The following is a 229,601-nucleotide window of genomic DNA, read 5'->3' as shown; positions in this document are numbered from 1 at the left end:
TAAAAAAATGTGATGATAAATACAATTACATTTGTTGTAATTAGTGGTCCTGCCCAAACTCCCACCTCAAATGGATTAGGAGAGGAATCAATTACTCCTGGAATTTGAGGCTCTGATGAGACTAGAATTGCTGGAAATACAACTGAAATCAGGCTGATTAGAACTATTGAAACTGAAAAGAGAAAAACTATCCAAAATAATGGATTTTTTGTATTAAATTGTGTACTTGACAAATTGTTAAATCTACTCTTACATGATTAGATATATCCTGTTATATTAGAATAAATTAAATGGATTGACCTTTTTGCTTCTTTAGTTGATTACTCGAGAAATTTTGGAAAAGCATGACCCTGAAGGAATATACTCTGTATATGATAAATGGCCACAAATTGCAAAGGATGCATATAATTCTGAAATTGAATCATCTGATTTCAAAGACATTGATCATGTTGTTTTTTCTGGAATGGGAGGTTCTGGAACAATGGGTGATCTGTTTTCATCTATACTATCTAAAACTGAAATTCACACAACTGTTGTCAAAGGATATGAATTACCAAAAACAGTAGATGATAATACTCTTGTTGTGGCAACAAGTGTATCTGGTAACTCTGCTGAAACTTTGACTACATTGGAATCAGCAAGTAAAACAAATTGTAAAGTAATTGGATTTTCATCAGGTGGGATGATAGAATCTTTTTGCATCAAAAATAATCTAGAATTTAGAAAAATCTCTAAAATTCATTCACCACGCGCATCATTTCCAAACTTTGTGTATTCAATTCTTAAAACATTAAATTCAATTATTCCTATTGACTCTAAAGAGATTACTCAATCCATTACACTATTGGAGAATCTTTCTAAAAAAATATCCTCTACGAATCTATCTATTGAGAATCCCTCGTTGAATTTAGCTTTATGGATTGCTGGGGTTCCTGTGATATATTATCCATGGGGATTACAAGCTGCAGCAATTCGTTTTAAAAACTCTTTACAAGAAAATGCAAAGACTCATGCTATTATTGAAGATGTAATTGAAAGCGGTCATAATGGAATTGTATCTTGGGAACGAGATTCTGATATGATTCCTATAATGATAGAAGGTGTAGATGATCATCCAAAAACTAAAGAAAGATGGAAAATTTTACGTCAATATTTTGATGAAAACCAAATATCCTACAAGGAAATTTCTAGTGTAAATGGGGGAATTTTATCAAAGATTTTATGCCTGATTTATCAACTAGACTATGCCACAATTTATCATGCCATACAGTTAGGAATTGACCCCTCTCCAATAAAATCAATTGATTTCATTAAAGAGAGACTTTAGATTCATTAAGATTATAATTTCATACTATGCAAAATATGTGATGACATCCGAACTTGTTTCAGTTATAATTCCTATTTATAATTCTGAAAAATATTTGGAAGAATGTCTAAATTCTGTAATTGCTCAAACATATCAAAATATTGAGATTATTGCAGTTAATGATGGCTCCACCGATTCATCACTCGATATTTTAAAGAAATATTCTGATGATGTAATTATTTTATCTCAGAAAAATGGTGGGCTAGCATCTGCATTAAATCTTGGAATAAGTAAGATGAAAGGTAATTGGTTTAAGTGGTTTTCACCTGATGATATAATGTATCCATATACAATAGAGAGTTTGGTAAATATCGCAAAAAAACATCACAACACAATAGTATATTCAAACTGGGAAATTATAGATGAAAATGGAAATAAACTCCGAGATTTTCATGAATCAAATTATAATAAATTATCTAAAGTTGAATTTAATATTAGATTACTTGACGGACAACAAATTAATGTAAACACCACGCTAATACCATCATCATTGTTTAAAGAATGTAGTTTTCATGAACTTGATGATTCCGTGGCAATTGATTATGATTTTTTTCTTTGTTCGGCATTATTACACAATATAAAATTTCATTTAATCCAAAAATCTCTCATACAATACCGAGTCCATACAAAACAACTTTCACATAAAAATATATCAGAAACTTTAGATTATATCCAAAAATTAAAAAATGAAATACTTCAAAATCTTGATAATTCTTCTAGAGACTACTACCTTCAAAAACTAGAAAAGTATCAAAAAACAAAATCTATAAAAGAAAAAACTATGAAATTTGGAATTAAATTCTTATCATATGCCCCATCTTGGGTTTCTGATAGAATCCTTGTATTCTATATTAATAAATTAAGAACAAGTAGATGATTTTTTATTCTTGTTATCCTTTGAAAAATCATGAGTTTACCTAAGGTCTCAATAATTATTATTAATTATAATGGAAAAAAATTATTGGAAAAGTGTCTAGAATCTTTATTTCAAATCGATTATGAAAACTTTGAAATCATTCTTGTGGATAACAATTCAAATGATGGTTCAATTGAATATGTAACAAAAAATTTTCCATCTATTATAATTATAAAACTTGATTCAAATAAAGGGTTTGCAGAACCAAATAATATGGCAACAAAGATTGCAAAAGGAGATTATCTATTATTTTTGAATAATGATACGATTGTTACCAAAAATTTTCTAACAGAATTAATACAAGTTATTGAAAATGACAAAAAAATTGCCATTTGCCAAAGTCTTTTACTTAAACCTGATGGCAGTGTTGATTCTAGTGGTGATTTTATTGACCCCTTAGGCGTTGTCTATAATTCTAGAACTATTCCTACAAAAGAAAGGGAAATTTCTAGTGCAAGAGGTGCTTGTATGCTCATTAAAAAAAATATTTTTGATGAATTAGGTGGGTTTGATGAACATTTCTTTGTATCTTTTGAAGATGTTGATATTGGTTGGCGTGCATGGATTAAAGGATACAAAGTTATTGTTGCTCCAAAATCAATAGTATATCATATAGGAGGACAAACAATTGAAAAAGTTAATGAAGATTTGGCATTTCATGGTTTTAAAAACCAACTATCCATGAAAATCACAAATTTTGAAACAAAATTATCAACTCAAAAATTATTTCAATTCTTTTTAATTTATGGAACTCATGAATTAAAAATATGGTTTGATTATACTTTTAGAGGCCATACTTCGAAACCTTCTACAAAATATGAACAAAATATTGCAAAAAAACCAAATTTTAAAACGATTCTGAAAAGCATTGGTTGGGTAGTAAGAAATTATTCATATATTAGCAAAAAACAAAAATCTGTTAATTCTTCTCGAGTAATTCATACTAAAGAACTTCAAAAAATGAATATTTTAAGTAGTGTACCACAATAATTGAAACTGCACTAATATATTCTCCAATAACTTGATTTTGAATAATTGCTATGGAATTAGATTCTGGAACTGAGCAGTATGATAAACCAATACTTACTATTGGTTTACCAGTATATAATGGAGAACAAACAATAAAAAAAGTTATAGATTCAATTTTAACTCAATCTTTCAAAAATTTTATCTTAGTAATTTCAGATAATGCATCTACTGATCTAACTGAAAATGTTTGTAAAGAATTTGTGAAAAAAGACAATCGTATACAGTATATTAGACAAGAAAAAAATATTGGATTATTAAATAATTGGAATTTTTTATTGAAAAATACTACAACACAATATTTTATGTGGATTGAAGCCGATGACTATTATGATTCAGAATTCATAAAGAAAAATATTGAATTTTTAGAATCTCATAAAAATTTTGTTGGGAGTATTAGTAACAGTATTTATTTTGACGGTCTAGATAAATCTCCTCAATCTATTAAATCCACTGGTTCATATGAAAATAAAGTTCTTTCATATCTAAAATTTAATCGTGGAACTGGAATCTTTGCAATTTACAGAACTAAAGATTTTCAAAAATCTATGGTATTTGATGAGAATGCTGTTTGGGATTTACAAATATTATTAAAGATAATAAAATTTGGTGATCTTAATGTGCTCGATGAAGTATTACATTATAAATCTGCAAAAGGTATATCCTCTGGTTCATTAATCTCATATGTTATAGAAAGTAAAATCCACATATCTAAAATATTATTTCCTTTTTGGCCAGTAACAATTTTTTGTATTAATGAATTTGGGATTAAGTTTGTTTTTAAAAACTTTTTATTATTTTTAAGATTAAATGGAAATGGAGTAGTGTTTTTGGCTAAAGATTTCTTTAAATTCTGTAGAAATTCACTAACTCACAAGAAATGAAGATTCTTACTATTGGTGGAAGTGGATTTTTAGGTTATTATTTAACTAAAAATTTAACTTTGCATAATTATGATACAAATTTCACATTTAGCCAGAACCCTGTTCCAAATCTAGATGGATTCCAACTTGATATAACTAATAAAAAAAATGTGTTGGAACTCATCTCAAAACTCGAACCTGAAATAGTTATTCATACTCCTGCATTAACAGTTGATATTTGTGAAAATGATCATAATTTAGCAGATTTAATCCATGTTGAAGGAATAAAAAATATAATTGAAAGCTGTAAGCTACTATCAAGTAAACTAGTTTATGTTTCCACTACATATGTCTTTGATAATAGTAAGAAAAAATTTTATGAAGATGATATGCCCACTCCTGGAAATTATTATGGCAAAACAAAATTAGATGCTGAAAATTTAGTAAAAAAATCTGAATTGTCTTATCTTATTGTTAGAACTGATCAGCCTTATTTTTGGGCACAAAAATGGCATCATAAAAATTCAGTACTTCGAGTTTTAGACACTTTGAAAAAAGGACAAATTCTTAATGAAGTAAAAGATTGGTTTAGTGTTCCTACGTATGTCCCAGATTTTGTTAATGCCTTAGAGTCATTATTAGCATTAGATAAAACCGGAATTTATCATTTAACTGGGCCTGATTTTATCAATAGATTTGATTGGTCTTTAATGGTTGCAGAAATATTTGGATTAGATAAAAATCTCATTCATCCTATAAATTCATCTACTTTGAACCTTCCTGCAAAACGATTCAGCATTAATGTTGATAATCAAAAAATTTTCAATGAAACAGGAATTAAAATGAGGGGAATAAAAGAGAGTTTAGTTGACATGCACTCAAAGGACCTATCATACCCTAGTTGAATATTATGACTTTTGAGTTTCAATGAATTGAATAAAATCACGAATTGTTTTAACAACATACTCCATCATCTCTATCGTCAAACCTGGATAAACCCCGATCCAAAATGTATGCGTCATAACTTTATTTGTATTTTGTAATTCTCCAACAATTCTGAAATTTTTATTCTTGAAATATGGCTGTAATGTGATATTTCCTGAAAAAATTGGACGAGTATCTACATTATGTGATATAAGATAACCATTTATCTCATTTAACGAAAACGGCGCATTATTCTTGATTGTTAAAGGAAATCCAAACCATGAAGGTTCACTTTTTGATGTCTCTTCAGGTAAAATAAAATATTTTTCAAACTCCTTTAGATGATTCTTTAACCATCTAAAATGATCCCTTCTTTTTTGAATAAAATTTTTTACTTTTTTTAATTGTGCTAAACCAATTGCCGCTTGCATATCTGTGATTTTTAAGTTATAACCTGTATGTGTGTACACAAATTTATGATCATATCCTTCTGGAAGTCCTTCAAAATTCCACTCAAATCTTTTTCCACAAGTATTACTTTGTCCAACATCGCAATAACAATCTCTTCCCCAATCTCTAATGGAACGTATAATTCTGTTTAATAATGGATTATTTGTAAAAACAGCTCCTCCTTCTCCCATTGTTATGTGATGTGCTGGGAAAAAACTTAGTGAACTTACATCTCCAAATGTTCCAACCATCTTTCCATCATACTTTGCTCCTAATGCATCACAACAATCTTCAACCACCCACAAATTGTATTTTTTTGCAATACGTATTATTTCATCTACATCAAATGGATTACCTAAAGAATGTGCAATCATAATTGCCTTTGTTTTTTCAGTAATTGCATTTTCAATTAATTTTGTATTAATATTATATGATGGTATTTCTATATCAACAAAAACTGGTACTAAATTATTTTGTATAATGGGATTTACCGTTGTCACAAAAGATGCAGCTACACTTATCACTTCATCCCCTGTTTTTAATGCTCTATCTTCTAATTTTTCAGAAGTTAATGTAGATAATGCTAACAAATTTGCAGAAGAACCCGAGTTTGTAGTTGTTACAAATTTCACATCTAAAAATTCCCCTAATTTTTTTTCAAATTCATGATTAAATCTACCTGCAGTTAACCAAAAATCAAGAGATGCAGAAGTCAACATCTGAATTTCATCTTGATCAAAAACTCTTGCATTGGTGTGAACAAAAGACTTACCTGGAATGAATTCCTTTTTTTTATGTGATATTTCATAATAATTTTTTACCATTTGTATAATCTGTTCTCTCATTTTTCTTGCTTCTGGTTCTATGTCTAAATTTGGATTAAAAATTATTTCATCTTCTGCCATTTCTTCTGATCCTTTCTTAACTCTATTTATTATTTCATAAATTTTATTTGATTATGTCAAACATGTATCAGGATCAAATGGTTTCCAATTTTGATCTTTATCTGAAATATTGGTAACCTTAAGTGGTAATTTTATTTTGAAAAATGGATCATTCCATTTTATTCCTCTTTCACAATCTGGTGAATAATACCCAGTAGTAAGATAAAACAGATCAGTATTGTCCTCTAATGTCTGTGTGCAATTTGCACATCCTTCTGGCACATATCTTACTGCATAATTATCAGATGTAATTTCATAACCATCTGATTTACCAAATGTTGGAGAATTTTTTCTTAAATCTACAATCACAGTATATGCTTTACCTCTAATACAACGTACCAATTTACATTCTGAATTGGGCTCTACTTGATAATGGAATCCTCGTACTGTTCCTTTCTTTAATGATTTTGATATACTAGACTGTACAAATTGAGTTTTTAGTCCATTCTTTTGAAATTCTTTCTCATCAAATACTCTTCCAAAAAACCCACGTTGATCTTCATGTTTTTCAATTAAAATATTGTAACAGCCTTGAATACTTGTTTTTTCAAAAATCATATAGTCTAGACCTAAGTCTCACTCATAAGCTTTTCAAATATTGGTTTTTGATAAACTTAATTAAAGAATCAAATCAAAATCATTTGTGACAGAATCAATCTTAATTACTGGTATTACAGGATTTGTTGGATCCCATTTAGCGGATTTAGCTCTAAAAAAAAACTGCAAAGTTTATGGTTTGAAGCGTTGGAATCTTTCTAGACTACGAAATGTTAAACACATAATGGATAAAATTAACTGGATTGATTGTGATATCACTGATCCTGTTAGTGTAAGAAAAGCAATCGATATGACACGTCCTGATAAAATATTCCATTTGGCTGCAGAAAGTTTTGTAAGCCCATCATGGGATCACCCTACTCATTACATGGATGTAAATTACAAAGGCACTGTAAATATTTTTGAAGCATTAAAAGATCTTAATCTTAAAACCAAAGTCTTAATCCCAGGTTCTGGAGAAGAATATGGTGAAATATTTGATAATGAACTACCAATCACTGAAAAAACACAACTAAGACCTGTAAACCCGTATGCCGTTACAAAAATTGCTCAAGATTTGATTTCATACGTATATGTGAGAACTTACAATTTGAATATAATACGTGTTAGAGCATTTAATCATGAAGGTCCGAGAAGAGATAATGTCTTTGGAATTCCTTGGTATGCCTATCAAATAGCACGAATTGAACAAGGCTTACAAGAACCTGTAATATTAACTGGTCATACAGAAGATCGTAGAAATTTTACTCATGTACGTGATATGGTGGAGGCATATTGGTTAGCAATTGAACAGTGTCCTCCAGGCGAACTCCATTTAATTGGCTCAGATGATTCTCAAAAAATCTATTCATATCGTGAAATAATTGACATGCTTATAGAAAAATCTACAATTGAAAAAATTGAGGTCAGACAAGATCCCAAATACGTTAGACCTACTGCAGTTCCAAGCCTAATTGGTGATACATCAAAATTTAATAAATTAACTAATTGGACACCTAAAATCAATATTGATACAATTTTAGATGAAACATTGGATTATTGGCGAAATTTTGTAAAAAATAATGACTACTAATCTACTTTTAACCATTAAATTCTGTAAATGAGTGTGTAAATTATGTTATTAGGCATAAGTCCTGTTCGGATAAGTTTAGCTGGTGGTGGAACTGATATGCCAGAATATTATGAAAAACATGGTGGTATAGTCATTACTAGTGCAATTAATCATTTTACATATGTAATTGTAAATCAACGTAAAGATGATAAATTACAAATATTTTCGCCAGACTTTGAAACTCATAGTATTCCTCAGAAAATAAGCAAACTTCGTCCAAAAAAAGGCACAGAATTACCAGTTTCAATAATAAAATTTCTAAATTACAAAAAAGGAATGAATCTAATATTATCTAGCGATGTTCCTCCTCGTTCTGGATTAGGTTCATCTAGTTCTTTGGCTGTGAATTTAGTAAATGTAATTTCCTTTCTAAAAGGTTCAAAAATTTCTAAATACGAAGTGGCAGATTTATCACATCATATTGCAAGAAATATTCTAAAATGGCCATTAGGAAAACAAGATGAGTACATAGCATCATTTGGTGGTTTTAAGAAAATTGAATTTAAAAAAGATAAAATAATGATATCGCCTATTCTTACTTCTCAAAAAACAATGAAGCAATTAGAAAAGAATCTACTCTTATTTTTCGTTGGAAGCAGAACAACCTCTAGTATTTTGACTAGTCATATTAATAAAATTAAAAAAAATGATCAAAAAACTATGGATTCTTTATGTGATGTTACGGACTTAGCTCACGACGTTTTTGATAGTATAAAAAAATCTAATTTAACCGGATTTGGCGAATTACTTCATAAAGGATGGGAATCAAAAAAGAAATTTTCTAACAATGTCTCAAACCCAAAAATTGACAAAATTTATCAAAATGCATTAAATTCTGGTGCGATAGGTGGGAAATTAACTGGTGCTGGTGGTGGAGGCCATCTCTTGTTATACTGTGAAAAATCAAAACAACCTAAAGTAATTAAGAAGATGGAAAGTTTCAAACTAAAACAAGTAAAATTCTCTTTCTTTAATGATGGTGCAAAAATACTTAATTTGTATGATTATACAGGTACCAAATAGATGACTGAACAAAACGAATTCATCTCAAATTATCTTCACGAACAATCTTCTTGTTTGAAAGAGTTATCGAATGATATTGATTTGTTTGTTTTAGTAGTAGAAAAATTACTTGCTGCAAGAAAATCAGACTCTTTAGTCATTACCATGGGAAATGGCGGTTCAGCATCAACTGCATCTCATTTTACTGCAGATCTTTTGAAAACTACTATTATAAAAAACGAAAAAAGATTTCGTGCACTTTGTTTAACTGATAATGTCCCTGTTTTAACAGCATGGACAAATGATACTTCATATAATGAACTTTTTGAAGAACAACTAAGAAATTTTGTCCAAAAAGATGATGTTGTTATAGCATTTAGTGGAAGTGGCACCTCCAGAAATGTTGTTAAAGCATTAGAATTTGCAAAAAAATCTGGGGCATATTTGATTGGGTTTACAGGAATGTCTGGTGGTGATTTTACTCAAATTTGTGATATTTGTATAAAAATCCCTAGTGCGAACATGTTAACAATAGAGTCATTTCATTTAATGATGTGTCATGTAATTACTTCTTGTATTCGACAAACTGGTATACCTGAATTTTCATATGAATAAAGCTGTTTTTCTTGATCGAGATGGTGTGATCAATAAAGAAAAAAAAACTTATGTAAAGACAATTGATGATTTAGAAATATTTGATAATATATCTAGTTGTATTCAAAAATTAAAAAAAAATAACTTTCTTGTTATAGTTATCACAAATCAATCTGCTATTGGTAGGGGTTTAATTGATGTAGAGAAATTAAATGAAATTCATGAAGAAATTCAAAATCATTTAGCAAAATCTAATACAAAAATTGATGCATTTTATTTCTGTCCCCATCATCCAGATGAAAACTGTCTATGTAGGAAACCACAACCTGAATTAATAATTAAAGCCTCAAATGATTATGATATAGATTTACAATCTAGTTGGATAATTGGTGATAATGATTCTGATGTTTTAGCAGGGCACAATGCAGGATGTAAGGGTATTAAGACTGATAATTCTAATTTACCTAGTGCAATAGAAAAAATTTTAAAAAACTAAACTAGTCCCAAACTTTCCATTTTGCTTTACCTGAATCCAATAAATCATTAAGAAGTAGTTTATCTCTCATCATGTCCATTGGTTGATAAAAATCATCATGACGAAATGCTGCTAATTTATTATCTCTTACCAAATTTTTCATAGGTTCTTCTTCCCAAACTGTATTGTCATTTTTAATGTAATCAAACACTCCTGGTTCTAAAACAAAATACCCTCCATTAACCCAGTTTTTTTCATTTCTAGGTTTTTCTTTAAAATCTTCAACTAAATCCCCCTTGAGATATAGTACCCCATATTTTTCTGGTGGTATACAGGCTGTAACAGTAGCCAATAATCCCATTTTTTTATGAAAATTAATCAATTTGGTTATGTTTAGATTGTTAACAGTATCACCATAGGTAAAACAAAAAGTATCATTTTCAACATATTTTTTTATTCTTTTTAATCTCCCCCCTGTCATTGTGTCTAATCCTGTATCGATTACTTGGCATGTCCAATTTTCTTTTTTTAACATATCCTCTTTCTCAAAATAATTTTTTATCATCTCCCCTTTGTATCCACTACAAATGATGAATTCATTGATTCCATAATGAGAATAACTCTTCATAATGTGCCAGAGAATTGGTTTACCCCCAATTTCGATGAGAGGCTTGGGTTTTACAAGTGTCTCTTCAATCAACCGGGTCCCTTTACCTCCTGCTAACAACACACATTTCATGAGTAAATTTCTTAGATGCTATGTTATTTAATAAATAAACTATTCATTTAAAAAATAATTTCAATTTTATTCTTTATTATGAAAAGAATCGTTGTTTATGTTTCAGATCATGGTTACGGTCACGCTGCTAGAGCTATCAGTCTTTTAAGAGAATTTAAAAGTGATAATTATGAAATAATAATTAAAAATTCTAATGCATTTAATTTTTTAAAAAAAAGTTTACCCGAAACTAGAGTTATAAACTGGAAAACTGATGTAGGTCCCATTACTAATATCTCAAAAAAAACAGACTCAGAAAATACTTTCAAATTTTATTCTAATTGGATAAAAAATGAAAAAAAATGGCTCAGCCATGAATTAGATTTTTTCAAGAACAAAAAATTAGATCTAGTAATATCTGATATTTCTCCAATGGGAATCCGATTTGCAAAAAAAATCAATGTACCATCAATAACAGTAGCAAATTTCACATGGAATGATATTTTAAAAAAATTCCCATCTGATAAAAGGAAGGAAGAAATTCTTGATTGGCTATGTAATTCCTTTGGCATGACTGATCTAGCAATAAAAACTCCTCTTAGTATGGAATTAGATGGATTGAAAAACCCTAAAAAATCATCATTACTTTGTAGATCTATAACAACAACACAAAAACAACTTTTTAAAAAATTATTTTTAAATCATAAACCTATTACTGTTTATCTAGGAAGTAACTTTCAATCAAAAATAAATATTTCAACAAATAAATCTAATCCATTAGTTCAGATTATCAATAATGATGTTAAAACCGAGAAGAAAACAATAAAAAATTTTACTGAAGTCCAAAATATTATTTCCATTTCAAATTTTGTAATATCTAAACCAGGCTATGGTATTATTTCAGAATGTATTAATTCTCGATGTCCTATTTTCTTAATTCCCAGAAAAAATTATCCAGAAGATGAACTTCTTTGTAAAATAAGTAAAAAATTAGGAATTGCAACAGTTTTGGATCTTAAACAAGAAAATTATGTCCTACAAGTTCCAACAATTGATTTTAACAAATTAAAAAACAACATTGATGAAAATCAAATAAAAAAAATTGAAAAATTACCACATGTTAGTAAAATTATTCATGAATTTTTATCTAAATAGTATGTCTTCTCTTTTTATTCCCAAATTTTTACAATTTCAAAAATTTATTTTCTTGATAAAATAGTCTGACCTAATCCTTCGTGAATATCTGTTTTAGGCGTAAATTTTATTAATTTTTTAGCCTTAATATTGTTTGCAACTAGATTTTTTTTATCAAATTTCTCTGATGTAAAATTTACTGGAATTTTTTTCTTAGAAACATCCTCAATCATTCCAATTATTTTTTTTATTTGAATGCCAGTACCCGAAGAAATATTTAATAAATTATATCCCTTCGTATGGCTTGATATTGATTTGATAATACTTTCTATTGCATCATCTATATACAAAAAATCTCTAACTTGATTCCCATTGTGATCTATAGTTATTGGTTTATTCTTCTTTATACTCTTTAAACAATTTGAAATTATTCCTGTTTTTTTATTAGGTCCATAAACATTTGAAAATCTTAAAACTGTAACATCAATCCCAAAAATTTTAGAATAAAAATGATAAATATTTTCTGTTAAAGCTTTTACAATTTGATAATTTGTTGTTGGATTTATTGTATCTGATTCCTTTGAAGGATTTTTAACATTTTCATTATATAACATTATAGTTGAAGCAAAAATTACTTTGATATTTTTCTTTTTTATAATTGAATTAAGAAGATTAAATGCACCTTTAACATTTTGCTCAAAAAGCTTTGAAGTATCTTTATTATTTTGTCCAATTAAATTTATTATTATATCATTATCTGAAATATGTTTTTCTAAAAAATTTTCTTTTGTAATGTCTCCAAAAAAATATTTTCTTTTAATTTTATTTTTTTGTTTAACCATGCCTTTGAATTTAATTTTTTTTAATTCTAATTTTGAGATTAATGCTCTTCCTAGAAAACCAGAACTGCCTAAAATTATTATTGTCATTTTAATATCCTAATTTTTTTTGTCTAGAAATCTTTTCTAAATCGATTTTTTCAAGAATTGAGACAAGTTTTTTTGCTGAATCTCCTTTTCCGTATGGACTTTTTTCTTTTTTTACACTTTCCAAAAATTTTTTATCTAAAATAGCCTTTTGAATTGCTTTTTTGATTTGTTTTTTATTATAATCTACATCGATAACACTTTTTGCCTTAACTCTACCTTCCTGCCTTGTTCCAATGTTTATTGTGGGAATATGTAAAAATGGTGCTTCCATCTTTCCACTACTGGAATTTCCTACCAAAGCTGATGCATGTCGTAATAAATTGATATATTTTGCAAATGAGAGTGTTGTATAATGTTTTAATTTACTCTTTTTAATAATATTTTTAATTTGACTAGAACCAAAATCTGCATTACCATGTATTATGACAGCTTGAATTGATAATTCTTTTATTGCCTGTAAAGTTTCCAAAATGTTTTTTTCTCCTTTATCTGCTTCTGTTGTAACAGTGTGTTGAAGTACGAGTACAAATGGTTTTTTTAGATCTAATTCAAATTCTTTCTCTAATTCTTTAACTGGAATTTTTTCAATATTTTTAATACTGTCTAGAGATGGATTTCCAACTGTAAAAATTAATTTTGGATTTTCTCCCATTTTGATAAGTCGTTTTTTTGCAATTTCATTTGTAGTAAAATGGATATGTGCAAATTTTGTTGTTGCATGTCTTATTGATTCATCAATTGTTCCTGTTACTTCTCCTCCTTCCAAATGGGCTACTACTTTGTTCATATGTGCACCAACAATAGCTACTCCTAAGTTTGAACCTATGTCAAAACCTGACAAAATAATGTCTGGATTCAATTTTTCAATAATATTTGTTAATTGGATAATAGAATTTCCTAAAGATCTTGCCATCTCCCCCCCTGTATCTTTTCTATTTTTAGAATACATCTGAAATTTTTCTTTAATTTTAAATCCATCTGAGTATATTTCATCAATTGTATTCTTATATTCTGATAAAAGATGACTTCCAGTTACTATCAAAAAATAATCTAGTTTTTTTGATTTTTCTATTTCTTTAATGATAGGACGAAATTTTGTATAATCTGCTCTGCGTTCAGTAACAATTAGAATTTTTTTTTTAAAGAATATCACTATATGAAAGCTGTTTTGCTTCTGGAATATCTCTTTTTGCTTTTTTTCCTATGATTTTGTAAAAACTCTTTGCAGGAATTTGTCCTGTATTGGGTCTTTTTGTGGTTAAATTCCCTTCAGAAAATATCTCGTGTTTTTTTATTCTGTTTTTTGTTACAACTGATTCTCTAGCAAAACGTAGAACTGGTAATTCTTTTTTAAGAATTTTTTTTGAATTTCCAAGTGCAAGTTTTACAGCTCTACATCCTTTTACTAGTTCTTTTAATTCCTCTGGATTTAATGATAAAGATTGATCTGGTCCCGGCATTTTCTTATCTAATGTGATATGTTTTTCAACAATTGAAGCTCCTTTAGCAACTGCACCTAAAGCAGTATAGATTCCAATAGAATGATCAGAAATTCCAATTGGAATCTTAAAAATTTTAGAATATTGCTCAATAACACCCAAATTTATGTCCCTGTAATCTGAGGGATAAACTGATGTTGTTTGAAGTACTGCTAAAGGTACTTTGTGTTTTTTGAACAAATTCACTGCATATTTTATTTCATTCATTTCTGACATTCCTGTAGAAAGTATTACAGGTTTCTTTGTTTTTGCAATATGTTCTAAAAATGGGATGTTGGTTAATTCCCCTGAACCAATTTTGTATGCAGGCATTCTAATTTTTTCTAATCTATCAACTGCTTCAATTGAAAATGGTGTTGACAAAAAAATAATTTTTTTATCTTTACAATATTGATTTATTTGAGCCTCTTCTTTTTCTGTTAATTCACAATTTTTTATTATACTCCAAAGTGTTTTTTTAGAAATATTTCCTGGTTTGATATTGGTTTTTACCATTTCTTTTTCTGTTATATGAGTCTGAAATTTGATACAATCTGCCCCTGCTTTTTTTGCAATATCTACCATTTTCTTAGCAATTCTAATAGATCCATTATGATTAATTCCTGCTTCTGCTATTACGAAAACTGGATGAGAGGAACCAATGCGTTTATTTTTAATTTGAAAATCTTTCATGATTTTAATATAATTCCATATTTCTGGTCATATTTGTTTTATTGGTAAATAATGTAAAAATCTCTCATAAAATAAAAATGACTTTATGTGTCTACTATGTTGAAAAATATGTTGATGAAAATTGTTCTTGTGGGTTGTGGAAATGTTGGAAGTAGACATCTTCAAGCACTTGTTAAGTTGAAATATCAAACAACCATATACATCATAGAACCAGATAAAAATTCTCAAAAAATTGCAAAAAAAAGGCTGACTGATATTCGTTATAGTAAAAATAATCACAAGATAATCTGGCTAAATTCACTTTCTGATCTAGATAAAAAAAGTGATGTAGTGATTGTTGCAACTCACTCTAAAGGCAGAGTCGATATAATTAAAAAATTACTGTTGAGTGGTCATAAACGATTTTTAATTGAAAAATTTGTTTGTCAATCTACTGCTGAATACAATAATTTACTTTCATTAATAAAAAAATTTAATGCGAAAGGATGGGTTAATACAAATCTACAATGTTTTGATGGTTATCAAAAAATAAAAAAATGTTTTAAACCAAACGAACCTATTTCTCTCTCCGTTTTAACTAATAGTAAATACGGTTTAAGCACCCAAGCTATACATTATCTTGCTCTTTTTTCTTGGCTTACTGAAAATAATAAAATTAAACTTGATGGAAAATATCTTAAAAAGGAATTAATTCACAATAAACGTAGCAAATCTTTTAAAGAATTTCAAGGTACTTTGACAGGAATTAATGATAATGATTCATTTTTGAATCTCACTTTCCTTCCATCATTTAGTGATTCTTTGATTGTAAAGATTTCAGGAGCACATATGCATTTCATTCTTGATGAAATAAATAGTAAAATCCTTGTTTTTAATGAAAATAAACCTAAAAAATGGTATTTTGAATTTGAACATGTTAGTAATCTTACTACAAAAATAATTGATGATATCTTGAAAAAAGATAGTTGCCTATTACCTTCAGTACAAGATTCATTTAATCATCATTCTGAATTGTTTAGAATTTTTAATGCTCATTTACGTAAGATACTTAATAAAGACTTTAAGTTATGCCCAATCACATGACTGAAAAATTTCCAACAGGTTACGATTTAGTAACTAATATTCACAAATCAAATTTTGAAAATAAATCTGTTCTTATAATTGGTGGTGGAGAAATGGGTAAACAATATTCTCATGCACTTACAAAAATGAATATAAAAAATGTAACAATAATTTCACAAACATCAAAAGATTCAAAAGAGTTTAGTGATAAGTTTCAATTTGAATTCCTTTCTGGAGGCTTTGAAAAAAACTTACCATCTCTGGAAAAAATGGATTTAGTAATAGTGGCTACTCCTACACCACTACTTTTACCTGCAACAAAATTAGCAGTAGAATATGGTCAAGATAATATCCTAGTTGAAAAACCAGGTTCTCTTTATCATAAAGAATTGTTATCGTTATTGAAAAATTTAAAATCTCAGAGAATTAGGATTGCATATAACCGAATTCTATATCCTAGTTTTCAAAAATTAAAATCAATGATTGAAAATGATGGCGGTGTTACTTCATGTACATTTGATTTCACTGAATGGATACATCGTATTCCTTTTGGAATTTACAAAGATGATGAATATCAATATTGGGGAATTGCAAATTCCTTACATGTAATTTCAATGGCTATGGAAATTATAGGAATGCCTACAAACATTTCAACATATCAATTAGGTTCATTAGATTGGCATAATTCAGGTTCAACATTTGTAGGGAGTGGAATAACCGATAAAAATATCTCTTTTTCTTATCATGCTGATTGGGGTTCTGCAGGAAGATGGGGAATTGAAATTATAACAAAAAATAATGCCTTTCGTTTAATTCCTCTTGAAGAACTTTATGCATGTCCTAAAGGTAAAGTTGATTGGAAACAAATCGAACTTGAACCCTCTTATCCTGAAATAAAAACCGGTATTGCAGAAGAAATTGCTGTAATGTTAGACCCTAAACTTGAACAAAATTTGAATATGATCACGCTAGAAAAATCTATTAAATATAATAAATTAGCAGAAAAAATTTTCAATTATAACTGAATTTCTAAACATCTTAAATTAATTACACTTAATTTCAAATCGTTTTTAGCACTAAGAAAACTGAAAACTAATATCATTCATTAAACATAGAAAAATGTTTGAAAGTATTAATTGTAGGATTAGGTTCTATTGGAAAACGTCACTTAGATAATCTTGTGACTAATTTTGATGCAGATATAATAATTTGTAGCAAACGCAAAAATTTGACTTCTCCAATCTATAAAAAATGTAAAATTTTTAATTCGATAGAACAATGTATTGATGAAAAACCAGATGTTGGTTTTATCACAAATGTTACAAGTGAACATGTATCTTCCGCATTAAAATTAGTAAATGCTGGTATCGATGTATTTATTGAAAAACCACTTTCTAATTCATTAGATAAAGTTGATGAACTATCAAATTTAATAAATGAAAAAAAATTGATCTCTTTTATTGGATGTAATTTACGTTTCCATAAATGTTTTCAAAAAATTAAAGAAATAATTTCTAATGAAGAATTAGGAAAAATTTTGTCTGTACAAGCACATAGTGGTTCTTTTCTTCCTGATTGGCATCCATATGAAGACTATAGAACAAGTTATGCATCGAAAAAAGAACTAGGTGGTGGTGTAGTTTTAACATGTATTCATGAAATAGATTATTTGTATTGGTTATTTGGTGATGTACAAGAAGTTTTTGCAATGAATGGGAAATTTAGTGAATTAGAACTAGATGTAGATGATTTAGCAGCCATTTTGATGAAATTTAAAAATGATATTGTTGCTGAAATTCATCTAGATTATTTTCAAAAACCCGATTTTAGAAGCTGTAGGATAATAGGAAGTAAAGGTACACTCTATTGGGATTCTGAAATAAATACAGTAAAAATGTATGATCCCATAACTAAAAACTGGATAGAAAAGATCAGTATTCCTAATTATGAAAGAAATACAATGTATGTTGATGAATTAAAATATTTTATTTCATGTACAAAAAATAGAGAAAATACTGTTAACAATATAGATGATGGCATAAAAGTTCTTAAAATTGCATTAAGTATAATTAATTCTTCTCAAAAAAACTGTGTGATGTCTATTGAATAATAAAAAAAACCCTGTAACCTCCATCTTTAATTTAAAAAACAAAACTGTAGTTTTAACTGGTAGTTCTGGAAGATTAGGTACTCAATATGCAGATATTTTGAGTGCAGCTGGAGCAAATGTGATACTTGCAGATATTGAATCTAAAAAAAATAAAAAACTTGAAAATAATTTAAAGAAAAAATATGATGTCTCTCCTTTAGCCTATAGTGTTGATATCTCACAAAACTCTGAAGTTGAAATAATGACTGATGTGATTTTAGAAAAATATAAAAAAATTGATGTTTTGATTAATAATGCATTTTTTAATCCTAGTCAATCCAAATTTTCTTCATCTGCATTTGAAAAATTCCCACTTGAACTTTGGAATCAAGTTTTATCTGTCAATTTAACTGGCCCATTAATTTGTTCACAATCAATTGGTCGAATAATGGAAAAACAAAAAAAAGGTGTCATTGTAAACATCTCATCTATTTATGGATTAGTTGGTGCAGATCAGAGAATTTATGGAAAAAGTAATCTGAACTCACCTGTTTCTTATGCAGCTACAAAAGGAGGTATAGTTAGTCTTACAAGATATCTAGCAGCCTATTGGCATGGAAAAAACATACGTGTAAACACTCTTTCTCTTGGGGGCGTATTAGATAAAACCTACATGAAAAATGATTTCATAAAAAAATACTCTGAAAAGACAATTCTTGGAAGAATGGCCAACAAAGATGAATACAAGGGTGCATTGCTATTCTTAGCTTCTGATGCTTCGTCTTATATGACAGGTGCAAATCTTGTCATTGATGGTGGTTGGACTGCTTGGTAATAAAAATTATTTTTAGAATTAGTCCAATTTTAGAATTTTCTTTTTAACAATCATTTCTGCCAATTGAAATTCAAATTCAGTGTCTATCATTAATCCTGTTTCAGCTGGAATTTCATATGGTAATGCATTTGGAAGTAAAGGTTTTCCATACTTGAAAAATTTCTCTGTCTTATATGTAAATAATCCATTTAACTGATACACTATTGGTGCTGTTTGTCTACTCGCTGGTCTTTTTCCTTTCTCTTTTACAAGTTTTAAAAACCCACTAGAGTCAAGTTCCATCATATTGAAATATGGATTAAGATGCTGTCTATAAACACCAAATACTGCATTGCATTTCTTTTGGTTTAGTAAACGAATGCTACCTGCAACATCTTTATTCCGAATAAAAGGAACTGTGCAATCTCTACTTACAAATGTATCAAAATCATATCCCATAGAAAATAATTTCTTCAATCCATGAATAATTACTTCTGCCATACCTGCAGAACTTGTAGCTAATTTCTTTGGTCGTAAAAAGGGTACCTCTGCACCGAATTTCTCAGCTATTCTAGCAATTTCTTTATCTTCAGTAGAAACTACCACATGACTAAAAATATTGGATTTAATGGAAGATTCTATAGCATATGCAATAAGTGGTTTTCCTGCTAATAATCTGATATTCTTTCTTGGAACCCCTTTTGAACCTCCCCGAGCACCAATAAAACAAATAGGTTTAGTCAAACTATATTTCTAATCTAAAACTACTTTAAAAAATGTTAATCAAATTCTTTATTCATTTTATGGGTTTTAAAACAAACATTATCTTTCTATTCCCAAAAGCTCCCAATTCATAATCAACAAATATTTCTGATATGTTGTCATCATTCTTTAATTTTTTATTTTCATCAGTAGATGTTTTTATTATGATGTTATCTAAAATTTCATATCCTGCTTGTTTGAAAAAATTTTTCCATTCAAAAATTCTGTATTCATGTTCACCATTTTCTCTTCTTGTTAAAATAGTATCTTTAGGTCTATAATTTTTAATGAGAAATTCTTCATCATAAACAATATTGAGCATTCTTTCAATTTCAGAATCTGGTGTAGAATTATTATGGGCTCTATCAACAATTACCAAAATAGAATCTTTCTTTAGAACTCTTTTACATTCTGTTAATGTCTTTACTAAATCTGATGAGTGATGCATAGAGTCCCACGAAACTGCAAAATCAATAGAATTTTCCTCTAATTCTAAATTATCAAAAGAACCTACGACAGAAATTACTTTATTGTAGTTTTCTCCTAAAATCTCTTTTTTGACTATTGGCTGACATAACTTTACTACATCTTCTACTAATTCTACACAAAAAATTTTCTTGACATCCTCTTTTCTTGCAATTGTAGATGAAATACAACCAACCCCTCCACCTAAATCCACTCCTATACCTTTCATTTTATCCCAAACTTTTGGAATTTTTTTGAATATTTCAGAAACATATTTTGTATCAATGTATACATATTCGTTAATTATTGTCTCATATCCTTTTGAGGATGCATTCTGTGCTATCAATTGATTTCCTAAATATTCTTGTCCAGAGATAAGTGATTTTTCTCTAGGCCAATTTTTGAATTCCATCTATTCATCTCTCAAATAATCATATCTTTTAATTTATTTTCTGGTTATACATCTAAATCTACTCAATTCCTTTACCGACTCTAAATTTTTCATGCCAAACCCCATCTTTATCTTGTTCAAAAAATTCAGGATTATACCATTTATCCAAAATTTTCCAAAATTCTGGAATTGTCATTCCAGTAAATAAACAAAATTTCTCTATAATTCCTTGATCTAGGTTTTTGTCATACTCTTCAACTAATTTTACTACTTCTTCTCGTGTTTTTGTTCCTGCTCTAATCCATCTTGAACCAATTTCAGTTGCTGACGAATGGGCATATTTTGGATATTTCATAAATTGATTTAGTAAATATCCTATTGAATCAATTTGATTGTATTCTTCAATAGTGCCTTCTCTCTGATATTCATGTAAAAGTTGTTTAAAACCCCATCTTTTTGCAACTTCAAAATTATGGTGAGAATCCCATGGTACAAAATAGCTCAAATATACTGGCTCTAATTCTGATTTTTCTATATCTTCTTTTGTTGGCATTCTAACTGATTCTAAGTCCTTTTCGGTCAATTGATTATCTTCAAACCATTCTTTCCAAACTGGTTTTACTACATCATTTAACATTATTTCTTTAGCTGATGCTTTTTCACTATCATATTTACCACCATAAACATAATTCACATCTTCTCCATAAAAAAGAAGTTTTATTCCTAATTGAATTGCCATTTTTATTGGAAAAGCGTAAATCAATGCATCAACATACCACGTAGGAGAACCAATTTTCTCAAATGCTTTTCTAAATAAGATTTTAGCTACCTTTCTATTAGGATTAAATGAAATTACATCACATCCAAAATTCTCAGATATGTTTTCAAAATTCTTTCTACCCGTTTCTGTCCAATCAATATTACTTACTGACAATAATAATGGATTCATTTTAAGAACTTCTTTTACGTAATAAACTTGGAAATGAGAGTCTTTTCCTCCTGAAATAGCGATTGCGCAGTCATATCCATTTCCATTAGTTCCTCGATATTTTTCACATAATGACTTTAACTCTTCAAATCTTTTTTCCCAATTTGTGGTTTTTTGTTTTTCATAATTTATGCACGCAGTACAAATTCCATTTTCAAATTTTAAACCAGGTCTAGTATTTGGCATTACACATTTTTTACAATACTCCATTTTTTCTATTAATCCACAGAATTTCTTCCTTATAAAATCTCACACCTAAATTAGTAAAGGTAAAAAGAAGGAAGAAATAGAAAAAATTCCTTGACCAAAACAAAAATTTCTTTGAAAAATCTTTTGAAAAATAAATCAATACTAATTACTGGAGGTGCTGGTAGTTTAGGAATTGTGTTAGTAGAAAAATTACTCACATATCCTGTAAAACAAATTAGAGTATTAGATGTCAATGAGCATGCTTTATTTCAATTAAAAAGAAAATTTGATGATAATAGATTAAGAATTTTATTTGGAAATATCACCAATTCTGATAGGTTAGAAATTGCTTGTAACCAAATAGATATTATCATTCATGCGGCTGCTTTGAAAAATATAGAAATTACTGAATTTAATGCAATTGATACTGTAGATATTAATGTCAATGGCACCCTAAATATTATCAAAACTGCCATTAAAACGGAACCAAAAATTTTCTTAAACATTAGTACTGATAAGGTTGCAAGTTCCTCAACATTATATGGCACCACAAAAGAAATTGGTGAACGATTAACTACTTGGGCATCTACTCATTTTCAAACAACAAAATTTGCTTCAGTAAGATTTGGAAATATCATTGAAACTAGAGGTAATGTATTTGAAGTGTGGAAAGAAGAATCTGAAAATAATAAACCATTGTCAATTACAGATCCTAATATGAAGAGATTTTTTTGGCATGTAGATGAAGCCGCAGATTTTATTCTTGATTCTCTAAACATAATAAAACAAGGTGATATAATTATTCCAAAAATGAAATCGTACAAAATTAAAGAATTAGCTAATAAAATTTCTAAAAATCAAAAAATTATTGGTTTAAGACCTGGTGAAAAAAAAGAAGAAATTTTGATGACTAGTGATGAATTAAAATGTACTATTGAACGGAAAAATATGTGGATAATAAAAAATAATATCTAATGTTAATCATTATTATTATGAAATTCCTTTCGATTTAACTAAGTTCTCTATTGCATTTACAATTTTCTGTATTGCATTTCCTTCACCATAATATTTTTTTATAAATTTTTTAATTTCCGTTTTATTTTTCTCGTTAAATAAATTTGCATCATTTACACATTCTTTAATTTTTGATATGTTATTACAATCTATGGCTACTTTTGAATTAAGAAACAAATCATTTTCTACATTGAAATAGTTCAATATTATGAGGGGTTTATTCATAATTAATGCAATAGATCCTGCAGTACTTGTGGCTGTAGTTAAAATTACGTCGGCTTTTTCAATTAATTCATAAATATTTTCATGTTGAAATAATTTAATGTGAGAATTATGTTTATCTAAAATTTTTTTGTATTGATTAAAATCATCACTTACAGGATGAATTTTCATATTTAATGAAAAATTATCCCTTAATTTTTCATATTCTACAGATAATTCATCAAGCATTTTATTTTGATTGTCGATGGACCAATTACTTTGAGCTTGATTTGCCAAATTTACAGTGATGAATAAAACATTAGGTTTTCGAATCGTTTCTGGTTCACTATTCTTTGATTTTAAAAATGCTAAATCATAATTTGGATCTCCAACCATGACCATACTGTCTTTTAATAATCCATTTTTAATTCCATATTCTATGCTAAACTCGTTTTCTATCAATAATAAATTACAATTGAATTTTCCTCTAGATTTGATTTCATTGACTTTTAAAAAAAAAGTTCCTAAAAATTGCTGATAAAGGTCTGAAATAATATTTTTACATGAAATTCTTAAAGCTCTTGCAGATCTAATAAAAAATAGATTTTTTCTAATATAGTCTATACTTTTAAAACTACTTTTGTCATCTTTGATTTGTTTTTTTTCAGCAGATTTTTTTATTAAATATTTTAGTCTTTTTTTTGGGTTTTGAATATATGTAAACATAGGTGTTCCTTCTACCCAACCACAAGTCAAAATTTTAAAAAATCGTGCAGTTAGTAAAAATGAATAATCTATTGTACTCTGGCCTGGCATTAAAAAAATAAGCGAAGGATTTGTTTTTTCAATTACTTCTTTAGCTGTTCTAAAATCCTTCCAAAATAATATTTCACATGGGAAATTGATTACTTCTTTCTTACTGAATTTATCCGAAATTAACCAAAATACTTCGATTTTGTTTTTTTTGGAAAGAATTGGTACGATTTGCTCAAAAAGAATACTTATTCGATTTTTTACGTGTGGGCCTACCTCATTTATTACCAAAATTCTTAACATACTTAATTTCTCTAGACTAAACTTAAAAATGGATTTAAAAAATCTATTTGATCAGTAATGTCTAATATACGTGTAACTTATACAGGTTTTATATCATTTTTTATTGCTATTGTAACCGCAATCACTGGAAGTCTATTTACTCTAATTCTTACCCGAACTCTAGGCCAAGAAGAATTTGGAATTTGGGGATTGATTGGAGGAATTACACAATACATTATGATGTTTAGTGTAATTATTTCTTATTGGAGTACTAGAGATACTGCAAGAAAAATTGATTCTGGAAAAACTGCAGTAATAGGTACTATGTTTTTATCTATTTTTACTGTAATTGTTTATCTTATAATTTCTTATTTTCTTGGAACCGAAACAAAAACTGACTTAAACATCTTGTATTTTTCATCCATCTTAATCCCTGTAATGTTTTTTGGTGGTATTCTTACTGCAATTAATTTGGGATGGAAACCACATACAATTAGTTATGGTTTATTGGCATTTGGTATTACTCAAATGCTGTTTGGTTTATTCTTTGTATATTTTTTAAATATGGAAGTTATTGGAGTAATTTTAGCAAGTTTACTGGCACATTCAATTAATGCTGTTATCCTATTCAAATATGCAAGATTTAAACTTCGTAATAAACTAGATTTTAGTTATTTTAAACGATGGATGAAATTGTCTTGGTTACCACTATATCCATGGATTCCTGTTGTTGTTGGGGGTTTAGAAATATCTATTTTTGCTATAATGACTGGCTCTGTAATTGGACTGGCCATATGGACTGCTGCAATGGCTGTATCTTCTATTATTAATCAGGTAGGATTGATTTCTAGAGCAGTTTATCCAAAATTGCTAGAAAATAATACTACTTACTACATACGTGATAATATTTCTCTTCTATTTTTCTTTAATTTTATGATGGCCGGAGCAATTATTGTTTTTGCAAAGCCAGCTCTCTTTGCCTTAAATCCTATCTATGTTGATGCTTTTCCAGTCGTCATTATTTTGGCAATTATGTATTTCTTTACAGTATTATCAAACATGTCTGTGCAAAATTTAACTGGTGTAGAAAATGTAGATCTAGATAAAAATGCTACAATGAAACGTTATATTCAAAGTAAATTATTTTATCCTCATACCTTAAGATTAGTTCAAACAGTTATCTCTACTTCGTCTTTAATTGTTGGATTTTATCTTCTAATAAATTCCGATTCTTCTAATATGGAACTTTTAACATTTTGGTCATTAGTACTTTTATTCACTCAACTTCCTATATCATTAATTTTATTAAATAAAATGAAAAAAGCTATAGAAATAAAATTAGATTATACAAAAATTTTAAAATATTTTATAATTAGTATCTGTGCATTCTTTTCTATTCATTTAATTACTGAAAATTATTTAATTTATGAATCCAATGTGTTTACATTTCTGCCCTCATTATTGTCATTTTTTGGTTTAGGACTTTTATTTTATGTATCTTTAGCTTATGCCACAGATCAAAAAACTCGCCAATTAATCACATCAATAATGAAAGAAATAAAATCAAAAGGAAAATGAATACTTTAGAATAACTATGAAAATTTTAATTGTTCATGAAATTGATTGGATTAAAAAAGTCCCATTTGAGCCCCATCACTTAGCTGAAATCTTTTCAATTCAAGGTCATGAAGTATTTGTTATTGATTGTGCTGATTCTGATTTTTCAAAATTTACATCTGGCATATCTACACAAATCATAAAAAATTATCACAGGCTTTATGAAAATGCATCAATTACATTAATTCGACCTAGTTCTTTACTCATAAAAGGACTTAATCGTTTAACTCATTTTTTTTCTTGTAAAAATATTATTAAAAAAACTCTCCTGAAAAACAATATTGATGTAATTCTTTTGTACGGTGTTGCAACCAATGGAATTCAATGCATAAAATTATCACAAGAACTAGGAATTCCCTTAATTTTTAGATCTTTAGATGTGGCACATGAACTAGTAAAAATTCTAATTCTACAAAAAATTGTACAAAAAAATGAAAAAATTGTCATTCAAAATGCTACTCATGTGCTTGCAACCACTCCTGAATTAGTAAAATACACAAAAATGATGGGAGCAAAAAACTCTGAATACTTTCCACTTGGAATAACTACTGAATTCTTTCATCCTACTTCAAAATCTCACTCTCTGATGACTTCTTTAGGAATTCAAGATTCTGACAAAATAATTGGTTTTGTTGGAACTATTTACCCATTTGCAGGAATTGATTTTCTACTAACTCAATTTAATGTAATAAAAAATTCTGTTCCAAATGCCAAATTTTTAATCATTGGTGGTGGCCCTCATTTTGAAAAAATAAAAACATTGGTAAAAAAATTTCATTTAGAATCATCAGTGATACTTACAGGATTTGTTGAACAAAACAAATTATCTGAATACATTTCATTGTTCGATATATGTATAAATCCATTTGTTATCAATTCTATTACAAATTGTATAATTCCTACAAAAATTCTTGAATATATGGCATGTAAAAAACCTGTGTTATCTACACCTCTAAAAGGAACTATTGAACTATTACCTGATGAAACATATGGTGTTGTTTATTCACCATTAAACAATTTTGTTTCTTCATTAATAGAACTTTTACAAGATACAAAACGTTTAAGCCTTTTAGGCGAAAATGGTTTAAACCATATTCAAAAATCTCATTGTTGGGAACAACTTGCTAAGCAGTTAGTTGAAATGTTCCAAAACTTTACAAAACATTGATTAAAAAATTTAATTATGTATGATGAGTAGATTTCATATGAAAATTGGATTTATAATTTCAATGTATGATGAAATTGAAACAGTTCAAAAAACTATTGTTACTTTAAAACAATATGGGTGTCCTATAATTATAATTCAATCTGATCCAAAGGATCCATCAAAAATTATTGATGAAAATCAAGTAGATTTTTATCAAAAATTATCTGATCTTGCAGGCTCAAAAGAGGAGTACATTAAAGAAAGAACATCTTCAAAAGAAGCTACAACACCGGTTAAGGCAGTTACAAGAAATTATCAACTTGGTTTTTCTATGACAAAAAGTTTTCATGTTGATTATTGGGTTGCAATTTTAGGTGATGTTCTTATCACTAGTATGACTGGAATAGAAGAAATTATTCAAAAAATGAACTCTAAGAAAAAATCATTGGCAATTACTCGTGCTGTAGGACAAACATTCATGGATAATGATGATAAACCAACAAGAATTCAAACCCACAATACCACTGACTTTATGCCTCAATTTTTCATTGCACAAAATGATCCAATACAAAATGGATTATTCTCAAAATTTACCATCACTAATAGATTTGCTACTGAACAATGTCTTGGTGATGAAGTAATTCGTTATTGTACAGAAAATAATACTGATTTTCATACTTTTACATTTACCATCTCAGATTATGCGTATCCCCAATTTATTTCTGGATTAAAATATAATCCAGACAGAATTTCTATGCCACGTTATGTTGATGGGTTTGTCAATATGATGAGACGATTAAAAACTAATCACTCAAAATAATTCTATGATTCTACTGCTGTTGTTTTTTTATTCAAATTTTCTAAAAATCTTGATAAATCTTCGGGAGTTCCAAGCCCTCTCATTTCTGCAATTGGATAATGTAGAATTTTCTTACCGTCTTGAATCATTTCATTATAAACAGGTGCAATGTAAAATTCATTATTTGTTCTGATATTTTTTACAATCATTTTTTCAGCAGCTTCCACAAAATCACTTCCTTTTTTAAAGTAGTATATTCCAACTGTTGCAATATTGCTAATTGGTCTTTTCTCTGCAACTTCTAATACTTTATTCTCATCATCTATTTTGACAAAACTCCATTTTGGGTGTGTAGCTATGAACGTAACAATTCCTCCATCTGCCTCATTACTTCGAAGATATGAAAGAAAGTGTTGATTGTTCCAATCGATCCATTGGTCACTATTTGCAATTATCAATTCTTCGTCATTATTGATTAATTCTTTTGCAAGTAATGTTGTGCATGCAGCACCTTCTGTTATACCATTAACTGTAACAATTTTACAATTAGGAGATATTAATTCTAATAATTCTTTTAGAGAATATTTTTCAGAATGTTCTTTTTGACATAAAAACACATGTTCAGCAGGAAAATTTAGATTTTCTACTATGATCTGAATCATTGGTTTCCCATTAATATCAATTAATGGTTTTGGAAAACTATATCCTGCATCTTCAAATCTTTTTCCTCTGCCTGCCATTGGAATCAAAATTTTCATACTCACAATTCTTTTAATCTATATTAAATTGCTTTTGCTATGAATTAATTCAATATTTTTTAAAATTTATTTGAAAATCATTTTATTATATTACATATTCATAATACTGTTTGAAAATTCTAAAACATAGGGTAAACTCAATAGATGACGTAAATCCAGAAATGGATCTTGAAATTGATGTTCGTGACTTTAACAATGAATTGGTTTTGTCACACGATCATCCAAATACGAATAGTTTGAAATTAGAAGATTTCTTAAATCATGTCTCAAAGAATCAACTTTTAGCCATAAATATCAAAAGTTCAGAAATTGAAGATGATCTTTTCACTATATTAGATGATCAAAAAATTTCTAATTACTTTACATTTGATTGGTCTATTCCATCTCTTCTAAATGCATTAAAAAAAAATCTCATATGTGCATTTAGATTGAGTGAATATGAAAAAGATATAATTCCAAATTGTAGTTGGGTGTGGATCGATTCTTTCAAAAGTATCTGGTATGACGATAATTTTTTAAATTCTTTAAAAAATTCAGGTTTAAAATTAGCTATTGTTTCTCCAGAATTACATAATAGGAAATCTGATTTGGAACAAGTTAAGGAAATTGTTAATTCTGTTAAAGTTGATGCAATATGTACTGATTTACCCGAATTTTGGTATTGATCAAAGCTATTCTTTATGATTTAGATGGTGTTCTAGTAGATGCTACTGAATGGCATTATGAATCCCTTAATGATGCATTAAAAGAAGTTGTAGGATTTGTAATTGAAAGAGATGAACACATTACTACTTTTAATGGAATACCCACAATGAAAAAATTAGAAATCTTACATAATCAAGGTAGATTAGAAAAATCATCATTTGAAAAAATTTGGGAGAAAAAACAAGAAAAAACTTTTGAAGTTATAGAAAGAATTGCTTCTATTGATCCAAATAAAATCCGTTTACATGAACAAACTAAAAATTTCAAAAAAGCGTGTATTACAAACAGTATACGAAAAAGCGCTTTGTTAATGCTAAAAAAAACAGGTCAATTGCAATACATGGATTTTGTAATTTCAAATGAAGATGTGTCTTCTCCAAAACCTTCTCCTGAAGGATACAACATTGCTATTAAAAAATTTAATCTATCTCCAAAAGATTGTCTAATAATAGAAGACTCCCCAAAAGGATTAGAAGCTGCTAAACAATCAGGAGCAAATGTTTATGAAGTAAGTGGATATCATGAAGTTACATTAGAAAATATTTTAACTAAAATTAACTATTTTAACACTAGTTAATTGATATTCATAACACTTTCATTAGAAAATTAATTAAACTACCCAAGACAAATGTTTCATAATATCTTTTAGTTCTTCTATGCTCATGAATTTAACTGCTCCAGAACTATATTCATTGAATCTTATCTTTTTCTTGGCTGAATTTTTATCAAACTCATATTCTTCTTTTTTAATAATATAATGATCCTTTTTTTCAATTGCAAATCTCATTTCTTCTTCAGAAATTAAAAGTTCATGAATTTTTTCTCCTGGTCTAATTCCTACATATTCAATGGGGTAATTTTTTTTCTTTGTAACCAATTCTGCGTATGCCTTTGCAAGATCTACAATTTTTGCAGAAGGCGCCTTTTTCACGAATATTTCTCCTCCTTTTGCATTTTTAACGGCATAAAAAACAAGTTGAATTGCATCATGTAATGTTAAAAGAAATCTAGTCATCTCTGAATGAGTAACAGGTAGTGGTTGGCCATTCTCTATTTTTTTATCCCATAAAGGAATAACACTTCCTCTACTTCCAAGCACATTTCCATATCTTACTGAACAAAAAATTGTATTGTTCTTTTCATATTGATCTGAACGAAAAATTTTTTCCTGTAATGCTTTTGTCATTCCCATTGCATTAACTGGCTTTACTGCTTTGTCTGTACTTACTGCTACAACATGTTTAACTCCTCTTGCAATAGACGCCTTCACAACATTATGAGAACCAAGAATGTTAGTTTTTACTGCTTCAAATGGATATAATTCGACAGTAGGTACTTGTTTTAATGCTGCAGCATGAAATACTATGTCAATGTTTTTACATACTGTGTATAGACTATCGTAATCTCTAACATCACCAATGACAAATTTTGTAATTTTTGAAATTTTTTGTTCTCTTAGTTCTTGTTTCATAGTATTTTGTTTATCTTCATCTCTACTAAAAATGACAATACTTTTTGGTTTATAATTTGATAATTCTTTTAGTATTTGATATCCAAAACTCCCCGTTCCTCCTGTAATCAAAATATTTTTTCTATTAAGAATTGAATCATACATCAATTGAAAATTATTTTTGATTGTTATTTATTAAGTCTTGGTCAAAAAAAAATGAGAATTTTTATACCTATATTGAACCTTTTTTAGTTCCTATATTTTTATGAATTATCATGAAAGTAATGTCTATTTTTGGTACTAGACCTGAAATTATCAGACTTTCTAGAATATTTCCCTTACTTGATAAAAATTTTAAACATATTATGGTCAATACTGGTCAAAACTATACAAAGGAACTAAGTTCAGTTTTTTTTTCTGATCTTGAACTAAGAAAACCTGACTATAATCTAAAAATAAGAACTGGACAATATGGAACTGAAATTGCTGATATAATTAACAAAACAGAACAAGTTATTCTAAAGGAAAACCCTGATCTCATTCTTATTTTAGGTGACACAAACAGTGGTTTATCTGCAATACCTGCATCTCACCATGGAATTCCAATTGCTCATTTGGAGGCTGGGATGCGTGCATATGATAATAGGATGCCTGAAGAAAAAAATAGAATCTTAATTGATCATCTATCTACAGTATTATTACCATATACGAATTATTCTCGTGAAAATCTTATTCGAGAAAATATTCATCCTAGTAAAATCTATGTTGTAGGAAATCCAATTGTTGAAGTAATTGAGCACTTTTTACCAAAAATTGATAAGAGTAAAATCCTTGAAAAAATGAAATTAAAACAAAATGATTTCTTTTTAGTCACTGCTCATAGAAGTGAAAATGTAGATGATCCAGAACAATTAAAAATTATTTTCTCATCATTAGAAAAACTACATAAAAAATTTAAAAAACGAATAATTTATCCTTTACATCCTAGAACTTTAAGTAAATCTAAAAAGATAAAAATTCCAAAAGGAATTGAAATCATAAAACCCTTGGGCTTTTTTGATTTTACTAAACTAGAAAAAAATGCTTTATGTCTAATTACTGATTCTGGAACAGTTCCTGAAGAAACACTTTATTTTAAAAAACCATGTGTTACTATTAGAGAAAGTACGGAAAGACCAGAAACAATTGAAGCTGGTTCCAATATACTAGCAGGACTCGATATTGAAAATATTCTAGGCTCAGTAAATCAAATAATTTCGACGAAATATGATTGGAAATGGGATTCTTCACTTGGTGATGGAAAAACTGCCTCTAAAGTTCTAAATATTTTACGAGGAAAATTAGAAAGAAGAAAGATTTGAAAATAAAATTAATTAATATAATGTATAAGTGAATTTTATAAATGAACATTTTACTTACAGGCGGTTCTGGCAATTTAGGCACTGAATTAAAAAAAATACTTCCAAATTGTATTGCTCCAACAAAACAAGAACTTGATATAACAAATAGAAATCAAGTTTTTGATTTTTTTAAAAATAATTCAATAGACGTAGTTATTCACACAGCTGCAATAACCAAAATCCGATTCTGTGAAGAAAATCAAAGAATAACCTGGGATACTAATGTTCAAGGAACTAGAAATATTGTTGATGCTATAAAAAAATCTGAAGATAACACCAAATTTGTCTATATCAGCACTGCTTGTGTTTTTGATGGTCATAGAGGCATGTATAAAGAAAGTGATGTTCCATATCCTGAAAACTTCTATGCTCTAACAAAACTTGTAGCAGAAAGTGAAGTGACAAAAGTTTCTAATCATTTGATTATTAGAACAAATTTTGTTGCAAAAAAACCATGGCCTTATCCTGCAGCTTTTACTGATAGATTTGGGACTTATTTATTTGCAGAAAATGTTGCTAAAGGAATTAAAGATATCTTAGATGAAGATCTTAATGAAATCGTACATCTAGTTGGAGATAAAAAAATTTCCATGTTTGAATTGGCACAAATCACTTCTCCTGATATTAAACCAATGACCATTAACGATTACCAAGGTCCTCCATTAACTATGGATATGAGTTTGGATACAGAAAAATGGAAAAAGTATTCCTTGACAAGAAATTAAATACTATTTTGAATGAAATCTCTTAACTGTATCTTCATACATTTCTTCATATTTCTTTATCTGAATTTTTAATTGAAATCTCTCAAGAACTATTCTTTTTGCATTTTCAGACATAATTCTCAACTTTTCATCATTATTTACTGTGCTTAAAATTGCATCAATAATTTGATGTTTATCTTCATCTATGATTATTCCCGCATCATATTCTTTCACCTCTGGATAGTCACATGCTTCTGTAATTATTACTGGTAGTGACATGGCTAGTGCATCTTGAACTGCAATAGGATGAACATCACTATGTGAGGTTAAGACAAATAATGTAGCTGATTCTAAAAGTTCTAGTTTCTCATCTTCTGTTACTAATCCAGTAAAAATCACATTATCATCCAATCCTAGTTTTGAAACTAATTTTTTTATTTCTGTTTCATATTCCTTGGTTCCGGAACCTGCTAAAACTAACAAAAGTTCTTCTTGTTTATTCACAACATCTCTAAATGCATCTAATAACAATTCAATTCCTTTCTTTTCATTAATTCTTCCCATGAAAAGTAAAAATTTTTTTCCAACAAGATTATGCTGATTTAAAATTTTGGTTTTTTTCTGAATAACAAATTTTTCTAATTCTACTGGGTTATCTAATCTATAAATAGACTCAGGAGGAAATCCCATTTTAAGAAACTCTTTTGTTTCTGATTCTCCAACCGACTGCATTCCTGTAGCATGTTTTAAAATTTTTTTTGTATAAAGCTGATCTGCTATTATCTTTTGAGAATTTTTTAATTTTCTAGCAGTTGGTAAAAGAGAGCCCCATGACGAAACAATAAACGGAACCTTCTTTTCATATGCAACTTGAGCAAAAACCATACAAATATGGCTATACCATGTGCATGCATGCACCACATCAAATTTTGGAATAATTTCTCTTGCAAATTCTTTTGCACTAGGACAAAAAAATCCCATCTTGTGAATTGTACAATGTAATGCATATAATGGAACTCCTTTGAAAATAATGGGTTTTTCTCTTGCATTAAGCAGTTGTTTTCTCGTTTCTGAAAATGCAATACTTTTTTCTTTATCATAGTAAAAACTATCTGCATCAGTTGTTACAATTGTTACTTCATGCCCTGCATCTATCAAACCTTTTGAAGATTTGAAAATCAGTCCCATATCCCCAGAAAAGGTTGTAAGAGGTGAACCTACTTGTAAAATTCTCATTTAATCTACTCAATCACGTAAATCATTCAATTAAATAAATATGAATACTTTAAAAAAGAGTTCATTTGCAAAAAAATGTTGAAAAAAGTTTTAGTTACTGGTTCTCAAGGATTTATTGGCTCTTATGTTTGTAATGAGTTATTACAAAATAACTATCAAGTTGTAGGAGTTGATAATTTCTCAAAATATGGTGTTGTTAGTAGAGCTCATGATAAACATGAAAATTTCACTTTACTTCAAAATGATTGTTCTTCTCCTGAATTTATAAAAATTTTAGAAAATGAACAATTTGATTATATAATTGCAGGAGCTGCAATGATTGGCGGAATATCATATTTTCATAAATATGCTTATGATCTTTTAGCAATGAATGAAAGAATAATTTCTAATACTTTTGATCTGGCACTAGAGCAATACAAAAAAGGATTCTTAAAAAAAATTTTAGTTCTTAGTTCAAGTATGGTTTTTGAAAATGTTTCTACTTGGCCAACTAAAGAATCTGATTTACCAAAATGTCCTCCTCCTCTTTCCACTTATGGTTTTCAAAAACTTTCTTGTGAATATTTTGCCCGCGGTGCATTTGAGCAATATGGTTTGCCATATACTATCGTTAGACCCTTTAATTGTGTTGGTGTTGGAGAAGATGAAGCAGTTGGAGATCATGAAATTACATCTGGAAATATTAAACTAACTTTGTCACATGTTGTACCTGATTTAATTCTAAAATGTCTTAAAGGACAAAACCCCCTTCATATTTTAGGCTCTGGAAACCAAATAAGACATTATACAAATGGGCATGATATTTCTAGAGGCATAAGAGTATGTTTGGAACATGAAAATGCAATTAATAATGATTTCAATATTTCTTCTTCAGTAAGTACGTCTGTACTTGAATTAGCCCAAATGATATGGAAAAAATTTAACCCTGATCTTCCCTTCAAATACGTTTCTGATCCGCCATTTGAATATGATGTTGAAAAAAGAATCCCTGACATACAAAAAGCAAGAGATATTTTAAACTTTGAAGCAAAAATTACTCTAAACGAAAGTTTGGATGAAATAATTTCCTGGATGAAAGAAAAGTATAAAATTTTAAACTAATTTTTTATACTTTGTCCAAATTTTAGATATTTTGAATCTGGAAAATCTTGTTGCTCAAATAATCCCCACACATCATAAATTAATTTTGGTTTTGATTGTTTAATTTTTTCTTTAGCATCTCTAAACTCTTTATGATTTGTTGCAATAATTACTATCTCTGGAGAATCTAATACTTCTTCTAATGTTTGCGTGTCTTTAATATGAGGATCATGAACATGGATTTTACCTCCTGTTGTTTTTAAAATATCTACCAACTTAACTGAAGGTGAATTCCTTAAATCATCACTTCCGCCTTTAAACGCAATTCCTAAGACTGTAATTTGTTTATCAAACAAGTTTCCCATAATTTCTTTTAAATTATTTACAATATGCGTTGGAATTGACTCATTTAATTTCCAAGCTGCTGATACAATACTAGCAAAAGCAGTATTATTCGCTAAAAATGTACTGTCTTTACTTAAACAAGGCCCTCCAGCAAATCCTGGAATTGGTATGTTACATCTGTCATAGTTATGATTGGCAACTTTGATGACTTCTGTGCCATCTACCCCATACAATTCTGACCAAACTGCAAATTCATTAGCTAATGCAAAAATATTGTATCTGTAGATGTTTGTAAATAATTTGGCTAATTCTGCCCCTGTAGGAGAAATAAATAAAATTTCTTTCTTACTATTAATTGCAAGGAATACCTCCTTTGCAATTTTATTACTAATTTCATTAACTCCACCAATTATTTCTGGTAAATTGTAAATTTCTTCTATTGCCTTTCCTTCCAAAATACGTTCAGGACAAACTGCCAATGCAAAATCTTTACCACATTTAAGATTTGTTTTCTTTTCTAGCATTGGGATTATGATTTCTTCAGTAGTTTTTGGCGGTAGAGTTGAACGAAGAATTACTAATTTTCCAGAAATATTAATTGAATTAATTTCATCGATAGCAGAATAAAGCTGGGAGTAATCTACTGATCCTTCCATTGAAGCAGGAGTACCTACAGTCAAAAAAACTACATCTATATCTTCATCAGAAATGTTTTTAGAAACATTCAGTCTACCGCTTGTTATTGATTTATTCAAATCTTCTTGTAAAGGTAGATCATAAAAAGGACATATTGAATTTTTAATTGATTCTATTTTTTTCTCATTTACATCAATACCTAATACCCTAAATCCTGAGTTTGCAAAAACAGATGCCAATGGTAACCCCACTCTACCTAAACCAATAACACAGATAGTTGCATTTTTATTTTTTATTTTATCTATTAACAAATCTAAAGAAGATTCAATAGTCATAATTTCTGAAATTAAGTATTAAAAACTTCTTTATTATCTTACTCATTTGTAATTCTTTTTAATCCCTTTTGATAAATCCATGATGTGCAATATAGAGAAATATGCGAAAAGAAATTTAAAAATCCAAATTTTTTACCGTTTCTTATAACTATTATATTTTTTATTACCGTTTCATACATTTCCTTTTTTCATCATCTATATTTCTTTGAAAGAGATGGAATTTTCTATTATTTTGTTGGAAAAGAAATTTTATCTGGTAATACAGAAAACATTGCAATTCCTGGTAGTTCTATAGGTGGTCCTATATTACATGCATATTTTGGTTCGTTAATCGATGAACCATTTCTTGCAGGTAAACTAATTTCAATTTTTGGTGGTACTGGAATTATTTTATTATCTTTTTACATCACAAAAAATTTTTTTGAAAGAAAAATTGCTATTTTAACACAAATATTGTTTGCTATCAATGCAAAAATTATTTTTTTATCTGTATTAGTATTAAATGAAATCAGTCCACTTTTTTTCATTTTTCTTTCATTATATTTTGCAACTAAAAAAAATAGAACCATCCCTATCCTGATATGTGTAGGTATATTTTTAGGAATTTCTTTTTGGTTTAGATTCCAATCTGGTATAGTTTTAATTTCTTTTCTAATATTTTTACTAATATTTGAAAAAGAAAAAATTTTAAAACTTAAAAATACATCAATTACATTAATTTCGTTTGTTCTTACAGCATTACCTGTTTTGATATTTAATTATTTTAACTTTGGAACTTTTCTTACTAACAAAACAAATATGTATTTATTTTATCATTCAAAATTTCAAAATGAAATATGGCATGAACAAATGAGATCGATATTTGATCAAGGACTTCTTTCTGGAATAAGCATTGATCCAATCTTATTTTTTAAAAATTATTTGTATAACTTATTTTTTCATAATCCAAACGCCCTTTTTAAATTCTCAATTGATCTTTTTGATAGCTTATCTATCATACCCCTACTTCCATTTTTAGGAATGATTCCTGTTTTTGGCGGATTTCTTTATTTGCTTAAAGTAAGATTTTCTAAACGTTTAGTCTTGATTATACTTTTTCTTGAGATCATATCTTTTATGATTATACTATTTTTTGGTAACTTTGAATATCATTTTTTCTTACCAATAATCATTCCATTTATTGTCTTAGGCATATATAATATCAAAAAAATTCCTGAAAATTTCATATTTTTACTTCTATTTTCATTGGTCTTTTTTTTGGTAGTATCAATTATTCCTGTTTATAGATCATATCAATTATTGCCAATGTGGATAATCATACCAACACTTAGCTCTGTTTTTTTAATTAAAGGTATTCCAATAATTCAAATCAAAATTTCAGAACTATTTTTATCGAGGAAGATAAAAAAATGAAGTTCACTATAATTATTATATCTGTGATATTATTTGCAAATATACTATTTTCATTTGGATTACTTTTGTCGACTTTCTATCAAAGTGATGATGATAACTCATCAAAATTTAGTACTATCTTTAGCTTGTATTCTGGTAAAATAAAACATACAGATGATGATTTTAAAAAAATTTTGGATATACTAAAAACTGATAATAATTTAAAGAACAAATTCATTATGAGTTATGATTCTTCATACTCATATTATACAAATTCAAATTTTATTTTTACTGATTTTAGTGAAGGAATGAAAGATGATACAGTTGAAGATTTTATTACTAAAAAAAATTGGTCTTATTTTGATCGTTGGTTATCTAGTACAAACAGTATACCTGCACAAAGTATTGATTCAATAAACATTCCTGATTATTTAATTTACAGATTTTCACATACAGTTGTTGATCCCTCTGCAACATGGTATGATCAACAATCATTTCACATTCATTCTTTATTATCCAATCCTAATACTAAAAATTTACCTGAATTTTTGAATGTTGTATATTTTTCTAATTCTACCAAAGGAGGGATTGTAGTATATGAGATCAATTTATCTACATAGATCTCTACACACAGCTTTTTATCTACCAAATCTATTTTCCTAAATATCTGAAAACAATATGGATTTAAAACCCACAAAATGTGCAATTTGTAATTCTTTTAATAATTCTGTAGTATTATTTCCAGAAAATTTACCAAAAAAAAACCTAGATGCCTCTCCATATGCACCTAGAAGAAAACGTGACTTTTTTCATTATCAAATTGTCAAATGCAAAACTTGTGGATTACTTCGATCTGATCCTTTAATTGATGAAAATGAGTTAAAACAGCTTTATTTTGATAGTGAATGTACCTATACTAATGAAAATGAAAACCTTCCTTTAAAAAAAACTTATGGAATCTATTTCTCAAATGTTTTAAAAAATTATGATGTAAAAACAACTTCTTTTTTAGATATAGGATGCTCAAATGGATTTATTTTAGAACAAGCCTTAGAATTTGGATTTAAAAACGTAGTTGGTGTTGAACCTAGCAAAGATGCAATTGACCAGGCATCTCCTTCAATAAAACCTCTGATTATTAATGGAATGTTTGATAAAACAATGTTTCCAAACAAACAATTTGACATGATCACTTTTTTTCAAACTTTTGATCATATTTCTGAGCCTAATACTTTCCTGCAAAATTGTTTTAATGTTCTTCATGATGGTGGATTAATTTTAGCTATAAATCATAATGCTAATTCACTATCATCAAAAATACTTAGAGAAAAATCTCCTATAATTGATATTGGCCATGCATATTTGTATGATTTACTAACAATGAGAAAAATTTTTGAGAAAAATAATTTTATTGTGCATGAAACTTTTCCAATAAAAAATATAGTAAGTGTTGATCGTTTAATACAATTATTACCCTTACAATCTAAAACAGCTGAATATATTCATAAATTTGTAAAATTTTTACGAATTAATTCTTGTACTTTAAAACTTCCTTTAGGTAATTTGGGAATTATTGCACAAAAACCTCATAAAAAATAATTTTTTATTATCCATTTTAAAATTTAGTTGATGTATAGAAATATTTGTGAAATTGAATTAATTTTGAAATTATTTTAAACTTTGAAAAATTTTTAGTGAAATTATACTTCCTATACCTGCTAACATCCAAATTGATACAAATCTAATAAATAAAATCGTAGAAGTAGCAAGATGTAAAGAAACATTTTTTTCTGCTAGTAATGTTACAAAAATACCTTCTATTGCACCAATACCTGCTGGTAAAAATGTTAATGATCCTAATAACATTGATGTGTAGTATATTTGGATTGATTCAATATATCCTATTTTAATTCCAAAAATTTGAAAACTAAGGAAAAATATTATTCCTTCCATAAACACTATCCCAGTAATAATTATTGCAATTTTTACAAAAATCCTAGGTTTAAAAATTATACTTAACCCGTCTAAAAATTTTTCTTTATCCTGATCATTATCTAAAATTTTTAATTTTGATGCAATTTTTATGATGTATTTGTTAGAATTTTTATTTTTAATTAAAAATACAATTGTGCTTAGTCCTGTAATTGATATTATAGATAAAATAATTGAGATTTCAGAAAAAAATAGAAATATTGAAAATAATATAATTATCTGTACTGCCAAAACATCAAAAAATCTTTCAGCCAGTACTAATGGAATTGAATTTGATATTTTAATTCCTATTTTTTTTTCAATCAAGTATGACTTTATTATAAGACCTATCCCACCAGGAGTCATAATCATTGAATATCCTCCTAAAAAAATTAGAAATGATGTTTTTATAGAAATTGTTATGCCCAATTTTTTTAATATATATCTCTGTATTAAACTTCGTAAAAATATTGAAAGAAATAATATTGAAAGAATTGGTAAAAAATAATAAAAATTAAAATTTTGATAATCTACTTTTATTTTTTCTACGTCTGAAAAAATTGTAAACATTACATAGAATAATGTTACAAGTATGATTGATAGAAAAATTCTATTTTTTTTAATATTTTTCATTTTGTAATCAAAAACTTTATTTTAAAAACCATCTATCATTTGGTTTTTGTAATATGTTTAATTTTTTTCTTTGAAACTCTGCAGTTCCAACATGATGGGAAAATTCATCGTTTATGCCCATTCTTTTAAATTTCACCTTTTTTCCATATTCTGCAATAATTTCTGCAATTGTGGAACCTAACCCTCCGATAATACTATGTTCTTCTAAAGTTATTATTGGAATATCTCTATCTATTATTTTTCTAATTTCTTTTTGATCTATTGGTTTGATTGTAGGCATACTGATCAAATTTACCTTAATTCCTTCTTTTTTCCATTCATCAACCCATGATTTTCCTAACTCCAATGTATTACTTGTTGTAATTAAAATCAAGTCGTTTCCTTCCGTAATGGTTATTGGTTTACCGATCTCAATTTTATTTCTATTTTCATGAATTATTGGCTCTCCATTTTTTCCTAATCTGATATATGCCGGTCCTGGTATTTCATAACTTCTCTTAATTAATTCCTCAGTTTCAAAAGGATCTCCTGGGCATAGTACTGTCATGTTGGGAATTGATCTCATGATAGAAATGTCTTCGATAGAATGATGACTACTTCCCATTGAACCATAAGTAAATCCTGCTCCTACTCCTACTAGTTTTACATTAGTATTGTTATATGCCAAATCTAGACGAATTTGCTCAAAACATCTCATAGTAACAAATGGAATTATACTATAAACATAAACAATTTTTCCTGACATTGCAAGTCCTGCTGCGATCCCTATCGTATTTTGTTCTGCAATCCCTGTGTTGAGAAATCTATCTGGAAACTCCTCTCGAAAATCTTCAAAAACTGAAAATCCCATATCAGCAGTTACTAAAAATACTCTTTCATCTTTTCTTGCTAATTCTTTTAGAGTATTTACAAAAGCAGTTCTCATTTTTTACTTTCCAACTCCTTTACTGCCTCATCATATTGTTCTGGATTAGGAGACTTGTAATGCCATTCTAATTTATCCTCCATAAATGATACCCCTTTACCTTTAATCGTATTCGCTATGATCACTTTTGGCTTTGATGATTCTGATTCAAGTGATGTGATTAATTGTTCAAAATCATGTCCATCAACTTCGTGTACATCCCAATTAAATGATTTCCATTTCTCCCCAAATGGCTCCAAGCTCATTACTTCCTCCACCCGTCCAAAACTCTGAATTTTATTATAATCTACAATTACTGTTAGATTGTTTAATTTGTGATGTCCTGCAAACATAGCAGATTCCCAAACTGTTCCCTCATTACATTCTCCGTCTCCGATTAATACATAAATTCGTCCTTCATTGTGATCAATCTTATTTGCATATGCTAATCCAACTCCAAATGGTAATCCATGTCCTAAAGAACCCATTGAATGTTCAATTCCTGGAGCTGACTCTTTATCTAAATGACCAGGCAGTATACCTCCATCAACATAATATTTTTTTAATACGTCTAAAGGAAAAAAGTCTGATTCAGCTAAAACTGCATATAATGCACAACTCCCATGTGCTTTACTAAGGATAAATTTGTCTCTATTTGGTTTACTTGGTTCCTTTGGATTTATTTTTAATATTTTAGAATATAATGCAACAAGAATTTCTACGATTGAATAACTTGCTCCAATATGAGAACTCTGTGCAGAATTTACCATGTCTAAAACATGTATTCTTACTCTACGTGCAAGTTCATCCATTTTCTTTAAATCATTTTCCATAATCTTTTACCTTATTTTGATTTGTAGACGTACATATTCTTTTTATACCATTCAAATGTTTTTGACAAGCCTTTTTCAAGATTAACCTTAGGTTTCCATTTCAATTCTTTTTTTGTTTTTGATATATTAGCAATCCAATGATTATTTGTTTCAAAACTTCTTTGTTTTTCAATATTCCCCCATGAAACTTTTAAGTCTTTTTTCAACTTATACTGTACTTTTCTTATTACATCTTCAATAGAATGTTCTTTTCCAGAACCTACATTGAATATACTTCCTTCAACATTAGAAGCATTTGATACTTTTTTAATTGCATCTATTACATCATCTACAAAAATAAAATCTCTTTTAATTTTTTTTGAAGATAATTTCAAAGTTTTGTTTTGTAAAACATGAGTCATTACATCATAAATCAATCTACCTGGTTCTTCTAGTGGTCCATACACAGAAAATAATCTTAATGTGATGCTAGGTAATCCATGTTTGATAAAAAAATATTTTGAAAAATAGGTTTGTGTCCATTTAGTGATTCCATAAGGAAATATCGGTTCTGCTAAATCCGTTTCCTTCATTGGTTTAGTTTTAGGTCCATATTCTGACGAACTTCCTATATTGATGAATTTTTCTAATCTCTTATATTCAGATAGAACTTGCATCAAATTAACGCTATAAGTCACATTACTTTCTATGATTTTTTCAATATCTTGCTGAAACGGATATCCTCCGTATGTGGCAAGATGAAAAACATAATCTGGCTTTATTTTATTTATTGCACTTTGGATTTTAGATTTATTTCCAAAATTTATACGCTGTATGTTTATTTCTGATTTAATATCTTTTAGTCTCCAAATGTTGGACTCTTTTCTTGCAAAAACGTAAATTTCATTTTCTTTTAATTTTTTTTTTACCAGATTAGCTCCTACAAAACCACTTGCTCCAGTAATTATAATTTTAGACATTGTGTTCTTTTATCCATTTAATATTCAACAAATTTGCTTTTGCAAGGTAATTTTCAATTTGTTTTATCGAAAAATCAAACATGTCATTTTTTTCTGTAAATACCTTATACCATTGTATTGTGTACTCAATTGCTTCATCTAAAGTAAGACATTGTGACCAATTTAGTTTATTTTGAATTTTTGATGAATCTAATTTTAGTATGTTGGCTTCATGCAAATCTGCATCGTCTTTAGATTCTTCCCATGATCCATTTCCTAACTCTTTGATCACTTTTTCTACAACTTCTTTTACTGTAACATTCGTAGAATTAGGACCTATATTCCATGGTTCATTAAATTTTGTAGGATTTTTTTTCATATTATACGCTAGCAAAAGCATTCCTGAAATAGGTTCAAAGACATGTTGCCATGGTCTTATAGCATTAGGATTTCTAATGATTATTTTTTCATTTTTTTCAAAATGTCTTATACAATCTGGTATCAATCGATTTTCTGCCCAATCTCCCCCTCCAATTACATTTCCAGCTCTTATTGTAGATATGCTGACTTGATTTTTATTATTTTCAAAAAATGACTGTCTAAATGAATTAGTAATTATTTCTGAAGTTGCTTTACTTGCACTATATGGATCATGACCACCTAATTTGTCATTTTCATTATATGGGTAGTCTATCTCTTTATTCTCATAACATTTGTCCGATGTAAAATTGACAAATACATTAGTGGAATCTGAATTTCTTATTGCCTCTAAGATATTTACTGTCCCCATTGTATTTGTGGAAAAAGTTTCTGAGGGTTCCATATATGACCTTAAAACTAGGGATTGTGCTGCTAAATGGAATACAAATTCAGGATGATTTTCTTTAATTATTGCTTCAACTTCCGAATAATCTCTGATATCTTTTTTGTAGTCAATAATGCGTTCTTTCAAACCATTTGATTCGTATAATGATGGATTGGTGGGCGGTTCTAATGAGACTCCTACTACGTTAGCTCCTAGATGGATTAACCACGTAGTCAACCATGAACCGATAAAACCTGTATGTCCAGTAATTAGCGCAGTTTTATCTAAAAACACATTTTCAAATATAAAATCTTTCATTTTACCAAACTTTCCAAGGAGCATTTCCTTTAGACCATAATTCTTCTAGTTTGTTTTTGTCTCTTAATGTGTCCATTGGATGCCAAAATCCCTTATGATGATAAGCTGATAGCTGATTTTCTTTTGTTAATTGTTGAAGAGGTTCTCTTTCAAACATTATGTCATCTCCTTCTATGTAATCTACAATTTGTGGCTCTAATACAAAAAATCCCCCATTTACCCAACCTGCATCTCCTTCGGGCTTCTCTTCAAATGTGGTTACCATATTATCTTTAATCGTAACTGCTCCAAATTTTCCTGGTGGTTGTACTGCAGTCAATGTTGCAAGAGTGTTATTTTTTTTATGAGATGAAATTATTTCTGAAATATTAACATCTGCTAATCCATCACCATATGTTAAACAAAAAGTATCATCCAAATATTTTGTAATTCTTTTAATTCTTCCTCCCGTCATTGATTTTTCACCTGTATCTATAAGAGTAATTTTCCATGGATCTGCTTTAGTCTTGTGAATTTCTAAACTATTTTTCTGAATGTCTATTGTTAAATCCGATTCATGAAGATTGTAGTTTGCAAAATATTCTTTTATCAAATATCCCTTGTAACCAAGGCATATGATGAATTCATTGATATTGTATGCTGAATACGTTTTAAGAATATGCCATAAAATAGGCTTGCCGCCAATTTCTACCATGGGTTTTGGTTTAAGATGAGTTTCTTCAGAAATTCTTGTTCCTTGCCCACCTGCAAGAATAACTGCTTTCATGATTTTAAGTTAATATCAGAGTATTATAAGATTTCATAATGAAGAGAGAAAAACTTTGGGATTTGTATTTTCATTATTGATCATTTCTTTTATTGTATTGATTTTAATCAATGCAATATTTGCTACATTTCATATTGTTGTATGGAGTATTGATGGGCTAAATGCAATTTTTCAAGGTATGAATTTGACTGAACGTATTATCTATTCTACTTATTTTAAATGGATTATACTTGCTGATATATTGTGGATAATCTCTGCACTTGTTTTTGTTTTTCGTAGGAAACAATACAAAACGGATGAACAACTATATTATTTAATTAACAAACCAATAATGGAACCAAAAATATGTGTAATAATCCCTGCTTATAATGAAGAACCAGTTATAGAGCAAGTTGTTACTGATTACATAAATCAAAAAAATATTGAATCTGTTTTTGTAATTGATAATCATAGCTCTGATGATACTGCAAAAATTGCTGAAAAATGTGGAGCTATAGTTATCCGAAAGGAAAAAAATATGGGATATGCCCATTCTTGCGTAATGGGATTAAAAAAATCCCTTGAAACTAATGCAAATATAATTGCATTAACTGAAGCAGATGGTACTTACTCAGGAACTGATCTTCAAAAAATGATACCTTATCTAGATAATGTGGATATGGTTATTGGAACAAGAGAAATACAAGTTTTATCAGAAAAAGGTAATCAAAATAAAACGCTATATGTGTGGGGGAATTTTTTGCTTGCAAAGTTAATTCAAATAAAATTTTTTAGTTTACAACATATGGGCGTCGTTAGTTTGACTGACGTTGGATGTTCCTATCGATGTATTAAAAGAGATGCGTTAGAAAAAATAATTGAGCAATTTTCACATCCTGAAACTGGTGACGTTTTAGTAAAACCCAATAGTGGGCTTTTTGCCCTTTTTATGACTATGTTAGGTATAAAAAATGATTTACGCGTAGTTGAAATTCCTATAACTTTCAAAAAAAGAATTGGTATTTCAAAAACTGAATCCGATAAAAAAGATAAGGCATTCAAATATGCATTAGAATTTTTTTGGTTTATTTTACGTTCTTAATTACTCACTAACGACTATGATTTCGTTTTGATGTAATTGTAATACTATACAATAAAACTGACATCAAAATAAGCATTGAACCAATAATTAACGAACCCAAAACAATGAGTGTTACTGGAATTGAAAAATATCTTGTTTCATTAAATACTGTAAGTAAATTCATTCCAAACATTATACTAGTAAAAATTAAAACAATTCCAGGAATTCCTAAATATTTTAATGGATGTCTTAAAGCAATTTGTTCTACAATAGAAATTACCACTTCACTTGTATGTGAAATTGGATTTTTGGTAGACGTTCTTCCCCCTGTATTGTAAATTACTGTGATTTTTTCTTCAGAAAATTTTAATTGTTTTTTTGATGCGTCAATCAAAATTTCTGAATCTGCACCAAATCCTTCAGAGGAAAATTCTATTTTCTTTATCGCTTCTTTTGAATAGGCTCTGAATCCACTCTGAGTATCTTTTATGTTTAAATCATCTGCAAGTTTAGTTATCTTGTCTAAAAATTCATTTCCAAACTTTCTATACTTTGGCATCTCTTTTTTATCATCAAATCTATTTCCAATTACAACATCGATGTTTTTTTCAATTATTGGCTTTACTAATTTTGGAATTTCTTTTGGTAAAAACTGTCCATCTGCATCAATGGTTATCATAATATCTGCATTAGACGCTTTTGCAAATTCAAACAATGATTTCATTGCAGCTCCTTTGCCTAAATTTTCTTCATTTTTTATTACATATGCTCCAGCAGATTCTGCCTCATTACTAGTATTGTCAGTTGAACCATCATCACAAACAATTACTTGATCCACGTATTGAGATACCTCTTTTACCGTATTTCCAATACTGCCTTCTTCATTATACGCTGGAATACATGCTAGTGTGAACATCGTTTCTATGCTATTTCGTATAGTAAAAAATATTGTGAATTTTTAGATTTAAAAAAATAACTCATAATTTCTTTTGAATTTATTTAAAAAATTGAACCTAACTCAATCACTGAGGTTATATTCTAAAAAAATATCGTCCTTTAGTGAACAAATTAAATAAGATTATTATCTTTTTTTATATTTTTTTAGCCCTTTCTTATGGAACTTATATTTTTATGACTAGTGCAGAATTAGATGATAATCTATTTGAATTAATTCTTCCAAAAAAAATTACTGATTTTGAAATAAGTAGAGTTGTTGATGTTCCAAATAACAGAATCTTTAATGTAATGGCTGATGTTGAAAATTTCCCAAATATTCTTCCTAAGAATATTCTAAGTGTAAATATTCTAAATAAGACTGAAAATGTAATAATTGCTGAAGAAGAATTTTCTGAAGCTGGAATAAAAACAAAACTAGTTGTAAAGCATACCATCGATCCTTACAGTAAACATACTATTGAAATTATTGATGGTGATGCAAAAGGAACTATTATAATTCAATCTTTTGAACCAATTGATTCTCAAACAAAACTTACTACTAATGTTCATTTAGATCTTCATGGTATTACTTCAGTAGTTTCATTTTTACCAGAATCAAACCTTGTTCATGCACTTAACACTGTCATTTCTCATTTTGTAGAGTATTCAAAATTTGATATCTATGAAAGAACAGTAGATTCTATTTATCAACAAATTCTCAATCGTCCTGCTGATAATGAAGGCCTCTTACATTATTCCACATTGCTTAGAGCGGAACAAATTACAGAACAAGATTTAAGAGAAATTTTGTTAAATTCTGAAGAAAAATCAATGAAAGTAAAGGCCATTGATGAACTAGACAATCAAACAAAAATCACCATTAATGATTTGTATGAAAAATTTTTACTTAGAGCAGCTGATCCAGAGGGGTTGAAACATTTTGGAAATCTTTATGAAAATGGAGCAACTTATGAAGAAATTCGGAATATTTTATTACAATCTGATGAAGCCTCCACTCTTTCTACTCAACATCCAGTTAGAAGTGAGATTATGATAGCCTACAATCTACTTTTTGATGAATTTCCAAACAGAACCGTAGTTGATCATTACCATAAAATGGTTGATGATGGCTATCCTTTAATCCCAAATTGGGTTAAAAACATCTTCAAATGGCGTCAAACAGCAGTAATTTCTGATGCAGAATCTTCTAATGCAATTAGATTTCTTTACAATGAAGGAATTATCATCATTGATGAAATTCCCTCAAATGATAAACTCTTGGAATACAAAAATTTGAAAAAATAATAAAAACCACAGAATTAATAACCTTTTAACAGCGTCGAGAACATTGACAACCGTATTACAAAATAAAAATCAAATCAAAAAAATCTTCTTGTTAGTATTTAGTATTTCTTTCATTATTTTTCTTTTTACGTCTGATGGACATCGCTTTACCATGGATGAATACATGGCAGAAGAAATGGCATTACGGATGGTAACTATGGAAACTCATCCTGATTATGTTGAAGGTGAGTCAAAAATTTTTTTCAATCTTCCCATACACAATCCTCACAATCTTGGTCCTATCTGTTCTAATGGTATAACTTGTTTTGCTGGTTCTGTATTCTATAGTATTACTCAAGCACCTTTTATCGCGATAAATCATCATTTTTCAATTATAACTGATGATACTCTTGTTTTTTCCACAAATGATTTTGCTGACGCTCATTATGTTTTTTGGAGAAATTCAGAAAATGTTGATCTTGTATTTATGGAATTGTTTTATGGTCCATTTCTTTCAGCAGTTACAGTAGGAGTTTTTTTCCTTATTTGTCTGGAACAAAAATTTACTTGTAAAAATTCTATTATTCTTTCATTTTTGTTTGCTTTTTCTACAATAATTTGGGCTTATTCTAATACTTCTCTTAATACTGTTCCTGCTGGTTTATTCCTGTTGTTGGGATATCTATTTTTTAAAAAATTTTTCAGATTTAAACAAAATAGATTTTTACTTCTTTCTTCTGCTTCATTGGGATTTGCTTTCTTAATTAGAACTGATGTCATTTTATTCATAATTCCAATGTGGCTATTCATTTTTGGAACAATATTAAAAAGAAATTCCAAAATTCACTCATTATTTTTCTATTCAATACCTTTGATATTTTCTTATTTTACACACAAATTCATTCCTTCATTAAGATTTCTGCCATCAGAAGACACTGGATCTGTTATGGGTGGTGAACTAACTGCATTTACATTTGGATCTAGTTTGTCTCACATCTTAACTTCTTCATTTGGATTATTGTTTGCACCTGGGGTTGGTTTGTTTGTTTTTTCTCCTATTTTGCTAACCATGTTTTTCTCATTTCCTGATTTTTTTAAGAAATGTAAGTACGAATGTCTTTTGCTTGCATCTTTTCTTGGTATGACACTTTTCTTTCACGCTGATCTCCGTGATTGGCACGGTTTAGTTGCATGGAGTTCTAGATATTTAGTATTAGTTGTCCCATTTTTACTACTCCCATTAGGAGCAAGTCTTGAAAAAAGAAATAAAAAATTAATGTTTGTTATTATTTTGACTTTAGGTTTTCTTGGAGTAATTTTTAATTTATCTTATGTAGTTCAAGATGTATCTTGGTTTGTATGGAGTACTCCTGGTTCGCATACAGGCCTTTTTGGTTTAGGTGTTCCTGCTTACGGACAATTTAATTTATGGATAAATGATATTGTTATTTGGACATTTCAATATAGTCAACTAACACATTCAATTTCGCTTATGTTTGAAGGATTACAACATGACATCTATCTTTTACATCTATTTGGACCTGTTATCTATTTTTCAATTCTACTGACAAGTATTATTTTTGGAATCTATTTATTTTGGAGAATAAAATCTATTCTTGAAAAACAAGATTAACCTTTGTATCATAAAAAAATCAAATTTATTCCGAAAAGAGATGTCTTAATATTTTATTGTTAATACGTAATAATTATACACAATTATTTTATAGAGTAACCTGTGTGATAATTTATTGTCCTTACCAATTTTAGTTAGCGGTGGATGCGGATTTGTTGGTAGGCATCTTGTAAAAAATCTTCTTAAACAAAATCATGAAGTAATAATTGTAGATAATCTATATACTGGAATTCACCCAAAAGAATGGATTTCTGAAGAATTTCAATCAAATTATTCTTTCATTAATTCTGACATTAGAAATTTTCTTCAAAACACTGATAATAAAACCAAAAAATTTAGTGATGTTTACCACCTTGCAGCGGTAGTTGGAGGACGAATTAAAATTGATAAGGATCCTCTATCTGTGGCACTTGATCTTTCAATTGATGCTGAATTTTTTAATTGGGCAATTTCTGCAAAACCTGAGAGAATATTATATGCAAGTTCAAGTGCTGCATATCCTACAAATTTACAAAGTTCAGAAAAACAAGTTCTACTAGAAGAAGATATGATAAATTTTGAAGGTACTTTAGGTTCACCTGATATGACATATGGCTGGTCTAAACTTACTGGAGAGTATCTTTCAAGACTTACCTCAAAGTTTTATGATCTTCATGTTGCATGCATTAGGCCATTTTCAGGATATGGCGAGGATCAAGATCCTAGTTATCCTGTTCCTGCTATTGGTGCACGTGCAGTTGACAAGGAGGATCCTCTTGTAGTTTGGGGTACTGGAAAACAAAGCCGTGATTTTGTTTACATTGAAGATTGTATTGTTGCTATGCAAAAAGCAATTGAAAAAATAAGTGATGGAACTGCAGTTAATATTGGTTCTGGTAAACTAACTACATTCATAGAAGTTGCTAAAATCTATGCAGAAATTGCAGGATACTCTCCAAAAATCCAACCTCTATCTGATATGCCCGAAGGAGTATTTGCAAGACATGGCAGCACCAAAAAAGCTTTTGATGTATTAGGTTTTTCACCAAAAACTAGTCTAAAAGATGGACTCACAATTGTTTATGATCATATAAAAAAACAAAAACAATTGTCTTAACTTAAAAATTGGTTTAAAAAATTAGTACAAACCATTTCTATATCTGATCATCTTTTTGCATGTAACAAACCCATGAATTGTCTTTTATGCATTCCAAGCGGTGTTCTAAATGTTACAGGCTTGTCCATTTTTACTGTGAAACCACATTCTTCTAATTTTTCTTTCAAATTTTTGTAGCCGTAATGATATTCTAATAAAATCTCACTGAAGTTGGTCAATGTCTGATGTGATGCTGATAAAATAATTTCATATTCATGTCCTTCACAATCCATTTTTAAAACACAAGGTGATTTGATATCGATTTTTCCTAAAATATCGTCTAATGGTATAATTGGAACTTGAATAGTTTTTTTATTTTGAATATTTTTGTCTATATATGCCTCTATCCCCTTATTGTCAATTTCACAATTGATGATATCACTTTTTTCGCCACATCCTGCCATTATGAGTTCAATTTTATCTTCTAATTTGTTCATTTCAATATTCTTTTTTGCAATTTTATAATTTGCCGGCATTGGTTCTAATGCAATTACTTTATGAGCATTTTTTAAAGCAAAATAAATAGAAGAATCTCCTATGTTTGCGCCTATATCTATTACATTTTTACCTTTGAAAGAAAGATCAGAAAGATATTCATCAAAAAAGACACCAAAAACATCTCCATTATCTTGCCACCCTATCAATTTTGTTTCTGGAATTTCATTTTTCTTGATTGTTAATACTTCTGAATTAACTTCAAAAATATCTCTAAAACCATTTGCTATGGCTTGTACTTCAAATGGAAAATTTAATGTCAATTGCTCTCCATTTTTTAATACTACCTTTATGGGAAATTTTTGCGAATATTTTCTAAATAGAATGGTTATAAAATTTTTGTAAGTTTGCCAGTATTTTGATGATGCTAAATACATGTAACACCAATATCTAAACGGACTAGTAACATAATGGAAAAAACTCATATTTTTTCTGATGTTAAATGAAACCATACCGTTTTACTTTATTATTTTAATAAAAACCTTCGATGTATGATAACTTAGAACTTTACAATAAATTAATTACTACATTTTTGAATTTTGAGTTACATGATGTTCTTTTGTTTTTTAATCCAAGAATCCATCAAATTTCTTAGTTTTTCATATTGAGCTGTAGATTCAAAATTCTCTTCTACTCTCTGTCTGCCTTTTTGACCCATTGAAACACTTAACTCTGGATTATCTAGTATCCTTTCAACAAATTGATTCATTTCATCTCCATCATATTGATCAAAAACAAATCCCGTTTCTCCATGATTCAAAACTTCTTCTGGTGCTCCTGGTTTACATGCAATAACTGGAGTTCCACTAGACATTGCTTCTATGAATACTAACCCAAATGGCTGTTTTCTCTGTAACATTAGGAATATGTGAGCTTTAGCATACAATTCACGCAATTTAGAATCTGAAACCCTGCCAAAAAATGTAACAAATTTTTCCATTTTTTCTTTTTTTACCAATTCTTTTAATTCTCTATCATATGTTGGATTGTGTCCAACTACCCAAATTTTGAAATCTTGCCGTTTGTGAAGAAGTTTTTTCAAATTTTTTAATGCAAAATGAGCTCTTCTTACTCTATTGTCTGCATTAACTAGAATAGTTTTTTCATCAAGATTTTTTTCTATAGGTCTAAAGACAGATGTATTTGTACCTGGATATATCACAGATGGCATTACATCATAACTTTGTGAAATTGTTTTTGCTGAATAGTTACTATTTGCAATGACTTCATCAAATTCCTTCCATCTTTTTTTATCATATTGTTGTACAAATATTCGAATTATTCTCCATAAAGTACGAGTAAAAAATGATAAATCTTTGATATATGTATCTGAAAATAATAATTCTATATCATGAGGATAACAAAGTACAGGAATATTCTTAAATTTTTTAGCCCATAACGTACACGGAAAATGATTGAATAGAATAATATCTGGTTTTTCATCCTCAATTATATCTGAAAATTTTTTTTGAATTTTTGATAAATTTAACCAAAATTTTATTGATTGTGGTAAGAAATTTCTATCTACTAAATTGATGATTTTGAATTTTTTTGAATTGTACAACTCGTCATCTGCATATAATGATGTAATGATAATCTCATCTTTTTTATCATGCATAAACTCTCCCAATTCCCAGGCATATCTTGCGGCTCCTCCTAACCTTGTTAGGTGTGGAAGAGCGATAACTATTTTCAATAATTAACACCATTTTTTTTATTAGGATAAAGGTTTCGAAATATTAGAAATCATATTGATACTTATTATGAAGAAATTATGAAAATATTCTTTGAACATTATCTATTGAACATAATAAAGAGAATCATGAAAATTTAATTACTATTATTTTAAATATATATTTTAACTACTAAGTTTTTTACACATCAGTGACCAATCTAAAATTTAAAAATAATAATTTTAATGTAATTGATTCAGATATATTTTCATTTGTAAGCAACAATAAAAATAAAATTTTTGACATTACTAACGAAGATGCTAAAAAATTTAGTAATGAACTTAATCATAAAAATTGGCAAGAAGTAGCATTTGATATGTATTATGATACTAATCAGTGGCTTTATGAGATCATTACTGATTCAAATAGATCTGATTTTCTATTTTTATTAGACATTAAAAAAGATGATCTTGTTTTAGATGTTGGAGCTGGATGGGGCCAAATCTCTGTTCCTTTATCTGCATATTGTAATGTAGTTGCTCTTGAAAAATATCTAGAAAAAATAGAAATAATCAAAAAGATTGCAAAACAAGAAAAATGTACTAATATTCAATACGTGGCGGCAAATTTTTCTGATGATGTATTTGAACCTAATCAATTTGATTTAATTATCTTAAATGGTGTTTTTGAATGGATAAGTGAATTTTCTATCGGAGAAAACCCTCTGGAAATACAGAGAAGAACACTAGATAAAATCTTTGAACTTCTTAAACCACGAGGTACACTCTATATTGGAATAGAAAACAGATTTGGTTTAAAATATATTTTAGGAGAAGCTGATGATCACACGGGTTTAGAAGATTTTGTTTATTTAGATCATAATACCCAATCTTTACTCTACAAAATAATTAAACAAAAAGATCTGAGAGTATTTACTCATTCTAAGAAAAATTACCAAACTATGTTAGAAGATGCTGGTTTTCATTCTATTAGATTTTTTGGAGATCTTCCAGATTATAAACGAATTAAGACCATGATTGATTTATCAAACGATTACCCTACATCATTTCATAAAACTAATCTTGAATTCATTCCTGAGTTCAATGGTTATGGTGGACATTTTAGTATTCTTAATGAAAAAATTCGGCATATCTATACAGCACTATCTAGTAATGAAATAAAAAATTTGTATCCATCATATTCTATAATTGCAAGGAAGAATTAACTTGATACAATCACTAATCAACACTTTATTAACAGAAAACAAAATTCCTGACTTGTCTAATTCTGAGGATATTGCTTTCTTAGCGATTAGCTCTGGAAATTATCGATCACCCTACAAAGGACGTTTGGTGGTACTTGTCTTTCAACAAACTAAATTAATTTTTATAATGAAATTTTACAAATCAAATAATATAGACATACTTCAAGAATTTCAGACACAAAAATTATTTAATGCTATTTACCCTGAACTAATTTCTAAACCAATATTATGTGAAAAAATTAATGAATTTTACATATTAGTTGAAAAGCCTGTAATTGGAAAAAATTTTAAGAAATATTTTTTTGAACATCTTGATAGAAATTCAACTAAAAATTCAATAAAATTAATATTAAATTTTTATAAAAAACTGAATTCTCAACTTGAACAATCAAATTTTTTAAATATGTCAAATGAAATAACTTCCATCTTTGAAAATTTTATAAGAAATTATCCTTTGGAAAAACATGAAATTAACTTTATTTATGAATGCAAATCTATTTTTTATGAATATTTTAAAGATAAAGTTGTTTTTCAGCGATATTCTAATAATGATTTTATTTTTAAAAATTTCATTATTTCAAATAAACAACCAATTTTAGTTGATTTTGAATTTACAAAAAAAACCACACTATATTTTTTTGAATGGTTTCAATTTTTTAAATATAATTGGTCCCTATCTAATGATTATATACATGATCTCTTTTTGTCTGAAATTGAAGATCCATTTTTTCATTTAGCCTTACATGAATTTTCAAAATATAAACAAAATGATAAATTTAGTATTTCCTGTAGGCTAATTTTTGAAATATGTGAATTTGAAAAAAAATTATCTGTTTTTTCAAATGGCTCTAAACAGATTTTAAAAAAAGATATGCGAATTTTACTAAATGATTTAAAATTACGATTTAATAATCAGGTTAACTTTAATCTAATTTCTGATTTATCTAAAACTGAGAAAAAATTATTTGATATAACTTATGAAAAGTTAACAAATTATAAAAAAACTTTTGAACTAAATTCCCTAAAAAATTCTATTAATGACAAAGATTTTGTTATTGACGGATTAGAAAAATCTTTAAATGAAACAAACTTATTTCTGGAAAATGCTATTAAAGAAAAAGATAAGATAATTTTAGGGCATGAAGATTCTATAAACGAACAACAACAATATATTGAAAAAATAATACGAGAAAAAAATGAATATATTGAAAAAATAATACGAGAAAAAAATGAATATATTGAAAAAATAATACGAGAAAAAGATAGAATAATTTTAGGACATGAAATTTCTATAGAAAAATTAAACAAACATATAAGTTCAATTAATAATAGCAAAATTTGGAAATTTATACAATTTTTTCTTAGACATTAAAAAAATTAACTGTTATTTTTTAAGTATTTTTTGATATTTTTCAATAACAACTATATCTTTATCAAAAATCAATAAAATATGCGAGTCGCAATAGCAATTAATTGGAACCTACATGCTTCTAGTCTCACCAATATCGCACGCCATAATTTTCGAGAACTTGGAAAACTAATGAATCAAACAAAATCATTTACTATTGCAGCCATTGGTATTCAGTCAGTAAGTGTAGGAGATTTTAATCAACATTTTGATCTTTTACATATACCCAATATGGGTGGATACAAATTTGCATTAAATGCTGCAATGCATTGTAACAATATCATTTTTGGTGTATCAGGAATTGATGAAATAATATATGGTAAAGATATACTTGCATGGAAAGGTTCATGGAATGTAGTAAGAAAAGAAATTTCCAAAGAAACAACATATTGGAAAAAATACATTGATAAAATAAAACATATCCATGTTGTTGCTAATTCTGAGTTAGAAGAATTTCACAAATACTTGAACATTCCCTATGAAAAAATGACTATAATTCATCATGGTGTAAATCATGACTTTTTCAAACCAAGTAATGACAAAGAGTACACTAGAAAAAAAATTTTATCAAAACTAAATATTCCTAACTCCCCTTATTTTTTACATATAGGTGAAAATAACTATATTAGAAAAAATCAAAAACGAATTGGTAAAGCATTTGAACAGGCAAAGAAATCTGGGTTAAAACATAATTTGATCATTGCAGGAAAACACTATCCTACGATAGAAAAAGAACTTTCTACTATTGAAGGAATTTTCTTTTTAGATTGGATCCCTGATGATGATTTGTTGTCTCTAATCCAAGGCTCTGACGCATTTATTTTCCCTTCAATTCATGAAGGGTTTGGGATGCCACTTGTAGAATCCATGGCATGTGGTATTCCGTGTATCTCTAGTAATCGTCATGCCCCCCCTGAAGTTATTTTAGATAGTGGATTACTAGTTGATCCATATGATATAGATGCTATAGCATCTTCTATGCTACAATTAGGTACTAATAAAAAATTGCTAAATGATTTATCAACTAAGAGTTTATTACGTTCTAAAGATTTTTCATGGGAAAAAAATGCACAAGAAATTTTAAAACTATATGGAATTAACATAACTACTCATATGGAAAATTTTGAAAAGCAATATGAATTAGCTGCATATAGAACATTAGTTAGTGTGTGTGATATGTTTCCTGATCCAAAACAAAATCTAATTGATTCTATTTTACGTTTTGATTATTATGATTTATTATCTTGGGCTGTTAATTATGGTTTAAAAAACTCTAAAACTAAGGATTTCCTTTTCCCCTTTGCAGATTGGTATTATACAAAATTCGAAGAACTCTCACAAGGTATTTGATATGTCGTACATAGGTTCCACACGATTTAAAAAACTAAAAAAATTATTCATGATTGCAAGAGCAATTATCTCACGTTGGGGTTGGGGATATTTTTTCTATATTGCTAAATTGGAATTTAAAAAACAAAAATTATCTATTTTAAAACCAGATGGAAAACCAATTCCATTATTTTATAGGGATTCATTTCAATCTGATTATGAAAAATATTTAGATTCTATAGAAAATAAAATCATTACAAACTTAGATAAAACAAAACTAAATCAAATAAAAATTACTTTTTTTATATTTTGTGATGTATCTCAAATAAATAATCTAAAATCTACCGTAAAATCATTTTTTGAACAAGATTTTAATAATTGGAATATAGTTTTACTTATTGAAGACAATGATGATCAAATTGATCTGAAACAATTTCAGAATGATAATAAAATATCAATCTTATCAGATTTTAATAATGACGTAATCTTGAAAAAAATTAGTGAATTTGAACCTAATTTCATAGGTTTTATCAATTCAAATGTTATCCTTCCTTCTTATTCATTAAACCAATTTTCAACTTTTATGCATAATTCAAATGATTTTGATATTTTCTACTGTGATCATGATTTTATTGATAAAAATAAAAAACAACATAAACCATTTTTTAAACCTGATTGGAGTTTAGTTACGTTTCGTTCTTTTAATTATTTATTTCCATTATGCTTGATAAAAAAAACTCTTGTAGAACAAACACTCAAAAATAATTCTCTATCCAATTGTTTTATTTTTGATTTATTATTACATTGTATTAATTTATCTAAAAAAATTTTCCATATTCCACTTCCATTGTGTTCTCTTTCTACTGAAATTACATTTTCTGATAATGAGTGTAAAAAACGTGCTCTAGAAAATAATCTTAAAGAAAATAAAATTGATGCAAAAATTGAAAGTGGATTATTACCTAATACATTTCGTATACATTATAACTTAAAATCACAACCAAAGGTATCAATACTTATCCCAACTAAAAATAATCGCCCCATTTTAAAACGATGTATAGATAGCATTGAAAAAAATACTAACTACAAAAATATAGAAATTATAATCATTGATAGCCCTGTTAGTGATATCTATTTTGATCCTACATTAAAAAAATATTATGAACAAATACCTCACAAAACAGTTACGTATAATGGAAATTTTAATTTCTCTAAAATGAATAACCTTGCAGTTAAAGAAGCAACTGGTGATTTGTTGTTATTTTTGAATGATGATACAAAAATTTTAGATGATAACTGGTTGAATGAAATGGTAAGCATACTTTTAGAGGATGATGTTGGAGTAGTTGGACCTAAATTAATTTTTGATGATGATACTATTCAACATGCAGGTATAACTTTTCTAAAGACTGGGTCAGGATTTCACCCATTCATGAAACTGGATGATGACGCAGAGGGATATTGTAATTTTGCAAATATTATGAAAGAATGTTTAGCTGTAACCGGTGCATGTTTACTTACAAAAAGATCTATTTTTGAACAAGTTGGCCAATTCGATGAGGATTTTGATGTTTATTACGGGGATTCTGATCTATGCCTGAAAATTAGGCGTGCTGGATATAAAATAATCTATACCCCATTTACAAAATTACTGCATGAAGGTTCATTTACGATAAGAAGTTCTGGTGCTAGCTATTTTGCTGTAGAGGCTCATCAAAGATTCTTGGAAAGATGGCCTGAACTCAAAAATGGTGATCCATTTTACCATCCTGCTTTAGATTGGGATTACTCTATTTCAAAAATACGCTAGTTTATTTTTCTCGAATGCCTCTTATACTTAGAAATTAGTCATGTGGTATGGCATCTATCATTGGAGAGATGTGGAAAACTAGAGGAATACTTTTCAATTTTGCTATTTCTGATCTAAAAATTCGATATCGTAATTCCATTTTAGGTGTGTTGTGGAGTATTATTGAACCCCTTTTGATGTTGGGTGTGTTGTTTTTTGTTTTCTCTACAATGTTTAAATTTGAAATCCCAAATTTTCCAATTTATCTCTTACTTGGAATTGTAACTTGGAATTTTTTTAAAAATGGAAGTAGTATAGCTATGAACAGTTTATCTAATCGTAGTGCATTAATAACACAAATTTATTTTCCAAGATCTATACCTGCAATTAGCTCAACATTTACTGCCTCTATCATGCTTCTAACTGAATTAACTGTTCTAGGAATTTTTATGGCTGTTTTATCTTACATTCCACCATTAACCGTATTTTTATTAATTCCAATTTTCTTGCTATCTTTTGTATTTATTTTGGGTGTTTCACTACCTCTTTCTGTATTAAATGTAAAATTCAAAGATACTGAATTCATTTGGGGAATTATCTTACAGGCAGGATTTTTCCTAACACCAATTTTTTATCAATTTGATATGTTGCCTGAATTTGTACGTAATATTTTACAATTTAGTCCCATGGTTCAAATTGTTACAATGACTCATCATGTGACACTTTATGGAACATTGCCCTCATTAAATTCCGTATTATATGCTGTCGGTTCAATTTTTGTAATTACAGTAATTGGTTATGTAATTTTTAGAAAAATGCAATTACGCATTGTGGAGGATATGTAATGTCTGAATTTGCTATTAGAGTGAAAAATGTTTCAAAACATTTCAGACTGTATCATGAAAAACGAACTACAATGTATGAGGCAATATTTGGAATTATTAACAGAAAACCATACTATGAAACCCTTCAAGTTCTTGACAATGTCTCATTTGATGTAAAAAAAGGTGAATCTTTTGGAATTGTGGGAAAAAATGGCAGTGGTAAAACAACATTATTAAGAATTTTATCTCATATTTTTCATCCTGATAGTGGTTCTATAGAAGTCAATGGAACAATTGTACCTGTATTAGCATTGGGTTTAGGATTTCATCCTGAATTGACTGCAGTAACCAATATCTACCAAAGTAGTATTCTACTTGGATTAAGTAAAAGAAAAATTTCTCAACATGTTGATGACATAATAAAATTTGCAGAACTAGAAAAATTTGCTGATACAAAAATTAAGAATTTCTCATCTGGTATGCAAATGAGACTAGCATTTTCTACTGCGGTTCAGGTAGATCCAGAAATTTTATTGTTAGATGAAGTTTATGCTGTAGGTGATGTCAATTTCCAAAAGAAGTGTTTTGAAACAGTTCTAGATTTCAAAAAACAAGGAAAATCTATAATTTTTGTAAGTCATGATATGGGTGACATAAAACGAATTTCTGATAGGGCAATGTTTCTAAACCGAGGAAAAATATCTTCAATAGGTAATCCTGATACTGTAATAGAAGACTATCTTAATTTTATGAAGAATAATTAATCCTGGTAAATCTGAAACACATTAATCATATACATGTTGATTATGTTCATGTTATTTACATTTAAAAAATTAGAAATACCTGATGTTGTTCTAATAGAACCAACTTTATTTTCTGATGAAAGAGGTTTTTTTTGTGAAACTTTTAAAACATCTGAGTTTTCTTCTAATGGAATTTCTACCACATTTGTACAAGAAAATTTTTCACATTCAGTAAAAAATGTTATTCGAGGATTACATTTTCAACAAAACCCTAAAGCTCAATCAAAACTTGTCAGTGTTGTTTCTGGTAAGATCTTTGATGTTGCAGTAGATATAAGGAAAAATTCTCTAACATTTGGTAAATGGGTTGGTGAAATACTGTCTCACGATAACCATAAATCATTATTTGTTCCTGTTGGATTTGCACATGGATTTTGTGTATTGAGCGATGAAGCAGATGTTCTGTATAAAGTAGATAATGAGTATTCTCCAAATGATGAAAGTGGAATAATTTGGAATGATTCAAGCATCAATATTTCATGGCCTACTAACAATCCTATAATTTCATACAAAGATAATCAATATCCTTCACTAGAAAATTCAAAAAATAATTTTCTCTAACATTAAAATTAAATAATTTGTTCAAATGTTGTAAGTATGAAAATTTTAGTTTGTGGTGGTGCAGGATTTATTGGTAGTGCATTTATTCGAAATTATTTGAAAAATAACTCTGATTCAAAAATTATCAATCTAGATTCTCTAACAATTGGTTCTAATCTTGCAAATCTTAGAGATATAGAAAATAATTCTAACTACAAATTCATTAAAGAAGATATTAAAAATGAATCAACAATTGATGATTTAATAAAACATGTTGATGTAATTGTAAATTTTGCAGCAGAATCTCATGTTGATAGAAGCATAGCAAATCCTAAACCTTTTCTCCAAACAAATGTTATTGGAACATATTCAATTCTTGAAGCTATACGTAAACACGACAAACAATTCATTCATGTATCAACTGATGAGATTTATGGTGATGCCCAAGGAAAAACATCTTTTGATGAGAACTCTCAAATAAATCCAAGTAATCCTTATGCTGCAACAAAAGCTGCAGCAGATAATCTAGTTGCTTCTTATTATAGAACTTATGGTATAAACAGTATCACCACCAGATGTACCAACAACTTTGGAGAATATCAGTTCCCAGAAAAATTGATCCCGAAAACAATAATTCGTTCAATAAAAAATCTCAAAGTACCTCTATATGGTGATGGTATGCAAATTAGAAGTTGGATTTATGTAAATGATCATGTACAAGCAATTGAAGATTTAATTAAAAAAGGCAAAGCAGGTCAAGTATACAATATTACTGCATATGAAGAAATAACAAACAAAACCATTGTGAAAAAAATATTGAATATTTTGGGAAAATCAAATGACATGATTGAATATGTTGGAGATAGACCCGGACACGACAAACGATATTCTATTGATTGTAAAAAAATTGAGAATCAAATAGGATGGAAACCAAAACATGAATTTGATGATGCATTAAAACAAACTGTAGATTGGTATGTAAAAAATCCATCGTGGTGGGATCCACTAATTAATGAAAATACTCTTCATCCACAACCTTGGACGATCTCATAGATAAAATCAGTATTCATTCTTTTTGATTTTTTGTTTTCTTAACACTATAACTGATGCAACAAAAATTATTGCGATAGCAAGAAATTCAAAAACAATCCAATCAGTTCCACTAAAAATAAAACTTTGAGAACTAAATGGAACAAATATTGGAAATTCACTAGTTCCACTTAAGAAAATGTCAAATGATATATGAGAAAATACTGCAGCAATTGATATTGCACCTAATCTGAGATCTTTTCTATCAAATATAATCATCATTATACCTATTGCAATAAAACCAAATGTTATGGAATGTGCCATTCTTGGAATCATTTCTATTCCAAAAAACTGTATCCAATGATCAAAATCTAAAATTATTGGAAACAATCCAGATAATATTGCATATCTAAAACTAAAACTAACAATTCCTGCTGCTAGTCCCCACATAATATGCCCCGTTATGTGTTCTATTGAAACTCCACTTACTTCAAGTGGATTCCCTACCAGAAATGTTCCTGGAAGAATTAATCCTAACATTGAAAAACCAAATGCAATACTTCCATATGCTGCGCTAGTTTTTCCTATGAAAAAAATACTGGAGATTATCACTACTTTTTGAAATATTTGTTCCTACTTCAAGATTACCTACGATCTTACTTCCTAAAGGATTCAGCTCATTTTATATCCTGATAATTAAAAGTCTACAAAAATGAAGGGAATAATATTACATGGTGGTCATGGAACAAGACTTCGACCTCTTACCCATACAGGACCAAAACAATTACTTCCAATTGCTAACAAACCAATGTCTCAATATGCACTCGAAGATTTAAAGACTGCAGGAATAACAGAAATTGGTATTATTATTGGTGATGTGTATCCTGAAAAAGTAAAAGAATACTATGGCGATGGTTCTGAATTTGGTGTAAATATTACCTACATCTATCAAGATGCACCAAAAGGAATTTCTCACGCAATAAAACTATGCAAAGATTTCATTGGCAATGATAAATTCATTGTATATCTGGGTGATAACGTTTTAAGAAAAAATCTTGTTGATTACACAAAAAAATTTGAAACTTCAGATTCTGATGCAATGATCTTACTATGTGAAGTCGATGAACCACAAAGATTTGGGGTAGCAGAACTAGACTCAAACAATCCTGGAAAGATAAAAACTATTATTGAAAAACCAAAAGAACCTCCATCTAATCTAGCAGTAATTGGAATATACTTTCTTACTCCAAAAATTTTTGATATTATTGACAACCTAAAGCCCTCATGGCGTGGAGAGTTGGAAATTACTGATGCATTATTTAGTCTAATGAGTCAAGGAAACAAAATTGATTATGATGCGGTTACTGGTTGGTGGAAAGACACTGGAACTCCAGAGGATATTATTCATGCAAACAAACTAGTTCTTGATTCTGTTGGAACAGAAAACCAATTTCTAATAGACTCTGATGATACCATTAATGACAAAGTAGTTACTGGCAAAAACACAACAATATCCCGAGACTCTCACATTCAGGGCCCGGTAATTATTGGAAAAAATTGTCATATTGGCCCTTCTGTTAGAATAGGACCGTATGTCAGTGTTGGGGATAACTCTAATCTAAAAGATTGCACAGTTGAGAATTCCATAATTATGAAGGATTGCACCGTTAATGCTAAAATCCATCTCTCAAATAGTATAATATCTCATGGCTCTACAATTGAGCACTCTGATGGTACCCATGAGTTACTCTTGGGAGAACGCTCAAAAATCAAACTGTAAAACTAACTATTTACATAAAGGTAATTTCTGAACTGGTATGATGAAATTTGCTTGCATTCCAGCTTACAACGAAGAAGATACAATCTCTGATGTCATAAATGATGCAAAAAAATTTGTAGATATTGTGGTAGTATGTGATGATGGTTCAACTGATAGTACTTTGCAAAAAGCAAAAACTGCAGGAGCTGAAATAATATCTCACACAAAAAACCAAGGATATGGTGCAGCAATTATATCACTATTTGATTATTGTAGAAAACAAAGTGCTGATGTAATGATAACTTTGGATGGTGATGGACAGCACGATCCAAATCAAATTCCACTTTTACTAGATACACTATCTCAACATAATGTTGATGTTGTAATTGGTTCAAGATTTCTAAATTCAGAGACTAGTGCACCTGGATATCGCAAAAGAGGCATCAAAATTATTACATCTGCTGCAAACTATGGTGCAGATCTAAAGGTATCTGATTCCCAATCAGGATTTAGAGCATATTCAAAGGATGCAATTGATTCCATTCATCCAACTGAAGAAGGAATGTCAGTATCAACTGAAATCTTACTTAAAATTTCAAACAAAGGATTGTCACTAGCTGAGATTCCAATTAAAATCTCATATGGTGGAGACACATCAGAACAAAATCCAGTACCGCATGGAATCTCAGTGTTGGCAAATACTCTAAAGTATGTGTCAATTAGACACCCACTGCCGTTTTATGCATTTCCTGGACTTGCATTAATAATTGCCGGAATTGTTTCAGGTGGAATATTTTTGGATGCATATCTCAATCAACAAACTATTTTTTATGGATCATTGCTAGCTTCTGTTGTATTATTCTTACTTGGGGCAATTCTTATTGTAACTGCAATTATTCTCTTTACTATGGCTAATTTGATACGGGATCGAGCCTAAATTTTGGTTAAACCTTCTCTTAATTTTGTTTTAGCAACAAATCCTAATTCATTTTTTGCCAAAGCAACATCTGCAACGCTGTGATTGATGTCTCCTTTTTTCCCATCAACATAATTAATTTCCAAATTTTTTCCAGAAATTTCTATCATTAATTTAGCTAGATGTGTTATTGACGTTTCAACTCCTGTTCCAAGATTGTATATGATAGATTTTTTTTCTTGATTATTATCTAATGCACAATGATAAGCTTCTACTACATCATCAATTGATATGAAATCTCTTGTCTGTCTACCATCTCCATAAATTGTTAATGGAATGTTTTGTAAAATATTTTCTGCAAACTTTGTAATCACACCTGCATATTGTAATGTCTGTCCTTTTCCATACACATTAAACATTCTAAAAACTATGGCATCAAGATTATATTTTTTAGAATATATTTTTATTTTCTCTTCAGCTTGTAATTTGCTTTTGCCATATGGCGATAATGGATTTGTCTTTGATTCTTCTGTAATAATTTCATCATGTTCACCATAAACTGCAGCAGAGGATGCAAAAATTATTTTTTTAATTTTGTTTTGCACACAAACTTTTAAAACATTTTGTGTTCCATTTACATTAACATTCATTGTCTCTTCTGGATGAATAACCGATTCGGTAACATCACTTTTTGCTGCCAAGTGAATTATTCCATCAAACCCTTTAGATGATTTTTCCAAAGTATCACAGTCTAAAATATCTCCTTTAACAAAGTCTATATTTTCAAAACTAGGTTTTGTAGAATTCGATAAATTGTCATAGATTGTAATGGAATGATTCTCTGAAAGTGATTCTACCAAATGTCTTCCAATGAATCCCGCACCACCTGTTACCAGAATCTTCAATGATTCTCAAAGATTTTGAGCAATTATCTTGCTTTCTATTGGAGATCAACTGGATTCAAATGTAGTAAAGCTTTAAAATTATTTGATAATACCTTCAATTATTGATAAAATATTGTATGTATGGATTTAAAATAGCCTTGAAAATGTAAAAATTATATCACGCGATCAAAATTTTACAACAATTATGGACTAGGCATAAAAAATCTACAAAAATGACATCATTTGTGGACAATTCGTCCATTAGCCTTAAATACAAACTTTAGAGAAAAACATCAATAACATGAATAACGAAATAGGACGTAAAATAACTAGTCTTACATTAATGACAATTATGGTTGCCGGTGGACTGACATTTGCTATCCCAGGTGTAATGCCTGCAGCTCATGCAGCCAACGCTAACCTATTTGTTTCCGCAGAAAACTCACAGTTTGATAACTACATGTCAGGACCTCAAGTAATTGAGGTCGTTGTAATTGATTCAGACATTAATGACACAGATGAAGCAAAAGGTGAACCAGACGTTACAGTAAACGGCCAAATACTAAGAATGGTACAAGCCGTTGATGGTAACTGGTATGGTTACTTTGCAGACCGACTCCAAGCACAAACTGCAGATTCTACTGTAACTACTGCTGGTGAAGGTCTTGACTTTGGTGAATTCATCAACAAAGATACTGATTTAGGTGCTACTGGTTCATCAGTTACCTTCGGTGATACCGTTGGTGTTGCTGTTCCAGATAACGATGACTGTTCAGATGGTGTTCAGGGATTAACTACAATTCCATCTAGTGCATCTACTTGTACAACAGGATCTGGTGGTACAACTGCCACTTCCACTGGTCTAGAAAACAACGTGGTTAGAGAATCAAAAGATCCTAACCAAACTAAACCAGGTACAAATGGTGTAGGTCAAATCGGTATTGATGCTGACTACTGGCCAATTATACAGCTTTACGATCTAACACCTTCTGGTAACGTAGTCGTACAGTACAACAAAGGTGGTGGTGTTCAAACAACAACACTCACATTTGATACTGTTGAAGACTTTGCCTCTATCTCCTTAGATAGAACTGTATATCCTCGAAATGCTCAAGTCCATGCTACAATCACAGACTTGTGGTTAAACATTGACCCAACTGACGAGGACTCTTGGACATTTGGTACACTAAGTACTGCAAAAAGTACTAACTATCAAGTATTCGATGAGAATGGTAATGCAGCAGGTGATAGTGCTGGTAATACAGACTCCAACTTGCTTACTGCCAGTAAATTAAGTGACTTAATGTGTGAAGACAACTGTGTATTGATCGTCAATGATGATGCCCAAACATCTGGTACTGAAGTACTCACTATTCAAGACAATGGTGATTCTGCAATTGAATTGATCACTGGTCAAACAGATACCAATGATCCAACAAAATTCCAGACAGCAGCAGATAATCTCCAAGGCGATATGCCAGTAACAATTACAGAACAGGGTCCAAACAGCGGTGTATTTGGTACATATGATGAATCAGATAAATCCGTTCTTAAAATCACATCTGATGCAAAGAGAGGAACCTCTGCATCAGTTGATTATAATGAAACCCCAACGACAATTCTTGTAGGATTCGGCTTTGCAACTATTGACATTCAAGCTCCAGATGATGAATGGAACTCTGGTGAAGAGATTCCAGTAATTATCGTAGATTCAGATGCCAATAAAAACAGCCGATCAGATGAAGACTTAGATGTAAATGATGTTGACGTAGCATTGATTCCAGCATTAACAACTGGTACTCCATTCACTTTAGAAAACGCAAAACAAGTTTTGTTCTTTGACCTTGATGACACCCTAGATGCTGGTGGTACTTTCCCAGGTGTATCTTCTGATCCAACCTTGGGAACCATCTACACTGGTTCAACAAGCATAGACAATGATGACTTGCCAGGTGCAAACGACTTAAACGTCGATATTGCCCCAACAATTCAAGCATTCAGTCAAAGAGCTGTTATCACAGATGATGCCGCAACCTCTTCAGACGCAGTACTTATTGACTTAGGTAAAACTGTTGCAGATTTGCAAGCATCAATTCCTAACACTGAAGATGGTGTAACTGGTGAATTATTTGGATTCAACCTACTTAACCTTGATATTAGAAGTATAGATAGCACTGTAACTACTGACGCATACTTGTTTGTAGGTACACTTCCAGACAATATCGCAACAACCGATATTAATGCTGGAAACCTAATTCCATTAGCAGTCAATGTTGAAGCCCAATCATTAACCTTGATTGGTGGAGACTCTACTACTGATCCAATTATGGTCGATCTATATGATCAAACAACAACTTCAGAAATAGGATTGGTCCTTGTTGCAGATTCACTTGATGCATATGATAGTACTACAACAGGAACTCCAATCGTAGCTGACTTCTTCTCATTCGGATTCACTGATGATGGTGTGCAAGCTACTGAAAGAATTGCAAACCAAATAATCAGAATTGAAGCTGAAGAAACTGGTGACAACACAAGTACCTTTGAGGGTTCACTTGAGTATGTCATGGTTAACCAGCTCAATATCCTTGAATCTGCAACATATACTGGATTATCACCAATCGCAGATGATGCTTCATTCATAGTAATTGAAGATTTGACCGATGAAGATGCACCAAGAGTCACATATAATGACAGAGGTGCAGATGGTGTTGTAACCCCAGTATCTGATCAAGAAGAGGCTCCAAGCCACTCTGGTGTTGTATCATTTAATCAAGATTCATACAAGATTGCTGACACTGTTGTAATTACCTTAGAAGACTTAGATCTTAACGTAGACTCTGATCTCATCGATATCTTTACCGTCGTAGACGATGAAGGTGATGTTGATGATGATCAAGTTGGAAAAGATGTTGCTACAAGCTTTGAAACATTAACATTTGGTTCACTAGGAAGACTCTTAGATGTAACCTTTGATGATGTAAAGTGGGAGTCCCACGCAAGTTGTACAGCAACAGCCGACGATGAAGGCCTTGGCGAAACTGGTTTCACATTAGTTGAGACTGGTATTGCAACAGGTATTTTTGTCGGTGACTTCCAAATTCCAAAAGACTGGTGTAGACAAGATTCAGGTTCACCTGAAACCACAACTGGACTCGACATCGAAGTCAACTATGTTGACTATAGAGATGCATCTGGTGAAATCATCGAAGTCGGTGATTCCGCAGGTGTAAGAGCCAATACTGGTTCAGTTAGCTTGGATAGAACTGTCTATCCAGTTCCATTCGGAACATCTGGTGATTTCTCATCTAGTGCATCTACCCCAAGTGGCAGATCACTATTCCCAATACATGCTACCGCAATCGGTACCACTAATATTGGATCAGGATTTGAAATCCCAAGTGGAGATCTAACAATTCACGTAAGAGTAAACGATCCAGACTTTGACATAAACCCAGCTGGTGAAGATAAAATTAATGAAACCGCTGACTCAAACGGTGACGGTCCTGTTAAGATCTCTGTAATAAGAGGTTCTAACACTATCGTTCTCGGAACTGCCGGATCTCCTGCAGTTAATGGCAAAATTGCAACAACTACATTAGCAACTGCAACTGATGCCATCAGAGTCTTTGGTCCAATTACTGAAATCGCACCAGATGCAGGTATATTCGAACTGGATGTAACTGTTAAATTCACCGACGGTCCAGCATCAGCACTTTGTCCAAACACTCCAACATATGCATTGTTAGGAACTGATGAGGATACTGCTGCTACAGGTAACACAGAAGACAGATTTGATGTAGCCACTGATTATTCAGGTGAGGACTTCTGTATCCTACAAGGAGATATTCTCCAAGTAGAATACACAGACCCAGCTGATGCATCTGGTAGCTCAAACACTGTCACAGATTCTGCTACCTTTGACCTTAGAAACGGTGTATTACAATCCGACAAATCCGTATACATTATCGGTTCAGACATGATCTTAACACTCATTGAGCCAGACTTTGATCTAGACAATGACAGTGCTGAGACCTATGACTTGGACTTGATCGAATGGGACTCTGATGCAGCAACTACCACCATGGGTAACAAAGGTGTTACCGGTGCAGCCGCAGCATTTGACCCAGAGCCTGATGCCTTTAGAGAAACAGGTGACAGCACTGGTATCTTCCAGATTGTCATCGAAATTCCTGAAGAACTAAATGGTGACAAGTTAGAAAGAGGAGAAGAAATTATCCTCGAGTATACCGATTGGGGTCCATCCGGATCTGATTATGTAGGTGAAGAAGATGAAGATGTCAACTTGACAATCTACACTTCTAACTTCGGAGCAACTGTGGAACTTGACCAAAAAGTCTATACCTGGACTGACAAAGTATACATTACCATTGTCGCACCAGATCACAACTTTGACAGTGACCTAATTGACGAAATCGGAGAAACTAGCAGTGATCCAATAAAGGTCTCTACTAGAGGATTTGATATCGATAGGTACAAACTCGTCGAAACTGGTACTGACACAGGCATCTTCACAGGTGAAGTAATCCTTACAGGATTCTCACACGATGCAGACGGTGATGGTACAAATGAAGGTCCATTTGCAAGCACATCTGCAGATGGTACAGGTCCAACCGATGGATTCATAGAAACTGATGATGATGACGGACTTACTATCTCCTTTGAGTTCTCAGAGGATGAAACAATCGTAGGCTCTGCACTTATCAGATGGAACATTGGTGAGGTACAATGGCTTGAAGCAAGTTACCCAGCAAGCGGAACAGGTGTTATAAGAGTAATTGATCCAGACATGAACTTTAATCCAGAAGCAGTCGACAACTTCGCTGTCGATGTGTGGTCTGACTCCGATGCCGGAGGTATTGACCTTACTGTAACTGAGACTAATGAGGCAACCGGAATCTTTGAGGGAACTGTGTTCTTCACAACCCTTGATGAATCATCTGGTCACAGACTCAGAGTTTCAGAAGGTGATACAGTCACCGCAGAATATGAGGACAACACACTACCTGATCCATACACAACTGCAGATGAACTTGATATTACTGCCACTTCACTAATTGGCACTGTAGTACCACCTCTCGAGAGAGCACCAGCTGCTAACTTGAGAACCGTTGACGCATTCGGTAACAGCTTAGACTCTGTTTCCGTTGACCAACAGGTACAAATCAGCGCTGACTTAGCAAATGGTCAGGATAGAGAGCAATCATTTGCATACTTGGTACAGATTCAGGATGCAAACGGTGTCACAGTCTCACTTGCATGGATTACAGGTTCACTATCTTCTGGTCAATCATTCAGCCCAGCATTATCATGGATTCCAACTGCCTCAGGCACATACACTGCAACAGCATTTGTATGGGAATCAGTAGATAATCCTACGGCATTATCACCACCAGTTAGTACAACTGTCAACGTAAGCTAAAACTAGTTCACATTACCCTTTTTTTCTTTTTTTGAATACCTCTTAACGAAAGTTATAGACAATTTTTCCAGAAGTAATATCTAGGAGAAGATTAACGATTAATTAAAATGAAATTTCAAATTTTGTTTCTGATTTTTTCTATATTATTAATTGTACAAATTCCAAGTTCTTATGCAGACCTTGTTGTGTCTACTAACAGCAAAGTCTATGCGCCCTCACATAATCTTCAAGTTTATGGAACTGGCTTATCTGAAGAAAATCTAATTCTAAGATTATTTGCACCTGATGAAACCATTGCAAAGTTTGATCAATTAACCACCAACCCTGATGGCTCCTTTAACTACTCCTTGTTGACGTGGCCTCAACCATCAACCAATTTTCCATATGGGACATACACTGTTGAAGTAATTAGTACCGAACAAAATGGAATCTCAAAAAAAATTGACGTACAATTTTCATCTACTACTGAACTTCTTGATGTACCTGTTCAGAGAGTTGTAAACACCTTAGTCTTTGCACCAGAAGTTGCAGCAATTAACCAACCAATTAGAGTATTTGTGCAAACAACAAGTGATGGATTACTGATAGGAAATGAGCCTGCTCAATTACTTGGAACCACACATGTCCACTTGCCCTCAGGAATCTCTGTCACTTTAACAAATTCCTTTAAAACTTTGCATCAGGGATTATACTATGTAGATTATACTCCTATTGAGGAGGGAACTCATGTCTTTCATGTTGTAGCCTTTAGCCAAGGAACTACATCTCATGGCTCTGCTGCTACAAATGTTCTAAGTCAAGATCTAGGTGGGATATCTGAACAAATAATTAGATTAAATACAATTTTAGATGACACCTCAAAAGAACTAAATGTTTTGAAATCTGAGATTGAAGGTTTTGATACTACATTAGAAACTGCAAGTATCAAGATAGATGAAAGCACAGGAACAATTTCTACTTCTGTGGAATTTATTAGTGAAGCCTCCTCTCAACTAAATTCATTACTCTTTCCAATCATTGCATCTATTGGAATTATAGTTGCATTGCAGATTGCAATATTAGCACGAAGAAGATAGTTATAATAACGTAATAAACAAAAATTCATTGATGCCCAAAGCGGCTATTTTCTTTTCAATACTTCTTCTCTCGTCTTTTTTGACAAATTCTTATGCATTTACTGAAGATGATATATTTTTTCAAAATCAAAACAACCCACCCAAATTTGATTCTGGAATTGTTGACATAGATTCTGATTTTTTTATTGAAAATAACTTTAAGCGCTATCTGATTTTTGGAACAAATTCACAAAACTCTGAATTTGTAAAAAATAATTCAATATATGGAGTACAATCTGACTATGGATTTTTTTACGTCTCACTCTTGTCTGAAAAATCAGCTTCGCTACTAACTACACAGGGTTACCATATAGTTGAAGATTACAAACTAGATTTTCATTCAACAAATGATAAAATTTTAGATGCCTCAAGAATTGGAACAATAACAGGTTCAAGCGCTGCTCTAAAAAACTATGATTCTTCAGGAAATGGAACTGTCATTGCAGTTGTGGATACTGGTGTTGATTTCTCAAATCCAGATATTCAACATTCTCTTGCAAGAGACAATATCAATCATCCTTTAATGCTTGATGCTGATGGACAAGGGATTATTCTAACAAATGCAACCTTTTTTGCATATGTTGATAATAACGAGATTATAAGAAATTACAGTAAACCAATTCCATCTCACATGACTTCATCAGCATATGTCACAAAAAATGGAGTATTTCTTGATGTGTCTCAGGGTGGAAAGGGCAGTGAAATTCCAATTTATAATTCATTTTTTCCACAGATTGGTTCTTCTCCAATTTTTAATGGAACACTAACTAATGATATGAAAATTGGTCAAGACAATAGGAATTACATAAAATCAAAGAGTGGACAGTACCATCTTGGTGTAATGTATCAGGGTGGATTAAGTGGTTCTCTTGCAAAAATCCAAGTAGTACCTGTTCTTGTAGTTGATTCTTTTATTCCCGGAGTTTATGATACAATAATTCCTGATTTAAGTACATCATGGGAAGATTATACTCGATTTGATTTACCATCAGGACAAAAGCCAAACTATGACTTTGATTTTACTGATGAAAAACCAATTGTACTTGGTAGTGGAAAAGAATTTCTTGTTTATGACTCAAACAATGATGGAAAAAATGATTACAGTGCTGGAACAATTGGTGCAAAAGTTCTAGATGTTTATGGTGTAATTAGAAACAACTCTACTGAAATTGATGATAAACTTAATGCAATTAATGGCACACTTTTACCTCCAATAGATCCTGCTGGTGAATTTTTTGGTGTAATGACTGATTTCATGGGACATGGTACTTCTAGTGCTGCATCAATTACCTCACGTGGTCAAGAAACATATGACATTTACAATAACACAAAAAAATATTCTATTACGGGAATTGCTCCTGATGCAAAAATTTTGCCGGTAAAGGCGTTATGGTTTGGAGATACTGTCTTTGCATGGCTATGGTCTGCAGGATTTGAAAATGAAAATAACAGTTGGAAATTTTCGGGAAAACCTAGAGTAGATATTATATCTAATAGCTGGGGGGTTTCAAGTTTTCCATCATTTAATGCTGCACCTGGATTAGATATCTTATCATTAATTCAAACTATGTTGGCAACCCCACATTCGCTAGATGATGATTATCCTGGAGTTGTAGTGGTGTCTAGTGCAGGAAATTCTGGTCATGGATATGGAACAATAGGATTGCCAAATGCATCCCCTTTTGGTATTACAGTTGGGGCAACCACTAACAATGTTTTCGTTGGATATGGCCCATTCAAAGATCAGCCTCGATTTGGTAATAACACTGATCATTATAATCATGTAGTGGATTTTTCAAGTAGGGGCCCTACACTAATTGGTGATCCAAAACCTGATGTTATGAGTATTGGTGCACATGGATTTGTTCCTTCAAATGTAATAAAAACTCAAAAAGATTCCAAGAAAGAATCATTCTCCTTATTTGGAGGTACCAGTATGGCGGCACCTCTAGTATCAGGTAGTGCAGCAATCTTAATTGAAGAGATGACAAAACATTCGTTAAACTATGATCCTTTTTTGATAAAAAATATCTTGATGTCTACTGCATCTGATATGGGCAATGATCCTTTCACTCAGGGTTCTGGTTTGGTAAATGTTGAATCTGCTCTAGACTATGTCAATGGAAAAAATGATGTGTTTGTCGTATACAATAATGCATCATATGAAAACATTAAACAAATTGTTGAACCTTCAATAAAAAATTTCAACTCTACTGGAGTGGGATTTGACAAATTTGATCTCCCTTCACATTCATTTCCTATGACTAGTTGGTTTGCTGGACAATTAACTGCAGGAGACAGGACTACTACAACTTTTACTATTGAAAATCCAACCAATGATCCCATTTCAATTGATATAAAATCAAAAACCCTGTCTTTAATCAAACATAATCAATTTAATGGAACTACAACGCCGCGCCAACAAGATTCTATAATTAACAAAACTGACGTCTTTATTCCAAATTATGTAAAACTTTCTGATGTAAAGCAACATAAAGAACTAGGAGATTTTTTTGAAAAAGAAAACCCCATTCCCAAAGAATCTTCTTTGATGATACTAAACGTAAATTTTCCATTTAATCAATTTCTTAATAAAACATCTGATGTTTATGCAGATGATATCAAAATATCTTCCTTGTATATGTATGATTGGCTTGATAAAAACAATGACACAAAAATTGCCAATGATGAAATTTCTATGGTAAATAGAGGTGGATCATGGGGAACAGTTCAGGAAATCAGAATTTCAGAACCAAATGAAAAATTTGATGGTGTTCCATTAGTTGGTGTTTATCCTGTTCCAACAAGATACTCATATTGGTTGGGAAACACAAATCAAAATTCAACATCAATGGATTACACACTTTCAGCAAGTTATTATCAAAATAATAAATGGTCTATGTTGTGGCCAGAATATGAAACAATAACTGTGCCTCCAAATGATGTTTCAAAAGTAGACGTGACTCTGGTTACTCCAACTGATTTAGAAACAGGCGTGTATCAAGGATTTCTAACTTTTCAAAGTGATTCGCATCAAGTAAACGCACCAGTATCTTTTGTAATTAAAAAATCAATAACAGAAAATGACTCTACAATTATAATCAAAGGAAAACAAAGTGATGATATTCTTTATGGAAATGGATATACCAAAGGTGCATTTGATATGGTTAATCGTTACATGGCAGGTGATTGGAGACAATATTATTTTGACATACAAAATGAATTTGTAAACTCTGCAGCTATCGAAATTTCGTGGACTAGTGATGACACAAATCTAGCTGTATTTGTTATGGATCCATTAGGCCAGATAATTCAAACTAATGTACCTTCTGGCGTCTTTGGTCATTTTCTTGGATGGCCATCACTTGATTGGTTAGGTAACACTCCATTTAGTCAGGGTGGAGGATTTTTCCCAGTAAAAAACAAAGATGATACATCAACTGTGTTGCATGTACCAATTAACCAAACTGGTACTTATACACTACTGACACATTCTACCTTGTTTGGAGGAAATTCCACAACTGAACCAATCACATTGGTAGCTAAATTTACAAATATTTCTACTGAAATTATTCCTCAAAATACAGAAATAATTACAGGTTCAATACCTTCTACTGAGTCAAAAATAATTTCTGAAAATATATCTAAAAATATCCTAGAAGAATCCCCTCCAAAAGATGTGATAGTTTCTTCTAAAGAATCAGACTCGTTATTTGTAACAGGAATAGCACTAGGAATAGCAATAGGAATTGCGATCGGAATTGTTTCTATCTTTATCCTTAGACAAAAATTTACCCAGTAACTGAACAAGGTTTATAAGCAATTTGGCGAGTACGTCAGCTTGAATGTCAGAGGTGGGGACGAAAAAGTCTGCCGGATTATCCCGAAGAGACTTTCTAAAGTTGATGGGTGCCGCAGGAACTGGTTTAGCTTTTGCTCCATTTGTCCCATTTGGAAATTTCATGCCAAACCCAAATCAGGCATCTCTTGAAAAAGTCCCTGTAATTTTACCTGATGGCACTCAAGCTAATGTTAACACTTTTCCAATAAATCATGCTGAAGTTATTACATATCCTGCAACAGGAGATGCTGCACTTGATGCAGAAGCATTTCGTAAATGGCAGTTTATTAGACTTCCTGAAGAATTAGGTGGTGGGAAAAATGACGTCTCTGCATTTAGAGCTTTTAGTATGATTTGTTTGCATCTTTGGTGTTTGTGGAAATATTGGCCTGATGATGGAAGAAAAAGAGGAGAGTGTCCTTGTCATGGAAGTATGTATGATCCAGTTTCTGGAACTGCTTTTGTCGGTCCTGCGTCAGTGCAGGCTGCACCATCAAACACTTTACCTAAACTAACTTTGGAAATTGATTCAGATGGATTGGTGTATATCTTACCGCCAAAATTTAATGCAAATGATAATGGAGTAATTGGATATGGCCGTTTCGCTTGAGCAAAGAAGAAATGGTGTAGTTGAATTCCTTTATTGGTTATGGGATGGCGTAGATAGAACTATTTTTACTGCAATCAAGTTTTCATTTCCTGCAAGATTTGTAAGTCCATTTGGATTTTTGGGAATGTTAACATTCATTGTGTTTATTATTCTGGGAATTTCTGGAGCTCTGCTCATGTTTTACTATCAACCGATATTGGATAGGGCATGGGATAGTGTCAAGTTCATTAATGATGAGGTCCCATTTGGTTTCCACATTAGAAACATACACTATCATGGTTCTAATGCTATGGTCCTCTTAGCTGTTCTTCACATGTATTATCAGTACTTTAGTGGAAGATACAAAATTAGAAATGAAGTTTTGTGGATGACTGGTGTCATTTTAGGTGTTGTTACTATCTTAGAAGCATTTACTGGTTATGATGTTATTTTTAGTGAAAGAGCAGAACTTGCAATTAGTATTGCAGCGTCTCTGACAACTTCGATTCCTGTTGCAGGCCCGACAATTCGTGACGCGGCGCTTGGTAGTGGATTCTCAGACTTTGTGCTGAGATTCTATGCACAACATGTATTCTTGTTACCGATAGTAATGCTTGGATTGATGGCAGTTCACTTCCCACGATTCTTAGTGTTTGATGTCCCTATGGTAATGGCAATAGGTGGTGCCATTCTCATCACAGGTGGTGTATTCCCAATTGATATGGGATTCAAGTTTGAGCCTACGGTACCGCCTGGTGTTACAGTCCCTGAATGGTATTTGACTGGAATTTACGCATTCATGAGGACACAATATGACAAGTTTGTTACGGGACTGCTTTGGCCATTAATATTCATCATATCATTTGTATTGATTCCATTCATTGATAGATACAAAAAATTCTCTTGGAGAGAAAGACCAATTATTACTGCATTTGGAATTACTAGTCTTGCCCAAATAATGGTCACAACTTACTGGGGCTTCTATATCTCACCTGATATATCCATTCCATTGGTAGAACGTTTGGTAATTGATCCAATATTCTTCTACTCTGTAATGATTTTGTTGGTGCCGCTAGGATTTGGATTCACATACATGATGATCAAACTTGCAAATGAGGCAGAAAGAAAATCTAAGTTAGCAAAAAGTACTGGTCCAAAGAAGGTAGCTACAATCAATCTCTCTGAAAAATGGATTAATTGGGTACTTATTGCATTATTGGCATTCCAAGTGTTCTTAAACATAGCAGCATACAATGCGGCTTTAACAGGAATGAAGAATGTTTCATTGTTCTTTATTGGAATTATCTTGTTGGTCTTTGCAGCATTCTTCCATGTGTATAGATATGGATTGAGCGAGCAAAAGAATGCTCCACCACCACCTCCTGTTCCAGTAGTAGATGAGAAACCAAAACTTGCTGAACCTGAAGGAACATCTGAGCAAAGTGAAATTCCAGAAGATAATGCAAAACCAGATGAAAAACCAAAAGAGTTGGCCCCTGAGATCCCTACTCCAAAATCTCAAACTGATTTAGGAGTTGGTGCAAATAATAACTCAAATATTGGAACCGCTGATCAAGATGGAGTGAAAAAATTATGAGTGCTCCAACGTCAAGTCATGCTTATGGAATTGGATTAATTGCATTAATTGTTGGTATGTCTGCTACTGTTGTCTTTTACACTTCATTTTATCTTCCAGAATCTTTAGCAAAACCATCCGTATCAGATCATATTTTGCATCCAGAAGAAGAATTTTTCATTATTGAAATAGTTCCAGGTGCTGTTATTGAAGGAAATGAGAATTATGTGCCAAACAATCCTACGGTTCTACTAACCTTTACAAATAATGTAAAGTGGATTAACAATGATGATACAGCACATACTGTAACTCCAGATCATAGACATGCTGATGGTTATAGTGGTGACTTTGGTTCTTCTGGTGTTCTAAAACCTGGAGATACCTATGAATTTCTATTTACTGAACCCCAGGAAGTTCACTATCACTGCCAACCACACCCATGGATGAAAGGCTCAATTATCGTAGAAAAGAGTAGATTCTAGCTAGAATATTTAGCAAAAATTATTTGGCTCTCAATTTCTTTATGTTGCTCAATAATTGATGCTCTGAATTTTACTTCATACTCTTGAGTTGGTTCAAATTTTATCTGTGCAGTAAATTCTGCTTTATTGTCTGCCATGACCTCTTTGTTGATAAACAATCTTGCTACATTATTTGAAATGGTTTTTCCATTGTATGACTTGTAAGTAATATGCTCATTTGAATCCAAAATCTGTGTGTTGATTACCACTCCGTCATATCTTCCAGGATATGAAACAGATACTGTTCCTTTAATTTCAGAATTTGGATGAATATCAGTTGAGTTCAATTTGAATTCGATATCTTTCACAAAAGACACATCTTCAGGTTAGAATAAATAATTTTGTTAAGCGGGCCCAAAGGGCTTCGATCCCTTGACCATTGGATTAGAAGTCCAACACTCTATCCATGCTGAGCTATGGGCCCAAAAACCTAGCAATTAATTACCATTTTAAGGGTTTACAGCCACTTTTTTTGGTAATTCTCTCTTTCCATTTTAAAGAGAAATTGTTGTGCATATCCTGCATATGGGCCAAAATAATCTACAATTTTTTCATGTATACTTTCATATTGTTTTTCTGTAATTGTTTTAGTGTATAGTTGAAATTTATCTGAATAGTATTTTTCTAAAATTCTAATCATCCATCTATCTAATGGAAATGCTTCTAATTTATCAAGAGAAAATAACAAAATACAATCTGCCACTTTGTTCCCTATTCCGGGGATGGTACAGATTTTCTTTTTTGCATCAACATAACTAAGTGTCTTCAAATCCTCAATTACAATTTTTTGTGATGAAATCATTTTTGCAGCTTCTTTTATAAATTTGGCACGATAACCAACACCACATTTTTTAATTTCATTAATTGATATTTTAGATATTGTTTCTGCATTAGGAAATAAAAAAAACTCTTGATTTTTGTATTCTATACTCTCTCCAAATTTTTCTGATATGTTTTCTAGACTTTTTTTAATTTTTTGAATATTTGAATTAGAAGATACAATAAAAGAAATTATGCATTGGAAAGGATCTTGGTTTATGATTCGTAACCCTGCAAATTTTTCTACAGCAGTTTTCACTGTTTTATCTTTTGAAATGGATTTAATTATCTCATCAAAATTATCTTTATTTCTAAAAAAATCTGTATTGTTATTTTTCAAAGATTCTATTTTTCCATTACTGTTTATTTGAAGAACATCTTGGCCATTAACCCCGTACCAAAAATCATTATTTTTTCTCCAAAGAAAAACTTGGCCACTATTTATTGAATTTTCTACATCTATCGTTTGTTTTATTTGCATTTCACACAGCAATTTCTTCATTAACTGCAGGAGAATATGCTTCTAATCCAAACTTTTCATGTATTTCTTGTGCAAATGAATCACAAGATTCAGAATCTCCGTGTACTGTCAATACTTTGGGATTGCCTTTTATTTTTTTAATCATATCAAATAATTCATTTCTGTCTGCATGACCTGAAAACTCAAATTGTTTTACTTGGGCAGTTACACTGATATCTTTTCCTCTAGCTGAAACCTTTCCTGTTTCTAGTAATTTTTTACCAGGAGTGCCTTCTCCTTGATATGACACAAGGGCTATTCCATTTTTATCATCAAATGCAAGATGTTGCAAGTAGAAAACTGCATTTCCTCCTACCAACATCCCTGCAGGTGAAATTACAACACATGGTTCATCCATTGCCCGTTTTCTTTCTCCATGATCAGTAATCGCAGTTGCCCCTTTAATTGCTTCAGAAAACATTTTTGGGTCTCGTAGGTATTCTGGATGTTTAAACATTATTTGATTTACTTTTAATGCCATTCCATCCATAATGATTCTGTGTTTGAAATTTGCATTCTTTAAAATACATGCAATCTCTTGAGAGCGTTCAACTGAAAACGATGGAATAAACAATATTCCTTTTTTATCCATTACTTCATTTGCAAATTCTATTAGTTCAGCTTCTGATTCTTTTCTTGGTTTTTGTTCTGTCATGGCATAGGTACTTTCAGTAATCAACATATCAATTTCACCAATATCCAAATCCATCTCTCGAAGCATTCTTGACCCATTTGTTTTAATATCTCCTGTATAGAACAGTCGTTTCTTCTCAGATTCTACCAAGACAGTACTACCACCTATTACATGTCCTGACTCTCTTAACTCAAATGTTGCGTTACCTTTGGTTATTTTTTGTTTAAACCCAATCTCTTTTGCATTTTTCATCATGTTGTTTAATTCAGGTATGTCAAATGGATGCGAATTTTTCTCAATTTTTAGCATATCTTCAATTAATAATTTTGATAAATCAAATGTTGGTGGAGTTGCATATACATCAGTATTTCCGCTTACAAAAAGAGATGGAACATTTCCAGAATGATCCAAATGGGCATGTGTGATGATTATTGCATCCAAGTCCTTTGGCTTTACATGTAGTGGGTATTGTGGTGGTGTGCCCCTTCTTCCAAATAATACCCCATAATCTAACAAGAGATTTGTTCTATTGCAATTTACTAAAAAACCTGATCTGCCAACCTCGTTTGCAGCACCTAAAACTTTAACATTCAAGAATTAGAATGAATTTTCATCTACGTTAAAACCTTCTTGACAAAAAACCGATCATTATGCCTAACATGGAATCTTCAAAAGCTTTAATTAGTGCAAGCTAAGATCCGATCCTCATGGGAAGAAGCTTCCAAGAATGGTTAGGACAACAAGATCAAGCCGTCGTCGCTAAAACACGTGCTGGTGACGAAGCAAACAAACCGCTCCTAAACCAAATTAACTGGATTTGGGTTAACAATCTGATGAATCAGAAGGCAGACCTTAATCCATCTTCTGCAGAATTACTTGACTGGGTTACTTCTGGTCAAATAGACGCAATGAGAAAATAAACGTGATTATCACGTTATCTTTTTGTTTTTTAAAATTTTCAATCTAGATTCTGCGCATGATTTTTGACGATCAAATTTCATAACAGGGTTATGGATATCAATCATGGTTTAAATAGTAATCAAGCACTCTTTGTTTTGTAATGCCAATAGCAATACTTCCAGACATTGATGAACAAAGATGTATCGGATGTGCACTATGTGTAGAAATCTGTACAACTCTTGGTCCAGATGTCCTTAGAGTAAAACCAGTTGAAGGCTGGAAGAGAGGTAAAGCATTTGTCTTCTACCCAGAAAGATGTATTTCTGATGGTGCATGCATCGGTGTATGCCCAACAAAATCAATCTTTTGGATGAGACCAATGAATTACACTGCTGGACAACCAGTACCTCTTCACAAAAACGGTGTCTTCATTAACGGTTGGGCAGAAGACGCAGCACTATAAGCTGAATCTTTTAGCACATTCTTTTTTCTTATTTTTAATTATGAAAAAGATTTTCTCTTGATTTTTTTTGGCAATGTTTTTACAAAATATTTTAAAAAATTATCCTTTTTGTCATATCGAATTTCTACAAATTGATTATTTTCAAAAAATACCTCCCATGTCTTTCCAAACTCTAAGAATTCTTTAGGATCAAAATTCATCCTTGATGTCTCATGATGGGCAGCAGGAAAAATGTCTGAAATCTCAATTGGAATTAATCCTAACTGGGGATTATATTGACAAACTTGAGTTTCTTCAAAATCTTTGAGTTTTTTTGATAGATTAACAAATTGGTGAGATAGGTATCCTGGCTTTGTTGATGACTCTTTTGTGATTAGTAGTTTCTTTTTCTTTGATTTGAATTTCCTTACTGTCTCATGAAATGACTGCACCTCAGGCCTGTATTGATCCTCTTTATCAAATAGAAAAATTGCCCTTTCCTTGAATTTTGGGGTTGCAATTTTAAGAAATTCTGCATTTTCTGTCATAACCTCTATCATCTCAAATAATTTTGGATGTGCTCTTGCCTTTTTGATAACATATTCCCATAACCTACCTTCATGAATTGCCTGCTTTACCTTGTCAACTTCTAATTTTATTGCATACAGATTATGGATGGCAATCTGATTAATCTTCTCAGTTGATTCTAACTGTCGTAACTCATCAGGAGTATACTTTGAGCATATTTCGCAATTACATGGAAATACTACTATATCTGATAAATATCGTGTCCCGTCTTCTGTAATGTACCTGTTTTGTTTTGCATATAGCATGTATGAAGCTGAATCAAATGTATCGCAACCTAGGGCAACTGCAAATGGAATAGTTAATGGATGCCCTGCACCAAAAAGATGCAATGGTATGTTATGTGGAATCTGTTTTTTTGCTGCAACAATCATTTGAGCTAACAATCTATATTCATATGACTCCATAAATTCAACTGGACTTCCTAAGGCCAACATTTTGTAACCCATTTTGATCAAACCTTTTGTTGATTTTGCAACAAGTTCAAAATGTTCTCCTCCTTGTATTGGCCCAATCCAAATCTGCCCATTGTTTTTACTATTATCAATAGTTTCTTTGCAGACTTTGAGTGTATGTTTGACATATGCTTCTGCTTTTTTTATTGGAAGTCCAAACCCTGTTGGTTTATCTAATGGAATTGCAAAATCTGTCATAATCCCTTCTTCAAAATCTGCCATTTCTGTTGGAGAAACTGGAACATCACCATACTCTAAAACTTGATAACCGCCAGAGTCTGTCATAATTCCTTTGTCATAATCTATAATTTTGTGAATTCCTTTTTCTATTGCTTTGTCTCCGTAGTTGTTTCTAGTAATGTATGCATTTGTAATTACCAAATCAAAACCAATTGATTTGATTTTTTTTGAAGGAATTGTTTGCTTTACTGGATGAATGACTGGAACATAAGCTGGTGTTTCAATTTTTCCGTGGTTTGTCTCTATAATGCCTATACGGCCTGCCAAATCTGTTTTTGATATCTCAAACAAGTATATTTTCAAACCAAAAGGCGTTATTTAATCAATCAACAAAAAATTTTTTCAAATCATTATTTTTGGTAACTAAATCAAGCCAATCTACTTCTTCAGAATCTTTTTTCCCTGAAACAGCTGACTCTACTTTATTTAGAACGTCTTGAATCTCTTTTTGACTAACATTAATTTGTACAACTTTGTCTTTGAATTGGTTTTTTGCATCATATGTAATAATTCCTAGAATTTCACTACTAGCGTTTTCATTGCTTTTTTTATTTGAATATCCTCTTTCTTTGTAGACTTTGATTAAATCATATGGACTACGTCTCAAAATAATAACTACACTAACTCTATTTTTGTCTAAAACATATGGTGCTAAATGTCCTACAATGATACATTTGTTTAAATTTTTTTTATCAAGAATTTCTTTTAATTTTTTGGCATCTACGTCATTTGACTCATCATTTTCCTCAAATAATCCTGAATCTTTTGCAATTTGATTAATGTCAATTATTTCTAATTGCATTTTTTGTGAAATCTCTTTTGCAATAGTATGTTTCCCAACACCTGGATTCCCTGTAATGACTATTGACACACTATGAATTTGTGATGTAGCCATTAAACGATTTCTGCAATACTAATAAGTAGAATTGAATTCTTGAGATCATTGCAAATTGGTTTACTAGGTAAAGCAAATGTTGGAAAATCTACCTTTTTCTCAGCTGCTACTGAAACCCCTGTTGCTTCAGGAAATTTCCCATTTACAACTATTGAGCCAAATATTGGAGTTGCATATGTAAAAGCTGATTGTGCTTGTAAACATTTCAAAATTGAACATCAAAATGATCTATGTGTTAAAGGAACAAGATTCATTCCCGTAAAACTTATTGATATTGCTGGATTGGTTCCTGGAGCACATGAAGGAAAAGGGTTAGGAAATCAATTTCTTGATGATGCAAGACAAGCTGAAGTTTTGATTCATGTTGTTGATATTGCTGGAACCACTGATATTCAGGGACAACCAGTTCCACCAGGAACCCATAATCCTCTTGAAGATGTGGAGTTTGTTCAAGATGAATTTGATCAATGGTTTGCCGATATTTTAAAACGTGAATGGGATAAAATTACAAGAGAAATTCATCAAAAAAGAGATAAACTTACAGATGGAATTGCAAAGCGATTTACTGGTTTGGGAATTAAAGACTTTGAAGTACAGGATGTTTTACAAAAATTAGGTTTTATCTCACGGGATCCAAAAGAATGGACTGATGATGATATAGTTGCATTTGCAAAAGAGCTACGAAAAAATACAAAACCTATGATTATTGCTGCAAACAAAGCTGATTTATGTCCTGATCTTGATATAATTAAAAAAATTAATGACAATGTAATTCCTTGTAGTGCAGAAACTGAATTATTATTACGCAAAGCATCAAAAGCCTGTATTGTAAATTATTCTTCGGGAGATGAAGGGTTTACAATTCCTGAAGGAAAAGAAATTGCACCTCCTCAACAAAAAGCACTTGATTTAGTTAAAACAATCTTTGAAAAGATCCCTTCTACTGGGATTCAAAAAATTTTAAACACTGCTGTTTTTGATTCACTCAACTTTATAGTAGTATATCCAGTTGAAGACGAAACTAAACTTACCAATAAGGATGGAGTTATTCTACCTGATGCTAAACTACTTCCACAAGATTCAACTGCAAAAGACTTGGCAGGATTAATTCATGCTGATATAGCAAAAGGATTTTTACATGCAATTGACTGTAAAACAAAACAACGAATCAGTGGTGATCAAAAACTAAAAAATGGTGATGTGATCAAAATTGTTTCAACTCTAAGTAGGGGATAAAATGTTAGGGTTAGGAATCGAAAGTACAGCTCATACATTTTCATGTGCCGTTATTGAAAAAAAGGGAAATAAAGGAAAGATTCTATCAGATGTGCGAAAAATATTTCGTCCTGCAGATGGAGAGGGAATTCATCCTCGAGAGGCCTCCCGGCATCATATTGAAAACAGTTCTTCTGTGCTATCTGAATGCCTTGATGAAGCAAATATCAAAATTAGTGATTTAGATATTGTCTCTTATGCTGCTGGTCCTGGATTGGGTCCATGTTTGCGTGTTGGAGCTGTAGTTGCAAGGTCACTGGCATCTTTTTACAAAATTCCAATTTATCCTGTTAATCATGCATTAGGTCATATTGAATTAGGAAAACTGCTAACTGGTGCAAGAAATCCTTTAGTTCTTTTAGTTTCTGGAGGTCATACAATGCTTTTGGCATTTCTAAACAAACAGTGGAGAGTATTTGGTGAAACTTTGGATATCACTTTGGGTCAACTGCTAGATCAATTTGGCAGATCAATAGGTTTTGCATCTCCTTGTGGAAAAAACATAGAAGAATTAGCATCAAAATCCTCAAATTATGTTACGTTGCCCTATTCAGTTAAAGGAAACGATGTCTCGTTTTCCGGATTACTTTCTGCAACAAAATCTGTAGCAAAAACAAATCAAGTTGATGCATGTTATTCTCTTCAAGAAACTGCTTTTGCAATGATTGCAGAAGCAGTAGAGCGTGCTTTGTCTTTTACAAGAAAAAAAGAACTAATGATTGTAGGTGGCGTAGCTGCTAACAAAAGATTATCTGAAATGCTGCAAGATGTGTGTAAACGACACGGTTCTAAATTTTATGTTGTCCCCTTAAAATATGCTGGAGACTGTGGGAGTCAAATTTGTTGGACAGGACTTTTAGAATCTAAAGTTAAGAAAGGAACTTTACTCAAAGATACATTTGTTACACAATCTTGGAGATTAGATTCTGTTAAAGTTGATTACTAATTTTCATAATTTGCAATTGCGTCATCAATGCTTTTGAGCCAATTTTTTGTGTTAAACACTCCAAACTTGTAGGTTTTATCCCCGTCATCTATTTTTGCATTAAAACATACTTTTTTCATTAGTAATCCCTCTTTCCACGTTTTTGTTACATTATCTAATGTTACATTCAATATGGTATCTCCCATATGTTTTGAGAAATCCATCATTCTTGCTCTAGTTTTATCAAAAGCTAATCTTTTGTTGGTCAATGTAAGAATACCTGAACCTAAAACATCTTCACTACAATCCTCTTGTTTTATTCTTTTTTCACCCTCTTCCATGATTAATTTTTATTGAATTCATTTGAATATAACGTTAATGAAATTAATTAAGAAAGGAGCAGAGGCTGACATCTACAAAACTATTTGGCATAATTCTCCTGCTATTTTAAAAATCAGAAAAACAAAAAATTATCGTAATCTACTACTTGACTCAAAAATTCGTAAGCAACGAACTATTAAAGAATCTCAAATGATTTCTCAAGTAAAATTATTTGGAATTCCAACACCTCTTGTTTATTTTGTTAACTTGGAAAAAACTTCAATTACTATGCAAGAAATTCAAGGAAAACCAGTTCATGATTTATCCGAATCAAAAATTATTCAACTATCAAAGACAATTGGAAAACTTGTTGGAATGCTTCATAAAAACGGTATTATGCATGGAGATTTAACCACTTCAAATTTTATTTTATTCAAAAATAACGTCTATGTAATTGATTTTGGTTTGTCTCAAAATACAATCAAACCTGAGGATCATGCAGTTGATCTGCGATTGATTAAAGAAATACTAAACAGCGCGCATGCAAAAATCATGATTCCTGCATGGAAGAATTTCTTATTTGGATACAAATCTGTAGTTGGAAATGCCAACTACGTGAAAATTACTAAACTAGTGTCAGATATTGAAAGTCGTGGTAGGTATGCACAAGTCGTTTGATCTATATTTTGTATCTTCAAACTACCACAAATACAAAGAAGCAAAAAGTATTCTCAATTCATTTGGAATAAAACTAGGTTTTTTCAAATTAAGTTTAGATGAAATTCAATCCACTTCATTAAAAGAAATTGCAGAAAAAAAAGCATATGATGCATTTTCAAAATGCAAAAAACCAATCATAATAGAAGATGATGGTTTATTCATTGATTCTTTAAATGGATTTCCAGGTCCATATTCTTCATATGTATTCAAAACTATTGGCAACAAAGGAATTTTAAACCTTCTCACAACAAAAAGAAAAGCAAAATTTGTATCAATCATTACTTATTGTGATAAAAAAATTCTGAAATCTTTTGACGCAAAATTAGATGGAACTGTTTCAAAATCCCAAAATGGAATGGGCTGGGGTTATGATCCAATTTTTATTCCAAAAAATTATAAAAAAACATTTGCCGAAATGAAAAACAAAAATGATTTATCTCATAGGTTTAAATCTTTGAAAAAATTTTCTAATTGGTATTTGCATAAGATGGAATCCAACGATCGATAAATCTCTCATTATTTTGCAATATTGAAATTCTTGAAACAAAACTTTCATCCATCACTGAGAATATTTTACTCTGTTTTGCAATTTGTTCACTAAATTGTTTTACTTCTTCCATTTCTAACATGTTTGAATGTTCTAACCTGTTTGTAGAACGCCCAATATGCATGTATGATTTTATTTCAATAAAATGAGGACTTGATTCTCTAAACATTTTAGCAAATGCTGGAATCATGTCTTTTTGATCATTATACCCCCTGATCAATGTGATTCGTAGAACAGTTCGTGTGTTTAGATGTTTTAGCATACCAAGTGTTCTATTCCATCTCTCCCACGAATCATCATATTTTGGCTTGTTAATTTTCAAAAACGATTTATAGTCTGCTGCATTAGTTGATAAATACAATTGTGTAGGTAATGCATCTTCGTCTTGTAATCTCTGAATCATGTCTGGCTCTTGACCGTTTGTAACAAGAAAAATTGATTTTGTTGTTTGAAGTGAGTTTAGATATTTTATTAGTTCTGGTAATTTAGGATACATTGTAGGCTCTCCTGAAAGTGAAATTGCATAGTGGCTAGGAAGTAAAGATTCATCTAATCTTTGTTTATCATTTCTTGAATCTCCATAATATCCATTGATCAGTTTTTTTCTTTCAGCCATTAGTTTAGTTAAAATTTCTTTAGGTTCTGCAACTTGTTCTGGTTTCATTTCTAATGAATCATAAAATTCCATTGGTCTCCAACAATAAACACAACGATTCTCACAATGCATTCCTGCTGGGGAAAATTCCATACACCTATGAGTTGAAATTCCATAAAACTTGTGTTTGTAGCAATTACCTTCATGTTTGAATGATTTTTTTGTCCAGTGACATAGTTCTACAGTTGAGTGATCAGAAACACCGTACTTTGCTTTTTTTAGTTGTGCAGATATTGCAGGCTTGATCTGAATCAATTGCTCTTCTCCATCAATTATTTCACCTGAGCAACTCATATGTCCAAATCTTGTTTTGGTTTACTTAAATTGATCGAGTTTTTTCTTCAAGATTGAAAATTTACCCAAAACATTTGATATTTTTAGGTGAATTTAGAGTGAGGTTTAATAACTGGATCCTCAGGAATATTTTAGGCATTGAAGAAAATACATACTTTACCATTTCTATTGTTACTAATAACGACTTTAACCAGCATGCCTATTAATCCAGCATTTGCAGCAGGTGACTTGGATAAAGATGGTGTTGATGATACTGTTGATTTATGTCCCAATCTGAGAGAAGATTATGTAGGTGCAATTGATGGTTGTCCCTCAAACTTTGTTCCATGGTATGATGAAGACTTTGATGGAATAGAAGATCATATTGATCAATGTCCAACTCTTAAGGAACGTTATAATGGATTCCAAGATGAAGATGGTTGTCCTGATTTTTCCCCTCAAGGTGGAAAAGGTGGATTGCCTGATTCTGATGGAGATGGATTTGTTGACACTCAAGATTTGTGTCCAAACCAACCTGAAACATTTAATGGTGTTTTAGATAGAGACGGCTGTCCTGATGATTATGGTTCTGGGGACCGTGATAGAGATGGTGTACTTGATGCAGCTGATAAATGTCCATTAAACCCAGAAACTTACAACCGATTCCAAGATGAAGATGGTTGTCCTGATACTAAAACTGATCTTGCTTTTGCAGATACAGATAATGATGGAATTAAAGATTCACTTGACTTATGTCCACTAGAGCCTGAAGTGTTTAATGATTATAGGGACACTGATGGTTGTCCTGATGTTGCACTTGATACTACATTTTCTGATAAAGATGGTGATGGAATAGCAGACAAATTTGATATTTGTCCTAACGAACCAGAAACTTTTAATCGATTTGCTGATTATGATGGATGTCCTGATTCTGCTCCATCATTTGTTGGTTCATTAAATGATGCAGATGGTGACAGAATAAAAGACATTGATGATGCTTGTCCTTTAGAGCCTGAAAGATATAATGGATTCCAAGATGAAGATGGATGTCCTGATATTCCTCCTTACTCAAGTGATAATGATTCAGATCAAGATGGTATTCCTAATAGTATTGATCAATGTCCTAACGTAAAAGAAACTTACAATCAATTCAAAGACTATGACGGTTGTCCAGACTTTGTTTCAGATAACAAAGGTACAACTGACACTGACGGTGATGGAATTATTGATAATAATGATTTGTGTCCAAACCAACCTGAAACATTTAACGGTGTTTTAGATAGAGACGGCTGTCCTGATGATTATGGTTCTGGGGACCGTGATAGAGATGGTGTACTTGATGCAGCTGATAAATGTCCATTAAACCCAGAAACTTACAATAACTTCCAAGACGAAGACGGTTGCCCTGATTCTATTTCAGGTAAATCTGCATTTGATTTTGATGGTGACGGTATTTCTGATTTAACCGACAAATGTCCTCTCAAACCTGAAACCGTAAATGGATATCAAGATACTGACGGCTGCCCTGATGTTGCAGTTCTAGATTCAGATGGTGATGGTATTAGGGATGACATAGATCAATGCCCTTCAACAGCTGAAACTTGGAATAGATATAATGATCATGACGGTTGCCCAGATAATCCATCTGATGCAGACTCTGATTTTGACGGTATTTTAGATTCAGTTGATGAATGCCCATTAGATAGAGAAAGATATAATGGATACCAAGACGAAGACGGCTGTCCTGATTATCCTGATTTTATTACTAGTTTAGATTCTGATTTTGACGGTATTTTAGATTCAGTTGATGAATGCCCATTAAACCCAGAAACTTACAATAACTTCCAAGACGAAGACGGCTGCCCTGATGTTGTATCTGATAACAAAGGCACTCCAGATTCAGATAAAGATGGAATTAATGATTACAATGATCATTGTCCAAACCAACCTGAAACATTTAATGGTATTCTAGATAGAGACGGTTGCCCTGATGATTACATCTTAAGCCATGACAGAGATAGAGACGGCATTCCTGATGCAATTGATGCATGTCCATCACAAAAAGAAACTTGGAATAAATTCCAAGATGACGACGGTTGCCCTGATACTATCTCTAAATCATTTGCGGTAGACTCTGATAATGATGGAATTTCTGATGTCAAGGATCAGTGTCCATTAGTTGCAGAAAATTATAATGGATTTGAAGATACTGACGGCTGCCCTGACATTGATGATAAGCAACCTGATTCAGACGGTGATGGTGTTCCAGACGTGATGGATTTGTGTCCAACACAAAATGAAACATGGAACCGTTATGTTGATTATGACGGCTGCCCTGATGAAATGCCACTCGGAAACATGACAAGTGACAGTGATGGAGATGGAATAAATGATGATGTTGATTTGTGTCCAAACCTTAAAGAAACTTGGAATAAATACAGTGATAGAGACGGTTGTCCTGATATTGTACCTGAACAATCAAGATACAAACATGATCTTGATCTAGATGACATTATCAATGAAAATGATTTGTGCCCACTTGAACCAGAGGATTATGACGGTGACAACGACACTGATGGATGTCCAGACTCTTAGGTGTTCATAAAATGAAACAACACTTTCTTTTAGGATTTTTACTTTTACTCACACTAACTATAGGGATGTCTCCAAGCGTTTATGCAAATAAAGCAATTGATTCTGACGGTGATGGTGTACCAAACGATATGGATGAGTGTCCTCATCTACTAGAGGATTATGATCCTCAATATGGTAATAATATAGATGGATGTCCTGCAGATTTTGTTCCTTGGTATGATGCTGATTATGATGGTATTCAAGATCATGTTGATAACTGTCCTACTGTAAAAGAGACTTACAATAGATTCCAAGATCATGACGGCTGTCCAGATATTTCCCCTAGTGGTCAAAAGAATGTTGCAGATTCAGACGGTGATGGGTTCCCTGATTATCTAGATTTTTGTCCAAACCAACCTGAAACATTTAACGGAATTGATGACACTGACGGCTGCCCTGAAAATGATCGTTCCGTAATTGATAGTGATCAAGACGGAATTTCTGATAAAAAAGATTCATGTCCACTAGAAGCTGAAACTTATAATCAATTCCAAGACACTGACGGCTGCCCTGATTTTGTTGACTCTACATTATCTGCTTACGCATTCCCTGATACTGATGATGATGGAATTGAAGATAGATGGGATGCATGTATTGATGAGCCAGAAAATTATAACGGTAATTTAGATTGGGACGGCTGCCCTGACATTCCTGGTGTAACAAGCACTATAGCTCCTGATGCTGACTTTGATGGTATCCCTGATGATGTAGATGCATGTCCACTAGAACGTGAAAACTATAACAAATTCCAAGACACTGACGGCTGCCCTGATGTTTTACAATTACAACTTACTGGTGATTCAGACGGTGATGGAATATTAGATCATGATGATTCTTGTCCATTTAGTCCTGAAACTTATAACAAATTCCAAGACACTGACGGCTGCCCTGACTTTGTTGCAGATAACAAACTTTCAGCTGATACTGACGGTGATGGAATTATTGATAATGTAGACTTATGTCCAACACAACCTGAAACTTACAATGGCTTCCAAGACGCTGATGGTTGTCCAGACAGTACTATGTATAAGATTGATACAGATAAAGATGGCATTTTTGATACAGTTGATTTATGTCCAACACAACCTGAAACTTACAATGGCTTCCAAGACACTGACGGCTGCCCTGACTCTGTTGATTCTACACTATCTGCTTATACATTCCCAGATACTGATGGTGATGGAATTGACGATAGATGGGATGCATGTATTGATGAGCCAGAAAACTTTAATGGATTTTTAGACCATGACGGCTGCCCTGAAACTATGGGTACTACTGCTGGTGATATGATTGATACTGATTATGATGGAATTGCTGATCATTTAGATCAATGCCCAACAATTGCTGAAAGATACAACAAATTCCAAGACGAAGACGGCTGTCCAGATAGTATAATTCATCAAGCAATTGGTGATTCTGACGGTGATGGTATTCCTGATGATGTAGATGAATGTCCTACTGCCAAAGAGACTTATAATAAATTCAAAGACTTTGACGGCTGCCCTGATTTTGTTGCTGATAACAAAATTTCAGCTGATTCTGACGGTGATGGAATTGTTGATTATCTAGACTTATGTCCAACACAACCTGAAACTTATAATGGATTCCAAGACCTAGACGGCTGTCCAGATAATTCTGTTTCTAAACTTGACTCCGACATGGATGGAATTTTAGATGTATCTGATGCATGTCCACTAGAAGCTGAAACATATAACAAATTCCAAGACACTGACGGCTGCCCTGACTCTACTGATTCTGCAAAATATGATTATACATTCCCTGATACTGATGGTGATGGAATTGAAGATAGATGGGATGCATGTATTGATGAGCCAGAAAATTATAACGGTAATTTAGATTGGGACGGCTGCCCTGATATATTAGGTGCAGAATCTACAACTCCAGTTTATGCAGATTCTGACGGTGATGGCTATCCAGATGCAGTTGATTCTTGTCCAACAAAACCTGAAACTTGGAATAAATATCTAGATAAAGATGGTTGTCCAGATATTGCCCCAGAACAGCAAAGATTTGTTCATGATAATGATCTAGATGATATCATTAATGATGAAGATTTGTGTCCAGACGATCCTGAAGATTATGATGGTGACAGAGACACTGACGGCTGCCCTGATCCATAACTTTTCTTACATTGATCTGTAATACTTTAGAAGAATCTATTTAACGTGAGACTTAATAAATACTTGATAATAGCGGAGTCAGGGATACAATGAAACAACACTTTCTTTTAGGATTTTTACTTTTACTCACACTAACTATAGGGATGTCTCCAAGCGTTTATGCAAATAAAACAATTGATTCTGACGGTGATGGTGTACCAAACGATATTGATTTTTGTCCTCATCTACTAGAGGATTATGATCCTCAATATGGTAATAATATAGATGGATGTCCTGCAGATTTTGTCCCTTGGTATGATTCAGATTATGATGGTATCCAAGATCATATTGATGGTTGTCCTACTGTAAGGGAAACTTACAACAAATTCCAAGACACTGACGGCTGCCCTGACTTATCTCCTGATGGTGGAAAAGGACTAATTGATTCAGATTATGATGGATATCCTGATTATCTAGATTTATGTCCATCACAACCTGAAACATTTAACGAAATTGATGACACTGACGGCTGCCCTGATGATGAATTAAATTTACTAGATCGTGATAGAGACGGAATTTCTGATAAAAAAGATTCATGTCCACTAGAAGCTGAAACTTACAATCAATTCCAAGACACTGACGGCTGCCCTGACTCTGTTGACTCTACACTATCTGCTTACACATTCCCAGATACTGATGGTGATGGAATAGATGATAGATGGGATCAATGTCTAAACGAGCCTGAAAATCATAATGGATTCCAAGATGAGGATGGATGCATAGATGTTCTAGGTGCACACTCTGACGGCTTTATTGATTCTGATTATGATAGTATTGGTGATGATGTTGATGCATGTCCACTAGAACGTGAAAACTATAACAAATTCCAAGATGACGACGGCTGCCCTGATGTTTTACAATTGCAAATTACTGGTGATTCAGACGGTGATGGAATACTAAATTCATTTGATGAATGTCCGTATCAACCTGAAACTTACAACAAATTCCAAGATGACGACGGCTGCCCTGATTCTTTATTTGACAATAGATATTCTTCTGATTCAGATGGTGATGGAATAATTGATAATCTAGACATATGTCCAAATCGCTCTGAAACTTTTAATGGGTTCCAAGACACTGACGGCTGCCCTGATAATTCTGTATCTACACTTGATTCCGACATGGATGGAATTCCTAATGTTTCAGATTCATGTCCGCTAGAACCTGAAACTTATAATCAATTCCAAGACACTGACGGCTGCCCTGACTCTGTTGACTCTACACTATCCGGTTATACATTTCCTGATACTGATGGTGATGGAATTGAAGATAGATGGGATGCATGTATTGATGAGCCAGAAAATTATAACGGTAATTTAGATTGGGACGGCTGCCCTGATACTCTAGGAATTTCAAAATCTGCATTATCTGATATTGACTATGATGGAATTCCTGATGAAGTGGATTTATGTCCTACAATTGGTGAGCGATATAATGGCTTCCAAGATGACGACGGCTGCCCTGACACTATACCTTATGATTCATTTGCAGATTCAGATGGTGACGGAATTCCCAACAATGTAGATCAGTGTCCTCAAAGTAAAGAGACTTACAACAAATTCCAAGATGACGACGGCTGCCCTGATTCTTTATTTGACAATAGATATTCTTCTGATTCAGATGGTGATGGAATAATTGATAATCTAGACATATGTCCAAATCGCTCTGAAACTTACAATGGATTCCAAGATGACGACGGTTGCCCAGACAAATCTGTTTCAAAACTTGATTCCGACATGGATGGAATTTTAGATGTATCTGATGCATGCCCATTAGAACCTGAAACTTACAATTATTATCAAGACGAAGACGGTTGCCCAGATTCTGCAGGTAGCATGGCCTCTTCCTATTCTTTTCCGGATACCGACGGTGATGGAATCGATGATAGATGGGATTCATGTCTTGATGAACAAGAGAACTTTAATGGATACCTAGACTGGGATGGTTGCCCAGATAAATTAGCTGCAGAATCAACCACTCCTACAAGATATGATTCAGACGGTGATGGATTTTATGACGGAATTGACTCTTGTCCAACAAATCCTGAGACTTGGAATAAATACAATGATGATGATGGATGTCCAGATATTGCCCCAGAACAGCAAAGATTTGTTCATGATAATGATCTAGATGAAATCATTAATGATGAAGATTTGTGTCCAGACGATCCTGAAGATTATGATGGTGACAGAGACACTGACGGTTGTCCAGATAACTAATTTTTGAAATAGTAAATATATTCAAATTATTTAGTTTGTTTATGCTTCCAAAATTTTCTAGTAGAGCATTTTTAGCTCCAATGGCAGGAGTAAGTGATCCTGCATTAAGATTGCAATGCAAAAAAATGGGTGCTGGGTTAGTTGTAACTGAATTTACTAGTATTCATAGTATAATTGCAAAAGAAAAACAATTCAAAGAAAACATGAAAACTATTCAAGAATTTATTGAATTTTCAGAGCAAGAGCGACCTATATCGGTTCAATTATTTGGATCTGATCTTTTTGCACTAGAAAAAGCTGCAACAATAGTAGAACCATATTTTGATATTATTGATTATAACATGGGATGCCCTGCACCACATATCACACAACAAATGGCTGGTGGTGCACTATTACAAGAAGTTAATCTAACTCAACAAATTTTCAAAACTCTGGTTAGTGCTGTAAAAAAACCTGTAACTTTGAAGATCCGCTCTGGTGTTACAGAAGCAAGTAAATTTCTTTTTAGAGAAATTGCAGAAATTGCAGAAGATGAAGGCATTCAAATGATTACATTTCATCCTAGAACTGTAAGTCAAGGATACTCTGGTAATGCAGATTGGAAATTAATTAAAGAACTAAAAGAAATATCTAATATTCCTATAGTTGGAAATGGTGATATTTCCACTCCTGAAGATGCCAAAACAATGCTTGATGAGACAAATTGTGATTATGTTATGATTGGACGTGGTGCTATGGGTAATCCTTTCTTGTTTGAGCAAATCAATGATTATCTTGAGACTAATTCATACAAAGAATACTCTTTTCAAGATAGATTGGATTCTTTTTTTGATTATCTGCGTTTGACTAGTCAATACAAAATCAAGTTCTCCAATATCAAAAGTCAAGCAATGCGATTTACAAAAGGAATGAAAGGTGGTTCTAAATTACGTTCTAAAATTACTTTTTCAAAAAATCTTGAAGAACTAGAAAAGATAATGAAAGAAGCATATTTCTTATCTTAAATTTATTTTTAAATTTAAATATTTTCTTTACAGATGTTTATGGTTTTACCTAAAATAATGTTGAATTTTTAAGTAAATCGGACTATTCTTATATATTTCAAGATGGCATTTTAATTATGAAAATAGGAGTTGAATCATAATTGGCAACAGCTTATGTTCTCATAAACTGTGAGCTAGGTTCTGAAGAATCTGTAATATCAGAACTAAAATCTATTGAAGGTGTTGTTGAAGTCCATGGCACATTTGGTGCATATGACATATTAGCAAAAGTTGAGTCTGGCCAAGTAGAAGCATTACGAGAAACCATTACCTGGAAGATCAGAAAAATTCCAAAAATCAGATCAACTTTGACTCTAATGGGAATTGAAGGACAGCAATAACTTCAAAATCCTTTGCTTTTATACTTAGTTTGCAATAAGTTGCTATCCCTTCAAAAAACATGTCCTCCAAAAGGATACCTCCTGAGAGGAAATATTCCTCTCAGCAGCTTATTTACAAATAATCTTTGTAATGAATTTTATAAAATAAAATGATTAGAGGGCCTCTGAACCCGTCTTTTTAGATGCTATATTTAGAGCACTTTCTACGTTGGTGACTGTAATTATTCCGTCTCCCCCCTTTCCTGTAAAAGCTGAATCAGCTATTGCTGACGTTACTTTCTCTACGTCTGAGTCATCTACTATTGTTATTATTGTTGCAACTTTGTTGTGTTCTGCTGTAAATGAACCCGTACCTCTTCCTGATCTGATTTCTTGTCTTTTTCCAGAACCTCTACCCTTTCCTTCTGACATGGTAAATCCTCCGACTAAATCTTTTATTGCATCAGAAACTGTACCGGCCTTGTCTGCTTGAACTGTTGCCTCGATTCGTTTCATTTTCATTTGATTTTCTACTATTGTTTAAAAAAGATCATATGTTTTTTTTAGAGTTTTATGATACATTGTTGGTTATTTCATAATCCTCTGGGCTTTTTTAGTATACAAAAGAAGGAAAATTATGAAAAGTGATGAAAAAAGATCTCAAAGACTCAACTATCTCCTAAAATGTTATTTGAGCAATCCTCAAGAGGGCGCCCTTTATTTGCGGGCAAAACAGATGGGAGTTTCTGATTCTACTGCTAAAGACTATATTCGAACCGTTATTATTCAAGCCCAGAAAATTTACTCAAAATAGTCCTAAACCCACCTATCTAGATGAAATACTGAAACTCAAAGAAATCATTCGAAATCTTAAACAAGGAATTCATAAATAATCATTATAGGAGAAAATATTCGTGACTGACCAATTATTAGATGATGTAAAGGCCCTTTTGGAAAAAGATTTTGGTGATGATAGAATTCTTAAACAAATTCGTCGTGCTTGTGAAAATAATGAAGTCATTAGTAATTTTGAACGAAATTATGTTAAAAAACTAGCAGAAAAATATCTTGGAAGAAAATCTGAGATTACTGCACCTGTTGAAAAACCTGTAGTTCCAGATGTCATCCTACCTGAAACCCCATCTGTTCAAAAAATTCAAACAATTCAATCACCTTCTCCTAAAACTTCTTCTACTTCAAAAAATTCAAAGATAATGTTAGGTATTGGTGGACTAGCTTTAGTAGTAATAATTGCAGTTGCAGTATCCTTTGGTGGAATCTTGGATGTAACTAGAGATGGAACTCCAGATGTTGTAAAGACACCAACTAATACAGTTGCAGATTCTCTTACAATTCAAACTGACTTTTCATCTTATAGTACCAAAGATATTATTTCGATTAATGGGATCTCAGATACTACTGGTTCTGTAAACTTGTCTATAGAAAATCAAAATGGTGAACTTATTTGGTCAGAACAACTTTCTCTAAAAAGTGATGGACGATATTCTACACTTGCAATTGCTGGAGGTTCGGGATGGGAAAATTCTGGTACTTATACCATAAAAGTAGATAATGGTGTAGAAACAAAGTCTAGTGCATTTTCATTTACTAAATAATTCTCTCAAACTCTTTCCAATGTGAATCAATAATACCTCTTAATTTTTCTACACTGATCTCTTCCATGTATTCGCGATAAACTATGAACTTATTTTGGCGATTTGAATCATTACTATAGATATCATTAGTGTTCTTTGGTATTGCATTTGATTTCCAATGATTCATTTCAAAAACCCATACTGTTGCATCAGGATTTGAGAAATCAATATCGTCACATCCTATAATGTATAGATAGCATTTTGCAGATTGGTTAAGTTTTTCATGTAATTTCTCATAAGCAATCATCTGGCCTTTTGCAATGTTTATCTTATCATTGTGAAATCCCTTGAATTCTAAAATAATAAAACCTCCTTTGTGCTCAATTAACCAATCAATGTCTGTTCCTCCTGAGGCTATCATTCCGTGTACAATAAGATCTCCTAAGACCTCTCTTCCACGGGTAAATTCTGATTCATCAAAAATCTGATACTTTGCTTTTTGGCTTTTACGAATTATTTGAGGTTTGTACTCATTATGAGTAGCCTTGTTTTTTTCATAAATGGTATCAATCAAATCGCTGGTATCATTGGCCATAAATTTTTGAACAAAAAACCAAATGATAAAAGAGTTTGTAAAATTTAGTAAAGTTATTCTATTTTTATGGCTTATCTGGATAGAAACTCTCCGCCTGCACCTTTGTACAAGATAAAATATTCATCAGGATTCTTTCTTTCTTTTTTAGCATTTAGTGCATCTTGATACATTTCAAAATGTTCTACAAGATACAATTGGTTTCCAGGCTCTGAAAAATAATCAATCCCAATCAAATCAAATCCGTTATCTGGAGTTAGTCTCTTCTTTTCTTCAGCAAAATTATCTTCAGTCAATCTTTTTGTAAAATCTATTGATCATAAATCATTAGATTTTTTTCTTCTAAGACTGAATGTAGGTTGTGAACAGAACGATACACGTCTGATTCTTTTTTGGCTCCAGTACAAACCAATTTACCTGATGCAAACAACAAGATTACAGTTTTTGGATCAAGCATTCTATGAATAAGACCTGGAAATTGTTCAGGTTCATACATACTTCTAGGTAGTGTTCTTGCAGCCTTTTCTAGATGTATTTTGCCACCAAGATTAATAGCTGCTACAATATTTTGTACAGTAATTACTGCATCTTTTTTAATTTTGATTTTTCCTTTTCTCAATTTTTGAACAACTGTGTTTACTGCCTTGATTGCCATCTCTTCAGATTTTGCTCCAGTACATACCATCTTTCCTGTTCTAAAAATCAAAGTTGCAGTTCTGGGGCTCTTTAATCTAAAAACTAATCCTGGAAATTGTTCAGGATGATATTCAGTATCTGGAAATTTTTCTGTAATTTCATTAAGGTCAATTTTTTGATCAACTGATGCAGATGCTACAACATTTTCAACGCTGACAATAGGTTTTGTTTGAGGCATAACGAGGGACTTTAAATAGGTCCTTTATATATACTAGTCAAATTTTTTGGGAAAATTTGGGTTTACTCAATGGTGACCAATCCACTGGTATCGATATTCCTCATCTATAATGTCTGAAACAATCTCTTTGTTTTTGATTTTTGTTTTAGGTAATTCCACATCAAACAATCCTAATCGTCCTTTGTACGGGATGGGGATTCGAAATGGTTTTGCATTTTTTAGCAAAAAGCCATAAGATCTATAGTGAAAATTTTTTGAAGCAAAATGAAATTTTTGATCTAACTTGACTTGGTTTTGCGAATTATATTTTTTTACGTCATAAATTTCCACTTTCCCAACAATTGCACCTGTGACAAATTTTTTGTCAATCTTTAATCTTTTACAATCCTCTTTTCTGATTTTTAATGGGGAATGTATCAGTAATTCTCCACGAAAATTTGTATTCCATTTACGTAACTCGATTGTTTTTTTACCTAAAATAATTAAATCAGCAAATGGTTGTGATACTGAAAGACATTTCAAATTATTCTCTAGCTACCTGAATGTATTCTCCAGGATTCTTGCCTCTTCCTTCAGGCAGATTTGTTATTCCTCCATTCAAACTTTGAGTAACTATTCCCTTACTTGCTAATACCTGTGCAGTCATAAGTGATGTATTTCCTGCCATACACACTAGTAATGATTTTCCTTTGGAACCTTGCAACTCTCTACTAATCTCTTCAGGAACTTGTTGAGTTGATAACAAATTGTTAATAGTAGATGCTTTTTGTACAGTAATTTTTGATTTATCCACCCCTAATGATTTTGCAATCATCTCAATTCCTTCTTCTTTAGGTGTGTATTGTGTATGAACCCAAATAATATTATCGTAATCTTCTGCAACAGCTACTGCATCTTCTAATGATACTTTTATTGGGGGTTTATCTTGTGAAATTTGCTCAAAGTTTTTTCTATATTTTTCAATTCCATCAGCTACCATAACTACTGCTTTTTTGATTTCTCCTTTGTATGCCATCTCTAAGGCGGCAAATAGCTCTAATGCACTACTCTCACCAATGTCGTGTCCTTTGTCTACCATAAACTTGAGAAGTAATTTTACATTCTCAAAATCAACTTCGTGTTCTGTATATAATTCAGGATTGTATAGTGTCAAACCCTCTGCCTTTGATTTTGTTCTAATTCCTGCGACATCTTGGCCTAATGGTGGAAAAACAACGTGAACTGCTTTTTTGTTGTATTTCTCAGACATGTATTTGCTTAGACCTCCTGACGTTCCACCTGTTCCAAATGAACAAAAGAGTACATAGTCTTCTAATGAATCCCCAACTTCATGTAACTGCTGATCAATTTCAGGTGCAGTGACTGTATTGTGAATGTCAATGTTTAATTCATTATCGTATTGTTTTGGACAAAACATGTTGTAAATCTCTGCCAAGAATCTTGCTAAATTGATAATGTCTTGTTTTGCTAGTAATGCTTCAATCTCTCCAAGATTTTTGTCAAACACTTGAGGATCAAATCCCATCTCTGTTAATTGTGAACGAATATTTGCAGCAGTTGCTTTTGCAGCCATTTCATCTGCTTTGTTTTCCATTCCAGGAGCTGGACAAATATCCATATCTAAATCCATAATTTTGATATTTTCATTTCTTAATTCTTTGAATACTCCTTCTTGCAGTTTTCTTGAAACAAGTGCAACTACTGTTACTCCAAGTTTTGATAAGAGACCTAATGCAATTCCAAAGTTGCCCGAAGTGGCCTCAATTACTACTCTCTTTCCATTACATTTTCCACTTTTGATTGCCTCATGGATAATGTGTGATGCTGCTCTTACCTTGATAGAGCCACTAAGCAATTCTGAATCAAACTTTCCATAAATTTTGAAATCTTTGTCATCGAGATTTAGTTTAAAGACGCTTTTGGCACATTCTTTCAAGTCTGCAGTTAGATCTACCAGTGGTGTTGCATTTACAATCTTATCTCCTTCTTTGTGTGGAATCTTACTCCATACTTGGTCTTCAAATTTTTGTAATAATATGGGATCATAATTTTGATTTTCTGACAATTTCTAAACCTCTTAATTTTTTCTCAATAAAATATCTATAGAAAATTAGTTCAGCCTATTTTCAACTTAGATATCTAAAATTTTGATGACCTTGTTTGGAATGTCTCTTAGACGGCTTACTGCCATAGTTTTTTCATATCCTAAATGTCTTAGATTATTTGCAATAGTTGTAGCCCTTACTGTATTTGGACCAAGGCCTAGGGCTGCCATGCTTATGCCTAATCCCTTTAGTGATTTTGTCATGTTTCTAACTGCGTCTGGATCTGATGGTTCTCCATCAGTCAATGTTAGGAAAATATCTGGTCTCTTTGATTGCAAAACTGGAAACATTTTGTCATATACTTCTGCTAGAGGTGTTGAGCCATTTGCAACAATTTGAGCCAATCTCTTTGCAGTAACATTGTTCCATTTCATGTTGTCTGGTTTTATGGACCAACATACTACTGATCTGTTTTCTGTACTAAATGCATAAACTGCAAATTTTACTTTTAGATACGCTAGCACTTCGCAAAGTGCTAGTGTTGCTTTTTTGTACTCAATTGCATCTGAAGAAATACTTGATGAATGATCCAATAATATGACAATTTTAGTTTTAATTGATTTTTTTATGTCTGTAAAGAATGGTTCATTTCCTTCTATGTAATTCTCCTCATCAAATTCATCTCCTGAACTCAAATGTTGTTCTTTCCAACCTGTTTTCCATTCTTTGAATTTTGTTTTTAATCCGTTTATCAAACTCATATCATAAATGGTTGTTTCATCAACATTTCTTGTGGACGGCGTTTGAATTCCTATTGCTTCAGGCATTAGTCCTTTATTTTCTGTTTTTTTATCTTCATCTAACAAAACTTTGTATTCATCAATCACATTATCTCCTCTCAATATTGCAGAAGGATCAACTGAACCAAAATCACTCTCTTTATTTTTAGAAACTATCTTTAGAACTCTCAATAACTCTTCTTCTGATAATGGCATTCCTGCTTTCATAAATGGTAATGATACAGGAATTGTTAGAAGCGAATCAATTTCAAGAATATTGATAATCTCACTTACATTTTTTTCAAGCCATTCTGTATCAAAATTTTCTTTTATAGTCTTGTCAACAATTTTTTTAGCAAATGTATCTGCCCTCTTTATTTTTTCAAAATGACTAGATTGTATTTCCCCTTTGATTGCGCCGAACATAAAGTATTGATAAAATGCCTCAACTATCCTTGCTTTTCCATAAACTGTGTGCAATTGGGGCCTGGAAACAAGCATGTAGGCATAATTGAAGATAATTTCATTATCCATTCCTCTCCACACTTTTCTGCCTAATTTCTCAATTCGTCTGGTTTCCATTGTGTTTAGAATGAATCCAAATGCATGATCATTGCTGAGAATTTTTTTACAAAACTTTATTCTCATTGCCTCATACCACAACGACGTTCTAAATTGCCTATATTTTTGAAAATCACTTCCAATTCTTTTTTCTAGTGGGGTTAAGATTACTTTATTTTCATTTAGTCTTGTTTTTGTTTCAACCTTATCTGAAATTTCTACGAAAATATTGTCTCTCTCAGACCATCGTCTTACAAGAAATGTGGCAATTTCTACTATTGATTCGTTTTGAAGCTTGACTGATTGCATTTAATTTCCAAACATAGAGGTAATGATGTCACTAACTTTTTGATATTCTATATCTCCCCATTGTGTGTAAACATTACCAAAAACAAAATTGGCCGCTTCCTTTGGAGACATCCCACCATCTAGTAATTTTGCAAAAGCAATTGTCTCTCTTAGACTTGGGGAATAAAACAATTCTTCAACGGCTGCTGCTTGTCTTAATGTGTTAGCTAGTTTAATTGCTTGAATTATTTCTGAATCATGTTCTCCAGATACATGTTTTTTCACTATCTCTAATTCTATTTTTTCAGGTGGGTATTCTAGTCTTATTCTAACTGGAAATCTACTCAAAAGTTGTGGCGGTAGTTCTTTTGTTCCACTATGTGTTAATGGATTAATTGTAGCAACAACAAACCACTCTTTTTTTGCTTTTACAATTTCCCCTGTAGCTTCCTTTAATACAATTTGTCGTCTGTCATCTAATGCTTCATCTAATCTCAACAAAACATCTGCTTCTGCAGAATTAATTTCATCCAAGTACAATATGCTTCCTTCTCTCATTGATTTTATCAAAAGCCCTTCATCAAAACTTACGGTTCCATCTGTGAGTGTTTTGGTTCCAACCAAATGACTCTCTCTTGTTCTGAGACTAAAATTTATTGATTCTAAATTGGTTTCCTTGCTTTTTGCAAAATCCCTAACTAGTGATGTCTTTCCTGTACCCTTTGGCCCTATAATGAGGACAAAAAGACCTGCATCATATGCCTTGTTGAGAGTTTGAATTGAATTATTCCAATCAAGATATTGAACTTCCTCCAAAGTATGTTTTCATTGATTTCAACAATATTTATTGTTAGATCTATTTTCCAAATGCTTCTACTTTTGTAAATGCTGCATCAAGCCTTTGATGAAGTGTTTTATTCCATTCATCAAAACCAGATGGATCTTTTGGATAATTATAATAGTGCTCTACTAACCATTGGTTTTCTTTTGATGTGTATCTTAATCCGTCTGCAACTGTCTTATTCATTGCACCTCTAATTATCATTCCAATTTTTCCTAATCCTGAAAAGTCTGGATGCTCACCTTTGCTGATTGACTCAACATCAAGGTTTCCCAAAAAGTGTTTCATACCATAACTAATTTGCTCATTTGACATCTGTTGAACTAGTCTTCTAAACAATTCTAGACCTGCAGTTTTGTATCCATATTCTTTGATGAAATCTAAATTATACTGCCATAAACTTGCTTCTGAAACATCATTTGCCTCTAGTGCTGCTGCTACATTTTTCCCTAAAATAGTTCCTGCAATTAGTGCTGGACCAATTCCTCCTGCATCAATTGGTTTTGGCATCCATGCAGAATCTCCAACCATCATGTATCCTGCAGAAACCATGCAATCATTTTGTCTTCTAACTGAAACTTGGAAGATTCCAGAATTATTGTTAATGTCTTCAGGATCCTCCGAAAGTTTTGGATTTTTAATGACGGTATTTCTATTCAGATACTCTTTCATTAAAGACTCTACATTGTCTTTTTTGTCCAGTCGTTTGTTCCTTCTTTCTAAAAGTGATTTTTCAACTCCTAAACCGATATTGACTTTGTTTTCTGCTTTAGGAAATACCCATCCATATCCACCTGGTGCTATATCTTGGTCTAAATGAATAATACAGTAATCAGGATCAAATTCCGTTAGATCTTTTTGTCCTGGTTCAAAATACATAATGTATCTACCAGTAGATTCCAAATCTCGTCTATCGATTCTTTTTTCTACCTTCGTTGAATTTTTTAATCCATTTCTGAGCATGGAAGTTACTCCGGTAGCATCAATGACAATTTTTGCCGTTTTCTTAAATGGCTGCTTTGTTTTGTTATCTAATCCTTGAACTCCAACAACTTGTTGTCCATCATAAATTAGACCTGTAAGATTAATTTCATATTCAAAATCAATTCCAGCTTTCTTACATCTTTCGTTTTGAATCTCTGGAAGTTTTTGACGATTTAACATGTATCCTGCACCATCAAATGGGATTGCAGTTTCCTTATCTGGCGAAAATGCCATGACTCCTTTTACATCGTGTTCAATCTCTGGTCTGGTCCATTGCACCTTGATTCTCTCTGCCATAAAGTCCACTGCCTCTTTTGAGCAAGCGTCTCCACATACCCACCCAGCAAGTGATTTTCTACCTGGCAAAAACTCTGCATTTCTATCAACAACTAAAATTTTGGAATTTTGATTTGTATAATGGGAAATAGCTTGTGCTGTAATTGTACCTGCAAGACCTCCGCCTGCAATTATTACATCATAATCTGCCAACGATAAGAGGTCCGTCTATCCGTATTTAAAATAATACCATGAAATTGTCTAAGGAATAGTATGTTTTTGATTTGTGATCGATTCAAAATTTGGGGTCGGTTCGTCGCGGCGTCTTCAAAGCTTTCGCTCAGACTGGAGCGGCTGTTATCTCCTCATTCCCAAATTGTATTGTGGTTTTATTCTATTTAATCTAGTTGGCAATTTGAAAAATTTCAGTAAATGTTTTGATAGTATTTTTTTTATTGTAAATGGGTGTATGAATTTTTATTTTTATTGTGTCTTTTTCACTTACAGTGATATTACCTTTCACTAATTCCTGCTTGTCTAATCTCATATGAAATCTTGAATCAACTGTTCTCTCTTCAATGTCGTTGATTAATTCATCAATTTGCTCAGATGGTAATAGTTCTACCAATTTTTTTATAAAATTTAGAGCCTGTTTTTTGATAATTTTTGCATTAAGCAACATTATTGGATTATCAAAATGGCCTGTTGTCTCATTAATGGTAAAATCATCTTCTTTAAGTTCTAACACTTCAAAAGCTTGGAAAATTTTTGAAATATCTTCCGTAGCATGAACTATTACATCAATTGTAATCTCTATCTTGTCACTCATGATATACTAAAATAATGTTTGACTGTTTATGCTTCAAGCAAAACTGTTTCTTTCTCAGCAGTTCTGATGAGTTTTACTTTTTCAAGCCCTACATGTCTTACTCTAATTACTTTCTTGAATGCTGCCATAATGTCTGAATTGATCTTACTATAACATGTGGCTTGAACAAACTGTTCAATTGTCATGTCTGGTACTTGCTTGTTAATTACATCTCTTGCAATTAATCTAAGTGCGTGTTTTCTAGATGTGTTAAGTTGTCTATGGGTTAATGCAATTACTTTAATTCTAAAGATGTATCCGTCTTTTGTCTTTACATCAATAATGAAATTAATCTTTGATGAACCACGTCTCACTAAACTGCGCAAGAATTCTTTTGAATACTCAAATCTCTTGAAAATTGTTGATGCTTTGTCTCCATCAACTTTGTTAATTTGGAAATAGATTTTGTATTGATGCTGTGAAGGATCCCCTTTTAGAATATCGTAAAGTGTAACTTCTAAAACTCGACCTGCAGCATTTTCATCATCGGTAATTGGAACATATGCAATTGGTACATTGTTAAATGAATCTGGGGCATTAACAGTAACCCAGCGTTTTTCTCGCCACTTGTCTTTTACTCTGCCTTTTCTACGTGCCAATTATTATCGACCTTTAAACCCAAAATATAAGGGTATATCACTAGATCTCTTTCTGATTTCCCATGTAACTCTGTAAAACATGAGGGATTTTGATATGTCCGTCTTTTGTCTGAAAATTCTCCATTATTGATACTAGTACTCTGGTTGTGGCCACTAGTGTACTGTTTAGTGTATGCAAGTATTGTGTATCTTCATTTGTTTTGTCTCTAAATCTGATCTTCAATCTTCTTGCTTGGTAATCTAAACAGTTTGAGCATGACACAATCTCTCTATAGGAATTTTGTCCTGCCATCCATGCTTCAATATCATATGTTTTAGCTGAAATTTTCCCCATATCTCCAGTTGACAACAGCATAACTCTGTGTGGGATTTCTAATTTTTGATAAAACTCTTCAGCCACTGCTAGCATTTTTTCATGCTCGCTCCATGAGTCCTCTGGTCTTGAGAAGACAAATTGTTCAATTTTATCAAACTGGTGAACTCTGAAAATTCCTTTTTGATCTCTCCCATGTGCCCCTGCCTCTTTTCTAAAACATGGGCTTACTCCTGCATACCTGATGGGAAGCTCTTTTCCCTCTATGATCTCCTTTGAGTGCATTGCTGCCATGGCATGTTCTGATGTTCCAATCATGTAAAGATCCTCTTCCTCGACTTTGTAGATTACCTCTTCAAAATCATCTGCAATTACTGCTCCCTCCATTGATTTACGATTAATCATGTATGGTGGCTGCACAAGTGAATATTCTTTTTGTGCAAGAAAATCTAACGCAAAATGGATTAATGATTGGTTTAGTCTTACCAAATCATTTTTCAGATAATAGAATCTAGCACCTGCTACTTTGGCAGCTCTCTCTAAATCAACCAAATCCAAATTTTCAGACATGTATATGTGATCATTTACCTTAAAATCAAATTTTGGAATCTCACCCCACTTTCTAACTTCTTTGTTGGCAGTATCATCTACCCCAACTGGAACCGATTCATGAACAAGATTTGGAATTGTTAATGCCAACTTTGAATACTTGTTTTCAATATCTTCTTGCTCTGATTCTAATTTTGCAAGTTCTGCTGAAACATTTTTCATTTCTGCTAAAATTGTTGATGCGTCTTCTCCTGCCTTCTTTTTTTGGGAAATTTCCAAGGCAACTTGATTTTTCTTTTTTCTTAGTTCGTCTGTTTTTATGATAAATTCTCGCCTTTTTTGATCTGCCTCAATTAATCCATCTAAATCAAAATCTACTGCCCTTGACTTGAGCATATCTCTGATAATCTGTGGTTTTTCTTTGATTATTTTGGGATCTAACATTATTCGATCACCTTTAGTGCAACTTGAACATGTTCTAACACTTCATCTATGGTTCCAATTATCTGTTTCATGTTCTTCTTACTTTCGAAATTAAAAACTAGTTTGTTATCAACATTTTCAACATAAAGACTCAATCCTTCTGGAAAGTCCACATTATCTGGCTCTAGTGCTTTTTTGACAGTTTCTGCCTTTTCTTTTGAAATATTATTGAGAACTACCTGCACTTGACACGTTAACGACATTTACTTCTAAATAATTGAGAAAGTCATCCAATTTGTCTTTAGTTATTTTTGCTCCAGCAGCTGCATCATGACCTCCTCCTATTCCGTCAAATTTCTCAGCACCTGTCCTCATCAGTTCACTTAGATTGATATCTGATTTGCATCCAAATGATTTTCTTGATGAGAATTTGATCGTATTTTCTTCTCCCTTTGTTCTCAAAATTACAATTTTTCCTGAATTCTTTGGAGCACCTGCAATTAGGGATGAAATTGTTCCTGTCATAGTTTCAGGGACAATATCTTCACCATTTACCATAACACATGTCTCACTTTCTGATATCCTCCATCTCTCATTTGATAAAATATTCATGTATTCTCTAATCATCTTTCTATAATCTGTCAAAATGGTTTCTCCTTCTCTTAGGATCTTGTTTCTATCCCCCATACAGATTGCCATTCCAACCCCAGAACGATTGATTCTTCCACAAGAGTTTAGCATAGTTGAAAATTCTCTACCATCTCTCAGAAAACTCCTTTTGTCTTCTCTTGGAAATGTGTATGTGTATCCAATTAATTCTGACATTATTTCAGTAGCGTTTTTTCCAGATGTGAACTTTGTAATTGATTCAATGACTAGTCTCTTTTCTTCTTCATTTAATTCTGCAGGAACTCTCCACCTACCTCCATCTTTTATCTGGATTCCAGATGAATTTAGAAGTGAAAGACAAGCATCTCTATTCCATGTTAATCCTTCAATAAATGGCTGTGATGTAAAAGCAAGGGCGTCTGGAAGGGATCTTGTCTCTCTTCCAACCAATAATAGGTCTAAATCCATCTCCACTAATCCTTGCCCTTCTGCAGTATTGGCAATTTCAAAATTCTTTCCTGTAAATGATTTTCTCTCTCCCTGATCTTGTCTATCTCCTAATGCCGAAACAACTGCTATGGATGACAAATCAGAGTTCTTTTCATCTAGTGCCATGGATGCAAGATATGCCATGCCCCCTGCACAAATTTCCTTTCCGCCATCAATTCCATATTTCCATGCATTAATGACATTTTGATTATCTATCTCTTCATCTGGAATCTGATGATGATCTAGTACAATCCAATTATCTCCTAATGTCTCATTAAGGTTATTTGCAAAACCTCCTCCTAGATCTGTTACTATGTGGAAATCTCTAGAATCTGTTTTAAAAGATTCTACAACATTTTTGCTAAACTCCTTTGATGTTCTAACAGTACAATTTGCCCCTTCTCTGATTAGGGCTTTGGTAATAATACTTCCAGATGTTAATCCATCACAATCAATATGGGTTGTAACAAAAATTGATTTTTTTGATCTTATACAATCTGAAACTCTATCTTTGAAAAACGAAAGTGACTCATCAAGTGATTTTGTCATTACTCTAATTGAGCTACCACGGATTTATATTTCCAGGTTGCTGGGATTCTGCCAATCTTTTTGTAATACACTGATAATCTGTGAACTTTGGCTTCAATTAATTCCAAAGATCTGACATTTCTTCTGTCTCCTTTGTTGGCTTTGAGGTGTTTTTGAAGACCTACTGCTTTTTTGACAATATTTTCAAGATCTTCAGGCATTTCTGCTTTCAAATCATTTTCTTCTAAAATTTCCCCAATTGTCTTTTTTGTAATTGGTTTGATTAGTGGGATTGAATGTTGGTCTCTTAGTTTAATTCCAATTTGACTAGGAGTTAATCCGTCTTTGGAATATTTTATTACTAATTCTTCAACGTCTGCAGGACTTTGTGTGATCCATGAAGGTGCACGTAGGGTAGCTGGTCTAATAGAATGTGACTTGCCATGTCTATGTGTGTGCATTCTTCCCATAATTTGGCTCACTTAAGTGCAGAATTAAACGTTACTTATACTGATCTCGTACATTCTTCAAAATATGGGGTTCAGAATAAAGTTTTAAATAAGTACTATTCGTCCAATCGATTAGGTAAACGGTATGAATACAAAAGTACTCTTAACAGCAACCATGCTATCTGTATTTTTCTTCGGTGCCATAGGTGCAGCTTCCGTTGCATTTGCTCAATATATGGGCAATGTAGGTGACGAAGGACAAACAGGAGCCTATACCTTAGAAGAAGCACTTGAGATTCAAAGAAGAAGAATCGAAGCTGCTGAAGCAAACCCATCATCTGGTTCAGGAACTCCGTATCTTGATGCAGGTGGTGTCGTTGGTGCAGCAGTTATTGCTGGTGCAGTCTTTGGCGGTATTGCAGGAGCTTTCTTAATTAGAGGAAGATCTGGCAAATACGCAGCAATGGGTAGAGGATAATCAAAACCTCACTTTTCTCTTATTTTATTATCTGACCTTAGTGTTTACTGATCTCGTACTTTATGATAATAAAAGAAATGTATATATCGCAGAAATTGAGCCAAAATATACATGACTCCTATCGTAGGAACTTTCCTTAGTATCCTGTCATCACTTACAGGACAACTAGGACCAAACTATGATCCATTATTCTATGATGTAATGATTTACATCTTCGGAACCATGATGTTCACAGTATTCCTTCTTGGAATTATCTCATTCTGGTTACGTGTCCACGGATGGGCTTACAAGGACAACCGTGAGAGATGGGTCGACGAATTGGACAGACACTTTGAAAGAGAAGGTATCGGTCTTATTCCCGACAACGGTAAATACTGGTAAAATCACTTCCTTTCTTCTTTTCATTATTTTTAATTCTCTAGTGTAGACTACGATAATTTGGTATTTCCTTGTTTTTTCACAAAGTCTAATTTTCTGGTAGGAAGTCTGTGTCCTTTGACTCATCATATGCCTTTGATGTGAATTCTGCTTTGTAGTGATATCCGTCCTGGAATGGATGATTGATGAAGTGAGGTGATTCTTTTCCATTTACGTAAATTGCTGACTTGCTTTGATCCATGTCTCTTAGAGGGAAATCCCACATCCACAAAAAGTGGCCTATTTCAAATGGATAATCTTCCTCCCATTCGGCATAAATCGTACCATCATTTGTCAAAGTATACATGGTCCTTTGGCATTCCCCATCTAGACCTGAGTTGATATTTGCTGGAATGTCTGTTGGAAGACCATCGATGATTATCTCTAACGTGGCTTTAATTTTGTAAGGTGTATCTCTATCATTAATGCAAACTTTGAGAGGATTGTCCTGACCTAACTGAGCTTGAATCACACTACTTGCTATTCCGACAGATATTGCAATGACTGCAGTTATAGCTAGAAACTTTAGTGTTTTTTTTCTCTTGTAAGGATCACCAGTTCCTGGCCATATCATAATGATGGCTTTAGTCAGATTCCTTAAAGTCCTTTCTGTTATTCGTACATGATTTCGATTGTATCTAATTGATCTTGATGATCTGCAAGAAAATAGGTAATTTCATCTGAATCAATTTCAAGCCATTCTGATTCTCCCTTGTATGGTAGATAGTCTTCTACAAACAAGTCTTTTGGGCCTGTTATTCTGACAAGAACATTTTCTCTTTTTGGCTTTATCTCAAAAGGCAGTTTGAGCACTTTGCCCCTCCTTTGATTTTGGATGTTAACTTTGTATGGGTCTTCCCTAAATTCAACTTGCCCAAAAAAATAACTTTGAAAAATATCTAATTTTTTAATTTTGAAATTTAGCATATTTTTTACTTGACTTTATTGCAGATAAGACTTGGTTTTTGACTTACGCTAATCGTAAGGATGTTTAGAAAATGAAAAGGAAAAGGTTGGGTGGTTAGATTACTTGCCAGGGTCGTGTTGCAAACGTAATGACATATCCAACGCCAATCAAAATTGATTGATATGCAATGTTGGTATATGGGATTGGTTTGATAATTGGTTCTCCTTCAACGACAACTGTTTGACCTGGACCGAGTCCTGGACCAACTTGGGCTACATTGAGTTGGGTGTGTACGTGGTATACACCTGCTTCAAGTGCTTTTGCAGATAGTGAATATTCTACGATAGAGTTTCCTGGAATGTCAAAGACGTTTCCTGGTGGATCTCTAGCGAGCATCTCCCATCTGTTACCTGCGTTAGTTGACTCTGAGAAAATGGAAATCCATCCTCTAAGGTCTCTTTCTACAAGGCTGACTAATGTTCCTTGAAGTGTCAAGGTTTCGCCAGTTTGCAGGGATTGTCTGTTAAAGGTTTCATCTTCAATTCTGATGAAACGACTCTGGAGTTGTGCTTGGACACCGTGTGCATCTGCAGTTGGAAGTATGGATTCAACCCAGTTGAAACCTAAAGTTCCTAGTGCAAGTACGACAGCTAGTCCGAATACGAAAATCTTTTTTTCGACCATAGTTATCCCTAATATTGTGAAAGATAATACACGTCGTTATATGTTTTACCTTCATTGCGAGGATCGATACTACTAGTAATGTTAATCATTGATGTTAAACATTGAAAATAATAAAAAATGATTATTATTTTTGCAATTACCATAACATAAAACAAAAATTATTTTATAAATTAATCATAAATTCATCAAAAATTTTATAAAAAAACATTCAGTTTCAATCTCTTACTTTATATTCTCAATATACACCATGTGTAGCATGGCACAGATGCCCGCATTAATCCCAAAAGAAGTTGAGATTCAGAGACTTAAGAAAATCTGGCTCATCGTCATTGCTATGGGATCTACCGCAGCATCAGTCGAAGTAGATAACTTCGTTGATGGTTCTCTACATCAGACATCTATCAGAGATAGTGCATTTACACCAGCACACTGGTGGCTATATTCACACTTTGTAGCTTTACCACTTGGATGGGGTTCAGCAGCAATCTATGATAGAAAAGTTCCAGTTCTCAGAGGTCCAAATAATTCAATGAACACAGGTTTGAAGATGACCATTCTTGGTTACTTAGCAACTATGTTTACAATTGGAGTCAATGAGATGTGGCACTTCTGGTTTGTAGAAGAAATCTTTGCAGTTCCAAATCACTGGATGTTTAACATGGGTGTTGTAGTAGCATTCATGGGTGCACTTGCGTACGTAGTCAGAGTATATGCTAGACTCGTAGAGTTAGGTGCAGAAACTCCAGGAGAGAACCCATATGTCGCAGAGATGTACAAGATGGCCTTAGAAGGCAAATTGTACAGTAGATCAATTCCATAGACAAAATGTGCAAACGCACAATTTTTTCTATTTTATTATTTTAAACAAAAGACGTAGATCGTACCCTTACTGTCAGTTTAAGAAAGACTTAAAAGGATTCTGTATTAGAATAATTCCAGAATGACTCTTCCAAAAGGATTCGGTTCAGGCGGTGGCGGTGGATCATCCAGTGCTGACGTAGAACGAATGATTGGAAGGCGCGTTGAAAATATGACTGGTATTATTACTGTTTCATATTGGGCAGCATTATTAGCTACTTTTGGTGGTACTGCAGCAGGATACTTCTATTATCCATGGGCATATCCAACCGCAAGTGGTCACTTTGCATTCATCGTGCTTGCAATCATTGAGGCAATAGGTTACATCTTCTGTGTTAAAGTCATGGAAGAAGGTTCCAACAAGAATAGTAATGGTATAGTTGGTGGCAGTATTGCTGCAACCGTAGCATTCGTGCTCTTCGTATCATTATTCGTCGGTTGGTAATCAGAAGGAAAACCCTTCAGATACACTTCTTTTTCATTTTCATTTTCTAAAAATCATTGCTGTTTGCCGAAATCTGCAACGATCTTCATCATACTCTAAAATTTTATATACTGACCGTTTCTTCAACTTCATATGGTCTGGTTAAGACGATGTACACACTACTTGTTCATAGTAGTGGTTGCAGTTAACTCTACACTGTTAACAATTAATGCAGGAGACTACATCTTCTACACTGACTGGGCTTGGACTTCGTACACGGTATTCTCAATATCGCAAACGTTGATGCTTATTGTAGGTGCAACATATTACCTAACATTTACAGGCGTTCCAGGCACAGCAACGTACTACGCTCTGATTATGACAGTATACACATGGATAGCAAAAGCCGCATGGTTTTCACTCGGTTATCCATATGACTTCATTGTAACACCAGTTTGGTTACCATCAGCAATGCTGTTGGACTTAGTCTACTGGGCAACAAAGAAGAACAAGCACTCCTTGATACTGTTCGGCGGCGTACTGGTAGGAATGTCGTTACCATTGTTCAACATGGTAAACCTGATAACAGTAGCAGACCCACTTGAAACGGCATTCAAATATCCAAGACCAACATTGCCACCATACATGACACCAATAGAACCCCAGGTAGGTAAGTTCTATAACAGCCCAGTCGCTCTCGGTGCAGGTGCAGGTGCAGTTTTGGGATGTACATTTGCAGCATTAGGTTGTAAACTCAATACTTGGACTTACAGATGGATGGCCGCTTGGTCAAAGTGGGACTAAACACCCAACCTTTTCCTTTTCATTTTATTATCAACTTCTAGTGTGAACTCTAAATTGATGTTTGAAAAAATCTAATAATTCTTAATCAATAATTCAAAGTGACCTGTTCTCTTTTTTGAATTAGAATTGATTGAACGGTTTGCTTGAACCTTGGTTAATTTCCAAGGTTTTCCTGAGAACATATCAGATACTTGTTTTGAATCAGAATTTGATAACAACACTTTGCATCCTTTGGAATCTAGTTTGTTGCACAGTTCTGTCAGTCTTCTAAGATCACTGTCAGTAAAGTCCTTGTTTGTGTAACTTGTAAAATTGGCAGTATCACTTACTGGTTGGTATGGTGGATCAAAATATACCAAATCGCCTTTTTTGGCATCTCGTAGAACTGCCTCAAAATCACGGCATTTGATGGCGACTCTACTTGTTTGTAATATGGAACTAACAGAACGGAGATTTTCTTCATTTACGATATTTGGATTTGTGTATCGTCCTAATGGGACATTGAATTTTCCTTTACTGTTTACTCTGTATAATCCGTTAAAGCAAGTTCTATTCAAAAATAGCAATCTTGATGTTTTTTCAATTTCGCTTCTTGGATTTGATTCTCTAACTGAATAGTAATATGATTTAGAATCTTTACGATAATTTTTTTCGTGATTTTTTAGAGATGAAATTAACTCATCGATTCTATCACGAATTGTGGTATATGCTAGTACCAGATCAGAGTTCAAATCAGAGATGCTGCACTTTTGACCATTTCTCTCAGTAAGGATGTGAAATAGTAATGCACCCCCTCCAATAAATGGCTCATAATATGTCCCAAAAGTTCTTGGCAAATTCTCATTTAGAATTGGAATCAACTGGCGTTTTCCACCGGCCCATTTTACAAATGGTTTTGGGATGGAAGTTGATACTTGGGAGTATACTTGTTTCAATAGTTAGTATCACGGAATTTTTTAACACTTAGGGACACAAAAAAAATTGATCTCGAACTAACTTTTTCCTAGTTGAGTAAGAGCTTAAATACAAACTTCGTAAATTCCCCAAAAATACGATTTTGACCAATAATTTTAGAAATTGAAAAAAGCTTCGAACGGGATCCGGACCCGCGACCTTTACCTTACCAAGGTAACGCTCTACCAGGCTGAGCTATCGAAGCACAAATTCACCCTGTAGAAAATCCTTATAATTCTTCATTATCTTGGCATAATCTGTAAACTGTTAAATTTCACACACATTTTTACCCTGTTGGAGGAGTAATCAAGCCTGGCCAAAGTAAGTACACTTTGTGCTTTTGGACATGCAGGACTTAAGATCAAATAATGGGTGATCCTGTCTCTCAGGAGTTCGTGGGTTCAAATCCCACCTCCTCCATACACAACTATTTTGGATGTTTGATTCCTCTAGCGTTTAAAATTTCATAGACTTCTGGTATGGACCAGACATAACCTACATGGACACAATCTTTTTCATCACAAAGCTGGCAGAACAACTCTCCTTTCTGAACTGCAACTTCTGCAATTCTGTTTTTGATATTGTCTTTTAGAATTATTCTATCATCATCGACTGAAATCTTTTCAATCTTTGGAGCATATCTTGCAAAGGTCTTGTCCTTTTGCATCATCTCTTCTAACATGTAAGTAACATATCCTGAGAAACTATTGACACCTTTCATTGCCAGGTCGTCTTTACTCTTTTGATAAACTTCTTGGAATTTATCGTAGACTGTTTCTGAAACTGTTATTGATTTGAATCCTGCTTTTGGCAATTTACTTTTCCCTTACCGTACATTAAGGTACCCAAGTATATAATGTTTTATTTTAAAAAATATATTTCTGGTGTTAATCAAAATTAGTCTTTATACAATACCTTCATCCAAGAGCAATTATGGGAAAAGGATATTCTGCTGAAGAAATTCGTGAAAAACTAATTTCAGTTTTGAAGGATTCTGAAACTGGAATGTCAGGAGTAGAGATTTCTGATAAAATGGAGATTAGCAGAATTACCATGACAAAATATCTCAAGGTTTTTGCAGTTGAAGGATTGGTTAGACAAAAAAATATTGGAAATATGACGTTGTGGTTTTTAGAGCCAGGACAAGAATCTTTCAATTTTCCTGATGACTATTTCAAAGTCGCACCTCTGTTTCTTGATTATTTGATTAAAGGAAAAGAAGATCAAGTTTACTCTTTGATTCGAAATTCTCTACATTCTGGAGCAACAGCTAATCGTTTGATAATTGAAGTTATTTCTCCTACTATAGAGTCAGTCAAGAACTTGTTTGATGAAGGAAAAATTGGCTCTGCTGAGCAAAATCTCCTTAGAACTATAATCTCCAAATCTCTTCAAATTTTAAATCAAATTCCAATAGTTGCTGATCCAAAAAAGAACATAGTTGTAATTTCAGCTGACTTTCATAGCAGTCTACTTGCAGAAGCAGCATCTACTGCATTTCATTCAGATGGATGGCAGGTTTCTCATTTGGGGGATATGTCTTCGGCAATCAACGTCTTGTTTGATCTTGATTTTCAAAAACTGGTTGGAAAGATTTGGAAACAAAAACCAGGTATTTTGATTGTACTTGTTTTCTCAGAAACAGATGCGGGACTGAACTTTTTTGCTGATTCAATTAATCCAATCAAAATAAAATCTGGAAAACGTATGAAACTGATACTTTGTGGAAATCCTTCAAAAAAAGCCAAGAACAGTTCTGATCTTTTGACAGATAAATTAGATGAAATCATTCAGTGGTCTCAAACAGTATATCAAAATCTAAAGTAATGGGCCCGATGAGATTCGAACTCATGACCTTTCGATTATCAGTCGAACGCTCCAGCCAAGCTGAGCTACGAGCCCACGAACAAATCTCTAGGCCAGAGTCATTTAAGTCTAATTTTCTTTCCACTTGATTGAACAGCCAATAGATGGGTCAAAGTCATTTTCGATTTTTTCTCCATCTAATAATTTCTGGATGTTGTTAATCATGGTCTTTTCTGTAGCAGTATCGTCTGGCTTCATTGCATTGTCAATTTTTCCATGAAATACTAGCTGTTTTTGGGCATTAAACAAGAATGGGTCTGGAGTACACATTGCACCATATTTCCTGGCAATCTCTTGTGTCTCATCTATCAAATAGTCAAATCCAAATCCCTTCTCTTTTGCTGTCTCTTTCATTGCATCAAAACTGTCTTCAGGATAATTTGTTGAATCATTACTGTTGATTCCGATAATTGCAATATCTTTTCCAAACTTTTCATACAATTCATTTAATGCATCAGCTTTTGCCTTGACATAAGGACAATGATTGCACATGAAAATTATCAAGATTCCTTTGTAATTGCTATAATTATTTAGGGAATGTCTTTTGTCATCAATTCCCAGTAACTCAAAATCAGGTGCAATATCTCCCGCTTTTAGCTTAACTTGAGATTCTAAAAGTACCATGAGAAAACATTCCTGCTTTCAAATAAAATTCTTGCCAAGAAGACAACAATTAAAATCCACAGATTAATCAAACCTCGTGTGGGCCGGTAGTATAGCCTGGTAGTATACCCGCCTTGCACGCGGGGGGTCACGGATTCAAATTCCGTCCGGTCCACTTCTAATATGCACGATCTTCGCAGAATTCGGGTTTGCTGGATGGATTTAAATAGGATAAGTTTCCGTTTTTCCTCATGGCAAGCGCAGTAGATGGATGGCCAGTATTCATTCCACTAATTGTTGGTTTAGCTCCAGGATTAATTTACTGGTTAGCAATTACCGCAAAGAGAAACTAAAACTTACATCTCTTTTTATTATTTTGTTTAATTAGTGTAAACTAGGTAAAACGTTGTTACCTTTCTTGTTGACTATATGATATGTTCTAGAAAATTAATCTCAATACCAAAAAAATACTGATGCAAAAATTCATTTTTGGCGCGTTTTTGGTTTTCCTTCTTATTCCATTTTCACAAGCCTTTTCTGCTGAAGTCACTGATACTCCTTCAACACTTTCAGTATCTCTAAAAAGTGAAACTCCTTTTGTCTATCAGGATTCTGATGGCTATACTGTTGTAGTTGGTGCTGTTAAAAATCACAATTCTCAAACTTCTGTTACTAATGTATTGATTCAAGTAAAATTATTTGATGATCTTGACCCTAACCCTATAGAGATTGTTCAAGGCAGAACAACCCTTGAGGTAATTCCACCAAATGGTGAGTCTCCATTTATTATTCGCTCTGAAACTCCAAATCCTGCAATTACCCAAGCATCAATCACTCTTCTGGGATTTGATTCTTCATCATCAAAACAAAAAGGACTTGCTGTATACACTAGTGAAGTTTCATTGGACAAAACACTGTTCTTTGAAGGAGTATTGAAAAATAGCGGTGCGCCAAATTCTAACACCAATGTTTACCTTGCATTCTATGATGGGTTTGAACCACCTAGAATTCTTGAGGTAGCAACAATTGAATTAGGTGATGTTGAGTCTGATGCTGAAGTCTCATTTAATATTGATAAAAAAATTGATTTTAGAGCAGTAGGCTTTTTGTTATTTGCAGAATCAGATGTGTTCTCTTCTGATTTTGTTGATGTAAAAATTCCCAAACCACAATCACTAACAAAACTTGTATCGATATCAAGTGTTTCTGTAACTGATTCATATGGAAACAAACTATCTGAAATTCCACTTGGTTCTACAGTAAATATTGAAAGTAAAACCACAGTGGAGTTTGTTGAGGAACAAAATAGCTATAATGTTCCATACACGTATTATGTTCAAATCAAAGAAGCTGAAACTGGCAAAGTCGAATACATTGGAAAATTTGATGGACGATTTGAATTTGCAAAACTCCAATCTCAGGTAGTAGATTGGATTCCAGAAAAAAGTGGACTCTTTTTCATTGAGACTTTTGTTTGGGATAGAAGTAACATCCCCTTGGCAGAACAGGGTCCATTTGTTTTAATTAATGTAAACTAGTAGGTTTATTTTCAAAGAAACCCATAGATTGGCATGTCTGAATTCTCTCTAGTTGCAATGGGAGGCACATTTGATATAATTCATAGGGGACATATCATACTACTTTCAAGTGCTTTTGAAATTTCAGATAAAGTAATCATTGGACTGACTAGTGATGAGTTTGCAAAAAGAAAGGGAAAGACTGTTTCAAACAAATATGAAAAACGTCTAGCAAATCTAACTGAAATTATTTTTAAAGAATTTCCAAACTCTTCTTTTCAAATTAGTAAACTAGAAAATGATTTTGGACCTGCAGTTTTAGAACCCAAAGTTGAGGCACTTGTAGTAAGTGATGAAACAAGTAATCAGGGAGATGCACTAAACAAGTTAAGGGCTCAAAAGAGTCTGCCTCCAGTCAAAATCATTACTGTGCCCATGTTTTTGGCAAAAGACGGCTCTAGAATCTCTACAACTAGAATCAAGAATTCTGAAATTGATCCAGAAGGAAACTTGTTATCAATTGACAAGTAGCTTGCAGAACTTTGAGTAATTGCAATAAAACAAAATTCTAGGATTCAGTCTCATGGCAATCATTAACCATATGATGAAAAAAATAGATACGGATGTATCTAATCTTAAACAGGGATTACATCCTCAGAATCTGTCATTTTGGTATGATAAAATTATCAAAGAAACAATAGAGATGGCGCCCCCCTGGCTTCAAGACAAAATCAAGGTTCATCAAGATCCAATACTTTTGATGAAATTTAATTTAGATATCTCAAAACGTGCTGTTAGATATTTTATGATTGCAGTTGACAATAACTTAGATGATATGCCTTATTCAACAAAATTATATTTTCTTAAAGTACAAGAAATTCTTGCAACTGAAATGGACAAATCACTAGTTTGAATATTTTTTTCTAGGCACAAATACAACCTCTAAGTATCTATAACCAATAAAATCAACATAATCAGAATCATGGAACTTTACAAATCAAAGTATTCTAATAAGAAAAAATCTAGAAGAAGAGATGATACTACTCGCTCTTTTAGAAATTCTAGAGATGATGGATACTCTAGAGATAGAAAAAGAGAGTCTGCAACTGTAACGTGTGCTGATTGTGGAGATGAATGTGAAGTCCCATTTGTTCCAAGAACTGATAGGCCTGTATATTGCAGTGATTGTTTTAGACAAAATAAACCACAAGATTCAGGACGTGATAATTATTCAAGAGATGATAGAGGTTCAAGATACTCCAGAGATGACAGAAGAGAATCTCGCAGAGATGACAGAGGCTCAAGATATTCTAGAGATGACAGAAGAGAATCAAGTAGAGATAGACCTAGAAAACTAAAAAATGATAAATTTTCAAAAAAACGCGAGAGCTTTTTCAGTAATGGATCAGATAAATTCTATGCAACAATCAAAGAAAAATTATTTGAAATCTTGGGAGGCAAAGTTTGCTCTAGTTGTGGATTTAAAGATGAACGGGCTCTAGGGTTTAGTCCTGTTTCTGATGATTCTTCTTTTGATGAAATTGGACGTAGCGGTTCTGCCTCATCTTGGGGAAAATATATCTCAGAGCCTGATCTTGCAAGAGAGGAACTAAAGGTGCTGTGCTTGAATTGTAATGAAATTCGACAGCCTGTTGCAAAACCTAAAGAACAAAAATCCCGACCTAAACAGAAAAAAAGTAAATTTTTCCCACGATGATCTAAAATCATCTTTGAGAACTTATTAACACTTTAATTATAATAATTCTAAAATTAAACTATGAATAGTGATTTGAAGGCAATTGGAATTTCTTTAATTGCAATGGTTGGTGCAGTGGCACTCTGGACCATGTTTGGTTCCTAGGTTCAACCCTTAACAATCTCTACTTGATTTTCAAGAATTTTAGTTGATACTATTTTGTGCTCTTTGTCAATAACTGACTGGGTAAAATCTGCAAATCTTTCTACATTTGCTTCATTCTCAAGTAAAATACTGTGAGCCGATTTATCCTTTAATGATATTACCAATTCGTTTTTTACAACATTTAGAATTCCTGTGATAAATGTCTCTTTTCCATCTTTGATGAAAATAAGACTGGCTAGTTTTTGAGCCTCATATTTGTCTTCACACGTAATTGTTATTTTCATTTATTCTCAAAAAGAAATTCATCAATCTGGTCTTTTGCCTTTTCGCGTTTATCTTGGTGCACTGCTAGAAATTCATTAATTTTTTCAATTAAAATTGCTTTTAGTTCTCCAGAAAGTAATTTTCCAGACTTGTAATCATCATAAATTGATTTTAACTTGTTATCATCTGGTTCAAAAAATATTCTTAGATATTGATATGACACATCAATGTCTGGATTTCCTCCAAGCTTTCTGTGTTCTTCAACACTTGTTTGGCCACCTGAAAATGCGTGTTTGTTGATTTTCTTTTTTACTACATTTGGTTCATCTGTTGTGTAAACAGTACCGTTTTCATTAGAAGCTGACATTTTTCCTCCAGGCCCTTCTAGTCCTGGAATCATTATGTTGTGAATTAATGCTGGTTTTGGTTTTCCAATTTTAGGTGCAATGTCTCTTGTTAGTCTAAAGTGGGGATCTTGGTCAACTCCTAGAGGAATCAAGACTGGCTTGTCTTCAATAAAGCATGGGGCAGACTGTAGTGATGTGTAAAATATCATACCAATATTAGTGTCATTTGTAAAACCAAAAGTGGCTTTAGTGTTTGAAAAATTAATTTTCTTTGCAACTTGAGCTGCAATTGGATAAAGCGTTTGAATATTTCTTGTGTTGATAATGATTTTTGTTTTTTCTGGCTTGAAACCTAGTGCAATAAAGTCAAGTGCATTTTCATATGCAAATTTTTTTGTTTCATCCAAAGTTAGATTTTGTTTTGAATAAAATTTCTCATCATCTGTAAGCTGAAAATACATGTTAACATCAAATTTCTCTTGTAGCCATTTTGCAAAAACCCATGGAACCAAGTGGCCAATATGGGTGTGTCCTGATGGCCCTCGTCCAGTGTATAAGAAGAATTTGTTACCTTTTTCATAATCATTGAGAATTCTGTTCATCTCTCTGTGTGAAAAGAAGATGCCTCGTCTGAGCATGAAATGATCTTCGCCAGTAATTTTTGTGATTCTTTGCAGTAATTCTGGAGAAATCTTCTGAGTGCCAAATTGCTTGATTAATTTATCATAGTCTATATCTCCCTCGACATGCCAAGGAGTCACAACGAAATCGTCAGCTGACATTCAAATTGACTTAGGTTAAGGTTTAAAAAGTCTTTTTCGAAGTTTTGGTGTTGTCACAGGTTTTTCATGATATTGAAAAAAAAATAATCATATCTCTAAAAGACAACCCTAAACAAACTCCTGAAAATCTTGAAAAATCTACAGGACTTTCATCAGATCAAATCCGACGTGGAATTGAATGGCTAAAACTAAAAGAACTGGCAAATGTTGATGAATCAAAATCAAGTATCATTAGATTGGGAAAAAACGGAAAGGAATCTCTTCAAAAGGGACTACCTGAAAGAAGATTGCTAGATCTTTTAAAAACAAAATCTAAACTATCTGATTTACAAAAAGAACTGGGTCCAGTGTTTGGACCTGCAATGGGACTAGCAAGAAAAAACAATTGGGTAGAGACAACATCAGATAATGTTTCTCTTAAGAGTCCGCCATCTGTTTTACCTGGAGAAAAAACTCTCAAACAAATCGGCGAGCAGAAATTAGATGTTAATCAACTAGACTCTGATGATTTATCAGGACTCTTGAGACGTCCTGACTTTGTTGTAGAAGAAATTCTAAAGACCAAGCAAATCTCTCTTACCGATTCTGCAAAATCACTTAATCTTGATAATTCTTCAGGCGGAATTGATGTTGAAGCTGCAGTACCTGCTACTAATGTTGCCAGAACTCATCCTCTAAAAAACACTATTGATGAAATTCGTGAAATTTTTGTCACTTTGGGTTTTTCAGAAATTTATGGAAACATGACACAGTCAAGCTTTTGGAACTTTGATGCGCTATTTACCCCTCAAGACCATCCTGCCAGAGAACTGCAAGACACTTTCTATCTTGATGGGGTTTCTGCAAAAAAGATTGCAACACCTGAGCAAATCAAAAAGGTTTCTGAATCTCACAAGAAAAATTGGCGATACCAGTGGGATATCAACGAAGCGCGAAAGATGGTTTTACGCACCCACACCACTTGTGTTACAATAAAACATCTTGCAGAAACAAAACCTGATGAGGCCCGAGTATTTTCATTGGGACGTGTCTTTAGAAATGAAAAAGTCAGCTACAAACATCTTGTAGAATTTAATCAAATTGAAGGAGTAGTTGTTGGCAAAGATGCCAACTTGAGAAATCTAATGGGAATTCAGCGAGAGTTTTACAAACGAATTGGAATTACAAAAATAAAGTTCTGGCCAACCTTCTTCCCATATACAGAGCCATCACTTCAAACTATGGTATACAATGAAAGATTGGGAAAATGGGTTGAGTTATTTGGAATGGGAATATTCAGACCTGAAGTTACAAAACCTCTTGGCATAACAAAACCTGTCTTGGCATGGGGCGGTGGCATTGAAAGAATTGCAATGCTAAAGTATGGTCTTGATGATGTAAGAGAATTTTACAATAACAATTTGAATTGGTTGAGGAGTGCAACAAAATGCCAGTAGTAGAATTATCTTATTCTAGTCTTCAAAAACTAATTGGCAAGGCATCAAAAAAACAGATTGCAGATTCATTGCCATTTTTAGGACTTGATATAGAGTCTGAAGACAAGGATCTAGTCCGAATTGAATACAGTCCAAACAGACCTGATTATTCCACTGACTTTGGAATTGCATTGGGAATGCAAGGACTGCTAGGAATCAAATCAGGTGCAATCAAACTCAAAATCAAAAAATCAAAACAATATGCCATTTCTGTAAAATCTGATGTTACCAAAGTAAGGCCATTTGTAACTGGAATCGTTGCAAAAAATGGAAAAATTGATGATAAAACCATCAAGCAACTCATGGCAATGCAAGAAGACCTGCATTTTGGAATTGGACGAAAAAGAAAAAAATCCTCAATTGGTATCCATGATTTAGATAAAATTCAGTTTCCTCTAGTCTATGCCACATCTGATAGAAAATACAAGTTTACTCCGCTAAACTCTACCAAAGAACTCTCCATTGATGAGATTCTCAAAACAACTGAGGTTGGAAAGGACTATGGAGATTTGCTTGCAAATTCTTCTAAGATGCCTTTGATACTTGATGCAAACAAGAAGACAATTTCTTTTCCTCCCATAGTTAATTCTGCAGTAACTACTGTAACTACAAAAACCAAAAATCTGTTTGTCGAGGTTACCGGAATAAACAAAGCTGATGCAGAAGACATGTTATCTGTGGTTGCAACAATTTTGCAAAGCGCTGGATTCTCTTTGGAGTCAGTTCAAATCTCTGGTGCAAAAAACTCTTCTCCAAAACTTGCTGAACGAAAGATGACAGTTGATCCATTATTAATTAATCAAACACTTGGACTGAATCTAAATAATTCAAAGATTGTATCGTCTCTAAAAAAATCAAGACTTGATGCTACGCTCAAAGGTAAAAATATTGTTTGCGTCATCCCTGCATATCGTTTTGATATTTTTGGCCCAATGGATTTAGTTGAAGAAGTTGCTTTAGGCTATGGAATACAGAATCTTGAGCCTACAATGTCTCCTTCTCAAACACTTGGACAAACAAATCCAATCTCACTGCAACTAAAATCTCTTAGTCAAACTATGATTGGACTAGGATATCTTGAGGCACTGAACTCTAGTTTGACTAGCAAAAGAGTTCTTTATGAAATGGCAAACCGTGAACCACAAACCATCATCTCTGTTCGTGACTCTAAAAGCCAAGAGCATACAATATTGCGTGATTCAATTTTGCCTGGATTATTAGAGAATCTATCAAAGAACATTCACGAGTCATATCCTCAGAAACTATTTGAAACTGGAACAGTATTTTCTTCAGGCAATCCTGTCTCTGAAGAAAGGTGTTTCTCTGGAATTAGTGCACATCAGGATGCAAACTTTACTGAAATCAAATCTGTTTTACAATCAGCATTAAAGACAGGATTTGATATAGAAATTAAAACCAAAACTACAGAACATCCTTCATTTGAAAAAGGTCATTGTGCCGATGTGGTAATTAACAATAAAACAATCGGTGTTATCGGTGAGATAAACTCCAAAATTATTGAAAATTACAAAATCCGCGTACCTGTAGTTGGTTTTGAGATATCATTATCTGAGTCTATTCTCAAATCTCTTTAGAAAAGACACTGCTAGTAATCCAATTCCTGTGACAAATAATCCAATTCCAATGCTAATTTCAATTTTCATTCTTTGATGAATGTCCTTTTTTTGTTGATCAAGCATATAGTATGATTCTGAATCCATACTCTCTAAGAGCTGAAGTTGTGGATAATCAAAAATTATGATCAACATCCCCAAAATCAAAACTATGATTCCTACAAAAAACAGTGTTTGATTTTTGATCTCCATCAATGGTTTTTAGTAGGATATGCTCTATAATTAATCGCCCAAGAGCAGGCACGCAGACGGATTAGGATGATGTCGATCGTAATGATACCAATGATTTCTAATTCACCCAGGCGTGCTACATTATGGGCAACCCCGGTTTCAGAACCCAAGGAGGTTTTGGCTAAAATACCAATGATCTTGTGCGAGTCAGAACCGGGGAACATTTTGTCTTTTCATAAACAATAAAGTATCCCTTGATGATACAAAATTTGAAAATGGTAAATTACTGGTTGGCAAAACAAGAACCAAGCGGACCTCGCGGTTATAATTTTGAGCAACTAAAAAAAGACAAGACAACTGTTTGGGATGGTGTCCATAACAACTTGGCATTAAAGCACATGAGGGAAATGAAATCCGGTGATCTTGTTTTGTTTTATCACACCGGTGATGAAAGACAAGCAGTTGGAATTATGCAAGTTACATCAAAACCATATTCGAATCCCAAAGAAGACGTTGAACGTTTTATTGTAGTTGATGTAAAATACAAAAAAGCACTAAAGCGTCCCGTTACACTTGATGAGATGAAGAAAAATAAAAAATTTAAAGACTGGGAACTGATTCGAATTTCTAGATTATCTGTCATGCCTGTTCCAAAGCCAATTTGGGATGAAATTTTAAAGATTTCTCAAAACTAAACGTAATCGGTTTATTGATATAGTCGAATTTTGTAATTATTTTATGGCAACAGCTTATGTGTTAATCAACTGTGAACTAGGTTCTGAAGAAGCAATTATTCAACAACTAAAGGGCTTAGAAGGTGTTAAGGAAGTTCACGGAACTTTTGGTGCATATGATATTTTGGCCAAGATCGAGTCTGATACTGTTGAAAAACTTAGAGAAACAATTACTTGGAAGATCAGAAAAATTGAAAAGATTCGCTCAACACTAACCCTAATGGGTATTGAAGGCCAAACATAAACACCCCTTTTTTCTTATTATGATTTTACATTTTATTTTTGTCGTAAAAGAAGAAGAGCTCAAAGAGAGACAATTTGAGTATGAATATGTCAAGAAACTGGCTCAATTCTTCAAAGTTTGGATTAAAGAAAAGTTTGGCAAAGACTATGAAATCAAATGTGATCAAATGATCACAAAGCCAACTAGCATTTTACAAAAACTAGACACACATACTCTATTGCGTGATCATGACCAAAGAGGCAAAGACATCTATCATTTCTATCTGACTCATTTCAGACCAATGTGGACTGATTGTACTTGTGAAGGATATCATGCAGAAAACTTTGGAATGGTATTTTGGGTAAAACCAAAAGAGCCAAACAATGAACTATACCTTGCAGAAAAAAACTGTACAACTGTATCTCATGAAATACTTCATGAGCAGCTGCGACAGATGGGTAGAAAAAAACATGCAAGAGAAGTACATGATATTTGGACAAAACATCTCTTTGAGCAATTAGAGTTTGAACAATATGATGAAAATTTTAAAAGAACAGATGGAAAGCCAATGTTTCTTACAATGGATACTAGAGAACTAAATTTGTAAAATTAACACTTTGTTACAGAGTAAATATTATTTTCAAAGTTTGCTGTTTTAAAATCTAATTTGTTTTCAGGATCATCATCTCTTGATTTGCTCAAGTTTTCTAATTCAACTAGTGCATCTCCTTTGAATCCTACTGAGGAGCCAAAAATTGCATCAGTTAGCATAGTTCCGTGGTCCCCACTCTTAATGTCATCTACTATATCGTAGAACTTTACTGCATCTTTTTTATTAACTGGATGTCCGGTTGCCTTGTTTTGTGCAACTGCAATGTACATTCCGTTGTTTTTTACTGCTACGGGAATTTTGTGATTCTTGCCAGTTTTACCAGGAATTGTTTCATTGACTAGAACTTCGCATTTGTGGTACATACTTGAGACATATGCATAGAATCTGTACTGTGCATATTTTCCTGCCTTGTCTTCTTCGCATCCTACAAAGACTTTGTGCAATAACTCTAATGCTTCATCATTCATGCTTTGTAGTCTGTCATCGATTCTTCCTCTTTCTAGCAAGTCTGACTTGCATTCTTTTGCAACAAGAACTAAAATGAAATCAGGTAAATTGTAATTTTTTAGAGCTGCAACAAATGCACCTGCTTGAGACATTCCAAATTTTGGAAAACCCTTATTGACCATTTTTACACCTCATCTTCAAAAACATGTGACTCCCCAACAATGAATTAAAAAGCTGCTTTTAGCTTATAATTGTTAAGAATTTACATGCCTGTGGCTTTGATTTTTGAATTTTTTTAATTGTAAATATTAAATTCGGGATGAATTCTCCGCATAATGTGAATATTGATTCTACTCCGGAACTTGTTTCAGGTGTTTATACAAAACTAAAAGAAAACATCGCAAAATTCCGAAACGTTACAGGACGACCACTAACACTTACTGAAAAAATCCTTTCTGGACATTTTAACCAAATTGATGATACAAATTTTACTGGTGGAAAAGATTACGTTTTTCTCAAACCCGACAGAGTTGCATTACAAGACGTAACAGGACAAATGGTAATGCTTCAATTTATGCAAGCAGAACTAAAACAAACAGCATTGCCAACTACTGTACACTGTGATCATCTGATTCGAGCTGAAGTTCAAGGCGATGTTGACATGAAAGTTTCACTTGATGAGAACAGCGAAGTCTTCAAATTTTTGCAATCAGCTTCTGCAAAATATGGATGTGGATTTTGGAAACCAGGTGCAGGTATCATTCATCAGGTAGTACTTGAGAATTATGCATTTCCTGGTGGATTAATGATTGGAACTGACTCTCATACTCCAAATGCTGGTGGTCTAGGAATGATTGCAATTGGTGTTGGTGGATTAGATGCAGCAGAAACAATGGCTGGGTTGCCTTGGGAATTACTATACCCAAAAAGAATTGGCGTTAAACTAACTGGTAAGCTAACCGGATGGACTGCTCCCAAAGATATCATTCTAAAGGTTGCAGAAGAGTTGACAGTATCTGGTGGAACCAATGCTATTGTTGAATACTTTGGTCCTGGAACAAAATCAATTAGCTGTACTGGCAAGGCCACAATCACTAACATGGGAGCAGAAATTGGTGCAACATGTTCAGTCTTCCCATACGATGAGAGAATGGAGACTTATCTAAAATATACAAACAGAAGTGGCATTGCAGAACTTGCAAATCAAAACAAGGAATCCTTAATAGCTGATCCTGAAGTAGAATCTGATCCTGAAAAATTCTTTGATAGAGTAATTGAGATTAATCTTTCAACACTAGAACCACACATTGTAGGACCCCACACTCCTGATTTAGCACGCTCCATCTCTGAGTTAGCCGATGATGTAAAATCAAATGATTATGTTGATCCAATTTCTGTTGCATTAATTGGTAGTTGTACAAATTCATCTTATGAAGACATGTCACGTGCTGCTAGTTTAGCAGAGCAAGCAAAACAAAAAGGAATCAAAGCAAAAATTCCGTTACTAGTTACTCCTGGTTCTGAACAAATCCGAGGAACAATAGAACGTGATGGACAGATGGATTCACTCAAAGACATTGGTGCAACAGTTTTGGCAAATGCATGTGGTCCTTGTATTGGTCAATGGAACAGACCTGAACTAGACAAAGATGAGCAAAACACTATCGTTACAACATTTAACAGAAATTTCCCTGGACGAAATGACGGACACCGCAGTACATTGAATTTCATTGGCAGTCCTGAAATGATTATTGCACTTTCTTTGGGCGGAAAACTCTCCTTTAATCCTCTTGTTGATGAACTAACTGCAGCTGATGGAACAAAGTTCAAGCTAGAGCCTCCAAAGCCTGCCCCTGAAGTTCCAGAAGAGGGATTCGTGAGACCTGAAGGAATCTTTGTTGCACCTCCAGAAAACACTGATGATGTTGAGGTAATCATTGATCCTAACAGCAAGAGACTGCAAAGACTAGAACCATTCTCACAATGGGATGGAAAAGACTTTGAAGAACTTCCAATCATGGTAAAGGCCAAAGGAAAATGTACAACTGATCATATCTCTCCTGCAGGTGCATGGCTATCCCTTCGAGGCCATTTGGATAATCTTAGTGATAATATGTTGCTTGGTGCAGTCAATGCATTTAATGACGAAGTAGGAAAAGGCAAGAATGTTTTGAATAATCAACTAGAATCATTTTCTCAAATCGCAAGACAATACAAAGAAAAACAGATGCGATGGGTAATCATTGGCGATAACAACTACGGTGAGGGAAGCAGCAGAGAACATGCAGCAATGACTCCACGTTATTTGGGATGCGCTGCAGTAATTACAAAAAGTCTTGCAAGAATTCATGAGACCAACTTGAAAAAGCAGGGATTGCTAGCATTGACATTTGATAACCCTGATGATTATGAAAAAATTCTAGAAGATGATAAAATCAGTCTAGTTGATTTGAATGGTTTGCAACCTGGCAAACAAGTCAAGTGTATCATTACACATAATGATGGTAACAAAGAAGAGATTATGCTGAATCACTCTTACAATCAAGCTCAGATTGAATGGTTCAAAGCTGGTTCTGCTCTTAATGTTTTGAGAAATAGATAGTGGTGGGCCCAGACGGATTTGAACCGACGACCGATGGTTTTGGAGACCATCGTCCTACCAGGCTAGACTACAGACCCACAAGAATCGACATATTCATCTTGAATTTTAACTTATTTTTAATCAAGATTTATTTGAGAATGATGAGAAACTGTATTTGTTCATAAATTATGGTGAAAAAATTTTACTTGGTATTGGGAGCAATTCCTGTCATTGTTGCATTACTAATTTCTGTTCCATTATTAACAAAAAATGAAATTCCAATTTCTGCTGCAAACTCTTTTGATAAGATTGACATTGAATACACAAAACATCAACTAAAGAAGATCAATTATGGAGTAACAGAACGTGTTGGTGCACAAAAGACCGAAATCCTAACAATCAAAAATGACGGGGAGATGAAGTATTCTGTAACTGAGCAAGGATATCTTCAGCCAGACATTCGCTCTACACTAGATGAAAAAAAATTAAACAAGATAAAGGCACTAATCAAAGAGACTGGGTTTATGCAAATCCCGTCTGAGTCTTTTCCAATTTTAGAGAATGCAACTGAATTTCAAAAGTCTAATGTAAAAATAACTTTGAATGGCAGGGCACAAGAAATCCATTGGCCAGAACAAAGTGCAACTGATGGTTTTATTCCTCCAATAATTACCATGGTTGAATCTGAACTTGACCGGATTATTAATGACATAAGTGAATAGGTACAAATACCGTCTAGGAAAAATTAGAGTATGCTTCCATTATCTGGAGAACGTAAAGATGCAAAGGGAATAATTTCTGAAAAATCAGAATCATCCGATGTTATCCGTGGCTCTTCTACTCTAAAGCGTGGCTTTGCACATATGCTAAAAAACGGAGTTGTAATGGATGTCACAACTGTGGAGCAAGCACAGATAGCCGAAGAGGCAGGCGCAGTCTCTGTAATGGTATTAGACAAACTTCCATCTGATGTTAGAAAAGCAGGTGGTGTTGCAAGAACTGCAAGTATTAGAATTATTGAAGATATTATGGATTCAGTTACAATTCCTGTTATGGCAAAATGTAGAATTGGTCATGTCAATGAAGCACTTGTCTTGCAAGAGACTGATGTTGATATGATTGATGAATCAGAAGTATTAACTCCAGCTGATGAGCTTCGTCACATTTGGAAATGGGATTTGACAACACCAGTTGTAAATGGTGCACGATCACTTGCAGAAGCTTTGAGAAGAGTCGAAGAAGGAGCTGCAATGATTAGAACTAAAGGAGAACCAGGGACTGGTAATGTTGCAGAAGCTATCACTCACATTAAAAAAGTAAATGATGAACTACGAGCAATAAAATCAATTTATGATTCAGGTGACAATCAAGATTTAGTCCGAATGTCAAGAGAGTTCAAAGTATCTTATGATATTGTAGAGCAGACTGCAAAACTTGGTAGATTACCTGTTGTGAATTTTGCAGCAGGTGGAATTGCAACACCAGCTGATGCAGCATATTTGATGTCACTTGGTTGTGATGGAATCTTTGTTGGTTCTGGAATTTTTAATGCAAATGATGCACCAGAACGTGCAAGAGCAATAGTTTTGGCTACAACTTTCTGGGATGAGACTGACAAGGTCAAAGAAGCACAAAAGATGATTGATGAGCGACAATCAATGTTAGGATTAGATGTTAAGACCCTAGAATTACGTATGCAAGACAGAGGCAGTTCAGCATGAGTGCCAAAATCGGAATTTTATCTGTCCAAGGTGATGTTGCTGAAAATGCATCTTCTTTGATAGCTTCTATTGCTGACCTCAATGAAGATGCAACTGTTCATGTTGTAAAAACCCCTGAGGAGATATCTCAAATGGATGGACTAGTCATTCCTGGTGGTGAAAGTACCACAATTGGACAAATGTCTCTAGTAAATGGTTCTCAAAAAATAATCAAACAAAAGGTAGAATCAGGAATGCCAGTTTTAGGAATTTGTGCTGGAATGATACTATTATCTAACAATGCAAGTGACAAGGTTGTAGGAAAGACTGAGCAACCGCTATTTGATTTTCTAGACATTGAGCTTGAAAGAAATTCTTTTGGAAGACAACGAGAATCATTTGAAGCTAACATCTCAATGGACTCTATTGGAATTTCAAACTTTAATGGTGTCTTTATTCGAGCACCTGCAATTTCTTCAGCTGGTGATGTTGAGGTACTTGCAAAGTTTAATGAGAAAATTGTTGCAATCAAAAAAGGAAATATCATTGGAACTTCTTTTCATCCAGAACTGACTGAGGATTTGGCAGTTCACAAGTATTTTGTAAATCTAGTTAAAGACTCTAAAAACTAATTCTTAATTCAAATCAACATTTTATCCTACAATCTCTCTTGCAATTCTTGCATGACAACTACATTTACAAAATCTGTAAAAATCACCATCATGCTCTGAATCACACAGATTGCAACCATTACCTGTAGCCATTTTTTTTCAGTACTCCATTTGAGATATTTTTATTTTTTGAAGATCTATCTTGATTCTATAAAGATAACATCCACCAAATCTCCATTGCTTCTTTTAGTTACAGTATCTCTGCTTGCATTGTGAAAGTTTTGCAGATGTGCTTTTCTTGTCTTAATTCCATACTCTCTGCATAATCTACAAAAATAGGTAACTTGTCTTTGGGATTTTGGTCTTGCATGATCTTCAAATTCTAAGATTGCAGTTTGCATGGAATCCCTCCATAATTATTCTATTTTAATATTGTCATAAATATGACAATATGTTATTTATGGATAATTTATGCAAAATCTTTATATTTTGTAACCTCTATTACATACACCGGTGATTAAAAGATGTTTGATGACCAATTCGAAAGAGCATTTCGAAGATTGTCTAGTCCTTTTTTTGCCATGGATGACGTCTTCGAATATACAAAACCAACCAATATCCAGACAGCTGGACCATACTATGGTTATGTAAAGACCATAGGAGAAGATGGAGTTCCTCATGTCACTGAGTGGGGAAATGCCAAACCAACTAGTACTCTTGCTGATTCCAAAGTAAGAGATCCATACGTTGATGTCTCAGTCAATGACAAAGAACGTACTTTGAAACTGGTATCAGAGATGCCAGGAATTGAAAAGTCTGATATCAAGTTGAATGTATCAGGAAAGTATGTTATGCTTTCAGCTGAGCATGGCGACAGAAAGTACGAAAAGAAAATACCTCTACCATCAAAAGTAGACGAAAACTCTGCAAAAGCCAAGTACACAAATGGGGTTTTAGAACTAACTCTATCCCTGGCAAAAGAGCAACCCCAAGGAAAGCTTATTGCAGTGGAGTAAATTGCGGAGGAGAAAAAAGATGAAAGTAAATTCGTCAATAGAGCAAATCAAAGGATTTGTCAAAACTTCGATGGAAAAAGTTTCCTCAGAATCTGAGGAGATTCTTTCCAAATGGAAGTTTGGCAGGAGAAACTTTCCTTGAGGTGAAACCAAAATGCAAAAGATGAGTACATGGAATAAGATGGTACATGCGCCATTCAAAAAAGTAGTTGCATTTGATCTTGCCTGCATGGCAATGGGTGTTCCCATTGGTGCAGGAATTGCAACTGCATTTCTGACTGGTGACATTTACAAAATAGCACATTGGGTGATCCAACATGCCGGACACATTATGTAGACAGTGTGGTGGAGAACTAGAGATGCATCTGCAATGTGAATATTGCAGACAAGCATTACAACTAGTTTGCACTAATTGCGCCCAACCAACTGAAGTCAGATTCCATAGTCAATGCATGTACGGTGAGGAGGTATTATGTCACACAGTCGCAGCTCTTGCATAAATCAAAGGACAAGCGATTCATCTATGTGGGGAGCCCCTTCCTCCCCACATATTACAACTTTTGTAGGCTTGTGTCACAAATGCTGGTCAAGTAACGTCAGAGTTGCCCTTACTGACTCCTGTGAGATATTGTGCAACAAGTGTTTTGGAGGAAACTCAAGATGTTAGAACAAATTCAAAAACCAATCACACTACTTGCACTAGCTGCAGTTCTATCCTTTGGAGCAATTGCAGCTATCTCCCCTTTTATTGAATTAGAGCAAATCAATATCCAAACCATTGCAGAAATTACGTATGACTCTCTAGTCAAAAAGCCATTTTATGAAGAATTCTCCATTCAGGTAGGAGGAATACCATGAACTGCAAACATTCTGTACTGTTGAGGAATTGGCAATCAGACAAATACCACTGCATGAAATGCGACACTAGATTTTCTGCAAAAGAAAAATACTGAAATCTATTCTAAATTATGCATTGACTGCAAATCTTTCTTAAATTCTGATAAACTTTCAGGAATCTCAACTGCAATAGAGTCCTTTAATGACAATTCCTTTGACTTTTTCTCATTCCAAACTTTGGAGTTAAACTGAACTACTTCTTCTGTGATTTTAGAATAGTCTTCTACATCTTCTGCTTCTACTTGTCTTTGTGTATGGATGCTATTCTCTGAGTATAATGTCTGCCAGAGATGCTCTGTGATAAATGGTGTAATTGGTGCTAGTAGTTTTAGAATTGTAGATAGTGTTTTGTGTAGGGTGTAAATTGCAGCATCTCTTTCTTCTTCTGAGAATCCTTCTCCGTAGGCTCGTTTTTTGACCATTTCAATGTAGTGAGCTGCAAAAAGATTCCAAGTAAATTCCCTAATTGCAATTGCTGGAACAAAAAAGTTGTACTCATCATATCCTTTCTTGCAATCTTTAACTAAATTATTTAGTTCAGATAAAATCCATTTATCGACTGTCGTTGGTTTTGCCTCTTTGACTATAGGAAAGCTAGACAAGAATCTTGAGACATTCCATAGCTTGCTTAGGAATTTCTTTGTTGATTCTATCTTTTGTTCATTGCATCTAAAGTCATATCCGTGATTAATCTCACTTGCACTCCAAAATCGGAATGTGTCAGCTCCAAACTTTTCAATTACTGGAAGTGGATCAATTGCGTTTCCTTTACTTTTACTCATCTTCATTCCTTTCTCATCTAGACCATAACCCATAACCCAAGCTTCAGTCCATGGTTTCTTACCCGTTAACATATCGCATCGCAAAAGTGTGTAATACAACCATGTCCTTACGATATCTTTTGCTTGAGGTCTAATTGATGTTGGATAAACTTTGGCAAAAAATTCCTTGTCTTTGTGATATTTTGATACAAACAATGGCGACACACTAGAGTCCATCCATGTATCAAATGTTCTATCCTCGCCAGTAAATTCAGCAACTCCACACTTACTGCATTTGTCTATTGGACACTTTTCTTTCCATGGTTGATAATATTTTCCTGGTTCTGGAACATGGGGTTCTGAACAACTAGCACAATACCAGATAGGAATCTCTGTTCCATAGTATCTTCTTCGAGATATTGGCCAGTCAATGGATATGGAATCAAGCCAATTCATCAAAATTTGTTTGTGCATAGAGGGGTAAAACGTGATTTCTGAGCCTAATTTTCGCATTTTCTCAATGGAGTCTTTTTGTTTGAGATAGTACTCCTCCATTGGAATAATCTCAATTGGAATCTTGCTTCTTTCTGAAATTGGTGTTCTGTGAGAAATCTCCTCAATCTTTTCTACAAAACCATTTGATTCTAAATCCTCGATAATTTTTTCTCTTGCTTGTTTTGGTTTTAGTCCTGCATATTTTCCTGCAACTTCAGTCATTCTTCCATCTAATCCAATTGCAACAATCTCTTCTAGCTTCATCTCTCTGAATAGTGCAACGTCGTTTTGATCACCATAGCTACAAACCATTACAGCTCCTGAACCAAAGTCTTGTTGTGCAGAGTGGTGAGTCTTGATTTCTACTTCTGCACCAGTAATTGGAACTATTACCTTACTTCCAACAAATGGAGTGTATCTTTTGTCTTCAGGATTTACTATAATGGTACGACATGCACAAAGCAGTTCTGGTCTTGTACTTGCAATGATTATTTCTTTGTCTGTATCTTTAATCTTGAATTTCATGTGGACTAGTTTTGTCTGCAAGTCTTGGTATGCAATTTCAGCATCAGCAATTGTAGTTCCTGAAACCCAATCATAGTTGTTAGGTCTTGTAGCTAGAACTATTTTTCCTTCTTTCCATAGTGTGATAAATGTAGATTGTGTTAATGCACGATACTCTTCTGAATCTGTTCTATAATGGTTCTTCAAATCACCACTAAGACCAAGATTTGTCATGATTAACACCATCTCCTCTTCCAAGTCATCAAGTGCTTCTCTGCATAAATTCAAGAATTCTCCACGTTCTGTTTCTCTCATTCTGATGTTGTGTTTTCTCTCAGTGTAGAACTCTACAGGTAATCCATTTCTATCAATACCAATTGGGAAATAGACATTTTTTCCATTCATACGTGCGGTTCTTGCAATCATGTCTATCTGGGAGTAATGAGCAGCAGCCCCAATGTGCCAAGGCCTGCCTGAAGGGTATGGCGGAGGTGTGTCTATGGTGTAATTATCATCAGTTGGAGTGAATTTGTAAATGTCAGAGTCCTGCCATTTCTTTAAGACCTGTGCTTCTAACTCTGGATTCCATGCTTTTTCTGTAATTTTTGGGTCCATTTTGTATTATCTTGAGATATTTGAGATGATGTGAGAGCCTTTGTTATATCCCTCATAGATGTAAACACCTACTGCTTCAACATTTGCTGGTATCTTTGGTGCTAGTAATTTGATAAGTTCACTTGAAAGATTTTCTACTGTTGCTTCACCTTCTAAAAGATAGGTTGTATTTTTTGGAACTTGCAATTCAAACATTCCTTTAGGACCCTCAAATGATATGACATAATGAGAGTCGTCTTCGGATTTTAGATATTTTCTGTTAATGAAGAATTTGTGATCAAATGCTGTTAAAACTTCTTTAACGATTCTTTTTGCAACACCAAAGTCTACAAGTAAATTGTCTTTCATCTGTCCAACTAACTCCACCATTACAGATGATGTATGTCCATGTAGTATGGAGCATTTCTCAACTAGTGGAAGTATGTGTGCATAATCAAATGCAAATGATCCATCATCTAAAAAGATAGAACCTGTTTGTGGTGTTTTATCATAAAATACAATGTCTTGTAATTCTTTTAATTGTGCAGCATATTTTCCGTGTCCGATTGCCATAATTTTTTGGTCAGGAAAGTCTTCTTTGATCTGTTTGTATTTTGCAATGTCATCTTCATTATCAATTACTTCGATTAGTCCCTTTGCAGTTTTAAAATCAATAACAACCTCTTTTCCATTTTTTAGTGTAACCTTGTGATTGTATTGGTATTCATCTTCAAGAAAATCTAGCATCTGGGCTACTGTTAACTCTGTTCGAGTCTTCATCAGGTTTCCTTTCTTATCGATATATCGAAAATCAGAATCTAATATTGTGGGACTTGTTGCCATGTAAAGTCATCTGCCCCAGAGTCATTATATAAATTCTGAAATATTTGCGCCTAGAATTCTCATCAAACCAGCGAATTTAGAATTCTGGCCAGATTGATATCATTTTTTGTAATGCCGCCAGCATCATGAGTCATCAAATCAATGACGAGTCTATTATACACATTAAACCACTCTGGATGGTGATTCATCTTTTCAATCTCCATTGCTGCTCTAGTCATAAACCCAAATGCTTGATTAAAACTCTCAAATTCAATTTCTCTGTGCAGTTTTTCATTTACCACACTCCATCCTGGTAGATTTTTCAATTCTTCTGTAATCTCTTCTTGTGATAGTCTCATCATTTACAGTATATTTTATCTAAATTAATAGTTAAAGAGTTTGATTCATTACCCTTTGTAGAATTATAGGGATAGAAATGGATGCCAAATACCAGGAGTTATTTGATAATATCAAAACTTCAATCACTCAAACTGTAACGCAAAACAAAATTGGAGTTGCATATTCCGGTGGCGTTGATAGTACTCTAATCTCAAAGATTTGCAAAGACATTAACTATGATGTTACCTTACTTACAATTGGATTCTCAGAATCTCATGATATTTTATTTGCAAAAGAAGTCAACGAAAAAATGAATTATCCTCATCATGTATTGGAGATTGATTCAGAAACATTTTCATTTATTTCATCTGGAATTCACGAAAAAATAAAAACTGACAATCTTTCATGGAATGAAAACTGTATTGCGTTTTACTATGTATCAAAGCTTGCAAACAGCTTGGGTATCAATACAGTAGTTACTGCAAACGGAATTGATGAGTTATTTTGTGGCTATAATGCGTATAGAGAGGCATTTTCAGGAGGAGAATCAAAGATTAATGAAGTAATGGATTCAAAAGTAGACAATGAACTAAAGATGATGAAGGCAGTAAATCTAATTGCATCAGAATTTGATGTAAAAATTTTACAGCCATTGTTATCTGAAGATTTTATTAATTATGCAAAGACTGTTCTAATTTCAGACAAGATTACAGATTCAGAAGACCTGTACAGAAAACACATCATTCGAAAACTAGCAAGTCACATTGGTGTTCCTGAAATTTCTTGTAACAAAAGAAAGAAAGCACTACAGTATGGCTCTAAAATTCACAAAACTCTGCTAAAGACTAGATGAACTAAAACCAAATCAATCTAATTTGGAGTTTAAAATTGTGTTTGCGATATCGCTTGATTTGTGTACTTTTTTTAATTTCACCTATAGAAATCCTAGTAAACTATGGCTATCTATGGTATCTAAGAAAAAAGCAACAACAAAAACAACAGCTAAAAAAGCTTCAAAAAAGAAATAATTCTTTATAATTTGAGGATTAGTAATCCTCTTTTTTCTTTCAACACAAAATTTTTTGAATATGTAAGACTAGATGAATTTTTTTACTGTTTTTTGAACAGATTTTTGTACATTACTAATAATTGCAGGTGATGCACCAAGATGTTTTTCTGGTGAAAATATTGCATCAATCTCCTTTTCAGTTAACTTTGAAGAAAATGCTTTGTCATTTTTGATTGCATCTTTGTAGAACATTCCCTTGTCATTTGCCTCAAATGCGACTCTTTGCACGTCTCTGTATGCTACAAATCTTGGAACACCTTTTTTGATTAGTGCCTCTAGTACAAATTCTGCAAATATCTGTCCCTTTGTGATGTAGAGATTATCTACAATTCTCTTTTCATTTACCATTAGATTAGAAACAATTCTAGTCATAGTTTCTAGCATTTCATCTATTAGTATGGATACTGTAGGAATAACAAATCTCTCGTTAGCTGAATTTGAAAGATCACGCTCATGCCATAGTGGAATGTTCTCAAATGATACTCCAACTTGACTTCTAACTAGCTTTGATAATGATGATACGCGCTCACTTTTGATTGGATTTCTCTTTACTGGAACTGCACTGCTTCCCATCTGTCCTTTCTTGAATTGTTCTGCAACTTCTCCAATCTCAGTTCTCTGAAGGTTTCTAATCTCTATTGCAATCTTTTCTAAAGTAGCTCCAATCAAAGCCAATTCAAAGACGTATTCTGCGTATCGTTCCCTTGGAACTATTTGTGTTGTAACTTCTGCTGGAAATAATTTTAATCGTTTGGCAGCTCTTCTTTGCACTTCAAGTGACTTTGCACCCATTAGTGAACCTGTTCCAACTACTCCTAATGTTTTACAAATCAAAATTCTTTTCTTAATCTCTTCAATTCTCTCTACATGTTTTGCCATCTCTGCTGCCCAATTTGCAAATTTCAAACCAAATGAAATGATACTTGCATGTTGTCCGTGTGTTCTACCAACTGCTGGAATCTTTGAATATTTTGCAGCTTTTTTTGCCAAGATTGATGCCATTTTTGCAACTTTGAGTTCAATGATTTGCAGTGCATCACGCATTTGCATTGAATTGCTTGTATCAACCAAGTCATTACTAGTTAATCCATAGTGAATCCATGGTCTTGCATCTTTGCTACACTTTTCACTTAGTGATTCTACTAGTGCTGCAGTGTCGTGATCACTTTTGGCTTCTAATTGTTTGATTCTTTTTGCAGTAATCTTACCTGAATTAGCAGCTTTGAAAATTTTTCTACCAACTACTTTTGGAATCATTCCAATTTCACTTTGAGAAATTGCAGCTGCACCTTCAATTTCCAATTGATAATTAACTTTGTTTTGCTCACTAAAAATCTCCATCATCTCTTTAGTACCATAACGACCACTATCAATGGGTAGAATTGCCAATACTTTGACCTGAACTTGTTAGAAAATAAATCTACTTCTCGGATATTTTACGCATTATTTGAGGCTAAATTTTGAGATTATGCAATCTTTAAAACTCATTTTAACATAAACTATTGGGCATAGGAGATGAAACATAATTCATGATATTTTGTATAATGCAAGATCTATAGTTTTTCTAGGGTTTTTTCTGTTTGGTTTATTTTTTATTTTTGATTATGCTTATGGCATTTCAGTTAATTTTGACATTGAAGTCTCTCTAGATAAAGATCAGTATGAAATTGGTGAACAAATAATTGTACAAGTTGTTGATACAAACAAAAACATTTCTTCAAGCACAAAAGATTCTGTAACTGTAGAAATTCTAACAAGAGTTTCACCATATACTGTGCCAGTCACCATAGATACTGTCCAACTTTTAGAGACTGGTGTTAATTCGGGAATTTTTACTGGAACCTCTAGACCTATTTCTGATCAAGACATTACACATTCATCAGGTGTTGCAAACAAGTACATCAGTGCAAGTTATACCCCTGTATATCGTGGCCAAATTTACAGTTCTGCATATGCTGATTTGATCACACCTCCGCCTTTAGACTCTACATCAAAATATGTTTCAAGTGATAATCCTACTGATTGTCCTAAATCATTTGGAGATTATTATTTGAATTATCAAAATAAAATAACAGGCTTAATTGATTGCTATTATGTAAATAATATTTCTGGTTCTGAAAAAACATATGATGCTTCTTTAGAAGTTTTTTCCGTATCTAAAGGGTATCCAATAGGTGGCACATCTGGTAATTTAGAATGTACAGGAAAACAAGGTATTGATTTTATTTCAAGCTCTTCTTACTATCTTATTGTATATTGGAATGCTGAGTGGATTCCTGAAGTTTCAGATGCAGCTAAACAATATTTTAATCAACTAGAATCATCAAATATTCTTGAACCCTGTACTTCACAAATTCAAGAATCTGAACCAATACCTAAACTAATACCTGCACCAGAACCAATACCTGAACCAACGCCTCAACCAGAACCTGTCCCGGAACCTGAATTAGAAGAATGTCTTGATTATGAACTCATCATAAGAAAGAAAATAGAGACTATTGCCCCAGGTGATACCGCATCGTTTCCAATTTTCGTGGGACACATAAATCCCACATGTGATGTATTCCAAAAGTATGTTACAGTTGCACTGAGTCTTACTGCTGACTCACAAAAACTTCGTCAAGACGGTGATTGGGGATTTCCAACAATTAACAAATCTATCACTAACATTGTACCATTTGATACCACTCTAAATGTTTACACATTACCTACAATTCCAAAAGGACAATACTCTCTTCTAGTAACTGCAGAAGACCGAGATGGAAATCAAAAGACAGTCAGTGTTGATGTGATTGTAGAAAAACCAAAGTCTGATTTAGGACAAAAAAGTGGCGTTGCTACCAGTCTTCAAGGTGAAGTAACTGTAAAACGTACTTCAGGAGATGTTGAATATTTGAAACCAAATTCAATACTTTATGCTGGGGATAGAATCTTCACTCTTAGTAGTGGACATGTTGAAATCACATTTCAATCTGGTCACAAAGTTACTCTTGGTCCCAATTCTGAATTCCGATTATATGATATAAGCAAAGAAACCTCAAAATTTCAATTATTGAAAGGTAAAGTACATGCATTTTTTGAAAACGGATGTATATTTTGCATAATTGAAACTTCCAAGGCAAATATTGCAGTGCGAGGTACTGAATTCCTTGTTACTCACGTAGGAGATGTCACTGCAGTTGAAATAATTGAAGGAACTGTAGATATAACAAATCTTGTTAATAGAAATACAAAAATTCTAAGCGCTGGTGATGTTGCATCTGTAGATAATTTTGGAATTCATATTGAATCATTGATGGATGATAAAGAGACTCAAAAAGAATATCCAGGTGAAGGATATGTTGGATTTGATGGACCTGATGGAACATATGATGGACCTGGGGATGTCAGAACTTTTGATGATGGGTATGAAGATGAATACGATTATGATTTTTATGACTATGAAGACCCCCCAAATCTAGAATATGTCCTACATGATCTTTCCAATTACAATGTGGCAATAGAGATTCCAGATCACTGGGAAACTTGGGCATCAATTGACAAATCTGAGTTTCCTCATAGAACTTTCTTCTCATTTTGGTATAATTCATGGATGAATTGGCTAGCACTTGGAATACACCATGATATAGGACAACAAATTGATTTGCAAAACTATGACCAAGTAACTGACTTTATTGAAGATTATGAAAGAAAGTGGTGCATAGATTCCCAAACAACTCCCATCTATCTTGATGATCCGGGTGAAGAAGGATGGATGACTTGTCTTGACATCTCAAATTTTATCTTCAAAAAAATTACTGTAAATGGAGTTGATGCAATACAAGTGTCCTATGAAATCTCTGAGAAATTTAGATTTGATGACGAAGATGAGGTAGAGTTTGAAAAATGGAAACGTTGGTTGAATCTAATTCCATATGATGATGATATGATTTTGATTGGTGGTGAAACAATTAGACAAAACGTTAGAGCCCAAGAACCAATTATTCTTGATTCAATCAATTCATTTCAAATTTTAGATGATAGCAAACCTGTATTCTTAGAAACGCTATCCAGACAAAATACAATAACTCCAAGACCTCTATCCCCTATTGAAACACTTCCTCTTGTAGAATCTGATATTATAGATACAGAACCTTCAGAGCCTACACATGATTCTGATTCAATTAGTATAATACTTGAACAAAATGAAATGCAGTTGCAGTGGTTTGAACCAATCCAGCTAAAAGTTTCTGGCCAAATAGAAGATTATTCTCGTGGTGCAAGAATTCTATTTACTGTCACAGATCCTAATGGACAGACTGTTGAACAAAAAATTGTAGGAACCAAAGATGGTAATTATGAAAATATTCTCTGGTTTGACAAGAGAACAATTCACGGTGAATATGAAATCAAAATAGAATACCAAGGAAAAGAAACAGAAACAATGTCATTTAATTTACTTCCACCATACAAACAAAAATCTACAGAATTGTTACAAGAAAAAAATCTTTCACGAAAACAAGTCCCTGAATGGATTAAAAATAACGTACAGTGGTGGGCAGATGGTGCAATTGGAGATGATTCTTTCAAACAAGGAATCTCATTTATGATTAAAGAAGACATTATTGCAATTGATGATTTACCTGAATCATCTGACACATCTGAGGATACAATTCCGTATTGGGTAAAAAATAATGCAAAGTGGTGGGCTGAAGGACAAATTGATGAAACTGAATTTGTTAATGGTCTCAAATACATGGTAGAAAAGGGGTTAATTGGAGTAAATTAATTCCAATTACTAATATCGTGATTTGTTTATTGTAGCAATTTTTCTTTGAGATCTAGGCTCCTTTGTTTTAGCTTTTGATTTGTTCACTTTGCCTTCTTTTTTCATACTTTTTCCACTTCTTCTTGCTGCTCGTGATGCTTTTGCTCTAGTTTTTTGCTCTTCTTTTTGTTTTTCTATTTCTTCTTTAGTTAATTTTGCTCTTGCCATACTTACTAAGAGTAATCTATCATAGATAAATTCTATCATTACTTTCTTGTTTTGATTTTTTATTGATTAAATTTTTACTGAAGATTAAAATTGGAACCTTGTAGCTTTTCAAATGATATGACTATAGTTACTCCAAAAAAAATTGGAGAAAATCAATACCAAATTGATGCTGATTCTAATTTGGGCATGAAAGTTCCTGTAAGAATTTACGCAAATGAAGGATTACTTGAGAAGATGCTTACTGATAGAACCATTATGCAAGCACGTAATGTTTCCTCAATTCCGGGAATTGTGGGGCATAGTGTTGTTTTGCCTGATGGACATGAAGGGTATGGATTTCCAGTAGGTGGCGTTGCTGCTATGGATGCTGAAGAAGGAATGATCAGTCCAGGTGGTGTAGGTTACGATATTAATTGCGGAGTCAGACTATTGCGCTCAAATTTAACTGAAGATTTGGTTCGCTCTAAACTAAAAGACATTGTCACTGATCTTTTTAGTTCCATTCCATCTGGTGTGGGTTCTAAAGGTGCTGTAAAACTGAGTCATTCAGAACTTGATGAGGTTCTAGTCAATGGTGTAAACTGGGCAATTGATCATGGCTATGGTTCAACAAATGATTCAGATGTATGTGAAGAAAACGGTCAAATTAAAAATGCAGATCCAAACAAAGTTTCAGATAAAGCAAGAAAGAGGGGTGCACCACAACTTGGTAGTTTAGGCTCAGGAAACCATTTTCTTGAGATTCAAAAAGTTGCAGAAATTCACAACCAAGAAGCAGCTGAGAAAATGGGAATCAAAGAAGGAACAATTACAGTTCTAGTTCATTGCGGTTCAAGAGGATTTGGACATCAAGTTTGCAGTGATTATCTAAGAGTTGCAGAACAAGCCATGAGCAAATATGATATCTCATTGCCAGACAGAGAACTTGCATGTGTTCCTAATACCTCTGAAGAAGGAGAGTCTTACAGAAAAGCAATGTTTGCAGCACTAAACTTTGCTTGGAGTAACAGACAGATGATTACTCATTGGACCCGAAAATCTTTTGAACGAGTCTTTAATCAATCAGAATCAGATCTTGACATGAAACTAGTTTATGATGTTGCACACAATATTGCTAAAGTTGAAAAACACAAAGTAAATGGTAAGGAGAGAAAACTAGTTGTTCACAGAAAAGGTGCAACTAGAGCATTTCCTGCAAACAGAGATGAGATTCCTTCAAAGTATCGTCACTTGGGCCAACCTGTCTTGGTACCTGGTTCTATGGGTACTGCAAGCTGGATTTTACTTGGACAACCAAATTCCATGGATCTAAGCTTTGGCTCTACTGCACATGGAGCAGGTAGAACAATGTCTCGTTCCAAGGCAAGGAGAAACTATACTGAAAATGACGTAAAAAAATCCCTAAATGATAAGGGCATCTTTATCAAAGCATTGACCAGAGATGGAGTTGTGGAAGAAACACCTCAAGCCTACAAAGATGTTGATGCTGTAGTTGATGTTTCTCACAATCTAGGAATTGCCACTAAAGTAGCAAAATTAATGCCTATAGGTGTGATAAAAGGTTGAGTGAAGAAGATTCAGAACTAGAGAGACTAAAAGCAAAACGACTAGCAGAGATGCAAAAAAATCTTGTATCTCGACAGAGTTCAGAAAAATCCACAGAACAGACTCAACAAAAGCCTGCTGAGAATCCAAGAGATATTCTAGTCAAAGTTTTAGGATTCAGGGGACTCGAAGTTTTAGAAAACGCAGAATCACAATTTCCAAATGAAACAAAAATTATTGTACAAAAATTATCTGAATTGATAAAATCCGGCGAGATTAACGAAACAATTGATGGTGGAAAATTAATGACACTGTTTAGATCAGTTGGACTAAACATTAGACTTGAAACAAAGATCAATGTTGAACAAGACGGCAAGTTTGTTTCATTGACTGATAAACTCAGCAAACAATCATCTCAGGATGAAGAAGAATGACTATAACTTTAGAAATTTCCACAAAAAATTATTCTGATGATTCATTCAACATCAAAAAAGCGCTATCTCATATGGAAACGCTTACTGGTGGATACAATGGATACGTGTTCAGTGAACCAACCGAAAACTTTGGTTGGACCTTTTTCAAAATTGCATTCAAACCTGAACTACACAATGGAATTGTAGAAAAGTTTGATGACATGTTATCAAAATACCGTTCTAGTACTCAAGAAGAAAAGTTTGCTGAATTTATGAAAGATTATTTTGCTTCTAAAAATTGTGACGTAAAAATTAAAGTCGCCTAGACCCTTCTTCCTCTCTTTCCACCCTTCTTTCTAGTGGTGTCGTGAGGAATAGGTGTAACATCATCAATTCTTCCAATCTTAAATCCGCCTCTTGCTAGTGCTCTGATTGCAGCTTGTGCTCCTGGACCTGGTACTCTAGAACCAACTCCACCGACTGCACGAACTCTGATGTGAAATCCTGTGAATCCTTTTGTCTTTGCAGATTCTACTACTGCATTTGCAGCTTTCATTGCAGCAAATGGTGATGATTCGTATCTGTCTGCATTGACATGAATTCCACCAGAACTAATGGAAACAGTTTCTCCACCAGTTAGATCGGTCATGTGAATGATTGTGTTATTGTAACTACTGTAAATGTGAGCGATACCCCATTTTTCTGGGCCCTCTTTCTTTGCCTCTGGTTGAGCTTTTTGCTCTACTGCTTCAGATTCAACTTCCTGGGCAGGTGCTTCAGTCTCTTCTACTGGTGCTTCCTCAACTTTGGCTTCAGTTTCTGACAATGACTACTCACACCTAAAGGGGTTTAAAAAACATTGATTTTCAGATTTTGCTTTAATTTGGTCACTTGACTCAAAAACGACTATTATTCTTATACTGACAAACTCAAAGATTCTCTATGGGTTCTATTTTGTTTCTGGCAATTGGTGTTGCAGTAGCTGCTGCCTTGTTTGGTTCAATGGCAATTCAATCATTTACTCCGATCAATGAAGTGATTTTGTCACCTCAAGAGAAAAAATGCCAACAAATTGCAAATGAAGGATACAAAATGCATGCACTATATCCTGAAGCACATCCTGATGACTTGCCAGACGATGACAGAAAACGATTGTTATACCTTGATGATTTGTGGATGACTGAATGTGTTGCAGTTTTGCCTGCTGAATCTGTTTTTAGTATTGTAGATAATGTTGAAAGAGATGTGTCTTCAGGTGAATAATTACCTAAAGTGTTTCCAACCCGCGTCTTTTAGAATAATTTCTTTGTTGTTTCTTTGCAAGACCACCCCTTTTCCTGCAGTCACGTAACCAATCTCAATAATTGGTGTTTTGAGTAATCTTGCATTTTTTAGAACGGTTTGTTTGTGTTTTGGATTAATGGTAAATACAAACTCATATTCTTCACCTCCGTGAAAAACTAGATTATCTATATTCAGTTTTTGCATCTTTGCATGAGTTTCCAAGTCTTTTTTGTGTAGGGAATTGGTAATGACAAATTTCTTTTTTGATTGTTTTGCCATCTCATTAAGTGTAGTAGATAGACCGTCACTAGAATCCATTGCTGATGAAAAATATCTCTTGTTTCTTATCCCAAAACTCATTGGTGGCTTTGGATGTAACACTGACTGGACAGCTTTTTTGACAAAATCTCTTTTCCCACTTTTTTTGTGTAGCAATATATCCAAACCTGCTGCAGTATATCCAAATGGACCTGTTGTAAAAATTAGATCTTTATTCTTTGAGCCTCTCCTAGGTACTATGCCATCAGAACTGCCAAACAGACATACATTAAACACAATTTCTCTTCCTTCATTTGTATCTCCTCCTAGAATGGAAATCCCAAACTCTTTACAGGCTTTTCTAAAGCCATTTGCAGCATCCTCAATCTTTGAGCGTGATATGTCTGAAGGAAAATTAACTGAAATAATGCCATATTGAGGCCTAATTCCTTTTGCTGCAAAATCACTTACACATGCAACTATGCTTTTTCTTGCAGCATCTGATAGTTTCATTTTTGGAGGAATATCAGTACTCTCAACTAATGTGTCTGTTTTTGCTATAACATTGGACTTGCTTAACTTGAAAATTTCCACATCTTCAGATACAAAATTCTTGTTTCCTAGTTTTTTCTGAAAAATTTTGATAATGTCTGACTCATCTAATTTTGTCATAACTTTGCTTCACCAATTCTATTGTGTCTTTTACAATTTGCCTGCATTTTTCTTCATCATTTGATTCAGCTGAAACTCTAATGATGTCTTCAGTGTTTGATTTTCTAATTAATACCCAACTGTCTTCATCAATAATTCCTTTAACCCCATCCAATGTATTAACTTCTGAATACTCTTTAGATAATTTCGAATGCACATCATCTATTACTTTGTCATGAAATTGTGAATCAATTGCAATCTTGTCTCTAATTTGGAAATAACTTTCCATAAAATTCAAAATTTCATTGAACTTTTTGGTTCCTAACATAGATGAAATTAAACCACTGGTGAGAATCCCTTCTCTACAATAATTGAATTCAGGTAAAATAAAGCCACCACTACTTCCTTCTCCTCCAGCTTGTGCGTTACTTTCTAACATTTGTTCAATAACATTTGCTTCGCCTACTTTGGTTCTTTGAACAGTTCCACCTCTTTCTTTGATGAATTTTTCAACTGAAACACTTGTATCAATACTTAGAACAAACTTCTTGTATCCTAGTTCTAATGATTTTGCAACTCCTAGCCCTAATGTTACATCTGGTGTTTGTTTTTTTCCATTTCTAACCACAACTAACCGATCGCCATCTAGATCAAACGCAAACCCAATTTCCTTGTTAGATGATGCTGAAACAAGTTCTGACAAGTTGTCTGCAGTGGGATCAGGCCCTCTGGAACATCCTTCTAGGTTCTCATTTATTGTGAGAACCTTACATCCAATAGATTCCAATAAGTCAGGTGCAAATCCTTTTGCCGCACCACCCCCAATATCTACTACAATTTCAGGTTGATTTTCTAAATTTCCTATGATTTTCTTTGCATCTTCAACATATGATGATGAAATATCTTGTTCATTACCAATTTTTGATTTTGTTATTTCTTGTTTTTCGATTATTTGTGGAAGCTCCTTTTCATTTATTCCTCTTCCTTTTATGATGAACTTCATACCATTCCACTCAATTGGATTGTGAGATGAAGACACAACTATTCCTGCACCATACTTTCTTGCTTCTCTAAAAACAACTGGTGTCGGCACAGTTCCTAAATTAAAAACGTCTATTCCATTTTTCATCAATGCTGCACTAGCTGTATCTTTTATCATAAATCCTGAAGGTCTTGTATCTTTTCCAATAACACATTTTTGTGATTTTACTAGTGATGAAAAATTGTTACAAAACTCTAATACGTCTTTTAGATTAAGATCTTCTCCAAATATTCCTCTAATTCCAGAAATTGTTTTTTTCAATTAATCCAACTCAGAAAGGCTTTTTATTAACTCTGATGGATTTATCCAATCGTGCCTTGGTAGCTCAGCCTGGTAGAGCGAACGCCTCGTAAGCGTTAGGTCGCGGGTTCGTATCCCGTCCGAGGCTTTGTAAATTTTCCAAAAAATATTTCTAAATTATTAAGAATTTGACTCATCAAGGGTTTCAATGTCGATCTCAAGTTCTTTTCCTAAACCTTCCCACCATTGTTTATTTTGTTCTGTCATATTCCCCTCATACATTACCTGGAATTGTCCTTTATAGATCTGTCGGTTGATTAAACGTTGATCAATTACTTGTATTTTTTGAAATTTCTAATTTGTTTTCTCTTCTTTTCTTCTTTTGAATTTTCTATACATGATTATCATAAGAGCAGCTCCTGCACATCCCCAAAAAACTGGTGATAATCCTGGTTCAATAGTAGGTTGAAGTGCTCCAACAAAACTTGCAAACATAATAACTATCAAACCTAATCCTCCCAATTCCAGCATTTTTGTCATATTTTCTCTGAGTTTTTTGATAATTTCAAAAAGATATATGGTTTTGTAAATTATGAAGAATATGGACAAGTATCTTACAGTAATTTTGATTTTTATGGTAGTTGGAATTCCAATTGCATTTTTCTCTCCAACGACTGGTGAAATGCGCGAACAACCTTTCATTCCATTATTTTATGGCTCAATTGCAGGAATAATCATCATTATCCTTTACAGTTCATACAAAGAGAAAAAAGAACGACAAAAGGCAAATGCTAGAAGACGTTCTAAGAAATAGATTTTAGAGTTCTAAACCAAATGATTCTGCAATACTTGAAAAGTTTGCATAAGACTCTAAATACTGTCTTCCTTTTGGCGTAATCACAAAAGTGTTTTTCCCATCAAATTCAATTTTATTGATCAGACCTGCGCCGGTCAAGTTTTCTAAGAATTTGGATAGTCTAGAATGTGATAAGTTTGCCTTTGTTAGAAGGGATGTTGTCTTGATACCTTCCTGTCCAGACTGTTCAGTAACAGTCAACAAATCCGCTACAATCTGCATGCTAGTTCTATAGGAAACCATACGTACTTTACTTTAAAACTCAGATATAAGGGTATTACCATTAATTCAGATCAGATAAATAATCTCTAGCCTGATTTGCCAACATTGTCTATTTCAATTCCTTGGTTTAATGACTTTGTTGGTGTCGCTTACAGGTACTATGATCTTAGAATGAATGTAGTTCCTCTGGTCTCTGACAGAAAAGAGTCTGCTTCTTTATGGCATGATACTATACGATATTGGGTAGATCCATCCATCAAAATCCGATTTGTAGAGACTGGCGAAAAGTACTGGTTCATCATGGGTGCTGATTCCCAAAAGCCTGACACAAATTTGTCTTTCTACAAAATTTTACAAAAATCTGAAAATTATGAGCGCTTCAAGAAAGGACATGGGGGAGAAGCATATCTAAGATTAGGTACATATGCAAAAAAATCACTTGACGATGTAAAAAAAGATGCAATGTGTAATTGCGGTCATGAAGCAGCAGATCATGATGAAGGTGATGATGATGTATGTTTGTACAACAAATGTGATTGTAAAAAATTCACTAGTTTCCAAGTAAACTTGTTGAAAAGAAAAAAGACAATTACTGATATTAAATTCCTTGAAGAAAAAGATGTAAAGAGTGATCCTCTAGTTTGGAATTGTTTTAACGCAAATAAGTTCTCAAAAGAAGATTAACATCAATCTAAGTGCTTGTTTACTCTAATGTGATCTCCGGGATAATGCTCATGAATTTTTTTTGAATAACAATCTCCGCAAATTGAACCTTCAATTCCCCACTCTTCCATGGGAACAAAACGAAGCTCAATCTTCTGACTACAAATTGCACATTTTTCTTTTAGTCCCAAAGTGATTCTGCTTTTTTTAATCGATATAAAAAACATTCTGGAAACTTGGTGAAAATTATGTTAAATACCACTTGTTTTTATGAAATTTAGGTAGTAGTCTGACCAATGTAAACCTCCTGCAAGATTTTTACTTGGTTGGACTCTGCCTACTAGAATCACAACAAACTGTTTGTTAGTTTTTTTAATGCTAATATTTCGTCTTCTTCTTGTCTAATTTTTTTATCAATTACCCTAAGCATTGTCTCATTCCAAACATGTTGGGAAAAGAAGTTGTGTTTTGTATTTGCCATCTCTATTTCATCATCTACTACTGTATCTTCAAGAAATTTTGTCACAATTATATCTGTCAACTTTAGAATTCTAGAATTAAGTTTGAAACTGCGAAAAACAGGCTCTATTTTTCTAATATCCCCTTTAAAATCTCCCTTTGATTCCAAAATATTCTTGTGGAGAATTCTAAAGTACACTGCAACAAAAAACAATGTTGCGTATCTTTTTGTCTTGTGACCTCCCTTCTTTCCATACTTTAATGACTTTTTTGCATATTCTTTTACAAGATATGGGTACAACAAAATTCTGTAATCGTCTTTTAGATTATCATTGAAGATATCATCATACTTGCTCCCTCTTGGAAGAAATTGAGCTGGTGAACTGTATGCTTCTGTTGGCCTTTGTTCAATTCCTGCAACTAAAGACTGGATTGCATCTTTTGCAACAATGACTTTTTTGTGATTATCTGGAAGGTAATTGTTGTATGTAGAGTCTCCTGCATATTCACATTGTTTGGATTTTGATTTTGTATCAAAAGAACCTGCTTGAATTTCATAAAAATAGCCACAATTTTTTAATTGTGATTTTATTGATTTGTGAAAATCCATCAAAGAAACTAAATCCTTTCCTCTTACTGAGTTCTGAGAATTTCTATACTTTGTAATATTATTTTGTTCTTGTTCATCATCTGCTTTGATTATTGTTACTGTCATTGAACCATCCATGTTTTTTGTTCTCTTTGAATGATCAAGTATGGAGTTTGATGTTTGAGCACCGTTTACTATCTGTGGTGCATGAAGCTCAATCATGTTCTCGCCCAGTTCTGAAAAATCGCTTACTACAATAGTTATTCCGTTATTATAAAAAAAGAATTTGTTAGGATTACTTTGCAATGTTTCGCGCAGGCCTTTGTTAACTGTAGTCTTAAACTGCATCCATTGTCTGATATTTGATTCAAAAACATAGTCTCTATTCTTACTTACAAACTCTGTAAGTTCACGAAGTTTCAAAATTCCTAAAATCGTATTTTCGTGTCTTAGCATCTTTTCTAGTCGTATAGATGACTTTTTTCCTGCTGCTGGTTTCTTTATTCTGTCCCATAATTTCTGAATAATTTTTTCCTCATCAATTACTTCAACTAGATCATCATGGTACTCTACTTTTTGATCTGTTACATAACAGCACTTTACTTTAAGATTTTTTTCCTTTATTTTTGTAACAAGCTGAGCTAACTCTGGTCTCATTTTAGTCACGTCTTTTGAAAGTAACCTTTTTGCATCTTCTTTGAATTTTGTAATTGCTTCTAGTGAATGAGATGTTCCATACTTTGATTGAAATAATCTAATTGTATTATCTGAAAAATCTACTGGAAGATATGCATCAATGCCCAAGTCGTTTGCTCCATCTACAATTGCATCTGCAGCATCATCCTCTGTAGCCTCAAAAACTCGCGTTAATATCCACTGGAGAAAATTATTTCCTTTCTCGACATCACTTTTTGAGTTCTCAGCATATTCATGTATGCTACCTCTGATATTTTCTGCAAACCCTTCAAGAGGTGGGGTAGAGTTTTTTTGAACTAATAGTGTGTGTGAACCAGGTATGTATTCTAACAACCCATTTCCGTTTTGAGCCAAGTTACTTTTCTAGTATGTTATATATTTAGACAACTTGGTAATTATGTAATAACTCTATTTTGGATGTGAAATGATTTAATGAAAAAAATAACTACTTTATATATAATTGGAATTATTACCATAGTAGCTTTAGTTGTTGCTTTTTCAACTGATGTAGACCCCCAACCTGAACCGGTTCCTGAATCTACAGCGGATTCAGTTCCAGAAATTTTTCAATCAGAGTCTGAGATTCAAGGCGATGTTGTAATGCCAACAAAAGTTTCACGACCTGGTTGTGAGAAAGAAGATAAATGTTACATCCCATCTATAATTACAATTAGTGTAGGGGAATCAGTAACATGGGTAAATGAAGACTCTGCATTTCATAGTGTCACATCTGGATTTTATGATGCACCAATAGATCTTTTTGATAGTGGATATTTGGATCCTTTTGAAGCATACACACTTACTTTTGATGAATCAGGAACTTTTGATTATTTTTGTACCTTACATCCTTGGATGGAAGGACAAGTTATTGTTGAATAAAGGTACCCGAGGGAGTCGAACCCCCTTGTATAGGCTTTGCAGGCCCACGCATAACCGTTCTGCCAGAGTACCGTTTTGAAAAACACAAAATGAACAATTAAACTCTTTAGATTAGAATTTGTTAAATGGTTTTGAAGCCAATTTCACATCTTCCCCTTTTACCGTTTTTCTACCTGCATGAGAAGCCATATCTACTGCACTTTTAGCAATACCATTTGCTACTTCTTCAATCACTCTTCTTAATTCATCTGCAGATTCATCACTAACTCTTTCGGCACCTGCTTTTTTCAGAATTCTATACATGGCAGATAGACCTAATTCTGATGATTTCATAAATTTTATTTTAGTTTTTTCCGAAAAAAGATAATGAGTGAAAAAATATCACTAAGGAATCGATTTATACAGACTATTTTAAGAATTGATAAAGAAATGACATGGTATTTTGATTCTCACATACATTTGTCAGATCCTCACTATTCTTCTGATATGGATTTTACTTTACAGGAAATGGAGTTTTTGAAAATCAAAGCTTGTTGCGTGTCTATGGATGCAGAAAATTCACTACAAACTTTGGAGCTTGCAAAAAAAAGCAATCTTGTATTACCTTTTATTGGAATTCATCCTGAATGTGCAAATGATGATTTAGAAAAAGTTGTTGATCTGATAGAAAACAATCATGATACACTTGCAGGAATTGGTGAAATAGGACTTGACCCTACGTATACCAACAACGATGAAGACTCTAAAAGACAAACTGTTGTCTTTGAAACTCTTCTGTCTTGTGCAGAAAAATCCCACAAACCAGTATCTATTCATTCTAGAAAGAGTTTAGATGATATTTTACAAATAATGACTTCATATAATACTGAGCATGCACTACTTCACTGGTTTGATGGAAGCAAAAAACAACTGCAAAAGGCCATGGATATGGGATTTTTTGTTTCCTTTGGTCCTGTGATGATCTATGCTAATGACAAACAGACTTTGTTATCAAAAAGTGACGAATCAAAAATTCTTGTAGAGACCGATGGTCCTGTTAGATTTTCTAGATGTTTTGAAATGAAATCCGCACAAATCAGCTTTATTCCCAGTGTGATTTTTGCTGCCTCCAAAGTTCTAGGCAAATCATTTGATGACACTGCATCATTGCTAGAAAAAAATTCAAACTCCTATCTTGGAATATAGATATAAAATACCCTAATCTTTAGACGAGGCGTGGATAGAATAAAACGTCTTTCATACGAAGTCTTGGACACTCACAAGTCTAAATTCGGTGAAGATTTTGCTGATAACAAAAAAGTTCTAGATCAAGTTTCTATTGTACGCTCAAAGGGCCTAAAAAACGAAGTTGCTGGATATATTACAAAATTTATCAAAAAAGAGATTCGCGAAGAAAAACAAAAACAAGCACGAATTGAATCCTCAAAAGCAGAACAGCAAGCTCAAGCAGACTATGAATCTGCAGATGAAACCACAGAAGCACCTGCTACAGAAACACCCGCAGTCGAGACCACTGAAACCACAGAAGCACCTGCTACAGAAACACCCGCAGTCGAGACCACTGAAACCACAGAAGCACCTGCTACAGAAACACCCGCAGTCGAGGCAACTGAAACCACCGAAGAAAAATCTAAATAAATTAAATATTAATTTCAGACCTTGTACAAATAATCATGATTACTGTAAAACTAGTTGGCGGTGCCAAGAAATCTTTTTCAAAAGAACAACTAGAAATTGGAAAATCAGACATTACTATTCAAGAACTAATTCATCTATTATTACAATTACAATCAGATGATTCTCCAAAATTAGACACTGAGAACATTCTGATTGCCATTAATGGTGCTGATTCTTCTGCAATGGATGGAAAATCAACTATAATCAAAAACAATGATGTAGTTAGTATCATTCCTGTAATTCATGGCGGTGCTTCAAAGAAATTACTCTACAAAATATCTTCAAAACAGATACAGATTCTACAAATCAAAGGAAAAAAGGCAATTGATGTAAAGTTTCTCGATGATCTTAGAAAAAAATATCCCAAACTCCAACTTCAGGCAGTATCAAGCCAGTTTGTTTTGAATAGTTATCATATGAAAAAAATCTTATCTCTTTCACTAGAGTCTCAAAAAAACGATATCTTACTTTCAAACAAACCTGAAACCGATATCTTGATGCGCTTTGCATTGACAAAACAAATATCTGCTGCAATTGCATCTGTTGGAATAAAACCAAATGCTGATTTTATTTTAATTGCAATTGGAAACAAAACTAATCTACACTCTTTGCACAAGGAATTATCTCCATTAATCATTCCATTGTTTTCAAAAAACAATACAATCTTTCTAAAAAAATCTTTTAAGATTTCAAAAAAACAAATTGATTGCGTTTACTCCAAGACTCCTCTAGAAGATATTCTAGTAGAAAAGGCAGCAGTTTTACTCTGAAATACTGCGTTTTGTCTTCTCTGTGCTCAAAATATCTGACTTTTTTAGAATAGAAATTCCAGTCTTGTTGCCCAAAATTTCAATTAAGACAACCTTATCTGGAAATTCTAGTGAAACCTGATTTTCTATCTTGCTTGCAATTTTTTTAATTATTACCTGACTGGATAAATCTGAATTTCTTTTTTCAATTGATATTCTGTATTTTTCATCTTTTGAAATTCTGTCTGATAACTCTTCTACAACTTTTTGAATCTCTTCGATTTTTGTCTCAACTATTTTCTGTAGTGGAATGATTCTCAAGCAATACCTTACACTCCATGGCTCATCAAGTAACATCTCCTTGATCTTTCCTACAACTTTTACTGGATCTAACTTTGTATCTGCAGTCAAGATGCCTGACATGTTAGTGATTATAACTTTGGGATCAGAATCCCCAAACTCCTCTAGAAATCCCCTCAACTCATCTTCTGTTTCAGATTCTAGGTGTCTTGCACATGTTACTATCAAGTTCATAAACCCAAAATCTCCTCTTTGCTCAAAGAACCTTCTCTGATAATTTTGATTTGGCCATCTTCTATCTCAATAATTGTTGATTCTCCTTTGCTTGTAATTGTTCCCCCGTCAACAAAAACATCATAGTTTTCTACATTTTTGATACATTCCTGAGAATCAAAAAATGATGGTTGTCCTGAAACATTTGCACTAGTTCCAATTAGATACTTGCATTTTTCTAGCAGCTCTAGTGTGCATTTGTGATTTGGAACACGTAGTGCAATCTTGTCTGCTAGATTTAGTGACTCTTTTAGTTTCATGTCAGTTAGTTTTAAAATGATTGTTAGCTGACCTGGCCAAAACTCTTCTACAATCTTTTTTGATTTATCATCAAAATCAGCAATTTGGCTTGCTATCTCTTTTGAGAAAACCAAGACTGGAAATGGTTTTGCAAAGTCCCGTGATTTTATCTCATAGACTTTTTTTACAGCTTTTTTATCATAAGGATTGCAACCAATCCCGTAAACGGTATCTGTTGGAAATACAGCTATTCCCCCTTTCTCTATTATTTCTGATGCTTTTCCAATTCCTTCTTTATTGCAATTTACTTTCAATGTTTTGTCCTAATTTTTTTGTTTTATTACCATTTTCTTTTGAATAAGTTTTTAACATCAAATTTTTTTTATTGTAAGGTATGTCTAGTGAGGATTATCCGGACACTGATTTTGAAGATGACTTTGATGATAATTTAGATGAGTTAGATGAAGAAGATTAGATGCTTAATCCAAAATTGTCTGCAAAACTTGTAAACTTGTAATATGCTTGAAGGAACTCTCTACCTGTTTGACTAATTTTGTATTTGTTATAACCTTGTGTGTCGACTTGTTCTAATAATCCTTGAGAAACCAATGTCTTTAGAATTCTTGAAATTCTAGAATGAGAAATGTTTGCTTTTCTAATCAGATAAGTTACTGTTGCTCCATCTTCGTCTTGAAGATCATCTCTGGTAGTAGCTAGTATATCACCAATAATTTTCATATGTGTCCTATACTCTGCCATTTCCTATTGTATAATCTTGATAATTTCTATGATAGGACGTTGATATTTTGCAATATACCAAAAAGATAAAAGAATTTGACAAATTGTAAATTTTGAGCCTAGACTGAATTACTCCAGTCCTTCATCGAATTTTATCTTAGTTAATGGAACTTTACTCACTGGAATGAATAATGCAATCAGGCCGCCAATCTTGATTACCATTGATACTGAATACAAAATTGATTCTGGGAATACAAATGAATACCATCCCAAAAATTCCCCAAGTGCTAATAATGCTAATCCAATTGAAACTGAGATTGCTCCTTTGTTTTTATTATCAATGTATGACAGCATTGTCTCAATTGCACCATATGCCAACAAGATAAATGAAACTGATCTGAATAGATGCTCTAGTTGTACTGATGATACCAAGAACAACGGTAAGATTCCAACTGATCTAAAGTAACTTGATTTTGGAAAAAATGATTTGATGCTGTGTGAAAATGCAATAAAAAAATATCCTACTGTTTGAATTGCAATTCCCAAAGTTTGCACCCATCTCTCTATATTTCCTGATTGTATGACAAAGTCTTCTGCCATGTATCCTGTCCAAATTACAAAGAACCCTAAACTAATTGAAAAAAATGCAATTGTTAATCTAAACAATGTAGGACTGCCCGTATTCCTAAATCCAATTAATGACATTATTCCGATTCCAAGTCCTACCAAAAATCCTATGAGATTAAGTATATTTTCTAATAAAAATTCCAATAATGTTTAGAGATTTGCCAAACTAATTATTTTAATCTGATGAATGATTTTACTATCTTGTTAATCCCATTCATCTAGTGACCCTGCAGTTTGTCCTTCTGTACTACCTGCATAGTCTCCAAGTATGTCTGAGTATGTTGCTTCGTTATGAGCTACAAATTTGATGTATTCTCCATAACTCATGTCTAAATCACAAGATCCACACTTTACAAAAGAAAAGTCCGGTGCTAATTCTGCATTCTCTTTACATTTAGGACACTTTATCTTCATAGATAGTTTGATCTTTGTTAATTATTATTACTTTACATTCAAAAGGTTGACTAACATTTGCTGCTTTGATTTTTTCTTGCATTGAAATTTGATAGAATGTGCCCTTCAATACCCTAAATTGACTAAATTCAGGTTTAATTATTTTTGCTCCAAAATTATATGAGTTTAGTTCGTTTTTGATATATTCTATTTTTTGCCCTGTTCCGTAATCTTGTATTGCAACATGAGCAACGAATCAATTCAGTATGAATAAAACGAGAACAGATGCTGCACCATTTTAACCCATTTTGATACTTTAGCCCTCCTTCAAACCTCTTTGTTTTAAAGTCAATACAATATCCCTTACATCTTGGTGCCAAAACATACTGTAAAAAAATCAGATACATAAGAAGGATGTATTACATTGTTTGCAATTGTTTGCAAAAAATACCTCATAATTAAAAACAATTCTTCAAATTGATTCTCGTGGACAGAGCAACTGTTATGGTGATAGTCGTTATATCTCTTGGAGTAACACTTGGTGTTTATTTCTTAAATGCCGAAATACCTTTACAATCTTTTGCTCAAGACACTTCTGTCCACATTGCTCCCATAACACGTACATTTACTATAATCTCTGAAGACACCACATTAGAAATTGCACCTGGAGTAAGAGTTGAAGCTTGGACATACAACGGAACAATTCCCGGTCCCACATTACGTGCAACTGAAGGCGATAGAGTCATAATTAATTTCATCAATAATGGAAAGCTTCCACATACAATGCATTTTCATGGAGATCACAATGAAAAAAATGACGGTGTCTTCCAAGAAGTTTTACCTGGAGATTCATACACATATGATTTCATTGCAGAACCTGCTGGGCTCTTCATGTATCATTGTCATGTGATGCCTGTATCTGAACACATCAGAAACGGTTTGTATGGTGCATTTATTGTAGATCCTAAAGAAGGATTGGAACCTGCAAGAGAATACGTTCTTGTCAAAGGAGAGTATGACTTGGAAGACCAAGAGACTTGGAATCCTGATTATGTGTTTTTTAACGGATATGCAGATCAATATTGGACAAACCCATTACCTGCAAAAACTGGTGAATTAGTTAGATTATACTATGTAGATATGGGTGCTATTGCCGCTTTTGGCTTTCACATTCATGGTACAATATTTGATACCATTATGTCTGGTATTTGGGAAAATGAGCCTATCAGAACACAAACTTGGGAAGTGAGTCCTGGAAACGCTGCAATATTTGAGGCAAAATGGAAAGAACCTGGACGTTATCTTTTCCACTTGCATGGTATCCCTGAAGAAAAAGGAACAATGGCGTACTTTGACATACAAGATTATGCCTCTGACTCTATTGATGGAACCGATGTTGCCAAAACTAAATCAATTGATATGTGGGAATGGCAAAAACAAATCCTAACCAACTTACAACTATCTGATGCAAATGCAAAGATTTCAAAGACCTCTGCAGGTTCAACAGGTCACAAACAACATAATGTCGACACATCAGTCATTGTTGATACTGCCCAAATAATTGAAACTACTATTTGCGAAGTTGAAGAGGGCTCTGCAGTAAAGTCTTCAAACAAATCATATTATCCAAAAGTCACTCAGATAAAATCTGGGGATACCATAACATGGACTAACAAAGACATTTCAGTTCATACTGTAACTAGCAATGATGACTTGTTTGATTCTGGAATGATGATGCCAGGAGATACTTTTGAGCAAACTTTTGAAAACGTTGGTCTGTATGAGTATTATTGTGTGCTTCATCCATGGATGACTGGAGCAGTAAAGTCTGTATAATTATTTTTCAAAAGATATTTCCATTATTCTATCTTTAATCTTAAAATCAATTTTTCTTTCTAATACGTCATTGAATATGAGCTCCAAAACTGTTTTGTGATATAGTGACCAGTTGTAACCAAGATCATGCTTTATGATGTACCTGTGTCTTGAATCTTTGACACTATGATTCATCTCAAAATCAGATATTTTCATTCTTGTTACAAACCACGATACAAACGAATCAACATCCATAGAACCTTTCATAAATGTTGCAATATCTGATACAATGCTTTGGCCTATCTTTTTTGCCAATTCGATTGTATCTTGCTCTGAGAGTTTTTGAAATAGTGCACTAACTATTGGTTTTGCTATTGGAACCATGCCTACTTTAGGCTCAAACATGTCCCATTCTGTATATCTTGAAAATATCTTATTTGCTAACACATTCAGACTAACTCCTTGTGATTCAGATTCTGCTCTCATCTTATTGAGAATATTACTGTCTATTCTAAATGACATTGTTTCTGTTTTCTTTTTTTGTTCTTCGTCCAAGTGGTTTTCTAAAATAATTCTTCAATAATTATGTATGGTAATTAGAATTTTTTTGAAATTATTTTTTTAAAAAAAGTAAGCTGATAATATGGCAAGTAAGCTACTGTTTTTACCATTGTTAATATTGTAGTACACAATTCTACAGTATGGAAACTTGTCCAAAATGTTCAAACGAAATTCGAACAAGTGCAACAAACGTTACGATTCTTGCAAACCAACCTTGGAGAAAAATCCAAGCAAAGTTTTGTACAGATTGTGATTTTGTAGAATTATTCCATAATTGAAATTATGAATATTTACAAAAAATGCATTCATTGCGGTAGAGAATTTATCGACATGTTTGAGAAAATCTGTTCCAAAAAATGCCGAAAGGAAATTTCCTAATTTTTCATTTTTTTATATTTTTGTGCGTGTTCAACACTTCTAATTTTAAAATGATAATTAAATGCCATAAAATTGAATATAAACTAGATAATTTTTTTATCACTTTTCTCGTTTACATTCAATAAAAGATAAAAGGAGTTTCAAATCGCTACTTTCTATGAGTCGTACTTGTACAAAATGCAAGAATGCTATTCCTGATACTGAGCAATTAGGTCCTGTTGCAGAGAAATATCCTACCTGCAACAAGTGTTGGGCTGAATGGAAAGAATACCAAATAATGGTAATGAATGAGATGAAACTTGACATGTCAATGCCTGACCACAGGAAATTATTGAAAAAACATGAGAAGATCTTTGTAGGTGTAATGTCTCCTGAAGGAGAAGTTATTGATTATACCAATGAGGATAACAGAAAGCCTGATGAACCAACAGGGGCTTAGAATTTCAAGTGCTTTTTAGCATTTTCTGGAATAACTAACATCATTCTTCTTCTATACTCTTCGTCTAAATTGTTGATTATTCTTTTTATTGTATTGGCTAGAATGTTTTTTTCATTATCATCTAGTGTGAGATAAATTTCCAAAATACCATCCAAATTGAAGTTGATTAATTTTTGTGGGTTTTGTGATACTTCTGAAATGTATGCAGAAAACAACCCTTCTCTTTGTTCTTCAGAAAGCGTTGCCAAAATTTTAAGCCAAGTTTTGAAAAGCTTTGCAAAGTTAGGAAATGGAATTGCTGGGCCTGCTTTTAATGCATTATTGATCACTTCATCCTGATCTGGTTTTGTTAGCGTAAAGAATTCTATCATGCGTTTTTTTAAAATTGGATTTCTCAGAAAGTCTGGAAGATTTGCTAAATTAACAATGATATTTCCTGCAAAATTCTCTCCAACCATCGATCTAGAAAATTTAATCTCTGTTATAAAATGATGCAAGACCACTTTAGCTTAAATAAACCAAGTTCAAGTTCAACAACATGACATCTACTGTTGTAGTTGGTGGATTTTTTGGAGATGAGGGAAAAGGAAAGATCATCTCATATTTGGCAATCAAAGACAATCCAAAGATAATAGTTCGTGGTGGCGCTGGCCCAAATGCCGGACACACCATAAAAGATGGCGAAAGAGTTTACAAAGTTAGAATGCTTCCAAGTGGATTCCTAAACAAAGACGCCAAAGTCATGATTGGTCCTGGCGTTGTGATTAATCCCGATGTGCTAAAAAAAGAGATTGAAGACTTTGGCGTTTCAGGACGTGCATTCATTGATAAGCACTGTGGAATTATTGAGGAGACCCATCTTGCCAGAGACTCTAAGGGTGATCTAAAAGAGAAGATTGGTAGTACTGGTTCAGGAACAGGTCCTGCAAATGCTGATAGGGCAATGAGGGTTTTAAAATTAGCAAAAGACTTTGATTCATTGGCTTCTCTAGTTACAGATGTTCCTTACGAGATTAATTCTGCTTTGGATAAAAATGAAAATGTGCTAGTTGAGGGAACTCAGGGAACATTTCTCTCATTGTGGCATGGGACATATCCTTTTGTTACTTCAAAAGATGTGACTGCTTCTGGAATATGTGCTGATATTGGACTAGGCCCAACCAAAGTAGATGAGGTAATTGTAGTCTTCAAGTCTTATGTTACGCGTGTAGGCACTGGACCTCTTGATAAAGAACTTTCACTTGAAGAAGCAGAAAAGAAAGGTTGGTCTGAGTTTGGAACTGTTACTGGTCGTCAACGTAGAGCAGCTGATTTTGATTTTGATTTAGCTAGGCGTGCAATCATGCTTAATGGTGCAACACAAATCTCAATTACAAAGTTAGATGTACTGTTTACAGACTGTGCAGGAAAAACTTCGTATGATGAACTATCTGATGATGCAAAAGCATTCATAAAAAATATTGAAGATAAATTAAACACGCCTGTTACAATTATTGGAACAGGACCCACTGTCAACGATGTTATTGATAGAAGAAACTAGGCTCCAAAGTTTTGGATAAGTTTAATTTGTTAATTGATCGTAAATCTTCGTGGAACAATCTCCTGCTTCTCCTATTGACAAACAACCACGTTACATTCAAGTTAACTCCACCTTAGAATTTACTAGGCTCGTTTGTGCACTTGAGCGTGCGCCACGCGTATCATTTTTGCATGATCATGATGGCAGAAAAATCTTATCTGTTCAAATGGATGTTCTAAAAGAAAAACCAATTGTATACTTTACACCCCTTGAACAAAACGGGCATTATCTTCGTTATGGTCTGAAGGGAGGAAAAGAAGAATCTGAAATTGTAGATACAACTTCTGATTCTAGCAAACTGTATTCCCCAATTGTTCGAATAAAATCACTCCCAAAAACTCTGAAACCTGGAAATGGAACTCTTGATAGATATCAACCAATTGAATTAGAAGATATGTCTAGTCTTGCAAAACTAACTTGGGGGTTTGAAGAAATACCCTTTCCACTCTTCTTATTCCCACACAATAACAAATGGCTTCTTGGGGTTTTCATGAATTTTCATGAAGAAGGAACTTCATATTTTTGTCATGTATTACTTGATAAAGATCCAGAAAAACCATTCATGAAGTTCTCCACAAGTAATGTAATTGAACCAACATTTGTTGATAGTCCATCTGAGCACGGGTATTCATATATCAAAATAATAAAATTAAAAGACACTCACCCATTAGTTGATTATGCCCACCTTCAAAACTAGACTGGCAGAGATTGCAAAAACAAATGGCAAAGTAATTCTTGCCAATGATTATGATCCATCTGTAAAGAATTTAGAAACTAAAACCATCTCAAATATCAAAAAACTACATCCATACCTTTGTGCAGTGAAATTAAATTTTCATTTACTGCTACCACTAAGTGGCAAACAAATTCTCAAAATAAACAAGACAGCTCATAGATATGGTCTGCAAACAATTGCAGACATTAAACTAAATGATATTGGAAATACTAACAAAGTAACTACAGAAAATTTATGGAGTTTAGGATTTGATGCAGTAATTGCCAACCCCATTATGGGATTGGATAGTTTGAAAAACCTGGTAAAATCTGCTCACAAAAATGGTAAAGGTGTGATTACATTGTGTCATATGAGTGCCCCTGAGGCTAAATTGTCCTATGATATGGAGATAAAACTGCATAAAAAACAACAACTCTATCAGTTATTCTTAGATTGGGCCCTTACTGCCAAAGTTGATGGCATTGTAGTTGGGGCCACATTTCCAAAAATTATCCAATACTGCTCCAAAAAGGCTGGAAAAAAACTTAGTATATTTTCTCCAGGAGTTGGAACCCAAGGTGGAAATGCAAACGAAGTAATTTCCTCTGGAACAAATTATCTAATTGTTGGAAGAACAATTCTAAATGCCACAAAACCCGTAGACGTGGCAAAAAATTTACAATTAGACAGTTTTGGTAAGTAGTGATTGAGCTTTTGTTAGAACCGTCTTTGCATTATCAAAAGTAGTTTTATCCATCGCGGTATTGTAATCTATCCAAGTGTAATCTAGATGTTCATGTGAAATGTTTACTTGTTTAGTTTTTGTCTCAGCCAAGAAAAAAACTACTTTTTTGTGAACTAATTCTTTTTGGTACTGAAAATTATATTCTATCCATTCCTCAAAGTCATCTATAAATGTGATATCAGTAATACCTGTTTCTTCTTTTGTTTCCCTAATTGCAGTTTCGTGTGTTGATTCGCCTTTTTCCATCTTTCCTTTAACAAAATCCCAATGTCCAGAAGGATAATGCAAAAGTAAAAACAAGTTTTTAGAATCCTCTCTTCTAAACAATACTATTCCTGCTGATGTCTCTTCTATCATTTTCCTAATCTTCTTTTTCTCTCTTGAAATGTTCTAATTGCTCTCATCAAATCTATCTTCCTAAACTCTGGCCAAAAAATGTCCATAAAAACTAACTCACTGTATGCACTTTGCCACATTAAAAATCCACTTAGTCTTTTTTCTCCAGACGTACGTAAAATCATATCTGGTGATGATTGTGGTAAATGTGATGTGTAAAGATTTGATTCAATCTCTTTTTTGGTAATCTCATCAACACTTAGTTGACCTTCTTTGATTTTTTCACCAATCTTCTTTACAGCATCAACTAATTCATACTGACCTCCATACGCTAGTGCAATATTTAGAAAATGATTATCATAGTCTTTTGTAGCATCATCTAGTCGTTTTAGAACTTTCTTGATAGATTCAGGCAGTAACTCAATTCTTCCTATCCCTTTTACTCTCATCTTACATCTGTGAATTCGTGGATCATTGTACAGCTTTTCTAATCTCATTCGAATCAGTTCATACAAATGGTCTAGTTCTTCATCATTCCTATCCAAATTCTCAGCAGATAGCGCATACAATGTAACAATTTTGATATTAAATTCTTCACACCAGTCAAGTAGATTTTCAACAGCGTCTGCACCTTTCCAGTGTCCTGCCTTTGGAATTGTTAAATGTCTTTTAGCCCATCTTCTGTTTCCATCTAAAATTAATGCAACATGGTTTGGAATGTCTCCATTTTGGATTTCGTTTTCTAGCCTTTTCCCATAAATCTTGTAAAGACCTGATAGCTGAAAAATCACATCTTTAATTTTGCTAATGTCAGTTCACCTTTTGATAATTACTAGATGATTAAAGATATCAGTGTTTTTGAAAAAATTCAGGCTACAGATAATCCCAGGCTCAAATTAGTCTGAAACCATCTCTTGATCTTTATGTTTTCTGTATTTTTTGAAGAGAATTGTGGCTGAAATCAATGTAGCTGCAAGACCTCCAAGAAGTGGTGGAATCAAGGTAAATGAACTTACATCAGAAATCATGATGTTAGTAAATTGGTGTATTGTTGGATACAAAGCAATTAGAACAATTATTCTTAAAATGTCACTGATTTGTCTTGGTACTCCACCAATCCAATTACTAAGTAATGTTCCTGCAAATATTGCACCAAGACCTGTCCACAATATTGGTAACACTCCTGCAACAAATTGACCGATAATTATTTGATCAGTAATCTTTCCAACAAGTCCTGTATCTGATTCAATTAGTTCTGGATCAATTGCAGTAATTCCAGCTGGTATTGATGAAAGTATTAGCAGTACTCCTGCAACCATTGTAAACATTCTGATAAAGCCCATCGGTGTTGGCTTTGACCAGCTTGACCAGACTCTATCGATATCAAATGCCCTAATTAAAAACGCTCCACCTAAAATGCTAACAAGTACTGCAAATATCTCTGCAGTATAATCAAATACTGTTGCAATTCCTCCAATCAGTAAAAGTATTCCAGGAACTCCCAAGAAAAATTTTGAATATCTTGAATCATATGCAATCATTTTTAGATATTTCCCAAAAACAGCATAAGAATACTCTACACTTCTACTCACTTTCATTACAACACGTTGTACTGAAACTACTGGTAGAACATTTTGAATAACTGGGATAACACTTTCATCGTCTTCCCCATCTGAAACTATTACGGCACCATTTGCAGAAAATTTTTCTAATACTTTTTTTGTTTCATTAAGAACCTTCTCATCAGCTTGTACTCCTCTGTCTTTGACTCCTGCAACTGTAACTACTTCAACTTGATATCCCTTGCTTACCAAGTCTTCGTATGTTTTAATTGCTGAAAATATTGAATTTGAATCTGCATCTTCAGGATCTTCTAATGCTAATCTCTGTGCTGCCTCAATACAAGCATCTCTCCCAATTACTGGGGTTACTATTCCTGCTTTTTCGCCCACATCGTTGTCTCTGTCAATACAAATTACAAGTAATTTGTTAGCAGTTGATGCATTAACATCTTTTTCAACTTTGTCTGAGCGCTGAGACATCCATCTTGTATCTCAGAATTGCTTTTTAACGATTTCCAACAATTATGATTATTAAAATTCGGTTTTGAGGCTAACCTGGCCTTGACTCATCAGAGATCTTGATCAATTCTAATGATTCTGCCTTTAGTGATTCAATTTTTTGTATTGTCTCTGAAATTTTTTCTTGTGATCTTTCATTTTCTATTAGCTTTGCTAGAACTTTGGTCTCTCCAACATACGAATTAAATTTCTTCATAGCATCCATGTAACTAATGTAGCTATTTTGCCATTCTTCAGGTGGTTTTGATGTAACAAATTCACTGATCTGAGATGTTACTTGCGATGATGTAATGTCAGCTGATGCAATGTATTGTTCAGGTGTTATCTCACCGTCTAGAAGTTTTTGATACTCAATATCTGTTGATTCTTGTAGAACTTCATGAATGCCTTTTGCCCCATCTAAATAATTTTTATAGTCTGTAACGATAAATGTGGTTTCATTTTGTTGGGGAATAGTCCATACAAAAAAACTCGCTCCAGTGATTGCAGCTAAAATAATTGTTGTGATTGCAACCCCCTTTTTTGATGCCATTTTACTTTCTTAATTTCTGGGAGTTTATAATTGATAATCTCTGAAGAAATTTCTAATTATCAAACAAATATTCGAAAAATTAGTTTTTGACATAATCTTGGCCATATTTTTCTAAAAAATACTAACATTCGTTAAAATTTTTGAATATGGGCTTTTTTTGACGCACAAAAAATTTACCTACATCTAGCCTGTAGTTAAATAATTTTCACAGCCTCTTCCTAAATACCACCACGTTTGACAATTTTTAGAATGGTTACAGCATATTGCGTAAAATGCCGCGAAAAAAGGGATATCAAAAATCCTAAAGAAACTAAACTAAAGAATGGACGTCCTGCCGTAAAAGGTACATGTCCTGAATGTGGAACTAACGTTTTCCGAATAGGAAAAATGGAATAATTTAGAAACAAAATCCACACGATTCTTCTTTTTCAAAACCCATATAGGGTCTAGTCTACACCGTTTTTTAGTGACCAAAGCAGAATATGAGAATCTACTCAAAAGGATACAGGATAAACTAGGTGATACTGAAAAGGAATCTACTGCTAGGTTTGAACTTCCTGTTGTAGATGTAATGTGGGAAGGCCAAAAAACTTTCTTACGTAATTTTTCTGAATTTCCAAAGGTTCTCCGAAGAGATCCTGACAAAGTGTTACAATACTTGTCAAAAGAATTTGCAGTTCCTGCTGAAAGAATTGGTGATAAGGCCATGTTTATTGGAAGACGTGATCCTGATGATTTTACTCGATTGTTCCAAATTTATGTTAAAGATTATCTTGAATGCCCAACTTGCAAAAGTCCTGATACAAAAATTCTAAAAGAAAATCGTATTTCATTTTTGATTTGTGAGGCGTGTGGTGCAAAATCTACTCTAAAAGGTAAATATGCATAATGCCATTTGCAGTACGACAAACTGATTATCAAAAAAATCCAATGTTGAATATTTGTGATGCTGAACTATTGGGCAAAACTATTGTTGAAGGTGAATTAAACATGCACATCAGTGAAAGCTACTATGGAGAAAGATTTGTAGATAAAGAAGAAGCTGAAGTATTACTAAAAAATTCTGCTATTATTAACATGGTTGGAAATGAAACAATATCTTTATCAATTGATTTGGGGGTCGGTTCTGAAAATGGTGTTAAAAAAATTTCTGGAGTCCCTTTTCTAATTGTTTTTAAAATGTAGAATGTCATTTGATGTTTTTAGTTCTAATGGATTTATTGAAAAAAAGAAATTGATTTTATCTAGTAGAGGTATCACTAACTAATGACAGATATTCTAAGTAAAAAGCTAGAATCAAAGTTAGACAAAAAATTGATTTCAAAATCAAAAAGAAAAACTTTGGAAGATGGTTTCAAAAAGGGCAAAGTGGTCAATGAAGTTTTAGACAAGCCAACTGTCATGACTTTGTACAAAATGATTACAGATCATGTCATTGCTTATGTCAATGGTGCTGTAAGTGCTGGAAAAGAATCTGTTGTTTTTTGGGGAGTTGATGAAAATGAATCTAATGTAGCCTTGAAAATTTATCTTGTAAGTACTTCAAATTTTAAAAAACGTGAGCCATACATTCTAGGTGATCCTAGATTCTCAAATGTAAAAAAAGGAACTAAAAATCTTGTATATCTTTGGGCAAAAAAAGAATACCGAAACCTGACTCAATGCTTTGAGGCTGGAATTCCAGTTCCAAGACCATTGTATTTGACAAATAATGTGTTGGCAATGGAGTTTGTGGGAGAAGATGGTGCCCCCTGCAAGTCTCTATTGGATTCTCAAGTAGATGAAGATGACTACAAACAAGCCATTCAAATTATTAGTGAAATGTACAAAAAGGCAAAACTAGTCCATGGAGATTTTTCAGAATATAATATTTTTAAGACTGAAAAAGGCCTAGTGGTTTTTGATTTAGGATCTGCAGTTGATTTGAGACATCCTAATACTCAAGAATTTCTTAAAAGAGATATTAATAACATCACGAGATTCTTCAATAAAAGAGGAGTTTCTGTTGAAGATCCAGATGAATTATTTGAGGATATTGTAAAATGAGCTTTGAAAAATTACTTCGTATCCCTAATGATAGAATAGCTGTATTGATTGGTAAATCGGGTAATGTTAAATCAAAAATTGAAAAATTGTGTCATGTTTCTTTAGACATTGATGGTGATACTGGAGAAGTACTGATAAAATCAAATGGTGATGTTGCAAAGATACAACCATTTAAGGCAATGGAAATTGTTACAGCAATTGGTAGAGGATTTTCTCCTGAAAATGCTATGACTTTGTTGAAAGGAGAAAACACATTACATGTTATAGACCTTAGAGAATTTGCTGGAAAATCTACTGCAAATGTTGAAAGGATAAAAGGGAGAATTATTGGAGAAGGTGGTAGAGCAAGAAGGAATATGGAAAATCTTAGCAGTACTTATATCTCAGTTTATGGAAAAACTGTTTCAATTATTGGTGATGCAAGTAAATTACGACTAGCTGTTGATGCAATATCTTCTATTTCTAGTGGAAGTATGCATGGTGCAGTTTATGATAAATTAGAAGCTGCAAATAGAAAAGAAAAACAAGAAAAAATGAAATTGTGGGAAGATCAAGATGTCTTCTATTAAAGAAAAATTCAATCAAATCTCTCCTAGTGAGTTTTTCTATAGTAATCGTGACTTGGCAGGATTTAGTAATCCTACACGTTCATTATATACTGCTGTTAGAGAGTTTGTCGAAAATGCTTTGGATGCATGTGATCAAAAAGGAGTTTTGCCTGATGTTCACCTGACAATTAAGGCAGTTGAGCCTGATAAGCCCGACCCCAAACCGTATATTTTGACTGTAAAAGATAATGGACCAGGCGTTGACGCAAAACACATCCCACTTGCATTTGGAACTGTTCTTTATGGTTCAAAATTTGGATTAAAACAAGCAAGGGGTATGTTTGGTTTGGGTGCAACAATGGCAATCCTATATGGCCAAATTACAACCAACAAACCTGTAGTGGTAAAAAGCTCAACAGATGCAAAAATTCAGAATCAGTTTGAAATCCTATTGGATATTCAAAAAAACAAACCAGTTATTGTAAAACACACTACAAAGGAAATTTCAAAAAAAGGCCTTTCTGTTAGTATTTGTTTAGAAGGTGACTATTCTAAGGCAGGAAACAAAATCCGAGATTATGTTTATGAAACATCTCTGATTACACCTTATGCAACAATAACATTTGATGATCCAAAGGGACAAAAGTTCCACCATCCACGATTTGTAAAAGAAATACCACCTCCACCAACAATTATTCGACCACATCCACATGGAATTGATGTTGAAAGAATTAGAAGAATGATAGTTGAATCTCAATTTGAAATACCAACAATTGATGACACAATGATTGAAAAAGTTAGAAAAGACTTGGGATTATCAAAACAAAATCTTAGCTTCTCTGCTATTATGGCAAAAGCAAAAAAGAAATGGAAAAATCTTTCTCGTCAAGTTCGTGTTGTGATAGCTTTGATGTCATTTCTTAAAATGGATTTTGAGAAACTAAGTAAAATTAGAATTGAAGATCTTGATGTACCTAACAAAAAATTGTATTATTGGGATTTTGGAGATTCTCAATCAAAAACAGTTGAAATGGATCCTGAAAGCCAATACTATAAGCAATTAACCAATACAGTTCAAGGAGAACCTCTCACCACTTTTCTGACAAAAAGATTTCAGCGTATAGGACCTACTACTGCAGTAAAATTTGCAGAGTTTGCAGGATTCAAGCCTGAAAAACGTATGGGAACGCTAACAAATCAAGAACTAGTAAACCTTAGTGATTCTCTTCAAAAATTCGATGACTTTATGGCACCTGATTCAAGCTGTTTGGCTCCATTGGGAGAAGGACCTCTTGAAAAAGGAATTCAGAAATTCTTCAATCCTGATTTTGTTGCCGTAGTCCAGCGTCCAGCATCAGCCTATTCTGGATTTCCATTCATAGTTGAGATGGGAATTGCATATGGTGGCGATATTAAAACAGGTGGCCCTCATGTGTATAGATACGCAAACAGAATACCACTACTTTATGATGAGGGTAGTGATGTAGTACTAAAAGTTATAAATGATACAGATTGGGGACGATACAAAGTAAAAGGTGATCCACCATTTATCATAGTATCTCATATTTGCTCCACTAGAATTCCTTACAAGACTGCAGGAAAAGAAAATGTCGCTGATAGACAAGAGATTGAACGTGAATTGAGATTGGGATTGCAATTCCTATCAAGAAAGTTGGCAGCATTCATGTCAAAAAGAGGACAAGCTGAAATGGCAAAAAAGCGAGCAAATCTTTATGCAAAATACATTCCAATGATCGCAGAGTTTTGCACAGAGCTTGCAGGAAAGAAAAAACAACCCAATTATAAGAAAATTTTAGATGAACTAGAACCTGCTGAAACTAAACAAACAGAAACTAAAACACTAGAGGAGGAAAAACCAATTGAAAACAAATAAGGAAAAAGCAAAAGAAATTAGCAAAAAGGCAAAGGAAAAGCAAAAAAGTGTTCTTGAATCCCTTAAAAACCATGGAGCAAAAATCTATGAGGATTTAGAAAATGGCCAATTCCCAAAATTCTCAATTCCAAGCAGATCTGTAAGTAATATTGTTTATGACAAAAAACTAAGGCAGTACATTCTAGGAAACTCTAATGCCTTGAGAAGTGCTAAAAATTCTGCCCAACTACGCTCCTTTACACAATTGATGTGGCTTGCATTCTTTGCAAATCGTTTAACACAAGAAAAAAAATCATCCACCTTGAGAGATGTGTATTACTCTTCGCAAGCCTTTGCAATAGAGTTTGAAGATCAATCAGAATCTGATAACATTATTGTAGATTTAGAGGCAGTAACATCCAGGCCAAGAGAAGATTTCCATATTTTTCCAGAAGAGCGAAGCTCAATTTTCGGTGATCTGAATATTGAATATACAATTCCAGGCTATGAAGGCAAAAAAATGAATTTGTCAAACCATCCAGATGGTTATTCTATTGGACCTAGTTTGACTACTGCTGAACTAGTTGATACTAGTGCTGAAATTGTAATTGCAATTGAGAAAGGCGGTCTTTTTACAAGATTTGTTGAAGAACAAATTGATAAAAAATTCAAGTCTATCATCATAAACACTGGTGGGCAAGCTCCACGTTCTACTCGAACCTTACTAAAACGTCTACATGATGAATTGGGATTACCTGTAATCATTTTGACTGATGGTGATGTGTATGGAGAACATATTGCAATGGTAATAAAATCTGGTTCTGCAAATGCTGCACATCTAAGAGAATTAACAGTACCTGATGCAAAATGGGTAGGGGTTTGGGCTACTGATATTGAAAAATACAAACTACCAACAATTCCAATGACTGAATCAGATATTAAGAGATGTTATGATCTTCAAAAAGATCCAAGATATGAATCGGGAATTTGGAAAAAGGAATTAGAAGTATTTTTGAGATTAAAAAGAAAAGCAGAACTTGAGGCATTTGCAAAATATGGTCTTACTAATATTACTGATAAATATCTGCCACAGAAATTAGAATTAGCAAAAAGTCTTTAGCTATTTTATTCTAAGTGTTAACACACCGTTTCTGTATTTGAAATCAAATATTTGCATATTGTTTGCTCCTTCTATTGGAACTTCTTTTGAAAACCCTGCAGTTCCTCTGATGTATAGCATTCCATCAACTAGCCTTACTGCAATCTTGTCTTCAGGACCTGGAACTTCAGCAACAAAAACAAACTCTCCCTCGCCTTTGATAAGGTCATATACCCAGTTTTTCTGTTCTTGTTCTCTTGATTGTGTATAAAGTGGCTTTTGGTCTTTTGTCATCTTTTTCAAAACTCTAACCCAGTAAAACATTGTAAGTGCTGCTGCCCCAATTAAGAAGAAACTAACAAAACCTGAATCTGCTCTTTGGGTCATAATGTAGATTATTCCTAAAAATAATATTACAATAATTGGTATTACAAAATTCAGTGATTGCTCATTTGAATATGCGCCTTTATAACTTGCCAAACAGTCACGATTTGGGTTTACCAAATATAAAGTATCTTTGGTTTTTATTACCATTTTTGAAATTTGAGCTATTGCCAGAGGATGAAAAATTTTCAAAACTAACAAAGCGTGAAATTATGATAAGGGGAACAGTAATTGCTGTAATCATATCTGTTCCTTCTCTTATTGCGTTTGTTCTAGTTTGGATCTTTTTTGATGACATGATTTTAGGTGCAATTCTAGGTGCAGTAATTCATTTTATTGCGATGGGATTTTCCCTAAAAATTTCTAAAAAACTTCTAGTCAAAAAATGATGTATGGATCATGTTTTATTACAAATAATTTACTTGAAAAGTAATGGACTCTAGAATTGAAGATGATTTGATCTCTGAAATTCATTTGAATCCTATACAAGCCAAAGTATACTTGCTTGTTACTTGCTATGGTAAAATGTCTCCACAAGTAATTTCAGAAAAATTAAAGATATCCTTGGATGATGCGCAAAATACAGCAAAGGATCTAATGAATTTAGGTGCATTCATAGATATTTCTGAAACCGAATTTGAGGCAATGCATCCTAGATTTACTGTAGTTAACATGTATAGACGAATGTGTGAGAGAGAAAATATTGAATTTAAAAGAAATAAACTTGTTGATAGCATAGGTGTGATATTAGAAAAGCCATATGATGATGCAAGAACTAAATAATGCTACGATTTTTGAACAACATTGACTATTGATACTGAAACATGTAAACATCAACCTGTTTACTTTGGTGTAGTTAACATCAATATCGATGAAAGAACAATTGGCTCAGTTGATGTATGGCGATGTGGTGTGTGTAAGAAAAGATTTTGTGAAGAAAAACAACTTGGAATTGAAGAGTTGGCTGATCTTGTAGGGATGCCAAAAATTGATTCTGATGCAAAGTGGGGAGTTACTGTTTGTAAATTACAGCAGGGAAAATACAAGTGGAAATTAGTAAAATTAAAAGAAAATGGTGAAATCAAGCATGAATGCCTTGATGAAAAGATAATTCCTTTAACAGTTAAAGATTACAAGGTTGAAGATGAAAAACATTGGAGCTTTTTGATTGACGATAACGTCAACAAAGCAGTTGAAATTTAATTTCTGAAATGGAACTCAAAGTTCACATTAACAATATACATGGTAGTCAAATGGCTGCAAAGATTATAGGTAAATTCACTTTAGATAATAATGATTTTCGCTTTACTGCAATAGCGTTTGGTAGAATTGGTGGACAAAATGTTGGAGCAAAAATTTCTAAAGATACTGAAAAAGAATTAAAAAAATTGGGTTATGATGTTGAAGAGGTAATAATGACTCTTCAGAGAAATTTACTCCAAGGTGACATGTCTCTTCCAGAGGGACTCAAAAAAGAATCCTTTGTTGATGACTAGAATTCTGCTTCTTCTAGTGCTTTTGCACAAGAACAACTTCTAGTTTTAGGAATCTTTTCAATTAACTCTGTTAGTATTTTTTTTGTTCCTTCAACATTTTTTGACAGTGTTTCTAATACATCTTTTGCAGTAACAGGCTTTTCTGCCCAAACATCATAATCAGTTACTGTTGAGATTGATGCATAACAAATCTGTGCTTCTCTTGCCAATTGACATTCTGGAACTAGAGTCATTCCAATAATGTCTGCACCAGTTGTCCTATAGAACTTTGATTCAGCTTTTGTAGAAAATCTTGGGCCTTCAATACAGACGTATGTACAATCTTTGTGAATTTTGATATTTTGATTATCTGTAACTTTAGTGATTGATGAATGTAACTCTGGACAAAATGGATCTGCCACTGAAATGTGAATAACCCTGCCATCTTCAGAAAATGAACCATCTCTTGATTTTGTAAAGTCTAGAAATTGTGATGGCAATACAAAATGTCCCGGCTCTAACTCTTCTTTTAGACTCCCAACTGCTGAAGGTGCAATTATTCTTGTAACTCCAAGTTCTTTGAATGCCCAAATGTTTGCTCTAAAATTAATTCTGTGTGGTGGAATTGTATGTTTTTTCCCATGTCTTGGAAGAAAAGCAATTTTTCGTCCTTTGAAAGTTCCTACTGTAATTGTATCTGATGGCTTCCCGTATGGTGTATCGATATCTATTTCTTGTGTGTTTTCTAATAGTCCTGAATCATAAATTCCAGTACCTCCAAAAATCCCTATTTCCACATCTTTTTCCATTAATACTTCACCAATGATTTACAATCATACTTGCTTATTCCTTTCATACCATTAAGCTCTGTCAGTTCTATAATGAATGCAAAACCTACTATTTTACCACCTACTTTCTCAATTAATTTTGCAGATGCTTTAGCGGTTCCTCCTGTTGCAAGCAGGTCATCACAAATGAGTATTCTTTGTCCTTCTTTGATGATGTCTTTTTGAATCTCTATTGTGTCTTTTCCATATTCTATTGTGTATGAAGTTTTTGTGGTTTTTCCAGGCAGTTTCCCTGCCTTTCTGATCATTACCATTCCTTTGTTGTATCTTGCAGCTAGAATACATGCAAGAATAAATCCTCTTGATTCAATACCTGCAAAAAGATCAATGTTTTTTGGATGAAAATGCTTTGTAAATTCATCAGCAATTACTGTCATTGCAGATGGATCTTTTAAAATTGGGCTAAAATCTCTAAATAAAATCCCTTTTTTAGGAAAATTTGGATACTCTGCTATTTTGTCTTTTAAGTTCATATTGATTTTGTAAATTTAGGCGAAATAAAATTGTTTGATATTATTTTATCTCAAATGTAGTTTCACCTGAAGTGAATGCGTCAGATACTTTAATTGTATATGTTCCTGGCTCAGTATCTTTTGGAATGATCCATGGTTGGTTTATCTCGCCTTGAGATGATGCCTGAAATGATAACGATTCAATAACCTGTCCATCTGCATTCACAATACTTATCTCTACTGTCTGCTGAACTCCAACAACCTTTATTTGAAGTGTATTTCCATATCCTGGGATCTCAGCACCCTCTTCAACGATAATCTGCATACCTTCAACTATTGTCGATAATACTTCAATTTCTATAGTGTCAAAATTTGAACCACTTTTTGCAGTAATTGTCCACATTCCACTTTTTCCATCTGATGGAATTCTAAATGAACCTTCAGAAATTTTTCCATTTTTATCCGAAAAAGTTTCTTTTTCTTTTACTATATTTCCATCAGGATCTGTCATTGTTATTGTAAGTAGAACATTTTTTGCTGTGTCTCCTAAAATTAAAACAGAATCTCCTGGTGTATACTTCAATTTTGTGGTGTTTATCTGAATCTCTCCTGAACCAGTTTGTAATCCTACAGTAAAAATCTCGGTACTTTGTGCACTACCTTTACTAGCTACAGCGGTATACACTCCTGATGCATATCCTGATAAATCTAGTTCATATTTTGCAGTCCCATCTGCTTGTAAAGTAATGGAAATTGTTTCACCTTTTGGTTTATCCGATGGATCGATAATCAACAAACTAACAATTTCAGATGCTATCCCAGTAAGTGAAATTACTGCAGTATCTCCTGCACTATAATTTAGTCTATCAAATTCTAAATTAACTGGAATTGCGGGCAGTTGACCTAATCCTGCAAAAATAAATTCTATATCTTTATCCTGAGTGGCAATTAGAGTATAGGTGCCTTTAATAGATGATTGTTCTGTTTGATATTCAAATTCAACAAAACCTGATTCATCTAACTGAATGATGTCTGAAAATAATTCTTTTCCTTGAGGATCCTCCAAAATAATTTCAATTGGTTTGTTGGGTACTGCAGTTCCATTAAACTTTAGTAACTCCCCCGGTTGAAATTTCAAGTTATAAGGAGTAATTATTATTTTTTTATTTGATTCAACTGTCCAAGATTTTAGAATACTTTCTCTTCCATCAGTAATAACTGCATTATATTTACCAAATGGTGTGTCTAGTGGAATAGCTATTGGTTCTGCTAATTTCCAATTTCCTTTAGCATCTACTTCTGCTGTTCTTGAGTTGATAATATCTCCATCTTCTGTTTTAATCTCTGCAGTGATTGCACTCTTTGGTGCCCCTGTACCTGAAATATCTAACAAGTCCCCTCTATGTATTATATTTGGAATTCCTTTGATTGTGAGTTTAACATTTTCTGTCTCTGGAATTCGGTTTTCAATTTCTCCAATTCTTAGACTAATTTTCTTCTCTTCTCCTTTACTATCTTTTATTTTAAAATCTACTCTGTCTGCATTCTGATTATCAGGAATTTTCATTGTTGTCATAAAGTGACCGTTTTCATCAGTTTCAAAACTACCGATTTTTGAATTATCTATGTAAAAATCAAATTCTTGTGATGCCCCAAAATTATCTCCAGTTACTCTTATAGTTGAACCCATGTTGGGTTTTTCTGGAACTATTCTAAAAATAGAATCAGAAAGAATTCCTATATCTACAGATTTTTTATCTGGTTTAATTTCTGTATTCTTTATAACTTCGGGCAATTCTTTTGGTAATACTTTTCCCATGCCCTGTTCTTTACTTTTAATGTCGATTGCCTTCCAATTAATTCCAGGATTTTTGTTATCTGTCTTTACACCAAACTTTACTGATTCTCCTTTTTTAATTGATTCAGGAGATGTAAAAATAATTACTCCTTGAGGCGTTTTTTCACCTATCCATCCTTTTTCTGTTTTAAAAGATTTAAAATTAAAATCTGCACCAAGCCAAATTCTAAAAGTATTGATTTCTGTATCTGAATCATTTGTAAATTCTATGATTACTGTTTCCTCTAGTCCAATACTCTTTGCATTAATCTCTTCAGCGAATGTATTTGATGGAACTAAAATTAGTGTTATTGAAAATAATAGTATAACTGAAAGGAGAATTCCTCTCATAGAGGATGTATTCATTAATTTCAAACCATTCATCTCTAACTTAAACCTTAAAGGCTTTTCCCTATCTTTCTATTTTTAAATTCAGTATTTTTCATGAGCAAACTTCTTAAGCTTTGGCCTTTTGAAACTTATCTAAATCTGACTTTGTATTGACATTCTGGTATTGTCTAATTCGTTCTGCAATTAGTCTATACAATGATCTAAATTGATCTTTTGTTTTATCTGAGAGAAAACTTGTTTCCTCCAGTGCAATTTTTTCACAAATGTATCTGGTAATCTCTTCATTGTTAAATTTGCCCCAATCATCATCATTATGTTCCTGCCAAATCTTTCTTAATTTTTCCAAATTACCTTTACCATCTTTTGATAGAACATCATCCGGGGTAAGATTTGAGAATCCCTCTCGTCTCAATTTAATCTCGTATGTCTGATTAACTGGATGCAAATAATCTTCAAGTACAATATAGTCTTCAATTGATTCAAGCTTTTTGCCTTCCAATTCAAAGAAAATAGTCTGAATAGGTGAAAATTCATTTGAAACTAGTTGGGCTGAAATTTGTTTTGATTCTTCAGTGTTATCTAATAGAATAAAGGTCCTGTATCCATGGTTTCTATAAAAAATTGCTAGAGGTAGAACCGAGTTTTTGTTGTATGCTGCAACTACATTGAGTGGATTCATTGAGATATTTGGATCTTGTAAGAATTTGTCAAATGCATTTAGATACATTGAATCTGATATAGTCTCTACAATGATGACTGGTCTGGAATTTGTTCCTATTTCTCTATCTACGATAGATTCTACTTGTCCTCTTGATAACCCATACAAAATAGGAGTCAGCGTTTTGTCATCTGCATTCCAATAATCATAAAATATTCTACTTAGATGCTTTCGTTTATCTAACTCTACTACAAGTAAATTTCCTGGTGTGTAATCAAAGATCATAAATGGTGAATGTGTTGCATACAAAACTTGGTTGGAACCTGCCAAATTTTTTAACAAATCTGAAATTCCCATTTGTTGAGTTGGATGAAGGTTTCTTGCGGGTTCATCTAAAAGTAAAATTGCTTCTTTTAATTCTGCTCGTTGTGTTTCAGCTGCAAAGTTTACAATAAAAGAAAATGTCCATTTGAAACCTTCAGCTCGTCTATTTAGTAATCCTGTGTTAGTTACTGTCCCATCCCTGTGAACATCTGAGATTACAACACTCATGATGTTTCCTGGGTTGTATCTCAAGTCTACATGGATTGGGTCTCCTTTCCATGCAGGATTTAGTTTACTTGTTAATCTATTACTTGCAGTATTGAGTAGTTTGATACACTTTGATGGACTCTCTTTGACCTCTTCTAATTCATTCATGTCTAGTTCTGCTAGGTAGAAGAGATTTCTTACCGTCTCTGCCTTGTCAAATTCTTCTACATATTCAATAGAATCTGCTCTCTCCCCTTTCTCTTCTCTAAGATATTCGTTGAGATTTATGTTGCCATAGATTTTTTTATAATCTGAAAAATAAACAAACCTTGGATGCAGTTCTGATTCAATAAAGTTTTGTAGAGCTGTTTTCTCACTTTTTCCACTTAGTAAATTTGAAAACTGATTTTCTGGACTCTCATAGATTTTTTCCCACTCTTCAATTACTTTAGGTTCTTGAATTGCAATGACATGAAATTGATTGCTAAATTCTGCCATTCCTCTGTCAAATGATTCTTGATTATTTGGAACACCTCCCTCAAAAAATGATGTGTCAATTTGAATTCTAAGGTGATTTGGAATTGTATCTAAGAATTCTATTATTTGTTTTGAGAAATTCTCCCAGGAATTAAGTCCCTTACTTTCTTCTTCTCCAAGTTCAATGTCATCAAACTCATATTGGACTTTGGGGCTTCTGTTTGTCCTAAATAATCTAAGCTTTTTTATTTCTGGCAGGCCTGGAAATTTTTCTTTTAGCATTTCAATTTCATGCTGATTTAATTCAAATTCCCCTTCAGCTAGTCTAATCTCGTCTTTGAGTTCTTCACTCATTTCGTCACAAAGATCTAGTTCTGAAATCTCTTCATCTCTATTCAAAAGAGTTAGTGCTTGAAGTATGGTAGTTTTTCCACTTTCATTTCTTCCCACAAATGCTGCTAAATCGCCAACTGTTATTTCACCAGAATCATGAATGCAACGATATGCCCTAACTCTGAATTTTCTAAGTCGCATCTAGCGATATTTAGCCGGCTACGATTTAACTCATTCGTCAAATTGATCTGAAGTCAATAGTTTTGCTAAATAGATATAGGGGAAACAGTAATTTTAAAACAAAATGGCATCAAAGAGAATTTTTATTGTATTTGTCTTACCAGTAATTTTTTCAGTAGCTTTTGGTTCAGCCGTTATGGGTGATATTCTTCAAGAACCTGATAGGGAGCTAAACATGATACCATCCATGTCTTTTTCTGGAGGATTATCTTCACATGGTACTGAAATTGAAATAATTGGACTATCAAAATCATATTCTACTTCTGAACCTGTAGAAATCTCAATTGAAATAAACGATGCCACTTTTGACTGTGGAGATCTTTATGTAACAATTTACTCTGGAAAAGATGTAATTACTCAAGGTGGGTTTTTTGAACAATGTTTTGGTGAAAGAAACGAATTAATTCCAATTGGGGATAAATTTTCAAAAGTAATTGATACTCCGGGCTCTTACAAAATCGTAGCTGAAATGATATCAAAAGATCTAAAAAACATCTCTATTTCTGGAGAATTTACTGTTAAATAGGAATGACTTTATGGAAAATATGAAATTAAATTTAAAAAATAAGGTGATTTGATGGCAAAGAAAAAAGATGAACTAGTTGATGAAGCAAAGAAAATCAAAGCTGAGATTGATGCTCTTAAAAAGAAAAAAGATGTTCTAGATTCTACTTTAAAAAAGACTAAATCAAAACCTGCAAAGACAAAGAAAGCCGATGCAAAACCTGCAAAGACAAAGAAAGCCGATGCAACAAAACCTCCAAAAGAAAAAAAATTAACTAAAAAAGAAATTGAAGAAGCAAAAAAAGAAGCTGAAAAAACACTTGAAGAAGAACTAGAAGAACAATTATCTGATGAAGAAATTGAAAATTTCCAAATTGAAAAAGTTGACATGGAAAGACTCACAAACAAAGTTTGTGATATTTTAGCTGAACGTGAATCAGAAGGGATGTTTCAAAGTGAATTGTGGAAGAAGCTTAAACTTACAAGTCGTGATGGCTCTCGTTTAGCATTAAAACTTGAAAGAATGGGTACAATTACTAGAGAAAAGATTCTTGAAAAAAATCGATGGACTTACAAATTAATTCTAAAAAAGACACCAATTAGTACTCAATCTATTGAAAATGCTCCCTGTTTGGTTTGTCCCGTTGAGCAGAAATGTTCTCTTGAAGGTGAAATCAGTCCTAGAAATTGTCAGTTCATTGAAGATTGGGTAATTGCTGAAATGAAAAAACCTGCGAAGGCCAAATGAAGTTATTAGATGCTAGAAAAGATCACTATCGAAAATTAGCACATGAGCAAGGTTTTCGAAGTAGAGCTGCATACAAACTCAAAGAACTAAATCAATCTTACCGGCTTATTGGTCCTGGATTCTATGTTCTTGATCTTGGTTGTGCTCCTGGTGGTTGGACACAAATGGCTGTCAAATTAGCAGGAAATCAGGGTAAAGTCATGGGTATTGATTTGTCATATGTTGAAGAAATTCCTGGTGCTCATATTCTTAGAGGTGATATTGAAGATGAGAATATGGTTGATGAGATAATGTCTTATTTTGGACGTAAAGTTAACGCTGTAATTTGTGATCTTTCTCCAAAAGTGAGTGGAAATTGGTCAGTGGATCATGCCAAGCAAATCTCTTTGAATTATGATTGCACAAAAATTATGGATAAAGTATTGGCACATAAAGGCAATGCTGTTTTCAAAGTTTTTGATGGGGAATATTCTATGGAATTTAGAGATTACATAAAGAAAAAATTTGCACGCATCAACCTTACAAAACCGAAGGCAAGTAGAAAACAAAGTAGTGAGTTATACTATGTATGTTTAGGCTTTACTGGATAGTTGAAAAATTTCAATTATCTTATTTATTTTTGCATTTGTTCTAAACCCTGTTGGATTAAATGATGTGACACTAGCAACAAAACCATTTTTTTGTAAATTTTCTATTACATCTTCTAATTTTGGTGGTGATGTCTTCATTTTCTTTGCAATTTCATCTAGTGTATAATATGTTGGAGGCATTTCTGCTTCTAATAGACATTTGTTTAGGGTTTTTTCACAAACTTTGTCAACTTGTAAATTTGAAATTTGAATTAACATATCTTTCAGAAAATCTTTATCAAAAATTTTTCCAATCCATAGTGGACCTGCAATTCCAATTTTTAATTTGCATAATTCACATTCTTGTTTTTGTTCGAATGAAATTTTTCGATATCCACAATTTTTACAATGTAAAATATATCCAATGTTTTCTTCCTGATCTGGTCTGTTTAGAACTTTGACATATGTTCTATAGTAATGCATATCACTTTCAACAAACATTGGTTTAACTTCAACTCCTAATCTTGCTGCTACTACTCGTAAGCACCCAAGCACCAATCTAATTGCCATCTCATTTCCATATTCAACTCTAATTGGAATTCCACCATACTTCCTCTTGCAGGCACTCTGAAAAAGCCCATTTAACACCTGTAAATCTGTGGCTGCAGTTGATAATATTCCTCCATGCATGGTTGCACGTATTCCACAGTCAAAAAATGCTGCCGGAGAACCAAACGGATCTATATCTACAATAGAACCTCTTTGTCCTTTTTTTGAATAACTGCTAAAAAATCTGCATACTTCTTTTTCAGTAAATTCTACGTTTTTAATTCCATTAAGATTAGCTGAATACTCTGCCATCTTTAATGCAGTTGGATTTAGATCATTGATTACCAAATTGTCAATTTTTAATTCATTTGCAACTCGTAATCCTCTAGCCCCAATTCCTGCTAGTCCTTCTAAGAAAATCTTTGGACCTTGAAATTTTTCTATAAATGCTGCATATGCAATTATTGAAAAGTCTCTGTTTAGTTTTGCTTTTGGATTAAAAAATGCTGGTTCTTTTGGTGGAACCTTTTCTGTAATAGATCCTTTTGGAACCAACAACTTTGTTTTCCCCTCAATAATTTCTTGAAAAGATTCACTTGGTATGTCCAACATTCTTCTATTTTTTCAAAGCCTATAATGGTTTAATACTTGTGTTTAAGGACAAAATTCGTGCAAATCTGTGGAGTTGATGATGCTGGACGTGGTTCTATGTTAGGTCCACTAGTGATTTCTGGAATCTCTATTGACAAAAGAAAATTAAGAAAACTCTCTTCATTGGGTGTTAAAGATTCAAAGAAACTTTCTCCAAAAAACCGGAATCTTCTTTACAAAAAAATTATTGAACTAGCCGATAGTTATTACATTGCAAAGATTTCTCCAAGATCTATTGATGCAAGTGTAAAAAAACATGGCTTGAATCAATTAGAGGCAAAATATATGGCAAGGGTTGTCTCAAAATTAAATCCTGACACATCATATGTTGATTCATGTGATGTAAATCCTAAAAGATTTGGAAAAGAAATATCAAAATTATCTGATAATCATAAAATCAAGTCTTTTCATCATGCAGATAGTAGATTTGTTATAGTATCTGCAGCCTCTATTCTTGCCAAGGTTACCCGTGATCGAGCAATTGAAATACTGAGAAAAAATCATGATTTGGGAAGTGGGTATCCATCTGATTCAAAAACTGTGAAATTTGTGACTAAATATTACAAATCTAATCATACCCTGCCTACATTCGTGCGAAAAAGCTGGAAACCTGTACAGAAAATATTGAATGATTAACCTCTAGATTTTGCAATAACTATTGCATGGTCTTTATCATATGGATGCAGATCAATTGATTGTAATACTTCAAATTTTGGTTGTAATTTTTGAGTTTCTTCTTCTATGATTTTTTTTGGTGATTTTGTTACGTCAATACTTCTTGTTTTAATTACCAAAAAGAAATAACCGCCTTTCTTTAGGAACATTTCACAGTTATCTATTGCAATTTCTGTCTGATCAGGTTGTGCAATATCCACATAAACTACGTCCACTTTGCCAAATACTGAAAAATATTCTTTTGGTCTTCGTGCATCTTGTAAAATTGGCATAATATTTTTTCTATATGCTGCAACTCTATCTAAAAAATCCCTTGCAACTCTACTTGCATGTTCTACTGCAAATACAATTCCACTTGGTCCAACAATATCTGAAATATGACTTACAGTGGTTCCAGTTGATGCTCCTAAATACAACACTTTGGTTTTGTTTTCAAAAGGAAAGTTTTCTAATTCATTCATTATTGCAGCTGCTAGTTTACTTCTAAATGGATCCCATAGTCTGTATTCTATTCCCTTTTTGACAATTAGTTTTTCTTTGTATACTTGATTACCTGGAACTAAATTTTCAGTAGCTAATTTTTGCTGGCCTTCAGATTTTATCCAGAAAAATGCTGGATTATCTTCTTCCAAACTGTTTTCTCTTTTTGTTTTTATTTGAACTTGGTCTGTCCTCTCTACGTCCACCTCTGTCCTCTCTACGTCCACCTCTGTCCTCTCTACGTCCACCTCTGTCCTCTCTACGTCCACCTCTGTCATCTCTACGTCTGGAATTATCTCTAAAGTTACCTCCATCTCGTCTAAATGATTCTGGTCTTCTGATGTCTTTTTCTGTTGGATTTTCATATTTTTTGCCAATTTCATCCACTCTTACATTGAGTTTTTCAAGTAATGTTTTGTTTAACCCGTCACCATAGACGTCAACTCTTGCAGCAATGACTGCTTTTGCGGCAATTGCACGTGCAATTTTTCCTCTTTGCCATCTAGGTGCAGCATGAACCATTGCATGTTGGAATAGTAATCCATGTTTTGGTGGTTGGGAACCTGTCTTCAATGATCTAAACAATGCTTTTTCAGCTCCAAGAACTTGAATTGTACTTGCTGGAAGTGATGCTAATCTCTTAAGACTGCCTGCTCTTCCTAAAATTCTGGCACCTACTGCAGTACCAAGTATTGCAGAAAGATTTGGTGCAATCGTTTGCATTTCAGATTCAACATGTTCTTCTAGTTTTTTACGTAGATCATGAAAATCTAAAATTTGTTTTGCAATTGATTGAACGATTGCAAGATTAACATCTGATATGTCTCCTCCCCTACTTTTTGTAGAAATTAAAGACAACATCTCAACTTTTGATTCTGGAAATCCTGCATCTTCAAAAACTTGTTTTGTTAATGATTCACGTTTTCCTGCCATAACAATTTGTGCATATCCGTTAATACTATCAATCACATTATCTAGCTCAGGAAAATGTAATCCATACCATTCTCTTAATCTAGAACTTAGAGCATTTGCAATTTTATCGATTTCATCTAATGAATTAATTGCTTGAATGATGTGAAGATCTGGACTCTCAGATACTTCTGTAACTTTTGAAGATGATAATCCTAAAGCAAACTCTCTTAGTTTTCCTAGTGCGTCTTGTGGATTAGATGCAAAACCTGAATCCACAATAATCTGTGGTTTTGATGCTTGAATTCTCTCTAATTCTGAATCCTCCATTATTTGAGAATCTATGTTATTTTTTTTCAAAATTGCAAGTAATGCATCATCACTTACTGACACTCCTCTTTGAATTGAAGCTAAATAGTTTATGAGTTCATTTAGTTTTGATTCCTTGTTTTTTACTAGTAGATATTCCTTAACAGGATTTGAAAATGGAAATGATTTTTCTAGTTTTTCATCATCAAAAACTGAGATTCCCAATTCTGTTAAAATCACAGAATACATGTCTAGTTCAATCTAAACCACCTTTAAAAAAGGTATTAGAATCGCAAATCAACTGTTATATTCGAAACTCCCCTCATTAATCAAAGTGGAGCCCAATCTTGTAACTTCCATAGGTCCTATTCGATTAGATAGGCCTGTAATGCTAGCCTCTGGGATATTGGGGATTTCACTAGATGTTTTTAATCGCCTTTATCGTTCAGGTGCAGGGGCTGTTGTTACAAAGTCTCTTAGTACTGAACCTTGGGAGGGATATCCCAACCCCACAATCTTTAGTGTTAAGGGTGGTGGATGGATTAACGCTGTAGGCCTTTCCAATCCTGGAGCTGAAAATTTTGCAAAAATGATTGAACCAAACAAAGACGTGCCAATTATTGTTAGTCTTGTAGGTTCAATCCCTGAAGACTTTGAAAATATGATAAAACAATTTGAAAAATGTAAAGTGACTGCCTATGAATTGAATCTGTCCTGTCCACATGTTGCCAAAGTTGGATTAGATGTGGGAGATGATCCTGAACTAGTCAAAAAAATTGTCACTACTGTCAAAAACTCAACAAATGTACCCGTAATTGCTAAAGTTGGGTTAGGAACTACTCACTATCTCAATACTGTGGGAACCGCCATTGAATCTGGAATTGATGCAATTACTGCTATTAACACAGTTAGAGCAATGGCAATTGATGTTGAAACACAACGTCCAATTCTTAGCAATAAATTTGGAGGTCTGTCTGGAACTCCCATAAAACCAATTGCATTAAGATGTGTTTATGAAATTTCTTCTAAATATGATATTCCAATTATTGGATGCGGTGGAATTTCTACTTGGGAGGACGCAATAGAATTTTTCTTGGCAGGAGCTTCTGCCATACAACTTGGAAGTGCAATTGGTGATAATTGGATAGATGTGTTTGATGAAATTAATACAGGGATTTTACAATACATGAAGAAAAAGAACTATTCTAAAATTGAGGATATGGTGGGACTTGCAAAGAAATCATAATCACACAACAATTGTCACTGTTGAAAAGGTAATTGATGAAACTCCAACTGTTAGAACTTTGATTTTTTCTGATGAAGTCATGTCAAATGTTCTTCCTGGACAATTTGCAATGGTTTGGATTCCTGGAATCAATGAATTACCAATGAGTGTGATGATTTCAAATGAATCTGGTAAAGCAGCATTTACTGTTAGAAAACATGGAGCCGCTTCAACTGGTTTGTTTAATGTACAGGTAGGACAACAAATTGGAATTCGTGGACCTTATGGAAATTCTTTTGATCTTAAAGAAGGAAAACTTTTGCTAGTTGGTGGTGGAACTGGTCTAGTCCCAATGATGAGATTATTAATACATGTCAAACCTACAGATGATGTTACTGTCTTGATTGGTGCAAAATCAAAAGATGAAGTATTTTTTGAAGATTTGGCAAATAGACTTTTGGAAAATAATGTCCACAAAGTAATTGTCTCAACTGATGATGGAAGTTATGGTGAAAAGGGCTTTGTCACTGATTTAGTTGAAAAACATCTGAGTCAAGCAAAACACGATGCTGTTTATGTTTGTGGGCCTGAAATAATGATGTACAAAACTGTTCAATCTGCTCATTCTAGAGGTATCTTTGTTCAGGCCAGTCTTGAGCGAATGATGAAGTGTGGTGTTGGAATATGTGGCAGTTGTTGCATTGGGGAAGATCTTGTTTGCAAGGATGGGACCGTTTTTGATGGAGAACACCTGTCCAAAAATAAGGAATTTGGCAATTTTCATAGGAATAAGGCTGGAATTTTAGAAAATTATTAGATTTGACCAGCAAGGTTTAAAATAAATCATAAAATTAATTTCGTGAAGGGAATGGTAACTCCAAAGATCGTTTTAACTGCTGATCGTACACTAATGTCGCCATATAGGGGATTGTCTCTTGCTACATTTTTTGGATGTGCCCCTGCTTTAGACCCTAATAGAGACCCAAAGAGTATTTGGTATAAAATTCTTGGAAAACAAGTAACTCCAAAAATTCTGTTTGATTTTATCTGTAATTATATTCCACATACAAACGGAGTTGCAAATTATGCTCCATATGGACTAAGAAAATTAGAGGCTGGTTTGCTACGAGATGGATTTAGTAGACAAGATGTTGTTGTTGCCCATCCGGACCATATTGAAAAATTCATTGGGCCTGAAACACAAGTTGTTGGAACATATGAGATGGATCCACTTGGAATGGGTCCTGTAACTATGACTTTTACTTATGGTAGAAAGCAAATGTCTTATGATGAGTATTACAATACTGAACTACATCATAGAATCAAAGCTGCCAAAGCTAAAACTGGAAGTAAGGCCAAAGTAATTTCTGGTGCATCTGGAACTTGGCAATATAATTATGATCCAGAAAAAATTGAAGAATTTGGAATTTATGCAATCTTGGAAGGCGAACTTGGTGGTATTGCACCTGAAATTGATGGACATGCTGGTAGGTTCTTCAACTATTTGATTAACGGTGACTTTGAAAACATGGATCCTTTCAGAAAGAGAAGTGACTTTAAAGTTAACATTAAAGAATTTGAAAGAAACGGCAAAAAACTTCATGGAAGATTTGTTAATTTCTGGGATAGACCTGACTTGGAAGAGATTCCAGACATTATAGAGCCAAGTATGCATGGAATGATTGAAGTTATGCGTGGTTGTGGAAGAGGATGTAAGTTTTGTGATGTAACACTAAGATCACTACGATACTATTCTCCTGAAAAAGTCAAAAGAGAAATTGAAGTTAACATTAAGAAAGGTGGTTCTAAATCTGCATGGGTTCATAGTGATGATATTTTCGTTTATGGAATGGATCCCCGAACTGCAAAAGGAATGGAACCAAACAGAGAAGCATTAGAAGAACTATTTACTGCAATCATGTCTACTGGTGTTGAGCACACAAATCCTACTCATGGTACATTGGCAGGAGCAATTGCTGATGAAAAACTAATTCCAAATCTATCTAAAATTATGAAAGCAGGGCCTGACAACATGATTGGTGTTCAAGCTGGATTTGAAACTGGAAGTTTGAGACTAATTGGAAAATATGCTGATAGAAAACTTGCACCGTACTCTCCTGATGAGTGGCATTGGGTTGTAAAAGAAGGTGTAAAGACCTTAAACCAAGATTACTGGATTCCTGCATTTACTTTGATTATGGGACTTGACAATGATGAACAACCAGAGGATTCATGGGAAACAATTCGTTTAATCAGTGAATTGGAACGAGAGCAACCTGAATCTATGTTTACTACTACTGCCCTGACATTTGTCCCAATTGGTTTACTTGAAAAATCTGATTTCTTTAACATTGGAAATGAAATGACTCCTGCACAATTGGGTGTTTTATACAAGACATGGCAACACAATTTCAAGTATGGTATTCAAAAATTCATGACTAAGACTGGCTCAAAAGGGCCACAAAGATACTTCTTTAATGCCATAGCAAGATCTCTTGGTGGTGTCCCATTGGGTGCTATGGAAAGATATGCACGCAGAAAGAGCAAAGAACATGAACAAGTCATCGAGACTGTCAAGAACAAGTACTGGTAGATTCCAAATACATAAATTCGTTAATTTGCAATGTAGATCATGGCAACTCACGGTTCACTTACAAAAGCAGGCAAAGTAAGAGGACAAACTCCAAAGGTAGAAGGACGTAAAATTGTAGGTACAAATTCTAGTCTTAGGAATAAGAGTAATTTCAAAAAGAGATTTGTCTTGGGTAGATTTCCTGGTCAAAACAAACCTGGACAAAGAAGAAAGAGACGATAGTCAATTTTTCTAAAATTTTGTCACTTTACGATCATTTTCTAAAACAATACTCTTATAAAGTACTGGTACCGTACCATACGGTATGGTAGAAGATTTAAGATTAGATAGTTTAGAGGGCGTAGGTCCTGTAACTACAAGAAAATTATCCGATGCAGGTGTCCACAACGTCATGGATCTCATCGTTAGGGGTCCAGTCGAAATTGCAGAAATAACTGGAATGGAAAAGGACACCGCTGAAAAAATTGTCAATAAAGCCCGTCAGCATTTAGTTGATGGAGGATTAATTGCAAAACACTTTACAAGTGCAAGTGAGATTTACAAGCACCGTCAAAGTATTGGTAAAATTACAACTGGTACAAACTGTCTTGATACACTATTTGATGGTGGTATTGAGACCCAAGCACTAACAGAAGTTTATGGTGAATTTGGTTGTGGTAAAACACAATTTGCTCATACAATGTCTGTTATGGTTCAAAAAACCAAAGAAGAGGGTGGTCTTGAAGGCAGTGTTTTGTATATTGATACTGAAAACACTTTCAGACCTGAAAGAATCGTATCTATTGCTCAAGCTCATGAGATGGATCCAGAAAAAGTTCTAGACAACATCATTGTTGCACGTGCATATAACAGCGCACATCAAACATTGATTCTAGAAGAAGCTGGACCAATTATTGAAGAAAACAACATTAAACTAATTGTAGCAGACTCTGCAGTTGGATTGTTCCGTTCTGAATATCTTGGAAGAGGAACACTATCTAACAGACAACAAAAACTAAATCACTTTGTTCATCTGTTATCTAGAATTGCAGAAACTTACAACTGTGCTGCAATTGCAACAAACCAAGTTATGGCATCTCCTGATGTCTTCTTTGGAGATCCAACTCGTCCAATTGGCGGAAATGTAGTTGCTCATACTAGTACCTACAGAATCTACTTTAAGAAATCTGGCAAGAAACGAATTGCCCGAATGGTGGATAGCCCTCATCATCCGGAAGAAGAGGTAATCTTTGCTCTAGGCGAAGCAGGTGTTATAGATCCTGAAGATGCTGAGAAAAAGACCAAAAAGACTACCAAAAAGACAACCACTAAGAAGGCAAAAGAGCCTGAGGTGGAATCAACAGTAGAAACTCCAGAAGAATCTACAGAAATTCCTGAAGTAGAAACAACTGATGAAACACCAGAAGTTGAGACTACGCCAGAAGTTGAAACTGTAAAAGCACCTCCAGTAGATGCTGAAACAGATGATTCAGAACCTGTAGAAGAGTAGAACTCTCTACCTTCCTTTCTTTTGAAATCTATGAATATTCCTTTAATGATAATTTTGTTGTGACTAAGATCAAATGTATTTTGTTTGATATTGGAGGTGTCTTAGTTGATTGGCACATGTCATGGATAACTTCTGAAGTTTCAACACGATTTGATATCAAAGAAGATTTGATCATTTCTGCATTTGATAAACATCTACCTGAATTAGATTCTGGAAAAATTAATGAATCAAATTTTTGGCGTAAAATTGCAATTGAAACCAAATCTGATTCATTGAAAAACACTAAAGAATCACTTTGGGACACCTACTTTCGAAAAAATGCTGTACCAAAAACTGAAGTAAAAAAATTCAGCGTTGATTTGAAGCAAAATGGATTTACTATTGGAATAATCTCTAACATTGAAAAAGTAACTCATAACATTGTAAATGATTGGAACATAATATCTCATTTTGAATACCAATTCATGTCATATCAAATTGGCTTATCAAAACCTGACCCTAGAATTTATGAACATGTAATTCAAAGGTTACCTTATTCTGTAGATGAAATATTATTTATTGATGATAAACCATCTAATGTTGAATCTGCAGAAAACTGTGGTATGTCATCTATTCATTTTAGAAATTTAGATGATTTACAATCTGCTTTGAATCAATTAGAAGTTAGAATTTAGCCTCAATTTCAACTCTACATACTAATTAAATTATAATATCATTTGATTAACGAAGTTAATCATGACAGATCTTTATCGATTACTACCTGAAGAAATGGAAAAACTTGTGATTGATATGGGATATCCAAGATACAGAGCAGATCAAATTCTGCTTCCACTATATTATAAATTTCCAAAAAGTATCAATGATATTCCACAACTTCCAAAAAAATTAAGAGAAGAACTTACAGAGGCTGGATATACAATTGGTTCAGCAAAAGAAATTCATCGTGTTGTAAGTGAAGATGGTGATACTACAAAGTTATTGTTAGAATTATCTAATTGCTCTTCAGTTGAAACTGTTTTGATGCAGTATGAGCCAACAAAAATTGGTGGTCATCCAAGATCCACAATCTGTGTTTCAACACAAATTGGATGTGCAATGGGGTGTGTGTTTTGTGCAACTGGGCAAATGGGATTTGAAACAAATCTCAAAGCTGAACATATTGTATCTCAAGTAATTCATTTTGCTGAAATTTTAGAACAACGAGGAGAACATGTTACAAATTTAGTCTTTATGGGAATGGGTGAGCCAATGGCAAATTATGATGAGATGATACGTGCTGTAAAAATTTTAACACATGATAGAGGCTTTGGATTGGGACAAAGACATATCACAATTTCTACTATTGGAATTACATCTGGAATTGAAAAACTAGCTGAAGAGAATTTACAAATTGGCCTTGCTATTTCTCTTCATGCACCAAACAATGAGTTACGACAGAAACTTGTTCCAACTGCTGGACCAAACTCAGTTGAAGACATCATAGAATCAGGAAAAAATTATTTTAAAAAAACTGGACGCCGTGTCACTTTTGAGTATGCCTTGATGGAAGGGATTAATGACTCTCCAGAAATTGCGACAGAATTAGCACGACTATTGTATGGAAATGGATCTCACGTAAACATTATTCCTATCAATCCTACAGCAGGTGATTTTAAACGTCCTTCAGATAATAGAGTATTGGAATTTGAGCGAATTTTACAAAAATCTGGTGTAAATTGTACTGTCCGTGTTGAGAAAGGAACTGAGATATCTGCTGCTTGTGGACAGCTCAGAACTGATATTATTGGCTAAATTTGGCTGGAATCCTTTCTAAGTCTTAAAATAGGGCTTTCGAAGGTTTTACACTACATGGCAACTAAGAAATCTTCTGGTCGTTCACATGGATTTAAACACAAATCTAGATCAGTTATGAAGAAAAAGTCTCCTAGAGGCGTTTCATTCCTGTTACGTGAATACAAAGAAGGTCAGCAAGCACTTGTCATTATTGATCCTAGACAGCACAAGGGATTACCTCACAGACGATATCATGGAAAAGTTGGTATGATTACAAATGTAGGTAGACGTGCTATCACTCTAGATGTAAAATTAGGAGAAAAATCGAAAACCTTAATCACTAGATTGGATCACATAAAACCATTCGGTGTATAATTATGGAAGAAGTACAAAAGAAACAAGCTATTTCTCTTTCAGAAGTTAAAGAAATCTTAGGTAAAGTCGATCCTGAAGATATGGATCAAATCCAACGTTGGACCTATGATTATGTTTCAAAATTTGTATCAATTGATCCTAAAAATGCAAAAGAGATGAAGAAAAAACTCATCAAGGAATGTGAATTAACAGAAGATGAAGCTGTTGAAATTGTCAACATTAGACCAACAAGTATGGCAGAATTACGTTCTTTCACGTTTGGTTGGAAAAAATTAATTCTTGCTGAAACTCTAGAAAAAATGCTCAATATAATCAAGGAGCACTCTTAATTTCTTAGGAGTATTTTATTTTGTATAGGGCACAATCCCCACCTAGAAAGTATGAGGAATATGCATACGTTCTAGATTTTAACCCCCGTGGAAAATCATCTACTGTAAGAGGAAGAGAAGGAATAATCATTACTGGAATTGGTGAGGATAGACTAACAATATTGGAAATTCTTGGAGTAGCAAATTCTACATTTGAAGTTGGTGAGAAAATCTATATCGGAAAAGAAGGGCGAACCAAAGTTCAATCTGTTTTAGGTAAAATGGAATATGATAAAATATCTTCATCTGCTCAAAGTGAATTACAAAATGTTGTGGAAAATATTGTAACTGAGAATGAATCAAAATTTGTAGAATACCTAAACAAAGCACAACCTCTAACTCCTAGAATACATGCATTAGAATTGATTCCAGGTATTGGCAAAACATACATGAAAACAATGTTAGAAGAACGAGAAAAGAAACAATTTGAGAGCTATGAAGATTTGCAAGAGCGAGTTGGATTCAAAGAACCAATTAAACACATCACAGAGCGAATAATGGATGAAATAACTGGTGAAAGTAGAATGAATCTCTTTGTTAAGAGATGATAAAGAGAAAATTACTCGGACAACACTTTCTCAACTCAAAGGAAATTGCAGAATCTATTGTATCTGAGGCTAAAATTACAAAAAATGACATTGTTTTAGAAATTGGAACTGGATTGGGCATACTTACTCCATTATTGTGCAAAAAAGCAAAAAAGGTAATTTCAGTTGATGCTGATCAAAATCTTATCAAAAAAGCACGAATAGAATTTTCAGATTTTGAGAATCTTGTGTTAAAATCAGGAGATGGATTTAAGACAAAGGACTCTTTTTCTATTTTTGTCTCAAATTTGCCATACTCTAAGAGCAAGGATGCTATAGAGTGGTTGGCTCAATGCTCATTTTCTCATGGAATAATAATGGTCCAAAAGGAATTTGCAGAAAAACTTGTTGCAAAGTCAAAAAATAGAAGGGCAATAAGCATTATTGCAACTTATGCATTTGATATTGAAAAAATATCTAATGTCAGAAAGAATAATTTTTCACCGCCTCCAAAAGTTGATTCTGTAATTCTAAAAATAACAAAGAAAGATAATATGGACAAGAAACTAATTTCTACAATTAATGAGATCTTTTCATACCGAAGAAAGACTGTAAAAAATATTCTAAAGCAATTCAACAAAGAAACTGTAATAGAGAAACGTGTTGATGACTTGACAGGAGATGAAATAGTAAACCTTGCAAAACAAATCCTCAAATGATGAATATCCTCCATCTGAGGATACCTTTTTCATTGCAAACAATATTGAAAATGAAAAAGGAGAATATGCGCTAGACATTGGAAGTGGTTCGGGATATCTTACAAAATTGTTGACTGAAAATTTTTCTTTAGTTGTTGGAACTGATATTAATTGTAATGTATTACAACATCAAAGCTCATACAAAACACATAATCTAATTTGCTGCAATGCCTCAGATGCATTAAAAATAAAATTTGATTTTATTGTGTGTAATCTTCCTTATTTGGCAACTGATGAAATTTTAGATGTTGCTACTGATGGTGGGGCAGAAGGATTTGAGATTCCAAAAAAGATCTTTAATTCTGCCTTGAAAAATCTTAAAGAAGGTGGCAAGTTTGTCTTTGTTACGTCATCTCTTTCAAACTATCAAAAACTCATAGATTACGCACAAAAACTAGGTTTGAAGACACGAATTATAGCAAAAAAGAAACTTTTCTTTGAGGAACTAATTCTTGTAGAAGCAATTAACTAATTATTTTCTTAATTTTTCTTTTGCATATGTGATAATTGCATCAGCCATTTGTGTTGTGGATGCATTACCGCCAATATCCCATGTTACTGCCTTTCCTTCATTAATCACTTGTTCTGTTGCAGCAAATATTGCGTCTCTAACTTCTCGCTCTCCTAGATAATCTGCCATCCAAGCTCCTGATAGAACTGTTGCAGTTGGATTTACTTTGTTTTGTCCTGCAAATTGTGGTGCACTTCCATGTGCTGCCTCAAACATTGCATAATTATCTCCAATGTTTGCAGAATAAATCAATCCAATTGAACCTACAAGTGCTGATGCAAGTTCTGAAATGATATCCATGAATAAATTGGTACTAACCAGTACTGAACCATCAAATTGCTCAGTTGCAATTACCATTTGTTGTGCCATATTATCAATGTAAATTTCAGACAATTCAATATCTGTTCCCTCAACTGCCTTTTGTGCCTCATCCCAAAAAATCCCATCAGTTTGTTTTAGGATATTTCTTTTTGTAATTACAACCATCTTTTTCATGTTGAATTTGTTTGCCCAATCTACTGCTGAATCAATTAATCGTCTACTCCCATGTCTTGTAATTTTTCTAATTGCAATTGCTGCATCATCTGTAATTTTTGCTTCTACCCCTGTATAGAGACCTTCAGTTGCTTCTCTAAAACATACGCAATTAAGCTTTCTATCTGGAGTTAATCTATCATAAGTTTTAGTTGGTCTGATGTTTGCATAAAGATCAAATTTCTGTCTTAATGTAACTGCAACACTTCTAGGTGCACCTGGAACTGGAATTGTAGTAGTAGGACCCTTAAAACAACAGTTTGACTCTTCTAAAATCTTCATTGTTGCATCTGGAATGTATGATGCATCTTTTCTACCGTTTTTGTCCCATTGTTCTGAGCCTGCCTCACAGAGAACTAGTTCTGACTGAAAGTTACATTCCTTGAGAACTCTTAGCATTGAATCTACAACTTCAGGTCCAATACCATCTCCTTTCATTACTGCAGCTTTTTTACTCAAAACTGCAAGTTTTTGAGGAGTTTATTATTTAATTCTACCTTGATTGAAAATGATTTCTACATGTTATCTATAGAGATGATTTAATAGCTATTTTTGTAAAACAGTCTTTAATGATAATAGTTCAAATCTCTGATCTGCATGTGGGATCTCAATTCCTAGAAGAAAAATTCAACATACTAGTCAAAGAAGTTAATGAACTCAATCCAGATGTAATTGTAATCACTGGAGATTTGACAAACGAGGGATTGATGAAAGAATATGAAAAATGTAAATCTCTATTAGATAAATTCAACACAAAAAAAATTATCGCAATTAGTGGGAATCATGATTACAGAAACACTGGTTATCTGCTATTCAAAAAGTTCTTTCCGTTTCAAACTGTTAATGAATTAAGTGAAGATGTAGTTTTGGTAACTGTTGGTACTGCCAGACCTGACAGAAACGAAGGGGAAGTTGGATATAGACAAAATCTTTGGCTTGAGAGAACTATGAAAAAATACAAAGATAAGATAAAGATTGTTGCAATGCATCATCATCTAATTGCAATTCCTGATACTGGTTCTGATCAACTTACTGTAGTTGATGCCGGTGATGTACTAAGAACAGTACTTGATTCCAAAGTTGATGTTGTATTATGTGGCCATAAACACAGACCATGGGCTTGGAACTTTAGAACACTAACTGTTGTAAATGCGGGTACTGCTACCTCTGAGAGAGTTCGTGGATTATTTGAAAACACATACAACATTTTAACAATTTCCGACAAAAAGGTCCAAGTTGATCTAAAAATTGTAGGTGGAAAACGTGTTCCAATTGATGAAATTGTGAACAATTACAGCCAATTTCATGACGAACTAGACAATACTTGAGTTTTAAAAAATTCATACAAAGTTTGACTTATTTACAGATTAATTCTAGCCATCTTTGTGCGGGGATCGCCTAGCCTGGTAGGGCGTGGGATTGCTAATCCCATGTCCGCAAGGACACGGGGGTTCAAATCCCCCTCCCCGCGCCATTAACATCTGTGAGTTGATGTCAAGAATTCTGTACTTTGAAAATTTTCTAAATTATAAAATAAAAATCACATTGTGAATACCTTATTAGTGGTTTCATTCACTTTGCATGGATATGACTGACAAGTTTTCAGATTATGGGAAATATGTAATCTCAGAGAAGCTTGACTTGGAACTTCCAAAAACACAGATACACTTTTCACGAAAACAAGATGGAAGACTCTCATATCATAGAATAGACTCTACAAATAATGAAATTAAAAAATCCCTTTCACCTTCAGATTCAACTGAAATAGAACTATGTCCAGTATTACCACTACATCTTCCAGCAAAGAAAACACATGATCTTATCTTTCTTAGATTAGAAGAATCAATATTTGTAGAAAAGAATTCAACTGCTAACTTTTTGATTCAGTTTCCAATTGAGATTGGGATTTTTATTCTAAATTCTGAGGATAAATCTAAGGAACTTTTTGACTGCTTTACATGTGAGCCTATGCATTCTAGATATGCACTGTATGGTACCCCCGAAAATGGTAGTCTCTGTATGTATTCTAAGGTAAAATTGTTAGAAGGGGATGAATCTTTTCCATATATTTATGCTAAAATGAGAGTTGAGCTAAAAAATAATCTCTCCCATGGCGTCTCTGTTGGAAAGCTAGTATTTCCAATTACCTCACATACAATATACTATTCAGATAATTCCGAGGTTCACATTGATGACATCAAAGGAACTATACGAGAAGACACAAACAAAGAGATAATTAAAATTAAAAAAGTTGATTATGATAAAAAAGATAAAGATCTGCAACATGTGATATATTCTGAAAATCAAGATATTGGCACATTTGTAATGGACAAGGGGTTTTCTTAGATGGTATTAGAAATTCTTGACACTCAACTAACTGACGGACTAACCATTTGGAGTCTGCTGGTAATTGGAATCATAGTATTTGCAGGTGTAATTGTTGCAAGAATTGTTCGAATGATCTTCAACAAGAAATTTGCACCAACCATGTCCACACATTCTGTAAAGACCCTCAATAAACTGATCTATTATGGAATAATTGTAATCTTTCTTTTTGCTGCAACTGCAAGTCAAGGATTTGATATTGGTGGATTGGTAGTTGGCGCAGGATTTATGGGAATTGTAATTGGATTTGCAGCTCAAACAGTTGTTTCCAATATGATTTCTGGGGTATTCTTGCTAATTGAAAAACCTGTCAAACAAGGAGACACTGTTGAGGTAGTAGGAGATAATGTTACAGGTAAGTTAATTGACATTAACACATTTTCTTCAAAAATTCAGCAATTTGATGGAACGGTTGTACGTATTCCAAATGAAAAGATGTTTACATCTAATCTTAGAACATTTGATCTTTCTGAAGTTCGTAGAAGTGAGGTAACTGTAGGAATTGGATATGGTGAAGATATAGACAAGGCAATCAAAACTATCAAAAATGCAATTGAAAAAAATGTTGTTTATTCATTAATGGAACCTGCCCCTCATTTCTCAGTATCTGAACTTGCAGATAATAGTGTCAACATTTTAGTTCGTGTATGGCATCCACGTGATGATTTGCTAGAAGTAATGCCCACTTTACTCAAAGTAATCAAAAATGCCCTTGATGCTGAAGGCATAGAGATCCCATTCCCTCAAAGAGTCGTATGGGATGGAAAAGGAACTTGATTCTTTCCTGTTAATTCCTAATTCATAATATCGCCCTCTAATAGTGAAAAATTCAAGGCGTACTCCCATATCCGCCGTTAAAACTTAATAGACCGATTCAAGATGTTTACTTATGGGACGAAGAAAAACTCAAAAAATTATACGCACAGGTCCTAAGAATGCAACAACTGGAATGTGTCCCGTTTGTAAAACAATTGGTAAGATTTTCATCCTTGGTTCTCCTGGTGAAGAGCGCGCAAAGTGTGAAAAATGTCGCCAAGAATTTGAATTATAGTGCAAAAAGCTTACCTGCCCATCAAAATATTTACCCATAACTTTTTAAGACAATTTTTTCTTGATACATAATCATGAGTTCAGAAGCTGAAACCATTTATGAAAGAGTTGCAAAACTTGAAGATGAAATTGCATTACTCAGAAGTGAAGTCGATATCCTCAAAAGAGCATTGAGAAATAAAATTGCTCGTCATGAAATCTCAATGATTAAGAGAGGACAAGACATAGATTCTATTATTGATTAATTTTTTGTCTTTATACCTCTAATCAATTCTAAAATAAAATCTACATCTTCTGCATTTGGATTAATCTCCAAATATTTATTCAAATATTTTAATGCGCTTTCATAATTTAGTAGTCGTTCTTCTAATATTCCCTTATCTCTAATATCTTCAGGAGATTCTGGTTCTATTGCCAAGACCATGTTAACACAACGTAGTGCTTTGTCATAAACAAAAGACTGAACATAGGAGTTCTTCAAATTTCGTGTTAGTCTTACTAGGATTTGTTCAGGCCTAATCTCATCTAGGAATTCTGGTTTAAATTCTACCTCTCCTCCAAAATTTGTGTCAAGAATCTCTTGCAAGTCATCAATGTCTAGTAATCGACCATCATAAAATGGATCTAGTATCATCTCTTCATTATATTTTACCAAGATATGGCTGGGAAATCCTACAATTTTTAGATCCAATCCAATAAACTTTGCAACTTCTGCATAAAGAATGGAAATAGTGATTGGAAGACCTGTCTTTTTATCTAGTACTTCGTTTAGAAAATTATTCTTTGGATTATAGTAATCATCATCATCTCCACTATATCCTAGATTCTCAAAGAGATGCTCATTTAACATAGAAATCAGATATGTTGGATTTTTTACATCACTTACTGACTCTTTTAGAGACATTCCCATCTTGTTGATCTTTTCAATATACTTTTCAATCTCTAAATCTGGATATTCTAGAATCTGTGCAAATTTGAGGCACTTTTCAACTAGGTTAAAGTTTGGATTTTTTACAAATGCATACCATTCTGCAACAAATGGATCAAAGTCTTCTTGCAATTGTTACTGGCTCAACTTGTCAAGGTATAGTTGGGGATCCTTGAGTTCTCTGGTGTTTGGGGGAATTTCAATGATTTTTTTGAACGTATCTGAGCCTAATTTTTCATATACTGTCTTTGTAAAGTCCTTGCCCATGCTCTTTCTAACCTGGTATGATGAAATGTCCGTTCCCATGAATGTTGTAAGATAATTTTGGAAATCTTGGTCATCTTTTAGGATATTTTCAATTGCAAATCCTGCCATGCCTTCCATTGCAGTAAATACTGCATGGTGATGCTGGATTGGTGCAAGCCATCTCTTGTAAATATCTAAGAGCTGTGGAATCACTTCTTTTATTTTTGGATCCATCTCTACATGTGTAAATGTCATAACGTCAGGGCCAATCTGCTCAATTAGGAAATGGTCTGGATTCAAAAAGAAAAACAGGTTTGCCCTTTTTGCAAACGGGAAATCATCTGGTACTGTTTGAAGTTGGCAATATTCTGCAAGCATATTGACAGTTTGAGTATCAATCTTTAGGATAATTCCTGCCAACTCTTCATTAATCTTGTTTACCTGCATTGCAGCTTCTTTGTTGATTTGATGTAACTTTTCTTGTGTGGAGTGGATTAGTTCTTCTAATACTGCCATCTTTATTGCACCCATGTACCCAGAGTTTACATTCTCAAATCTTGATTCGTATGGCTCTCCTTGTTTGTGTAAAATAATTTGTGGATATCTTGATAGAATGAATTTATTGAGATAAATCACGTCATTAAGATAGTCTCCATATGTTGTAGTGATTTTAGAAATGTATTGAATTGCATATGTTGAATATACTAAATATTTTGCCGTGTCTTGCTTCATTAGTTCTGCAATCTTTTTTTGATCTTCTTTTGCTACTGCATTAAATAATTCCCTTACAAACTCTTTTGATTCGTTATCTGCAAAGACTTTTTCTCCTTTGAGTCTCTTTAGGTCTTCAAGCTCTGGAAATTCTAGTTTGATGTTATCAGATACATCTACTCCAAGAAACTCTTTGATCTTTGTCTTAAATTCTGGAATTACTCTATTTGCAATTTCCTCAATATCTTCAAACTCCACCTTGCCTGCCAAGTCTTCTTTGGCCTTTACTGCGAGCCCAGAAATCTCTTTTTCCTCATCAATCTCTACTGATAACTGCCCAAAAAGTGCCTCTGCAAATTCTTCAAACTCTCCCATTTTCAAATCAAATCGTCGATTACTACATTTAACATTATCTTGGTTTTAGATCAAAGAAATATAGTTTGTAATAATTGATTTCTCATATGCTTCAATCAAGTCTTGAATTTTTGAGATGTGTGCGATGTGGAGCAAAGCTTGAACTTGATGTTTTTTTGTCTGAAAAAGAAATTGTTGAGGGAATGCTAGAATGCAAAAAATGTAAATTGAAATTTCCTATAATACACAAAATTCCAATTTTGTGGGATGACTTTGCCAATTATCTTTCTTCACGACGAATCTTGGGAGGAAAACTGTACAATCTTGTTTGCTCCCCAAAACTCAAGAGTTTTGTAAAATCTTCTTTGAGTAAAAAAGAAAATGACAGGAGCAACCTTGAAGAGAAATGGTCTAAAATTTACCAAAACAGCAAAAACTCCAAATTTTATTTTGAAGTAAAGAAAAATCTAGATGCTTTACCTTCATCAAAACTTGTCTTGGAGCATGGTTGCTCTATTGGAATAACTACTAATCATTTGGCTGATTCCCATGAGATGGTATTTGGTTTGGATCGTTCCTTTAGTGCATTAGACATTGCAAAAAAACATTTCAAAGAAAACTTGGATTACTTTGTAGCTGATTCACTTTGTCCTGTGTTTGGAAAATTACAGTTTGATTTAGTTTTGGCTCTAAACGTTTTAGAAATAATTGAACCAAGAGTCTTGCTAAAATCAATATCAAAACAGATCACTAAAGGCCATTTTGTAATCTCTGATCCATACGACTTTGATAGAGGTCCAAATTCTGTGAAAAATCCCATTAATGAATCTCTTTTGCGCATAAATTTGACAGATTTGGGATTTAATGTTTTGAGTTCTACAAAAAAACCATCCTTTATCCCCTGGAATCTGAAACTCAATCCACGAACTACTCTAAACTACAAAGTAGATTTCGTAATAGCACAAAAATCCTAAATCAGGTCTTTCCAGATTCCTGTGAACTCATCACTTGGTACAACTGAGAAAATTTTGATTTTGCCTAGTGGTTCTAGATACTGCCTCTTGTCATAGTAGGTAAATTCGCCTTCCTTGTCTGGATAAATTGTAATGGTGTCTTGCTCTCCTGGCTCTAACAAGTCAGTTTGAACGTTAAAACCGTCAATGTATAATCTGTGATGTGTGGTTCCATTGTTAATTACAGTCAAGACATAAGCAAATGCTGTACGAGAAATTAGCGTTGGGTTGTCATCTCCTTTGACTCCCTTTATTGCTTTGATTTGGGTTTCACCGCCTACCTCTTGGAATACTACTGTCTGCTCTACTTTTTCAGTCCAAAAAATCGACACATGTCTGACATTTCCTTGTCCGATAAACCCAATCATTACTGCCAATCCTATCATTCCTGCAACCAGTCCTGCAATGATCAAAATTTTGTCATTTTGTTTCAATTGTGTATATTTGGTCTTTCTCATTTAAGAAACTAGATGAAAATATCACAAGTGATAAGACTTTATTTGAGAATTATTCCACTGGAATCATGCCTCTTTTTTGCAAACAGTGCGAGGGTAGAAGATACCCAATATACAAGGAATCCAACAAGGGTACGCTGTGGCTTTGCAACAAGTGTCAAAATTACACAGATAGTGAAGACGTGATTATTCGCGAGCAGACAGAGCAAGAACGGGCAAATGTCAAGGCAAAGGCAGACGAATTTGAAAAGACATCAAACTTTCCAGCAGAAAAACTATCTAGAAGAAAGGGCGTAAATTAAAAAAAAGAAATAGGAGAAAATCCTAAAACTCTATTACTGAACCTGCAGCAATTGTGAACTTTTGATTTTGCTGTTCCCCGTGAACATCATACCATTCAACGTTGAGATTTACTTTGTTTCTGAGTGCAGACTCTACTGTAATGCAGCTTGCTTGTCGTAGTCTGTCTTGAATTGATTTTTCTGAAATTGGTTCTTCTTGTGTTTTTGTCATGAATGGTTTCTAGCAGTTGGGATTTAGCCAAAAGAGTAAAAATTAATTTTTGATCGCACAATCTATTTTGACAAACCATATTCTGGTTTGGAGTTGTTGTAATTTGTCTCAAATGATAGGTAGTTGTTAATCAATTCATACAAAAAATTCAGATCTATCCAAAAAACATACAATAGACTCCTACACCAAATATAGTATCATGGGATTCAAGGACTTGTTTGTTGGAGGAAATGCTGGAAACATTCCAATCAAGGTAAAGTGTACTGGATGCCAGAGAATTACAGTAGTAAAGATTCCATCTGACAAGCCATTTGAGAAATGGAACGAAAAGGCAAAGTGTGGCCAGTGCGGCGCTTCAAGCTGCTGGGAAAAAGTTTGATTTATTGTATCTTTAACTAAAATTCTAATCCAGGGGTAGTCTGCGAAACTTTTCAGCCAATCTGTCTAGTATCTTTACATCCACTTTTCTCTCAGATGGAATGAATTTTTTTCTAAGACCTGAAATCGTATCTTCAAAAATTTCTGTTCTTTCTTTCTTTGTTATCATGTATTAATTGGCAGTTCATTGCATTTAAGCCGGACAAACATCTTGGGCGCCAATACGCTTAAGTTTGTATTTTCTTATGCGATTTATGGCAAAACTATCTGATAAACAATCTTGTAATGATGAGGCCCATTTATGGACAAAGAGAGACTACGTGTAAAAAGTGGCAGAAGTAAGGGCTGCAGGGACTGCCTTAGTCATAGGTGTTTTCCTAATAGTTGCATGTGTGATTGCCACAAGTAATAATTTTTGACTGCAAGTATGTCGTTGCTTGGGGCATTGGTCGAATTTACCAAGCAAAAACATACTGTACAATCAGGATTCAAGCCTGCAAAGGTAGTAGGCTTTACAGGATTCTTGAATAGTACAAATTGCCATTTCACATATTTATCCATACCCCAAATTTCCTGTATTGATTTTTTTTAACTAAAATCTACACTCTTTGCCTTTTCACAATTAATATTGAAACCAACCTGCGTCATTTCCATGAATCTCTTCAAAAAGAAGCAGGAAGAGCCTGGTCTTGTCTGCAAGATATGCAAGATGGAGTTTAATGATCCTCAAAGAACAATGAGGCACATGGTAAAGGCTCATTCCAAACCACAAAAGGCAAAAAAGTAAGACTATCAAAAATCTTAAGTTTTTGTGCCTTGTAGAAATTTTATGCCATGTTTGAGATGCGATGGCAAGGGAAAAATCAGAAACGAGTTTGGCATGTGGGAAAAATGTGAGTCTTGTCAGAAACAAGAGATGACTTTTGAGAGCGTTAATGCACAACCTGACACCAATGAGGAAGGATTCTAAATTTTTAAATTGAGAATTTTTCTAATAATTTTATGGACTCTGAGAAATACGAAACACTAACCATTCCATCAAAGGTTAGAGAGGGAGTATTTCATAAAGTAGTCAAAGATATCAAGAGCGGAAAGGCAGTGTCATGTTCTTGCAAGTGCTGGAGCAAGGGAAACAAGGCATGTGCTGCCATGAGAAGTGTTGGAGTTTGAAATCTGAGAAAGGAATTTGTTTATATTATTAACAAAATTCATGAAAAAATCACAAGAAAACTAATCTGGTTAAAAAGAAAAATTGGATCATGCCATTGATCCAACTATTAGAGTTATGCTCTAATTTGTTTTACTAGTTTTGCATGTATGCTGTCGACATTATCGGCAGTGATGTTTACACCAAAGTTTCTGCACTTGTTTTCCTTTATGGTCTTGTTAACGTCTACAGTCACCATACTCGAGTCAGAAGTTACTATGATTTTGGCATAGCGTAATGGCTTGTCTCCTGCACACAACTCAAATGCATACAAGTGATATGTCCCATTAAACTCTACATAGAGTTCCTTGATGGATGCACGTTCAATATTTACTTGTGTCATTGCAAAGGCTGTTGGAAGCAGCATTAATGCTAGAACCAATGCTACTACAATAACACCTATGACAAAGTCAGTTGATGTGACAAACCTGTAAGCAGGCGTCAAAACTTTGTAACGGACTTCATCAGTGTTGTGTGGTACATGTTTTTCAAAACCATGTAAAATATCATAAATCATATCGATTCACCTTCTAGAGTAATTCCATAAAGAAACAACTAAAGAGCAAAACATAGATTGTAATAAATCACTGTTTAGACTATTCTCAATTGTTTCTAGATGGATTTTTTTCTGTTTCCTCCAAAACCACTTTAGCAAAACAAGCAATTAAGATCTGCATGAATTGATTTGATACTAAATGAAATCAACTGGAACCTATCTTAATTATTACAAACACTATAGACCAGTAGTGAATTCGTGATAAGAAAGATGTATTATCTTCTAATGCTATACAGATCTGCCTTCACTTGAATTCACTTTAGAGATATGAATCCAAAGTAATTAAATTATTTATAAAAATAAAAAAAGATTAGGATGTAGGAGCTGTTGCACGTAGCATCCAAAGCATTTTTTCGTGTTGCTCCATTAATCCTGTCAAAAAATCGCTTGTTCCCATATCGTGGAAACTCTTGTCAGATTTTTCAAGATCCTCTCTCAGATTTCTGATAATTGATTCCTGGTCTGAGACAAGATTGGCAAACATCTCTCTATCTGTAGGGTATTGACCAGGATGCTCTGGTAGCCTTGCATGTGACTTTAATTCATCAAGTGTAGCAATTGCTTTTCCTCCAAGTTGTCGAATTCTCTCTGCGATATCATCAATTATGACTTCGATTTCTCCATATTGACCTTCAAAGAATTTGTGATAGTCATTAAAATGCGGACTAACCACATTCCAGTGATAGTTTCTTGTTTTTGTATACAGGACATACTCATCAGAGAGCAAGGAAGTAAGTATACTGACTACCCCTTCTCTGTCTTGATCAGCAATACCGATATTGAGATTTTGTTCTACTGCTGTTTCATTTATTTGTGCCATTAGTGGGATTTTTCGTTTATCATATTTAACATGGTGATAATATATTTAATAGTGCTAACTTTTTTTATTTTAATTATTTTGATATCGAAAAATGAATTACTAAAGATTAATTTTGTATTGTAACTAATCCAAACCATTGGATAATCTAGATAATGCACGACATGATCACCAGAAAAACAAGTCTGATATTGTAAATTTGGTAAAGCAGATGTTTGCACAAGACAAGTGGGGCGACCAAGAATACAAAAAGGCACTAATTGATTTGGTAAACAAAGACGAAAAACTAGTTGCAGAAGTTGCCAGACTACTCAAAGCAAGACATGAGTGAGAAAAAACTACAGCAAGAAGACTGCAACGAAGACAATCTTGGTCCTGGGATACTGACTCTAACTACCAAGAGAATTGCATTTGACAAGACAAAGTCTCGTGTAATGGATTTCTCAAAAAGCATGGGAGAGACACTGCTTGATATTCCCTTATCTGATATAGTGAGGACCTGGAGGGAGGGGCTGATCATGAAAAAGGCATGCATCAGTGTTCGTACCAGTAGCGGAGAGAAAGTCTACAAGTTTGGGGTGTTCAACGTTGGTGGATGGGTTGATGGCATCCAAGACGCAATAAACGAATTGTAAAAAAACTAGCTTGTCGGATTCATCAGTGCAGCTCTTTCTTTGAGCTTTTGATCAACTAGTGCATTGACATAGTCTCCAGACTTTCCTTGGCAATTTCCAATGTTTACTGCATATCCATCAAGTGTCTCTGCAATACAACCGTTATCTGTAATTGCTATTATCTTGACTAGCTCTATATTCTCATCTGGTGCGACATAAAACATCAGATATGCCAAAAGTGCCAATCCGATACCTGCAAGTACTGCTGCAATTGTTATAATTGATTTGGAATTTGATTTTTTCATTTTTTTATTTGGGATTGCTGACATGTATTGTTTATGCGCCATACAAATTAGAGTGGAATGACTCTTTTTTTAATTTGAGAATTGTAGCATTAATTTAAATTTGAAATTTGCGTGACTATCTAGCTAGTTTTTTTGCCTTTTTGAATACTGCATACCAGTCACTCCAAGACAGTCTGCCTGTCTGTGTGTTTTGCTTTGATGGATGGTAAGACGTGATTACTGTTATGGTGTTGTAATGAAATGTCTTGTTGTGTCCAAACTTTTCTGGCTTTACTTGGAGTAACTTGCATGTGGCATCATATGCTATTTTTCCAAGACATAGTATGGTTGTGACGTTACCTAGTATCTGGAGTTCTTGCTCAAGATATGGGTGGCAGTTTTGCATCTCCTCTTTTGTTGGCTTGTTTTGTGGAGGTGCGCATCTTACTGCAGCTGTAATGTATGCGTTATTTAGTACCAGTCCGTCATTGGTGGTCTGAGAAATTGGTATATTTGCAAACCCTGTCTTGTGCATTACTTTTGCTACCCAGTCACCTGATGAATCACCTGTAAACATTCTGCCTGTTCTGTTTCCGCCGTGCGCTGCAGGTGCCAATCCTATTATGAGCAGTTTTGCCTTAATGTCTCCAAATCCTGATAGTGGTCTGCCGTAGTATGATTCTTCTTTGAATCGCCTGACTTTGGTTTTGGCAACATCTCTGATGTATGTAGATAGTCTTGGGCATTTTTGACAATCTTTGATCTTTTTGTTTAGAGTTGTGATTGTTTGTTTTCTCACTGTCTGCTCCTGTTTTTACTGAAATTTCAATCTATAACTATGCAACTTTTTTGATTTTTTGCAATCTAGTATAAAAGAACAATTATTCATATCTGACATTTCGCTTTTGGAATTGTTCTCATGCTAGTATGATGTAGTAATAGTATGGCGCAAGTAGAAAAAATTGGAGGATCCGTTGAGATTGTACATCTATCATTGCAATCATACACTCATATTCCATTAAATGACGATGATTATTTGTGGAATGTAAGCGCAGTTAATCTGATGTTTCAGGTTTAGACTATCCTGCAGTTGTAGTGCCATCTGTATTTGCTGATCAATTTTCACTTACGATAAATTCACCATAAAATATTTAGTTCTCCTGCAATTCAATGTAAATTAGCTAAAGCCTAGAATTACATCTAAAATTATAATTCTCTTAGAACGACTAAATCACTCAATCAGTATTGCAGGTTTGAATGGCCTTGCATGTCTAGCTTTTCCCTTTGGATCATAGATATCATCATCTGATTTAGAATACACTGTAATATCTACTCCAAACTCTTTCTTACCAATGCTTGATAGTTCTGATTTTAGGAACTCTTTTTCATCAAAGGATTCAGCTTCAAGCTTCATTCTTTTGATACTCTCAGATTCAGAATGCAAATCCTTGATTACTTTTTGTACATAGTCTGGCATCTTTTTGGCATCAGCAGTATTAGGATCTGCAATTAACTCCTTCATCACAACTCCCATGTTGTTTTGACCGCCTACCATGATACTAAGTATCTTGCGATAGATTTTGGATTTTATTTCATCTGAGTCTACATAGATTACAATTTTTTTTGGAGTGATTTTTGTAACCTTGAGAATACTTGCAATATCATCTATAGTTGATTTTAACAACTCTTCAGCTTGAATTGATACAGCATCTACATCATCTTTAGAATATTCTGGCCATTGTGCCTTTGATACTATTTCTGAATTTCCTAATTTTTCCCACATCTCCTCACTAACATGTGGTGCAAATGGAGACAGCATTGCAACTCGAGCAGAATTTATCTGGTGTAAAATTTCTGAAACATCTCCTCGTTCTTTTGCTTGAACTCGTTTTTGATACCAGCTCAAGTCAGTCTCAAATGTAAACAAGATATCATGTAGTGCCTCGCGCAATCTCATTTTTTCTACTGCTTCTGTGACTTCAGCTATTTTGCTCTGGGTTTTGGAGAGAATCCACCTGTCTTCTGCTTGCAAATTGCCAATCTGACCTTTTTTGAGCCTAGAGCACTCCTCTAAAAGCGACTCTAGCTTGCTTTGAATGCCTGAAACTGACTCCATGTTAAAATCAGCATCTTGGAGTAATTCAGCAGACGATATGATTGCCAATCTAATTGGGTCTGCACCATGATCTTTTATTGCAGCTCGCAATGGAATGATGTTTCCCATACTCTTTGACATTTTAGCTCCATCCATCATCACACTACCGTTAACAACAATTTCTTGTGGCCACAATTTTTTATCAAAGATTGCAACGTGGTTTAGTACAAAAAATGACAAGTGGTTCTGTACCAAATCACGACCCGAATGCCTTGAATCAACTGGATAAAAGTATTGGAATTCTTTTTTCATTGTATTAATTACATCTTCAGAAAGATTTGATGAATTGGCAGCTTGTGTCACATCGCCTTTATCTAACAAAACATAATCAAAGAATTCTTTGCTAAGATTCTCAGGTTGTACTGTTCCATCATTTACAAATCTCGATATAGTATAGTATGCCATGTAAATTACACTGTCTGATAATGACTCTACAATCCAGTCCTTGTCCCATGGTAGTTTAGTTCCAAGTCCCTGTTGTCTTGCACAAGCTCGCTCATGCAACCAATCAATTACTTCAACAAACTCTGTCTTGATATTGTTAGGTAGAATGTTCATCTCATCTAAACATTTGCGAGCTAATCCCTTCCATTCTTCATCGCCATAGTTCAAGAACCACTGGTTGTTCAATATTTTTACAACACATTCAGCTCCGCAGCGACATTTCACCGGTGCATTCTCTAACACTGGGAATTTTTCTAGAAAATTATTTTCTTGCAACCAAACTCTAATTTTGTCTCGACCAAACTGTACCTTCTCATTTTCAAACTGTGCACATTTGTCATTTAGCTTTCCATCAGTAAATTCTTTGAGATATAGTTCCTTGGTAGCCTCTTCTAACTTGTCATCAGACTGGTCTGAGATTCCCATTTTCTCTACAATGTCTTTTGCTGGAATGGCGCCATATCCTTCTGTACCAATAATTGGAATAGGCTCTAATTTTGAGGCCAGTTCGTGTCCTTTTGCCTTCAAATCCATCAATGCCTGATAGTCTTTTGGAGCATGTGCAGGCACAGACATTACTAATCCTGTTCCCATGCTGGGCTCTACAAAGTCAGCTGGCAGTATTGGAATCTCTCGTTCGTCATGATTAGTGGCATTCTTGCCAATTATCTCACTACCTGGAATCTCGCCAATTACTGATACTTTTTTCTCAAAGAATTCTAGTTTCTTTGCACATTGTTCTGAGACTATCCAAGTTTCATTATCAACTGACACCTTTTTGTAAACAGTATTTGGATTGACCCAGAGATTTGTAATACCAAATATAGTTTCAGGTCGAAGAGTCGTAATTGGAAATACAAATTCATCTAGCTTGAACTTTATCAAGAAATTCTTATCATCAATCTTTGGTTCTACATCGCCCATTGTATCGTGCTGTGATACTGGGTTTTGATCAACAGGACACCATCCAACTGGATGACTACCCTGAATGATTCTACCCTTTTCTTTTAGTGTGGTGATTTGCCATTCAATAAATTTCTGATAACTTGGAACTATAGTTGTAAATTCACGACGCCAATCAATGGAATACCCCATCTCAATCATTCCAGATTTTATCTCTTCATGAAAGTAATCTGCAATCTTTATTGGTTTAACAAATGACTTTATTGCATCTTCAGGAACATGGTAGATGTTTCTTAACCCATCAAGTATCTCTTTTTCTCCAGACTCGATTCTTTTTGCCATGCCAAGTACAGGTGTTCCCGTATAATGGAATCCCATTGGGAATAGTACATTGTATCCTTTCATTCGATAAAATCTTGCATGAACATCAGCTAGTGTGTATGTTCTTCCATGTCCGATATGTTGCGGAGAGTTTGGATATGGATATGCAACTGTAATGAATTTTTTTGGTTTGTCATTTGGGTTTGTCTCAAAGTCTTTTGATTTGGCCCATTTGTCTCGCCACTTTTTTTCAATCTCAGTCCAGTTAATTGTCATTGTCTCATCCTAAAATCATCGATTTCGCTTTGGCTATTGCCTCGTCTTTTTTAGATGTGTCTTTTCCACCGCCTTGGGCAAATTTGGCATCTCCACCACCAGAACCGCCCAAAATTGAGGCTATTTCTCGGGCAATCTCACCTGCATTAACCCCTGATTGCTCACCTGAGAACACTATTACACGAACTGTTGGGTCAGCTTCAAAGATTCCACAAAATGCAGCTGTTGCATCTTTTCCAACTATTTTCTTGCCAAAGTTCTGGTGGAAATAATCATCATAATCAGGATTTGCAGTAAAGCACAACTTTCCTTTGGTGAATATTCCGTCTTCTTCTACTGATTCTCCAGCTAGAATCTTTTCTAGTAGTACTGGAATCTTTTCTCTTGTCTTTTGCTTGTTTTCTTCACGTTTCTTTTCTAGCTCTTCTTTTTGCTTTGCTTCTTCTTCTTTTCTCTTTAATTCTTGAGCTTGCAGCTTCTCATATTCAAATGCGCCAGGACCTGATACAAACTCTAGACGAACCACTCCGTCTTGAATGCGTTTAGTCTTTGTAATCTTGATTAGCTCAATGTCGCCAGTTTTTTTGACATGTGTTCCACCACATGCTTCAACATCTTGGTCTTCAATTGAAACAATTCTAACAGCTTTTACTGGAACAACTCCTCCCTGGTAAATTCTAAATCCATATGTCTGCTCTGCAGTTCCTCTATCGTAATAGTCAATGTTGACATTAAGATTTTGTTTTACCATGTTGTTAGCTGCATCTTCTATTTTTTTGATCTCGTCATTAGATAGAGAAGAGTGATGAGTAATGTCTAGTCTGGCATGATCATCTTCTTTGAAAGCTGAATGCTGCCAAATCCATGAACCCAAAACTTTGCGTGATGATGCATTAAGGATGTGGGTACTGGTATGGTTTTTTGTAATGTTGGAGCGGCGTGTCTCATCAACCTTGCATGAAACGGTCTCACCTTCTTTTGGAGTGCCGTCCTCTAGCTTGTGAACGATAATGTTTGCATGCTTGTCTACATCTGTTACTGAAAATCCTGCTATTGTTCCGTGGTCTGGCTCTTGGCCTCCACCCCGTGCGTAAAATGATGTCCTATCTAAAATTACCATATCCTCAATTACCTTGAGTACCTTGGCTGAAAACTCCATTGGGTCGTCTTGGTAAAATAGAGTTTCAGTTTCTGGCAGTCCTTCTAGTGGAAGTTCTGCAATTGCCTTTTTCTTGTCAGACTGGTGCAAATCAGATAACTTGGAATAAAATGATGATGGAATCTCTGAAATTGCATCGACTTCTTTAAGATATTCAGGAGTGATTCCGTCTGATTCGTAGTATGTAATTAGTTCATCAACTGATGGAGTTCCTTTTTCCTTTATCTTGTCTGCTTTTTTCTTCATGTGAACTTTGGATTCCTCGTATCTTGCAGATTCGAGTTTTAGTATTGATTTTACATCATCTCTCTTCTCATCAAGTTCGGGATACGTGTCCTTGAGATAGTCTACATGAGCATCAATCAAGTCATCAATGTCCAGTTTTACATTTAGTTTTGAAATGGTTGCATTGATTCGACGCAACATCATTCTCAAGTTGTATCCGCCGCCAACATTTGATGGAAGCGCACCATCAGTAATTGCAAATATCAAAGTACGCAAGTGATCTGCAATCAGATACATTCCCTCCAGCGGCGTGATCATCTTTTGCATCTGCTCATCTGTAATTCCTGCATTCTTTATTGCAATTCGTCTTACCTCATTCAAGTCATCATAGTGATCAATTACTTTTGCAACTTCAGTAAAGTACTTGCGCAAAATTTCTGAATCAGAATCAATTCCAATAGTGTTGAATAATTTCTGATTGATTGGGCCAAAGCAGCAGTCATACGCAGTTGGCGTTCCCATCGTAATCCATGCAAATCTCTCAAGACCTGCACCCATGTCAATTACTCGCTGGTCTAGTGTTGTATGTTGTCCAAGCTCCCCCTGAAATTCAGTAAAGACTGCGTTTCCAAGCTCCAGTCCACGCACAAAGTATTCTAGTGATGGACCAAACGAGCCTCCGCCTGCCCACACATCTTCAACAAAGACTACTTCGTCTTTGTTTATTCCAAATTGCTCAGTTAGTAATCTATAATCCAAATCAACGCATTCGTCTTTCCAATATCCTCCCAAATCTGGAACGCTATGCTGCCCTATCATGCAAAATGATGAAAAGTGGCGTCCGGTAACTCCGACGTTTTCCAAGTCCTTGAATCGCAAACAAGTTTGCGGAACAACCAAAGGATTTGCAGGAAACTCAAATACTACCTTGCTTCCCATCACTCTTTGAAAGTCTACAACTGATGCTATTGTAAAGTACAAGTCATCACGCCAGCGACACACTACAGGATAGCGGCTAACTGAAGTGTGATTGTTTTTTACAAAAAACTCTTCGACCTGCTTCCATGATTGGGTATAGTCAAATCTCTTTGAAGTTGGCGGATCTCCAATGAATGAGTACGTGTCTAGTCCGTCATCAGGGCACAAGTCCCTGTCTGCATTCAGAGTCCAAAAGAATCTGCCACACTTGGCACATGATTTTCTTACAAATCCCTTCTCTGAAAACAGCTTGACGTTATAGTACTTGTCAGGATCTGATGAAAATTCTTTTAGAATCTCTTTTTTATCCAATGAAAAAACCTGCCATTTGCCGATATTAAGAATTAGCGATATGGCTTGCTTTTTGAGGCTAGAATCGCTGTCTGTAACCTCAATTACATATTCCTCGTTTTAATCAAATTTCTCTGCAATTTTTTTATGAAAGCACTGATCATGGGAGCAATTTTTGGTCTGATGTTGTTTCCAATCTCATTTGCAAATCCAGCAGAGTGGAACTACCTGATGCCATGGAATGATGCGTCTCAAATCAATGTAGTAATAGAATCTGACTTTGATGTAGATGAGAACAAAATCAAGGACCACAATACACAGATGGCTTTACAAAATACAAAATTAATGATGATAAAATAGAACTAGTCTTTGTTATTTTGTATGATGTTGATGACATGTCATACAATGAGATAGAGATGGTTGCAAGACATGAACTAGGCCATGCACTGGGACTGGGACCCACAACAAATCCCTTTGATATGGTGTATTCTGTAATTGGCAAGCAGCACAGCTTGATCTCAATGTTTGACTTGTATGCATTGCTGCAAATTTATCAAAAATAATCTATATTTTAAAATGGAATAGATTTTCAAGCATTCCTGATGAAGGCAACTTGCTTTGATGGAGAGAAAATAAAGTATGATGAAAACTATCCAGATCCAAAACCTGGAGAATCTCTAGTTAGAGTGAGTCTTGCTGGAATTTGTGGAACTGATCTTGAAATCTTGGATGGATACATGGCATACAATGGAGTGTTGGGCCATGAGTTTGTTGGAGTAGTAGAAAAATCTGAAAATTCTAAATTGGTTGGAAAAAGAGTTGTAGGTGAGATTAATGCTGGATGCAACAACTGCGACTCTTGCAAAAAAGGATTGCAACGACACTGCCCTAACAGAACAGTTCTTGGTATTTTGAAAAGAGACGGAGCATTTGCTGAATTCCTATCACTACCTAAGCAAAACTTGCATGTGATTCCTGATTCAATTTCTGATGAGCAGGCAGTATTTGTCGAACCACTTGCTGCAGCATTTGAAATCAAAGAACAAGTCTCACTAAATCCTGACTGGAAGGTAGCAGTTGTAGGAGATGGCAGGCTAGCACAGATGATTTGCCAGGTTCTAAAGTTGTCATGCCCTGATGTTACTTGCTTTGGAAGACATCAGCACAAGCTTGCATTGCTAGAAAAATTTGAGATTCCAACTAGAATTGGAATAGAGTCAGCTGACCAGCAGTCCTATGACTTGGTAGTCGAAGCTACTGGAAGCAACTCTGGATTCTCTGACACCATGAAGCTGGTAAAGCCACGCGGAACTGTAGTTTTAAAATCTACTATTGCATCACGAGAAAACCTTGACTTGACTCCAACTGTTGTAAATGAGATTACACTGATTGGCTCTCGTTGTGGATTGTTCAAGCCGGCAATTGATGCACTTGCATCAGGTATTGTATCAGTTGATTCCATGATTGACTCTATTTTTCCACTAGAGCAGTTCTCTCAAGCAATTGAGCATGCAAAAAAACCTGAAACACTCAAAGTCTTTCTAAAACCATAATTGATTTTGGAGCTCCATTAAATATGGAAGAAATGTATTATCCGTGTCATGGCTGAACAGTTCCCAATCAAAGACATCAAAGAAAGAATAGATGACATCATGATAGACCCTGAGATTCGATTCTGCGGACTAATTGATGGTAATGGAGAATTGCTTGCATGTGGCTTTGATAGCAAGTCTGTACCAATGCTAAATGACAAACAAAGAAGACTGCTCTATCAGGAGCTAGCTCACAGAGTCGCAAACAGACAAGGCTTTGATGCAGACCTTGGACGTGTAAAGTACTCGTCTTCAAGAAGAGAAAATGCAGTGATGATGAGTTTTCCTTTTGGAACCTATGTTGTACTAGTTATTGCAACTCCTCGCGTAAACATTGATAGAATTGCGTGGGACATACTCAACAAGCTAGGACGACAGTGGTCTGAGTTTGGCGGTCTCTAGTTTTTAGAAATTATATTTCTTCCATCAAGATATGATAATGCATCAACTAGTTCTTGGTCTGAGATTAATCCCTCTGAGTGCCACATGGTAATGTTACTAGTCCATAGAGGGGAATTACTCATATCATAAAGAAATGAGATTCTGAGAATCTTATCATCACCTAATTGAGGATTGCCACGTCCGTCCTGATTGCTAGTCAAAATGTACAGTCCATCCGGGCCTGCAACTGCATCACGCAGCCTGCCAAATTCACCTGAGAATAATTCTTGTTCTGATACTACGTTATACTCTGAATCAAATTCTACTGCTCGCAGGTGCTCACCCTTTAGTGCTGCTAGAAAATATTTCCCGCTCCACTGAGGAATGTCTCCATAGTAAAATGTAGAACCTGATGGGGCCCAAGTATCATCTCCTGAATGCAGTATTGGATTTGTCAATCCTTCTTTGGTCTCATCCCCAATTACATCAGGCCATCCATAGTTGGAACCAGGAGTTATCAAATTGATTTCATCATGTGCAACTCCGCGCCATCCAGAAGGCCCATGCTCTGTTGCAACTAGATTTCCTGATTCATCCCATGCAATTCCTTGCGGATTGCGGTGTCCATATGAGTATACTGCTGAACCAAATGGATTGTCATCAGGAATTGTTCCATCTGAATTGATTCTCAAAATTTTTCCTGCAACTGAATTCAAGTCTTGTGCAAGTTCAGGACTTGTTGCATCTCCTGTTGTAACATACAGCATTCCGTCTGGCCCAAACTTTATTCTGCCGCCATCATGATATGGAGCACCTGGAATTCCTTCCAGTAATACCTTGTCTTCAGACAAAACATTGTTTGCCTCTACATATCTTACCAGTTTGTTCTTTATCCCAAGAAACTCATTGTAAGTGTAATAGACATAGACATAGTGATTTTCATCAAAACTAGGATCAAGTGAAACACCTAGCATTCCTCCTTCTCCACCACCTACACTCAGATTCAAAAGTTCAATTATCTTTCCATCATCAATTACATTCAGAGTCCCAACTCTTTCAGTAAAGAACACTCTGCCGTCTTGAGCAAAATCAATGCTCCATGGAATTTTGAGATCTTCTGCAATTACATCTACTTTGACTCCCAGTTCGGGATAACTTTGAGCAAATGCAGCTGGAATGATTCCAAAAACAACTAGCATGCAAACAATGACTGTAACTTTCATGGTTTACCTTGAATAATTAATAATACATTAAATACACTATCATATTCAGTGAAACCATGTTTGGTAAGAAACCCCAACTCAAAGAAGGAGTCCACGTATTTTCTGTAAAAAAGAATGGTGATTATAATGACTTTATCTTTGCAACAGTTACTGGAATTGAGGGAAGAAAAGTTGGGGTCAGCGGAGTTATTGTAAATCCAGTTGGCCTGAAAAACAAACTAGAACAAGGAAAGACTGGAGAACGCTCAAGAGAAATTCTAGAGAATCCAACTCCTGACAATGTAGTACTTGCCCTAGTGTATAGAGTAGAACATGAAAACTTTGCAACTGTACTAGATCTTGACAAAGACAAGTGTGATCTGATCCCGCCCAAAGTCTATGCAATGCTTGATGGTTGGATTCGCGAATCACTGCCAGAATTTATCAATACAGTGCTGTCTTTGCCACCAGGAGCAGAACGCGATGAGGCAAAACGTGTCCTCAAAAACAGAATGGATACTCTAATTGACAAGAATCTAAAGAGAACACTCTACTCTGTATGTCGCAGTCTTAAAATTCTAAACTAGGATTTAGACACAAGTTCACAGTAGTTTTATATTATCGAGTAAGAAAATCCCGATACAATGGAATATGTTTACGCTGCTTTACTTCTTCACAAGCTAGATAAAGAAGTTAACGAGGCAAACGTCAGCTCAGTTGTCAAAGCATCTGGCGCTGAAGTTAATGAAGCCCAAGTTAAAGCACTAGTTGCAGCCTTAGCCGATGTCAACATCGATGAGGCAGTTAAAGCCGCACCTGTAGCCGTTGCAGCAGCAGCCGCACCAGCAGCAGAGGGCGGAGATGCAGCCGGTGGTGAAGCAAAGAAAGAGGAAAAACCTAAAGACGAAGGTAAAACCGAAGAAGCAGCCATGGAAGGATTATCTTCATTATTTGGCTAAACGAGTTTACTTTTCTCAAATCTATTTTTGATCTCCATTTTTATCAATTCTTAATTAGCAACGCTACGATGTTTGAATTGAATGGTAGATTTTTCATTTGAACTTGGATCGTTTATCTCTATTTTAGATTACTTGGGAACTATTGCATTTGCAGTAACTGGAGCTTCCAAAGCAATTGCACATAACGCTGACATCTTTGGAATTGTTGTATTGGCAAGTGTAGTTGGTGTAGCTGGCGGAATAACTCGTGATATGATATTTGGCATATTCCCAACTGCCTTCTCTGATCCAATCTACATCAGTCTGACAGCAGCGTCAGGAGTTGTAATGTTCTTTTTGTATTCAAAACTAAAACGCCAGATGGCAACTTGGCTGGTCTTTGATGCAGTAGGGTTGGGAGTGTTTTCTATAATTGGTGCATCTATTGCGCACCAGGTAGTTGGCTTGGAGTTTCTTCCAATGCTTTTTGCAGGAGTAATCACTGCAATAGGTGGCGGAATACTTCGAGATGTCTTTGTAAGGGAGATTCCTATCGTCTTTGTAAAAGAAGTCTATGCTGTTGCTAGTGTAGCTGGCATTGTGGTATTTTATGCAATACTTTCTTCTGGAGTAGACATTCAGGTATCTTCAATAATTGGAATTGTAGTTGCAACTGGAATCAGGCTGCTTGCAATGAAGTATAACTGGAATCTACCAAAGGTTCAAGAATCCTGAACCTGGTTTAATTATTACAATAAACTACAAACATAATGGAATTAATTTTTAATTTTTTACTTGTTGGAATTGGTCTAACCATGCTTTACTTTGGGGCCGACAGGCTAATTTCAGGTTCAACTTCACTATCCCGCAAGTTTGGGATTAATCCACTTGTGATAGGTTTAACTGTTGTAGCGTTTGGGACATCCGCCCCGGAATTTGTAGTAAGTATATCTTCTGCAATGCAAGGTCTTTCAGATGTGGCTTTGGGAAATGTTGTTGGCAGCAATATTGTAAACATTGGACTGATACTTGGAGTTACTGCCATAGTTAGTCCCATTGCTGTTTCAAAGTCTGTGATAAGAAAAGAGATACCAATCATGATTGGAGTTTCATTTCTTTTGCTTGCAGTAATTATTGATGGGAAAATAGATTTGATTGATGGTGCATTACTAGTTACAGGAATCATAGTCTTTACTGGATTTAGTTATCGTAGCTCGAAAAAATACACTGACACTGAAAAAACTCCATCTCAAATATTGCAAAAAAACATTATTCCCAAATCAATTCTATTTATTGCAGCAGGGCTTGGTCTTCTAACCTTTGGGTCCTTTCTTACTGTAGATAATGCAGTAATAATTGGAAACAGTTTTGGAATATCTGAATTATTTATGGGGTTGACTATAATTGCAGCAGGAACTTCTCTTCCAGAACTAATTACATCCATAGTCGCTGCCAAAAAGGGACATGCTGAACTTAGTGTAGGAAATATTGTTGGAAGTAATATCTTCAACATTTTAGCAATACTTGGAATATCTTCTGTGATTTCAGGCATTACAGTAAGTGATCAAGTTTTAGTTGATGTTGGAATAATGCTGGCATTTAGTTTGGTGCTTTTACCAATTATGCGTCAGGGCTTTAGCATTTCTAGAAAGGAAGGACTGATACTGATTGCAGGATATGTTGGGTATGTAGTATTTTTGCTCTACAGGCAATAGAGAAACTAGTTTTAGTTTACCTCAACTATGATTTTCTCTACGTCCTCAAAAACACATTCAGAAGAGCAATACTCGCTTTCATTATATTCAAATCTATTTCCACAATTCTTGCAAATTCTCTTAATTGTGTAATTGTTCAAATACACCTTAACTGCAGGCTCGTTTTCTGTCTCTGTTTGTTGAATAGTATCAAAACTGTATCTTTTGTTCATGAGGAAACTATTGAAAAATCGTATTTAAGGAACCAAAAAATTTTGATCTGGTGCTAATTTCTAAAAATAAAATAAAAAAGAAATTACTGGGTTGAAACCCATTCGTAGATGAATTTGACTTGCTCCATTAGAACTGCATTGATTTGAGAAATCTTCTCTTCTAATTCTTTGATTGTTTCTCGGAGCATTTGGTTTTCTTCTTCAAGTTCTGATATTCTTTGCTCCAATCTTAGAACTTGCTCATTATCTACTGTTGGTACAGGATATGGCTCTGGATATGGTTCAAGATAATCAGACTCTGGATAGTCGTGTTCTGGATAATCATACTTGTTGTAATCATGTTCTTGATATTCGTATTCAGAATTGTCATAGCTTGCATCGCCTCTGTTGTCATATTTTTCAAAGAATGCAACAACTCGCTTTGCTTGCTCATATGACAAGTCAGTTTCAGAAACAATCAACTCTACTAGTTGCTCAATCTCTCCAGCTTCCCAAAGTCTTTGAATTTTTTCTGGAGGGATCATCTCCATGACTCTCATTGCCATTGGCTCTATTGATTGCCATTCAGGATCATTTTCATAAAATTCTCCCTCGTCTTCATATCCAGCTGTGTCTCTGTATGTTTCATCAGAATTAGCGTACTCCTCTCTTGCTTGTTCATCAAGATGACGGAATTTTTCTTCAAACATTTCCTCAAGTTCTTGGAATTGTCTCATCATGTCTGATTCAAGAGATTGTCTCTTCTCATCAAATTCTGCGAATAATCCATCAAACATTGCATTGATTTCTGAATCGCTAAGATCTGGATTGTTCTCTATTTTTTCATAGATTTCCATCTTTTGCTGTTCATAGTATCTGTCTAGTTCTTCAAACTCTTCCTGGAAGTGTCTCTCGATTTGATGTCTCTTTTCTTCAAATTCTTCATGAAGTTGCTTGTATTTTTCATCCCACTCGTCATATTGTCCCATTGCAGGAGTAGTCATTCCTACAATCAAGATGGCAAATAATCCAAGTATTGGAAGTGTCTTTTGCATTAACTTCAGACAAAAATTTCCACATTTAAAGGGAAATATGTAATGTATAGTAACAGTTATCTATCAAAAACCAAGTTTGTGCCTAATCTGAGAATCTGAGTATCTTTGGTGCAACAATCATCCCTGCAATTCCTGAAACAATTCCACCTGGAATGCTCATCATCCAGTGGTTGAAAACAATGTCTGATGCAGTTGGAAGTATGTCATATGGGAATGTGTCATTGTACAAGTATACCTCCAAAAATGTCATCGAAAGCATTGGAAAACTAAATGCAAAAAACATAGAACCCAATATTGCACCTGCAATCTTTGTTGAATGTCTTTGCATAATTTTTGACTTCCATTTTTTGTTAAAAATAAAATCTGCAGCAATTGCACTAATCATTGGCACTGCAAACAATGGGAGATAAAACATAATTCCTTCAGATGTAAAGATGTTTGATGTTATGTTCATCATAATGAATACAAATGCTGCACCACTAGTTGCACCAAATCTATTTTGTGTCTTTGATGATGTCCAAAATACTAGTGAATATGCAAATGGAATAAAAATAAAACTTAGTACAATTGCAACATTAGGATCCGGGTTGAAATTATGGGATTCTCCTTCTGAAATTGGTAATACAAAAAAGAAGATTAACCACATTATACTAAACCAAAATATTCCATAAGTTATTGGCAAGATTACTCTAAAGAACAAGTTCTTTTCTTGCAAGTGAAAATTAATCCTTGAGAATCCTATAACAGAACCAACAAGTGTGGTTAGAATTCCAAGTGCAAGTGTGATGTGGGTTGGACTAAGTAGTCCATCTAATCCAAACAATTCATGCCAGTAAAAATCTGCAGGTCCTGCAGCAATTTGGATTAGCGCTCCAATTACTACGAGTTTGAGTCCTGCTGCAAATGACTCTGTCCTGAGTTCTTTTCTTCTAAGGTATGCCACAGAACTCATGATTGCGCTAATTACGCTAATTCCAACACCTAGATACAAAATCCCATGTGATGGTGTAAAGAATGTCTCAGGAGCTCTAAGCAGATGAGATGTAATATCCCAGCTTGCCCCCCACATTGCAAGAGTTGTTCCAACTAGTGCTACTAGAAACACAGCTGATGGGAATCTGATTGCAGATTTTTGTAAACTCTCAGATGTCAATGTTCTCAAAAATTCTTTTGTGTTCATAAATGATTCTGCTTTTTTGTAAATTGCCACTTGGGAAAATTTTGATGACTAAAAAACTGGTCAGTTATGCTGGAGTGTAATCTTTTGCTTGTCCAGCAACTGCTCTTGCTTGGGCATCTGCCTTTTGCAAGATTTGCTCTTTGGTCTCATCAGTCATGTATCCTGATTCAACAGATACAGAACGTGCAGATTGTGCTGCCTTTGCCAAGATTTGTTCGATGTTTTCTGGAGTGACATATGCTGCCTCGATAGATAGTGAGATTGCTTCTTGGTGTGCTTGAGCAAACTCGTTTCTTATCTTCTCGACATCAATTATCATCTCTTCTTCAGAATACTTGAGTCCGTCTTCTAGTGCGGTGTATAGTGAAATTCCAGCTTCTACTGGTTTGATATCTAATTTACCTAAAATTGCTGCAAGTTTCTCATTGATTGCCTCTCCCTTCTTTACTGGTGTAGAGTCTTTTGCAATCCAGATTGTACCTTGGTCAATCTTTGTTGGAATTCCTGCTTCCTTGAATTCTGTAAGCATTGGTCCTGGTGCAATTCCTGTGTTCTTTGCTGGAACCACGATATCGATACTTGCAATGTCTCCGCCTCTTGCCATCATCATGATTTTGTTCTTTGCCAAAAGTACGTTAAGCTTGAATGGTGACATGTTTGTAAACATGAGCATGATTTGTCCCTTGAATTCTCCAATCATGTCTTTAATTCCTGGAATATCTGAATTCTCTAATGCTTTTTGTGCAACCTTGTCTTTGATGCTGAAAAACTCTACATCTTCTTTGAGAGTTTTCCTTAAAGGCAGAATCTGAGTAGAACGTACCTTGCTCATCTTGATGACTGCCATTACTTTGTATTTTTTTGGCAACTCTTGTAATTGCTGATACATCTGAGTTTTTCTTTTAGGATAACTGGTTCTATTTTCATGCATACTTCTTCTTGACCTCTTGAATCTGTTTGATTGGTTTTCCCATTGTTGTCTTGATCATTACTCTTTTCATGTTCTTCTCACCGTTTGGTAGTTTCTTTTCAATTGCACTTAGTACTGCATGTGCATTAATTGCCAAGTCTGCATCATCCATTGATTCGTCTCCGATTTTACATGAGACTGAAAGTGATGCTCTTGTTCTAACTTTAATTGATGATCTAAATCTTGCCAAAAATGATTCGATAGGTGCATTAAATGGAACTGGTGTTGGCATTTTTCCTCTAGGACCTAATAGTTGACCCAAAGTCTTACCAACTGTTGGCATGATTTGTGTGTCTGCCAAAAAGAAATCATATTTGTTGATGAATTTTCTAGACTCTCTTTTGTTTGCTCCAAATTTATCTAGTTCTTCATTTCCGATAACAGAGTCTGCCTTGGCAGCTTTTGCCTTGGTTCCCATGTCTCCTGTTGCAATAACACATACTGTTGCAGGTGAACTGGTCTTTGGAAGCTGAACTACTTCGTTGAGTGCAAATCCCTTCTTGACGTCAATGTCTTTGAAATTGACAATCAACTCTATTGACTGCTTGAACTTTTTTGCCTTTGTTGCAGCCTTTGCCTCCTTTATCATATCGACTAGCTGGGGCTCTGTAATCATTACGAACAAATTCGAGAAAGCCTACTTAAAATCGTTTAGCGGATATTGATAACCCCTTGAAAATAAAAACCATAGATAAAACCCCCAATTCCTGAGCAAGTCCTTGTATTGGATATCTGTCCGCTCTCAACAATATCGTCTTTCAATTACAGTTTCTTCAAGTCAATTATGTGGCTAATTGAGCACAAGATCTACAAATCTTGCAAAAATTTGCTTAATATTGCAAAAAATTAATAGATATGTCCAAAAATTTTACTAGAAAATGGGGTTTATACTAATTTTAACTATTTTTGATGAATTACTATGTAATTTTTAGAAGGATCAGTTATTATAGTATGAACTTATCATAAAATAATATGTCTGAAACCACATCTGTAATGGACGGTACAGTTAAGGAAAGAATTTCGGGTATTTTTGGAAAGTCAATCACCAACAAGGTAGAAGACAGACTTTTTGAGAAATTCGGAATCAGTCTAAGTCAAGGAATAGAAGAATATGAAAAACTCGATTTTGTGTTTAGAGAGTTTTTTGGCAAGGGTGCAGACGGAATAAAAGAAAAGATCCTCAAACAACACGTTAAAGAAAAAACAAATAGCAACCAATCATGGGTTACAATTAATGATCAAAATGTTTGCAGTATAATTCTAAAAGCATTTGGAGATCCTGAAAAAAAGTCTATTTTGGAATCTGCATTTGAACCTAAGATTGTCAGTCAAATCATAAGTGAGTGTCATCTACCGCAAACTTCTGGATACAGAAAAATTAATGAACTAATGGATCAAGGGCTATTGGTAAAAAAAGGCACGATAGATCACAGAAGCAAAAAGATCAATTGTTATTGTACTGTCTTTTCTGATCTTGATATCAAGATGGATGTCAAATCAAGGGGTATGACTGTTAAAGCCAAACTAAATGTGACAGAAAAAAACAATCCTATTCTAAATGTAATTTCATATTAAAACAATTTAGATTATTCAAATAATAAGTTAATACTATCATTGACGATATCTTTTTACTTTTTAACTAGAATATTCTCATTAAATCCTCTTTTTGATTTTCACCGTATCTCATATCACCTGTAATTTTTTATGCAAAACTTGATGAACAAAATAATTTATAAAAAATTTCAATGATTTACAACAAAATTATTTTTTATAAAATATCAGTGATGATTTTTTCTATGTACTGGAAACTAGTATCTAAAAACTGGATTCAAGATGAAATCAAGATATATGTTTTTAACTAAAATTATCCAGTATGTTACATGTATTCCTCGATTGAAATTGAGATTGTCAGGATTTTAGTTGCGTTAGTTATGCTAGTTTTGGCATCAACGCTGGATTTATGGAAACGAGAGATTCACGATATTTTTTGGATTCCTTTTGGTATTGCTGCTGTAGTTTTTGTGTTCATTGATGATCCGCTAAATAATCTGGTTGCTGTGGGTATATCACTAATCGTAGTTCCAATATTGTTTGCCATGTGGAGGATAGGATTTTTGGGAGGTGCTGATTTTATTGGAATAGCAGTATTGCAAACACTAGTTCCTTTTTCCATTTTTTCAGACAACATAGTAACTCCCTTTACAGTTCTATCAAATGCCGCATTATTTAGCTCAAGCATCTTTGTAGTAAACCTAGCAAGAAATCTAATTGCATTATCAAGGAGTCATGACATTTTTGATGGTTTTAATGAAACAAAAAGCAGAAAGATCCTAGCTATGCTTTTTGGTCATAGGGCAAAAAATCCAAAATTTAGTTTTTCAATAGAGGAGGAACACATGGGAGCAAAAATGTTTAGCTTTTCACTCCATCACGCAGAAAAGACAGAGTATTGCACCAAGAAAGATACATGGGTATCTACTGGCATTCCATTTATTGTCTTCATAACAATTGGATTCATTGCTCAGATATTTTTGGGCGACATAATCCTAAACAGTTTTGGTTCATGGATTTAATTTCAAGAACCTGAACAAGTAAAAATTCCAATTTTTTTTACTTGAATGTGCACTACACTCTTAATAAAGGACTAGTAACTAGTTCTAGCTGTGGCGGAATTAAGAATTCCTACATTAATTCCAGGATTTGATGAATTAGTTGATGGTGGTATTCCTATAGGTAGTTTGATTTTACTTGCAGGAAATACGGGTGCTGGAAAGACTTTGTTTTCATCACACATGATAAACTCAAGCTCAGAAAATTCAAAGAGCCTTTACTGTGGTTTTTTTGAAAGCAAGGAAGACATAATAAAGAATGCAAATAATTTTGGATTTAATTTTTCAAAATTTATCGATGATGGAAAATTAGTAATATCTGAATTTTTTCCAATTCTTGAGGAGGGAATCACTACAATTATCTCAGAAATAGAGGCAGAAATTGAAAAGGTTCAGCCATCACTATTGGTAATAGATTCAATATCAACACTTGCAGGAGATTTAAAAAATATTCAGGAGATGAGGATCTTTTTAAAAATGATACATTCCATAACAAAATCAAAAAATATCACAGTTATTTTAATCTCAGAACTTCCACTAAATTCTAAAAAGATGGGATTGGGAGTAGAGGAATTTATTGCAGATGGCATAATAATTATGAAGTATGCTCAAATTAGAGAGAAAATAAGAAGATGCTTGGCAGTTTTAAAGATGCGAAATACTCATCATAGCATGGACATTTGGGAGTTTGAGATAGGGAGCAATGGAATAAAACTAAAGCCGGCATTGGAAAAAGATGACATGCTATTAATATCAAATAACATGCAATTTACCTAAAAAATCAAACCCTACTGCCTACAAACATGTTTGTATTGTATTCTGGGAAAAAATTATTTATTTAATTTGCTATAATCCCGTAAGAATTTGGGTTTGCCTGAAGAACCAATATCAAAGAGATCATGATTTATTTTGACTAACTCACTTTGGATAAAATCTTTGTCTTTTTCTGTAAACAAGCCCTTTAGGTTAAATTTGTAATCAAAGAGAATACTGATGACATCACCTTTTGGTGCCTCTTTTAATGAGATTTTGAGATTGGTTTTAGAGTCTTTAATCTTAGTTGTAAGTAATCCCCCTTTACCACGTTGTACTTCCATGTAAAACGGCTCTTCTACTGTAATTGTTTTATAGCTCATTTCAATTATGGAATTTTTCAATACTTCAAAAACTTTTTTGATATCCCCATTGACAAGAATTGAATTGTAAAGTGTGTATTCGACCATATTATTATTATCAGCAATGAAACATATTTAGTTTTGCTATTTTGAAAAAATAATTCAACAAAAATAATTCAACAAAAATAATTCAACAAAAATAATTCAACAAAAATA

The 229,601-nt window shown here is 33.3% G+C and carries 263 protein-coding genes and 8 tRNA genes (1 of these 271 running past the window's edge); 156 read left to right on the top strand and 115 right to left on the bottom strand.

Annotated elements, in window-relative coordinates; genetic code table 11:
* A protein-coding gene (locus tag C6989_RS01335; protein ID WP_182126160.1) for a hypothetical protein crosses the window boundary here: on the bottom strand, positions 1–233 show its 5' end (the start). Its footprint begins 1,021 nt before the window's first position; the window shows 233 of its 1,254 coding nt (coding positions 1–233); the start codon lies at positions 231–233; its stop codon lies beyond the left edge, outside the window.
* Between the two features lie 83 nt (positions 234–316).
* Here C6989_RS01335 and C6989_RS01330 point away from each other — a divergent pair, with 83 nt between their 5' ends.
* Genes C6989_RS01330 through C6989_RS01310 form a run of 5 tightly spaced genes read left to right on the top strand, consistent with a single transcriptional unit; the run spans position 317 to position 5,076 of the window.
* Complete coding sequence (locus C6989_RS01330) at positions 317–1,327, top strand: SIS domain-containing protein (RefSeq protein WP_255464613.1); 1,011 nt, start codon at positions 317–319, stop codon at positions 1,325–1,327.
* A 40-nt stretch (positions 1,328–1,367) separates the two neighbouring features.
* On the top strand, positions 1,368–2,243 hold the full coding sequence (locus C6989_RS01325; protein ID WP_182126159.1) for a glycosyltransferase: 876 nt from the start codon (positions 1,368–1,370) through the stop codon (positions 2,241–2,243).
* 30 nt (positions 2,244–2,273) lie between these two features.
* Positions 2,274–3,272, top strand: a complete 999-nt coding sequence (locus tag C6989_RS01320; RefSeq protein ID WP_182126158.1) for a glycosyltransferase family 2 protein — start codon at positions 2,274–2,276, stop codon at positions 3,270–3,272.
* A gap of 50 nt (positions 3,273–3,322) precedes the next feature.
* Positions 3,323–4,192, top strand: a complete 870-nt coding sequence (locus tag C6989_RS01315) for a glycosyltransferase family 2 protein (RefSeq protein WP_182126157.1) — start codon at positions 3,323–3,325, stop codon at positions 4,190–4,192.
* Complete coding sequence (locus tag C6989_RS01310) at positions 4,189–5,076, top strand: SDR family oxidoreductase (RefSeq protein WP_182126156.1); 888 nt, start codon at positions 4,189–4,191, stop codon at positions 5,074–5,076. The genes C6989_RS01315 and C6989_RS01310 overlap by 4 nt, the downstream gene beginning before the upstream one ends.
* Before the next feature lie 3 nt (positions 5,077–5,079).
* On the opposite strand, the gene rfbH is transcribed toward C6989_RS01310, so the two are convergent.
* Both rfbH and rfbC (C6989_RS01300) read right to left on the bottom strand, forming a co-directional pair.
* Positions 5,080–6,450, bottom strand: a complete 1,371-nt coding sequence (gene rfbH / locus C6989_RS01305) for a lipopolysaccharide biosynthesis protein RfbH (RefSeq protein WP_220462854.1) — start codon at positions 6,448–6,450, stop codon at positions 5,080–5,082.
* Positions 6,451–6,501: 51 nt separating this feature from the next.
* The gene (gene rfbC / locus C6989_RS01300) at positions 6,502–7,047 is read right to left on the bottom strand and encodes a dTDP-4-dehydrorhamnose 3,5-epimerase (protein ID WP_182126155.1); all 546 of its coding nucleotides are present in this window, start codon (positions 7,045–7,047) and stop codon (positions 6,502–6,504) included.
* Between the two features lie 85 nt (positions 7,048–7,132).
* On the opposite strand from rfbC (C6989_RS01300), the gene C6989_RS01295 reads away from it, so the two are divergent.
* Genes C6989_RS01295 through C6989_RS01280 form a run of 4 tightly spaced genes read left to right on the top strand, consistent with a single transcriptional unit; the run spans position 7,133 to position 10,250 of the window.
* Positions 7,133–8,119 carry a GDP-mannose 4,6-dehydratase gene (locus C6989_RS01295; protein ID WP_220462853.1) on the top strand — a complete coding sequence of 329 codons (987 nt, stop codon included), beginning with the start codon at positions 7,133–7,135 and terminating at the stop codon, positions 8,117–8,119.
* A gap of 42 nt (positions 8,120–8,161) precedes the next feature.
* On the top strand, positions 8,162–9,181 hold the full coding sequence (locus C6989_RS01290) for a GHMP family kinase ATP-binding protein (RefSeq protein WP_182126154.1): 1,020 nt from the start codon (positions 8,162–8,164) through the stop codon (positions 9,179–9,181).
* Entirely contained in the window at positions 9,182–9,775 is a 594-nt protein-coding gene (locus tag C6989_RS01285) for a D-sedoheptulose-7-phosphate isomerase (RefSeq protein WP_182126153.1), read from the top strand.
* On the top strand, positions 9,768–10,250 hold the full coding sequence (locus tag C6989_RS01280; protein ID WP_182126152.1) for a D-glycero-alpha-D-manno-heptose-1,7-bisphosphate 7-phosphatase: 483 nt from the start codon (positions 9,768–9,770) through the stop codon (positions 10,248–10,250). Before C6989_RS01285 ends, C6989_RS01280 begins: the two co-directional genes overlap by 8 nt.
* Before the next feature lies 1 nt (position 10,251).
* Here C6989_RS01280 and C6989_RS01275 read toward each other — a convergent pair whose 3' ends face one another.
* A complete protein-coding gene (locus tag C6989_RS01275) occupies positions 10,252–10,968 on the bottom strand; it encodes a sugar phosphate nucleotidyltransferase (protein WP_182126151.1) in 717 nt (238 codons plus the stop codon).
* A gap of 78 nt (positions 10,969–11,046) precedes the next feature.
* On the opposite strand from C6989_RS01275, the gene C6989_RS01270 reads away from it, so the two are divergent.
* The gene (locus C6989_RS01270; protein WP_182126150.1) at positions 11,047–12,102 is read left to right on the top strand and encodes a glycosyltransferase family protein; all 1,056 of its coding nucleotides are present in this window, start codon (positions 11,047–11,049) and stop codon (positions 12,100–12,102) included.
* A gap of 44 nt (positions 12,103–12,146) precedes the next feature.
* On the opposite strand, the gene C6989_RS01265 is transcribed toward C6989_RS01270, so the two are convergent.
* From C6989_RS01265 to C6989_RS01255, 3 genes are read right to left on the bottom strand one after another with little or no spacing between them, the layout of a single operon-like run.
* Positions 12,147–13,010 (bottom strand): NAD-dependent epimerase/dehydratase family protein, encoded by an 864-nt coding sequence (locus C6989_RS01265; protein ID WP_182126149.1) that lies wholly within the window; start codon positions 13,008–13,010, stop codon positions 12,147–12,149.
* A gap of 1 nt (position 13,011) precedes the next feature.
* Complete coding sequence (gene neuC, locus C6989_RS01260; RefSeq protein ID WP_182126148.1) at positions 13,012–14,163, bottom strand: UDP-N-acetylglucosamine 2-epimerase; 1,152 nt, start codon at positions 14,161–14,163, stop codon at positions 13,012–13,014.
* Positions 14,150–15,181 (bottom strand): N-acetylneuraminate synthase family protein, encoded by a 1,032-nt coding sequence (locus C6989_RS01255; RefSeq protein ID WP_182126147.1) that lies wholly within the window; start codon positions 15,179–15,181, stop codon positions 14,150–14,152. Before C6989_RS01255 ends, neuC begins: the two co-directional genes overlap by 14 nt.
* Before the next feature lie 114 nt (positions 15,182–15,295).
* On the opposite strand from C6989_RS01255, the gene C6989_RS01250 reads away from it, so the two are divergent.
* The 4 genes from C6989_RS01250 to C6989_RS01235 all read left to right on the top strand — a co-directional run bounded on the left by C6989_RS01250 (position 15,296) and on the right by C6989_RS01235 (position 19,167).
* The gene (locus C6989_RS01250; RefSeq protein WP_182126146.1) at positions 15,296–16,264 is read left to right on the top strand and encodes a Gfo/Idh/MocA family oxidoreductase; all 969 of its coding nucleotides are present in this window, start codon (positions 15,296–15,298) and stop codon (positions 16,262–16,264) included.
* Positions 16,261–17,268, top strand: coding sequence for a Gfo/Idh/MocA family oxidoreductase (locus C6989_RS01245; RefSeq protein ID WP_182126145.1), 1,008 nt, complete (start codon positions 16,261–16,263; stop codon positions 17,266–17,268). The genes C6989_RS01250 and C6989_RS01245 overlap by 4 nt, the downstream gene beginning before the upstream one ends.
* A gap of 98 nt (positions 17,269–17,366) precedes the next feature.
* Complete coding sequence (locus C6989_RS01240) at positions 17,367–18,353, top strand: Gfo/Idh/MocA family protein (protein WP_220462852.1); 987 nt, start codon at positions 17,367–17,369, stop codon at positions 18,351–18,353.
* The gene (locus tag C6989_RS01235) at positions 18,346–19,167 is read left to right on the top strand and encodes an SDR family oxidoreductase (RefSeq protein ID WP_220462851.1); all 822 of its coding nucleotides are present in this window, start codon (positions 18,346–18,348) and stop codon (positions 19,165–19,167) included. The genes C6989_RS01240 and C6989_RS01235 overlap by 8 nt, the downstream gene beginning before the upstream one ends.
* A gap of 18 nt (positions 19,168–19,185) precedes the next feature.
* Here the strand turns inward: C6989_RS01235 and C6989_RS01230 are convergent, their stop codons facing one another.
* The 3 genes from C6989_RS01230 to C6989_RS01220 are packed head-to-tail and all read right to left on the bottom strand — an operon-like array spanning position 19,186 to position 21,962.
* The gene (locus tag C6989_RS01230; RefSeq protein ID WP_182126144.1) at positions 19,186–19,890 is read right to left on the bottom strand and encodes an acylneuraminate cytidylyltransferase family protein; all 705 of its coding nucleotides are present in this window, start codon (positions 19,888–19,890) and stop codon (positions 19,186–19,188) included.
* 52 nt (positions 19,891–19,942) lie between these two features.
* A complete protein-coding gene (locus tag C6989_RS01225) occupies positions 19,943–20,785 on the bottom strand; it encodes a class I SAM-dependent methyltransferase (RefSeq protein WP_182126143.1) in 843 nt (280 codons plus the stop codon).
* A 58-nt stretch (positions 20,786–20,843) separates the two neighbouring features.
* Positions 20,844–21,962 carry an N-acetyl sugar amidotransferase gene (locus C6989_RS01220; RefSeq protein ID WP_182126142.1) on the bottom strand — a complete coding sequence of 373 codons (1,119 nt, stop codon included), beginning with the start codon at positions 21,960–21,962 and terminating at the stop codon, positions 20,844–20,846.
* Positions 21,963–22,052: 90 nt separating this feature from the next.
* Here C6989_RS01220 and C6989_RS01215 point away from each other — a divergent pair, with 90 nt between their 5' ends.
* Entirely contained in the window at positions 22,053–22,916 is an 864-nt protein-coding gene (locus C6989_RS01215) for a polysaccharide biosynthesis protein (RefSeq protein ID WP_182126141.1), read from the top strand.
* Positions 22,917–22,931: 15 nt separating this feature from the next.
* Here the strand turns inward: C6989_RS01215 and C6989_RS01210 are convergent, their stop codons facing one another.
* The gene (locus tag C6989_RS01210; protein ID WP_182126140.1) at positions 22,932–24,212 is read right to left on the bottom strand and encodes a hypothetical protein; all 1,281 of its coding nucleotides are present in this window, start codon (positions 24,210–24,212) and stop codon (positions 22,932–22,934) included.
* A gap of 189 nt (positions 24,213–24,401) precedes the next feature.
* Between C6989_RS01210 and C6989_RS01205 the strand changes: the two genes are divergently transcribed.
* From C6989_RS01205 to C6989_RS01195, 3 genes are read left to right on the top strand one after another with little or no spacing between them, the layout of a single operon-like run.
* A complete protein-coding gene (locus tag C6989_RS01205) occupies positions 24,402–25,769 on the top strand; it encodes an MATE family efflux transporter (RefSeq protein ID WP_182126139.1) in 1,368 nt (455 codons plus the stop codon).
* A gap of 16 nt (positions 25,770–25,785) precedes the next feature.
* On the top strand, positions 25,786–26,976 hold the full coding sequence (locus tag C6989_RS01200; RefSeq protein WP_182126138.1) for a glycosyltransferase family 4 protein: 1,191 nt from the start codon (positions 25,786–25,788) through the stop codon (positions 26,974–26,976).
* A 37-nt stretch (positions 26,977–27,013) separates the two neighbouring features.
* The gene (locus C6989_RS01195) at positions 27,014–27,775 is read left to right on the top strand and encodes a hypothetical protein (protein WP_182126137.1); all 762 of its coding nucleotides are present in this window, start codon (positions 27,014–27,016) and stop codon (positions 27,773–27,775) included.
* Between the two features lie 2 nt (positions 27,776–27,777).
* Here C6989_RS01195 and C6989_RS01190 read toward each other — a convergent pair whose 3' ends face one another.
* Positions 27,778–28,512 carry a glycosyltransferase family 2 protein gene (locus C6989_RS01190; protein ID WP_220462849.1) on the bottom strand — a complete coding sequence of 245 codons (735 nt, stop codon included), beginning with the start codon at positions 28,510–28,512 and terminating at the stop codon, positions 27,778–27,780.
* A 110-nt stretch (positions 28,513–28,622) separates the two neighbouring features.
* Here C6989_RS01190 and C6989_RS01185 point away from each other — a divergent pair, with 110 nt between their 5' ends.
* Together C6989_RS01185 and C6989_RS01180 are read left to right on the top strand one after the other, a co-directional pair.
* Positions 28,623–29,177: a PI-PLC domain-containing protein gene (locus C6989_RS01185; protein WP_182126136.1), complete on the top strand. Its 555-nt coding sequence runs from the start codon at positions 28,623–28,625 to the stop codon at positions 29,175–29,177.
* Positions 29,174–29,794, top strand: a complete 621-nt coding sequence (locus C6989_RS01180) for an HAD family hydrolase (RefSeq protein WP_182126135.1) — start codon at positions 29,174–29,176, stop codon at positions 29,792–29,794. The genes C6989_RS01185 and C6989_RS01180 overlap by 4 nt, the downstream gene beginning before the upstream one ends.
* A 33-nt stretch (positions 29,795–29,827) precedes the next feature.
* Here C6989_RS01180 and C6989_RS01175 read toward each other — a convergent pair whose 3' ends face one another.
* On the bottom strand, positions 29,828–30,832 hold the full coding sequence (locus C6989_RS01175) for an SDR family NAD(P)-dependent oxidoreductase (protein ID WP_255464651.1): 1,005 nt from the start codon (positions 30,830–30,832) through the stop codon (positions 29,828–29,830).
* Positions 30,833–30,942: 110 nt separating this feature from the next.
* Here C6989_RS01175 and wecB point away from each other — a divergent pair, with 110 nt between their 5' ends.
* Together wecB and C6989_RS01165 are read left to right on the top strand one after the other, a co-directional pair.
* A complete protein-coding gene (gene wecB, locus C6989_RS01170; RefSeq protein WP_182126134.1) occupies positions 30,943–32,028 on the top strand; it encodes a non-hydrolyzing UDP-N-acetylglucosamine 2-epimerase in 1,086 nt (361 codons plus the stop codon).
* A 41-nt stretch (positions 32,029–32,069) separates the two neighbouring features.
* Positions 32,070–32,792, top strand: coding sequence for an SDR family oxidoreductase (locus tag C6989_RS01165; protein ID WP_182126133.1), 723 nt, complete (start codon positions 32,070–32,072; stop codon positions 32,790–32,792).
* Between the two features lie 3 nt (positions 32,793–32,795).
* Here the strand turns inward: C6989_RS01165 and C6989_RS01160 are convergent, their stop codons facing one another.
* Entirely contained in the window at positions 32,796–34,007 is a 1,212-nt protein-coding gene (locus C6989_RS01160; protein ID WP_182126132.1) for a glycosyltransferase, read from the bottom strand.
* 78 nt (positions 34,008–34,085) lie between these two features.
* Here C6989_RS01160 and C6989_RS01155 point away from each other — a divergent pair, with 78 nt between their 5' ends.
* The gene (locus C6989_RS01155) at positions 34,086–35,108 is read left to right on the top strand and encodes an NAD-dependent epimerase/dehydratase family protein (RefSeq protein ID WP_220462848.1); all 1,023 of its coding nucleotides are present in this window, start codon (positions 34,086–34,088) and stop codon (positions 35,106–35,108) included.
* Here C6989_RS01155 and C6989_RS01150 read toward each other — a convergent pair.
* Positions 35,105–36,403 (bottom strand): nucleotide sugar dehydrogenase, encoded by a 1,299-nt coding sequence (locus C6989_RS01150; protein WP_182126130.1) that lies wholly within the window; start codon positions 36,401–36,403, stop codon positions 35,105–35,107. The genes C6989_RS01155 and C6989_RS01150 overlap by 4 nt on opposite strands.
* 84 nt (positions 36,404–36,487) lie before the next feature.
* Between C6989_RS01150 and C6989_RS01145 the strand changes: the two genes are divergently transcribed.
* The 3 genes from C6989_RS01145 to C6989_RS01135 are packed head-to-tail and all read left to right on the top strand — an operon-like array spanning position 36,488 to position 39,394.
* Positions 36,488–37,816 (top strand): ArnT family glycosyltransferase, encoded by a 1,329-nt coding sequence (locus C6989_RS01145; RefSeq protein WP_182126129.1) that lies wholly within the window; start codon positions 36,488–36,490, stop codon positions 37,814–37,816.
* Positions 37,813–38,415 carry a hypothetical protein gene (locus C6989_RS01140; RefSeq protein WP_182126128.1) on the top strand — a complete coding sequence of 201 codons (603 nt, stop codon included), beginning with the start codon at positions 37,813–37,815 and terminating at the stop codon, positions 38,413–38,415. Before C6989_RS01145 ends, C6989_RS01140 begins: the two co-directional genes overlap by 4 nt.
* A gap of 58 nt (positions 38,416–38,473) precedes the next feature.
* A complete protein-coding gene (locus C6989_RS01135; protein WP_182126127.1) occupies positions 38,474–39,394 on the top strand; it encodes a class I SAM-dependent methyltransferase in 921 nt (306 codons plus the stop codon).
* 69 nt (positions 39,395–39,463) lie between these two features.
* Here C6989_RS01135 and C6989_RS01130 read toward each other — a convergent pair whose 3' ends face one another.
* Genes C6989_RS01130 through rfbF form a run of 6 tightly spaced genes read right to left on the bottom strand, consistent with a single transcriptional unit; the run spans position 39,464 to position 44,963 of the window.
* Positions 39,464–40,399 (bottom strand): lysylphosphatidylglycerol synthase transmembrane domain-containing protein, encoded by a 936-nt coding sequence (locus tag C6989_RS01130; protein ID WP_182126126.1) that lies wholly within the window; start codon positions 40,397–40,399, stop codon positions 39,464–39,466.
* A gap of 16 nt (positions 40,400–40,415) precedes the next feature.
* The gene (locus tag C6989_RS01125; RefSeq protein WP_182126125.1) at positions 40,416–41,324 is read right to left on the bottom strand and encodes a transketolase family protein; all 909 of its coding nucleotides are present in this window, start codon (positions 41,322–41,324) and stop codon (positions 40,416–40,418) included.
* Complete coding sequence (locus tag C6989_RS01120) at positions 41,321–42,136, bottom strand: transketolase (protein WP_182126124.1); 816 nt, start codon at positions 42,134–42,136, stop codon at positions 41,321–41,323. Before C6989_RS01120 ends, C6989_RS01125 begins: the two co-directional genes overlap by 4 nt.
* Before the next feature lie 11 nt (positions 42,137–42,147).
* Complete coding sequence (locus tag C6989_RS01115) at positions 42,148–43,095, bottom strand: NAD-dependent epimerase/dehydratase family protein (protein WP_182126123.1); 948 nt, start codon at positions 43,093–43,095, stop codon at positions 42,148–42,150.
* Positions 43,088–44,197, bottom strand: a complete 1,110-nt coding sequence (gene rfbG, locus C6989_RS01110) for a CDP-glucose 4,6-dehydratase (protein ID WP_182126122.1) — start codon at positions 44,195–44,197, stop codon at positions 43,088–43,090. The genes C6989_RS01115 and rfbG overlap by 8 nt, the downstream gene beginning before the upstream one ends.
* Before the next feature lies 1 nt (position 44,198).
* Positions 44,199–44,963, bottom strand: a complete 765-nt coding sequence (rfbF, locus tag C6989_RS01105) for a glucose-1-phosphate cytidylyltransferase (protein ID WP_182126121.1) — start codon at positions 44,961–44,963, stop codon at positions 44,199–44,201.
* A 55-nt stretch (positions 44,964–45,018) separates the two neighbouring features.
* Between rfbF and C6989_RS01100 the strand changes: the two genes are divergently transcribed.
* Entirely contained in the window at positions 45,019–46,044 is a 1,026-nt protein-coding gene (locus tag C6989_RS01100) for a glycosyltransferase family 2 protein (RefSeq protein WP_182126120.1), read from the top strand.
* 7 nt (positions 46,045–46,051) lie between these two features.
* Here the strand turns inward: C6989_RS01100 and C6989_RS01095 are convergent, their stop codons facing one another.
* The gene (locus C6989_RS01095) at positions 46,052–46,939 is read right to left on the bottom strand and encodes a glycosyltransferase family 2 protein (RefSeq protein ID WP_182126119.1); all 888 of its coding nucleotides are present in this window, start codon (positions 46,937–46,939) and stop codon (positions 46,052–46,054) included.
* A 215-nt stretch (positions 46,940–47,154) separates the two neighbouring features.
* On the opposite strand from C6989_RS01095, the gene C6989_RS01090 reads away from it, so the two are divergent.
* The 3 genes from C6989_RS01090 to C6989_RS01080 all read left to right on the top strand — a co-directional run bounded on the left by C6989_RS01090 (position 47,155) and on the right by C6989_RS01080 (position 50,972).
* Positions 47,155–48,264 carry a type II toxin-antitoxin system RatA family toxin gene (locus C6989_RS01090; RefSeq protein ID WP_182126118.1) on the top strand — a complete coding sequence of 370 codons (1,110 nt, stop codon included), beginning with the start codon at positions 47,155–47,157 and terminating at the stop codon, positions 48,262–48,264.
* Positions 48,265–48,427: 163 nt separating this feature from the next.
* Positions 48,428–49,876 (top strand): hypothetical protein, encoded by a 1,449-nt coding sequence (locus tag C6989_RS01085; RefSeq protein WP_182126117.1) that lies wholly within the window; start codon positions 48,428–48,430, stop codon positions 49,874–49,876.
* Between the two features lie 115 nt (positions 49,877–49,991).
* The gene (locus C6989_RS01080; protein WP_182126116.1) at positions 49,992–50,972 is read left to right on the top strand and encodes an NAD-dependent epimerase/dehydratase family protein; all 981 of its coding nucleotides are present in this window, start codon (positions 49,992–49,994) and stop codon (positions 50,970–50,972) included.
* A 47-nt stretch (positions 50,973–51,019) separates the two neighbouring features.
* Here the strand turns inward: C6989_RS01080 and C6989_RS01075 are convergent, their stop codons facing one another.
* Together C6989_RS01075 and C6989_RS01070 are read right to left on the bottom strand one after the other, a co-directional pair.
* Positions 51,020–51,769 carry an FkbM family methyltransferase gene (locus tag C6989_RS01075; protein ID WP_182126115.1) on the bottom strand — a complete coding sequence of 250 codons (750 nt, stop codon included), beginning with the start codon at positions 51,767–51,769 and terminating at the stop codon, positions 51,020–51,022.
* A 281-nt stretch (positions 51,770–52,050) separates the two neighbouring features.
* Entirely contained in the window at positions 52,051–53,202 is a 1,152-nt protein-coding gene (locus tag C6989_RS01070; RefSeq protein WP_182126114.1) for a glycosyltransferase family 4 protein, read from the bottom strand.
* A gap of 188 nt (positions 53,203–53,390) precedes the next feature.
* Here C6989_RS01070 and C6989_RS01065 point away from each other — a divergent pair, with 188 nt between their 5' ends.
* From C6989_RS01065 to rfbB, 8 genes are all read left to right on the top strand, one after another.
* Positions 53,391–54,404, top strand: coding sequence for a class I SAM-dependent methyltransferase (locus C6989_RS01065; protein WP_182126113.1), 1,014 nt, complete (start codon positions 53,391–53,393; stop codon positions 54,402–54,404).
* Between the two features lie 52 nt (positions 54,405–54,456).
* On the top strand, positions 54,457–55,815 hold the full coding sequence (locus C6989_RS01060; RefSeq protein WP_220462847.1) for a hypothetical protein: 1,359 nt from the start codon (positions 54,457–54,459) through the stop codon (positions 55,813–55,815).
* A 168-nt stretch (positions 55,816–55,983) separates the two neighbouring features.
* Positions 55,984–57,201 carry a glycosyltransferase gene (locus C6989_RS01055; protein WP_220462846.1) on the top strand — a complete coding sequence of 406 codons (1,218 nt, stop codon included), beginning with the start codon at positions 55,984–55,986 and terminating at the stop codon, positions 57,199–57,201.
* A gap of 49 nt (positions 57,202–57,250) precedes the next feature.
* Positions 57,251–58,990 (top strand): glycosyltransferase family 2 protein, encoded by a 1,740-nt coding sequence (locus C6989_RS01050; RefSeq protein WP_182126110.1) that lies wholly within the window; start codon positions 57,251–57,253, stop codon positions 58,988–58,990.
* Between the two features lie 47 nt (positions 58,991–59,037).
* The gene (locus C6989_RS01045; protein ID WP_182126109.1) at positions 59,038–59,814 is read left to right on the top strand and encodes an ABC transporter permease; all 777 of its coding nucleotides are present in this window, start codon (positions 59,038–59,040) and stop codon (positions 59,812–59,814) included.
* Positions 59,814–60,557 (top strand): ABC transporter ATP-binding protein, encoded by a 744-nt coding sequence (locus tag C6989_RS01040; RefSeq protein WP_182126108.1) that lies wholly within the window; start codon positions 59,814–59,816, stop codon positions 60,555–60,557. Before C6989_RS01045 ends, C6989_RS01040 begins: the two co-directional genes overlap by 1 nt.
* 48 nt (positions 60,558–60,605) lie before the next feature.
* Positions 60,606–61,157 (top strand): dTDP-4-dehydrorhamnose 3,5-epimerase, encoded by a 552-nt coding sequence (rfbC, locus tag C6989_RS01035; protein ID WP_182126107.1) that lies wholly within the window; start codon positions 60,606–60,608, stop codon positions 61,155–61,157.
* Positions 61,158–61,193: 36 nt separating this feature from the next.
* Entirely contained in the window at positions 61,194–62,189 is a 996-nt protein-coding gene (rfbB, locus tag C6989_RS01030; RefSeq protein WP_182126106.1) for a dTDP-glucose 4,6-dehydratase, read from the top strand.
* Positions 62,190–62,195: 6 nt separating this feature from the next.
* Here the strand turns inward: rfbB and C6989_RS01025 are convergent, their stop codons facing one another.
* Positions 62,196–62,777, bottom strand: a complete 582-nt coding sequence (locus C6989_RS01025) for a hypothetical protein (RefSeq protein ID WP_182126105.1) — start codon at positions 62,775–62,777, stop codon at positions 62,196–62,198.
* 100 nt (positions 62,778–62,877) lie between these two features.
* Between C6989_RS01025 and C6989_RS01020 the strand changes: the two genes are divergently transcribed.
* Positions 62,878–63,945 (top strand): glucose-1-phosphate thymidylyltransferase, encoded by a 1,068-nt coding sequence (locus C6989_RS01020; protein WP_182126104.1) that lies wholly within the window; start codon positions 62,878–62,880, stop codon positions 63,943–63,945.
* A 40-nt stretch (positions 63,946–63,985) separates the two neighbouring features.
* Positions 63,986–64,861 (top strand): glycosyltransferase family 2 protein, encoded by an 876-nt coding sequence (locus C6989_RS01015; protein ID WP_182126572.1) that lies wholly within the window; start codon positions 63,986–63,988, stop codon positions 64,859–64,861.
* On the opposite strand, the gene C6989_RS01010 is transcribed toward C6989_RS01015, so the two are convergent.
* Entirely contained in the window at positions 64,858–65,745 is an 888-nt protein-coding gene (locus C6989_RS01010) for an NAD-dependent epimerase/dehydratase family protein (RefSeq protein ID WP_182126103.1), read from the bottom strand. The genes C6989_RS01015 and C6989_RS01010 overlap by 4 nt on opposite strands.
* A 280-nt stretch (positions 65,746–66,025) precedes the next feature.
* Here C6989_RS01010 and C6989_RS01005 point away from each other — a divergent pair, with 280 nt between their 5' ends.
* From C6989_RS01005 to C6989_RS00980, 6 genes are all read left to right on the top strand, one after another.
* Positions 66,026–71,167, top strand: a complete 5,142-nt coding sequence (locus C6989_RS01005; protein WP_182126102.1) for a hypothetical protein — start codon at positions 66,026–66,028, stop codon at positions 71,165–71,167.
* Positions 71,168–71,274: 107 nt separating this feature from the next.
* Positions 71,275–72,243 (top strand): methyl-accepting chemotaxis protein, encoded by a 969-nt coding sequence (locus C6989_RS01000; RefSeq protein ID WP_182126101.1) that lies wholly within the window; start codon positions 71,275–71,277, stop codon positions 72,241–72,243.
* 31 nt (positions 72,244–72,274) lie between these two features.
* Positions 72,275–76,084 carry a S8 family serine peptidase gene (locus C6989_RS00995; protein WP_182126100.1) on the top strand — a complete coding sequence of 1,270 codons (3,810 nt, stop codon included), beginning with the start codon at positions 72,275–72,277 and terminating at the stop codon, positions 76,082–76,084.
* A 43-nt stretch (positions 76,085–76,127) separates the two neighbouring features.
* The gene (locus tag C6989_RS00990) at positions 76,128–76,733 is read left to right on the top strand and encodes a Rieske (2Fe-2S) protein (RefSeq protein ID WP_148702272.1); all 606 of its coding nucleotides are present in this window, start codon (positions 76,128–76,130) and stop codon (positions 76,731–76,733) included.
* Positions 76,717–78,309 carry a cytochrome b gene (locus tag C6989_RS00985; RefSeq protein ID WP_148702271.1) on the top strand — a complete coding sequence of 531 codons (1,593 nt, stop codon included), beginning with the start codon at positions 76,717–76,719 and terminating at the stop codon, positions 78,307–78,309. The genes C6989_RS00990 and C6989_RS00985 overlap by 17 nt, the downstream gene beginning before the upstream one ends.
* Positions 78,306–78,770 (top strand): cupredoxin domain-containing protein, encoded by a 465-nt coding sequence (locus C6989_RS00980; RefSeq protein WP_148702270.1) that lies wholly within the window; start codon positions 78,306–78,308, stop codon positions 78,768–78,770. Before C6989_RS00985 ends, C6989_RS00980 begins: the two co-directional genes overlap by 4 nt.
* On the opposite strand, the gene C6989_RS00975 is transcribed toward C6989_RS00980, so the two are convergent.
* The 4 genes from C6989_RS00975 to C6989_RS00960 form a co-directional block, all read right to left on the bottom strand.
* A complete protein-coding gene (locus C6989_RS00975; RefSeq protein WP_148702269.1) occupies positions 78,767–79,117 on the bottom strand; it encodes a hypothetical protein in 351 nt (116 codons plus the stop codon). The two genes, C6989_RS00980 and C6989_RS00975, sit on opposite strands and share 4 nt — an antisense overlap.
* 41 nt (positions 79,118–79,158) lie before the next feature.
* A tRNA-Arg gene (locus C6989_RS00970) sits at positions 79,159–79,233 on the bottom strand.
* A 33-nt stretch (positions 79,234–79,266) separates the two neighbouring features.
* Complete coding sequence (locus C6989_RS00965; protein ID WP_182126099.1) at positions 79,267–80,130, bottom strand: DNA-3-methyladenine glycosylase 2; 864 nt, start codon at positions 80,128–80,130, stop codon at positions 79,267–79,269.
* Complete coding sequence (locus C6989_RS00960; RefSeq protein ID WP_182126098.1) at positions 80,111–81,376, bottom strand: MBL fold metallo-hydrolase; 1,266 nt, start codon at positions 81,374–81,376, stop codon at positions 80,111–80,113. The genes C6989_RS00965 and C6989_RS00960 overlap by 20 nt, the downstream gene beginning before the upstream one ends.
* A gap of 113 nt (positions 81,377–81,489) precedes the next feature.
* Between C6989_RS00960 and C6989_RS00955 the strand changes: the two genes are divergently transcribed.
* Positions 81,490–81,702 carry a hypothetical protein gene (locus C6989_RS00955; protein ID WP_012215921.1) on the top strand — a complete coding sequence of 71 codons (213 nt, stop codon included), beginning with the start codon at positions 81,490–81,492 and terminating at the stop codon, positions 81,700–81,702.
* A gap of 140 nt (positions 81,703–81,842) precedes the next feature.
* Positions 81,843–82,145: an ATP-binding protein gene (locus tag C6989_RS00950; protein ID WP_014963910.1), complete on the top strand. Its 303-nt coding sequence runs from the start codon at positions 81,843–81,845 to the stop codon at positions 82,143–82,145.
* Positions 82,146–82,183: 38 nt separating this feature from the next.
* Here the strand turns inward: C6989_RS00950 and tgtA are convergent, their stop codons facing one another.
* On the bottom strand, positions 82,184–83,695 hold the full coding sequence (gene tgtA / locus C6989_RS00945) for a tRNA guanosine(15) transglycosylase TgtA (protein ID WP_182126097.1): 1,512 nt from the start codon (positions 83,693–83,695) through the stop codon (positions 82,184–82,186).
* Positions 83,696–83,726: 31 nt separating this feature from the next.
* Complete coding sequence (locus tag C6989_RS00940) at positions 83,727–84,275, bottom strand: adenylate kinase family protein (RefSeq protein ID WP_255464612.1); 549 nt, start codon at positions 84,273–84,275, stop codon at positions 83,727–83,729.
* A gap of 72 nt (positions 84,276–84,347) precedes the next feature.
* On the opposite strand from C6989_RS00940, the gene C6989_RS00935 reads away from it, so the two are divergent.
* The gene (locus C6989_RS00935; RefSeq protein WP_182126571.1) at positions 84,348–85,535 is read left to right on the top strand and encodes a redox-regulated ATPase YchF; all 1,188 of its coding nucleotides are present in this window, start codon (positions 84,348–84,350) and stop codon (positions 85,533–85,535) included.
* 1 nt (position 85,536) lies between these two features.
* Entirely contained in the window at positions 85,537–86,520 is a 984-nt protein-coding gene (gene kae1 / locus C6989_RS00930; RefSeq protein ID WP_148702264.1) for a KEOPS complex N(6)-L-threonylcarbamoyladenine synthase Kae1, read from the top strand.
* Here kae1 and C6989_RS00925 read toward each other — a convergent pair.
* Positions 86,517–86,840, bottom strand: a complete 324-nt coding sequence (locus C6989_RS00925; protein WP_182126095.1) for a hypothetical protein — start codon at positions 86,838–86,840, stop codon at positions 86,517–86,519. The genes kae1 and C6989_RS00925 overlap by 4 nt on opposite strands.
* A gap of 37 nt (positions 86,841–86,877) precedes the next feature.
* Between C6989_RS00925 and C6989_RS00920 the strand changes: the two genes are divergently transcribed.
* Both C6989_RS00920 and rdgB read left to right on the top strand, forming a co-directional pair.
* Positions 86,878–87,498, top strand: a complete 621-nt coding sequence (locus C6989_RS00920) for a KEOPS complex kinase/ATPase Bud32 (protein WP_182126094.1) — start codon at positions 86,878–86,880, stop codon at positions 87,496–87,498.
* Entirely contained in the window at positions 87,482–88,048 is a 567-nt protein-coding gene (gene rdgB, locus C6989_RS00915; RefSeq protein ID WP_182126570.1) for an RdgB/HAM1 family non-canonical purine NTP pyrophosphatase, read from the top strand. The genes C6989_RS00920 and rdgB overlap by 17 nt, the downstream gene beginning before the upstream one ends.
* Here the strand turns inward: rdgB and twy1 are convergent.
* On the bottom strand, positions 88,008–89,036 hold the full coding sequence (gene twy1 / locus C6989_RS00910) for a 4-demethylwyosine synthase TYW1 (RefSeq protein ID WP_182126093.1): 1,029 nt from the start codon (positions 89,034–89,036) through the stop codon (positions 88,008–88,010). The two genes, rdgB and twy1, sit on opposite strands and share 41 nt — an antisense overlap.
* A gap of 195 nt (positions 89,037–89,231) precedes the next feature.
* Here twy1 and C6989_RS00905 point away from each other — a divergent pair, with 195 nt between their 5' ends.
* From C6989_RS00905 to C6989_RS00885, 5 genes are all read left to right on the top strand, one after another.
* Entirely contained in the window at positions 89,232–91,610 is a 2,379-nt protein-coding gene (locus C6989_RS00905) for a thrombospondin type 3 repeat-containing protein (RefSeq protein WP_182126092.1), read from the top strand.
* A gap of 11 nt (positions 91,611–91,621) precedes the next feature.
* Complete coding sequence (locus tag C6989_RS00900; protein WP_182126091.1) at positions 91,622–93,790, top strand: thrombospondin type 3 repeat-containing protein; 2,169 nt, start codon at positions 91,622–91,624, stop codon at positions 93,788–93,790.
* 89 nt (positions 93,791–93,879) lie between these two features.
* Positions 93,880–96,048, top strand: coding sequence for a thrombospondin type 3 repeat-containing protein (locus C6989_RS00895; RefSeq protein WP_182126090.1), 2,169 nt, complete (start codon positions 93,880–93,882; stop codon positions 96,046–96,048).
* A gap of 41 nt (positions 96,049–96,089) precedes the next feature.
* Positions 96,090–97,052 (top strand): tRNA dihydrouridine synthase DusB, encoded by a 963-nt coding sequence (gene dusB, locus C6989_RS00890; protein WP_148704063.1) that lies wholly within the window; start codon positions 96,090–96,092, stop codon positions 97,050–97,052.
* Between the two features lie 140 nt (positions 97,053–97,192).
* A complete protein-coding gene (locus C6989_RS00885; RefSeq protein WP_148704062.1) occupies positions 97,193–97,432 on the top strand; it encodes an Lrp/AsnC family transcriptional regulator in 240 nt (79 codons plus the stop codon).
* A 153-nt stretch (positions 97,433–97,585) separates the two neighbouring features.
* Here C6989_RS00885 and C6989_RS00880 read toward each other — a convergent pair whose 3' ends face one another.
* Entirely contained in the window at positions 97,586–97,927 is a 342-nt protein-coding gene (locus C6989_RS00880) for a P-II family nitrogen regulator (protein ID WP_148704061.1), read from the bottom strand.
* Between the two features lie 121 nt (positions 97,928–98,048).
* On the opposite strand from C6989_RS00880, the gene C6989_RS00875 reads away from it, so the two are divergent.
* Positions 98,049–98,225 carry a hypothetical protein gene (locus C6989_RS00875; protein ID WP_182126089.1) on the top strand — a complete coding sequence of 59 codons (177 nt, stop codon included), beginning with the start codon at positions 98,049–98,051 and terminating at the stop codon, positions 98,223–98,225.
* Positions 98,226–98,325: 100 nt separating this feature from the next.
* Complete coding sequence (locus C6989_RS00870; protein WP_182126088.1) at positions 98,326–99,027, top strand: hypothetical protein; 702 nt, start codon at positions 98,326–98,328, stop codon at positions 99,025–99,027.
* Here the strand turns inward: C6989_RS00870 and C6989_RS00865 are convergent.
* The 14 genes from C6989_RS00865 to C6989_RS00800 form a co-directional block, all read right to left on the bottom strand.
* Positions 99,020–99,601, bottom strand: coding sequence for a hypothetical protein (locus C6989_RS00865; protein ID WP_182126087.1), 582 nt, complete (start codon positions 99,599–99,601; stop codon positions 99,020–99,022). The two genes, C6989_RS00870 and C6989_RS00865, sit on opposite strands and share 8 nt — an antisense overlap.
* Positions 99,602–99,672: 71 nt before the next feature.
* The gene (locus tag C6989_RS00860) at positions 99,673–99,894 is read right to left on the bottom strand and encodes a hypothetical protein (protein WP_148704058.1); all 222 of its coding nucleotides are present in this window, start codon (positions 99,892–99,894) and stop codon (positions 99,673–99,675) included.
* A gap of 14 nt (positions 99,895–99,908) precedes the next feature.
* Entirely contained in the window at positions 99,909–100,472 is a 564-nt protein-coding gene (locus C6989_RS00855; protein ID WP_048071569.1) for a TATA-box-binding protein, read from the bottom strand.
* 66 nt (positions 100,473–100,538) lie between these two features.
* Positions 100,539–100,994, bottom strand: a complete 456-nt coding sequence (locus C6989_RS00850; RefSeq protein ID WP_182126086.1) for an ASCH domain-containing protein — start codon at positions 100,992–100,994, stop codon at positions 100,539–100,541.
* 1 nt (position 100,995) lies between these two features.
* Positions 100,996–102,537 carry a pyridoxal-phosphate dependent enzyme gene (locus C6989_RS00845; protein ID WP_182126085.1) on the bottom strand — a complete coding sequence of 514 codons (1,542 nt, stop codon included), beginning with the start codon at positions 102,535–102,537 and terminating at the stop codon, positions 100,996–100,998.
* Between the two features lie 66 nt (positions 102,538–102,603).
* Positions 102,604–104,166, bottom strand: coding sequence for a vWA domain-containing protein (locus C6989_RS00840; RefSeq protein ID WP_182126084.1), 1,563 nt, complete (start codon positions 104,164–104,166; stop codon positions 102,604–102,606).
* Entirely contained in the window at positions 104,167–104,961 is a 795-nt protein-coding gene (locus C6989_RS00835; RefSeq protein WP_148704054.1) for an AAA family ATPase, read from the bottom strand.
* Positions 104,962–105,001: 40 nt separating this feature from the next.
* Positions 105,002–106,459 carry an NAD(P)/FAD-dependent oxidoreductase gene (locus C6989_RS00830; protein WP_148704053.1) on the bottom strand — a complete coding sequence of 486 codons (1,458 nt, stop codon included), beginning with the start codon at positions 106,457–106,459 and terminating at the stop codon, positions 105,002–105,004.
* Positions 106,460–106,649: 190 nt separating this feature from the next.
* Positions 106,650–107,075, bottom strand: a complete 426-nt coding sequence (locus C6989_RS00825; RefSeq protein WP_182126083.1) for an RNA-binding domain-containing protein — start codon at positions 107,073–107,075, stop codon at positions 106,650–106,652.
* A 26-nt stretch (positions 107,076–107,101) separates the two neighbouring features.
* Complete coding sequence (locus C6989_RS00820) at positions 107,102–107,713, bottom strand: 30S ribosomal protein S3ae (RefSeq protein WP_148704051.1); 612 nt, start codon at positions 107,711–107,713, stop codon at positions 107,102–107,104.
* Positions 107,714–107,753: 40 nt separating this feature from the next.
* Positions 107,754–109,019, bottom strand: a complete 1,266-nt coding sequence (gene serS, locus C6989_RS00815; protein ID WP_182126082.1) for a serine--tRNA ligase — start codon at positions 109,017–109,019, stop codon at positions 107,754–107,756.
* Positions 109,019–109,261, bottom strand: coding sequence for a KEOPS complex subunit Pcc1 (locus C6989_RS00810; RefSeq protein ID WP_182126081.1), 243 nt, complete (start codon positions 109,259–109,261; stop codon positions 109,019–109,021). The genes serS and C6989_RS00810 overlap by 1 nt, the downstream gene beginning before the upstream one ends.
* Positions 109,224–110,645 (bottom strand): RecJ family nuclease, encoded by a 1,422-nt coding sequence (locus C6989_RS00805; protein ID WP_182126080.1) that lies wholly within the window; start codon positions 110,643–110,645, stop codon positions 109,224–109,226. The genes C6989_RS00810 and C6989_RS00805 overlap by 38 nt, the downstream gene beginning before the upstream one ends.
* Positions 110,645–111,094, bottom strand: a complete 450-nt coding sequence (locus C6989_RS00800) for a 30S ribosomal protein S15 (protein ID WP_148704047.1) — start codon at positions 111,092–111,094, stop codon at positions 110,645–110,647. The genes C6989_RS00805 and C6989_RS00800 overlap by 1 nt, the downstream gene beginning before the upstream one ends.
* A gap of 124 nt (positions 111,095–111,218) precedes the next feature.
* Between C6989_RS00800 and C6989_RS00795 the strand changes: the two genes are divergently transcribed.
* Together C6989_RS00795 and C6989_RS00790 are read left to right on the top strand one after the other, a co-directional pair.
* Positions 111,219–111,551, top strand: a complete 333-nt coding sequence (locus C6989_RS00795) for a hypothetical protein (protein WP_148704046.1) — start codon at positions 111,219–111,221, stop codon at positions 111,549–111,551.
* Between the two features lie 111 nt (positions 111,552–111,662).
* Positions 111,663–111,932, top strand: a complete 270-nt coding sequence (locus C6989_RS00790) for a hypothetical protein (protein WP_012215889.1) — start codon at positions 111,663–111,665, stop codon at positions 111,930–111,932.
* A gap of 85 nt (positions 111,933–112,017) precedes the next feature.
* Here the strand turns inward: C6989_RS00790 and C6989_RS00785 are convergent, their stop codons facing one another.
* The 3 genes from C6989_RS00785 to C6989_RS00775 form a co-directional block, all read right to left on the bottom strand.
* Positions 112,018–112,542 (bottom strand): hypothetical protein, encoded by a 525-nt coding sequence (locus tag C6989_RS00785; RefSeq protein WP_182126079.1) that lies wholly within the window; start codon positions 112,540–112,542, stop codon positions 112,018–112,020.
* A 38-nt stretch (positions 112,543–112,580) separates the two neighbouring features.
* Positions 112,581–112,895, bottom strand: coding sequence for a hypothetical protein (locus C6989_RS00780; protein ID WP_148704044.1), 315 nt, complete (start codon positions 112,893–112,895; stop codon positions 112,581–112,583).
* Between the two features lie 94 nt (positions 112,896–112,989).
* Positions 112,990–113,559, bottom strand: a complete 570-nt coding sequence (locus tag C6989_RS00775; RefSeq protein WP_148704043.1) for a methane monooxygenase/ammonia monooxygenase subunit B — start codon at positions 113,557–113,559, stop codon at positions 112,990–112,992.
* A gap of 256 nt (positions 113,560–113,815) precedes the next feature.
* Here C6989_RS00775 and C6989_RS00770 point away from each other — a divergent pair, with 256 nt between their 5' ends.
* From C6989_RS00770 to C6989_RS00760, 3 genes are all read left to right on the top strand, one after another.
* Complete coding sequence (locus C6989_RS00770; protein WP_016939485.1) at positions 113,816–114,379, top strand: methane monooxygenase/ammonia monooxygenase subunit C; 564 nt, start codon at positions 113,816–113,818, stop codon at positions 114,377–114,379.
* Between the two features lie 120 nt (positions 114,380–114,499).
* The gene (locus C6989_RS00765; RefSeq protein ID WP_148704042.1) at positions 114,500–114,862 is read left to right on the top strand and encodes a hypothetical protein; all 363 of its coding nucleotides are present in this window, start codon (positions 114,500–114,502) and stop codon (positions 114,860–114,862) included.
* A 132-nt stretch (positions 114,863–114,994) separates the two neighbouring features.
* The gene (locus C6989_RS00760) at positions 114,995–115,645 is read left to right on the top strand and encodes an ammonia monooxygenase family protein (RefSeq protein WP_012215883.1); all 651 of its coding nucleotides are present in this window, start codon (positions 114,995–114,997) and stop codon (positions 115,643–115,645) included.
* 71 nt (positions 115,646–115,716) lie between these two features.
* Here the strand turns inward: C6989_RS00760 and C6989_RS00755 are convergent, their stop codons facing one another.
* A complete protein-coding gene (locus tag C6989_RS00755; RefSeq protein WP_148704041.1) occupies positions 115,717–116,580 on the bottom strand; it encodes a DNA adenine methylase in 864 nt (287 codons plus the stop codon).
* 150 nt (positions 116,581–116,730) lie between these two features.
* Positions 116,731–116,804: transfer RNA gene (locus C6989_RS00750), tRNA-Thr, on the bottom strand.
* A gap of 91 nt (positions 116,805–116,895) precedes the next feature.
* Here C6989_RS00750 and C6989_RS00745 point away from each other — a divergent pair.
* Positions 116,896–117,019 (top strand) — tRNA-Leu (locus C6989_RS00745).
* Between the two features lie 7 nt (positions 117,020–117,026).
* Here C6989_RS00745 and C6989_RS00740 read toward each other — a convergent pair.
* The gene (locus C6989_RS00740) at positions 117,027–117,413 is read right to left on the bottom strand and encodes a hypothetical protein (protein WP_148704040.1); all 387 of its coding nucleotides are present in this window, start codon (positions 117,411–117,413) and stop codon (positions 117,027–117,029) included.
* 119 nt (positions 117,414–117,532) lie between these two features.
* Between C6989_RS00740 and C6989_RS00735 the strand changes: the two genes are divergently transcribed.
* Positions 117,533–118,426, top strand: a complete 894-nt coding sequence (locus C6989_RS00735; RefSeq protein ID WP_182126078.1) for a helix-turn-helix domain-containing protein — start codon at positions 117,533–117,535, stop codon at positions 118,424–118,426.
* Here the strand turns inward: C6989_RS00735 and C6989_RS00730 are convergent.
* Positions 118,427–118,501, bottom strand: a tRNA-Ile gene (locus C6989_RS00730). It lies immediately after the preceding gene.
* A 33-nt stretch (positions 118,502–118,534) separates the two neighbouring features.
* Complete coding sequence (locus C6989_RS00725; protein WP_182126077.1) at positions 118,535–119,089, bottom strand: thioredoxin family protein; 555 nt, start codon at positions 119,087–119,089, stop codon at positions 118,535–118,537.
* Between the two features lie 80 nt (positions 119,090–119,169).
* On the opposite strand from C6989_RS00725, the gene C6989_RS00720 reads away from it, so the two are divergent.
* The 5 genes from C6989_RS00720 to C6989_RS00700 all read left to right on the top strand — a co-directional run bounded on the left by C6989_RS00720 (position 119,170) and on the right by C6989_RS00700 (position 122,302).
* Positions 119,170–119,243: transfer RNA gene (locus C6989_RS00720), tRNA-Ala, on the top strand.
* 325 nt (positions 119,244–119,568) lie between these two features.
* A complete protein-coding gene (locus tag C6989_RS00715) occupies positions 119,569–120,606 on the top strand; it encodes a hypothetical protein (RefSeq protein WP_255464609.1) in 1,038 nt (345 codons plus the stop codon).
* Between the two features lie 33 nt (positions 120,607–120,639).
* Positions 120,640–121,116 carry a phosphopantetheine adenylyltransferase gene (locus C6989_RS00710; protein ID WP_148704034.1) on the top strand — a complete coding sequence of 159 codons (477 nt, stop codon included), beginning with the start codon at positions 120,640–120,642 and terminating at the stop codon, positions 121,114–121,116.
* 52 nt (positions 121,117–121,168) lie between these two features.
* Positions 121,169–121,498, top strand: a complete 330-nt coding sequence (locus tag C6989_RS00705) for a hypothetical protein (protein ID WP_148704033.1) — start codon at positions 121,169–121,171, stop codon at positions 121,496–121,498.
* A gap of 69 nt (positions 121,499–121,567) precedes the next feature.
* Entirely contained in the window at positions 121,568–122,302 is a 735-nt protein-coding gene (locus tag C6989_RS00700; protein WP_182126075.1) for a CxxC-x17-CxxC domain-containing protein, read from the top strand.
* 146 nt (positions 122,303–122,448) lie between these two features.
* On the opposite strand, the gene C6989_RS00695 is transcribed toward C6989_RS00700, so the two are convergent.
* The gene (locus C6989_RS00695) at positions 122,449–122,730 is read right to left on the bottom strand and encodes a hypothetical protein (protein ID WP_148704031.1); all 282 of its coding nucleotides are present in this window, start codon (positions 122,728–122,730) and stop codon (positions 122,449–122,451) included.
* Positions 122,727–123,839, bottom strand: a complete 1,113-nt coding sequence (locus tag C6989_RS00690; RefSeq protein WP_148704030.1) for a tryptophan--tRNA ligase — start codon at positions 123,837–123,839, stop codon at positions 122,727–122,729. Before C6989_RS00690 ends, C6989_RS00695 begins: the two co-directional genes overlap by 4 nt.
* Before the next feature lie 50 nt (positions 123,840–123,889).
* Between C6989_RS00690 and C6989_RS00685 the strand changes: the two genes are divergently transcribed.
* Both C6989_RS00685 and pheT read left to right on the top strand, forming a co-directional pair.
* Positions 123,890–125,275, top strand: a complete 1,386-nt coding sequence (locus C6989_RS00685) for a phenylalanine--tRNA ligase subunit alpha (protein ID WP_182126074.1) — start codon at positions 123,890–123,892, stop codon at positions 125,273–125,275.
* Positions 125,266–126,909 carry a phenylalanine--tRNA ligase subunit beta gene (gene pheT, locus C6989_RS00680; protein ID WP_182126073.1) on the top strand — a complete coding sequence of 548 codons (1,644 nt, stop codon included), beginning with the start codon at positions 125,266–125,268 and terminating at the stop codon, positions 126,907–126,909. The genes C6989_RS00685 and pheT overlap by 10 nt, the downstream gene beginning before the upstream one ends.
* Here the strand turns inward: pheT and C6989_RS00675 are convergent.
* On the bottom strand, positions 126,880–127,140 hold the full coding sequence (locus C6989_RS00675; protein ID WP_182126072.1) for a hypothetical protein: 261 nt from the start codon (positions 127,138–127,140) through the stop codon (positions 126,880–126,882). The two genes, pheT and C6989_RS00675, sit on opposite strands and share 30 nt — an antisense overlap.
* A 254-nt stretch (positions 127,141–127,394) precedes the next feature.
* Here C6989_RS00675 and C6989_RS00670 point away from each other — a divergent pair, with 254 nt between their 5' ends.
* Genes C6989_RS00670 through C6989_RS00660 form a run of 3 tightly spaced genes read left to right on the top strand, consistent with a single transcriptional unit; the run spans position 127,395 to position 128,683 of the window.
* Complete coding sequence (locus C6989_RS00670; RefSeq protein ID WP_148704026.1) at positions 127,395–127,814, top strand: EVE domain-containing protein; 420 nt, start codon at positions 127,395–127,397, stop codon at positions 127,812–127,814.
* 43 nt (positions 127,815–127,857) lie between these two features.
* The gene (locus C6989_RS00665) at positions 127,858–128,097 is read left to right on the top strand and encodes an Lrp/AsnC ligand binding domain-containing protein (RefSeq protein WP_014963852.1); all 240 of its coding nucleotides are present in this window, start codon (positions 127,858–127,860) and stop codon (positions 128,095–128,097) included.
* Positions 128,098–128,116: 19 nt separating this feature from the next.
* A complete protein-coding gene (locus C6989_RS00660) occupies positions 128,117–128,683 on the top strand; it encodes a hypothetical protein (RefSeq protein WP_182126071.1) in 567 nt (188 codons plus the stop codon).
* Between the two features lie 2 nt (positions 128,684–128,685).
* Here C6989_RS00660 and C6989_RS00655 read toward each other — a convergent pair whose 3' ends face one another.
* A complete protein-coding gene (locus C6989_RS00655) occupies positions 128,686–129,318 on the bottom strand; it encodes a hypothetical protein (RefSeq protein WP_148704024.1) in 633 nt (210 codons plus the stop codon).
* A gap of 137 nt (positions 129,319–129,455) precedes the next feature.
* On the opposite strand from C6989_RS00655, the gene C6989_RS00650 reads away from it, so the two are divergent.
* Positions 129,456–131,738, top strand: coding sequence for an aconitate hydratase (locus tag C6989_RS00650; RefSeq protein WP_148704023.1), 2,283 nt, complete (start codon positions 129,456–129,458; stop codon positions 131,736–131,738).
* On the opposite strand, the gene C6989_RS00645 is transcribed toward C6989_RS00650, so the two are convergent.
* Positions 131,739–131,815, bottom strand: a tRNA-Trp gene (locus C6989_RS00645).
* Positions 131,816–131,905: 90 nt separating this feature from the next.
* Here C6989_RS00645 and C6989_RS00640 point away from each other — a divergent pair.
* Genes C6989_RS00640 through pdxT form a run of 3 tightly spaced genes read left to right on the top strand, consistent with a single transcriptional unit; the run spans position 131,906 to position 134,049 of the window.
* Positions 131,906–132,439, top strand: coding sequence for a hypothetical protein (locus C6989_RS00640; RefSeq protein ID WP_148704022.1), 534 nt, complete (start codon positions 131,906–131,908; stop codon positions 132,437–132,439).
* Between the two features lie 30 nt (positions 132,440–132,469).
* Entirely contained in the window at positions 132,470–133,438 is a 969-nt protein-coding gene (pdxS, locus tag C6989_RS00635; RefSeq protein ID WP_182126070.1) for a pyridoxal 5'-phosphate synthase lyase subunit PdxS, read from the top strand.
* Positions 133,435–134,049 carry a pyridoxal 5'-phosphate synthase glutaminase subunit PdxT gene (pdxT, locus tag C6989_RS00630; protein WP_148704020.1) on the top strand — a complete coding sequence of 205 codons (615 nt, stop codon included), beginning with the start codon at positions 133,435–133,437 and terminating at the stop codon, positions 134,047–134,049. The genes pdxS and pdxT overlap by 4 nt, the downstream gene beginning before the upstream one ends.
* Positions 134,050–134,225: 176 nt before the next feature.
* Here pdxT and C6989_RS00625 read toward each other — a convergent pair whose 3' ends face one another.
* On the bottom strand, positions 134,226–134,429 hold the full coding sequence (locus C6989_RS00625; protein ID WP_148704019.1) for a hypothetical protein: 204 nt from the start codon (positions 134,427–134,429) through the stop codon (positions 134,226–134,228).
* Positions 134,430–134,552: 123 nt separating this feature from the next.
* On the opposite strand from C6989_RS00625, the gene hsp20 reads away from it, so the two are divergent.
* The 5 genes from hsp20 to C6989_RS00605 all read left to right on the top strand — a co-directional run bounded on the left by hsp20 (position 134,553) and on the right by C6989_RS00605 (position 135,902).
* Positions 134,553–135,044 (top strand): archaeal heat shock protein Hsp20, encoded by a 492-nt coding sequence (gene hsp20, locus C6989_RS00620; RefSeq protein ID WP_182126069.1) that lies wholly within the window; start codon positions 134,553–134,555, stop codon positions 135,042–135,044.
* Between the two features lie 19 nt (positions 135,045–135,063).
* On the top strand, positions 135,064–135,186 hold the full coding sequence (locus tag C6989_RS10140) for a hypothetical protein (protein WP_255464608.1): 123 nt from the start codon (positions 135,064–135,066) through the stop codon (positions 135,184–135,186).
* 12 nt (positions 135,187–135,198) lie between these two features.
* Entirely contained in the window at positions 135,199–135,381 is a 183-nt protein-coding gene (locus C6989_RS00615) for a hypothetical protein (RefSeq protein ID WP_148704017.1), read from the top strand.
* A complete protein-coding gene (locus tag C6989_RS00610; RefSeq protein WP_182126068.1) occupies positions 135,362–135,544 on the top strand; it encodes a hypothetical protein in 183 nt (60 codons plus the stop codon). The genes C6989_RS00615 and C6989_RS00610 overlap by 20 nt, the downstream gene beginning before the upstream one ends.
* 160 nt (positions 135,545–135,704) lie before the next feature.
* Positions 135,705–135,902: a hypothetical protein gene (locus tag C6989_RS00605; RefSeq protein WP_182126067.1), complete on the top strand. Its 198-nt coding sequence runs from the start codon at positions 135,705–135,707 to the stop codon at positions 135,900–135,902.
* Positions 135,903–136,000: 98 nt separating this feature from the next.
* On the opposite strand, the gene C6989_RS00600 is transcribed toward C6989_RS00605, so the two are convergent.
* From C6989_RS00600 to C6989_RS00590, 3 genes are all read right to left on the bottom strand, one after another.
* Positions 136,001–138,316: a valine--tRNA ligase gene (locus tag C6989_RS00600; protein WP_182126066.1), complete on the bottom strand. Its 2,316-nt coding sequence runs from the start codon at positions 138,314–138,316 to the stop codon at positions 136,001–136,003.
* A 6-nt stretch (positions 138,317–138,322) separates the two neighbouring features.
* Complete coding sequence (locus C6989_RS00595; protein WP_182126065.1) at positions 138,323–139,138, bottom strand: 6-pyruvoyl trahydropterin synthase family protein; 816 nt, start codon at positions 139,136–139,138, stop codon at positions 138,323–138,325.
* Positions 139,139–139,200: 62 nt separating this feature from the next.
* Positions 139,201–139,479 (bottom strand): 4a-hydroxytetrahydrobiopterin dehydratase, encoded by a 279-nt coding sequence (locus C6989_RS00590; RefSeq protein ID WP_182126064.1) that lies wholly within the window; start codon positions 139,477–139,479, stop codon positions 139,201–139,203.
* A gap of 74 nt (positions 139,480–139,553) precedes the next feature.
* Between C6989_RS00590 and C6989_RS00585 the strand changes: the two genes are divergently transcribed.
* A complete protein-coding gene (locus tag C6989_RS00585) occupies positions 139,554–140,309 on the top strand; it encodes an asparagine synthase C-terminal domain-containing protein (RefSeq protein WP_182126063.1) in 756 nt (251 codons plus the stop codon).
* Between the two features lie 243 nt (positions 140,310–140,552).
* On the opposite strand, the gene purB is transcribed toward C6989_RS00585, so the two are convergent.
* On the bottom strand, positions 140,553–141,914 hold the full coding sequence (gene purB / locus C6989_RS00580; RefSeq protein ID WP_182126062.1) for an adenylosuccinate lyase: 1,362 nt from the start codon (positions 141,912–141,914) through the stop codon (positions 140,553–140,555).
* A 148-nt stretch (positions 141,915–142,062) separates the two neighbouring features.
* Between purB and C6989_RS00575 the strand changes: the two genes are divergently transcribed.
* On the top strand, positions 142,063–145,293 hold the full coding sequence (locus tag C6989_RS00575; RefSeq protein ID WP_182126061.1) for a FecR family protein: 3,231 nt from the start codon (positions 142,063–142,065) through the stop codon (positions 145,291–145,293).
* 9 nt (positions 145,294–145,302) lie between these two features.
* Here the strand turns inward: C6989_RS00575 and C6989_RS00570 are convergent, their stop codons facing one another.
* Positions 145,303–145,539 (bottom strand): hypothetical protein, encoded by a 237-nt coding sequence (locus C6989_RS00570; protein ID WP_255464607.1) that lies wholly within the window; start codon positions 145,537–145,539, stop codon positions 145,303–145,305.
* Between the two features lie 78 nt (positions 145,540–145,617).
* Between C6989_RS00570 and C6989_RS00565 the strand changes: the two genes are divergently transcribed.
* Genes C6989_RS00565 through C6989_RS00555 form a run of 3 tightly spaced genes read left to right on the top strand, consistent with a single transcriptional unit; the run spans position 145,618 to position 147,784 of the window.
* The gene (locus C6989_RS00565) at positions 145,618–147,066 is read left to right on the top strand and encodes an RtcB family protein (RefSeq protein WP_182126060.1); all 1,449 of its coding nucleotides are present in this window, start codon (positions 145,618–145,620) and stop codon (positions 147,064–147,066) included.
* Complete coding sequence (locus C6989_RS00560; protein ID WP_148704007.1) at positions 147,063–147,479, top strand: DNA-binding protein; 417 nt, start codon at positions 147,063–147,065, stop codon at positions 147,477–147,479. The genes C6989_RS00565 and C6989_RS00560 overlap by 4 nt, the downstream gene beginning before the upstream one ends.
* Positions 147,476–147,784 (top strand): hypothetical protein, encoded by a 309-nt coding sequence (locus tag C6989_RS00555; RefSeq protein WP_148704006.1) that lies wholly within the window; start codon positions 147,476–147,478, stop codon positions 147,782–147,784. The genes C6989_RS00560 and C6989_RS00555 overlap by 4 nt, the downstream gene beginning before the upstream one ends.
* On the opposite strand, the gene C6989_RS00550 is transcribed toward C6989_RS00555, so the two are convergent.
* A complete protein-coding gene (locus tag C6989_RS00550; RefSeq protein WP_148704005.1) occupies positions 147,781–148,284 on the bottom strand; it encodes a 30S ribosomal protein S11 in 504 nt (167 codons plus the stop codon). The two genes, C6989_RS00555 and C6989_RS00550, sit on opposite strands and share 4 nt — an antisense overlap.
* 116 nt (positions 148,285–148,400) lie before the next feature.
* Here C6989_RS00550 and C6989_RS00545 point away from each other — a divergent pair, with 116 nt between their 5' ends.
* The gene (locus C6989_RS00545; protein WP_182126059.1) at positions 148,401–148,721 is read left to right on the top strand and encodes a hypothetical protein; all 321 of its coding nucleotides are present in this window, start codon (positions 148,401–148,403) and stop codon (positions 148,719–148,721) included.
* On the opposite strand, the gene thiL is transcribed toward C6989_RS00545, so the two are convergent.
* Positions 148,722–149,672 (bottom strand): thiamine-phosphate kinase, encoded by a 951-nt coding sequence (gene thiL / locus C6989_RS00540; RefSeq protein ID WP_182126058.1) that lies wholly within the window; start codon positions 149,670–149,672, stop codon positions 148,722–148,724.
* Positions 149,656–150,954 (bottom strand): phosphomannomutase, encoded by a 1,299-nt coding sequence (locus tag C6989_RS00535; protein WP_182126057.1) that lies wholly within the window; start codon positions 150,952–150,954, stop codon positions 149,656–149,658. Before C6989_RS00535 ends, thiL begins: the two co-directional genes overlap by 17 nt.
* 53 nt (positions 150,955–151,007) lie before the next feature.
* On the opposite strand from C6989_RS00535, the gene C6989_RS00530 reads away from it, so the two are divergent.
* Positions 151,008–151,081: transfer RNA gene (locus C6989_RS00530), tRNA-Thr, on the top strand.
* Positions 151,082–151,287: 206 nt separating this feature from the next.
* Here the strand turns inward: C6989_RS00530 and C6989_RS00525 are convergent.
* The gene (locus C6989_RS00525) at positions 151,288–151,473 is read right to left on the bottom strand and encodes a hypothetical protein (protein WP_148704001.1); all 186 of its coding nucleotides are present in this window, start codon (positions 151,471–151,473) and stop codon (positions 151,288–151,290) included.
* 61 nt (positions 151,474–151,534) lie between these two features.
* Here C6989_RS00525 and C6989_RS00520 point away from each other — a divergent pair, with 61 nt between their 5' ends.
* The gene (locus C6989_RS00520; protein WP_148704000.1) at positions 151,535–151,747 is read left to right on the top strand and encodes a hypothetical protein; all 213 of its coding nucleotides are present in this window, start codon (positions 151,535–151,537) and stop codon (positions 151,745–151,747) included.
* A gap of 3 nt (positions 151,748–151,750) precedes the next feature.
* Here C6989_RS00520 and C6989_RS00515 read toward each other — a convergent pair whose 3' ends face one another.
* Positions 151,751–152,011 (bottom strand): winged helix-turn-helix domain-containing protein, encoded by a 261-nt coding sequence (locus C6989_RS00515; RefSeq protein ID WP_014963822.1) that lies wholly within the window; start codon positions 152,009–152,011, stop codon positions 151,751–151,753.
* 105 nt (positions 152,012–152,116) lie between these two features.
* Here C6989_RS00515 and C6989_RS00510 point away from each other — a divergent pair, with 105 nt between their 5' ends.
* Positions 152,117–152,695 (top strand): hypothetical protein, encoded by a 579-nt coding sequence (locus tag C6989_RS00510; RefSeq protein ID WP_148703999.1) that lies wholly within the window; start codon positions 152,117–152,119, stop codon positions 152,693–152,695.
* A 2-nt stretch (positions 152,696–152,697) separates the two neighbouring features.
* Here the strand turns inward: C6989_RS00510 and C6989_RS00505 are convergent, their stop codons facing one another.
* Positions 152,698–152,865, bottom strand: a complete 168-nt coding sequence (locus C6989_RS00505; protein ID WP_182126056.1) for a hypothetical protein — start codon at positions 152,863–152,865, stop codon at positions 152,698–152,700.
* 155 nt (positions 152,866–153,020) lie between these two features.
* Positions 153,021–154,772: an AIPR family protein gene (locus tag C6989_RS00500; protein WP_182126055.1), complete on the bottom strand. Its 1,752-nt coding sequence runs from the start codon at positions 154,770–154,772 to the stop codon at positions 153,021–153,023.
* Positions 154,773–154,850: 78 nt separating this feature from the next.
* Here C6989_RS00500 and C6989_RS00495 point away from each other — a divergent pair, with 78 nt between their 5' ends.
* On the top strand, positions 154,851–155,297 hold the full coding sequence (locus tag C6989_RS00495) for a cupredoxin domain-containing protein (RefSeq protein WP_182126054.1): 447 nt from the start codon (positions 154,851–154,853) through the stop codon (positions 155,295–155,297).
* Positions 155,298–155,408: 111 nt separating this feature from the next.
* Here C6989_RS00495 and C6989_RS00490 read toward each other — a convergent pair whose 3' ends face one another.
* Positions 155,409–155,630, bottom strand: a complete 222-nt coding sequence (locus C6989_RS00490; RefSeq protein ID WP_048071117.1) for a histone family protein — start codon at positions 155,628–155,630, stop codon at positions 155,409–155,411.
* Between the two features lie 96 nt (positions 155,631–155,726).
* On the opposite strand from C6989_RS00490, the gene C6989_RS00485 reads away from it, so the two are divergent.
* The 3 genes from C6989_RS00485 to cgi121 are packed head-to-tail and all read left to right on the top strand — an operon-like array spanning position 155,727 to position 157,744.
* Entirely contained in the window at positions 155,727–156,482 is a 756-nt protein-coding gene (locus C6989_RS00485) for a TatD family hydrolase (protein WP_182126569.1), read from the top strand.
* A 30-nt stretch (positions 156,483–156,512) separates the two neighbouring features.
* Positions 156,513–156,935: a hypothetical protein gene (locus C6989_RS00480; RefSeq protein ID WP_182126053.1), complete on the top strand. Its 423-nt coding sequence runs from the start codon at positions 156,513–156,515 to the stop codon at positions 156,933–156,935.
* A 35-nt stretch (positions 156,936–156,970) separates the two neighbouring features.
* Complete coding sequence (gene cgi121, locus C6989_RS00475; RefSeq protein ID WP_182126052.1) at positions 156,971–157,744, top strand: KEOPS complex subunit Cgi121; 774 nt, start codon at positions 156,971–156,973, stop codon at positions 157,742–157,744.
* On the opposite strand, the gene C6989_RS00470 is transcribed toward cgi121, so the two are convergent.
* The 5 genes from C6989_RS00470 to C6989_RS00450 all read right to left on the bottom strand — a co-directional run bounded on the left by C6989_RS00470 (position 157,736) and on the right by C6989_RS00450 (position 160,315).
* Positions 157,736–158,257, bottom strand: coding sequence for a THUMP domain-containing protein (locus tag C6989_RS00470; protein WP_182126051.1), 522 nt, complete (start codon positions 158,255–158,257; stop codon positions 157,736–157,738). The genes cgi121 and C6989_RS00470 overlap by 9 nt on opposite strands.
* The gene (locus tag C6989_RS00465) at positions 158,254–158,850 is read right to left on the bottom strand and encodes an L-threonylcarbamoyladenylate synthase (protein ID WP_182126050.1); all 597 of its coding nucleotides are present in this window, start codon (positions 158,848–158,850) and stop codon (positions 158,254–158,256) included. The genes C6989_RS00470 and C6989_RS00465 overlap by 4 nt, the downstream gene beginning before the upstream one ends.
* Before the next feature lie 157 nt (positions 158,851–159,007).
* A complete protein-coding gene (locus tag C6989_RS00460) occupies positions 159,008–159,295 on the bottom strand; it encodes a winged helix-turn-helix domain-containing protein (RefSeq protein ID WP_148703992.1) in 288 nt (95 codons plus the stop codon).
* Between the two features lie 108 nt (positions 159,296–159,403).
* Positions 159,404–160,045 carry a hypothetical protein gene (locus tag C6989_RS00455; protein WP_182126049.1) on the bottom strand — a complete coding sequence of 214 codons (642 nt, stop codon included), beginning with the start codon at positions 160,043–160,045 and terminating at the stop codon, positions 159,404–159,406.
* Positions 160,046–160,105: 60 nt separating this feature from the next.
* A complete protein-coding gene (locus C6989_RS00450) occupies positions 160,106–160,315 on the bottom strand; it encodes a hypothetical protein (protein WP_148703991.1) in 210 nt (69 codons plus the stop codon).
* A 465-nt stretch (positions 160,316–160,780) separates the two neighbouring features.
* On the opposite strand from C6989_RS00450, the gene C6989_RS00445 reads away from it, so the two are divergent.
* A complete protein-coding gene (locus tag C6989_RS00445; protein WP_255464606.1) occupies positions 160,781–162,130 on the top strand; it encodes a multicopper oxidase domain-containing protein in 1,350 nt (449 codons plus the stop codon).
* Here the strand turns inward: C6989_RS00445 and C6989_RS00440 are convergent, their stop codons facing one another.
* Positions 162,131–162,664, bottom strand: coding sequence for a hypothetical protein (locus C6989_RS00440; RefSeq protein ID WP_148703988.1), 534 nt, complete (start codon positions 162,662–162,664; stop codon positions 162,131–162,133).
* A 541-nt stretch (positions 162,665–163,205) separates the two neighbouring features.
* Between C6989_RS00440 and C6989_RS00435 the strand changes: the two genes are divergently transcribed.
* Positions 163,206–163,487, top strand: coding sequence for a Fe(2+)-trafficking protein (locus C6989_RS00435; protein WP_182126047.1), 282 nt, complete (start codon positions 163,206–163,208; stop codon positions 163,485–163,487).
* Here C6989_RS00435 and C6989_RS00430 read toward each other — a convergent pair.
* Complete coding sequence (locus C6989_RS00430; RefSeq protein WP_182126046.1) at positions 163,484–163,945, bottom strand: hypothetical protein; 462 nt, start codon at positions 163,943–163,945, stop codon at positions 163,484–163,486. The two genes, C6989_RS00435 and C6989_RS00430, sit on opposite strands and share 4 nt — an antisense overlap.
* 80 nt (positions 163,946–164,025) lie before the next feature.
* Here C6989_RS00430 and C6989_RS00425 point away from each other — a divergent pair, with 80 nt between their 5' ends.
* From C6989_RS00425 to C6989_RS00415, 3 genes are read left to right on the top strand one after another with little or no spacing between them, the layout of a single operon-like run.
* Entirely contained in the window at positions 164,026–165,027 is a 1,002-nt protein-coding gene (locus C6989_RS00425; protein ID WP_148703985.1) for an adenylosuccinate synthetase, read from the top strand.
* A gap of 49 nt (positions 165,028–165,076) precedes the next feature.
* Positions 165,077–165,763, top strand: coding sequence for a hypothetical protein (locus C6989_RS00420; RefSeq protein ID WP_148703984.1), 687 nt, complete (start codon positions 165,077–165,079; stop codon positions 165,761–165,763).
* Positions 165,744–166,484 carry an orotidine 5'-phosphate decarboxylase gene (locus C6989_RS00415; RefSeq protein ID WP_182126045.1) on the top strand — a complete coding sequence of 247 codons (741 nt, stop codon included), beginning with the start codon at positions 165,744–165,746 and terminating at the stop codon, positions 166,482–166,484. The genes C6989_RS00420 and C6989_RS00415 overlap by 20 nt, the downstream gene beginning before the upstream one ends.
* Here the strand turns inward: C6989_RS00415 and C6989_RS00410 are convergent.
* The 4 genes from C6989_RS00410 to C6989_RS00395 all read right to left on the bottom strand — a co-directional run bounded on the left by C6989_RS00410 (position 166,464) and on the right by C6989_RS00395 (position 169,475).
* Complete coding sequence (locus C6989_RS00410; RefSeq protein WP_182126044.1) at positions 166,464–166,883, bottom strand: bis(5'-nucleosyl)-tetraphosphatase; 420 nt, start codon at positions 166,881–166,883, stop codon at positions 166,464–166,466. The genes C6989_RS00415 and C6989_RS00410 overlap by 21 nt on opposite strands.
* Positions 166,880–167,623 (bottom strand): polyprenyl diphosphate synthase, encoded by a 744-nt coding sequence (uppS, locus tag C6989_RS00405; protein WP_148704197.1) that lies wholly within the window; start codon positions 167,621–167,623, stop codon positions 166,880–166,882. Before uppS ends, C6989_RS00410 begins: the two co-directional genes overlap by 4 nt.
* A 135-nt stretch (positions 167,624–167,758) precedes the next feature.
* A complete protein-coding gene (locus tag C6989_RS00400; RefSeq protein ID WP_148703981.1) occupies positions 167,759–168,904 on the bottom strand; it encodes a DUF373 family protein in 1,146 nt (381 codons plus the stop codon).
* A gap of 70 nt (positions 168,905–168,974) precedes the next feature.
* Positions 168,975–169,475, bottom strand: coding sequence for a hypothetical protein (locus C6989_RS00395; protein WP_148703980.1), 501 nt, complete (start codon positions 169,473–169,475; stop codon positions 168,975–168,977).
* A gap of 249 nt (positions 169,476–169,724) precedes the next feature.
* Here C6989_RS00395 and C6989_RS10110 point away from each other — a divergent pair, with 249 nt between their 5' ends.
* The 7 genes from C6989_RS10110 to C6989_RS00365 all read left to right on the top strand — a co-directional run bounded on the left by C6989_RS10110 (position 169,725) and on the right by C6989_RS00365 (position 175,062).
* Positions 169,725–169,871 carry a DUF5679 domain-containing protein gene (locus tag C6989_RS10110; protein WP_014963798.1) on the top strand — a complete coding sequence of 49 codons (147 nt, stop codon included), beginning with the start codon at positions 169,725–169,727 and terminating at the stop codon, positions 169,869–169,871.
* A gap of 70 nt (positions 169,872–169,941) precedes the next feature.
* Positions 169,942–170,364: a translation initiation factor IF-2 gene (locus tag C6989_RS00390; RefSeq protein WP_148703979.1), complete on the top strand. Its 423-nt coding sequence runs from the start codon at positions 169,942–169,944 to the stop codon at positions 170,362–170,364.
* Positions 170,364–170,660 (top strand): DUF424 domain-containing protein, encoded by a 297-nt coding sequence (locus C6989_RS00385; RefSeq protein WP_148703978.1) that lies wholly within the window; start codon positions 170,364–170,366, stop codon positions 170,658–170,660. The genes C6989_RS00390 and C6989_RS00385 overlap by 1 nt, the downstream gene beginning before the upstream one ends.
* An 81-nt stretch (positions 170,661–170,741) precedes the next feature.
* Complete coding sequence (locus C6989_RS00380) at positions 170,742–171,521, top strand: serine protein kinase RIO (protein ID WP_148703977.1); 780 nt, start codon at positions 170,742–170,744, stop codon at positions 171,519–171,521.
* Positions 171,518–172,090: a KH domain-containing protein gene (locus tag C6989_RS00375; protein ID WP_148703976.1), complete on the top strand. Its 573-nt coding sequence runs from the start codon at positions 171,518–171,520 to the stop codon at positions 172,088–172,090. Before C6989_RS00380 ends, C6989_RS00375 begins: the two co-directional genes overlap by 4 nt.
* Positions 172,077–173,963: a DNA topoisomerase VI subunit B gene (locus C6989_RS00370; RefSeq protein WP_182126043.1), complete on the top strand. Its 1,887-nt coding sequence runs from the start codon at positions 172,077–172,079 to the stop codon at positions 173,961–173,963. The genes C6989_RS00375 and C6989_RS00370 overlap by 14 nt, the downstream gene beginning before the upstream one ends.
* A complete protein-coding gene (locus tag C6989_RS00365; RefSeq protein WP_148703974.1) occupies positions 173,950–175,062 on the top strand; it encodes a DNA topoisomerase IV subunit A in 1,113 nt (370 codons plus the stop codon). The genes C6989_RS00370 and C6989_RS00365 overlap by 14 nt, the downstream gene beginning before the upstream one ends.
* On the opposite strand, the gene C6989_RS00360 is transcribed toward C6989_RS00365, so the two are convergent.
* Complete coding sequence (locus tag C6989_RS00360; protein ID WP_182126042.1) at positions 175,063–175,575, bottom strand: Hsp20/alpha crystallin family protein; 513 nt, start codon at positions 175,573–175,575, stop codon at positions 175,063–175,065.
* 17 nt (positions 175,576–175,592) lie between these two features.
* On the opposite strand from C6989_RS00360, the gene C6989_RS00355 reads away from it, so the two are divergent.
* Genes C6989_RS00355 through C6989_RS00340 form a run of 4 tightly spaced genes read left to right on the top strand, consistent with a single transcriptional unit; the run spans position 175,593 to position 176,921 of the window.
* Positions 175,593–175,814 (top strand): hypothetical protein, encoded by a 222-nt coding sequence (locus C6989_RS00355; RefSeq protein WP_182126041.1) that lies wholly within the window; start codon positions 175,593–175,595, stop codon positions 175,812–175,814.
* Between the two features lie 43 nt (positions 175,815–175,857).
* The gene (locus C6989_RS00350; protein WP_148703971.1) at positions 175,858–176,208 is read left to right on the top strand and encodes a hypothetical protein; all 351 of its coding nucleotides are present in this window, start codon (positions 175,858–175,860) and stop codon (positions 176,206–176,208) included.
* 21 nt (positions 176,209–176,229) lie between these two features.
* Positions 176,230–176,628, top strand: a complete 399-nt coding sequence (locus C6989_RS00345) for a hypothetical protein (RefSeq protein ID WP_148703970.1) — start codon at positions 176,230–176,232, stop codon at positions 176,626–176,628.
* An 8-nt stretch (positions 176,629–176,636) separates the two neighbouring features.
* Complete coding sequence (locus tag C6989_RS00340; protein WP_148703969.1) at positions 176,637–176,921, top strand: hypothetical protein; 285 nt, start codon at positions 176,637–176,639, stop codon at positions 176,919–176,921.
* Here the strand turns inward: C6989_RS00340 and C6989_RS00335 are convergent.
* The 4 genes from C6989_RS00335 to C6989_RS00320 form a co-directional block, all read right to left on the bottom strand.
* Positions 176,918–177,709: an S-methyl-5'-thioadenosine phosphorylase gene (locus C6989_RS00335; RefSeq protein WP_148703968.1), complete on the bottom strand. Its 792-nt coding sequence runs from the start codon at positions 177,707–177,709 to the stop codon at positions 176,918–176,920. The two genes, C6989_RS00340 and C6989_RS00335, sit on opposite strands and share 4 nt — an antisense overlap.
* The gene (locus C6989_RS00330) at positions 177,709–178,221 is read right to left on the bottom strand and encodes an adenine phosphoribosyltransferase (RefSeq protein WP_148703967.1); all 513 of its coding nucleotides are present in this window, start codon (positions 178,219–178,221) and stop codon (positions 177,709–177,711) included. Before C6989_RS00330 ends, C6989_RS00335 begins: the two co-directional genes overlap by 1 nt.
* 40 nt (positions 178,222–178,261) lie before the next feature.
* Positions 178,262–180,403, bottom strand: a complete 2,142-nt coding sequence (locus tag C6989_RS00325) for an alpha-2-macroglobulin family protein (RefSeq protein ID WP_255464605.1) — start codon at positions 180,401–180,403, stop codon at positions 178,262–178,264.
* 91 nt (positions 180,404–180,494) lie between these two features.
* Positions 180,495–182,588 carry an AAA family ATPase gene (locus C6989_RS00320; protein ID WP_148703966.1) on the bottom strand — a complete coding sequence of 698 codons (2,094 nt, stop codon included), beginning with the start codon at positions 182,586–182,588 and terminating at the stop codon, positions 180,495–180,497.
* A 103-nt stretch (positions 182,589–182,691) separates the two neighbouring features.
* On the opposite strand from C6989_RS00320, the gene C6989_RS00315 reads away from it, so the two are divergent.
* From C6989_RS00315 to C6989_RS00305, 3 genes are read left to right on the top strand one after another with little or no spacing between them, the layout of a single operon-like run.
* The gene (locus tag C6989_RS00315; RefSeq protein WP_148703965.1) at positions 182,692–183,153 is read left to right on the top strand and encodes a hypothetical protein; all 462 of its coding nucleotides are present in this window, start codon (positions 182,692–182,694) and stop codon (positions 183,151–183,153) included.
* A gap of 51 nt (positions 183,154–183,204) precedes the next feature.
* Positions 183,205–183,879 (top strand): helix-turn-helix transcriptional regulator, encoded by a 675-nt coding sequence (locus C6989_RS00310; protein WP_182126040.1) that lies wholly within the window; start codon positions 183,205–183,207, stop codon positions 183,877–183,879.
* Positions 183,876–184,469 carry an RlmE family RNA methyltransferase gene (locus C6989_RS00305; RefSeq protein WP_148703963.1) on the top strand — a complete coding sequence of 198 codons (594 nt, stop codon included), beginning with the start codon at positions 183,876–183,878 and terminating at the stop codon, positions 184,467–184,469. The genes C6989_RS00310 and C6989_RS00305 overlap by 4 nt, the downstream gene beginning before the upstream one ends.
* Here the strand turns inward: C6989_RS00305 and C6989_RS00300 are convergent.
* A complete protein-coding gene (locus tag C6989_RS00300; RefSeq protein WP_148704195.1) occupies positions 184,452–185,606 on the bottom strand; it encodes a tRNA (guanine-N1)-methyltransferase in 1,155 nt (384 codons plus the stop codon). The two genes, C6989_RS00305 and C6989_RS00300, sit on opposite strands and share 18 nt — an antisense overlap.
* Before the next feature lie 60 nt (positions 185,607–185,666).
* Here C6989_RS00300 and rnhB point away from each other — a divergent pair, with 60 nt between their 5' ends.
* On the top strand, positions 185,667–186,284 hold the full coding sequence (gene rnhB, locus C6989_RS00295) for a ribonuclease HII (protein ID WP_182126039.1): 618 nt from the start codon (positions 185,667–185,669) through the stop codon (positions 186,282–186,284).
* Here the strand turns inward: rnhB and C6989_RS00290 are convergent.
* Positions 186,281–186,955 (bottom strand): fibrillarin-like rRNA/tRNA 2'-O-methyltransferase, encoded by a 675-nt coding sequence (locus C6989_RS00290; protein WP_148704194.1) that lies wholly within the window; start codon positions 186,953–186,955, stop codon positions 186,281–186,283. The two genes, rnhB and C6989_RS00290, sit on opposite strands and share 4 nt — an antisense overlap.
* Entirely contained in the window at positions 186,942–188,270 is a 1,329-nt protein-coding gene (locus tag C6989_RS00285; RefSeq protein WP_182126038.1) for an NOP5/NOP56 family protein, read from the bottom strand. The genes C6989_RS00290 and C6989_RS00285 overlap by 14 nt, the downstream gene beginning before the upstream one ends.
* A gap of 85 nt (positions 188,271–188,355) precedes the next feature.
* Here C6989_RS00285 and C6989_RS00280 point away from each other — a divergent pair, with 85 nt between their 5' ends.
* From C6989_RS00280 to C6989_RS00225, 12 genes are all read left to right on the top strand, one after another.
* Entirely contained in the window at positions 188,356–189,267 is a 912-nt protein-coding gene (locus tag C6989_RS00280; RefSeq protein ID WP_182126037.1) for a dihydroorotate dehydrogenase, read from the top strand.
* Positions 189,251–190,063, top strand: coding sequence for a dihydroorotate dehydrogenase electron transfer subunit (locus tag C6989_RS00275; RefSeq protein WP_182126036.1), 813 nt, complete (start codon positions 189,251–189,253; stop codon positions 190,061–190,063). The genes C6989_RS00280 and C6989_RS00275 overlap by 17 nt, the downstream gene beginning before the upstream one ends.
* Positions 190,064–190,114: 51 nt before the next feature.
* The gene (locus C6989_RS00270) at positions 190,115–191,839 is read left to right on the top strand and encodes a B12-binding domain-containing radical SAM protein (protein ID WP_182126567.1); all 1,725 of its coding nucleotides are present in this window, start codon (positions 190,115–190,117) and stop codon (positions 191,837–191,839) included.
* Between the two features lie 39 nt (positions 191,840–191,878).
* Positions 191,879–192,061 (top strand): 30S ribosomal protein S30e, encoded by a 183-nt coding sequence (locus C6989_RS00265; protein WP_012215770.1) that lies wholly within the window; start codon positions 191,879–191,881, stop codon positions 192,059–192,061.
* Between the two features lie 82 nt (positions 192,062–192,143).
* Positions 192,144–193,328 carry a DNA repair and recombination protein RadA gene (gene radA, locus C6989_RS00260; protein WP_148703958.1) on the top strand — a complete coding sequence of 395 codons (1,185 nt, stop codon included), beginning with the start codon at positions 192,144–192,146 and terminating at the stop codon, positions 193,326–193,328.
* A 59-nt stretch (positions 193,329–193,387) separates the two neighbouring features.
* Entirely contained in the window at positions 193,388–194,002 is a 615-nt protein-coding gene (locus tag C6989_RS00255; RefSeq protein ID WP_160272933.1) for an HAD family hydrolase, read from the top strand.
* 61 nt (positions 194,003–194,063) lie between these two features.
* Entirely contained in the window at positions 194,064–195,119 is a 1,056-nt protein-coding gene (gene rlmN, locus C6989_RS00250; protein WP_148703956.1) for a dual-specificity RNA methyltransferase RlmN, read from the top strand.
* 57 nt (positions 195,120–195,176) lie between these two features.
* Positions 195,177–195,476 carry a 50S ribosomal protein L21 gene (locus C6989_RS00245; protein WP_141977723.1) on the top strand — a complete coding sequence of 100 codons (300 nt, stop codon included), beginning with the start codon at positions 195,177–195,179 and terminating at the stop codon, positions 195,474–195,476.
* A gap of 2 nt (positions 195,477–195,478) precedes the next feature.
* A complete protein-coding gene (locus C6989_RS00240; RefSeq protein WP_148703955.1) occupies positions 195,479–195,805 on the top strand; it encodes an RNA polymerase Rpb4 in 327 nt (108 codons plus the stop codon).
* Between the two features lie 20 nt (positions 195,806–195,825).
* A complete protein-coding gene (locus C6989_RS00235; protein WP_148703954.1) occupies positions 195,826–196,392 on the top strand; it encodes a DUF655 domain-containing protein in 567 nt (188 codons plus the stop codon).
* Positions 196,389–197,090, top strand: a complete 702-nt coding sequence (locus C6989_RS00230) for a ribosomal RNA small subunit methyltransferase A (RefSeq protein ID WP_182126035.1) — start codon at positions 196,389–196,391, stop codon at positions 197,088–197,090. Before C6989_RS00235 ends, C6989_RS00230 begins: the two co-directional genes overlap by 4 nt.
* The gene (locus C6989_RS00225; protein WP_148703952.1) at positions 197,068–197,601 is read left to right on the top strand and encodes a HemK2/MTQ2 family protein methyltransferase; all 534 of its coding nucleotides are present in this window, start codon (positions 197,068–197,070) and stop codon (positions 197,599–197,601) included. The genes C6989_RS00230 and C6989_RS00225 overlap by 23 nt, the downstream gene beginning before the upstream one ends.
* Here the strand turns inward: C6989_RS00225 and C6989_RS00220 are convergent, their stop codons facing one another.
* Complete coding sequence (locus tag C6989_RS00220; RefSeq protein ID WP_182126034.1) at positions 197,602–198,633, bottom strand: isocitrate/isopropylmalate dehydrogenase family protein; 1,032 nt, start codon at positions 198,631–198,633, stop codon at positions 197,602–197,604.
* A gap of 110 nt (positions 198,634–198,743) precedes the next feature.
* Between C6989_RS00220 and C6989_RS00215 the strand changes: the two genes are divergently transcribed.
* The 6 genes from C6989_RS00215 (at position 198,744) to C6989_RS00190 (ending at position 201,854) form a co-directional block, all read left to right on the top strand.
* On the top strand, positions 198,744–199,502 hold the full coding sequence (locus tag C6989_RS00215; protein WP_148703950.1) for a metallophosphoesterase family protein: 759 nt from the start codon (positions 198,744–198,746) through the stop codon (positions 199,500–199,502).
* A 59-nt stretch (positions 199,503–199,561) separates the two neighbouring features.
* Positions 199,562–199,648, top strand: a tRNA-Ser gene (locus C6989_RS00210).
* A gap of 113 nt (positions 199,649–199,761) precedes the next feature.
* Positions 199,762–200,520, top strand: coding sequence for a DUF432 domain-containing protein (locus tag C6989_RS00205; RefSeq protein ID WP_160272931.1), 759 nt, complete (start codon positions 199,762–199,764; stop codon positions 200,518–200,520).
* Complete coding sequence (locus C6989_RS00200; RefSeq protein ID WP_182126033.1) at positions 200,521–201,336, top strand: mechanosensitive ion channel family protein; 816 nt, start codon at positions 200,521–200,523, stop codon at positions 201,334–201,336. It abuts the gene before it with no gap.
* Between the two features lie 112 nt (positions 201,337–201,448).
* Positions 201,449–201,610 (top strand): hypothetical protein, encoded by a 162-nt coding sequence (locus tag C6989_RS00195; protein WP_014963771.1) that lies wholly within the window; start codon positions 201,449–201,451, stop codon positions 201,608–201,610.
* Between the two features lie 73 nt (positions 201,611–201,683).
* Positions 201,684–201,854, top strand: a complete 171-nt coding sequence (locus C6989_RS00190; protein WP_182126032.1) for a hypothetical protein — start codon at positions 201,684–201,686, stop codon at positions 201,852–201,854.
* Here the strand turns inward: C6989_RS00190 and C6989_RS00185 are convergent.
* Positions 201,851–202,669 carry a SirB1 family protein gene (locus tag C6989_RS00185; RefSeq protein WP_148703947.1) on the bottom strand — a complete coding sequence of 273 codons (819 nt, stop codon included), beginning with the start codon at positions 202,667–202,669 and terminating at the stop codon, positions 201,851–201,853. The two genes, C6989_RS00190 and C6989_RS00185, sit on opposite strands and share 4 nt — an antisense overlap.
* A 3-nt stretch (positions 202,670–202,672) precedes the next feature.
* Positions 202,673–203,869, bottom strand: a complete 1,197-nt coding sequence (locus C6989_RS00180; protein ID WP_182126031.1) for a hypothetical protein — start codon at positions 203,867–203,869, stop codon at positions 202,673–202,675.
* An 86-nt stretch (positions 203,870–203,955) separates the two neighbouring features.
* On the opposite strand from C6989_RS00180, the gene C6989_RS00175 reads away from it, so the two are divergent.
* Positions 203,956–204,822 carry a methyltransferase domain-containing protein gene (locus C6989_RS00175; protein ID WP_182126030.1) on the top strand — a complete coding sequence of 289 codons (867 nt, stop codon included), beginning with the start codon at positions 203,956–203,958 and terminating at the stop codon, positions 204,820–204,822.
* Here the strand turns inward: C6989_RS00175 and C6989_RS00170 are convergent.
* A complete protein-coding gene (locus C6989_RS00170; protein ID WP_148703944.1) occupies positions 204,819–205,295 on the bottom strand; it encodes a cupredoxin domain-containing protein in 477 nt (158 codons plus the stop codon). The two genes, C6989_RS00175 and C6989_RS00170, sit on opposite strands and share 4 nt — an antisense overlap.
* Positions 205,296–205,384: 89 nt before the next feature.
* Between C6989_RS00170 and C6989_RS00165 the strand changes: the two genes are divergently transcribed.
* On the top strand, positions 205,385–205,618 hold the full coding sequence (locus C6989_RS00165; protein ID WP_182126029.1) for a hypothetical protein: 234 nt from the start codon (positions 205,385–205,387) through the stop codon (positions 205,616–205,618).
* 22 nt (positions 205,619–205,640) lie between these two features.
* Here C6989_RS00165 and C6989_RS00160 read toward each other — a convergent pair whose 3' ends face one another.
* Complete coding sequence (locus C6989_RS00160) at positions 205,641–205,829, bottom strand: hypothetical protein (RefSeq protein ID WP_148703942.1); 189 nt, start codon at positions 205,827–205,829, stop codon at positions 205,641–205,643.
* 199 nt (positions 205,830–206,028) lie between these two features.
* On the opposite strand from C6989_RS00160, the gene C6989_RS00155 reads away from it, so the two are divergent.
* Complete coding sequence (locus C6989_RS00155; protein WP_148703941.1) at positions 206,029–206,208, top strand: hypothetical protein; 180 nt, start codon at positions 206,029–206,031, stop codon at positions 206,206–206,208.
* Positions 206,209–206,232: 24 nt separating this feature from the next.
* On the opposite strand, the gene C6989_RS00150 is transcribed toward C6989_RS00155, so the two are convergent.
* The gene (locus tag C6989_RS00150; protein ID WP_160272929.1) at positions 206,233–206,376 is read right to left on the bottom strand and encodes a hypothetical protein; all 144 of its coding nucleotides are present in this window, start codon (positions 206,374–206,376) and stop codon (positions 206,233–206,235) included.
* A gap of 194 nt (positions 206,377–206,570) precedes the next feature.
* A complete protein-coding gene (locus tag C6989_RS00145) occupies positions 206,571–206,768 on the bottom strand; it encodes a hypothetical protein (protein WP_182126028.1) in 198 nt (65 codons plus the stop codon).
* Between the two features lie 91 nt (positions 206,769–206,859).
* Here C6989_RS00145 and C6989_RS10135 point away from each other — a divergent pair, with 91 nt between their 5' ends.
* The 3 genes from C6989_RS10135 to C6989_RS00135 are packed head-to-tail and all read left to right on the top strand — an operon-like array spanning position 206,860 to position 207,377.
* Positions 206,860–206,994: a hypothetical protein gene (locus C6989_RS10135; RefSeq protein ID WP_255464602.1), complete on the top strand. Its 135-nt coding sequence runs from the start codon at positions 206,860–206,862 to the stop codon at positions 206,992–206,994.
* Between the two features lie 42 nt (positions 206,995–207,036).
* Entirely contained in the window at positions 207,037–207,177 is a 141-nt protein-coding gene (locus C6989_RS00140) for a hypothetical protein (protein WP_182126027.1), read from the top strand.
* A gap of 32 nt (positions 207,178–207,209) precedes the next feature.
* The gene (locus C6989_RS00135) at positions 207,210–207,377 is read left to right on the top strand and encodes a hypothetical protein (protein WP_182126026.1); all 168 of its coding nucleotides are present in this window, start codon (positions 207,210–207,212) and stop codon (positions 207,375–207,377) included.
* Positions 207,378–207,490: 113 nt separating this feature from the next.
* Here C6989_RS00135 and C6989_RS00130 read toward each other — a convergent pair whose 3' ends face one another.
* Positions 207,491–207,931 carry a hypothetical protein gene (locus C6989_RS00130; protein ID WP_182126025.1) on the bottom strand — a complete coding sequence of 147 codons (441 nt, stop codon included), beginning with the start codon at positions 207,929–207,931 and terminating at the stop codon, positions 207,491–207,493.
* 349 nt (positions 207,932–208,280) lie between these two features.
* Positions 208,281–208,790 carry a Dps family protein gene (locus C6989_RS00125; RefSeq protein ID WP_148703939.1) on the bottom strand — a complete coding sequence of 170 codons (510 nt, stop codon included), beginning with the start codon at positions 208,788–208,790 and terminating at the stop codon, positions 208,281–208,283.
* A gap of 136 nt (positions 208,791–208,926) precedes the next feature.
* Here C6989_RS00125 and C6989_RS00120 point away from each other — a divergent pair, with 136 nt between their 5' ends.
* Positions 208,927–209,118: a hypothetical protein gene (locus C6989_RS00120; protein ID WP_148703938.1), complete on the top strand. Its 192-nt coding sequence runs from the start codon at positions 208,927–208,929 to the stop codon at positions 209,116–209,118.
* Positions 209,111–209,422 (top strand): hypothetical protein, encoded by a 312-nt coding sequence (locus tag C6989_RS00115; RefSeq protein WP_182126024.1) that lies wholly within the window; start codon positions 209,111–209,113, stop codon positions 209,420–209,422. Before C6989_RS00120 ends, C6989_RS00115 begins: the two co-directional genes overlap by 8 nt.
* Positions 209,423–209,427: 5 nt before the next feature.
* Here the strand turns inward: C6989_RS00115 and C6989_RS10130 are convergent, their stop codons facing one another.
* Together C6989_RS10130 and C6989_RS00105 are read right to left on the bottom strand one after the other, a co-directional pair.
* Entirely contained in the window at positions 209,428–209,748 is a 321-nt protein-coding gene (locus C6989_RS10130) for a hypothetical protein (protein WP_237087662.1), read from the bottom strand.
* A gap of 73 nt (positions 209,749–209,821) precedes the next feature.
* On the bottom strand, positions 209,822–210,484 hold the full coding sequence (locus C6989_RS00105) for a uracil-DNA glycosylase (protein ID WP_182126023.1): 663 nt from the start codon (positions 210,482–210,484) through the stop codon (positions 209,822–209,824).
* Positions 210,485–210,628: 144 nt separating this feature from the next.
* Between C6989_RS00105 and C6989_RS10125 the strand changes: the two genes are divergently transcribed.
* The gene (locus tag C6989_RS10125; protein ID WP_255464600.1) at positions 210,629–210,763 is read left to right on the top strand and encodes a hypothetical protein; all 135 of its coding nucleotides are present in this window, start codon (positions 210,629–210,631) and stop codon (positions 210,761–210,763) included.
* A 153-nt stretch (positions 210,764–210,916) separates the two neighbouring features.
* On the opposite strand, the gene leuS is transcribed toward C6989_RS10125, so the two are convergent.
* Both leuS and alaS read right to left on the bottom strand, forming a co-directional pair.
* Positions 210,917–213,784, bottom strand: coding sequence for a leucine--tRNA ligase (gene leuS, locus C6989_RS00100; RefSeq protein WP_182126022.1), 2,868 nt, complete (start codon positions 213,782–213,784; stop codon positions 210,917–210,919).
* 4 nt (positions 213,785–213,788) lie between these two features.
* Entirely contained in the window at positions 213,789–216,458 is a 2,670-nt protein-coding gene (gene alaS / locus C6989_RS00095) for an alanine--tRNA ligase (protein WP_182126021.1), read from the bottom strand.
* Positions 216,459–216,584: 126 nt separating this feature from the next.
* Here alaS and C6989_RS00090 point away from each other — a divergent pair, with 126 nt between their 5' ends.
* The 4 genes from C6989_RS00090 to C6989_RS00075 are packed head-to-tail and all read left to right on the top strand — an operon-like array spanning position 216,585 to position 218,431.
* Positions 216,585–216,797: a hypothetical protein gene (locus tag C6989_RS00090; RefSeq protein ID WP_148703933.1), complete on the top strand. Its 213-nt coding sequence runs from the start codon at positions 216,585–216,587 to the stop codon at positions 216,795–216,797.
* Positions 216,798–216,814: 17 nt separating this feature from the next.
* A complete protein-coding gene (locus C6989_RS00085) occupies positions 216,815–217,000 on the top strand; it encodes a matrixin family metalloprotease (RefSeq protein WP_148703932.1) in 186 nt (61 codons plus the stop codon).
* A gap of 39 nt (positions 217,001–217,039) precedes the next feature.
* Positions 217,040–217,990: an MDR/zinc-dependent alcohol dehydrogenase-like family protein gene (locus C6989_RS00080; RefSeq protein WP_182126020.1), complete on the top strand. Its 951-nt coding sequence runs from the start codon at positions 217,040–217,042 to the stop codon at positions 217,988–217,990.
* A 48-nt stretch (positions 217,991–218,038) separates the two neighbouring features.
* Positions 218,039–218,431: a DUF6659 family protein gene (locus C6989_RS00075; RefSeq protein WP_148703930.1), complete on the top strand. Its 393-nt coding sequence runs from the start codon at positions 218,039–218,041 to the stop codon at positions 218,429–218,431.
* Here C6989_RS00075 and C6989_RS00070 read toward each other — a convergent pair.
* A complete protein-coding gene (locus C6989_RS00070) occupies positions 218,428–219,633 on the bottom strand; it encodes a PQQ-dependent sugar dehydrogenase (RefSeq protein WP_182126019.1) in 1,206 nt (401 codons plus the stop codon). The genes C6989_RS00075 and C6989_RS00070 overlap by 4 nt on opposite strands.
* A gap of 56 nt (positions 219,634–219,689) precedes the next feature.
* Here C6989_RS00070 and C6989_RS00065 point away from each other — a divergent pair, with 56 nt between their 5' ends.
* The 4 genes from C6989_RS00065 to C6989_RS00050 all read left to right on the top strand — a co-directional run bounded on the left by C6989_RS00065 (position 219,690) and on the right by C6989_RS00050 (position 222,265).
* Complete coding sequence (locus tag C6989_RS00065; RefSeq protein WP_148703928.1) at positions 219,690–220,199, top strand: hypothetical protein; 510 nt, start codon at positions 219,690–219,692, stop codon at positions 220,197–220,199.
* A gap of 57 nt (positions 220,200–220,256) precedes the next feature.
* Positions 220,257–220,571, top strand: a complete 315-nt coding sequence (gene rpl12p, locus C6989_RS00060) for a 50S ribosomal protein P1 (RefSeq protein ID WP_148703927.1) — start codon at positions 220,257–220,259, stop codon at positions 220,569–220,571.
* A gap of 81 nt (positions 220,572–220,652) precedes the next feature.
* Positions 220,653–221,285 carry a trimeric intracellular cation channel family protein gene (locus C6989_RS00055; RefSeq protein ID WP_182126018.1) on the top strand — a complete coding sequence of 211 codons (633 nt, stop codon included), beginning with the start codon at positions 220,653–220,655 and terminating at the stop codon, positions 221,283–221,285.
* A gap of 35 nt (positions 221,286–221,320) precedes the next feature.
* Positions 221,321–222,265, top strand: a complete 945-nt coding sequence (locus C6989_RS00050; protein WP_182126017.1) for a calcium/sodium antiporter — start codon at positions 221,321–221,323, stop codon at positions 222,263–222,265.
* An 11-nt stretch (positions 222,266–222,276) separates the two neighbouring features.
* On the opposite strand, the gene C6989_RS00045 is transcribed toward C6989_RS00050, so the two are convergent.
* From C6989_RS00045 to C6989_RS00025, 5 genes are all read right to left on the bottom strand, one after another.
* The gene (locus tag C6989_RS00045) at positions 222,277–222,477 is read right to left on the bottom strand and encodes a hypothetical protein (protein ID WP_148703924.1); all 201 of its coding nucleotides are present in this window, start codon (positions 222,475–222,477) and stop codon (positions 222,277–222,279) included.
* 83 nt (positions 222,478–222,560) lie between these two features.
* Complete coding sequence (locus C6989_RS00040; protein ID WP_182126016.1) at positions 222,561–223,511, bottom strand: hypothetical protein; 951 nt, start codon at positions 223,509–223,511, stop codon at positions 222,561–222,563.
* 82 nt (positions 223,512–223,593) lie between these two features.
* Positions 223,594–224,691 (bottom strand): hypothetical protein, encoded by a 1,098-nt coding sequence (locus tag C6989_RS00035; RefSeq protein WP_255464597.1) that lies wholly within the window; start codon positions 224,689–224,691, stop codon positions 223,594–223,596.
* Between the two features lie 64 nt (positions 224,692–224,755).
* Positions 224,756–225,622: a 50S ribosomal protein L10 gene (locus C6989_RS00030; protein ID WP_182126015.1), complete on the bottom strand. Its 867-nt coding sequence runs from the start codon at positions 225,620–225,622 to the stop codon at positions 224,756–224,758.
* On the bottom strand, positions 225,615–226,277 hold the full coding sequence (locus C6989_RS00025) for a 50S ribosomal protein L1 (protein ID WP_148703921.1): 663 nt from the start codon (positions 226,275–226,277) through the stop codon (positions 225,615–225,617). The genes C6989_RS00030 and C6989_RS00025 overlap by 8 nt, the downstream gene beginning before the upstream one ends.
* Before the next feature lie 356 nt (positions 226,278–226,633).
* On the opposite strand from C6989_RS00025, the gene C6989_RS00020 reads away from it, so the two are divergent.
* The 3 genes from C6989_RS00020 (at position 226,634) to C6989_RS00010 (ending at position 229,047) form a co-directional block, all read left to right on the top strand.
* Positions 226,634–227,236, top strand: a complete 603-nt coding sequence (locus C6989_RS00020; RefSeq protein ID WP_182126014.1) for a hypothetical protein — start codon at positions 226,634–226,636, stop codon at positions 227,234–227,236.
* Positions 227,237–227,541: 305 nt separating this feature from the next.
* The gene (locus tag C6989_RS00015; protein WP_255464596.1) at positions 227,542–228,234 is read left to right on the top strand and encodes an A24 family peptidase C-terminal domain-containing protein; all 693 of its coding nucleotides are present in this window, start codon (positions 227,542–227,544) and stop codon (positions 228,232–228,234) included.
* A gap of 90 nt (positions 228,235–228,324) precedes the next feature.
* Positions 228,325–229,047 (top strand): RAD55 family ATPase, encoded by a 723-nt coding sequence (locus C6989_RS00010; protein WP_182126013.1) that lies wholly within the window; start codon positions 228,325–228,327, stop codon positions 229,045–229,047.
* 53 nt (positions 229,048–229,100) lie between these two features.
* Here C6989_RS00010 and C6989_RS00005 read toward each other — a convergent pair whose 3' ends face one another.
* A complete protein-coding gene (locus tag C6989_RS00005; protein ID WP_148703918.1) occupies positions 229,101–229,493 on the bottom strand; it encodes a hypothetical protein in 393 nt (130 codons plus the stop codon).
* Between the last annotated feature and the right edge of the window lie 108 nt (positions 229,494–229,601).

The organism is Nitrosopumilus sp. b2 (genome assembly GCF_014078535.1).
Lineage (GTDB): Archaea > Thermoproteota > Nitrososphaeria > Nitrososphaerales > Nitrosopumilaceae > Nitrosopumilus > Nitrosopumilus piranensis.
The sequence above is the reverse complement of the archived record's forward strand: the minus strand, read 5'-3'. Positions and strand labels throughout refer to the sequence as shown.

Excerpts from the sequence above, each read along its gene's own strand:
- C6989_RS00705 (WP_148704033.1), top strand. The coding sequence starts at position 121,169 with ATGGCAATCATTAACCATATGATGAAAAAAATAGATACGGATGTATCT.
- C6989_RS00070 (WP_182126019.1), bottom strand. The coding sequence starts at position 219,633 with ATGAAAGTTACAGTCATTGTTTGCATGCTAGTTGTTTTTGGAATCATT.
- twy1 (WP_182126093.1), bottom strand. The coding sequence starts at position 89,036 with ATGAGTTGCTCAGGTGAAATAATTGATGGAGAAGAGCAATTGATTCAG.
- C6989_RS10130 (WP_237087662.1), bottom strand. The coding sequence starts at position 209,748 with ATGGCGCATAAACAATACATGTCAGCAATCCCAAATAAAAAAATGAAA.
- C6989_RS00335 (WP_148703968.1), bottom strand. The coding sequence starts at position 177,709 with ATGGAAAAAGATGTGGAAATAGGGATTTTTGGAGGTACTGGAATTTAT.
- C6989_RS00005 (WP_148703918.1), bottom strand. The coding sequence starts at position 229,493 with ATGGTCGAATACACACTTTACAATTCAATTCTTGTCAATGGGGATATC.
- C6989_RS01325 (WP_182126159.1), top strand. The coding sequence starts at position 1,368 with ATGACATCCGAACTTGTTTCAGTTATAATTCCTATTTATAATTCTGAA.
- C6989_RS01095 (WP_182126119.1), bottom strand. The coding sequence starts at position 46,939 with ATGTTCACACTAGCATGTATTCCAGCGTATAATGAAGAAGGCAGTATT.
- C6989_RS00450 (WP_148703991.1), bottom strand. The coding sequence starts at position 160,315 with ATGAAGATAAAGTGTCCTAAATGTAAAGAGAATGCAGAATTAGCACCG.
- C6989_RS00865 (WP_182126087.1), bottom strand. The coding sequence starts at position 99,601 with ATGGCCAATGATACCAGCGATTTGATTGATACCATTTATGAAAAAAAC.
- C6989_RS00900 (WP_182126091.1), top strand. The coding sequence starts at position 91,622 with ATGAAACAACACTTTCTTTTAGGATTTTTACTTTTACTCACACTAACT.
- C6989_RS01050 (WP_182126110.1), top strand. The coding sequence starts at position 57,251 with ATGATTGCAAGAGCAATTATCTCACGTTGGGGTTGGGGATATTTTTTC.
- C6989_RS01315 (WP_182126157.1), top strand. The coding sequence starts at position 3,323 with ATGGAATTAGATTCTGGAACTGAGCAGTATGATAAACCAATACTTACT.
- C6989_RS00595 (WP_182126065.1), bottom strand. The coding sequence starts at position 139,138 with ATGGCAACAAGTCCCACAATATTAGATTCTGATTTTCGATATATCGAT.
- C6989_RS00670 (WP_148704026.1), top strand. The coding sequence starts at position 127,395 with ATGGTAAATTACTGGTTGGCAAAACAAGAACCAAGCGGACCTCGCGGT.
- C6989_RS00020 (WP_182126014.1), top strand. The coding sequence starts at position 226,634 with ATGTCTGAAACCACATCTGTAATGGACGGTACAGTTAAGGAAAGAATT.
- rlmN (WP_148703956.1), top strand. The coding sequence starts at position 194,064 with ATGACAGATCTTTATCGATTACTACCTGAAGAAATGGAAAAACTTGTG.
- C6989_RS00265 (WP_012215770.1), top strand. The coding sequence starts at position 191,879 with ATGGCAACTCACGGTTCACTTACAAAAGCAGGCAAAGTAAGAGGACAA.
- C6989_RS00395 (WP_148703980.1), bottom strand. The coding sequence starts at position 169,475 with ATGGCATCAAAAAAGGGGGTTGCAATCACAACAATTATTTTAGCTGCA.
- C6989_RS00920 (WP_182126094.1), top strand. The coding sequence starts at position 86,878 with ATGAAATTAATTAAGAAAGGAGCAGAGGCTGACATCTACAAAACTATT.
- C6989_RS01045 (WP_182126109.1), top strand. The coding sequence starts at position 59,038 with ATGGCATCTATCATTGGAGAGATGTGGAAAACTAGAGGAATACTTTTC.
- C6989_RS01165 (WP_182126133.1), top strand. The coding sequence starts at position 32,070 with ATGAACATTTTACTTACAGGCGGTTCTGGCAATTTAGGCACTGAATTA.
- C6989_RS00240 (WP_148703955.1), top strand. The coding sequence starts at position 195,479 with ATGGAAGAAGTACAAAAGAAACAAGCTATTTCTCTTTCAGAAGTTAAA.
- C6989_RS00430 (WP_182126046.1), bottom strand. The coding sequence starts at position 163,945 with ATGGTTGGAGAGAATTTTGCAGGAAATATCATTGTTAATTTAGCAAAT.
- rfbF (WP_182126121.1), bottom strand. The coding sequence starts at position 44,963 with ATGAAAGCAGTTATTCTTGCAGGTGGGCAAGGAACAAGAATTTCTGAA.
- C6989_RS00800 (WP_148704047.1), bottom strand. The coding sequence starts at position 111,094 with ATGGGAAGAATGCACACACATAGACATGGCAAGTCACATTCTATTAGA.
- C6989_RS00415 (WP_182126045.1), top strand. The coding sequence starts at position 165,744 with ATGCCCACCTTCAAAACTAGACTGGCAGAGATTGCAAAAACAAATGGC.
- C6989_RS00155 (WP_148703941.1), top strand. The coding sequence starts at position 206,029 with ATGGGATTCAAGGACTTGTTTGTTGGAGGAAATGCTGGAAACATTCCA.
- C6989_RS00765 (WP_148704042.1), top strand. The coding sequence starts at position 114,500 with ATGACTCTTCCAAAAGGATTCGGTTCAGGCGGTGGCGGTGGATCATCC.
- C6989_RS00135 (WP_182126026.1), top strand. The coding sequence starts at position 207,210 with ATGGACTCTGAGAAATACGAAACACTAACCATTCCATCAAAGGTTAGA.
- hsp20 (WP_182126069.1), top strand. The coding sequence starts at position 134,553 with ATGTTTGATGACCAATTCGAAAGAGCATTTCGAAGATTGTCTAGTCCT.
- C6989_RS00205 (WP_160272931.1), top strand. The coding sequence starts at position 199,762 with ATGACTGACAAGTTTTCAGATTATGGGAAATATGTAATCTCAGAGAAG.
- C6989_RS00600 (WP_182126066.1), bottom strand. The coding sequence starts at position 138,316 with ATGGACCCAAAAATTACAGAAAAAGCATGGAATCCAGAGTTAGAAGCA.
- C6989_RS00695 (WP_148704031.1), bottom strand. The coding sequence starts at position 122,730 with ATGAAAATAACAATTACGTGTGAAGACAAATATGAGGCTCAAAAACTA.
- C6989_RS01150 (WP_182126130.1), bottom strand. The coding sequence starts at position 36,403 with ATGACTATTGAATCTTCTTTAGATTTGTTAATAGATAAAATAAAAAAT.
- serS (WP_182126082.1), bottom strand. The coding sequence starts at position 109,019 with ATGTTAGATCCCAAAATAATCAAAGAAAAACCACAGATTATCAGAGAT.
- C6989_RS01200 (WP_182126138.1), top strand. The coding sequence starts at position 25,786 with ATGAAAATTTTAATTGTTCATGAAATTGATTGGATTAAAAAAGTCCCA.
- C6989_RS00150 (WP_160272929.1), bottom strand. The coding sequence starts at position 206,376 with ATGATAACAAAGAAAGAAAGAACAGAAATTTTTGAAGATACGATTTCA.
- C6989_RS01275 (WP_182126151.1), bottom strand. The coding sequence starts at position 10,968 with ATGAAATGTGTGTTGTTAGCAGGAGGTAAAGGGACCCGGTTGATTGAA.
- rfbG (WP_182126122.1), bottom strand. The coding sequence starts at position 44,197 with ATGAAAGATTTTATATTTGAAAATGTGTTTTTAGATAAAACTGCGCTA.
- C6989_RS01085 (WP_182126117.1), top strand. The coding sequence starts at position 48,428 with ATGGCAGAAGAAATGGCATTACGGATGGTAACTATGGAAACTCATCCT.
- C6989_RS00385 (WP_148703978.1), top strand. The coding sequence starts at position 170,364 with ATGCCATTTGCAGTACGACAAACTGATTATCAAAAAAATCCAATGTTG.
- C6989_RS01220 (WP_182126142.1), bottom strand. The coding sequence starts at position 21,962 with ATGGAGTATTGTAAAAAATGTGTAATGCCAAATACTAGACCTGGTTTA.
- C6989_RS01195 (WP_182126137.1), top strand. The coding sequence starts at position 27,014 with ATGAAAATTGGATTTATAATTTCAATGTATGATGAAATTGAAACAGTT.
- C6989_RS00270 (WP_182126567.1), top strand. The coding sequence starts at position 190,115 with ATGGTAACTCCAAAGATCGTTTTAACTGCTGATCGTACACTAATGTCG.
- C6989_RS00955 (WP_012215921.1), top strand. The coding sequence starts at position 81,490 with ATGGGAAGAAGCTTCCAAGAATGGTTAGGACAACAAGATCAAGCCGTC.
- C6989_RS00190 (WP_182126032.1), top strand. The coding sequence starts at position 201,684 with ATGAGTTCAGAAGCTGAAACCATTTATGAAAGAGTTGCAAAACTTGAA.
- rfbH (WP_220462854.1), bottom strand. The coding sequence starts at position 6,450 with ATGGCAGAAGATGAAATAATTTTTAATCCAAATTTAGACATAGAACCA.
- C6989_RS01280 (WP_182126152.1), top strand. The coding sequence starts at position 9,768 with ATGAATAAAGCTGTTTTTCTTGATCGAGATGGTGTGATCAATAAAGAA.
- C6989_RS00840 (WP_182126084.1), bottom strand. The coding sequence starts at position 104,166 with ATGCAATCAGTCAAGCTTCAAAACGAATCAATAGTAGAAATTGCCACA.
- C6989_RS00905 (WP_182126092.1), top strand. The coding sequence starts at position 89,232 with ATGCCTATTAATCCAGCATTTGCAGCAGGTGACTTGGATAAAGATGGT.
- rfbC (WP_182126107.1), top strand. The coding sequence starts at position 60,606 with ATGTTATTTACATTTAAAAAATTAGAAATACCTGATGTTGTTCTAATA.
- C6989_RS01270 (WP_182126150.1), top strand. The coding sequence starts at position 11,047 with ATGAAAAGAATCGTTGTTTATGTTTCAGATCATGGTTACGGTCACGCT.
- C6989_RS01250 (WP_182126146.1), top strand. The coding sequence starts at position 15,296 with ATGAAAATTGTTCTTGTGGGTTGTGGAAATGTTGGAAGTAGACATCTT.
- C6989_RS00055 (WP_182126018.1), top strand. The coding sequence starts at position 220,653 with ATGGTAGATTTTTCATTTGAACTTGGATCGTTTATCTCTATTTTAGAT.
- C6989_RS00515 (WP_014963822.1), bottom strand. The coding sequence starts at position 152,011 with ATGCAGATTGTAGCGGATTTGTTGACTGTTACTGAACAGTCTGGACAG.
- rfbB (WP_182126106.1), top strand. The coding sequence starts at position 61,194 with ATGAAAATTTTAGTTTGTGGTGGTGCAGGATTTATTGGTAGTGCATTT.
- C6989_RS00570 (WP_255464607.1), bottom strand. The coding sequence starts at position 145,539 with ATGATAGAATTTATCTATGATAGATTACTCTTAGTAAGTATGGCAAGA.
- kae1 (WP_148702264.1), top strand. The coding sequence starts at position 85,537 with ATGTTAGGGTTAGGAATCGAAAGTACAGCTCATACATTTTCATGTGCC.
- C6989_RS00615 (WP_148704017.1), top strand. The coding sequence starts at position 135,199 with ATGCAAAAGATGAGTACATGGAATAAGATGGTACATGCGCCATTCAAA.
- pdxT (WP_148704020.1), top strand. The coding sequence starts at position 133,435 with ATGAGTGCCAAAATCGGAATTTTATCTGTCCAAGGTGATGTTGCTGAA.
- C6989_RS01245 (WP_182126145.1), top strand. The coding sequence starts at position 16,261 with ATGACTGAAAAATTTCCAACAGGTTACGATTTAGTAACTAATATTCAC.
- C6989_RS01005 (WP_182126102.1), top strand. The coding sequence starts at position 66,026 with ATGAATAACGAAATAGGACGTAAAATAACTAGTCTTACATTAATGACA.
- C6989_RS00690 (WP_148704030.1), bottom strand. The coding sequence starts at position 123,839 with ATGTCAGCTGACGATTTCGTTGTGACTCCTTGGCATGTCGAGGGAGAT.
- C6989_RS01210 (WP_182126140.1), bottom strand. The coding sequence starts at position 24,212 with ATGTTAAGAATTTTGGTAATAAATGAGGTAGGCCCACACGTAAAAAAT.
- C6989_RS10135 (WP_255464602.1), top strand. The coding sequence starts at position 206,860 with ATGAATCTCTTCAAAAAGAAGCAGGAAGAGCCTGGTCTTGTCTGCAAG.
- C6989_RS00725 (WP_182126077.1), bottom strand. The coding sequence starts at position 119,089 with ATGGTACTTTTAGAATCTCAAGTTAAGCTAAAAGCGGGAGATATTGCA.
- C6989_RS01290 (WP_182126154.1), top strand. The coding sequence starts at position 8,162 with ATGTTATTAGGCATAAGTCCTGTTCGGATAAGTTTAGCTGGTGGTGGA.
- C6989_RS00075 (WP_148703930.1), top strand. The coding sequence starts at position 218,039 with ATGGCTGAACAGTTCCCAATCAAAGACATCAAAGAAAGAATAGATGAC.
- C6989_RS00380 (WP_148703977.1), top strand. The coding sequence starts at position 170,742 with ATGACAGATATTCTAAGTAAAAAGCTAGAATCAAAGTTAGACAAAAAA.
- C6989_RS00525 (WP_148704001.1), bottom strand. The coding sequence starts at position 151,473 with ATGACAAAAATGCTGGAATTGGGAGGATTAGGTTTGATAGTTATTATG.
- C6989_RS00825 (WP_182126083.1), bottom strand. The coding sequence starts at position 107,075 with ATGAGTGACAAGATAGAGATTACAATTGATGTAATAGTTCATGCTACG.
- C6989_RS00470 (WP_182126051.1), bottom strand. The coding sequence starts at position 158,257 with ATGAACTTGATAGTAACATGTGCAAGACACCTAGAATCTGAAACAGAA.
- dusB (WP_148704063.1), top strand. The coding sequence starts at position 96,090 with ATGCTTCCAAAATTTTCTAGTAGAGCATTTTTAGCTCCAATGGCAGGA.
- rpl12p (WP_148703927.1), top strand. The coding sequence starts at position 220,257 with ATGGAATATGTTTACGCTGCTTTACTTCTTCACAAGCTAGATAAAGAA.
- C6989_RS00735 (WP_182126078.1), top strand. The coding sequence starts at position 117,533 with ATGGGAAAAGGATATTCTGCTGAAGAAATTCGTGAAAAACTAATTTCA.
- C6989_RS00785 (WP_182126079.1), bottom strand. The coding sequence starts at position 112,542 with ATGATATGGCCAGGAACTGGTGATCCTTACAAGAGAAAAAAAACACTA.
- C6989_RS00660 (WP_182126071.1), top strand. The coding sequence starts at position 128,117 with ATGATTTTACATTTTATTTTTGTCGTAAAAGAAGAAGAGCTCAAAGAG.
- C6989_RS00370 (WP_182126043.1), top strand. The coding sequence starts at position 172,077 with ATGTCTTCTATTAAAGAAAAATTCAATCAAATCTCTCCTAGTGAGTTT.
- C6989_RS00425 (WP_148703985.1), top strand. The coding sequence starts at position 164,026 with ATGACATCTACTGTTGTAGTTGGTGGATTTTTTGGAGATGAGGGAAAA.
- C6989_RS00640 (WP_148704022.1), top strand. The coding sequence starts at position 131,906 with ATGGTGAAAAAATTTTACTTGGTATTGGGAGCAATTCCTGTCATTGTT.
- C6989_RS00140 (WP_182126027.1), top strand. The coding sequence starts at position 207,037 with ATGCCATGTTTGAGATGCGATGGCAAGGGAAAAATCAGAAACGAGTTT.
- C6989_RS00215 (WP_148703950.1), top strand. The coding sequence starts at position 198,744 with ATGATAATAGTTCAAATCTCTGATCTGCATGTGGGATCTCAATTCCTA.
- C6989_RS00985 (WP_148702271.1), top strand. The coding sequence starts at position 76,717 with ATGGCCGTTTCGCTTGAGCAAAGAAGAAATGGTGTAGTTGAATTCCTT.
- C6989_RS01310 (WP_182126156.1), top strand. The coding sequence starts at position 4,189 with ATGAAGATTCTTACTATTGGTGGAAGTGGATTTTTAGGTTATTATTTA.
- C6989_RS01040 (WP_182126108.1), top strand. The coding sequence starts at position 59,814 with ATGTCTGAATTTGCTATTAGAGTGAAAAATGTTTCAAAACATTTCAGA.
- C6989_RS00050 (WP_182126017.1), top strand. The coding sequence starts at position 221,321 with ATGGAATTAATTTTTAATTTTTTACTTGTTGGAATTGGTCTAACCATG.
- C6989_RS00805 (WP_182126080.1), bottom strand. The coding sequence starts at position 110,645 with ATGACAAAATCACTTGATGAGTCACTTTCGTTTTTCAAAGATAGAGTT.
- C6989_RS00710 (WP_148704034.1), top strand. The coding sequence starts at position 120,640 with ATGTCTGAATTCTCTCTAGTTGCAATGGGAGGCACATTTGATATAATT.
- C6989_RS00285 (WP_182126038.1), bottom strand. The coding sequence starts at position 188,270 with ATGTATTCTGTGATTTTAACAGAATTGGGAATCTCAGTTTTTGATGAT.
- C6989_RS00320 (WP_148703966.1), bottom strand. The coding sequence starts at position 182,588 with ATGCGACTTAGAAAATTCAGAGTTAGGGCATATCGTTGCATTCATGAT.
- C6989_RS00990 (WP_148702272.1), top strand. The coding sequence starts at position 76,128 with ATGTCAGAGGTGGGGACGAAAAAGTCTGCCGGATTATCCCGAAGAGAC.
- C6989_RS00770 (WP_016939485.1), top strand. The coding sequence starts at position 113,816 with ATGGCACAGATGCCCGCATTAATCCCAAAAGAAGTTGAGATTCAGAGA.
- C6989_RS00495 (WP_182126054.1), top strand. The coding sequence starts at position 154,851 with ATGAAAAAAATAACTACTTTATATATAATTGGAATTATTACCATAGTA.
- C6989_RS00605 (WP_182126067.1), top strand. The coding sequence starts at position 135,705 with ATGTTAGAACAAATTCAAAAACCAATCACACTACTTGCACTAGCTGCA.
- C6989_RS00665 (WP_014963852.1), top strand. The coding sequence starts at position 127,858 with ATGGCAACAGCTTATGTGTTAATCAACTGTGAACTAGGTTCTGAAGAA.
- C6989_RS00965 (WP_182126099.1), bottom strand. The coding sequence starts at position 80,130 with ATGAAGAAATTGCTGTGTGAAATGCAAATAAAACAAACGATAGATGTA.
- C6989_RS00015 (WP_255464596.1), top strand. The coding sequence starts at position 227,542 with ATGTATTCCTCGATTGAAATTGAGATTGTCAGGATTTTAGTTGCGTTA.
- C6989_RS00555 (WP_148704006.1), top strand. The coding sequence starts at position 147,476 with ATGACTATAACTTTAGAAATTTCCACAAAAAATTATTCTGATGATTCA.
- C6989_RS00045 (WP_148703924.1), bottom strand. The coding sequence starts at position 222,477 with ATGAACAAAAGATACAGTTTTGATACTATTCAACAAACAGAGACAGAA.
- C6989_RS01090 (WP_182126118.1), top strand. The coding sequence starts at position 47,155 with ATGACTAGTGCAGAATTAGATGATAATCTATTTGAATTAATTCTTCCA.
- C6989_RS00565 (WP_182126060.1), top strand. The coding sequence starts at position 145,618 with ATGACTATAGTTACTCCAAAAAAAATTGGAGAAAATCAATACCAAATT.
- C6989_RS00585 (WP_182126063.1), top strand. The coding sequence starts at position 139,554 with ATGGATGCCAAATACCAGGAGTTATTTGATAATATCAAAACTTCAATC.
- C6989_RS00485 (WP_182126569.1), top strand. The coding sequence starts at position 155,727 with ATGACATGGTATTTTGATTCTCACATACATTTGTCAGATCCTCACTAT.
- C6989_RS00950 (WP_014963910.1), top strand. The coding sequence starts at position 81,843 with ATGCCAATAGCAATACTTCCAGACATTGATGAACAAAGATGTATCGGA.
- C6989_RS01125 (WP_182126125.1), bottom strand. The coding sequence starts at position 41,324 with ATGAGAACTGCTTTTGTAAATACTCTAAAAGAATTAGCAAGAAAAGAT.
- rfbC (WP_182126155.1), bottom strand. The coding sequence starts at position 7,047 with ATGATTTTTGAAAAAACAAGTATTCAAGGCTGTTACAATATTTTAATT.
- C6989_RS00325 (WP_255464605.1), bottom strand. The coding sequence starts at position 180,403 with ATGAATACATCCTCTATGAGAGGAATTCTCCTTTCAGTTATACTATTA.
- C6989_RS00790 (WP_012215889.1), top strand. The coding sequence starts at position 111,663 with ATGACTCCTATCGTAGGAACTTTCCTTAGTATCCTGTCATCACTTACA.
- C6989_RS00435 (WP_182126047.1), top strand. The coding sequence starts at position 163,206 with ATGAGTCGTACTTGTACAAAATGCAAGAATGCTATTCCTGATACTGAG.
- C6989_RS01265 (WP_182126149.1), bottom strand. The coding sequence starts at position 13,010 with ATGACAATAATAATTTTAGGCAGTTCTGGTTTTCTAGGAAGAGCATTA.
- C6989_RS00490 (WP_048071117.1), bottom strand. The coding sequence starts at position 155,630 with ATGAAATCATCAGAATTAGGTCTATCTGCCATGTATAGAATTCTGAAA.
- C6989_RS01130 (WP_182126126.1), bottom strand. The coding sequence starts at position 40,399 with ATGAAAAATATTAAAAAAAATAGAATTTTTCTATCAATCATACTTGTA.
- C6989_RS01055 (WP_220462846.1), top strand. The coding sequence starts at position 55,984 with ATGAATCAAACAAAATCATTTACTATTGCAGCCATTGGTATTCAGTCA.
- C6989_RS00610 (WP_182126068.1), top strand. The coding sequence starts at position 135,362 with ATGCCGGACACATTATGTAGACAGTGTGGTGGAGAACTAGAGATGCAT.
- C6989_RS00350 (WP_148703971.1), top strand. The coding sequence starts at position 175,858 with ATGGACTCTAGAATTGAAGATGATTTGATCTCTGAAATTCATTTGAAT.
- C6989_RS00025 (WP_148703921.1), bottom strand. The coding sequence starts at position 226,277 with ATGATTACAGAGCCCCAGCTAGTCGATATGATAAAGGAGGCAAAGGCT.
- radA (WP_148703958.1), top strand. The coding sequence starts at position 192,144 with ATGGTAGAAGATTTAAGATTAGATAGTTTAGAGGGCGTAGGTCCTGTA.
- C6989_RS00145 (WP_182126028.1), bottom strand. The coding sequence starts at position 206,768 with ATGGATAAATATGTGAAATGGCAATTTGTACTATTCAAGAATCCTGTA.
- C6989_RS10110 (WP_014963798.1), top strand. The coding sequence starts at position 169,725 with ATGGTTACAGCATATTGCGTAAAATGCCGCGAAAAAAGGGATATCAAA.
- C6989_RS00040 (WP_182126016.1), bottom strand. The coding sequence starts at position 223,511 with ATGCAAAAGACACTTCCAATACTTGGATTATTTGCCATCTTGATTGTA.
- C6989_RS00130 (WP_182126025.1), bottom strand. The coding sequence starts at position 207,931 with ATGATTTATGATATTTTACATGGTTTTGAAAAACATGTACCACACAAC.
- C6989_RS01255 (WP_182126147.1), bottom strand. The coding sequence starts at position 15,181 with ATGAAAGATTTTCAAATTAAAAATAAACGCATTGGTTCCTCTCATCCA.
- C6989_RS00980 (WP_148702270.1), top strand. The coding sequence starts at position 78,306 with ATGAGTGCTCCAACGTCAAGTCATGCTTATGGAATTGGATTAATTGCA.
- C6989_RS00855 (WP_048071569.1), bottom strand. The coding sequence starts at position 100,472 with ATGCCTCAAACAAAACCTATTGTCAGCGTTGAAAATGTTGTAGCATCT.
- C6989_RS00875 (WP_182126089.1), top strand. The coding sequence starts at position 98,049 with ATGAAAAGTGATGAAAAAAGATCTCAAAGACTCAACTATCTCCTAAAA.
- C6989_RS00410 (WP_182126044.1), bottom strand. The coding sequence starts at position 166,883 with ATGATAGAAGAGACATCAGCAGGAATAGTATTGTTTAGAAGAGAGGAT.
- C6989_RS00195 (WP_014963771.1), top strand. The coding sequence starts at position 201,449 with ATGGGACGAAGAAAAACTCAAAAAATTATACGCACAGGTCCTAAGAAT.
- C6989_RS00895 (WP_182126090.1), top strand. The coding sequence starts at position 93,880 with ATGAAACAACACTTTCTTTTAGGATTTTTACTTTTACTCACACTAACT.
- C6989_RS00065 (WP_148703928.1), top strand. The coding sequence starts at position 219,690 with ATGTTTGGTAAGAAACCCCAACTCAAAGAAGGAGTCCACGTATTTTCT.
- C6989_RS01000 (WP_182126101.1), top strand. The coding sequence starts at position 71,275 with ATGAAATTTCAAATTTTGTTTCTGATTTTTTCTATATTATTAATTGTA.
- C6989_RS00340 (WP_148703969.1), top strand. The coding sequence starts at position 176,637 with ATGGAACTCAAAGTTCACATTAACAATATACATGGTAGTCAAATGGCT.
- C6989_RS00175 (WP_182126030.1), top strand. The coding sequence starts at position 203,956 with ATGCTTCAATCAAGTCTTGAATTTTTGAGATGTGTGCGATGTGGAGCA.
- pdxS (WP_182126070.1), top strand. The coding sequence starts at position 132,470 with ATGCTTCCATTATCTGGAGAACGTAAAGATGCAAAGGGAATAATTTCT.
- wecB (WP_182126134.1), top strand. The coding sequence starts at position 30,943 with ATGAAAGTAATGTCTATTTTTGGTACTAGACCTGAAATTATCAGACTT.
- C6989_RS00590 (WP_182126064.1), bottom strand. The coding sequence starts at position 139,479 with ATGATGAGACTATCACAAGAAGAGATTACAGAAGAATTGAAAAATCTA.
- C6989_RS00360 (WP_182126042.1), bottom strand. The coding sequence starts at position 175,575 with ATGGTAATAAAAACCAAAGATACTTTATATTTGGTAAACCCAAATCGT.
- C6989_RS01285 (WP_182126153.1), top strand. The coding sequence starts at position 9,182 with ATGACTGAACAAAACGAATTCATCTCAAATTATCTTCACGAACAATCT.
- C6989_RS00305 (WP_148703963.1), top strand. The coding sequence starts at position 183,876 with ATGAAGTTATTAGATGCTAGAAAAGATCACTATCGAAAATTAGCACAT.
- C6989_RS00245 (WP_141977723.1), top strand. The coding sequence starts at position 195,177 with ATGGCAACTAAGAAATCTTCTGGTCGTTCACATGGATTTAAACACAAA.
- C6989_RS01020 (WP_182126104.1), top strand. The coding sequence starts at position 62,878 with ATGAAGGGAATAATATTACATGGTGGTCATGGAACAAGACTTCGACCT.
- pheT (WP_182126073.1), top strand. The coding sequence starts at position 125,266 with ATGCCAGTAGTAGAATTATCTTATTCTAGTCTTCAAAAACTAATTGGC.
- C6989_RS00675 (WP_182126072.1), bottom strand. The coding sequence starts at position 127,140 with ATGGAGATCAAAAATCAAACACTGTTTTTTGTAGGAATCATAGTTTTG.
- C6989_RS01225 (WP_182126143.1), bottom strand. The coding sequence starts at position 20,785 with ATGGAATTCAAAAATTGGCCTAGAGAAAAATCACTTATCTCTGGACAA.
- C6989_RS00795 (WP_148704046.1), top strand. The coding sequence starts at position 111,219 with ATGAATACAAAAGTACTCTTAACAGCAACCATGCTATCTGTATTTTTC.
- rdgB (WP_182126570.1), top strand. The coding sequence starts at position 87,482 with ATGCACAAGTCGTTTGATCTATATTTTGTATCTTCAAACTACCACAAA.
- C6989_RS00545 (WP_182126059.1), top strand. The coding sequence starts at position 148,401 with ATGGGTTCTATTTTGTTTCTGGCAATTGGTGTTGCAGTAGCTGCTGCC.
- C6989_RS00125 (WP_148703939.1), bottom strand. The coding sequence starts at position 208,790 with ATGGCACAAATAAATGAAACAGCAGTAGAACAAAATCTCAATATCGGT.
- C6989_RS00090 (WP_148703933.1), top strand. The coding sequence starts at position 216,585 with ATGAAAGCACTGATCATGGGAGCAATTTTTGGTCTGATGTTGTTTCCA.
- C6989_RS00775 (WP_148704043.1), bottom strand. The coding sequence starts at position 113,559 with ATGGTCGAAAAAAAGATTTTCGTATTCGGACTAGCTGTCGTACTTGCA.
- C6989_RS00780 (WP_148704044.1), bottom strand. The coding sequence starts at position 112,895 with ATGCTAAATTTCAAAATTAAAAAATTAGATATTTTTCAAAGTTATTTT.
- C6989_RS00925 (WP_182126095.1), bottom strand. The coding sequence starts at position 86,840 with ATGGAAGAGGGTGAAAAAAGAATAAAACAAGAGGATTGTAGTGAAGAT.
- C6989_RS00030 (WP_182126015.1), bottom strand. The coding sequence starts at position 225,622 with ATGCATGAAAATAGAACCAGTTATCCTAAAAGAAAAACTCAGATGTAT.
- C6989_RS00180 (WP_182126031.1), bottom strand. The coding sequence starts at position 203,869 with ATGGGAGAGTTTGAAGAATTTGCAGAGGCACTTTTTGGGCAGTTATCA.
- C6989_RS00200 (WP_182126033.1), top strand. The coding sequence starts at position 200,521 with ATGGTATTAGAAATTCTTGACACTCAACTAACTGACGGACTAACCATT.
- C6989_RS01190 (WP_220462849.1), bottom strand. The coding sequence starts at position 28,512 with ATGAAAATTTTGATTCCAATGGCAGGCAGAGGAAAAAGATTTGAAGAT.
- C6989_RS00460 (WP_148703992.1), bottom strand. The coding sequence starts at position 159,295 with ATGGCAGAGTATAGGACACATATGAAAATTATTGGTGATATACTAGCT.
- C6989_RS00655 (WP_148704024.1), bottom strand. The coding sequence starts at position 129,318 with ATGGTCAATAAGGGTTTTCCAAAATTTGGAATGTCTCAAGCAGGTGCA.
- C6989_RS00310 (WP_182126040.1), top strand. The coding sequence starts at position 183,205 with ATGGCAAAGAAAAAAGATGAACTAGTTGATGAAGCAAAGAAAATCAAA.
- C6989_RS00035 (WP_255464597.1), bottom strand. The coding sequence starts at position 224,691 with ATGAACACAAAAGAATTTTTGAGAACATTGACATCTGAGAGTTTACAA.
- C6989_RS00760 (WP_012215883.1), top strand. The coding sequence starts at position 114,995 with ATGGTCTGGTTAAGACGATGTACACACTACTTGTTCATAGTAGTGGTT.
- C6989_RS01175 (WP_255464651.1), bottom strand. The coding sequence starts at position 30,832 with ATGTATGATTCAATTCTTAATAGAAAAAATATTTTGATTACAGGAGGA.
- C6989_RS00165 (WP_182126029.1), top strand. The coding sequence starts at position 205,385 with ATGCCTCTTTTTTGCAAACAGTGCGAGGGTAGAAGATACCCAATATAC.
- C6989_RS00995 (WP_182126100.1), top strand. The coding sequence starts at position 72,275 with ATGCCCAAAGCGGCTATTTTCTTTTCAATACTTCTTCTCTCGTCTTTT.
- C6989_RS00520 (WP_148704000.1), top strand. The coding sequence starts at position 151,535 with ATGGACAAGTATCTTACAGTAATTTTGATTTTTATGGTAGTTGGAATT.
- C6989_RS00375 (WP_148703976.1), top strand. The coding sequence starts at position 171,518 with ATGAGCTTTGAAAAATTACTTCGTATCCCTAATGATAGAATAGCTGTA.
- C6989_RS00230 (WP_182126035.1), top strand. The coding sequence starts at position 196,389 with ATGATAAAGAGAAAATTACTCGGACAACACTTTCTCAACTCAAAGGAA.
- C6989_RS00330 (WP_148703967.1), bottom strand. The coding sequence starts at position 178,221 with ATGAACTTAAAAGACAAAATAGCAGAGTATCCAAATTTTCCTAAAAAA.
- C6989_RS00315 (WP_148703965.1), top strand. The coding sequence starts at position 182,692 with ATGGCATCAAAGAGAATTTTTATTGTATTTGTCTTACCAGTAATTTTT.
- C6989_RS00400 (WP_148703981.1), bottom strand. The coding sequence starts at position 168,904 with ATGTCTCAGCGCTCAGACAAAGTTGAAAAAGATGTTAATGCATCAACT.
- C6989_RS00160 (WP_148703942.1), bottom strand. The coding sequence starts at position 205,829 with ATGACAAAAACACAAGAAGAACCAATTTCAGAAAAATCAATTCAAGAC.
- C6989_RS00115 (WP_182126024.1), top strand. The coding sequence starts at position 209,111 with ATGAGTGAGAAAAAACTACAGCAAGAAGACTGCAACGAAGACAATCTT.
- C6989_RS00810 (WP_182126081.1), bottom strand. The coding sequence starts at position 109,261 with ATGTCGTTAACGTGTCAAGTGCAGGTAGTTCTCAATAATATTTCAAAA.
- C6989_RS00080 (WP_182126020.1), top strand. The coding sequence starts at position 217,040 with ATGAAGGCAACTTGCTTTGATGGAGAGAAAATAAAGTATGATGAAAAC.
- C6989_RS00625 (WP_148704019.1), bottom strand. The coding sequence starts at position 134,429 with ATGCAAACTGCAATCTTAGAATTTGAAGATCATGCAAGACCAAAATCC.
- C6989_RS10140 (WP_255464608.1), top strand. The coding sequence starts at position 135,064 with ATGAAAGTAAATTCGTCAATAGAGCAAATCAAAGGATTTGTCAAAACT.
- thiL (WP_182126058.1), bottom strand. The coding sequence starts at position 149,672 with ATGACAAAATTAGATGAGTCAGACATTATCAAAATTTTTCAGAAAAAA.
- C6989_RS10125 (WP_255464600.1), top strand. The coding sequence starts at position 210,629 with ATGGCGCAAGTAGAAAAAATTGGAGGATCCGTTGAGATTGTACATCTA.
- C6989_RS01120 (WP_182126124.1), bottom strand. The coding sequence starts at position 42,136 with ATGGAAAATGATTTAAAGAAAATGGATGAACTTGCACGTAGAGTAAGA.
- C6989_RS01135 (WP_182126127.1), top strand. The coding sequence starts at position 38,474 with ATGGATTTAAAACCCACAAAATGTGCAATTTGTAATTCTTTTAATAAT.
- cgi121 (WP_182126052.1), top strand. The coding sequence starts at position 156,971 with ATGATTACTGTAAAACTAGTTGGCGGTGCCAAGAAATCTTTTTCAAAA.
- C6989_RS01320 (WP_182126158.1), top strand. The coding sequence starts at position 2,274 with ATGAGTTTACCTAAGGTCTCAATAATTATTATTAATTATAATGGAAAA.
- leuS (WP_182126022.1), bottom strand. The coding sequence starts at position 213,784 with ATGACAATTAACTGGACTGAGATTGAAAAAAAGTGGCGAGACAAATGG.
- C6989_RS00650 (WP_148704023.1), top strand. The coding sequence starts at position 129,456 with ATGAATTCTCCGCATAATGTGAATATTGATTCTACTCCGGAACTTGTT.
- C6989_RS01160 (WP_182126132.1), bottom strand. The coding sequence starts at position 34,007 with ATGAGAATTTTACAAGTAGGTTCACCTCTTACAACCTTTTCTGGGGAT.
- C6989_RS01115 (WP_182126123.1), bottom strand. The coding sequence starts at position 43,095 with ATGTCTAAAATTATAATTACTGGAGCAAGTGGTTTTGTAGGAGCTAAT.
- C6989_RS01015 (WP_182126572.1), top strand. The coding sequence starts at position 63,986 with ATGAAATTTGCTTGCATTCCAGCTTACAACGAAGAAGATACAATCTCT.
- C6989_RS00700 (WP_182126075.1), top strand. The coding sequence starts at position 121,568 with ATGGAACTTTACAAATCAAAGTATTCTAATAAGAAAAAATCTAGAAGA.
- C6989_RS01140 (WP_182126128.1), top strand. The coding sequence starts at position 37,813 with ATGAAGTTCACTATAATTATTATATCTGTGATATTATTTGCAAATATA.
- C6989_RS00880 (WP_148704061.1), bottom strand. The coding sequence starts at position 97,927 with ATGAAACGAATCGAGGCAACAGTTCAAGCAGACAAGGCCGGTACAGTT.